The organism is Cryobacterium sp. SO2 (assembly GCF_026151165.2).
GTDB lineage: Bacteria > Actinomycetota > Actinomycetes > Actinomycetales > Microbacteriaceae > Cryobacterium.
The window spans coordinates 1,880,796-2,110,965 of record NZ_CP117849.1; the positions used below are offsets into that span (position 1 = coordinate 1,880,796).

Sequence of the window (230,170 nt, forward strand, 5' to 3'; positions counted from 1 at the left end):
GTTGTGCCGTGGGCGGCGAGCCGTTCGGTGGCGCGCTGGGAGGGTGTGAAGATCGCCAAGGGTCAGGCCCGCTGGGCGGCCATCGTGCGGGAGGCCAGCAAGCAGTCGATCCGGCCGTGGCTGCCAGAGGTCTCCCCGCTGACCACCACGAAGCAGTTGGCCGCGCTGGCCGCGACCACTCGGATGCTGTTGCTCGAGCCGACCGCGTTCGCCCGGCTCACCACGATTACCGCGCCAACGGACGACCGCGACATCGTGCTCGTCGTGGGCCCTGAGGGCGGCATCGCCCCCTCCGAACTCGACATTCTCGAGAACGCCGGCGCCAGCCGGGTGCGCCTGGGCGACACCGTCCTGCGCACGTCAACGGCCGGCCCGGCCGCCGTCGCCATCCTGAACGCAACCCTCGGCCGCTGGTAGTTCCGCTTAAGATAGAGATATGGCTTCCCCCGCTGCAGAACCCACGATCTTCAGCCGTATCGTCGCGCGCGAAATTCCCGCGACCATCGTGGCGGAAACCGATCACGTGATCGCGTTCAACGACATCCACCCGCAAGCGCCCGTGCATGTCGTGGTGACCACCAAGACGCAGCTCTATCGCAACGTCGGTGAGCTCGCCGCGGGCGACCCGGCCCTGCTGGCCGAGCTGATCGCCGTGGCCGGCAGAGTCGCCGACGAGCACTGCTCGGGCGAATACCGCCTCGTCTTCAACACCGGCGCGTCCGCCGGACAGACTGTCTTCCACGTGCACGCCCACGTCCTCGGCGGCGGCCTCGAGGAGGGCACGCTTGGTGGCCAATGAGTCCGTTGTACGCAAGCTGCTGGTCGACGGTGTCGCCATGGTGCGGCTGCTCGGCCCGCAGGACCGGTTCCTCAGCACCATCGAAAAGGAGTACCCGGCCGTCACCGTGCACGTGCGCGGCAACGAGGTCACCCTCACCGGGCCGGTCGCCGGTGTCGGCGCCGTCGTGCGGTTGATCGAGGAGCTCGAGCTGCTGCTGCGCACCGGCGCCGACCTGGGCGAGGCCGAGGTCAGCACCTCGGCCAGGATGCTGGACGCCGACAGTTCGTCGAGCCCGTCCACGGTGCTCGGCCAGGCCATTCTCACTTCGCGCGGTCTCACGGTGCGTCCCAAGACCCTGGGCCAGAGCGACTACGTCAATGCGATCGATGAGAACGCCATCGTCTTCGGCATCGGTCCGGCCGGCACCGGCAAGACCTACCTGGCCATGGCCAAGGCCGTGCAGGCGCTGCAACGCAAGGAGGTCGACCGGATCATCCTCACTCGTCCGGCCGTCGAGGCCGGCGAGAGGCTCGGCTTTCTGCCCGGCACCCTTACCGACAAGATCGACCCCTACCTGCGCCCGCTCTACGACGCGCTCTTCGAGATGATGGACCCCGAGCTGGTGCCCAAGCTGTTGGCCGCAGGCACCATCGAGGTTGCCCCGCTCGCCTACATGCGCGGCCGCACCCTCAACTCGGCGTTCATCGTGCTCGACGAGGCCCAGAACACGACGCCGGAGCAGATGAAGATGTTCCTCACCCGGCTGGGATTCGGTTCGCAGATGGTCGTCACCGGCGACATCACCCAGGTCGACCTCCCGGCCGGAGCCAGCGGGCTCCGCCTCGTCACCCGCGTGCTCGACGGCATCGACGACATCGCCTTCGTGCGATTGACCAGCGCCGACGTCGTGCGCCACAGCCTTGTCGGACGCATCGTCGATGCGTACACCGAATACGACGCGCAGAAGCAGGCCCAACGCTACGAAAGCGAACAGGCCCGCGACTTCGCCGCCCGCGCTCCGCACCAGGGGAATCCGCGCGATCGCACCCCGAAACGGAGATCCAGTTGAGCATCGAAATCAACAACGAGTCGGCCATCCCGGTCGACGAAGCCGCCATCCTCCGGCTGGCCGCCTTCGCCCTCGACGCCATGCACGTGCACGCAGACGCCGAACTGGCGATCGTGCTCGTCGACGAGGGCGCCATGGAACAGCTGCACGTGCAGTGGATGGACGAACCTGGCCCCACCGACGTGCTGAGCTTCCCGATGGACGAACTGCGCCCGGGCACCGAGGACGCGCAGACCCCGCCAGGCCTGCTCGGCGACATCGTGCTCTGCCCCCAGGTGGCGCAGGGCCAGGCCGAGACTGCGGGGCACAGCACCCTCGACGAACTGCTGCTGCTCACCACCCACGGCGTGCTGCACCTGCTGGGCTTCGACCACGCCGAGCCCGAAGAAGAGAAGGAGATGTTCGGCATCCAGCGCGACATCCTGATCGGCTTCGCCATGCAGGAACGACGCCGCACCACATGATCGTCGGGTGGTTCCTCACGGCCGCCATCCTGCTCGTCGCGTTCGGCGGGCTGATGGCCGCCGTCGACTCCTCAATCACATCCCAGTCCCGGGCCGACATCGCCGAACTCGCCGTGACGAGCCGGGCGAAGCGGTCTCTCCGCGCCATCTCCGCCGACACCGGCGCTCACCTCAACGCCATCAACTTCGTCCGGATTATCGCGGAGACCACCGCCGCGGTGCTCGTCACCCTGGTGTTCGCCACGACGATCGAACAGATCTGGCTGGCGCTGCTGCTGTCGGCGCTGCTCATGACGGCGGTCTCGTTCGTGCTCGTCGGGGCCAGCCCCCGCAGCGTGGGCCGCGCCCACCCGAAAACCCTGCTGGTGCTCACGGCCGTGCTCGTGCACTTCCTCAGGGTGCTGCTCGGACCGGTGGCCAACGCCCTCGTCGCACTCGGCAACAGGGTGACGCCCGGTCGCAGTCGGCTCGCCACCTTTACTTCGGAGGACCAGCTTCTGAGCATGGTCGATGAGGCGACGGAACTGGACGTGATCGAGGAAGACGACCGCGAGCTCATCCACTCGATCTTCGAGTTCAGCGAGACCGTGGTGCGTGAGGTGATGATCCCGCGCACCGATATGGTCACCATCGACGCCGACGCAACTGTCGGCGCGGCGATGGGCCTGTTCCTCAGCAAGGGCTACTCCAGGGTCCCCGTGGTCGATGGCGAAGTCGACGACGTCATCGGGGTACTCTACCTGCGCGACGTAGCCAGGCTCGTCTACGAACGCCCCCGCAACCTGGAGACGCTCCGAGTGCGGGAACTGGCCAAGCCGGCGCAGTTCGTGCCCGAGTCCAAGAAGGCCGACGCCCTGCTCCGCCAGATGCAGCTGGAATCCAACCACCTCGCCATGGTCGTCGACGAGTACGGCGGAATCGCCGGACTCGTGACCCTGGAGGACCTGATCGAGGAACTCGTCGGCGACATCTCCGACGAATACGATCGCGACGTCGTCGAGATCGAAGACCTGGGTTCAGGCCGCTTCCGGGTGAGTGCCCGGCTGCCCGTCGACGAACTCGGCGAACTCTTCGACCTCGACCTCGACGACGACGAGGTGGACTCGGTCGGCGGACTGCTGGCCAAGGCCCTCGGTAGGTTGCCGGTGGCCGGGTCCGAAGCCAGAACCAGCGGATTGATCCTCACCGCAGAGCGCACTGAGGGTCGCCGCAAACGAATCAGCACAGTGCTGGTCGAACCAGACAAGGCGTTGAGAGACGCCCAGTCCGCATTCCTGGGAATGCCGGACGCAGAAGGAGCACACGGCCATGACAAGTGAACCTGATTTCCGGGCGGGGTTCGTCTCCTTCGTCGGACGACCCAATGTGGGCAAGTCCACGCTGACGAACGCCCTGGTGGGGGAGAAGGTCGCCATCACGTCGTCGAAGCCGCAGACCACCCGCCGCGCCATCCGCGGCATCGTGCACCAGAAGAACGGCCAGCTGATCCTGGTCGATACCCCCGGCATCCACCGGCCCCGCACCCTGCTCGGCGAGCGGCTGAACAGCCTGGTGCAGTCCACCCTGAGCGGCGTCGACGTGGTGGGCCTCTGCATTCCGGCGAATGAACCGATCGGGCCGGGCGACAAGTTCATCAACGAACAGCTCGACAACTTCCCGCGCGCCAAGAAGGTCGCCATCGTCACGAAGATCGACATGTCGTCCAAGACCAGCGTGGCCAACCAGCTCCTCGCGGTGTCGCAGCTGCGCGACTGGGAGGCCATCGTGCCGATCTCCGCGACCAGCCGCATCCAGCTCGACGTGCTCAGCAGCGAACTGCTGCGCCTGCTGCCGCTCAGCGACGCGCCGCTGTACCCGGCGGATGCCGTCACCGACGAGAGCCTGGAATCCAGGATCTCCGAGTACATCCGTGAGGCCGCCCTCGAGGGTGTGACCGACGAGCTGCCGCACTCGATCGCCGTCACGATCGACGACATCATCGAGCGTGACGACCAGGAGCTCGTGGAGATCTACGCGAACCTGTTCGTGGAACGGGACAGCCAGAAGGGCATCATCATCGGCAAGTCGGGCAGCCGGCTCAAGGATGTCGGCATGCGCGCCCGCAAGCAGATCGAACCGCTCATCGGCAAGCGAGTGTTCCTGTCGTTGCGGGTGAAGGTCGCCAAGGAATGGCAGCGCGACCCGAAGCAGCTCGGCCGCCTCGGCTTCTAGCCAGTAGACCCCGCCCCGATGTGGCCCCGCGCCACGTCGGTCGGTCGAGCCTGTGCAGACCCCGCGACCCGGCCTCCAGAGCGCCGGCATGCGATGGTCGAGCTTGTCGAGACCCCGTAACCCGGCCTCAAAACGCGCCCATCCGTTGGTCGAGCCTGTCGAGACCCCGCTACTCGGCCTCGAGAACGCACCCCGCGCTGGTCGAGCCTGTCGAGACCCGGCGACCCGGCCTCAGAGCAGCTGGGTATTAGTCGAAGTCACGTTCTGAGGAGATAGTGACTTTATGAGGAGATAGTGAGTTTATGAGGACGGAATCGGCCATAACGTCCTAATTTGCGGCCTATTTCCTATTAAACGTGCGTCGCCCTCCGCTGGGTCCAGCCGGATAAATCCGCGAGATTGCCCTGTGGATAACATGAGATATCCTCGCATTAGCCTCTCATTCGTGGGAGAATGAAGGTATGGACGAAGACCTGGCAGGTGGTTCCACAGCAGCAGCGGGAGACACTCCCGGTGCGGATGCGCCGTGTGATTGGAACACGAGCCTTGCCGGCCCGGCCCGGGTTGCGCCGGCTGGCACGCCCGCTGGCGGCGGGGCCCGCCGCGCCCCGGGCGACAAGCGGCCGCAGTGGCGGGACCCGTCCGAGCTGCCTGGAGTGCAGAGGGTGCTGGCCGGGGCGTTCGGCGAGAAGTTGAAGGCCATTGATGGGCTTGCTCGGCAGTTCCAAGACCTGATGGAGTCCATCGACGTGGAGGGTTTGAGCGACCCTGAGGTGGTGGCGCTTACTCAGATGGTGGAGCGCACCGGCCGGCCGGTGGACGCGGCCCGGGTGGCGACGGCGACCGTGGTGGGGTACCGGTCGCGGCGGTTCCTGGGCACCGACTCCCTGGCGTGGAGGTTGGGCTGCTCGCACGCGAACGACCTCCTCACCCGGTTGACGGGCGCGTCGGTGCCGGAGATGAAGCGGCGGGTAGCGCTGGGCGACAAGGTCTGCCCGCGGGTGCTCGGCGACAGGGTGTTGGAGCCAGTGTTCCCGGTGGTCACTGCGGCACTGCAGGCGGGTGAGCTGGGTGTTGATGCGGCGGAGATCATTGTGAAGGGTCTGGCCGACTACACGGTTCATGGCCGGTTTGATGCGAACCAGGATGACGTGCACGGCTGTGAAGCGGCCCTGGTCGAAAGTGCAACCGGGTCGGTGTTCGGCCGCATTCCCGGCCCCGGCGACGACCCGGATGGCAGCGACTCCGACGCGGTGTTCACCGGCCCGGTGGCACGACTGGGCGACTCGGACGGGTCCGTCTACTCCGTCGATTCTCTGCACGCCATGGCCCTGCAGTGGCAAGCGTTCCTCAACCCCGACGGCGCCGCCCCCAACGAAGCAGTCCTCGAAGCGAAGTCGACGTTCTCCTTCGGCACACTCACCAACGGCCTCCACCCCCTGCGCGGCGCGGTGACGCCGGAACTGAAAGGCATCATGCAGGGCGTGTTCAACACCTTCCAGTCCGCCCGCTCCGCCCCCGCGTTCCCCTCCGCGGAGGACCAGCAGCGCATCGAGGCCGGTGAACTCGTGCCCGGTGAGGTCATCGACGAGCGCACCGGCGGGGAAAAGCGCGCCGACATCCTCCGCGGGATCCTCACCCAGGTCGCCCAAGACCCCCACACCCCGACCATGGGCGGCATGCCGCCCACGGTGATGGTTCACGTGAGCGCCACGGACCTCCTCGCCGGGGTCGGGGTGGGGTGGATCGACGGGGTGGAGGGGCCGATCTCGATGACCACGATCAACCAGATGATCGACAACGGCGGGTACCGGCCGATCTTCTTCGGCGGCAACGGCGCCGTCCTCGCCCTCGGCGACAAAGTACGCTGCTTCACAGCGCTGCAGCGCAAGGCCATCACGGCCCGCGATGGTGGCTGCGTCATCCCGGGCTGTGACTGCCCGCCGCAGTGGACCGAAGTCCACCATGTGACGTCCTGGCAGGACGGCGGGCCCACCGATGTCTCCAACGGGGTGCTGCTGTGTTGGTACCACCACCACACCCTCAGCACCGGTGGGTGGCAGATCCGGATGGTTTTGGGCATGCCCGAGGTCAAGGCACCAGCCTGGCTCGACCCGAGCCGCACCTGGCGGAAACTCAACCAGCATCGGGCGCATGACCCGCGGTCGCGGAGACCACCACACACCGAGTGATCCGAGTGACCAGCACGTCACGGGGTCTACTTCGACAGGCTCAGCACGGCGTCGACAAGCTCGACCAGCGAAGTGGGCGCGACCAGCGGGATGGGGCCTGTCTAGTGGTCAGCCCGCCGGCGTGCTTCCAGTGTTGATTCGCAGCAGCACGCGCTGCTTCGAGCCGGAGCGGCCGAGGCGTTCGATGAACAGGAAGATCCGGTATTCAGCGCGGTACTTCCTGCCGAACACCTGCGTGAGCAGGGCACGACTCCGATCGTCGTCGACGATGATTGCGTTCGCTTCCACCACGACGGCGCCATCCCGCACCGACCCGGTTCGGGAACACGGACGCAGCTGCACCCGAGAGTCGTTGCGCAGGCGCTTGACCTTGCCGCTCTCCTTCGGGGTCGTGACGATCAAGTCAGCACCATCGGCGGCGATCCACACCGGGGTGGACACGGGTTCGCCCGTGCGGCGGAAGGTGGTGAGAGAGACGAATCGTTCGTCGGCGAGGCCCGCGAGGGCAGCAGCGGTGGAATCGGGCATTCCCACACCCTAAGCCCGCCAGGTGGCTGTGCAGCGTTTTCTGGCACAAGGCGGTCTTTGTGACAATAGAGTCGGGCCCGGTCAATCCGAGTCCAGGAGCCACAGGCGAGGGAGCCACCATGTCGCAGGTCACAAATGTCTGAGCCGGTCATCGCCATCGTGGGGGCCGGCGCCGTCGGCGGTCTGATCGGCGCACTGCTGCACCGTGCCGGTCATGAGGTCGTGGCCGTCGCCAGGCCGGAGACCGCCCGCGCCATCGCCGCGCACGGTCTCACCATCCACAGCCGGCACTTCGACGACGGAGTGGAGATGCTGACGGCGGTGACAGAGATCCCGGTCGGCGCCAATGTCATCCTCGCCACCAAGGCGTTCGCGCTGCCCGCTGTGAGCGGCTCACTCGCGCGTGCGCAGCCCGGTGAGGTGTTCTCCCTGCTGAACGGAATCGAACACCTGGAGTCGCTCCACGGCAACGTGCCTGGATCCCTCGTGGCCGGCGCCTCGGTCGCCGTGGAATCGACGAGGCTCAGCCCCACCGAGATCGACCACCGCAGCCCGTTCCTTAGACTCACCGTGCCAGGCCACGCCGCCGATTCCGCCATCACCGCAGCCTGGCGTGAGGCCGGACTGGACGTGACGGTGGGCGGCACCGACGAGGAGGTGCTCTGGGCCAAACTGCGCTTCCTCGCCCCAATGGCCCTGCTCACCTCGCACTGGCGATTGCCGATCGGCGCCGCCCTCGAACGTGACGCTGCACTGACAGCCGCGCTCCTGGCCGAAGTGGCCCAGGTGGCGAGCGTGGACGGTGTGCCCACGGACGCCGCTCAGCTGGCCGGATCCCTCGCCGGCCTGCCGCCGGCCATGCGCTCGTCGCTGCAGAACGACCTAGACACTGGCGGGCCCAACGAGCTCGACGCGATCGGCGGAGCTCTGTTGCGCAGAGCCCGTCGCCACGGGATCCCCGCGCCTCGACTTCATCAGCTGATGGCGGATCTGGGCGCCCGCTGAGCTCCAACTGACGATGGCCCGTGAGCCAGCCGATGATCGTGCCGGGCTGGCCTGAAACCTCGTTCAGAACGCTCTGTTCGTGTCCGCAGTCTGGTGCCGCGGTGCCACAGTGGATCCGGAGGCCATTCGTGAGCGCAATTCTGGACATCAGCATCGTCGGTGGTCCGCTTCTGTACGTGCTCTACGGGGTCACAGCAGCCGTTCTGATCGCTCTATCGGTCCGACGGTACCGATCCCCGCTGGTCGTGGCCAGCCTCACCGCCGTTCTCGGCGGCGCCGCTGTCGGCTGGATGATTTCCTGGCTGGTGAGCGACGTCTGGGATCTCTTCGGAGTGTCTTTGAGCACCACCACCAGACTCTGGGCGACCGGCTGCTGCGCTGCTCTCGCCCTTGTCGGTGTCATCATCGTCGCCGGCACTCGCTGGCGCAGGATCGTCGCCATCGTCGCCGTTCCGCTGCTGTTGCTCTCCGCCGCCGGCGGCGTCAACGCCGATTTCGGTCAGTTCACCACCGTCCGCACCGCGCTGGGCCTGCCGACCTACGACTCGCTCGCCGCTGCGACGGCGTCGTCGCCGGATTCCGTGACAGGCGTGGTCGGCACCGTGACGATCCCCGCAACGACATCCGGGTTCCCGGCGCGCTCGGCCCTGGTCTACCTGCCGCCAGCAGCGCGACGGGCCAATCCACCTGACCTGCCGGTGGTGGAGATGTTGTCCGGCCAACCCGGCAGCCCCGCCGACGTCTTCACTGCCGGCCACCTGGCCACGATTCTCGACAGCTACGCGGCTGGGCAAGGCGGTGTCGCCCCCATCGTCGTGGTGCCGGACCAGCTCGGTGCTCCCGACCTCAACCCGATGTGCGTGGACTCGGACCTTGGAAACTCCGCGAGCTACCTCACCGTCGACGTACCGAAGTGGATCAGGTCCCACCTTCACGTCGCCGCCGGTCCCGACAGCTGGGCCATCGCCGGGTTCTCCCAGGGTGGAACGTGCTCGATCCAGCTCGGTGCCGCACACCCCGAGATCTATGGCACCGTGCTCGATATCTCGGGAGAACTCGCCCCCCAGAACGGAAGCGTCCCCCACACCATCACGGCGGGCTTCGCCGGTGACGCCGCGGCCTACGCGGCCGCGGCTCCCGTCGCCGTACTCGGCACGCACGCACCGTACGCGAACCTCACCGTCATCGTGGCCGTCGGCGGCGACGACACCAGGTACCTGCCCTGGGCTCAAGCCGTGGTTGCGGCCGCCCACACAGCGGGGGCGAACACCCACCTCCTCGTCTCTCCTGGCACCGCCCACGACTGGCACACTGTGCAGTACGCCTGGACCCAGGCCCTCCCGCTGATCGCGGTCAGCACCGGATTGCCGGGCACCTGATGAGCGGTCCGCAGCCGATGCGGATGCGCCGGCTGGGCCGCCAAGTTCACCGTGCGCCGTTTTCGGTGGCCGTCGCCGGGCTGCTTCTCATCACCGCCGTGGTCACGGGACCGCTGACCGGCCCCTCTTCCGGGACTCGGCTGCTGTTCGGCACGGGCTACCACTCCGCCATCGGCCTGGGCCACTGGTGGTCGCCGCTCACCTCGGTTTTTCTGGTCGACAACGCCGCTGAACTGGTGCTGGCGGTTCTCGGTGCGCTGGTGCTCCTGGGCGCCGCTGAGCGGCTGCTCGGCACCGGGCGAACTGTGTTGGCCTTCGGCGTGACGGCCGTCATCGGAACCGGCCTCGGGCTGGTTCTGCAGGACCTCGGTGTCGCCGGGGGTGAGCTCTGGTCCCGCGGCGTGCGCGAACTTTGGGCACTCGATCCGTTCACCCCGATCCTGGGTGCGATCATGGCCGCGAGCGGGTTCGCCGGACCACTCTGGCGGCGGCGCATCCGGGTGCTCACCCTGGCCGCCACGTTTGTTTTTCTGCTGTACTCCGGCCAACCCACCGACCTCTATCGCCTGTTGGCCGTCCTCGCCGGCCTGGTCCTCGGTGTCGCACTGCGTCCCCGGCGGCGCGAAGCGGCCTGGCGGCGAAGTTCCGACCACGAGACCCGCACCCTGATCGGTGCGATTGTCGCTGTCCTGGCTGTCGGCCCAGTTGTGACGGTCGTCTCCGGTGGCCGGTTCGGCATCCTGGCCCCACTCGGGCTGCTGCTCACCCAGGAGGTGCCGTCGGCCAACGACGTGGTCGACCGCTGCCTGCTCCGGAATATCACCCGGCAATGTGTTCACGAACTGACCCTCGAGCGAGTCGGTGGGGTCGGGCCCATCCTGGTCAGTCTGCTGCCCCTGATCGCGCTCCTCGTCGCCGCGTATGGGCTCAGCAGGGGCCGTCGCTTCGCTGCGTGGCTGGCGATCGTCGTGAACACCGGGATGGCCTGCCTCGGCGCCTGGTATTACGGGCTGCTCCCCGTCTCCGGGCAGCCGTACTCATTCCAGTGGCGGTCCGGCCAGTACTGGGAGGTCGCGGTGGTGCTGGTCGTGTCGGTACTCGTCCCAGCGGGCACAGCGATTGCGATCGCCCTGACCCTGCGGCATTTTCCCGTTCGCACCCGGCCGGGATGCCTCCGACGCTTCGCGCTGATCACCGGCGGGGGGCTCCTGGGCCTCTCGGTGCTGTACCTGGGGCTCGGATGGCTACTACGCGATCACTTCAGGCCCGCCGTGACGCTGCTGGATCTCGTGACCGATCTGCCCGAGCGTTTCATCCCGGTCGGGTTCCTGCGGTTGGAGCGACTCTCCTTCCTGCCCGGCGACCCGCCGACGGTCGCGCTCTACCAGTGGGTCGGCCCGGCCTTCTGGCTGCTGGTCATCGGCGGTGCGATCCTGGCGCTACGCACCGGCGCCGTCGGCGCGCGGCCGGAGGACCAGGCGCGCGTGCGGAGACTGCTGCTCGCGGGCGGTGGCGGATCGCTCGCGCACATGGCGACCTGGGAAGGTACATCGCTGTGGTTCACCGATCCCGGAAGTCCGGCACGCTCGGCGGCCGTCGCGTACCGAGTCGTCAATGGCGTGGCCATCACGGTTGCGGAGCCGATCGGTGTGGATCCGGCCGCAGAGCATGCCCGGGCATCGGCCATTGTGGCTGCGTTCGCCCGAATGTGCGACGACCATGGCTGGGTCCCGGTGTTCTATTCGCTGCACGATCCCTGGCGACCGGTGTTCGAGCGGATGGGGTGGCAGACGATGGCTGTGGGGGAGGAGACCGTGCTTCGCCCGCATGACTGGGCCACCACCGGCAGGAAGTGGCAGGACATCCGTTCCTCGGTCAACCGGGCCCACAAACTGGGGATCCGCGCGGTCTGGACGTCTCACCGGGCACTCCCGCTCTGGCAGAGTGCGCAGATCGCGGAGATCTCCGAACAGTGGGTGCAGGAGAAGGGCCTGCCGGAACTCGGCTTCACCCTGGGCGGACTCGACGAACTGCGTGACCCGGAAGTGCGCCTGATGCTGGCGATCGACGCACACGAGCGGATCCTGGCGGTCACCAGCTGGCTGCCGAGCTACCGCGACGGTGCCGTGATCGGCTGGACCCTCGATTTCATGCGCCGGCGCTCCGGCACCATGAACGGAGTCATGGAGTTCCTGATCAGCGAGACCGCAGCCCTGCTCAAGGCCGATCCGACGGTCGAATTCCTCAGCCTGTCGGCGGCGCCCTTGGCCAGAGCCGAGACGCTCCCGGCCACCCGAGAGGGCGGCAGCGTGGCCGAACGGATGCTCGATTTCATCGGCCGTTCCCTCGAGCCGGTTTATGGATTCCGGTCGCTCTTCGTGTTCAAGCGCAAGTTCCAGCCCGAGTTCCACGCGTTGTTCCTGGCCTACCCCGACCCCGTGGCGTTGCCGGCAATCGGTGTCGCCCTGGCGCGGGCCTACCTGCCCACTCTCACGATGCGACAGGCCGCGGCCTTCGTGCGGAGCCTGACCTGACCTGATCGGCTACATCGCTGGGATGAATTCACCCGGCCCCAGGATGATCTCGCCCCCGGAGCGAGGGGGCGCGCAGCACTGAGCCCTACGCTGGGGTAATGGCTGCTCAGGGCTTCTTCACGCGCATGGCGCCGTACCGGTGGGCCCTCGAACCCTCCCTCGGAGCCGTGATCGCCCTCGCCTGGGGGAGCGCAGCACTCGCCTTCGGCTCCCCGTCGTCACTCTTCGTGGTCTGGTTCTTCGCGATCGCCGTCGCCCTCTCGAGGCTCGTCCCGATCGCGGCACTTGTGGTCTCCGCTGTGGGGATCGTCGGGGCGATGGCAGTGGCCACCGGCGATCCCGCCGGTGACCCTGCCACCCTGGCACTTCTGTTCGTCAGCGGATGCCTCGTCACCTGGGGCGTCGGCCTGGCCGGGAAACCGGCCGTGCGGTTCGTAGCGCTCGGCCTCGGGCTGCTCCTTAGTGGGCTCATCACGTGCATGTTGCTGCTGTCGGTGTACGTCCCCGGCCAGAACGGTTTGGACGGGATGCTCCGATTCTTCGCGCTGCTCGGCTTCCGGCTCACCGAAGGATTCCTGGCCACCGCGGTTCTGGTCGGCGGCTGGGTGGGCGCGCTGGTGCTGCGCGCTCGCGCGGACCGTCGCCCGGCCACAGACTCCGTCGATGACCTCACGGCGGAGACCTGGCTGATGAGCCCGACCTCCTCGGCCTGGCTGACCGGTCCGGCCCTGTTCGAGGGACGCAAGGGCTTCCGCCCGCTCTCCAGGCGCACCCTCGCCATCGACCTGGGTATCGCGGGAGCATTCGGGCTTGTCGGCATCCTGTTCGACCCGCGCAGCAGCCTGCTGTCTCTCGCCGTGCTCATCGGCCTCACTGCGGCACTCGCGGTGCGCAGACTGTCCCCGGCCCTGGCGCTGACGGTGGCCTGGGTCACCGCCCTGATCCAGATGCTCGGCGGTTTGCCGGTGCTCGGCACCGATGTCGCTATCCTCGCCGTGTTGTACGCCACGGCGGCATACGCGGACAGGTTCGTGCGCTGGGCCGGCCTGGTGTCGGTCGGTGTTGGCGCCTTGCTGGCCGCCGGCTATCTCAGCATCGTCCTCCGCGGGGTGACGTCCCTGGACGCGACGATGACGCAGGCCGACATCGCCGACATCGTCTGGTCGCTGGTCGCCATCTTCATCGCCAGTCTGGCCGTGCTCGGCCTCTCCTGGACCCTCGGTCTGCTCATGCGCACCTGGCATACCGCCAGGGACGGCCGGCTCAGCCAATCCAAAGCCGTGGAAGAACAACGGCTGGCACAGCGCAGTGTGGTCGTCGAGCAGGAACGCAACCGCATCGCCCGTGACATGCACGACGTGGTCGCCCACTCGCTGGCGGTGGTGATCGCGCAGGCCGACGGCGCCAGGTACGCCCGCGCCCAGAACCCTGAGGCCGTCGACCTCGCCCTGAGCACCATCTCCACCACCGCCAGGGATGCCCTCGGCGATGTCCGAATCCTGCTCACGCGACTGCGCCAGGACGACGCCGCCGGACCGCAGCCGGTGCTCGCCGACCTCGATCGACTGGTGGCCCAGATGCGCAGCACCGGCCTCGACATCGAGTGGACGACGACGGGCACCCCCACCACCCTCGGTTCCGGCGCCCAACTGGCGGTCTATCGCATCGTGCAGGAGGCGCTCACCAACGCCCTCCGCCACGGAGACGCAGGTCGGGCGGTATATTTGAGCCTCGCGTGGACGGACGGATGGGTCGCGGTGACGATTGACAACGCAGTGAGCACGACCCCGCTGACCGATCAGTCGGATCAGGCCGGTGAGATCGGCCACGGCCTGCCCGGCATGCGTGAACGAGCCCTCCTCGCCGGCGGTTCCCTGGCCGCAGAGTCCATCGGCGGTCGATTCATCGTGGCGGCCCGGCTGCCGGCCATCACCACCAACGCCCTGGTGCGTCCCGCCGCCGCGAGCCTGATGGGAGAGCAGCCATGAGCGAGGTTCCTCAGGCCGACGCCCCGCGGATCCGCGTCGCCCTCGTCGACGACCAGGCTCTCTTTCGGGCCGGCATCCGCATGCTGGTGTCCTCGCAGGCCGACCTGGAGTTCGTGGGGGAGGCCGGCAACGGCGCCGCCGGGGTCACCATGGCCGCCGCCGTGCACCCCGACGTGATCCTGATGGACATCAGGATGCCCGTGATGGACGGCATCGACGCCACCACGGCGATCATCGCCGAGGCCGAGGCCGCCGGCACCCCGCCCCCGCGCATCGTGGTGCTCACCACCTTCGAACTCGACGAGAGCGCCGGCCGCGCCATCCGCGGTGGCGCGAGCGGGTTCCTGCTCAAGGACGCCGACCCGGAATTCCTCCTGGCGGCGATCCGCACCGTGCACGCGGGGAGCGCCGTGATCGCGGCCTCGGCCACCCGCGAACTCTTCGCCCATTTCGATGCCCCGGCGCCGGTGCAGGAGGAACCCGCGGCCTTCGGCACCCTGACCAGCCGCGAACGTGACATCTTCGCCCTCGCCGCCCTGGGCCTCAGCAACGCCGAGATCGCCGCGGGAGAGTTCCTCAGCGAGGCCACCGTCAAGACCCACATCAGTCGCATCCTGGCCAAGCTCTCGCTCCGCGACAGGGTGCAGCTCGTCGTCTACGCCTTCCAGCACCGCCTGACGACCTGACGAGCGGATGAGCCTGGCCGGACTCGAATCATCCGCCAGTCGGTCACGATCCCTCCCCAGCACGACGCGGCAGCCGGGGCCGGATTCCTACCGTTGGAGGTATGGACAACACACCTTCTGACCCCTCCGCTTCGGACTCCTCTGCTGGGGAGCGTGGCCTCGCGGCCCGGGTCGCTTCCCTCAACAAGAGCTACGGATCCGCCACCACCGCGGTAACGGCACTGGACGACGTGTCGATCGGCATCCGGCGCGGCCAGTTCACCGCCATCATGGGCCCCAGTGGCTCCGGCAAGTCCACCCTGATGCACATCATGGCGGGCCTGGACACCGCAACGACCGGGCGGGTCTGGCTCGCCGACACCGAGATCACCGGCCTGGGGGATGCCGCACTCACCGTGCTGCGCCGCCGCCGGATCGGCTTCATCTTCCAGGCCTTCAACCTCGTGCCCACCCTCGACGTGCGCGGCAACATCCTGCTGCCGTTCGCCCTGGACGGCCGGAAGCCGAACGCCGCGGAAAGAGGCTGGATCGACCAGCTGATCGAGTCCCTCGGTCTGGGCGACAGACTGGCGCACCGCCCCCATGAACTCTCCGGCGGGCAGCAGCAGCGCGTCGCCATCGCCAGGGCCCTGGCCACCCGGCCGGAGCTGGTCTTCGCCGACGAGCCCACCGGGAATCTCGATTCCCGGACCGGCCGGGAGGTGCTGACCCTGCTCAAGGCCGCGAGCACGGGGTACGGGCAGAGCATCGCCATGGTCACGCACGATCCCGTGGCGGCGAGCTACGCCGACCGGATCCTGTTCCTCGCCGACGGCAGGGTCGTCGACGACCTGGGCCGCTCCTCCGCCGATGAGATCTCCCGCATCATGCTCGGCATGGAGCAGCGCGCATGAGCGGCCGCATCCGGGTCGCCGGCCGCGGCGCGAGCCTGCTGGTGGCGGCGCTCGCGTCGGCGTTCGGCGTGGTCCTTCTGCAGATCACGAGCATCATCGCCACTGTCGTCGGCGCCGGCGACGCGTCCGGCATCGGCGCCGTGCGCACCGCGCTGTCGATCGTCGCCTTCCTGTTCATCACGATCGCCGTCTACGTGAGCTCCATCGTCACCACGAACACCGTCGCGACGATCATCGCCGGCCGCACCCGCACCATCGCCCTGATGCGCCTGATCGGGTCCAGCGCGCGCGACCAGCGGCGGGCCGTGGCCCGCGACGGCCTCACGGTGGGCGCAATCGGCGCCGCCGCCGGCGCCGTGGCCGGAACCCTGCTCAGCATCGGCGGGCTCCGCCTCCTAATCCTCACCGAGGTGCTGCCCGATGGGGCCTACGTCCTCATCGAACCCCTCCTGCTCCTGCCGGTGGCGGTCGTCGTTTTGTCCACCTGGAGTGCCGCCTGGGTCGGGTCGCGCCGTGTGCTCACGGTCAGCCCGATGCAGGCCGTCGGGGCCGCCCAGGAACGCTCCCTCGACGAAACGACCGGGCGCCCGGCCCGCACCACCATCGCGGTCCTGCTGGTGGGCATCGGCCTGCTGTTCCTGGCCGGGGGCGTCGTGGTGGGCCAGTTGGCCGCGGAGGGCGTGTTCCTCGGCCTCATCGGCGGCATCCTCTCGTTCAGCGGGCTCATCCTCGGATCGCACCTGATCATGCCGCCCCTCCTCGGCCTGGTCGGCCGCTTGCTGGGCGGCAGCGCGCCGGCCCGCCTCGCCGCCGCGGTCGCGCAGCAGCACCCGGAGCGAAGCTCCCGGGCCACGATCGGTGTGGTCATCGGGGTCACGCTCATCACCATGTTCGCGGTGGCCGGCGCCACCTTCGAACGGATGATGGCCACCACCATGGAAGATCCGGCCGTGCGGCAGGCGATCAGCGAGACGGTCTCAACCAGCCTCGCGGTGATCTCGGTCCTGGTCGGCTTCAGCGCCCTGATCGCCGCCGTCGGCATGGTCAACAACCTGGCGCTCAGCGTGCTCCAGCGCTCCCGGGAGATCGGGTTGCTCCGGGCGCTGGGGTTCACCGGCGCCCAGGTGCGCGGCATGATCCTCGCCGAGAGCCTGCAGATGACCGTCGCCGCCGTGGCACTGGGCCTCGCACTCGGCGTGCTCTACGGCTGGGCCGCCGCCCAGTCACTGTTCGGGTCGGTGACCGGCGGCGGCCTCGTCGCTCCCGTCGTGCCGTGGCTGCTGGTGGTGCTGTGTGCGGCCGGGACTGCCGTGCTGGCGGTGGCCGCCACGATAGTGCCGGCGCGCCGGGCGGTGTCGGTGCCGCCGGTGAGCGCCCTCGCCGCGGTCTGAGGACTTTCACGGGACCGGAGCGCAAATCGGTGCTACCCTTTTTGTGTGCTGTTCGGTCTGCTCCTCCTTAGCTGCCGCGACGAGTCCTAATCTGAGGCCTCACTCGTCGCGGAGTTCGTCGTCGGCTGACCACCACTCGCGAGGAGACACCAGACAATGAAGAACAATCAGGCCGCATCGGCCATGCCGGTACACAAGTACCGCCCCTACCAAGACCAGTTCACGGTAGACCTGCCAGACCGAACCTGGCCGTCCAACCGCATCACCGAGGCCCCGCGCTGGTGTGCCGTCGACCTGCGCGACGGCAACCAGGCGCTCATCGACCCGATGAGCCCCGAGCGCAAGCGCATCATGTTCGACCTGCTGGTGCGGATGGGCTACAAGGAGATCGAGGTCGGCTTCCCGTCGGCAAGCCAGACCGATTTCGACTTCGTGCGCAGCCTCATCGACGACGGCGCCATCCCGGACGACGTCACCATCCAGGTGCTCACCCAGGCGCGCGAACACCTGATCCGCCGCACCTACGAGTCCATCCAGGGCGCCAAGCAGGCCATCGTGCACCTCTACAACTCCACCAGCGTGCTGCAGCGTGAGGTCGTGTTCCGTGAGGACAAGCAGGGCATCATCGATCTGGCCCTATTCGGAGCCCGCACCTGCCGCGCACTCGAAGCCACGGTTCCCGGCACCACCGTGTACTACGAGTACTCGCCGGAGAGCTTCACCGGCACCGAGCTGGAATTCGCCGTCGACATCACCAATCAGGTCATCGAGATCTTCGAGCCCACACCGGAGCGCAAGGTCATCGTCAACCTGCCCGCTACCGTCGAGATGGCCACGCCCAACGTCTACGCCGACTCCATCGAGTGGATGAGCCGGCACCTGGCCCACCGTGAGAACGTCATCCTGTCGCTGCACCCGCACAACGACCGCGGCACCGCGATCGCGGCCGCCGAGCTGGGCTACCTGGCCGGCGCCGACCGCATCGAGGGCTGCCTCTTCGGCAACGGCGAGCGCACCGGCAACGTGGACCTCGTCGCCCTGGGCATCAACCTGTTCACGCAGGGAATCGACCCGCAGATCGACTTCGGCAACATCGACGAGGTAAAGCGCACAGCGGAGTACTGCAACCAACTGCCCGTTCCCGAGCGCAGCCCCTGGGCCGGTGACCTGGTCTTCACCGCCTTCAGCGGTTCACACCAGGACGCCATCAAGAAGGGTTTCGAGGCCATGGCCGTCGAGGCCGCCGAGACGGGACAGAGCGTCGACGACCTGGTCTGGGCCGTGCCGTACCTGCCGATCGACCCGAAGGACCTGGGCCGTAGCTACGAGGCCGTCATCAGGGTCAACTCCCAGTCGGGCAAGGGCGGCGTCGCCTACCTGCTCAAGACCGACCACCACCTCGACCTGCCGCGCAAGTTGCAGATCGAGTTCTCCGGTGTTGTGCAGGCCAAGACCGACGCCGACGGCGGAGAGGTCACCAGCGAGCAGATCTGGGACATCTTCAACGACGAGTACCTGCCCGCCACCCACACCAACCCGGATGCGAAGTGGGGCCGGTTCGAGCTCTTCTCCACCCGCACCTCCAGCGACCTCGCCGGCGTCGTCAACCTCACCGTCGACCTGCGCGATTCCGACACCGTCGCCGGTGCGACAGCGACCGGCAACGGCCCGATCGCGGCGTTCCTGGGCATCATGGCCGAGCGCGGTATCGCTATCACGCTCTACGACTACGTCGAGCACGCCATGTCCGCCGGCGGCGACGCCACGGCCGCGTCCTACGTCGAACTCGACGTGAACGGCAAGCGGTTCTGGGGCGTCGGCATCGACCCGGACATCTCGACGGCGTCGCTGAAGGCCGTGGTGTCGGCGGTCAACCGCGGCATCCGCGCCGAAAGCGTCGATCGCGAACTGGCGGCTGTCTAGTACGACGAACGTCCCCGGCGCTGATGCGCCGGGGACGTTTGTCTGTCTGCTCGGATTTCTTTCGGGTCAGACCCGAAGTGCCCGCCGGGCGGCCTCCGGGCTGAGCGGCTGCGGCATCACCACAGGCTCGCCCTCAGGAGCCCCGAGCACCTTCGTGCAGTCCTCGATCGCCCCCGACAGCAAGTCGTAGAGTCGCTCATCGGTGTCGGGGATGCACGCCTCGGCGATGCCCTGCACCGAAATGCGGATGATCGACTCCGCGGTGCGGTCGGTGAACCTGGTCCGCGACCAGGAACCCACCGACCCCATGAACTCGCGCGCCCAGCGCTCGGTCTGCGGCGCCCTGTCGAAAGCGTCGCGCACCTGGTCGGACACATCGATGATGCTGCCCTCGTAGGGCCGGGACAGGTGCCGCTGGCAGTTGAGGATGCCGACGGCCAGAGCCCGCTGATGGTCGGCGCTGACCACCGGCAGGCCGGCCGTGGCAGCCCGGAGGGCTACCACGAGGCGCACCCGGGGGTCGTCACCGCGCAAACCGATCACGGAGGGGATCAGCATCATCAGGCGCGACCGGGCGTCATCCGATGTGCAGTCGTTCACCATGCGCGCCAGCGAGGCGAGCACGGGATGCGTGCACGCAGGGTGGTCGCTCCAGGCTTCGCCGGACAGGTGCGAGGCGAATTCCATGAAGCAGGCACCGCTACGTGGGCTCTTGTGTTTGCCCCGTGACAAGACGGGCAACAGGTCGGGCGCAGTGCCCTCGAATCGTTTCATGGAGTACCTCCCTGCGACGTGGTTGTACCCCAATACTGACCCCAGATTCCGGGAAAGGCGAGGCCAAAACAGCGCTGGGTGATAAATCCTCAGGAAAGACTGATGTCCTCGCCAGTCGCGGGATCCGCGGCGGCGGTGCGGCGCAGCCGTTTCCACGCGCGGAACGGGGGAATCGCGCCGCGGCGACGCCAGTGCGGCCAACTGCCGAGGGCCCGTTGTTGGGGCAGGCTCCAGCCGAAGCGGGCCGCGAGGACCCTGATCACGGTGGTGGCGACCACGCAGATGACCGCGGCAACGGTGATCTGCACCTCGAGCAGCACCAGCACCACGAGCAGCCCGCAGCCGACGAGCGCGGCCACGGCGTACAGCGAGCCCACGTGCATCACGGCGATCGGCACATTGAGCATCATGTCGCGCAGCACCGACCCGCCGACGGCGGAGACCACTCCCACGAACAGGGCGGGGATCTCCGGCAGCCCGGCAGCGAGCGCCTTGGTGGTGCCGATCACGCCGAACAGGCCGATGGTCACGGCGTCCAGGGTGATGATGAGCGGACCGAGCCGGTTGAACAGGCTCTGCAACAGCATCCCCAGCAGGGCGAAGGCCGCGGCGACGGGCAGGTACCAGTTGCTCAGCAGCGCCGCCGGCACCCCGCCGAGCAGGATGTCGCGGAGCAGGCCGCCGCCCAGGCCGACGGTGATACCGATGATCGAGATGCCGAGGAGGTCCATCCTGCGGTCGGTGAACCTGCCGGCGAACATCGCGCCCTGGATGGCGCCGATGGCGACGGCGACGAGGTCGGTCCAGAGCGGGATGGCGAAAAGGGGCGATGGCACCCTCAACATCTACCATGCGCGGCACCGGGTGCACGGCCGGCACGGCGCGGGCGCGGGCATCCGCCGCGGAGAGGTGGGAGAATTGACCGTGCCCGTTTATCGTGATGAAGCCGTTGTGCTGCGCACCCACAAGCTGGGTGAGGCAGATCGCATCATCACGCTGCTCACCCGTCAGCACGGCAAGGTGCGCGCCGTCGCCAAGGGAGTGCGCCGCACGGCGTCCAAGTTCGGTGCCAGGCTCGAGCCGTTCATGGTGGTCGACGTGCAGCTCTACCTGGGCCGCAGCCTCGACATCGTCAACCAGGCCGAATCCATCGCCTCCTACGGAGCGCAGATCACCGCGGACTACGGTAGCTACACCGCGGCGAGCGCCATGGTCGAGACCGCGGACAAACTCACCGAGTCCGAGGGCTCGCTGCAGCAGTACCTGCTCCTGGTCGGCGCCCTCCGGTCGCTGTCCCGCCGGGAACACGGCTCCGGTGCCACCCTGGACTCCTATCTGCTGCGCTCGCTCTCCATGGCCGGCTGGGCGCCGAGCTTCCACGACTGCGCCCGCTGCGGGGCGCCTGGACCGCACTCGGCGTTCGTGGCGCAGGTGGGCGGCATCGTTTGCGACAACTGCGCCCCGCCCGGCTCGCCACGACTGGACCCGGCCACCATCGCCCTGCTCGGGGCACTCCTGACCGGCGACTGGGCGTACACCGCGGCCGCAGAACCCACCACCCAGGCCCAGGCCACCGGGATCGTCGCCGCGTACACGCAGTGGCACCTCGGCCGGGGCCTTCGATCCCTGGAGCACGTGCGCGCATGACGCCGAACCCCTTCCGTTCCACCCCGTTCACTCATAAGGACGCCGTCGCGTTCAAGCCTCTCGACTGGACCGGGATCTACCCGCCCGCCCTGCCCGCCAAGGTCGTGCCAGAGCACGTGGCCGTCGTCATGGACGGCAACGGCCGGTGGGCCAACGCCCGCGGCCTGTCCAGGGTCGAGGGCCACAAGGCGGGGGAGGCCGCGCTCCTGGACGTGGTGGCCGGAGCGATCCAGATCGGCGTCAAGCACCTGAGCGTCTACGCGTTCTCCACCGAGAACTGGAAGCGCTCTCCAGACGAGGTGCGCTTCCTGATGGGCTTCAACCGGGACGTGCTGCACCGCCGCCGCGACCAGCTCAACGACTGGGGCGTGCGGGTGCGCTGGGCCGGCCGCAAGCCCAAGCTCTGGGCCTCGGTGATCAACGAACTGCAGTTCGCCGAGAAGCTCACGGCCGGCAACGACGTGCTCACCCTCACCATGTGCGTCAACTACGGCGGTCGCACCGAGATCGCGGATGCCGTGCGGGCGCTGGCCGAGGATGTCGCCGCCGGCCGGCTGAAGCCCTCCGGTATCACCGAGAAGTCCATCCAACGGCACCTGTACACGTCGGCGCTGCCCGATGTCGACCTCTTCGTGCGCAGCTCGGGGGAGCAGCGCACCAGCAACTTCCTGCTCTGGCAGAGCGCGTACGCCGAGATGGTGTTCCTGGACACCCTGTGGCCCGACTTCTCCCGCGTCGACCTGTGGCACGCGATCGAGCTCTACGCCTCCCGCAACCGCCGCTACGGCGGCGCAGTGGACACGCCCAGCGCCTGACCCGTTTCGGTCGCCGGGAATAACTGGAGGGGCCGCTCGGGTTAGCCCTCTCGTGAGCGAAACCATCAAAGTAGACATCTGGTCAGACGTGCAGTGCCCCTGGTGCTACATCGGCAAACGCAAGTTCGAGGCCGGCGTTGCCGCCTACGGCGACGACGTCGAGGTGGAGTACCACTCCTTCGAACTGGCCCCCGACACACCCGTCGACTTCGCCGGCAGCCCCGTGGACTACCTCAGCGAGCGCAAGGGCATCCCGGTGCCGCAGGTGCTCGAAATGCTCGAGCGGGTCACCGGCATCGCCGAGAGCGTCGGCCTGCACTACGACTACGACTCTGTGCACCAGACCAACACCATCAAGGCGCACGAGCTCCTGCACTACGCCAAGGCGCACGGCCTGCAGCTGGAGATGAAGGAGAGCCTGCTCAAGGCGTACTTCGTCGACGGCGGACACGTCGGCCGGATCGAGGATCTCGCCGACCTCGCCGCGACCGTCGGCCTGGACCGCGCCGACGTGGTGCGCTCCCTCACCGAGAACGAGTACCTCGCCGCCGTCAAGGCCGACGTCGCCCAGGCCGCTGAGTACGGCATCCAGGGGGTGCCGTTCTTCGTGATCGACGGAAAGTACGGGATCTCCGGCGCCCAGGACCCTGATACCTTTGCGCAAGCGCTGCGCCAGGTACAGAGCGAAAAAGTAGAAACCACGATCCCCGAGGAGACCAACGTATGAGCGAGAACACCACGAGCACCGTGACCGACGCACCGGCTGCTCCCCGCCCGATCATCCAGCTGCTCGAGCAGTCCGACGACGCCGGTGGATGCTGCGGCGGCGGCTCCTGCGGCATCTGAGCGACCCGCACAGCACCGTCCCTGTACAACACCGACCTGCACAGCCCCGCCCGGCCCGCGGTTTTCCACCGCCGGCCGGGCGTGGCGTTCCGGCACGGCCGGGTCTGGGAGAATTGGACGAGATGAACACTTCGACTCCCACGCAGAACCTGGTGTCCCCGCTTCGAATCGGTGACATCGAACTCGACGTGCCCGTGGTACTGGCCCCTATGGCCGGCATCACCAACACCGCCTTCCGCCGGCTCTGCCGTGAATACGGTGCCGGCCTGTACGTCAGCGAGATGATCACCTCCCGGGCGCTCGTCGAGCGCACCACGGAGTCGATGCGCCTGATCAGGCACCACGAGAGCGAGAAGACCCGCTCCATCCAGCTCTACGGCGTCGACCCGAAGACCGTCGCCGAGGCCGTCACCATGCTCGTCGCCGAAGACCGCGCCGACCACATCGACCTCAACTTCGGCTGCCCGGTTCCCAAGGTCACCCGCAAGGGCGGGGGAGCGGCACTGCCCTGGAAGATCACCCTGTTCCGGGAGATCGTCGAAGCGGCCGTCACGGCTGCCGGGTCCATTCCGCTCACCGTCAAGATGCGCAAGGGCATCGACTCCGACCACCTCACCTACCTCGAAGCCGGCCGGGTCGCAGAGGGCGCCGGCGTCGCCGCCATCGCGCTGCACGCCCGCACCGCCGCCGACTACTACTCCGGCCACGCCGACTGGTCAGCCATCGAGACCCTGAAGAACACCATCACGAGTGTTCCGGTACTCGGGAACGGCGACATCTGGTCGGCCGCAGACGCGCTGCGCATGGTCGCGGAGACCGGCTGCGACGGCGTCGTCGTCGGCCGTGGCTGCCTCGGCCGCCCCTGGCTGTTCGGCGACCTCGCGGCGGCCTTCCGCGGCGACGTCCTCAAGGCCGAACCCACCCTGGGTCAGGTCGCGGACGCGTTCCGCCGGCACGCCGAACTGCTCACCGAGTTCTTCGACAGCGAGGAACGCGCCTGCCGCGACGTGCGCAAGCACGTGGCATGGTACTTCAAGGGTTACCCCGTCGGCGGCGACCTGCGCGCCAGCCTCGCCTCCGTCGTGTCCCTTGAACAACTCGACGAACTCCTCGCGACCATGGACCAGGACCAGCCGTACCCCGGCATCGGCGCCGAAGGGCAGCGCGGCCGTGCCGGCAGCCCCAAGAAGACCTCGTTGCCCGAACGCTGGCTCGATTCGCGCGACATCGTCGGCGCAGAGCGCAGCAATCTCACCGAGGGCGAGGGGGACACCAGCGGTGGTTAATCAGACCGGGTACAGCGTTCACGACGAAGCCAGGTTCCGGCCAGAGGAGCATGACTCGAGCCGCAGCGACTTCGCCCGCGACCGGGCGAGGCTGCTGCACTCCAGTGCCCTGCGCCGCCTCGCGGCCAAGACCCAGGTGCTCAGCCCCGCCGCGGGCCTTGACTTCGCCCGCAACCGCCTCACCCATTCCCTCGAGGTGGCCCAGATCGGCCGGGAGCTCGCCCTGCGGCTGGCCCTGGACCCCGACATCGTCGACACCGCCTGCCTCGCCCACGACATCGGCCATCCGCCGTTCGGCCACAACGGCGAAAAGGCCCTCAACACCTGGGCCGCCGACATCGGCGGCTTCGAGGGCAACGCGCAGACCCTGCGCCTGCTCAGCCGTCTGGAACCGAAGGTGTTCGGCGAGAACGGCGAGAGCTTCGGGCTCAACCTCACCCGCGCCAGCCTCGACGCCAGCTGCAAATACCCCTGGGCCGCGGACTCCTCCGTGGCCGATCCGAGCGGCCGCGCCAAGTTCGGTTTCTACGAAGACGACAGGGCCGCCTTCGAGTGGCTGCGCGACGGCGCCCCCACCCGGCAGCTCTGCGTCGAGGCCCAGGTCATGGACCTCTCCGACGACATCGCCTACTCCGTGCACGACTTCGAGGATGCCGTCGTCAGCGGCTACCTCGATGTCGAACTGCTCAGCAGCCGCAGCGAGCACGCCGCCCTGGTCACCTCGATGTACGAGTGGACCGGTGGGCAGTTCAGCCACGACGAGCTCATCGCCGCCTTCGACAGGCTCGACGCCCTCGATGTCTGGGTGCACGGCTGGACCGCCGGGCGGCGTGACCAGGGCCGGTTGAAGAACCTGACCAGCCAGCTCATCGGCCGGTTCAGCGGCGCGGCGGTCTCCGCCACCCGGGCGGCCTACCCCGACAGCCACCTCATCCGTTTCTCCGCCCACGTGGTGGTACCCCGCGAGGTGCAGGCCGAGATCGGTGTGCTCAAGGGAATCGTCGCGGCCTTCGTGATGTCCACCCACGTTCGCCAGCCGCTCTACGTCGAGCAACGCGAGACCCTCACCTACCTCGCCGACACCCTGCTGGCCAGCGGCGACGAACACCTCGACCCCGGGTTCCGCGAGGACTGGGCGGGTGCCGCAGACGACGCCGCGCGCAAGCGCGTGATCGTCGACCAGGTAGCGAGCCTCACCGACCAGAGCGCCATTGCCCTGCAGCGCCGGTTGCACCTGTCGAGGGGCGTGAGGGTCGACGCATGGCAGGACTGATCCGGCAAGGCGACATCGAAGAGGTCAAGGCCCGCACCAACATCGCCGACATCGTCAGCGACTACGTCAGTCTCAAATCCGCCGGCGTCGGTTCGATGAAGGGCCTGTGCCCCTTCCACGACGAGCGCAGCCCCAGTTTCCACGTACGCCCGCAGGTCGGTTTCTACCACTGCTTCGGCTGCGGGGAGAGCGGCGACGTCTATTCGTTCCTGCAGAAAATGGACCACGTCAGTTTCGCCGAGGCCGTCGAACGCCTGGCCGGCCGGGCCGGCTTCGAACTGCACTACGAAGACGGCGGCAACGCCCCTGACCACGGCAACCGGGCCAGGCTGCTTGCCGCGAACCAGGCCGCCGCCGAGTTCTTCGTCGAACAGCTCGGCAGTCCGGGCGCCCAGGTCGGCCGCAACTTCCTCGGCGAACGAGGCTTCGACTCCCAGGCCGCCGAGAGGTTCGGCATCGGCTTCGCGCCGAAAAGTTGGGACGAACTCACCAAGCACCTGCGCGGCCGCGGTTTCAGCACGGAGGAACTCACCCTCTCCGGCCTGGTCTCCGCCGGCGACCGCGGCATCTACGACAGGTTCCGCGGCCGGCTGGTCTGGCCTATCCGCGACATCACCGGACAGACCATCGGCTTCGGCGCGCGCAAGCTGCTCGACGACGACAAGGGCCCCAAATACCTCAACACGCCGGAGACCCCGGTGTATCACAAGGCCCAGGTGCTCTACGGCCTCGACCTGGCCAAGCGTGACATCTCCCGCAACCACCAGGTCGTCGTCGTCGAGGGCTACACCGACGTGATGGCCTGCCACCTGGCCGGGATCACGACAGCCGTTGCCACCTGCGGCACCTCATTCGGCGTCGACCACATCAAGGTGCTGCGCCGGGTGCTCGGTGACGACAGCGGCGTCGGCGAGGTCGTCTTCACCTTCGACCCTGACGCGGCCGGTCAGAAAGCCGCCGTGCGCGCCTTCGCCGAAGAGCAGCGCTTCAACGCGCAGACCTTCGTCGCCGTCGCCCCGGAGGGGCTCGACCCCTGCGACCTCAGGCTGCACCGCGGCGACGACGCCGTGCGCCGCCTCATCGAGTCCAAGAAGCCCATGTTCGAGTTCATGATCCGGCAGCTCCTGGGTCAGTACAACCTGGACACCGTCGAGGGCAGGGTCTCGGCTCTCCGCGCCGCGGCGCCCATCGTCAGCGACATCCGGGATCCGTCGATGCGCCCGGGCTACGTGCACGAACTGTCCAGGATGCTGGGCATGGACATGGGCGAGGTCTCCCGCGCCGTCAACCAGGCCCAGTCCAGGTCCCGCACCGCGCCCGCCGCAGAGCCCCGGCGCGCGGGGGAGCCCGCCCCGGCCGCCAGGGAACACCAGTTCTCGCTCGTGGACCTTCCGGCCGACCCCGTCACCCGCATCGAACGGGACGCGCTGATGGCGATGCTGCAGCATCCGACCCTGGTGGGCCTTGACCTGGTGCAGCGCGCAGTGCAGACCGGAATGACCAACAGCTCCCTGGCCGTCGTGCGCGACGCCATCGCCACGGCCCTTCCCCATGCCGCCGCCCCGGACTGGCTCGCCACGGTGGTCGCGGAGACCCCGGCGCCCCTGGCCAACCTCGTCACCGAACTCGCGATGGCCCCGCTGCCCGAGCGTGCGGAACGGGAAGTGACCCGGTACGTGCGGGACATCACGACAGTGCTCATCGAGAAGGACCTGCTGCGCCAGAAAGCCGACCTTCTCGGCCGGCTGCAACGGGCGGATGCGACCAATCGTGAGGTCTACGTCGCCATTCAGCGCGAGCTCGTGCGGGTCGAGGCCGAGCGCCGCAACCTCAGAGAATCCTGACGTATCCTCGGGCTTTCAGGACAAATCGGTATATTGCGGCTGTATTAAGATGCACGCTCCAGTAGTCGCTGAACGCGCATTGTGTGCTAATTCTTGGAACACAGCAACGCATTTCTGCGCCTGACTGCAGATCTGCGAGCAATACCCCAGAAGAAATCACCTTGAGGAAGAGGCATTCGACTATGGCTTTTGTATCCACCAGGCGCGGCCGGTATATCGGCGTCACCGCCGGTCTCGCCGCCGCGGCACTTGTTCTCGCCGGCTGCTCCAGCTCCGGTTCCACGACGACCGACTCAGGCTCGGCGCCGCTGACGATCGGCACCACGGACAAGGTCACCACCCTCGACCCGGCCGGTTCCTACGACAACGGTTCATTCGCCGTGCAGAATCAGGTCTTCCCGTTCCTCATGAACACCCCGTACGGCAGCCCGGATGTCGAGCCCGACATCGCCGTGTCCGCCGAGTTCACCTCGCCCACGCAGTACACGGTCACCCTCAAGCCCGACCTCGTCTGGGCGAACGGCAACAAGCTCACCTCGTCCGACGTCAAGTTCAGCTTCGACCGCCAGCTGGCCATCGCCGCCGACAACGGTCCCTCGTCGCTGCTCTACAACCTCGAGAGCGTCGACGCCCCCGACGACACGACGGTGGTCTTCAACCTGTTGGCGGCGGACGACCAGATCTTCCCGCAGATCCTCTCCAGCCCGGCCGGCCCGATCGTGGACGAGGAGTCCTTCTCCGCGACCGAGCTCACCGCTGACGCCGACATCGTCAAGGCCAACGCGTTCGCCGGCCAGTACGTCATCACCAGCTACGACTTCAACAACCTGATCGGCTACAAGGCGAACCCGGACTACGCGGGCCTCCTCGGACCCGCGAAGACCGACGTCGTCAACGTCAAGTACTACGCGGACTCGTCCAACCTCAAGCTCGACGTGCAGGAGGGGAACATCGACGTGGCGTTCCGCAGCCTGTCCGCGACTGACGTCGACGACCTGCGCGGCAACGACAAGGTGAAGGTCGTCGACGGACCCGGCGGCGAGATCCGCTACATCGTCTTCAACTTCGACACCCAGCCCTACGGTGCGGCAACCCCAGAGGCTGACCCGGCCAAGGCACTCGCCGTGCGCCAGGCCGTCGCCGACCTCGTCGACCGTGACGAGATCGCCGACCAGGTCTACAAGGGCACGTACACCCCGCTGTACTCCTACGTTCCCGCCGGCTTGACCGGCGCCACCGAATCCCTCAAGGGCCTCTACGGCGACGGCGACGGCGCACCCGACGCCGACAAGGCCGAGGCCACGCTGGCAGCAGCCGGCGTGACCGAGAAGGTCGTGCTGAACCTCCAGTACAGCAACGACCACTACGGCCCCTCGTCCGGCGACGAGTACGCCCTGGTCAAGGACCAGCTCGAGGCCTCCGGCCTGTTCACCGTCAACCTGCAGACGACGGAGTGGGTGCAGTACTCCAAGGACCGTTCCTCCGACGTGTACCCGGAGTACCAGCTCGGTTGGTTCCCCGACTACTCCGACGCCGACAACTACTTGACGCCGTTCTTCCTCACCGAGAACTTCCTCGGCAACCACTACGTCGACCAGGAAGTCAACGACCTGATCCTCGAACAGGCCGTGACCGTCGATCCCGACGCCCGCACCGCGCTGATCGAAGAGATCCAGGACAAGGTCGCGGCGCAGCTGTCGACAGTGCCCCTGCTGCAGGGCGCCCAGGTCGCCGTGACCGGAACCACCGTGACCGGCACGTCCGACACGCTCGACGCGTCGTTCAAGTTCCGGTACGCTGCTCTGGCCAAGGGCTAGCCGGCGCGGTTAATTCCGAAACGGTTCGATCCAATTAGACGACGGGGGCGTTCGGCGCGATTTCTCGCTGAACGCTCCCGTCTCTGTGTGTACCGGGTGTACTGCCAGACCCGGCACGAGTGAGGTAGGAATGACGACTGTAGCGACAATGCCGGCGCCCAGTGCGGCCGGTCAGGCCCAGAAGAAGAAGCGCGGCTCGGGGGGCGGTCTCGGCCGGTACATCGCCGTGCGCTTCCTCCTGATCATCCCGACGATCTTCATCCTCGTGTCCATGGTCTTCTGGCTCATGCGCACCACGGGCGACCCGATCACGGCAGCCCTCGGCGGCCGGCTCACGCCTGACCAGCTCGCCGAGCGCATCCACGCCGCCGGCTACGACAGGCCCATCCTCATCCAGTACGTCGAATACCTCGGCCAGATCTTCACGGGCAACTTCGGCACCACCATCAGCACCAACCGGCCGGTGTCAGAGGTACTCATCACCTACGGCGCTGCCACCGTCGAACTCGCCTTCTACGCGCTCCTGGTCGCGTTCATCGTCGGCATCCCGCTGGGCATGGTTGCGGCATACTGGCGGGACAAGTCCCCGGATGCGTTCCTGCGCATCTTCGCCATCCTCTGCTACGCCACCCCGGTGTTCTTCGCCGGACTGCTGTTCAAACTGGTCTTCGCCGTGTGGCTGAAGGTGCTGCCCGTCGCCGGGCGCGCCTCGACCGGCGCCGAACTGCAGATGCAGCTGCTGCCGAACAAGACCGGTTTCTACACCATCGACGCCCTCCAGACCGGCAATCCGGCCGTGCTGACGGATGTGCTTTCGCACGCCGTGCTGCCCGCCCTGGCGCTGGGCCTGCTGACCGCAGGGGTCTTCCTCCGCCTGGTGCGCACCAACGTCATCGGCACCCTGGGCACGGACTACGTCGACGCCGCCAGGTCCAGGGGAGTGAGTGAGTTCAGGCTCGTGCGGAAACACGCCTACCGGCCGGCCCTGATCCCGATCATCACCGTGATCGGCCTGCAGATCGCCCTGCTGCTCGGCGGAGCCGTGCTCACCGAGACGACATTCGAATGGAAGGGGCTGGGCTTCATGCTTTCCCAATTCCTTCAGGCCCGTGACTTCGTCGCCGTGCAGGGCATCGTCGCCCTCCTCGCCGTGATCGTCGCCCTGTCCAACTTCATCGTCGACATCATTGCCGCCATCATCGACCCGAGAGTGCGGTACTGACCATGAGCGCCCCAGACGCCACGTTCCTCAAGCCCGCCAGGCCATCCATGCTCAACCGGTTGCCCATCGTCCACCAGCTCCGTCAGAGCGTCGGGTTGCAGCGCGGCATGCTCGTCGCCGGCCTCCTGGTGACGGCGGTGTTCCTGCTGACCGCGATCTTCGCGCCGGTGATCGCGCCGTACGGCTACAGCCAGCTCCGCGATGCCGCCGGGCTCTTCGGCGCCCAGCAGCCGCCGGGCGGGGCACACCTGCTCGGTACGACTGTCGGCGGTTACGACGTGCTCTCCCGGGTGCTCTGGGGCGCCCAGACCGCCCTGTTCGTGATCATCGTGGCCGTGGTGCTCTCCCTGTTCGCCGGCGTTCTGCTCGGCCTGGTCTCCGGCTACTTCGGCGGATGGCTGGACAGGGTGCTCGTGGTGGTTTGCGACGCGGTCTACGCCTTCCCGTCGCTGCTGCTGGCCATTGTCATGTCGATCGTCATCTCCGGTGGCAAATCCGACCTGGTCGGCGGGGTCATGGCCGCGGCGATCTCGATCACCGTCGTCTTCATCCCGCAGTACTTCCGCGTGATCCGCGCCGAAACCGTGCGCATCAAGGCGGAGGCCTACGTGGAGTCCGCCCGGGTGCTCGGTGCCGGCAACCTGCGGATCATGTTCCGGCACGTGCTGCGCAATGCCACCCGCACCCTGCCGCTGATCTTCACGCTCAACGCCTCTGAGGCGATCCTCACCCTGGCCGGCCTCGGCTTCCTCGGCTTCGGCATCGAACCGACCGAGGCTTCAGAGTGGGGCTACGACCTCAACAAGGCCCTCTCCGACGTCACCAGCGGAATCTGGTGGACGTCCCTGTTCCCCGGCCTCGCCATCGTGCTCGTGGTGCTCGGCATCACCCTCGTGGGCGAAAGCCTCAACGACCTGGCCGATCCCCGGCTGCGCGGTCGACGCGCCGTCGGCGCCTCCTCCGGTCTCGTCGCGGAGACCTCCGTGGTTCCCGGCGGCACCCTGATCGCCGGACCCGGCGGTCTCGACGGCCTCGAAACGGGCCAGACCCACAGCACAGCCGAAGAGGCCAACTCATGAGCGACACCCGCACCGACCAGCCTGCCTCGACAGTCCAGCCTGCCTCGACCGTACTGAGCATCGACAACCTCGGTGTCTCCTTCGCCACCGACGCCGGAGCCGTGCGCGCCGTGGACGGTGTCACCCTCAGCGTGCGCCGCGGCGAAGTCCTCGCGATCGTCGGCGAGAGCGGCAGCGGCAAGACCGTCACCGCCAAGACGATTCTCGGCCTGCTCCCGGAGACCGCGGTCTCCGACGGCGCCGTCATCCTCAGCAGCCGGGACGGCGGCAGCTCCAACAACGTCATCGCGTTGAGCCGGAAGCAGCTGCGCCAGGTGCGCGGCACCGATGTGTCCATGGTGTTCCAGGAACCGTCCACAGCCTTGAACCCGGTTTACACGGTCGGTTGGCAGATCATGGAGGGTATCAGGGCCCACGGCACGGTCAGCCGCGCCGACGCCAGGGCGAAGGCCATCGAGATCCTCGGCCGGGTCGGCATCCCCGACCCGGAGGTGCGCATCAACTACTACCCGCACCAGTTCTCCGGCGGGCAGAAGCAGCGCGTCGTGATCGCCATGGCCCTCGTGCTCGAACCCGGCCTCATCGTCGCCGACGAGCCCACCACGGCTCTGGACGTCACCGTCCAGGCAGAGATCCTCGACCTCCTCCGGCGCTGCCGGGACGAGTTCGGCACCGCCATCGTGCTGATCACCCACAACATGGGCGTCGTCGCCGACCTGGCCGACAGGGTCGCGGTGATGTACCAGGGCAAGGTCGTCGAAGAGGCGGATGCGGCCACCCTGTTCACCTCCCCGCAGAACGAATACACCCAGAAGCTCCTCGCCGCGGTTCCCTACGTGGGCCAGGGCGTGGTGCGTGCGGCGGAGCGAGCGGAGGCCCGCACCCCGCAGTGGTCGGCCCAGGCGCCCGTCGTTGTCGCCGAGGACCTCCGCATCCAGTACCCGGGCCGGTTCGGCCGGCCGGGCTTCGTGGCCGTGGACGGCGTGACCTTCTCCATCCGCCCCGGCGAGGTCCTCGGCCTGGTCGGTGAGAGCGGATCCGGCAAGACCACCATCGGGCGCGCCATCGCCGGGCTCACCCGCGTCACCGACGGGTCGCTGTCGGTGCTCGGGCACGAGATGAACGGCTTCAGGGAACGCAAGTTCAAGCCGCTGCGCAGCGACATCGGGTTCGTCTTCCAGGACCCGGCATCCAGCTTCAACCCCCTGCTCACCATCGCCGAGTGCGTCGCGGAGCCCCTCGTCGTGCACGGAAGGGCCGCAGGACCGCGCGCCGCCCGTGCCAGGGTCGACGAGCTCCTCGAAGCCGTGCAGCTGCCCAAGGCCTTCGGTGACAGGTACCCGCACGAGCTCAGCGGCGGGCAACGCCAGCGCGCCAGCCTGGCCAGGGCGCTCGCCCTCGAACCTGCCCTGCTGATCGCCGACGAACCGACCAGCGCGCTGGATGTCTCCGTACAGGCCAGGGTGCTTGAGCTGTTCGCCGAACTGCAGCGCGAGTTCGGTTTCGCGGCCCTGTTCATCAGCCACGACCTGGCCGTCGTCGACATCCTCGCCGACCGCATTGCCGTGCTGTACCACGGCCGCCTCGTCGAGGAGGGCACGGGGGCGGAGGTCCTCGGTGCCCCCCGGGATCCGTACACCCGGCGGCTGCTCGCCTCACTCCCCGTGCCGGATCCGGCCGCCCAGGCAATCAGGCGTGAGGAGCTGCGAAAGCTGCGTGCGGCAGAATAGGGCTATGAGACGCGTCGAAGCAGAGCCGGATCCGATCGTCACGAGCGACCTCACGGTCGAATACCCGGCGCACGGCGCCAGCTCCGCGTTCGTCGCGGTACGCGGGTTCACCCTCACGCTCGCGCGCGGCGAGGTGCTCGGGCTCCTCGGCGAGAGCGGCTCGGGCAAGAGCACCCTGGCCAGGGTGCTCTCCGGGGCCGACGCCGGGAGCGGGCACGGCGACGTGCGAGCGCAGATCACGGGCGGCCAGGCCAGCGTGCAGGGCTATTCGCTGCGCCGCATCAGTCGCCGCAAGCTGGCCAGGCTCACCTTCGGTGTGGGGATGCTCAGCCAGGACGCGGCGACGACGCTGCCGGCCAGCCTCACCGTGGCCGACATCGTCGCCGAGCCCGTTCTCGAGCGCGACCGGCGCTACGACCGCGCGGCACTGGAGACTGCCGTCGCAACCATGGTCGATGCCGTCAGGCTGCCGCTGTCCCTGCTCGGCAAGTACCCGTACGAACTCAGCAGCGGCCAGCGCCAGCGAGTGGCCCTGGCCCGGGCACTGGTCTTCGGACCGGCGCTGTTGATCGCCGACGAACCGACCGCAGGGGTCGACGCCCTGGTGCGGGACGACATCATCGACCTGATCGGCGAACTGCAGCGCGAGCGGGCCTTCTCCGCCGTGCTGATCAGCAACGACCTGGCCGTGCTCAAGCGGGTCGCCGACCGCATCGGCGTCATGCACGAGGGCGTCCTGGTGGGCCTGGGCAGCATCGACGAGGTGTTCGACAACCCCTGGCACCCTTACGTGGCGGAACTGGCCGCAGCGCTGGCCCTCGGCACGGGCGACGAGGAGCCCGAGACCCTCGACCCGTCGGCCGAGGCCTGACATGGCCGGTCAGCACCGGGCGGTCCTCGCCGACGAACCAGAGCGCGGACCGGACGCCTGGCGCCCGGTACCCGGTCCCGTCGCCATCCTTCCGACCGGGTCACCGGTCTTCGCCGACGCCGTCGCACGAGCCGGGGGAGTGCTGGGTCCGCTGTCCGGTGACACCAGGGGCATCATCTGGCTGTCCTACGCCCGTGCGGCGGAGCTGGGCGACATCCTGGAGCAGAACCCCCAGGTCGGCTGGGTTCAGCTGCCCTGGGCCGGCGTGGACGCGTTCAGCGGCGTCCTGAGCCGGCACACCCGCCCCGACCTCATCGTGACGAGCGCCAAGGGGGCATACGCCCAACCGGTGGCCGAGCACGCCCTGGCGCTGGTGCTGGCGTCGATGCGCCTCCTGCCGGAGCGGGCGAGGGCGCGGTCCTGGAACGCGGTGCCGGCGGGGGAGTCGCTCTACGGCCGCACCGTCCTGATCGTCGGAGCCGGCGGCATCGCCCGCGAGCTGATCCGGCTGCTGGCGCCGTTCGGCACCCACATCGTCGTCGTGCGGCGGAGCACGGAACCTGTGCCAGGAGCCGCTCGCACCGTCGCCTCCGACGGGCTTACCGCCGAGCTGCCCCACGCAGACGTCGTCGTCCTGGCCGCAGCCCTGACCGGCGGCACCCGGCACCTGCTGAGCCACGCTGAATTCGCGCTCATGAAGCCCACTGCACACCTGGTGAACATCGCCAGGGGCGCGCTGGTCGACACTGGCGCTCTCGTTGAGACGCTGGCCAGGGGCGCCCTGGCCGGCGCGGCGCTGGACGTGACCGATCCCGAGCCGCTGCCGGACGGCCATGCGCTGTGGACAGAGCCCCGGTGCCTGATCACCCCGCATATGGCCGACACGCCCGAGATGACCGCACCGCTCCTGGCCGAGCGAATTCGCCTCAATGTGGCCGCTTTGCTGGGAAACGGGCCCTTCATCGGGGTCGTCGACCCCGCGGCCGGGTACTGAGCGGTACCGTCGATTTGGCGCACGGCGATCTTTTGGTAAAGTAGCTACGCTGTTCAAGCGAAGGAAACTCTCGCCTGACACGCATTCCTCGATAGCTCAATTGGCAGAGCAGCGCACTGTTAATGCGCAGGTTCTTGGTTCGAGTCCAAGTCGGGGAGCGAAAAGGCCACTAGGGGCTCCACCCCCGGTGGCCTTTTTTGTGTCTGACAGCGGGTCGCCCCCCGGCGCTGGCCGCTAGTCTGATCCCGAAGAAACCGAAAGGTGGCCGTCGTGTTTACCTGGCAGAGCCTCAGCGCCGTCCTGTTCGTGCTTACCGTCGCCTTCCTGGTGCTCTGGCTCGTCGCCGTGTCCCGGCGGCGCCGCAGCCGCTTCGACCGCTCGTCCGCCGAGCGCGTGCGCATCGACCTCGAGTTGTCTCTCGCCGAGCAGCACGGCCGCCTGGCGATCATCCGCGAACTGCAGGACATCGCCGTGCTCTCGCTCGCCCGCCTGATCACCAGGGCCGAAGGCGCGCGCTACGCGGCCGAGAGTGACCCGTCGACCGCCGTGCGGGCCGCCACAGGCCTCGTCGAAGACGGCAGGGTCACACTGGCCGACCTCCGTCGGGTGCTGACGATCGCCCGGGAGGGCGAATCCATCCAGGCGAGACAACCGGGGCTGCAATCCGCCCGTAACCTCTTCGGTGTCATGCGCGATGCGGGCCTGGCCGTCGAGGTCACCGAGTCCGGCGAACGCTTCCCGCTCAAGCCCGGCGCCGAACTCGCGATCTACCGGATCCTGCAGAGCGCGCTCGGTAACGCGCTCAAACACGGCGGAGCGGGCACAGAAGCCAGGGTCTCGTTCACGTGGACGCAGGACGGCCTGCAGCTGCTCATCGACGACGACGGGATCCGGGCCGCGGCGCGGAGGGCGAGTTCGAGCGCCACTGACTTCGCCGCCAGGACGGCGTACACCATCGACGACGACCTCAAGGCGCTGAGCGAAAGCATTTCAGGTGCCGGGATCACCCAGATGCGGGAACGCGCCCAGCTCTTCGGCGGCATCTTCAACGCCGGAACCGTGCCAGGTGTGGGATTCTCGGTCTCGGCCGTGTTCCCCTCGCTGCGCTTCCACAACGGTGTGCACGGCGTGAACCTCTCGCGCTGACCTCTGAGTTCAGCCTTCGAGGTCGTCGACGCCGGGAAGCCAGTTCAGTCCGGGAACGCCCCAGCCGCGCTTGCGGCTCACCTTCGCGGCGATCTTGGCGTAGTGGTGCTCAAGCCTGTCGACGTACAGGGTGCCGTCGAGGTGATCGAACTCGTGCTGGAAGATCCGGGCCAGCCAGCCCTCAGCGTGGATCTCGAACGGCTTCTGGTCCAGGTCGACGGCCCGCAGGATCGCGGACCCGGCGCGCTGCAAGGGGAAGCGTTCGCCGGGGAAGGACAGGCAGCCCTCCACGTCCTCGTCCTCGTCGGCCTCCATGGCCGGCACCGGGGTGATCCACAGTTCGGGGTTGATCGCGACCCCTCTGGTCTCGATCTCGTCGTCGTCCAGGTAGCTGAAGGTGAACAACCTCAAGCCCACACCCACCTGGGGGCCGGCGAGACCGACGCCGGGGGCGGCATCCATGGTCTCGTACATGTCTCGCACCAGCTCGCGCAGGCCGTCGTCGAATTCGACGACGGGTGCAGCGGGGGAGTGCAAGACGGGTTCGCCTGAAATTACTATCGGTCGTACGGCCATTCAGCAAGGATATCGGCTAAATCTCGATAGTCTCGTTGAGTGACTCCCGACCTGACAGACCTGGCTGGGGAGATCGCGATCGATCCGCGCCAGGCAATTGGAATCCCGCTCGCGCTGATCGGGGCGGTGTTCCTCTCGCTGGGCGCACAATTCCAGCACCGCGGTGTGACCAAGGTCGAGGCGCACACCGTCGAGGTCACCGGCGGATTGAACGGGCGGCAGCTGTTCCTGCTGCTGTCCAGGCCCTCCTGGGTGTTCGGCACTCTCATGCTCGGCCTTGCCATCGTCTTCCAGCTCACCAGCCTGGCCTTCGCTCCGCTGATCGTGGTGCAGCCGCTCGGAGCGGTGGCCCTCGTGATCACGGCGGTCCTGAACGCCAGGGTGAGCAAGGTCAAACTCAACCGGGCATCGGTCATCGCCATCGCCATGTGCGTCGGCGGCGTCGGGCTGTTCGTCACCGTCGCCGCGTTCACCGCGGTAGACAAACCCGTCACCGACGCGAACCTGGTGACCATCCTGATCGTCCTCGCCGTGGTGCTGATGGCGTTCGCCGTCGCGTTCATCATGCTCCGCACCCGGTTCCAGGCGATCTTCTACATCATCGGCGCCGGCGTCCTCTACGGTTTCGTCGCCACCCTCGCCAAGGTCATCATCAACCGCACCCAGAACGGCAACTTCGAGTGGCTCACCCTGGTCTGCGTCGCGGGCCTGCTCCTTGCGGCCGCGTCCGGCGCGTACTTCGTGCAGAACGCGTATTCGTCCGGCCCGCCTGACCTCGTGATCGCCGGACTCACCGTGATCGATCCGCTGATCGCGGTCGGCATCGGCATCGTCGTCCTCGGCGAGGCGTCGCAGGCGCCGGCCTGGGCCGCGGTGCTCTTCGTCCTCGCGGGAGCCGTCGCGATCTGGGGTGTCTTCGTTCTCGCGAAGCACCATCCGCAATCGCACAGCTGACCAGAGGTTTTCGCCATCCCGCCTCGCCTGGGGGCTCCCGTAGCGCTGGCGGTTTAGAATAAGGTGCTAACACACCTCGACGGCGAGTTTCGTCGATACCCAGACTTCGTGCCGGACGACCATCCCCGGCCCACCTACGTAGGGACAACGCCACTTGTGCGCTTCATCTGATTTACCGGGCAGTTCGCCCGACCGGGTCGCCCCGGTCGAGGCGGCGCCGATCCGCGTCCTGATCGCCGCAGACACTTTTGCGCCGGACGTGAACGGTGCTGCGCGGTTCGCAGAGCGGCTCGCCGCCGGCCTCGTCTCGCGCGGTCACGTCGTGCAGGTCATGGCTCCGGCCCCCACCCGCAAGCACGGCACCTGGACCGAAGTGCACGAGGGCGAGTCGATGACCGTGCACAGGCTGCACAGCTGGCGCTGGCGCCCGCACGACTGGCTCCGGTTCGCGCTGCCCTGGATCGTGCGCAGCCAGAGCCGCGCCATCCTCGACTCGTTCCAACCCGACGTTGTGCATTTCCAGTCCCACATCGTGGTCGGCCGTGGAGTGGCCATCGAGGCACAGAAGCGCGGGATCCGCATCGTCGGGACCAACCACTTCATGCCGGAGAACATGCTGCAGTTCTCGCTGGTGCCGAAGGGCTTCCAGGACCAGCTGGTCAGAGCCCTCTGGAAGGACGCCGAACACACCTTCAAGCGCGCCGAAGCCGTGACGACCCCGACCCGCAGGGCGGCCGAGTTCCTCGAGAAATACACCGGCCTGACCGGCGTCCAGGCGATCTCCTGCGGCATCGACGCCGACAACTACTCGCCCAGCTTCACCCCGCGCACCGAGAACCGGATTCTCTTCGTCGGCCGGGTCACCGGTGAGAAACAGATCGACGTCCTCGTGCAGGCTGTCGCGCTGCTCGATCCCCTGCTCGATGCCCAGGTGGAGATCGTCGGCGGCGGTGACCAGCGACGCAACCTGGAACACTTGGTCGACACGCTCGGCATGACCGGACGGTTCACCTTCACCGGCTACGTCACCGACGAGGAGCTGCGCGACGCCTACTCCAGGGCCACGGTCTTCGCGATGCCGTCCATTGCCGAGCTGCAGAGCATCGCGACCATGGAGGCCATGGCCTCCGGCCTCCCCGTCGTCGCCGCCGACGCCATGGCGCTGCCCCACCTCGTGCACGACGGTCAGAATGGCTATCTGTTCGAGCCGGGAAGCGCCCAGGATCTCGCCGACAAGCTGACCCGGGTGCTCACCCTGTCGCCGGACGACCTCACAGCGCTCAAACGAGAATCGTTGAAGCTGATCGAGGCGCACGACATCAAGCGCACGCTGACGACCTTCGAGCGGCTCTACCGCGGTGAGCCCCTGACCGATCAGAACGGCTCCGCGCAGAACGCTGCAGCACAGAACGCTGCAGCACAGAACGGCGGAGCACACGCGCAACCGCCCGTTCTGGACCCGACGCCCACCCGCGACTGAACCGGCCCTCCGCCCGTTACGATGGTGGGGCACGGGGTGGTAGCTCAGCTGGTTAGAGCACGCGGCTCATAACCGCACGGTCACGGGTTCAAGTCCCGTCCACCCTACCGATGGCCCCCAGACAGGGCCGCCCAGGCCGCAATTGGGTAACTAATTCCCCGATTGGGCCCAGCGACGACGCGATAGTGGCCGGAAGAGGCCCCGATCTATGCCACTATATGAACAATTATCTGCACACCCTTACCCGAAAGTAGCTGCCATGCCCGGATGGTTTGCCCCTCGTAAGCGCGCGTCCCGCACCGTTCTCGTCGGGGGCCTTACCGTCCTCGCGCTCGGACTGAGCGGATGCAGCACGTTTGCACCGCTCCTGGGCACCCAGCCCGTCCAGCAGAACGTGTCGGTGAGCACCCCGACCCCCACGCCCACCCCCGAGCTCGTGTTCGACTCCGTCTTCACCGACATGGGATCCATCCACCCCACCCTCACGATCGGTCCGGAGCTCGAGCTCGAACTCGACATGTGGACCGAACAGAAGACCCACGAGTGGTACACGGAAGGCGAAAAGCTCTTCTCCTTCGTGATCAACGTCTACGACGGTTCCGTCCCCGCAGACGCGCCGTTCGACACCAAGCGGCACGTGTACATGTCGAATATCTCCGTGACGGCCACCACCACGACCACCAGCGGTGCCAGCGTGTCCCCGTTCGTGCTCGACACCGACCCGTTGCTGGTCACCCTCGACCCCGAGGCGCTGCGCTCGGACAAGGGCCTGCTCATCACGTCGCCGAAGGGCGGCTTCCAGCTGGAGTCGAACGAGATCGGCGACGTCAGCTCGGACACCTACGGCGTCACACTCGACTTCGCCATGACCATCTCCACTGAATCCGTCGCGGGTGGCGGTCAGTACACGACCCAGATCGTGCACGTTCCCGTGCCCGTCGCCATCTTCCCGACGACCTGATCCTGACAGCCTGATCGGCGTCCCCGGACGACGGCGGTAGACCAGACTGGAACCGTGTATATTCTGGTGACCCGAACCGGGTCGGAGCGGTTCCGGGTCAGGGCCCTCGACGAGCACGGCGCACCGGACGGGTCGGAGCAGACCCTGTCCGTCGAGGGTTTCCGCGCCTTCGCGGCCGACAGCGAGCACCTGCTGCCGCGCTGGGTGTGGGAAGACACGGCCAGGATCTACCCCGTCCTGCTGGCCGGGGGACTGCGGGTCAGGCGGGCACACGACCTGCGCCTCTGCCATGCGATCCTCCGCCTGTCGGAGGCGACGGCAGGCAGTCCTCTGGCGAATGCGCCGGCTGGGCGCTGGGACCTCCGCGCCCCGTCAGCGGCCCCGCAGTCAGCCGTTGCGCCCGGGGGAGCCACCCTGTTCGATCTGGACGACGGTGCGACCGGCCTGGACGCCCCCGATGACGGCTCGGCGGCGCAGACGGATCCCGACGACACCCTGACGGAATTTCAGGGGCAGCTGTACGCCGTGCAGAGCTGCGCCGAACCCGGCCGGGTGCGCCTCCTCCTGGCGGCGGAGTCTGTCGGTGCGCTGATCGCGGCGGAGATGCAATTCGCCGGCCTGCCCTGGCGGAGTGCGATCCACGACCGGTTGCTCACCGCAGAGCTCGGACCGAGGGTGGCTCCGGGGCAGCGTCCAGAGCAGCTTGAACTCCTGGCCACCCGCATCCGAACGGCCCTGGGTGACGAGACCGTGAACCCCGACTCGCCGCCAGAGCTGCTGCGCGCGCTCAACCGCGCCGGCGTGGCGGTCGCGACGACACGCGCCTGGGAGTTGGAGAGGCTCGAGCACCCGGTGATCGAACCGCTGTTGCGGTACAAGAAGCTGGCCAGGCTGCTGAGCAACAACGGCTGGTTCTGGATGGAGAGCTGGATCGTGCGGGATCGCTTCCACCCCGAGTACCTGCCCGGTGGCGTGGTGACCGGGCGGTGGGCGACCAGGGGAGGCGGTGCGCTGCAGCTGCCCCGGCAGGTGCGCGGGGCCGTGGTCGCCGACGAGGGCTGGACCTTCGTCGTGGCGGATGCCGCTCAACTTGAGCCGCGCATCCTGGCCGCGCTCTCGCGGGACACCGACATGGCTGCAGCCGGACGCGGCACCGACCTGTACGCCGGCATCGTGGCGAGCGGCGTCGTCGAAACCCGTGCGCACGCCAAGGTGGCCATGCTCGGGGCGATGTACGGTGCAACGTCGGGGGAGAGCGGGCGGCTGCTGCCCCGATTGGCGCGCGCGTATCCGCGCGCCCTGGCTCTGACCGAGGCCGCCGCCAGAACCGGGGAACGCGGCGACGTGGTGAGCACCAGGCTCGGGCGGTCCTCGCCCCGCCCCGGCGCCGCCTGGCAGGACGACCAGGGCAGGGCCTCTGAGGCCGGTGCGACGGCCGGCGACGAGCGCCGCGCCCGCAGCCAGGCCAGGGACTGGGGCCGGTTCACGCGTAACTTCATTGTGCAGGGCAGCGCGGCCGAGTGGGCCCTGTGCTGGATGGCCGAGATCCGGAAGGGGCTGTGGGAGCTGCCCGCTGCGGCCGACGCCGACGGGGAGCGTGGCGAGAGCCGGTCGAACCCGTTCGCGGCCGCCCCGCACCTGGTGTTCTTCCTGCACGACGAGGTCATCGTGCACACTCCGGCGGCGCTGGCGGATCAGGTCGCGGCCGTGGTCACGGCGGCGGCGGCGACGGCCGGCCGGTTGCTCTTCGGCGACTTCCCGGTCGACTTCCCGCTCACCTGCGTGATCGTGGACAGCTACGCCGACGCGAAGTAGTCAGGCGGCACCGGAGCCCGTCAGCGTCGGCCGGCGGCCGCGTCTGGGCCGCACCAGGCTCAACTCGCGGTGCAGTCGGTTACCGGCTGGGCTCTGCACCAGGTCACTGACGCTGTCGAGCCAGGAGACGGCCGCGAGGGCCTGAGCACTGTCGGCCACGGCGCTCAGCGCTGACTGGCCACTCGCGGCGTGGCCACCGACTGCTCCGCCACTGTCCGCTCCTCCACTGTCCGAGGCCCTGATCGACCAGGCCTCACGGTACTGCCGGATGATCACGGTGAGGTCGATATGCGGCAGCGACGACGCAATCAACACCCTCTCGAGCATCTCATCCCAGTCATCGCCCGTCGGACTGGACGTGGCGTGCAGCCAGTCCATCGCCTCTGCCCGACCAACGACGGTCAGCCGGTACAGGGGCAGCCCGTCCGGGGTGCTCCCCGCTGACTCGACGACGCCCTGCCCGGTGAGGCGCTCCAGGGTGCTGTAGATCTGGCCCACATTGACGCTCCGGCGTCCGGCCGTTCGAGCCTGGAGCTCGCCGTGCAGCTGGAAGCCGTAGGCCGGCCCCATTGTGAGGATCGCCAGGAGTGAGCTGCGCACGGACACGGGGCCTCCGATAGTAAAGATATACCGAATATACATAATTCAGGGTCGTATCTCCAACCGGCCGCTCATTGCGATTTCCCGGGCTGGTGGGGCATAATTCAGCTAATACCGCTCCGCCGGATCGTGTTCCGCGGATTCCGGGTTGTTGCATCGAAAGTTGGTGCATGGTTCGAGAACGTTGGGGAAGACGCACCTCGAACAACATCCAGGGAACGGAGAACACGATGACGGCACCCCACACTCGTCTGGCACCGGCAGCACGGGGAGTTTTGTATGTGCACTCGTCCCCGCGCGCCCTCTGCGCGCACGTCGAGTGGGCGGCGAGTCGTGCCCTGGGTGAACCGGTCAGTTTCGACTGGAGCGAGCAGCCCGTGCTTTCGGGCGCCCAGCGTGCCGAGTTCTTCTGGGAAGGCCCGGCAGGCACGGGGGCGGCCCTGACCTCGGCGCTTCTGGGCTGGGATCACCTGCGCTTCGAAGTCACAGAGGACCCGGGACCGGGGCGTGACGGCGGCCGCTGGCTGCACACCCCGGCGCTGGGCATCCACTTCGCCCAAACCGACACCGCCGGAAACATCGTGCTGCCGGAGGACCGCCTGCGGGCGGCCATCGCGGCGGCCGGGACGGACACGGTGGCACTGCACCGTGAACTCCATGCCGCTCTCGGGCAGGCGTGGGACGACGAGCTGGATGTCTTCAGGCACGCGAGCGACTTCACCAGCGTCGTCTGGTTGCACAGGGTGGGCTGACCGGTCCCGGGGGACCGGTCAGCCAGAACCGGCTGGGCCGAACGGGTTAGACCGAGCGGAACGCGACGACGGCGTTGTGGCCGCCGAAACCGAACGAGTTGCTGATCGCCAGGAGGTCCCCGGAGCCCAGGGCCCGCGGCGACGTGACGACGTCCAGCGGGATGGCCGGGTCCTGTTCGGTCAGGTTGATCGTCGGCGGAAGCATCCGCTCTGACAGGGCCTTGACGGTGAACAGAGCCTCGATCGCGCCGGCGCCACCGAGAAGGTGGCCGGTGGAGGCCTTCGTCGCGGAGACCGGGATGCCCCCGAGCAGGTCGCCGAAGACCCGCTTGAGAGCGTTGTACTCGGCGATGTCACCGACCGGGGTGCTCGTGGCGTGCGCGTTGATGTGGGAGACATCGGACAGATCTGCGCCTGCGTTGCGAATGGTCTCGATCATGGCCCGGGCCGCAGCGGACCCCTCGGGGTCTGGAGCGGTGATGTGGTACGCGTCGCTGGTGATCGACCCGCCGAGGAGTTCGGCGTAGATGTGGGCTCCGCGTGCCAGGGCATGCTCTTCCGTCTCGATGACGAGGGCGGCCGCGCCCTCGCCGAGCACGAAACCGTCGCGGCTGATGTCGTAGGGGCGTGACGCTGTCGCCGGGTCATCGTTGCGCTTGGACAGCGCCTGCATGGCCGCGAACGAGGCGATCGGGAGGGGGTGGATGGCCGCTTCAGACCCGCCGGCGATGACGACGTCCGCGAGACCGGCCTGTAGCCGGTTGTAGGCGTTCACGAGGGACTCTGTGCTCGAGGCGCACGCTGAGACCACTGTGGTGATCCCGGCACGTGCGTGCAGGTCCATCCCGATCGCGGCTCCGGGGCCGTTCGGCATGAGCATCGGCACCGTCATGGGCAGCACGCGCCGCGGGCCGCGTTCGCGCAGGGTGTCCCAGGCGTCCAGCAGGGTCCAGACGCCGCCGATGCCGGTTGCCCAGTCGACGGCGAGCCGCTCAGGCTCGACCTCCGGCATTCCGGCGTCGGCCCAGGCTTCGCGTCCGGCGATGAGCGCGAACTGGCTGGACGGGTCCAGCCGCTTGGTCTCGTGCCTGGCGAGAACCTCGATCGGACGCACCCTCGCCTGCGCGGCGAAGGTGATGGGGAGCTGGGTGCGCTCAACCCATTCGTAGTCGAGGGTGGAAGCGCCGGACTCGCCGGCGAGGAGGGCGTTCCAGGTGTCTGTGGCTGTGCCGCCGATGGGCGATGTGGCACCGAGGCCGGTGACAACGATTTTTTTGGTCATAACAACGACTCTCCGTCAGAACGTGCGCGTGCGAGAACGTGCGCGAAGCGAGGTGGATACCCCGGTTGGAGCGTCCCTGGAGAACGGGCCGGCCGGCAGGAGCCGACCGGCCCGTTCGGGCGTGGACCTAGTCCTGGGCCTTGACGATGAACTCGACGGCGTCGCCGACGGTCTTGAGGTTCTTGACCTCTTCGTCGGGGATCTTGACGTCGAACTTTTCCTCAGCGTTGACGACGATGGTCATCATCGAGATGGAATCGATGTCCAGGTCGTCGGTGAACGACTTGTCCAGCTCAACCGTGTCGGTTGCGATGCCCGTCTCGTCGTTGATGAGCTCGGCCAGGCCGGCAAGAACTTCTTCGGTGGACAATGCCATGTTGTTTCTCCTTGGGGGGTGTCTCGTTTGACCGAGACTCAGTTTAGAGGGACAGGGGGAGGCTACGGCAGCACAACTACTTGCGCGCCGTAAACCAGGCCGGCTCCGAAGCCGATCTGGAGGGCGAGACCGCCGCTGAGCTCGGGGTGTTCCTCGAGCAGGCGGTGGGTGGCGAGGGGGATCGACGCGGCCGAGGTGTTCCCGGTCGTGGCGATGTCGCGGGCGATGACCACGGACTGGGGCAGTTTGAGCTGCTTGGCGAACTCGTCCACGATGCGCATGTTCGCCTGGTGGGGGATGAACGCGGCCAGCTGGTCGGCGGTGATGCCCGCTGCGGCAAGGGTCTGCTTGGCGATCTTGGCCATGTCCCAGACGGCCCAGCGGAAGACGGTCTGGCCCTCCTGGCGGAGCGTGGGCCATTCCTTCTCGCCGCGGCGGTACTCCTGCAGGGTTCCGTTCATGCCGACGGCGTCCGCACGGCCGTCCGAGCCCCAGACCGAGGCTGAGATGCCCGGGTAGTCGCTCGGGCCGATCACCACGGCGCCGGCGCCGTCGCCGAGCAGGAACGAGATGCTCCGGTCGGTGCCGTCGACCATGTCGGAGAGCTTCTCGGCGCCGATGACCAGCGCGTAGTGCGCTGCTCCGGACCTGATCAGGGCGTCGGCCTGGGCCACACCGTACGCGTAGCCGGCGCAGGCTGCGTTCAGGTCGAACGCGGCGGCCGGGACTGCACCGATCCGTTCGGCGAGGACGGCGGCCATCGACGGGGTCTGACGGCCATTGCTGATGGTGGCGATGATGATGGCATCGATCTGCGAGGCGTCGATGCCGCTCTTCTCGATTGCTTCGAGCGCGGCGGTGGTCGCCAGGTCGACGGCCTGCACGTCCTGGCTGGCGCGGGTCCGGGTGATGATCCCGGTGCGCTGCTGGATCCACTCGTCTGACGAGTCGATCGGACCGACCAGGTCGTCGTTGGGCACGACGAGGTCGCCGCGGGCGGCGCCGACGGCGAGGATTCTGGTGTACTGGGCGCCCTGCGACTGCAGGAGCTGTGGCTGTGTCATACGTCTCTTCCGGTGGGGCTCTGGCTGAATCAGGCCTGTTGGTCGATCAGATCGAATGCGGCGGGCAGGTCGTCCGGGGTCTTGATGGCCACGCTGGGAATGCCCCGGAGGGCGCGCTTGGCGAGTCCGACGAGAGCACCGGCGGGGGCGACCTCGATGATCCCGGTGACTCCGGCCTCGGCGAAGGCCTGCATGCACAGGTCCCACCGTACCGGGGACGAGACCTGGCCGACCAGCAGGTCGAGGAAGCCCGACCCGTCGGAGACCAGCGTGCCGTCCCGATTCGTCCACAGCGGAAGGGTGGGGTCGAGGGGGGAGAGAGTGCCGGCCACCTCGGCCAGGTGCTCCACGGCTGGAAGCATGTATCGGGTGTGGAACGCTCCAGCGACCTGGAGCGGAACGATGCGGGTCTTGGCCGGCGGGTCGGCGGCCAGCGCGGCGAGGGCGGTCAGTTCTCCGGCGACCACGATCTGTCCGCCGCCGTTGAAGTTGGCCGGTTGCAGGCCGAGTTCGGTGAGCCTGGCGAGCAGTTCGGCTTCGTCGCCGCCGAGGACGGCGCTCATTCCGGTGGGGACGAGGGCGGCTGCGGCCTTCATGGCCCGGCCGCGTTCGCCGACGAAGGTGAGCGCGTCTGCCGTGCTGAGAACGCCGGCGCCGGCGGCCGCAGTGATCTCGCCGACGGAGTGTCCGGCGATGCCGCCGATGGCGGCGCGGCGGCCGTCGGCGAAGAGGGCGTCGAGTGTCAGCAAGCCGGCGGCGACGATGAGGGGCTGGGCCACCGCGGTGTCGCGGATCGCGTCGGCGTCACCGACGGTTCCCGCCGAGATGAGGTCGGTGGACGATTGCTGCGACATGGTACGCAGGTGCTCGGCGTACTCCGGGTTCTGCAACCAGGGTTCGAGGAATCCGGGCGTTTGTGAGCCCTGACCGGGACAGACGACAACAAGCATTCCCTAAGTCTCCCAACTTGGAACGGACAGCGTGTGTGGACAATCTACCGACTCTTCGCAAGACCTTTGTGTGAATGCGCAAAGTGGGTGTGCGGCACGGACCGTCAGCGCCGCCGACTGGAGCCGTCGTGGTCGCTGATCGATCCGATGATCAGGGCGGCCTGGAGGATCAGTGCCTCCCTGGCGCCTGTGGCGTCGTATCCGATCACCTCTGACACACGTTTGAGCCGGTAGCGCACGGTATTGGGATGCACGAACAGCTCCCGCGCGGTGGCCTCGAGGGATCGCCCGTTGTCGAGGTAGCACCACAGTGTCGTCAGCAGTTCGGTCGAATGAGCCTGCAAGGGCCGGTAGATGCGGTGGATGAGGGTGGCGCGGGCGAGCGGGTCGCCGGCCAGGGCGCGTTCAGGCAGCAGGTCGTCGGCCTGAACCGGCCGCGGGGCATTCCGCCACGACCTGGCGACGGCGAAACCGGCCAGGGCGGCCTTGGCGCTCTTGGAGGCGTCGACGAGGTTAGGCACCTCGTGACCGAGCACCAGATGGCCGGGGCCGAAACTCGGCTCCAGCTGCAGGGCGATGTCCATGAAACTGAGGGTCGCGCCGGCCGCCTCGTCGGACTCCGGGCCCTGCGGGTGCGCACGACCGATCACGAGGACCAGCCTGTTGCCCTGCACGCCGATGAGCACGTCGGCGGTCATGTGTCTGGCCGAGCGGCGCAGCTGGTCGACGTCGAGCATCTTGGGCGTTGTGCCCACCAGGACGCAGACCTCGCCGTGGCCGTGCCAGCCGAGAGCCGCGATGCGGCTGGGCAGCTCGTCGTCGTATTCGCCGCTGAGGATGGAGTCGACCACGAGCGCCTCGAGCCTGGCGTCCCACAGGCCGCGCGCCTCGGCGGCGCGGGCGTACACATCCGCCGCGCCGAAGGCGATCTCGCGGGAGTACAGCAGGATCGCTTCGCGGAGGGTCTCTGAGCCGTCCTTGACCCGCTCCTCGACGACCTCGACTGTCACCCGGATGAGCTGCAGGGTCTGCTGCAGGCTCACCGAGCGCAGCAACTCCCGGGGGGCGGCACCGAAGACGTCGGCCGCGATCCACGGCGTGGACCGGGGGTCGTCGTACCAGGAGATGAAGGAGGTGATGCCGGCCTGGGCCACCAGGCCGACGGCGGACCGCCGCCCTGGTGGCATATCGCCATACCAGGGCAGCGTGTCCTCGAGTCGTTTCAGCGTCGCCGTGGACAACTCACCCGAAATCGTGCGCAACCAGGTGAGGGTTTGTTCCTTAGTCTTCGGCGCCGCTGCCACGTCGTCGGTTAGCTCTCGCCACCGGCCGAGCCGGTGTTGCCGGCTGACACATCGTGCAGGCTGTACTTGTCGATCGCCTGCTGGATGACGCTGCGGTCGAGTTCGCCGCTGTTGGCCAGCTGCTGCAGGGTGCGGACCACCATGGACGGACCGTCGATCTTGAAGAACCGGCGAGCTGCCGGACGGGTGTCGGAGAAACCGAAGTCGTCGGCGCCCAACGTCGCGAAATCGCCCGGGATGAACTGGCGAATCTGGTCGGGTACGGCGTGCATGAAGTCGGAGACCGCGACGAACGGACCGGCCGTGTCGGCGAGCTTGTCCGTCACGTACGCCGTGCGCGGCTCCTCGTTCGGGTAGAGGAAGTTGTGCTCCTCCGCCGCGAGGCCGTCCCTGCGCAGCTCGGCCCAGGACGTGACCGACCAGACATCGGCGGACACACCCCAGTCCTCGGCGAGCAGGGTCTGTGCCTCGAGTGCCCAGGGCACTGCGACGCCCGAGGCCAGCAGCTGCGCCTTGGGGCCCGCGACCGTGGACTCCGAGACCCGGTGGATGCCGCGGATGATGCCATCGACGTCGACATCGGCGGGTTCGACGGGCTGCACCTGCGGCTCGTTGTACACCGTGATGTAGTACATGACGTTCGGGTCGGTGTGGGTTCCGCCGTACATCCGCTCGAGGCCGGAGCGCACGATGTGCCCGATCTCGTAACCGAATGCGGGGTCGTACGACACGACGGCCGGGTTGGTCGACGCGAGCAGTGGCGAGTGACCGTCGGCGTGCTGCAGGCCCTCACCCGTGAGGGTGGTGCGGCCGGCGGTAGCGCCGATCATGAAGCCACGGGTCATCTGGTCGCCTGCGGCCCAGATGGCGTCGCCCGTGCGCTGGAAGCCGAACATGGAGTAGAAGACGTACACCGGGATGAGCGGCTCACCCTGGGTGGCGTACGACGTGCCGACGTTCGTGAAGGCGGCGAGGGCGCCGGCCTCGTTGATGCCGACGTGGATGATCTGGCCCTGCGGGCTCTCCTTGTAAGCGAGCAGCTGGGCGTGGTCCACGGAGGTGTAGTGCTGGCCGTTGGGGTTGTAGATCTTCGCGTTCGGGAAGAAGGCGTCGATGCCGAAGGTGCGGGCCTCGTCGGGGATGATCGGCACGATGCGGTGGCCGAAGTCCTTCGAGCGCAGCAGCTCCTTGAGCAGCCGGACGAACGCCATGGTGGTGGCGATCTCCTGGGTACCTGAGCCCTTCTTGGTGACCGCGTAGGTCGAGTCGTCCGGCAGGTTGATCTGAGTGTACTTGGAACGACGCTCCGGCAGGTATCCGCCGAGTGCCCTGCGGCGCTCGTGCATGTACTGGATCGCCTCGTCGTTCTCGCCGGGGGTGTAGTAGGGCGGCTGGTACGGGTTCGCCTCGAGCTGCGCATCCGTGATCGGCACGTGCATGCTGTCGCGGAACGTCTTGAGGTTGTCCAGCGTCATCTTCTTCATCTGGTGGGTCGCGTTGCGGCCCTCGAAGCTCGGGCCGAGGCCGTAGCCCTTCACGGTCTTCGCGAGGATGACGGTCGGCTGGCCCTTGTGCTCGGAAGCGGCCTTGAAGGCTGCGTAGACCTTGCGGTAGTCGTGCCCGCCGCGCTTGAGGTTCCAGACCTCGTCGTCGCTGTAGCCCTCGACGAGCTTGAGCGCGCGCGGGTCGCGACCGAAGAAGTTCTCACGCACGTAGGCGCCGCTCTCGGCCTTGTAAGTCTGGTAGTCACCGTCAGTGGTGACGTTCATCAGGTTGAGCAGGGCGCCGTCGGTGTCGCGGGCGAGCAGGTCGTCCCACTCGCGGCCCCAGACCACCTTGATGACGTTCCAGCCGGCGCCGCGGAAGAAGCTCTCCAGTTCCTGGATGATCTTGCCGTTGCCTCGCACCGGGCCGTCGAGGCGCTGCAGGTTGCAGTTGACGATGAAGTTGAGGTTGTCGAGGCCTTCGTTGGCGGCGACCTGGAGCTGTCCGCGGCTTTCGACCTCGTCCATCTCACCGTCGCCGAGGAACGCCCAGACCTGCTGGTCGCTGGCGTCCTTGATACCGCGGTTGGTCAGGTAGCGGTTGAGCTGAGCCTGGTAGATCGCGTTGATCGGGCCCAGGCCCATCGACACAGTGGGGAACTGCCAGAACTCCGGCATCAGCCGCGGGTGCGGGTACGACGAGATGCCGTCGGGGGCGTGCGACTTCTCCTGGCGGAAACCGTCGAGCTGGTTGGCGCTCAGGCGGCCCTCGAGGAACGCGCGGGCGTAGGTGCCGGGGGAGGCGTGGCCCTGGATGAAGATCTGGTCGCCGCCGCCCGGGTGGTCCTGGCCGCGGAAGAAGTGGTTGAAGCCGGTCTCGTAGAGGGCGGCCGACGACGCGTAGGTCGAGATGTGACCGCCGACGGCGATGCCGGGGCGCTGGGCGCGGTGCACGAGCACGGCGGCATTCCAACGGATCCAGGCACGGTAGCGCCGTTCGATGTCTTCATCGCCGGGGAACTCAGGCTCGTTGGCCGAGGCGATGGTGTTGATGTAGTCCGTGGTGGGAACCATGGGCACGTTGAGGTGCAGTTCCTTGGAACGCTTGAGCAGGCTCAGCATGATCTCGCGCGCGCGGCCGGGGCCGTTGGCGGCGACGAGCGCATCGAGCGATTGGGACCATTCGGATGTCTCGTCCGGATCGGCGTCCGAGTTATCCATGGAGTAGGGGTCCTGGTCGTTGACAGTCACACTCGACCTCTTTCTGTAGGGCAGATCGTGTGGGGGAAGGATCATGCCTGGTTAGGCGTGCCGGACAGAGCTAGGTCGGGTCACGACCGAAAGGCACCACGTCAGCCTAGTGATTCTTGCTGGGAAGCGCGTACGGGATGCTGAGTGTGCGCGGCTGGGCCGTGTTGGTGATGCCTCATCGGGCAGCTAGGCTGCACTCTCGGATTCAGCCATCGTTCCCCGATGGCCGGAAAGGACACGCACCATGGCTCTGGAGAATGACACCCAGGCACCCGATTTCGAGCTCGTCAGCCAATTCGGTGAACGCATCCAGTTGAGCCGGTACCGGGGTGAGAAGTCGGTCGCACTGGTCTTTTTCCCGCTGGCGTTCTCCGGCATCTGCAGCGGCGAGCTCTGCGAGCTACGCGACAATCTCGCGTTGTTCGCAGACAACAGTGTCGAATTGATCGGGATTTCGGTGGACTCCCGGCACACGCTGCGCGCCTGGGGAGACCAGGAAGGCTACGGTTTCACGCTGCTGGCCGATTTCTGGCCGCACGGCGCCGTGGCCAAGGAATACGGCGTCTTCCTGGAGGACAAGGGTTTCGCGAACCGGGCGACGTTCCTGATCGACACCAACGGAATCATCCGGGCGAGCTTCATCACCGCCCCGGGCGAGGCACGTTCCCTCGACGCGTACCGCGCTGCCCTCGACGAACTGCAGCCGGCCTGATCCGTTTCCGGCCGGCCTGAATAGCCGGTAGGGTTGTTTCATCCTGTTCCGGCGCTGCCGGCCCGGGGCCTTTAGCTCAGTTGGTAGAGCGCCACGTTTACACCGTGGATGTCATCGGTTCGAGCCCGGTAGGGCCCACCAGCGATAGACGGTGCCAGCTCATCGGATCAACAGATCAGTTGCGAGGTCACACATGGCACCACAGCGGCAGACGCCGATCGGGCATGCGCATGTCTGACCGGCTCGCCTTCGGCGCCGCGGTGGAAGAACTCTCGATGGCCTTCGAACGCCGCACGAGCCTGTGCCGGCCGTTTCTGCGCGTGCTTCCCGTCACCGGTGCGGCAATCTCCACGCTCGGCCCGCCGTTCGGCACCGAAACCGTCTGTGCGAGCGATGCGGACGCCGCTCGGATCGACGAGTTGCAGTTCGATCTCGGCGAAGGCCCGTGCTGGGACGCCATGACCACGAGGCGCCCCGTGCTCACCGCGGACCTGCGCACCGCGAGCCCGCGCTGGCCGTTGTTCCGTGAGGCCCTGGGCACCAGCCAGGTCGGCTCGCTGTTCGCCTTCCCGCTCTCACTGGGGTCGCTCAACATCGGTGCGGTCGACCTGTACTCCCGCACCGTTGGCACTCTCACGGATGCTCAGGTGGAGGACGCGACGACGCTGTCCGGCATCTGCGCCAGGCAGGTCATCCGCCGCACCCTCGCCGACCTGCCGAGCCACGGCGTCGTGGACGGGGAGGCCGGTGACGGCTTCTCCCGCCGCGAGGTGCACCAGGCGACGGGCATGGTTCTCGCCCAGCTCGGTGTGACGGCAGCCGACGCCCTGCTGATCATCAACGGCTTCGCGTTCGCCAGGGGGCGTTCGGTGCGCGAGGTGGCCGCCGACATCGTCGCCCGCCGGATCGATTTCGCCGGCGAATGGTCCGACCCGTCTGAGTCCCCGCCCGAGTCATTATGATGGTGTGATGGCGACCAAGACCCGTGAAGGCCAACTTGTCGAGGCCTTCGTGACGCTCGCCGACACACTCGTGGTCGGCTACGACCTCGTCGACCTGTTGCACACCCTGGTGTCGCACTGCGTTCCGCTGTTTGAAGCCTCGGCCGCGGGGATCATCCTCACCGACGACGAGGAATTCGAGGTGGTCGCGTCGACGAACGAGCGCAGCCGGCTCGTCGAGATCCTCCAGCTGAGGAGCGGCAGCGGGCCCTGCGTCGAGAGCGTGGTCACCGGGCACGCCGTCGCCGTACCCGACATCGACGCGTCCGGACCCAAGTGGCCGCGGTTTCGGGATGGCGCCCTCGAGCAGGGATTCGCGTCGATGTTCTCGGTCCCCATGCGGCTGCGTGCGACCACGATCGGGTCGCTGAACCTGTTCTGGGATCGCACCGGCGGGCTGCCGGAGGCCGATGCCGCGACGGTCCAGGCGCTCGCGGACGTGGCCACGATCGGCATCCTGCAAGAGCGGGCCCTGCGGGAGAGCGACGTCGCCCGGCAGCAGCTGCAGTATGCCCTGAGCAGCCGGGTCGTGATCGAACAGGCCAAGGGAGTCGTCGCATACACGCGCTCGGCGACCATGGACGAGGCCTTCACGATGATCCGCCAGCACGCGAGGTCGAACGGGCTGCCCCTGGCCGAGGTGGCCGCGAAAATCGTCAACGGAGACCTCGCGATTTAGCCTCCGCGGACATAGTATGGCGATAAGGCCCCAGACCCCGGCTGCACTACGTGTCCATTCTCGTCAGTTCGCAGGGGTACACCATGAAACGCATTTATCATCCAGGGGGCTCGTTCGTCACCGGCAGCGACCTCGCCGACGCGGTTATGCTCTACGCCGAGGCGCTGGGCAACCGGCAGAAAACTGACATCGTCGATATCCCGGTGGTCGCCGAGGACGGCGGCCGGGGCCGGGCCCAGATCCTCATCGGCGCCTGGAGCCAATTGGTCAGCGTCACCAGCGCGGATGGTCTCAGCGAATTGATTGACATCCAGACCACCGATCTGCTGAAGGACAAGGTTCGCGCCGGGTCCCTGTCTCCGGCGCTGTCCTGGGCCGGAGCACCACAGGGGTCGCCGCAATTCGACGAATTCGACTACTGACCCGTTACAGATCCTGAGACTCAGACGCTGACAGTAGAGGCCAGCGACGCCGACTCGCTGGTCGCGGCCGTGCCCCTGGCGATCAGCACGGGCACGTTGATGTTCATCAGAACGTCGTGCGTGACCGATCCGATCAGCGCGTTCTCCCCGTGCCGGGCCGAAACGCCCAGGATGAGCAGGGCGGCGTCGAAGCTGGCATCGAGCAGAGCCTCCGCGGGATCACGATGGGCCACCCGGCGGCGCACCGTGATCCGCGACGCGGTGGCGGATGCCACGGCGGCTGCATTGAACAGCAGCCGTGCGGTCTGCGGGCTGCGGTCCTCAGTGGCGTCCGACCGGCCAGGGGGAGCGTAGACGAGCAGCAGGTCCTGGTCGAGCCGGTCGGCCTCTTGGGCGCCGATCCGCACCGCGGGAACGCAGCCGTCGCTACCGTCGACGCCGACGACCACGTCGTGGCGGGAGTCCAGGGTCGTGTCGGGAACGATGGCCACGGAGCAGCGCGCTGCCGAGGCGATCTGCACGCTGCGGGAGCCGAGCACTCGGCCGCGCAGGAATCCGGTCTTGTGGGTGCCGACGATCAGGAGGTCCTCCGGCCGGGGCAGGCGGGCCAGTTCCCAGGCAGTGCCGCCGTGCACGATCCGGGTGGTGAGAGTGACCCCGGTGTGCAGCGCCGCGACCCGTTCGGACTCCTCGGCGAGGAGTTCCCTGGCCTGGCGTTCCGCATCAGCCGCGGCATCGCGCCCGACCAGACCCCATTCGTCGTCGACGGTGTTGACGAGCACGACGGCCGCGTTACGTTCGGCGGCTCGGCGCACTCCCCAGCGGAGCGCGGCGCGACTCGGGCCAGACCCGTCGACACCGATGTAGTACGTGGCGCTCATCGGGACGCCCCTGTCAGTTCGGTCTCGGCAGCCCGCCGGCCGCGCGGAACGACCAGCACCGGGCAGGGCATGTTGAGCAGGACATCGTGGCTCACCGATCCGAGGATCAGACCGGCCACCGCCCCGCGGCCGTGGGTGCCGACCACGAGCGCGGCGGCAGAGCTGGCGACCTCGACGAGGGCAGGCGCTGCAGCGCCCTGCATCAGCACGGTGGAGGCGGGGAGGGTCGCGTGGCTGGACCTGACCCGGTCCAGTGCCCGCGCCAGGATCTCGTCGTGAGCTTCGATCAGGGCGTCGAACGGAACTGAAGCGCCGAAGTCGACCCCCAGTGTGGCCGGAATGGACCAGGCATGCACCAGCTTGAGGGGCACGGAGAGAACCGCGGCCTCGGCCGCGGCGACGGCGAGCGGGGCATCCATGGCGACATCGTCCTCGATACCGACGACAACACTGTCTCCGACAACGTCGTCCTCGCCGGCGACCCAATCCGCGGGAATGACGGCGACGGTGCACAGTGCATGCGCGGCCAGCCGGAGGGGGAGCGTGCCGTGGACGGCGCCGACGAGGACACCGGTCTTGTTCGTGCCGATCACGATCAGGTCGGCCTCGGCGGAGGCGCGCACCAACTCGTCGACAGGTACCCCTCGACGCACGATGCTGGTGGCCTTCAGTTCGGGAGATTGCTGCTCGACGTAACGGGCGGCGTCCGCGAGTGCCCGCTCATAGGCCGGCTGGAAATCATCGGCAGGGGCGCCCACGGGCGACCAGCCGAGTTCGACGACGGTGGTCAATTCGAGGCGGAGGGGCACTGTCCTGGCTCTGGCCAACGTCCAATCCAGCGCTGCGCGACTGGCGGGGCCCCCATCGACGGCTACGATCACTCTCTCAACCATGAGTTGATCTCCAGTTCTTCCCGGGTGCGCCGGGAGATGTCACGCATCCAGAATGCGCTGGTCCCCTAAACTGCGAAAGGGCCGAAGGTCCCAGTCAGGTACACTTTGGGCTAGCGCGAACCGAAAGGGGACGTATTCTGTGACCGTTCCTGAGACCAGGCTTTCGTTTCCCGACGGACCCAGGTCAGCTCTCGATCAGGCTCTGTCTGAACTCGTCCTCAACGCCCAGAAGGTGCTCGCCACCCAGGGCCGTCTTCGCAGCCTCCTTCAAGCCAGCCAGGCCGTGGTGGAAGAGCTCGACCTCGCCGCCGTCCTCCGCCGCATCGTGGATGTCGCCGTCGACCTCGTCGGCGCCCAGTACGGCGCCCTGGGCGTCATCGCGCCGAGCGGCAACCTCGAGCAGTTCATCCACGTCGGCATTCCCGACGAACAGGCAGCGGAGATCGGTCACCTTCCCGCCGGCCACGGCCTTCTCGGCGCACTGATCGACGATCCGCACGCCATCCGGCTCACCCACCTGGGCGAAGACTCACGGTCCTCCGGGTTCCCGGCGCACCACCCGCCCATGGACAGCTTCCTCGGCGTGCCCGTTCGCGTGCGCGGTGAGGTCTACGGCAACCTCTACCTCTCCAATCAGGCCTCCGGCGCGTTCAGCGAGGAGGACGAGGAATTGCTGACCGCGCTGGCCGCGACAGCGGGAATCGCCATCGACAACGCCAGGCTCTTCGATGAGACCCGGCGCCGTCAGCGCTGGTCCGCAGCGTCGGCCGAGATCAGCGCCGCCCTGTTGTCCGACCGGGCCGATGCCTCACTCGAACTCCTCGCCGACAGGTTCGCCTCCCTCGCCGATGCCGACCTGGTCTGCGTGGTCCTCGCCGCCGGCGTCGGCACCCTCATCGTCGACACGGCACGTGGCAAGCAGGCCAAGCAGGTGAAGGGGATGGTGATCCCCGCGGCCGGCACCACTGTGGGGCGCGCGTTCGAGAGCGGCCAGCCCATTCTGACCGCAGACGGCGGAGCGAGCCTCGACCAGGCGGACGCCCAGCTCGTCCTCGGGCCCACCATGGTGATCCCGCTGCTCGCCTCTGGCCGCACGCACGGAGTCATGACGGTGTCCAGGTCGACCGGTCGCCCCCGATTCACAACGAGCGACCTGGAGATGGCGGCGGACTTCGCCGGTCAGGCCAGCGTCGCACTGGAGCTCGCCAGGGGCCGCACGGCCGGGCAGAAGCTCGCGCTGCTGGAGGACCGCAGCCGGATCGCCAGGGACCTGCACGACAACGTGATCCAGCGCGTCTTCGCCGCCGGCATCGGTCTGCAGGCCATCAGCGGGTCCGTCGACGACCCTGAGGTGCGCGAGCGCATCATCGAGGAAGTGGTCGCGCTCGATGTCGCGATCGTCGAGATCCGCACCGCCATCTTCGCCCTGACGGCGCAGACCAGCCGGGATCGCGGCTCCATCCGACACCGCATCATCGACTTGCTGAGCGAACTCGCCTCCCTGTTCGAGCAGACCCCGCGTCTGGTCTTCACCGGCCCGATCGACCTCCTCACGCCGCCGGAGATGTCAGACGACATCGCCGCGGTCATCAGGGAGGGCCTGATGAACGTCGTCAGGCACGCCCAGGCCACCGAAACCGTCGTGAACCTCAGCGTGGCAGACGACCTCGTCGTCATCGAGGTGGTCGACAACGGGGTCGGCGTCGTTGAATCCGACCGACGGAGCGGGCTGGCGAACCTGGCCGCCCGCGCCGCACAGTGGGGCGGAGACGTCGTGCTCGAGAACCGGGCCAGGGGCGGCAGTCGACTACGCTGGACCGCCCTCATAGAACCTGAACCTGTACGAAAGGAATCGTGATGATCCGAGTCTTCCTGGTGGATGACCACGAGGTCGTGCGACGCGGAATCGCCGACATGATCAACGCCGAACCGGACCTCGAGGTCGTCGGCGAAGCGTCGACGGCGCGGCAGGCCGTGGCCCGCGTGGCCGCGACCGTGCCGGATGTCGCTGTGCTCGACGTGCGGTTGCCCGATGGCAGCGGAATCGACGTGTGCCGCACGATCCGGTCGGCGAACCCCGTCGTGCAGTGTCTGATGCTCACGGCGTACGACGATGACGAGGCGAGTTACTCCGCCGTCCTGGCCGGGGCCGCCGGCTACGTGTTGAAGGATATCCGCGGGCAGCACCTCGTCGAGTCGATCCGTCGCGTCGCGAGGGGGGAGTCCCTCGTGCAGAAGGCCGTCACCCGAAAGGTCGTCACGGAGCTGACGGGGACCGCGGCGGACTCGCCGACGTCCAACCTCACCACGAGGGAGCGTCAGGTGCTCGAGCTCATCGCAGAGGGACTGACAAACCGTCAGATCGGCGACCAGCTCGACCTGGCCGAGAAGACCGTCAAGAACTACGTCTCCGGCCTTCTCGCCAAACTCGGGATGGCACGGCGGACACAGGCTGCCGTGTACGGCGCCGGCCTGCGACCGCGGTAACGGCCCGTGAGCGGCTCAGCGCTGCACCGGGTGACACCGGGCCCAGGTCAGGAGTCGGTGTGGGACTACCCGCGCCCGCCCCGCGTCGAACCGAGCCGGGAACACATCGTGCTGCGCTTCAACGGTGCCGTGATCCTCGACACCAGGGACAGCGTCCGGGTTCTGGAGACGAGCCATCCGCCCACCTACTACCTGCCGAGGGACGCATTCGCCGCTGGGGTGCTGCGGCCCGTCAACGGTCACAGCGTGTGCGAGTACAAGGGCCTCGCCGGCTACCTCGCCATCGTCGTCGGCGACCGTCGCGCCGATGCCGTGGCGTGGTACTACCCCAGTCCTGAACCGGGCTTCGAGAGTCTTGCCGGCCGGGTCGCCGTGTACCCGGGGCGGCTGGACGAGTGCACGGTGGACGGGGAGGTCGTGCGGGCTCAGCCTGGCGACTTCTACGGCGGGTGGATCACCGACCGGATCGTCGGACCGTTCAAGGGGACACCGGGAACCCTCGGTTGGTGAGTGCCGCCGTGTCGGCACGGTGCACCTAGTAGGCTGGCGTGGTGTCATTCTCGCTCGCTGAAGTAGCCCGGGTCTCCCATGACCTGTGGCCGCTGTCCGGAGCCGAGGACTGGGATGCGCCCGGCCTGGTCAGCGGTGACCCCGCCGCCAGGGTGGAGTCCATCCTGCTCGCCGTAGATGTGGTCGCCGACACCGTCGCCGAGGCCGTCGACACCGGTGCAGACCTGCTGCTCGCCCACCATCCGCTGCTGCTGCGCGGCGTGACCAGCGTGGCAGAGGACCGATACAAGGGCGCTCTCCTGGCCCGGCTGATCCGAGCCGACTGCGCACTCCTGGCCGCCCACACCAACGCCGACGTCGTCGCGGACGGCGTCTCCGACATCTTCGCCCAACGACTGGGCCTGACCGATGTGCGGCCCATCACGACCGGCACAGCGCCCGGCACAGCGCCCGGCACCGGGATCGGCCGGGTCGGCCGCCTGGCTGAGCCGACCACCGTCGGCGCCCTGGCGCGCCTCCTGGCCGAGTTGGTACCGCCGACGGCGTCCGGTATCCGGGCCGCCGGAGGCTACTCCGACATCGTCAGGACCGTGGCCCTGTGCGGCGGCGCGGGGGATTCGTTGCTGCGCGAGCCCCCGGTGCGTTCGGCCGATGTTTTCATCACCTCAGACCTGCGGCATCACCCCGTGTCGGAGTCGAGGGAGCAGTCCATGCTCGCCGGGGTTGGTCCGGCTCTCATCGACGTGTCACACTGGGCCAGCGAATGGCTCTGGCTGGAGACCGCCGCCCAGCAACTACGCGCGCGGTTGCCCGGCATCCTTGTGCAGGTCAGCGATCTGAGCACCGACCCGTGGGATTTCGTCGTCACCCAGTGAACCGTGATCCACACCCCGTTTTTTCCAACTCCATAATCCATGAAGGTCAGGTCATCGTGAAGGCATCTCCAGTTGAGCAGAAGGAGCTCCTGCGGCTCCAGGCCATGGACACCAAACTGCAGCAGGTCGAACACCAGGCCAAGGCTCTCCCACAGCACGCCGAACTCACGGCGCTCGGCCGCACGCTCGACGCGTCCAAGACCGTCCTGACCGGCCGCACCGGCGACGTCGAGGATGCGCGGATCGAGCTGCGCCGCATCGAGTCGGACGTTGAGGTCGTCGAGAAGCGCATCGCCAGGGACACCGACCGCGCCCAGCACACGTCATCGATCAAGGACGTGCACGCCCTCGAGGCCGAGTTGGCGGCGCTGGGCAAACGCCTCGGCGCGCTCGAGGAGATCGAACTCGCGGTGATGGAGCGCCTCGAGGAGAAGGAGGCCCTGGTCGCCGAGACCGAGGCAGAGCGCGCCACGATCGCGGCCCGCGTGGCCGACATCGAGGCAGAGCGTGACGCGCTGCTCGTGGACCTGAACCGCCAGCTGGGCGAACTCGCCAGGGACCGATCGGCGATCGCGTCTTCGATCGGGGGCGACCTGGCCGCCCTGTACGAGAAGCGCCGTGTCGTCGGCCGGGGCAACGCGGCCGCGCTCCTGCGCGCGCGCACCTGCAGCGGGTGCACCATGACCCTCACCGGCAGCGACCTGGAGGATGTGCGGGCCGCTCCGGCCGACGACGTCGTCTTCTGCCCCGATTGCGGCGCCATCCTGGTGCGCACCGACGAGTCGGGCATCTGAACCGATCTGCCTGACCGATCCGCACGGCTCGTCGTTCCTGTAGGCTCGGGTGCGGAATGGGCCGGCAAGACGGTCGCGTCGTCCTGGGTTCTTCGGAACCCGTGATGCCGAGGAACGTCCGGGCTCCACAGAGCAGGGCGGTGGGTAACACCCACCCGGGGCAACCCGCGAGACAGTGCCACAGAAAGTAGACCGCCGCAGGCTCAGGCCCGCGGTAAGGGTGAAACGGTGGTGTAAGAGACCACCAGCGGCCAGGGTGACCTGGTCGGCTCGGTAAACCTCGTCCGGAGCAAGGTCGAACAGGAAACGCCAAGGCGGCTCGCCGAGTTTCCGGGTAGACCGCTAGAGGGCTGCGGCAACGTAGTCCCGAGATAGATGGCCGTCCAGGGCGCAAGCCTGGACAGAACCCGGCGTAATAGCCGGCCCATTCCACTTTCCTCCCCGCTTTCCTGGGAGTCCGGTGCGAGCCGCCGGAGGGGTGGCGCATTCCCAGCCTGGACTCTTACGCTGGGCCCATGAGCACATCAGTACGCCGGCACCTGACCCGGTCGCGGGCGTGGATCCATCGTCATCCCCGGATCCGGGCTCCCTACCGCGTGCTCGTGGCCGTCGCGGGGATCGTGGTCATCGCTGTCGGCCTGATCCTGGTGCCCCTGCCCGGGCCCGGCTGGCTGATCGTCTTCATCGGCGTCGCGGGCCTCGGCACCGAGTTTCCCGCCGCGCACCGGCTCACCCGTGTGGTGCGCAGACAGGCACACAGGGTACGGGTGTGGTGGCGGGCGCGTCGGGACCGCTCGACCGCCAGGGCCGGAGCGTCAACGACAGCCTGAGCTGACCTACTGAGACGACCGCCCGCGGGAACTCCCGCGGTTGTCAGACCGAGGCGGGCGCGTGGCTGGCCGCCAGCGCGGCCGCGCCCAGGATGCCCGCGTTGTTGCGGTGCACGGCCGGGATGATCCGGGTGTTCAGCGTGAGCAGGGGAAGGAAGTCCTCGTGGTGCTTGGACACCCCTCCACCCACGATGAAGAGATCGGGCGTGAAGAGGGCCTCCAGCCTGGAGTAGTACTTCTGCAGCCGACCGGCCCACTTCTCCCAGCTGAGGTTGTCGCGCTCCTTGGCCGAGAACGCAGCGCGGGTCTCGTAGTCGACACCGTCGATCTCGAGGTGTCCCAGCTCGGTGTTGGGCACCAGGGCCCCGTCGTTGATCAGCGCGGTACCGATGCCGGTGCCCAGGGTGGTGAGCAACACCACACCGTTCACACCTTTGGCCGCACCGAACTCGGATTCCGCGTAGCCGGCGGCGTCCGCATCGTTGACGAAGTGGATCGGCACGCCGAGGCCCTTCTCGAAGAGCGCTTCAGCGGCCAGGCCGATCCATTTGTCCGACACGTTGGCTGCGGACATGGTGTGGCCGTTCTTCACCACGGCGGGAAAGCACACGCCGATCGGGAGGTCGCCGGCTCCGGCCGATACCGTCGCCAGGATCTGGCGGGTCGTCTGGACGATGTCCTGCGGGCGGCCGCCCTTGGGCGTGGGCAACTTGACGCGGTCGGAGAGCAGGGCACCCGTGGACAGGTCGACCACGGCTCCCTTGATGCCGGTTCCGCCGATGTCGATGCCGATGGCAGTGGGTGAACTCATTGTGACAATCTACCGGCTAGACGACGGTCAGGATCTCGGCGCCGCGTTCGGTGACCACCAGGGTGTGCTCGAACTGCGCTGTGATGCTCCGGTCCTTGGTGAGGACCGTCCAGTCATCCGCCCACATGTCCCAGTCGCCGGTGCCCAGGGTCAACATCGGTTCGATCGTGAACACCATGCCGACCTCCATGACGGTGTCGTACTGCGGTGCGGAGTCGTAGTGGGGGATGATCAGGCCGGAGTGGAAGGCATCGCCGACACCGTGGCCGGTGAAGTCCCGCACCACGCCGTAACCGAACCGGCGCGCATAGGACTCGATGGTGCGACCGATCACATTGACCTGCCGGCCGGGCGCGACGGCCTTGATGCCGCGGGCCAGGGCCTCGCGGGTGCGGTCGACGAGCAGGGTGACCTCCTCAGAGGCCTCGCCGACGATGAACGTCACGTTGGAATCGCCGTGCACCCCGTTCTTATACGCGGTGATGTCGATATTGACGATGTCGCCGTTCTCGAGGACCGTATCGTCGGGAATGCCGTGGCAGATGACTTCGTTCACCGACGAGCACAACGACTTGGGGTAGCCCCGGTAGCCCAGGGTGGAGGGGTAGGCGTCGTGGCGCAGCAGGAATTCGTGGCCGACGCGGTCGAGTTCCTCCGTGGTGACCCCGGGCACGACCGCGCGGCCGACCGCCTGGATGGCCTCCGCGGCGATCCGTCCGGACTCGCGGATGAGTTCGATGCGGTCGGGGGAGTAGACATCGGAGCCGGTGAACCGGGCCGGCGCCGTGTGCCCGACGTATTCCGGCCTTTCGATGTGGGACGGAACGGAACGGTGGCTGGACACGGTTCCCGGAATGAGGTGACCGGCAGAATCCTTAGGCATAGGATCAAGCTTATGGCCGAAGATGCTGAACAACAGTTCTGGTACAACATGCGCACGGGTGCGGTCGAAAAGGGCCTGTTGTCGCCGTCCATCGATAGGGTCGGACCGTTCTCGACCTTCGATGAGGCGACGCATGCCCTCGACAAGCTGCGCGCGAACAGCGCGAAATGGGCAGAGGACGACGCCGCGGACAACCGCTAAGCGGGATCCGCTCCCCTCGGAGCCGCGCTACTCGTAGCTGTGCTCGGCGCCTGGATAGGCGCCGGAGTCGACGTCGTCCCTGAACGCGTGCACCGCATCCGAGAGCACCGTGCGCAGGTTGGCGTACTGGCGAACGAACCTCGGCACCCTCCCGGCCGTCATGCCGGCGAAGTCCGTCCACACCATGAGTTGCCCGTCGACGCCTGGTCCCGCCCCGACGCCGATGGTCGGGATCTCCAGGCGTTCGGTGACGAGGGCGGCCACCGGCGACGGAACCATCTCCAGCACGACGGCGAATGCGCCGGCGTCCTGCACGGCGAGGGCGTCCGCGATCAAGGCGTCTGCGGCGCCGCCCCGGCCCTGGATGATGTGCCCGCCCAGACCGTGTTCGCTCTGCGGCGTGAAGCCGATGTGGGCCATCACCGGGATGCCCGCTGACACGATGCGCTTGATCTGCTTGCGGCTGCGCACGCCGCCCTCGAGCTTCACAGCGTGGGCCTGCGCCTCCTTCATGAAGCGCACCGCGGTGTGCAGGGCTTCGGACGGGCCGGTCTCGTAGCTGCCGAACGGCATGTCGGCGACGACCAGGGCCCGCTTCACGGCCCGCGCCACCGCCCTGGTGAGCGGGATGAGCTCGTCAACGGTGACCGGCAATGTGGTCTCGTATCCGAACACGTTGTTGCCGGCCGAATCGCCGACCAGCAGGAAGTCGATGCCGGCCTCGTCGAAGATCTGCGCGGTGAGCATGTCGTAGCTGGTCAGGCCCGTGATCGGGATGCCCTGTTGCTTCGCGTTCTGAAAATGCCTGGTGCGTACGCGCTTGGGTCCGGCGGGTGCGCCGGCGTACGGGTTCTGCACGTCGATGGCGGTGGCGGCGTCCGGTGTGGCTGACTCTGACATGGTGTCAGTGTACCCAGCGCGCATTTTTGCCCGGCATTCGTCGCCGCGATCAGCCGATTTTGGCCCGCGGACCGAGCGGCACGGTAGCCTAGGAGCAACAAGAAAGGGCGTGGATGGACAAGCAGCGCGACTTCGTTCTTCGGACCATCGAGGAACGGGGCATCAAGTTCATTCGACTATGGTTCACCGACGTGGTCGGCACCCTCAAGTCGGTCGCGATCGCGCCGGCCGAGGTGGAGGGTGCATTCGCCGAGGGCCTCGGTTTCGACGGGTCGGCCATTGAGGGCCTCACCCGGTCCTTCGAGGCCGACGTGCTGGCCCACCCGGACCCCACGACCTTCCAGATTCTGCCGTGGCGGGGCGAGGTCGACCCCACAGCGCGCATGTTCTGCGACATCACCACGCCGGACGGACAGCCCGCCGTCGCCGACCCGCGCAATGTGCTCAAGCGCACCCTTGCGAAGGCAGCCGAGCGAGGCTTCACCTTCTACACCCACCCCGAGATCGAGTTCTACCTGCTCAAGTCGTCAAAGTTCGGCAAGAACGGGCCCGTCCCGGTCGACTCAGCCGGCTACTTCGACAACGTCCCTGGTGGCACCGCCCACGACTTCCGTCGACGTTCGGTGCGGATGCTGGAGGACCTCGGCATCTCCGTCGAGTTCAGCCACCACGAGGCCGGCCCAGGTCAGAATGAGATCGACCTGCGCTACGCGGACGCGTTGACCACGGCGGACAACATCATGACCTTCCGCACCGTGATCAAGGAGGTGGCCATCGAGCAGGGCGTCTACGCGACGTTCATGCCCAAGCCGCTCTCCGACCAGCCCGGCTCGGGCATGCACACCCACCTGTCCCTCTTCGAAGGGGACACCAACGCCTTCTACGAGGCCGGTGCGCAGTACCAGCTGTCCACGACGGGTCGCCAGTTCATCGCGGGGCTGCTGCGGCACGCGCCGGAGATCACGGCCGTGACCAACCAGTTCGTGAACTCCTACAAGCGTCTCTGGGGCGGCGACGAGGCGCCCAGCTTCGTCTGCTGGGGGCACAACAACCGCTCGGCGCTCATCAGGGTTCCCCTGTACAAGCCGAACAAGGGCCAGAGCTCGCGGATCGAGTACCGCGCCATCGACTCAGCGGCCAACCCGTATCTTGCGTACTCGCTGATGCTGGCCGCCGGGCTCAAGGGCATCGAAGAGGGTTACGAGCTGCCGCCGGAGGCCGAAGACAACGTCTGGGGACTCAGCGACACCGAACGTCGCGCGCTCGGCTACCACCAGCTGCCCGCGAGCCTCGACCACGCCATCCAATACATGGAGGAGTCAGAGCTCGTCGCGGAGACCCTCGGTGAGCACGTCTTCAACTACGTGCTGCTCAACAAGCGCCAGGAATGGCGCGAGTACCGCTCGCAGGTCACTCCGTTCGAACTGAACAAAAACCTCGAGATGCTCTAGGGCGGCCGGACAGGGCAGCTCTGGTTAGGCACAGGACATGGCGAGAGAACAGCTGACCCTGACAGACCTCGCTCGCGTGGGCTTCGCCGATCTCGGCGAGGCCCGCGCCCGCCTCGATGAGGTCAGCGAGCTGGGCGGGCCGGATCCGTCCGACTTTTTTCCGCTGCTCAGCCGCGCGGCGAACCCGGACGCGGCCCTGTTCGCGGTCCTGTCGCTGGTGCGCAGGGCCCCGGCCGAATTCGACGCCCTCCGGCGGCACCCCGACGCGCTCCAGCGCCTGGTGCTGGTGTCCGGCGCGTCGACGGGGCTGACCGACTTCTTCCTGCGGCATCCGGCCGAACTGGCTGTGCTGCACGAGAGGACCGCGGTGCTGCCCGGCCTGGCCGAGCTCACCGATGACCTGCTCGACGCTGTGCGCGCCACCGGCGGAGTCGCCGACCTCGTCGGCGACGATGGGTGGGTGGCCCTGCGGGTGCGATACCGCAGACGACTCGCCGAGCTGGCCGCGTACGACCTTGAGCAGGCGGATCCCGTGGCCGGGCTGGACCGGATCGCCCGGCAGCTGGCGCACCTCGCCGCCGCGGCCCTCGAGGCGTCCCTCGCGGTCGCCAGGGGAATGGCCGGCGGCGCCGTCGCCGCACACGGCGTCTTTCCGCTCGAGCAGGTCCGCTTGACGAAACTGGCCGTGATCGGCATGGGCAAGGCCGGTGCCGGCGAACTGAACTACGTCAGCGACGTCGACGTGATCTTCGTCGCGGAGGGCGACGAGGCCCAGGGCCTCGAGACCGCCAGGGCCGTCGACATCGCGACCAGGCTCGCGATCCTCACGATGCGCGGACTGAACCAGCCGAGCATGGAGCCCGAACTCTGGGAGGTCGACCCGAACCTGCGGCCGGAGGGCAAGTCAGGTGCCCTGGTGCGGTCCCTCGACTCCCACATCGCGTACTACGACCGGTGGGCGAAAAGCTGGGAGTTCCAGGCCCTCCTCAAGGCACACCCGCTGGCCGGCGACCTCGAACTGGGCGCACGATACGTCGCTGCCGTCGCGCCCAAGGTATGGACGAGTGCGAGCCGCGAGAACTTCGTCGACTCCGTGCAGCGGATGCGTGAACGCGTCACCAGCAACATCCCGGCGGACGAGGTCGCCGTGCAGCTCAAGCTGGGCCCGGGGGGACTGCGCGACATCGAGTTCACCGTGCAGCTCCTGCAGCTTGTGCACGGCCAGGCCGACCCAGACGTCCGCCAGCCCGGCACCTTGCCGGCCCTCGCCGCCCTCGCCGAATCCGGCTACGTCGGCCGCGCAGAGGCAGCCGAGTTCGCCCAGGACTACCGGATGCTCCGGCTGATGGAGCACCGCCTGCAGCTGGACAGGCTGCGCCGAACCCACCTGCTTCCCCGCGACGAGGCCGGCCTGCGGGTGCTAGCCAGGGCGACGGGGCTGGCGACCAGCGCCGCGGCGCTGACCAGCCGCTGGGAGGCCACCAAGCACCGCGTCCGGGGTCTGCACGAGAGGCTCTTCTACCGGCCGCTGCTCTCCGCCGTCGCCGCGCTGCCCGCAGAGGGACTGAACCTCACCAGCGCCCAAGCCGAGGCCAGACTGGCCGCCATCGGGTTCCGCAACACGGCAGGAGCGTTGGCTCATATCGCAGCCCTCACCGGCGGTGTGTCCAGGCGGGCGACGATCCAGCAGCACCTGCTGCCGGTGTTGCTGCAATGGTTGTCTGACGGCGCCGACCCGGATTACGGGCTCCTGGCCTTCCGCCGGCTCAGTGACAGCCTGGGGTCGACCTACTGGTTCCTGCGGATGCTGCGGGATTCCTCTGGAGCGGCCGAGCGGCTGACCCGGGTCCTCTCCGCATCACGATACGTCGGCGAACTGTTCGAGACGATCCCCGAGGCCGTCGCCTGGCTTGAACACGACGACGACCTGCGCCCCCGCCCGCTCAGCGTGTTGCAGGACGAGGCCAGGGCTGTCCTGGCCAGGCACGGCAGCCCGGATGCCGCGGCGTCGGTGCTGCGCACCAGCCGGCGCCGGGAGATGCTCAGGCTGGCCCTCTCCGCGATCCTCGGCCGTACCACCATCGACGAGCTCGCCGCCGGGCTGACCGACGTGTCGACAGTGATCATCCAGGGCGTTCTGGGCGCCATCCGCGGCACCGGCCTCACCGGCGACGACGGTCCGGTGGCACCGGACGGGATCGAGTTCGCCGTGATCGCCATGGGTCGGTTCGGGGGAGCGGAGCTGGGCTTCGGATCCGACGCCGACGTGATGTACGTCTTCCGGCCCGGCACCCTGGAGGGCAGCGCCGCGCACGACCGGGCCACCTTCATCGTGCGGGAGCTGAACCGGCTCACCGACGACAACCGGCTGCCCTTCGACCTCGACATCGGCCTCCGGCCGGAGGGCAAAAACGGTGCCGTGGTACGGTCCATCGACTCGTACCAGGCCTACTACCGCCGTTGGTCCCTGACCTGGGAGGCCCAGGCGCTCCTGCGAGCGCGGGGCATCGCCGGGGAGCCCGCCCTGCTGGAGAGCTTCCACGCTGTCATGGACACGGTTCGGTACCCTGCTGCCATCAGCGAGCAGGAGGTGCGCGAGATCAGGCGCATCAAGGCCAGGGTGGAGAATGAGCGACTGCCCCAGGGCGCAGACCCGAATCGCCACCTCAAGCTCGGTCGGGGTTCGCTCAGCGATGTGGAGTGGTTCGTGCAGCTCCTGCAGCTGCAGTTCGCCGCGGCGCTGCCGTCGCTGCGCACCACCTCCACTCTCATCGCGCTCGACGAGGCGACCAGGCACGGTTTCGTGACCGAGGCCGAGGCCGCCACGTTGCGCGCCGCCTGGCTGTTCGCATCCAGGTGCCGCTCGGCGATCACCCTGTGGACCAACAAGACCGCCGATGTGCTGCCCAGCGACCGGATACAGCTGGACGGCGTGGCCCGCATGATGGAGTACCCACCCGGATCCGCGAACCAGCTGGAGGAGGACTACCTGTCGGTGACCCGGCGGGCCCGCGCCGTTTTCGAGCGCCGGTTCTACGGGCCGGTGGAGCGTCCAGGGCCGTTCTCCGGTTAACCACAGCGGGACCGCACCCGATGGGTGCGGTCCCGCTGTCGTTCACTCAGTGATGAACCCGGTATCGATTAGACGCCGTAGTACAGTTCGAACTCGAACGGGTGCGGGCGCTGCGCGAGGGGCTTGATCTCCTTCTCGCGCTTGTAGTCGATCCAGGTCTCGATGAGCTCCGGGGTGAAGACGTTGCCGGCGAGCAGGAAGTCGTGGTCGGCCTCCAGCGCCTGCAGGGCCTCTTCCAGCGACGCGGGAACCTGGGGGATGTTCTTGGCCTCTTCCGGCGGAAGCTCGTAGAGGTCCTTGTCGACGGGCTCGTGCGGCTCGATGCGGTTCTTGATGCCGTCCAGGCCGGCCATCAGCTGCGCCGCGAACGCGAGGTACGGGTTGCCGGAGGCGTCGGGGGCGCGGAACTCGAGGCGCTTGGCCTTGGGGTTCGTGCCGGTGATCGGGATCCGGATCGAGGCCGAACGGTTGCCGGCCGAGTAGACCAGGTTGACCGGTGCTTCGAAGCCGGGAACGAGGCGGTGGTACGAGTTCACGGTCGGGTTGGTGAAGGCGAGTACGGCCGGGGCGTGCTTGAGCAGGCCGCCGATGTACCAGCGCGCGACGTCGGACAGTCCGCCGTAGCCGGCCTCGTCATAGAACAGCGGCTTGCCGTCTGCCCAGAGCGACTGGTGGGTGTGCATGCCGGAGCCGTTGTCGCCGAAGAGCGGCTTGGGCATGAACGTGGCCGTCTTGCCCCACTCGTGTGCGGTGTTCTTGACGATGTACTTGAATTTCAGCAGGTCGTCGGCTGCGTGCACCATGGTGTCGAACTTGTAGTTGATCTCGCCCTGGCCGCCGGTGCCCACCTCGTGGTGGCTGCGCTCGAGGATGAGGCCGGCGTCGATCAGCTTGAGGCAGATGTCGTCGCGCATGTCTGCGTGCTGGTCGACCGGGCTGACCGGGAAGTAGCCGCCCTTGAAGGGGGTCTTGTTGGCGAGGTTGCCGCCCTCTTCCTTGCGGCCGGAGTTCCAGGCGCCTTCGCTGGAGTCGACGGAGTAGAAGCTGGTGTGCTGGTTGACCTCGTAGCGCACGTCGTCGAAGATGTAGAACTCGGCCTCGGAGCCGAAGAACGCGGTGTCGCCGATCCCGGTGGACGCCAGGTACTTCTCGGCCTTCTTGGCAACCTGGCGCGGGTCCTTGGCGTAGATCTCGCCGTTGCGCGGGTTGTAGATGTCGAAGAGCATGATGAGCGTGCGCTCGGCGCGGAAGGCGTCGATGTACGCGGTGGTCACGTCGGGGATGAGCTGCATGTCGGATTCGTGGATCGATGCGAACCCGCGGATCGACGAGCCGTCGAACATCTGGCCGACGGTGAAGAAGTCCTCGTCAACGGTCGACGCGGGGATGTTGAAGTGCTGCTGCACACCCGGCAGGTCGGTAAAGCGGAGATCAAGGAACTTGACATCGGTGTCCTTGATGAACGAGAGCACTTCGGACGAATCGCGGAACATGCGGGTTTACTCCAAACGACGTAGGCGTGGGTGACTAGAAATGTCGCACACTGCGGCTTCCCCGAGACTATTACGGACGGGTTACTTAAGAATGACGCTTATGTTTCCTCCATGTTACAGACGAGGTCGCTCGGTACACTGATCGGGTGAATTCGACGCCTTCTGGACCCACCACTTTCGGGCAGCTTCCGCCCAGCACCTGGCCGGGGGAGCGCCTCGGCCTGCCCCGCACCGGTCCGCACTCGGTGGGGCGGGTGGGCAGGCGGATCGGAGCGTTGGTCGTGGACTGGTTCATTGCCGTGGCACTGACCTGCCTGATCTGGGGCTACACCTGGCTGAACTACGACGGCTTCGTGGTGTTGGCGGTCTTCGTGTTGCTACAGGCCCTCCAGCTCGCCGTCTTCGGCGGGAGCATCGGCCACCGACTGTTCGGCCTCCGACTGATCGATCTCACCGGTCGTCGTGCAGGTCTCTGGCGCCCCGTCGTTCGCTCCGTGCTCCTCGGCCTGGCCGTTCCAGCCCTGGTCTGGGACTCGGATCAGCGTGGTTTCCACGACAAGATCGCCGGCACGGTCCTCATCCGGCGCTGAGCGCAGTCTCCTGGTACGCAGAAAGGGCACGGGGTGACCCGTGCCCTTTCTATTGTGCTGAAGCCCGTTGTGTCCTGACCTAGTTGCCGCGTTGCGGACGGGCCTTGGTCGGGTCGACGCCCTTGGGGATCGGCAGTTTCTTGGCGATGGAGTTCAGGCGGTTGTTGACCGCAAGCACCTCGGCCTTGGTCAGGGACGGCTTGATCTTGGTGAGACGGCGAGCAAGCTTGTGCAACGGCACTGCGTCGGAGTCCGGACCGACGGAGATGACCGTGACGGCCACGTTGCCACCCACCTTGGCCACCGATCGACGTTCCTCGTCCACCATGCGGGCCGTGCGAGTGCGCGGGCCTTCGCTGATCAGGACAACACCACCGCGCCCGACGGCGCGGTACACGGCATCCTGGGTCTTGCCGTTGACGGCGACGGGCATTTCGCTGCCCACCCAGCCGCGCTTCAGCGAGGAGCGCAGCACGGCGCCCACGGCGCCCGGCTGGCCCTCGATCTGCGAGTACGCGGCCTTCTCGGCACGCCGACCCAGGATGATCAGCATCGCCAGGACTCCACCGAGGACTCCGGCGACGATCCACAGGGCGATCGTGAACCCGCTGTCGGGGGTCAGCAACAGCGCGAGCGCCAAACCGACTGCGACCGGGATCAGGAAGCCGAGGATCATGAACAGAACGATGTTCGAGTCGTAGCGCCTGGTCATCTGGAAGACCTGCCACATTTGCTTCAAGCGGCCAGGTTCTTTGGGGGTGCGGGGACTCGTGTCCTTGCTTCGTGCCATGGTTCTAAGACTACCCATTCGACCCCGGAGCGTTGAACGGATTTAGGGTCAAACGGCCTGGCTGAAGCCCACGGTCGCATCGGCGAGATGCCTGAGCTGTTCGGGGACCTCCCGTCCAGTCGCCACCATCGACTGTGCCCAGAGTCGGCCGGCCCGGTAGGAGGAGCGCACGAGCGGTCCGGCGAGCACGCCGAGGAAGCCGATCTGCTCGGCCTCCTCCTTGAGCTGGACGAACTCCTCCGGCCGCACCCACCTGGCCACCGGCAGATGGCGGGGACTCGGCCGGAGGTACTGGGTGATGGTGATGATGTCCGTGCCGGCATCGTGCAGGTCTTGCAGTGCCTGGGACACCTCGGCGCGTTCCTCGCCCATGCCGAGGATCAGGTTGGACTTGGTGATCAGCCCGGCGCTGCGGCCCTGGCTGAGCACGTCGAGCGACCTGTCGTAGCGGAAGGCTGGACGGATGCGCTTGAAGATCCGCGGGACGGTTTCGACGTTGTGCGCGAACACCTCCGGTCGTGCGGAGAAGACTTCGGCCAGATAGTCCGGATTGCCGGAGAAGTCGGGCACCAGGATCTCCACGCCCGTTCCCGGGCTCTGCAGGTGGATCTGGCGGATCGTCTCGGCGTAGAGCCAGGAGCCTTCGTCGGCCAGATCGTCACGGGCGACTCCGGTCACCGTCGCATAGCGCAGGTTCATGGCCAGCACGGACTCGGCGACCCGGCGTGGCTCGTCGGTGTCATAGTCCGCTGGCTTGCCGGTGTCGATCTGGCAGAAGTCGCAGCGCCGGGTGCACTGGGATCCGCCGATGAGGAAGGTGGCCTCGCGGTCTTCCCAGCACTCGTAAATGTTGGGACAGGCCGCTTCCTGGCAGACCGTATGCAGGTTTTCGCTCTTGACCAGCTCGTGCAGCTGGCGGTACTCCGGGCCCATCCTGGCCCTGGTCTTGATCCAGTCCGGTTTACGCTCGATGGGGGTTTCGGCGTTCCGGATCTCCAGCCGCAGCATGCGGCGCCCTTCCGGTGCGGCGCTCATGCCGACACCAGCAGCCGGCTGCGCAGATGCTCCGTGAGCGGCTCGACGGTCTCTTCGGTGGTGACGTCCCTGCCCAGGACCCTGGACATGGTGGTCACTCCGGCGTCGACGATGCCGCAGGCCACGATCCGCTCGTAGGGGTCGAGGGAGTTGTTGCAGTTCAGGGCGAAGCCGTGCATTGTGACCCCGTCGGCGACCCGGATGCCGATGGCTGCGATCTTGTCCTCTGCCCCGGCCGGTCCGACCCAGACACCGCTGCGTCCGGCGACGCGGCGACCGTCGATGCCGAAGTCGGCCAGCAGGTCGATCAGGATGCCTTCGAGCAGGCGCACGTAGCCGACGACATCGATGGGCTCCGTCAGCCGGAGGATCGGATATCCGATCAGCTGCCCCGGCCCGTGCCAGGTGATCCGGCCGCCGCGGTCGACGTCCACGACCGGGGTGCCGTCGGTTGGACGGTCCTCCGGCTGGGTGCGTTTGCCGGCCGTGTACACGGCGGGATGTTCGAGGAGCAGGACGGTGTTCGGTCGTTGACCGGACACCACCGTGCGATGGACGGCGCGCTGGAGCTCAAGGCCCTCGAAATACGGCACGGAGTTGGCGCTTAGCCCCGCGACGACAAAGTCGAGCATGCGGCAAGTCTACGGGGCTCTCCTCCCCAACGGCGCGGTGGGTCGGATTTCCCCACAACACCGGCGGCCGTGGCGGCCGCACGATCACGGCGGCACTCTGGGCCCTGGTCGTGGTGACCTCGCGGAGGGCGGGGCCGACGGACGAAGGAGCAACAGGTGGACCAGCAGGTGGACGAGCAGTGGGACAGGGCCGGGGCCCGGATCGGCGCGGAGACACTTGCGGGGTACCACCTCATTCGCCGGATCGGCACGGGAAGCAGCTCAGAGGTTTTTCTGGCACGCCCGCCGGAGCCGGGCGGAGTCACCGTTGCTCTGAAGGTCTTCGGACGTGCGGCCGCCCCTGCTGCGATCGATCGGCAGATTCGCGGTCTCGTCGGCGCTGGCCCCGCCGTCCTGGTCGGCCTGAGGGACACGGCGACGACAGCTGACGGGCGGGTGTGCCTCGTGCTCGACCATCTTCCGGGACCGTCCCTCGACCGGCTGCTGGCGGCGCGTGGCCGTATCGCTGCCGCAGAGGTCGTGACGATTGCCGCGACCGTCACGGCAAGCCTGCAGGTGGTGCACGAGGCAGGACTCAGCCATTCGCTGGTGCGGCCGGAGTGCATCAGATTCGACGGCCGTGGCCGGCCGGTGCTGCTCGGATTGGGCGCCCTGGTCGACCTGCCGGAGGGGGCGGCAGGGGTGCCGCTACGGCGGGACGCCGCCGTGGGGCTGGCCGGCTTCGTCCGCATCCTGCTGGACTACCTGGATCCCGCCGATCCGGGCACGGCCGGCGCCCCCGCTCTGCTGGCCGAATTCGAGGCGGCGACGGTGGCCCGGCCGTTTCCGTCCACCCTGACCGGCCTGGAAGCCGCGCTGTTCGCCTGGGCGACGGCGGGCCCGGTCCGCGATGCGGTGTACGGGGCGGTGCACGGTGCGGTGCACGGGGCGATTGCCGAGTCGCCGCTTCCTGGGTCACCGGCGGCTCCCGTGCCCGTGTCGCCGCCCGTGCCGCCCGTGGCAGCCCCGTGGGCACGCGTGGGACTGATCCCCGCACTGCGGCGGCGGATGGCCGGGTTCATGCCGCGGCATCGGATTGCGAGCCCGCCCGTCGTGCTGGGACTGGGTCTCGCCGTCGTCCTGCTGGTGGCGGGCCTGACGGTGGTGCCCGTTCTCCGGCCGGCGCCGACGGGCGCGGCACCTGTGTCCTCTGCGACGGAACCGGCGGAACCGGGGAAACCGGGGGAGAGCGCGAAGGCGGTCCCCGGCGCCGACGCCGACCGGACGATTATCGAGGCCGACGACCCGGCGGCAGCGGTCCTGGTGCTGCTGCGGCGCCGCGACGAGTGCCTGGCGGCGGCGTCGGTGCTCTGCCTTGACGACGTCGACCAGCCGGGTTCGGTGGTGATGGCCGACGACGGATACCGGATCCGGCAGCGCCAGGCGGCACAGGAGCCGGCCTCGACGGCCACCGAGCATCCGGCCATGCCGGTGACCGCCGAACTGCGCGAGCGCACCGGCAACGCGGCGCTGGTCGTGCTGGGAGCGACCGGGGGGTCAGGAGTTAACGCACAACCGGCCTCTGCCCTGGTGATCAAGGGCGAGGCCGGTTGGCGACTACGTGAACTCTTCGACTACTGACCCGCCAGGCGGATCGGTCGGAGCGAGCGACGCGAGTGGACTAGATGCCCAGGTTCGCCTCGAATGCTCCGGCCTCCAGACGTGCCTTCATCGTGGTGAGGAAGCGCGAGGCGTCCGCTCCATCGATGATGCGGTGGTCGTAGGACAGTGCCAGGAACACCGTCGAACGGATCGCGATGGAGTCCAGGCCCTTGTCGCTGACGACGATGGGCTTCTTGTAAACCACGCCGGTGCCGAGGATGGCGCTCTGCGGGAGGAAGACCACCGGGGTATCGAACAGCGCGCCGCGCGAACCCGTGTTGGTCAGCGTGAACGTGCCACCGGACAGCTCGTCGGGCTTGAGCTTGTTGTCACGGGTGCGTGCCGCCAGGTCGGCGATCTGGGCGGCGAAACCGGCCAGGTCGAGTTCTCCGGCGTCGCGGATGACCGGGGTCAGCAGTCCGCGCTCGGTGTCGACGGCGATGCTCATGTTCTCCTGGGGCGGGTACACGATCGAGGTGCCGTCAACGGTTGCGTTGATGATCGGGTTCGCCTTGAGCGCCTCGGCCGCGGCCAGGGCGAAGAACGGGAGGAAGGACAGCTTGTTGCCGGTCTTCTCGTGGAAGGAGACCTTGACCTTGTCGCGCAGCATGGCGACCCGGGTCACGTCCACCTCGACGACTGTCGTGAGCTGGGCGGTCTGCTGCATGGAGGCCACGGCGCGCTCGGCGACGACCTTCCGCAGGCGCGACATCGGCACAGTCGTGCCGCGCAACGGCGACACTTCGACGACCGCGGCGGCCGGAGCCGTCGGTGCGGCGGCCGGAGCGGCTGCCGACTCGATGTCCTGCTTGCGGATGCGTCCGCCGACACCGGTTCCGGTGATGGTGGACAGGTCGACGCCGGCCTCGTTCGCGAGCTTGCGAACGATGGGCGTGACGTAGCCGCTGGTACCGGCGTGGGCGCCGCGGGTGGGCTCGGCGGCCGGGGTGGGCGCCTCGGGGGCTGCGACGACAGGTGCAGCGGCAACCGGTGCTGCGGCAACAGGGGCTGCAACGACGGGTGCGGGTGCTGCGGATGCTGCGGGTGCTGCGGGTGCTGCCGGTGCCGCCGGCGCTGCGGGGGCCGGCTCGACGACGGCGGGAGCCGGCGGGGCGACGGCGGCCGGTGCCTCGGCGGGGGCCGGTGCCTCGGTCGAGGGAACCTCGGCGACGGGCGCTGCCGCCGCGGGGGCTGCAGCCTCGGGGGCGGCGGCCGGAGCCGAACCGTCGCCGATGGTCACCAGGGGAGTCCCGACCTCGACGGTCTCGTCTTCCTGCACGAGGATGGCTTCGATGATGCCGGCGATCGGGGATGGGATCTCGGTGTCGACCTTGTCGGTCGATACCTCGAGCAGCGGTTCGTCGACTTCGACGCGGTCTCCCACGTTCTTCAGCCAGCGGGTAACCGTACCCTCTGTGACACTCTCACCGAGTGCCGGGAGGTTGACGGATTCGCTCATGCGTTTGTCTCCTTTGAAACCATTAATGTCTGACCAATGTTAGTGAGAATCTCTGTAACGAAAATGGGTGCCGATAACGGGCTACATCGCGTGCAGCGGCTTGCCGGCCAGGGCTAGGAAGGCCTCGCCCAGCGCTTCGTTCTGGGTGGGGTGCGCGTGCAGGAGCGGCGCGAGGTCCTCCGGGTACGCTTCCCAGTTCACGATGAGCTGGCCTTCGCCGATCAGCTCGCCCACGCGGGCGCCGATCATGTGGATGCCGATGATGGGGCCATCGGCCTCGCGGACGACCTTGATCGAGCCGGTGGTGCCCAGGATCGAGCTCTTGCCGTTGCCACCCAGGCTGTATTCGTAGCTGGTGACCTTGTCGGCGCCGAACTTGGCGACGGCCTTGGCTTCGGTGTATCCGACCGATGCGATCTCGGGGTCGCAGTAGGTGACCTTCGGGATGTTCAGGTCGTCCACGACGATCGGGGACAGGCCCGCGATCTCCTCGGCGACGAAGATGCCCTGCTGGAAACCGCGGTGCGCGAGCTGCAGGCCGGGGACGATGTCGCCGACGGCGTAGACGCCGGGGATGTTGGTGGCGAGACGCTCGTCGGTGATGACGAAGCCGCGGTCCATGGTGATGCCGGCCTCTTCGAAGCCGAGTCCAGCGGTGGACGGGCCGCGACCGACGGCAACGAGCAGGAGCTCGGCCTCGATGGTGGTGCCGTTCTCGAGAGTGACGACGACGCCGGAGTCATCCTGCGTGACGGACTGGAACCGGACGCCCAGGGAGAACTCGATGCCGCGCTTGCGGAAGGCCCGCTCGAGCTGCTTGGAAACGGACTCTTCTTCGTTGGGAGCCAGGTGCGGGAGGGCTTCGATGATGGTGACGTCGGCGCCAAAGGACTTCCAGACGCTGGCGAACTCGACACCGATGACGCCGCCGCCGAGGACGGCGACCTTCTTGGGCACGTAGTTGAGCTCGAGCGCTTGCTCGCTCGTGATGACGCGACCTTCGATGGCCAGGCCGGGAAGCGAGCGCGAGTACGAACCGGTGGCCAGAACGACGTTCTTGCCCACGATGGTGTCGTCGCCGACCTGGACCGTCGTCGGGGAGATGAGGTGGCCCTCACCGGCGATGACGGTGATGCCGCGGGCCTTGATCAGGCCCTGCAGGCCGCGGAACTTGCTGGCAACGATGCCCTCGCGGAATGCGGTGACGGCGGCCATGTCGATGCCCTCGAACGACGTCGTGACGCCGTACTTGGCCGACTCGCGGCTCACGTCGGCGACCTCGGCCGAGTGCAGCAACGCCTTGGTCGGGATGCAGCCGACGTGCAGGCAGGTCCCGCCGAGCTTGTCCTTCTCGATCAGGCCGACGGTCAGGCCGAGCTGAACGGCGCGCAATGCGGCCGCGTATCCGCCGCTGCCTCCGCCGAGAACTACAAGGTCAAAATTCTGTTCAGACACCCAGATACTCCCTCGTGCATCACATACACTTTCACGGCCCACCAGCGCATGTTGTGCGCGGGTGGGCGTTGAACGGCAAGGATTTTCCTGCCTATACGACTGTACTACGGGCGCGAAAAGTCCTCGGCCAGTCGCAGCAGGGTGCGAACGGTCACGCCGGTCGGCCCTGGGGCGGTGAAGCCGAGCCCGCCACCGACGAGCTGAGCGCTGCCGGCGATGTCCAGGTGCGCCCAGGGGATGACCCGGGCGTCCGCCCCCGCCCCAATGGTGGGGATGAATTCGCGCAGGAAAACGGCGGCCAGGAGCATCCCGCCACCGGTATTCCCGATTTTGGCGTTGGCGATGTCGGCGACATCGGAGTTGAGCAGAGCGCGCAGTTCTTCCGGCATCGGCATCGGCCAGGCCAACTCGCCCTCGGCCTTGCTGGCGGCGAGTACGTGGGCGACGAGGTCGTCGTCGCCGAGGACGGCCGAGTACCGTGTGCCCAGCGCGACGATGGCCGCACCGGTGAGGGTGGCGACATCGATGATCGCGTCAGGCTGTTCCTCGCCCGCCGCGACGAGGCCGTCGGCGAGCACCAGGCGGCCCTCGGCGTCGGTGTTGAGGACCTCGACGGTGCGCCCGCCGCGCATGCTCAACACGTCGTTGGGGCGGATGGCGGAGCCGGACGGCATGTTCTCGGCGATGCACAGCCACGCTGTCAGCCGCACCGGCAGCCCGAGCCGGGCGGCGGCGAGGGTCACGGCGAGGACTGTGGCCGCGCCGGTCATGTCGTACTTCATGCCCACCATGGATGCCGGCGGCTTGAGGGAGAGTCCGCCGGTGTCGAAGGTGATTCCCTTGCCCACCAGGGCGAGGTGCTTGGTCGCACCCTTCGGCTCGTAGCTGACCTTGACCAGCCGAGGCGGCCGCGTCGACCCCTGGCCGACGCCGGCGATGCCGCCGAACCCGTCGGCGACGAGCTGGTCCTCGTCCCACACCGAGAGCGTGACGGGCAGTCCGGCCGCGGCCTCGGCGGCCAGCGCGGCGAGCGACTCGGGGTACAGGTCCAGCGGGGGAGTGTTGACGAGGTCCTTGACGAGGCTCACCGCGCCGGCGACGACGTCAGCCCGGTCCGCGGCGTCGGGACCGGCCTGGTCGGTGTGCACTGTGATGTCGCCGGCGGGGAGTTTGGTGGCCGACAGTGACGCCTTACGGTAGGTGGTGAACGCGTACGCGCCGAGCGCGGCGCCCTCGAGCACCGCGGCCGCCTGGTCGGCGTCGGTCAGCGGGAAGGCGAAGGCCACCGTGCTGGATCCGGTGAGCTGGCGCACCGCCGAGCCCGCCGCGTAGCGCAGTGCGTCCGGGGAGAGAACGGAACCCAGACCGACGACGGCGATGCTCGCGGCGGCACCGGCGATGGGGGCGAGGCGAACGATCTGGTCCTTGGCGCCGGTCACCGCGACGGCGGTGAACTGCTCGGCGACACCCTCGAAGCCGGGGTCGGCGAACAGGCGCGGACCGTCGGGGGACGCCACCGCCCCGACGATGATGACGTCGGCGGTCGATTCGGTCGAGGGCACTGCGGACACTGAAATGCGGGGAACGGTCATGCTTCGATGCTACGGGTCGCGGTGTTCGCTCTGGGCACCACTGTGGCCTGTCGGATTCACGGCTCGAGCGCGACACCTCCGTTTAGAGTTAATGAATGCGCGATCCTGACGAAATCTACGAGCTCACCGCGGACGCCGCCGGCGTCCCAGAGGGGCTGAATCTGGTCGCGGGCCTGACCGGTTTCGCGGATGCCGGCGGTGCCGTCTCACAGTTCTCCGAGTACCTGCTCGACACCCTCGACCACCGGGTCATCGCCGAGTTCGATGCCGACCTGCTCCTGGACTACCGGGCCAGGCGCCCCATCATCTACTTCGATCAGGACCACCTGACCGACTACCAGCCCCCGCGCCTGCGTCTCTATCTCGCCCATGACGAGATCGGCCAACCGTTCCTGCTTCTGGCCGGATTCGAGCCCGACTTCCGATGGGAACAGTTCACCGCCGCGGTTCTGAGCCTCGTGAACCGGTTCACCGTGTCGTCGACCACGTGGGTGCACGCCATCCCGATGCCTGTCCCGCACACTCGCCCCATCGGCGTGACGGTCAGCGGCAACCGCACCGACCTCATCGAGAGTATGTCGGTGTGGCGCCCGCACACCCAGGTGCCGGCCAATGCCCTGCATCTCGTCGAGTTCCGTTTGCAGGAGATCGGTGCCTGGGTCATCGGCTACGTTCTCTTGATTCCGCACTACCTGGCCGACACCGAGTACCCGTCCGCTGCACTGTCCGCCCTGGAGAGCACCAGCGCCTCGACGGGCCTGATCTTCCCGACCGATCGGCTCCGGGAGAAGAACCGGGAGTTCGTCCTGCGCATCGACGAGCAGGTCGGCGACAACCCTGAACTGGCGAAGCTCGTCGGGACGCTCGAGGAACGTTATGACGCGTATATGGAGGGCAACACTCTGCGTTCCCCGTTGACGGACGAAGACGGCGCTCTGCCGACAGCGGACGAGATCGCCGCGGAGCTGGAGAAGTTCCTGGCCACCCGCCGTGGACGGGACGAGGGTCCGCAGTCCTGAGCCGCCCGCAGTCCTCAGTCGCCCGGCCTGTCCTGGTCGGTGACGCCGGCGTACCCGGCTAGGTTGGGGGGAGTGAACTCTCGTCGATCCTGGTTGATCTTTGCCTTCGGGTCCTTCGTGTACCTGTCCGCCGTCCTGCAGCGCACCTCGCTCGGCATCGCGGGAGTGTCGGCTACCGAACGATTCGGCGGCTCAGCGGCCGTCCTGTCCAGCCTTGCCGTCGTGCAGCTGATCGTCTATGCCGCGGCGCAGATCCCGGTCGGCGTCCTGATCGACCGGTTCGGACCGCGTGTGCTCATGCTCGCCGGTACCGCTCTGATGGTCGTGGGCCAGCTCACGCTCGCCTTCGCGCCGTCCATCACCATCGCCGTCATCGGGCGCATGCTGGTGGGGGCGGGCGACGCGACCATCTTCATCTCGATGATCCGCCTGATCACCTCCTGGTTCAGCGGGCGCATCGTGCCCCAGCTGTCGCAGTGGTTCGGCAACATCGGCCAACTCGGACAGGTGCTGTCCGCCGTGCCGCTGGCCTGGGTACTGCACGATTTCGGCTGGACCCCGGCATTCCTGGTGGCGACGCTCGTGGCCTTCGCCGCGTTCGTCGTCGTGGTGGTCGCCATCAGGGACCGCCCGGCGGGATCGACGGACCAACCGCGGCCGAACAGCTGGGGTGCCGCCCTGACCCAGTTGCGGCACAGTTTCAGTCGCCCGGGCACGCAGCTGGGGTTCTGGTCCCATTTCGTCACGCAGTCCTCAGGAACCGTCTTCACGCTGCTCTGGGGATTTCCGTTCATGGTCTACGGCCTGGGCTACGAGTCGGGCATGGCCGCCGCAATGCTCACCATCCCGGTCGCGGCCGGCATCGTCTGCGGTCCGGTCCTGGGCGTGCTGACGGCCCGGCATCCGCTTCGCCGCAGCAACATCGTGCTCACCATCGTCACCGCGATGGGCACAGCGTGGGCGCTCGTGCTGCTCTGGCCGACGGCACCGCCGTTCTGGTTGGTCGTGCTGCTTCTTGTCGTGCTCGGCGTTGGCGGTCCCGGCTCGCTTATCGGGTTCGACTTCGCCCGCACCTTCAACCCGCAACGCAGCCTCGGATCCGCGAACGGTGTCGTGAACGTCGGTGGGTTCCTGGCCAGCTTCGTCATGATGTTCCTGATCGGGGTGCTGCTGGACCTGCAGGATGGCTGGCGGGTGGCGCAGGGCGGCACGAGCGACCTCTACTCCCTGGAGTCGTTCCGGATCGCGTTTTCAGTGCAGTTCCTCGTGATCGGTACCGGCGTCGTGATGCTGGTGGGAACCCGCCGGCGCACCAGGCGCATGTTGTCCCGCGACGAGGGAATAGAAGTGGCTCCACTCTGGGTTGAACTCTCTCGTAAGCTGCGGCGGCGGGCGCGGGGCGAATAGTCGAGCGTGGCTCGTTCTATACACAATCCGTGCAATAATTGTCAATAGGACCCGTTCTGGTTCCTGGATGTATGGGCGTCACGCCGATGCGTATCCGGGGACTTGACATGGGTCCTAGTACTGCCCAAAAGCGGTACTGCCCAAAAACGTACTGCCCAAAACCCCCGTTCTCTTTCCAACGTGGCCCGCGCCGAGTGGTCATGACGAACGGGGCCGCGCTGCACGCGCACGATCTACGGCATGAGAGGTGTTCGAATGGCAACCCCAACGAAGACAGAGCCCACACAACAGACCGAAGAGACCACACCGGCCGACGTCACAGCCGCAACGGCGAAGACGCCGGCGCAGAAGGCCGCCGCCACCCGTGCAGCCACCAAGGCTGCCAAGGCCGCCGCGGCCGAGGAGTCCGACGCCTCGGAGACAGTGGCGCCCCGCAAACGGGCCGCCGCCAAGACGAAGGCGCCGGCCGGCGCCAAGAAGAAGGACGGGGACGCTGACGCCTCCGACGACGAGGGCGTGCACGCCACCGACGAGCACGACTCTGACGACGACGACACCGACGGCGCCGCCAAGCGCCTCACCCCGGCGGAGCCGCTGCCCAGCGGCGCGCTCGTGCTGTCGCTGGTCGACGACGAAGACGAAGTTCCGGTCTACTCCAGTGCCATCACCGGTGCGACGGCAGACCCCGTCAAGGACTACCTCAAGCAGATCGGTAAGGTCGCGTTGCTCAACGCCGCCGAAGAGGTCGAGCTCGCGATGCGCATCGAAGCCGGCCTGTTCGCCGAGGACAAGCTCTCCCAGATGACGGACGCCGAGAAGAAGAGCGCACTCGGACGCGAACTGCAGTGGGTCGCCAAGGACGGCGCCAGGGCCAAGAGCCACTTGCTCGGCGCCAACCTGCGTCTGGTGGTGTCTCTCGCCAAGCGTTACACCGGCCGTGGCATGCAGTTCCTCGACCTGATCCAGGAAGGCAACCTGGGCCTGATCCGTGCCGTCGAGAAGTTCGACTACACCAAGGGGTTCAAGTTCTCCACCTACGCCACCTGGTGGATCCGTCAGGCGATCACCAGGGCCATGGCCGACCAGGCCCGCACCATTCGCATCCCGGTGCACATGGTCGAGGTCATCAACAAGCTCGCCCGGGTGCAGCGCCAGATGCTGCAGGACCTGGGCCGCGAGCCCACGCCGGAAGAGCTGAGCCGCGAACTCGACATGACACCCGAAAAGGTCGTCGAGGTGCAGAAGTACGGTCGCGAGCCGATCTCCCTGCACACGCCGCTGGGTGAAGACGGGGACAGCGAGTTCGGTGACCTCATCGAGGACACCGAGGCCGTCGTGCCCGCCGACGCTGTGGGCTTCACCATGCTGCAGAAGCAGCTGGAGAGCCTGCTCGACTCGCTCTCCGAGCGTGAGGCCGGCGTCATCCGGATGCGTTTCGGTCTCGGAGACGGCATGCCGAAGACTCTCGACCAGATCGGCGACACCTTCGGCGTCACGCGTGAGCGCATCCGCCAGATCGAATCGAAGACGATGGCCAAGCTGCGTCACCCGTCCCGGTCGCAGTCGCTGCGCGACTACCTCGAGTAAAGAGTGTCTGTGCGGTATGCGCCGGCGATCCTGCTCGGCAGGGTCGCCCGCACCGTCGCGCGCTGGCGGAAGCCCGGCGGCGGTTCGGCGGTTCCCGGACTCGTGGTCAACACCATCGCTCCCGGGTTCCTCGCCAGCACACTGAACAGCTTTCCGCAGGGCCTCGTCATCGTGACGGGGTCGAGCGGGAAGTCCACGACGACGAAGATGCTCGTGGCCGCCCTGCGCGCCCACGGGTCCACGGTTTTCACGAACCAGTCCACGGCCAACATCAGTCAGGGGCTGACCTCTGCCCTCCTCGAGCAGGTCAGCCTGTCCGGCCGGATCGCCGGTGACATCGCCGTTCTCGAAATGGACGAGGGCCACGGCGCACTGATCTCGGGTGATCTCGAACCTCGGGTCGTGGTGCTCACCAACGTGATGGTGGACCAGATCGACAGGTTCCACGACTCCGACATGGTGGCGGCGATGCTCGCCAAGATTGCTCGCCGGGCCACAGGTGTCGTCGTCGTGAACGCCGACGACCTGCACCTCGCCAGGCTCGGCGCGTCCATCGCCCCTCCGGTTCAGGTCTCCAGCTACGGCGTCACCGGCCAGGTCCTCGACGCCAATCCGCGCGGTCTCGGCTACACCCTCACCTCGCCGACGCGCCTGGACGCCGCTGACGGCATTCTGCTGACGGCCGTTGACGGTCGCGACGCGACCGTCGCGATCGATGGCATCGAGCATCCCGTCCGGCTTCCCGCCCGCGGCACCCACTATGCCGTCGACGCGGTGACCGCTCTGGCCGCCGCACGCGCAGCCCTCGGCGCCCGGTTCGATCCGGCCACCGCCGCCGCGGCGATCTCGGAAATCCCGCCGGTCTTCGGGCGCGGCGAGGTCGTGACCGTGCGCGGGACCACCGTGGAGTTCGTCCTCGTGCAGAATCCGGCCAGCTTCCAGCTCAACGTCGACAGCCTGGCACCCGGCACCGAGCAGATCCTGGTCGCCGTCGGTTCGGATGTGCGTGACCCGTCCTACCTCTGGCCGGCGGACACCTCCGGGCTGGGTCATGTCCTGATCGCTTCCGGCTCCAAGGCACACGACATCGCCCTGCAACTCATCTACGACGGAGTCGCCGTCGACCGGATCGAGCCGGACCTCGGCCGGGCCCTGGACGACTTCCTCGCCCTGCCGGAACCCACGCACGGTGTGAAGACGATCATATTCTCGGCTGACTCGATGCGGCGCACCCGCGCCCACCTGGGCCTGGCCACCAACGAAGCGGACCCGTCATGACCGTCGCCCCCTCCGCCGAGCTCACGATCCTGAGCGTACTTCCCCGGCTTCTGGACACCAACGGTGACGCGGCGAACGCACGCGTGCTCGCTCAACGGGCGCGCTGGGCCGGCATCGCCGCCCGGGTCGTCGATGTACACACCACGGCGGACCTGCCTGACACCGTCGATCTCGTGGTGATCGGGTCGGGCACAGACACCGACCTCGACGCCGCTCGTGCGGCGCTGTTGCCCCTGGCGGACGCGTTCGGGTCCTGGCTGGCCGGGGGAGTGCCGACCCTCGCGGTCGGAACGGGATGGGAGCTGCTCAGCGCGGGTATCGACCTGCCGGGCGGAACCCGTGTCGACGGACTCGGTCTGGTGGCCGGACACGCGACTCTCCTGGCGGCGCGAGCCACCGACGACATCGCCGTGGACGCGAGTGACGCTCGGCTGATCGGTTTCGAGAACCACGCCAGGGGATACACCGGCGCCGCACACCCGCTCGGCCGCGTTCTCGCCGGCACCGGCAACGGCACCGGCGACGAGGGCCTTGTTCAGGGCAGTTTCATCGGCACACACCTGCACGGTCCCGTGCTGGCCAGAAACCCGCAGCTGGCCGACCGGATGCTCAGCAGCGCCTGCGCAGCCAGAGGACTCGCCCAGGCGGCGTCAGCGCACACGGTGTTGGTCGACGGCACAGCAAAAGCCGCACGCAACCAGGTTGCAGTGCGGCTCGGGCTCAGCTCAGAGTGAAACCCGCGCTACCGCACCGAGGGTGCGGAAGCGCGGGCGTCGCCTAGGACTTCTGGTCGTCGAAAAGACGACTCGACTCGTCGTGCCAGCTTTCGGCGATAGCCGCGAGCTTCTCCTGGTGCTTGCGCCCATGGTGGGCGCAGAAGAGCAACTCGCTGTTGTTCACGACTACACGAATGTAGGCCTGAGCGCCACAAGCGTCGCAGCGGTCGGCCGCGGTGAGCTGGTGGGGGGCGCCCTGTTGGTCGACTGCACCATTTTCGGTGGCGATCTGGGACATATTCTCCTCCTCCAGACTGATACCAGGTGATACCAATTGAATCCTTACTGACCATGTAAACACGGCAACGACCCGATTGGGCCACAGTTGGGTGACATTTCGCTCACCGCGTAGCATTCGGCGCGGCGCACGGCGGCATTCCGGCCCGATCGAGTGTCGATCGCGGGCCGTGACGCCACGGTCAGTATTCTTAACAGTTGTGAGTTCTGACTATTCCGCCCGCCACCTCTCGGTCCTCGAGGGCCTGGACGCGGTGCGCAAACGCCCCGGCATGTACATCGGTTCGACGGACTCCCGCGGGCTCATGCACTGCCTGTGGGAAATCATCGACAACTCCGTCGACGAGGCGCTCAGCGGTCACGGCTCCGCGATCGGCATCGTGCTGCACGCCGATGAGAGCGTCGAGGTCAGCGACACCGCACGCGGCATCCCGGTCGACATCGAACCGAAGACCGGCTTGTCCGGGGTCGAGGTCGTGTTCACCAAGCTGCACGCCGGCGGCAAGTTCGGCAGCGGTTCCTACGCGGCGTCCGGTGGCCTGCACGGGGTGGGGGCATCGGTGGTGAATGCCCTCTCCGAGCGTCTTGATGTCGAGGTCGACAGAGACGGCAAGACCTGGGCCATGTCGTTCCATCGCGGCGAACCGGGGATCTTCGCCGACACCGGCGAGAAGAGCCCGGATGCGCCGTTCACCCCGTTCGAGAACAAGAGCGAACTGCGCGTCGTCGGCAAGGTCCGCAAGGGTGTCACGGGTACCCGCATCCGGTACTGGGCCGACCGCCAGATCTTCACCAAGGGTGCAGCATTCCAGACCGAGGACCTGATGGGTCGCGCCCGCCAGACGGCGTTCCTGATCCCCGGCCTGTCGATCAACGTTGACGACCGCCGCGGTGCAGAACCGGTCACGGAGTCGTTCTCCTTCGCCGGTGGCATTTCCGAGTTCGTCGACCACCTCGCCGTCGACACTCCCATCACCGACACCTGGCGGTTGACGGGCGCCGGCAGCTTCACCGAAACGGTCCCCGTGCTCACCGACTCCGGCGCGATGATCCCCACCGAACTCGTGCGGGACTGCCAGGTCGACATCGCCCTGCGGTGGGGCACCGGCTACGACACCGTCATCAAGAGCTTCGTGAACATCATCGCCACGCCCAAGGGCGGCACCCACCAGGCCGGTTTCGACGCGGGCCTGCTGAAATTCCTGCGGGCGCAGGTGGAGCAGAACGCGCGACGGCTCAAGGTCGGCTCGGACAAGCTCGAAAAGGACGACGTCCTCGCCGGCCTCACGGCCGTGCTCACGGTTCGGCTGCCCGAGCCGCAGTTCGAGGGCCAGACCAAGGAAGTGCTCGGCACACCGGCCGTGCGCGCCATCGTGGCCGCCGTGATCAACAAGACCATGACGGAGCGGTTCGCCTCACCCAAGCGAGACGACAAGACGCAGTCCGCCGTCGTCCTCGACAAGATCGTCGCTGAGATGAAGTCACGGATCTCGGCGCGGGCGCACAAGGAGACCCAGCGCCGCAAGAACGCTCTGGAGAGCTCATCGCTGCCGGCCAAGCTGGTGGACTGCCGCAGCAACGACGTGGCGCTCAGCGAGCTGTTCATCGTCGAGGGCGACTCGGCCCTCGGCACGGCCAAGCTCGCCCGTGACAGCGAGCACCAGGCGTTGCTGCCGATCAGAGGCAAGATCCTGAACGTGCAGAAGGCGTCGGTCTCCGACATGCTCTCGAACACCGAGTGCGCGTCGATCATCCAGGTGATCGGGGCCGGATCCGGGCGCAGCTTCGACCTGTCCGCCGCTCGCTACGGCAAGGTCATCATCATGAGCGACGCCGACGTCGACGGCGCGCACATCCGCACCCTGCTGCTCACCCTGTTCTTCCGCTACATGCGGCCGATGATCGAAGAGGGCCGCATCTTCGCGGCCGTCCCGCCGCTGCACCGGGTGATCGTGATGAACCCCGGCAGCAAGCCCAACGAGACCATCTACACCTACTCAGAGCCCGAGCTCCAGGCCGTGCTGGCCGCGCTCAAGAAGAGCGGCAAGCGCTACCAGGACCCCATCCAGCGCTACAAGGGCCTGGGCGAGATGGACGCCGACCAGCTGGCGACGACGACCATGGAGCGCTCGCACCGCACGCTCCGCCGCGTGCGGGTGGCTGATGCCGAGATGGCCGGCAAGGTGTTCGAGCTGCTGATGGGCAACGACGTGGCGCCGCGCAAGGAGTTCATCATCGACAGCTCGGACAAGCTCAGCCGCGACCGCATCGACGTCTGACCCCACCACAACTGTTCCTCGTCCGGACAATTGCGCCCGGTGTGCCGGCAACATTTGTCCGGACGGGGACCAGTTGCCCGCTAGACCGGAGCGGCGGGAGCGAACGCGGTGCTGGGCAGGTCGCGTTCGCCGTCGACGATGGCGTGCACGATCCGGGCGGCCACCTGGGTGGGGTCGAGTCCGGCGGGCAGGCGCGGGGCGGTTCCGGCCAATGGATGCGTCGAGAGCGCCGTCTCGGTGTGGCCGGGTCTCGCGTCGATGAGCCGGATGCCGGCCCGCCGCACTTCGCGGCCGGCGGCCGACACGAAGGCCGCCAAGCCGGCCTTCGACGCCGAATAGGCGGCGAGGTTGGCCGTTGGGCTCTCGCTCACCACCCCGCTGAGGGTGAGCAGGAACGGCGACCGGCCGGCGGCGGCCGAGCGGGCGAGCGCGTCGTGGGCCGCCTGGAACAGCAGGATCGGCGCGCTGGTGTTCACCGTGAACAGCTCGGCGACGGCCTGCGGGCTCAGGGATGCGGCCGGCCCGAACGCGACGACCCCTGCGGCCACCACGATTCCGTCGAGTTGACCAGTCACGGTGATCGCCACGTCAACGAGGCGCCGGATTGCGGCAGGGTCGGTGAGGTCGGCCGCGACGATGGCGCCCGGCAGGTTGAGCGCCGCGACGGCCTGGGGGTCGCGCGCGCTGAGCACAAGCGTCGCGCCGGCGTCGGCCAGTTGCCGGGCGATCTCGCGACCGAGCCCGCCGGTCGCGCCGACGACGAGGATCGTTGAGCCGTGCAGTTCGGAGCCGTGCAGTTCAGCCATGCCTCACCCTACTGCGGTCAGCTCGGCTCAGCTCAGCCGATGCCGGAGCCGATCGACCCGATCACGGCGTCGAGCATGGTGCCGGAGGCATCCCGGCGCGCACCGGACTCCGGAAGCGTTCGCGGCGAACCTTCGATCCCCAGCGCGCGCGCCGGAGCGGCGCCGACCCAGGCGAGACTGAGGATGTCCTCGCCCTTGAGGAAGCGGTGCGAGCGAACCCCGCCCGTTGCCCGCCCCTTGGCTGGGTACTCGGTGAAGGCCGAGACCTTGGCGCTGCCCGGGTCGGTTCCCGGCAGGGTCTGGCTGCTCGCGGCAATGGTCGCCACAACCGCATCCTCGGCGTCTGCGGCCGGAATACTGCCGAAGAAGATGACCCGGGTGTCCGGGGCCAGCTTGATGCCGGCCATGCCGCCGGCCGTGCGTCCCTGCGGCCGCACCGCGGCGGCGGAGAAGCGCAGCAGCTGCGCGTCGGACGCGACGAACACCAGTTCGTCGTCCTCCGCACCCTGTACGGCGCCCACGACCTCGTCGCCGGACTTGAGCGCGATGATCTCGAAATCGGGCTTGTTCGCCCAATCGTTCGGGGTGACCCGCTTGACGATGCCCTGACGGGTGCCGAGCGCGATGGCCCGCTCACCCTCGAGCGCCACCAGGGCGAGCACGGTCTCGCCGCCGCTGCCGAGCGACAGGTAGTCGCGCACCCGCACACCGGCGGCCAGCTGGATCGAGGTCGGCGGCATGACCGGCAGGTCGACGGGGGAGAAGCGAATGAGCCTGCCGCGGGAGGTGACGGCCCCGATCTCGGTGCGGCTCGAGGTGTCGAGGGCCGAGAGCACGGCGTCGTGCTTGCTGCGCCGGTGCGCGGGGGTGATGCGCTCGGCCTGGTCGTCGCCGGCCTGGGGCAGGTCGACCCTGGCAATCCGGCCCGTCGTGCTCAGGTGCACCCTGGTGGGGGAGTCGGTCACCTCGAGCACGGCCGCGGTGCGCCGAGCGGATGCGCCGGCGATGCTCGGCCGCGCCTCGGTCAGCAGGGTGCGGCGCGGGGTGCCGAACCGGTCCGAGACCGCGGCGAGCTCGTCGGAGACCAGGGTACGGATGGCCTGCTTGCTGCCCAGCAGGGCCTCAAGCTCACGGATCTCGACGAGCAGCTGGTCGCGCTCGGTCTCGAGCTCGATCCGGGAGAACCGGGTGAGCCGGCGCAACCTGAGCTCGAGGATGTACTCCGCCTGCACCTGGCTGAGGTCGAACACGTCGATGAGGCGCACCCGGGCCTGTTCGGTGTCGTCGCTGGCCCGGATCACCTGGATGACCTCGTCGATGTCGAGGATCGCGATGAGCAGACCCTCGACCAGGTGCAGCCGTTCGCGGCGGCGAGCGAGCCTGTAGGCGGAGCGCCGGGTGACGACCTGGACCCTGTGGTTGACGTATACCTGGAGGAGTTCGACCAGACCCAGGGTCTGCGGGCCACCGTTGACGAGCGCGACGGCGTTGATGTTGAAGGAGTCCTCGAGCGGGGTCACCCGGTACAACTGCTCCAGCACGGCCTCGGGGCTGAATCCGGTCTTGATGCCGATCACGAGCCGCAGCCCCTTGGTGCGGTCGGTGAGGTCGGTGACGTCGGAGATCCCGCTGAGCTTTTTGGAGTTGACGCCGTCCTTGATCTTCTCGATCACCCGTTCGGGGCCGACCAGATACGGCAGCTCGGTGACGACCAGTCCCGCCTTGCGGGCGGTGATGGCCTCCACCGACACCTTGGCGCGGGTCTTGAAGCTGCCCCGGCCGGTGAGGTAGGCGTCCTTGATGCCGGCCAGGCCCACGATGGTGCCTCCGGTGGGGAGGTCCGGCCCCGGCACGAATTCCATCAGCTCGTCGAGGGTGGCGCCCGGGTGGGCGAGCAGGTGCCTGGCTGCGCCGATCACCTCGACGAGGTTGTGCGGCGCCATGTTGGTGGCCATGCCCACGGCGATGCCGCTGGCCCCGTTGACCAGCAGATTGGGGTACGCGGCCGGCAGCACATCGGGCTGGGTGAGCTGGTTGTCGTAGTTGGGCACGAAATCCACGACGTCTTCGTCGAGGTGTTCGGTCATCGACAGCGCGGGGGCCGCCAGACGCGCCTCGGTGTACCGGGGCGCCGCGGGGCCGTCGTCGAGCGAACCGAAGTTGCCGTGGCCGTCGATCAGCGGCACCCGGAGGGTGAAGGCCTGGGCCATCCGCACCATGGCGTCGTAGATCGCCGTGTCGCCGTGCGGGTGCAGCTTGCCCATGACCTCGCCGACGACACGCGCCGACTTCACGTGCCCGCGGTCGGGCCGCAGGCCCATCTCGCTCATCTGGTACAGGATGCGGCGCTGCACGGGCTTCAGGCCGTCCCTGGCATCCGGCAGCGCACGCGAATAGATCACCGAATAGGCGTATTCGAGGAACGATCCCTGCATCTCCGTGGACACATCGACGTCCTCGATGCGTTCCGTGGATGCGGCGGGCCCGGTGGTGTCTGACACTGTCTTGTCTGAGCGGCTCATTCGTAGATTCTGCTGTGTGATGCCTGCCGGCGAAACCGGTGGCACCAGGCTGATGCGCACGGACCTGCGCGTAGGAAACGTGGGGCCGGGTCTATGTCAGACTGGGCCAGATGCCCCCTATGTTACCGGTCCGGCCCTTCAGCGCCGTTCGCCTTGCCGACGTTCTGACAAGTTCGCTGGCGTCGCTTGAGGCCCAGCCCAACCCGCTCGGACTGAAGCCCGCGGCCAAGGCCGTTGTCGTGCTCGCCGACGGACTGGGCGTCAGCAGCCTGCGCGCCCGCGCTGGGCACGCCAGGTTCCTGTCCGGCCACCTGACCAAGGCGGATGCGGTCGACGGCGTCTTCCCGGCCACAACGGCCGCCGGGATCGCTTCTCTGACCACCGGTACCGCGCCGGGCACACACGGACTCGTCGGGTACAAGGTCCTGGACGCGGCGAACGACAGGGTCGTCAACCAGCTCACCGGCTGGGACGAGCAGATGGAGCCGCTCACCTGGCAGAACCAGCCGACGCTCTTCGAGACGGCCGCGGCCGCCGGCATCCCCAGCTTCGCCGTCGGACCCAAGCGGTTCGCCGGCTCGGGCTTCACTACCGCCGTGTTGCGCGGAGCGACCTACCTCCCGGCCGAGACCATGGGCGCGCGGTTCGCCGCGGCCCGGGAGGTCTTCGACACCGAGCCGCGGGCGCTGATCTACCTGTATGTTCCCGAGCTCGACATCAACGCGCACGCCCACGGCTGGGAATCCGGCCGGTGGCTGGCGCAGTTGGAGGGGCTCGACGCCGAGGCGGCCAGGTTCGCCGGCTCTTTGCGCCAGGACGAGGGCATGATCCTCACCGCCGACCACGGGGTCGTCGACGTGCCCGCAGCCAAGCAGGTGCTCTTCGACACCGTGCCGGACCTCGTCGCCGGCGTGCGCCACATCGGCGGTGACCCGCGTTGCCTGCAGCTGTACACGGAGCCCGGCGTGAACGCTGACGCCCTGGCCGAGGCTTGGCGGGCGGTCGAGGGGGAGCGGGCCTGGATCTTCACCAGGGCCGAGGCCGTGTCCGCCGGACTGTTCGGCGCCGTGCGCTCAGAGGCCCTCGACCGGATCGGCGACGTCATCGTCGCCGCACGCAAGCTCGTCGCCTACTACGACTCCCGTGAACCCAACCAGTCGGCGCGCAGCATGGTCGGCCAGCACGGTTCACTGACCGACGAGGAGTTGCGGGTTCCCGTCATCCGCCTCGGTGCCTACCGAAGGTAGTGGTCCCTCGACGACAACACCCCCGTGAGGTTCTCACGGGGGTGTTTCTTGATCTGGGTGTGACCGACCGGGCTCAGGCCGGGTAGTCCCCGCGCTTGACCTGCGGCTTGGGCAGGCGCATCACTCGCAACTGCAGGGCGCGCATGGCCGCGTACCAACGCACCTTCTCGGCACGGTCGGCGCCGAACTTGGCCTCGATCTTCTTGGTCAGGATGAACCCGAGAACGATGCAGTCGACGATGGCGACGAGGAAGAACGCCCAGAGGGCGAGGATGCCGTAGGTCTGCACTGACGGGTCGGGAAAGAAGGTGAGAAGAATCACCAGGAACATGACGGGGATCATGAATTCACCGACGTTGAAACGTGCGTCGATGTAGTCACGGGCAAACCGCTTCTGCGGTCCGCGTTCGCGCATCGGGAGGTACTTGTCCTCGCCGGCCGCCATTCCGATGCGGGCCTTCTCGCGGGACTCCGCCGACTTCGCGCGCGCCTGCTTGGCGGCGAGCTTCCGATCGTCCGGAACCAGCGGACGCTTGTTCGCTGCTTCCTGCACGCGGCGGCTCGGCGTCGGCTGGCCTTTGCCGGTCGGCGTTCCGGCCAGTCTGGCCTTGGTCTCGTCGACGGTTTCGATCGACGGTTCGGCGCCGGGATTCACAGGTTGCTTAGCCACATCAGTTCCTTGCAGTCAGGTTGCCTTAAGATTACTCGCATGACGGATACCGCGCAGACAGCCTCAGGAACCGCCCAGCAGGATGCGACGGGACCCCTCGATCCGGCTCTGCGGCACGCCGTCGAGAACGAACTGCCACGCACCATCGCCGACCTCTGCGCGCTCGTACGCATCCCTTCGGTCTCCTGGGCGGCGTTCGACCGTGAGCACGTGCGCTCCAGTGCAGAGGCCGTTGCCGCCCTCGTCCGGGACATCGGTGTGTTCGACTCTGTGACCGTGACCCAGGCCGGTATCCCTGGAACCGACGAGCTGGGCCAGCCCGCCGTCCTCGCCACCCGGGCGGCCAGGAACGGCCGTCCCACCGTGCTGCTGTACGCGCACCATGACGTGCAGCCCCCCGGGCGTGACGAGCACTGGGATTCGCCGCCCTTCGAGCCCACTGTTCGTGGGGACCGCCTCTATGGCCGAGGAGCCGCAGACGACAAGGCCGGGGTCATGGCCCACATCGCCGCGTTGCGCGGCCTCCTCGCCGCCACAGACGGCGACATCGACCTGGGCCTGGCCCTCTTCATCGAGGGAGAGGAAGAATTCGGCAGCCGCTCGTTCGCGACATTCCTCACCGAGAACCGCGACGCCTTACGCGCCGATGCGATCGTCGTGGCCGACTCCAACAACTGGGACGTCTCTACGCCGGCCATCACGATCGGGCTGCGGGGCAATGTCACCTTCCGCCTCACCGTGAGCACCCTGGCACATGCGTCGCACTCCGGGATGTTCGGCGGCGCGGTGCCCGATGCGATGATGGCGACCATCAAGCTGCTCGGCACGCTCTACGCCGCGGACGGGTCGGTGGCCGTCGACGGGCTCACGAGCCACGATGCACCGACCCCGCCCTACGAGGAGGCGGCGCTCCGTCAGGAGACCGGGCTGCTGGACGGAGTGTCCCCGATCGGGCACGGGTCGATCCTCAGCCGGATCTGGTCCCAGCCTGCCCTCACGGTCACGGGTATCGACGCGCCGACCGTGGCGAACGCGTCCAACACGCTCTCCCCGTCAGTCAGCGTCCAGATCAGCGTGCGCATCGCACCGGGCCAGTCCGCCCAGGAGGCTGCGGGGTTCATTGAGACCCACCTGCGCTCTCACGCGCCGTTCGGCGCCCACATCGAGATCGACGATCTCGACACGGGGGAGCCGTTCCTGGTGGACACCGGAGGCTGGGCCGTCGCCGAGACCCGACTGGCGATGACGTCCGCGTGGGGCGTCGAACCCGTCGACATCGGAGTGGGCGGGTCGATTCCGTTCATCGCCGACCTGGTGCGCGAATTTCCGGAGGCGCAGATCCTGGTGACCGGCGTCGAAGACCCGGACTCCCGAGCTCACAGCCCCAACGAATCTCTGCACCTCGGTGTCTTCAAGCGGGCCGTCCTGAGCGAGGCCTTCCTGCTCGGGCGCCTGAACGGACGCACCGGCCACTGAGCCTCGTGGCCTGTGGCGCCCAGGAATCATCTCCGTTTCCAGCCCACGTCCGGGCTCGCCGGATACACTAGAACCAGATTCGCCGGCCGGACCCCAGTAGATGGGACGCTCACCGAAGCGAAACCGGATAATACCGAGGAGCAGCATGACCGACACTATCGAAACCAGCACCACCGCCCACGGCGTCGGCCTCACCGATGTCGCCGCGCAAAAGGTGCGCAGCCTCCTCACGCAGGAGGGCCGCGAGGACCTGCGCCTGCGTGTCGCCGTGCAGCCCGGCGGCTGCTCAGGCCTCATCTACCAGCTCTACTTCGACGAGCGCACCCTCGACGGCGACGCCGTGATGGACTACGACGGGGTCGAGGTCGTCGTTGACAAGATGAGCGTCCCCTACCTCGAGGGCGCCTCCATCGACTTTGAGGACACCATCCAGAAGCAGGGCTTCACCATCGACAACCCGAACGCCGGCGGCAGCTGCGCCTGCGGGGATTCGTTCCACTGACATTGCGCGCGGGCGTTTAGCCCGGGCATTTCGCTCAGACAAGAAGGAGACCACCCATCGGGTGGTCTCCTTTTTTTGTGCGGAAAACAGCCCGGAACAGGCCCTTCGACCCTAGTGTGGCCTGCGCGACGCGGCGGATAATTGAGCCGGGCCTGTCGATCGTGCACTCAGTGGCGACCGGCGCGGAGTAGGCTAGAGATGATAAACGCACTTCCTGTGTAGTGCCCTCACGTCTCCCGAAAGGTCACCGGTGCTCAAAAACCGCCGTCTCCGATGGGCCGTCATTCCGGTCGCAGCAACGCTCGCCATTGTCCTGGCCGGATGCACCCAGGCTCAACTTCACGGGTACCTCCCCGGCTTCGAGGAGGGCGAGTCCCCGGTAACGAACAACACCGAGCGAGTGGCCGGTCTGTGGACCACCTCGTGGATCGTCTTGCTCATCGTCGGCCTCATCACCTGGGGCCTGACCATCTGGGCCGTTGTCGTCTACCGCCGCCGCAAGGGCCAGACCGGCCTCCCGGTGCAGTTGCGCTACAACATGCCGATCGAGATCTTCTACACGATCGTGCCGCTGATCCTGGTGCTGGGCTTCTTCGCCTTCACCGCGCGTGACCAGAACGCCATCGAGGCACGCTTCGACAAGCCGGACGTGCAGATCGAGGTCATCGGAAAGCAGTGGGCCTGGGACTTCAACTACGTCACTGACGACGTCTTCACCCAGGGCATCCAGGGCCAGCCGGACCTCGAGGGGGAGAAGGGCGCGCTCGTCGAGTCCGAGATCCCCACCCTCGTGCTGCCTGTCGGCAAGAAGATCGAGATCGCCCTCGAAGCCCGTGACGTCATCCACTCCTTCTGGGTCATCGACTTCCTCTACAAGAAGGACATGATCCCCGGCAAGACCAACTACATGTCCGTCATCCCCGAGCGGATCGGCACCTACGCCGGCAAGTGCGCCGAACTGTGCGGCGAGTACCACTCGCTGATGCTCTTCAACGTCGAGGTCGTCTCTGAGGCCGACTACGAAACGTACGTGGAGTCGCTCCGGGCAGCCGGCAACGACGGTCAGGTCTCCAACGAGTACGACCGCAACTCGAATCTCCCGGGCACCGACGCCCCGACGGCTGAGGAAGGCAACTAGACCATGAGCACAGCAACCGCTCCCGCCGCGACTCCAGCCGCAGCCCCGACCGCCCGGCCGACCGGCGTTGACCGCAAGGGCAACATCGTCGTGCGGTGGATCACCTCCACCGACCACAAGGTCATCGGGTACATGTACCTGATCACCTCGTTCGTCTACTTCTGCCTCGGCGGCGTCATGGCTCTCGTCATGCGCGCTCAACTGTTCGAGCCCGGCCTGCAGATCGTGCAGACCAAGGAGCAGTACAACCAGCTGTTCACCATGCACGGCACCATCATGCTGCTGATGTTCGCGACGCCACTGTTCTTCGGCTTCGCCAACGCGCTGATGCCGTTGCAGATCGGTGCCCCCGACGTCGCCTTCCCGCGGCTGAACGCGTTCTCTTTCTGGCTCTTCTTCTTCGGCAGCCTCATCGCCGTCGGAGGCTTCCTCACCCCGCAGGGAGCGGCATCCTTCGGCTGGTTCGCCTACCAACCGCTGGCGTCGACGACGTTCTCGCCCGGCATCGGCGGCAACCTCTGGATGGTCGGCCTGGGTCTGTCCGGTTTCGGCACGATCCTCGGTGGCGTGAACTTCATCACCACGATCATCACCATGCGCGCACCGGGCATGACCATGTTCCGGATGCCCATCTTCACCTGGAACACCCTGGTCACCTCGCTGCTGATCCTGATGGCCTTCCCCGTTCTCGCCGCGGCCATGCTCGCAGCCGCCAGCGACCGCATCTTCCTCTCGCACATCTACGATCCGGCCAACGGCGGTGCCATCCTGTGGCAGCACCTGTTCTGGTTCTTCGGCCACCCCGAGGTGTACATCATCGCGCTGCCGTTCTTCGGCATCGTCTCAGAGGTGTTCCCGGTCTTCAGCCGCAAGCCGATCTTCGGCTACAAGACCCTGATCTACGCGACCATCTCCATCGCGGCGCTGTCCGTGACGGTCTGGGCCCACCACATGTACGTCACCGGGTCGGTCCTGCTGCCGTTCTTCTCCCTCATGACCATGCTCATCGCGGTCCCGACCGGTGTGAAGATCTTCAACTGGATCGGCACCATGTGGCGCGGCTCGATCACGTTCGAAACGCCCATGCTCTGGGCGATCGGCTTCCTGATCACGTTCACCTTCGGTGGACTGACCGGCGTCATCCTGGCCTCCCCGCCGCTCGACTTCCACGTGTCCGACACCTACTTCGTGGTCGCGCACTTCCACTACGTGGTGTTCGGCACCGTCGTCTTCGCCATGTTCAGCGGGTTCTACTTCTGGTGGCCCAAGTGGACCGGCAAGATGCTCAACGAACGCCTGGGCAAGTGGCACTTCTGGCTTCTCTTCATCGGGTTCCACACCACCTTCCTGGTGCAGCACTGGCTGGGAGTGGTGGGCATGCCCCGCCGGTACGCCTCCTACCTGCCCGATGATGGTTTCACCTGGATGAACCAGGTGTCCACTGTGGGCTCGATGATCCTGGCCGTGTCGATGATCCCGTTCTTCTTGAACGTGTATGTCACGGCGCGCACCTCTCCGAAGGTCACCGTCAACGACCCGTGGGGTTACGGAGCCTCGCTCGAGTGGGCGACCTCGTGCCCGCCCCCGCGCCACAACTTCACGTCGATCCCCAGGATCCGCTCCGAGCGTCCTGCCTTCGACCTGAACCACCCAGAGGTCGGCATGGCCGTCGGTATCGGTCCGGCGAAGGACGCCCCGGACGCCCCGACGTACGACGCAGCATCGGATGAGGTCAAGTAGATGAAAGCCAATATCAACCTGTACTGGATCCTGGCGATCTTCTTCGCGCTCCTCACAGGCGTGTACGTGCTCTGGAGCCTCATCGATCCACTGCACGGCAGAATCGAGTGGGTCGGAACCTTCGGTATCGCCCTGAGCGGCGTGCTGGTGGCGTTCGTCGCCTTCTATCTGTCCAAGGTGCATCAGGCACAGGGCGGCGACCTCCCCGAGGACACCCTGGACGCGAACATCGACGACGGTGACCCCGAGATGGGCTTCTTCAGCCCGTGGAGCTGGTGGCCGATCATGCTCGCGGCCAGCGCAGCCCTGCTGTTCCTCGGCCTCGCCGCCGGCTTCTGGATCTCGTTCATCGCCGTGGGTATCGGCGTGATCAGCCTCGTTGGTTGGGTCTACGAGTACTACCGCGGACTGTTCGCCAGGTAGACAGCCCTGAACGGCCGAAAGGCGCCACTGACCTCGCGGTCGGTGGCGCCTTTTCCCGTTGCCGGGGCGTCTACTGTGCGGCGCGGCGGAAACCGAGGATCCGGAACGCCACCGTGACCTCGCTGCGTTCCTCCAGCGCTGCGGGCGAGTCCTGCGCCGTCGTCGGCTCCGACTCTGCCTGATGGTGGGAGGACGGACCCATGCCGATAAGCGCGGCCACATCCGCAGGGGCGAGCGACAGCACGGTGCTGAGGTCCTCAGTGCTCTCCAGCTCGAACAGACCGGCCAGGCTCGTGATCAGGTCTGCGGTCTTGTTGCCGTGCACGTCCAGGGCCAGGCCGGCAGCGCGCAACTCCTGCAGGTGGGTGGGGTGCGGCAGCACAACGGCCAGCAGGCCCCCCGATGCGAGGACGCGGTGGAACTCCGCTGGGTTTCGCGGTGCGAATACATTGATGACGACGTCGGCGGCGCCATCCCGGATCGGCAGCGGCGACCAGACATCGGCGACCAGTCCCACTGTTGAGACACCGGATGCGTCGGCTCCGGACCGCACGGTGCGTGCGACGGCAGCGGCGGAGAGGTCGACCGCGAGAGCGCGGAGCACGGGCTCGCCCGGGCGGCCCCGTGCTCCGGCCGCGCCGGCCGCGCCCAGGGCCACGAGGACGCCACGGAGGTAGTACCCGGTGCCGCAGCCGATATCGACCACGCGTTGCGCCTGTTCGGGCGCCACGAGGCCGCTGAGCGCGTCTCGGAGCCCGGCGTACCAGCCGTGCTCCAGGAACGTCTCGCGGGCGTCGAGCATGGCGGCGGAATCGCCGATGAGCTTGCGGGAACCCAGAACCAGCGACGCGAAGCCGCGTCGGTTCACGTCGAACCGGTGGCCGGTGGCGCAGGCCAGAACCGCACCATCCGCGGGGGAGAGGTCGGACAAACAATTCGGGCACCGAAGCCACTCAGACAGGGTCTGGAGTGGGTTCGGTGCCCGAACCGGCTCACCTGGGGTGCTAGTGGTGATCGCCGTGGCTCTCTTCGAGTTCCTTGCTGCCGACCGGTGCGATCCGGTCTTCGAAGAACCAGCGTGACAGCCCAGCGCGGATCCTCTGCACGGGCGAGATCTTGCCCTGCGCGTTGGGTGCGACGGTGAGCGGCTTGTAGTCCGTGTAGCTGACCAGTTTCCAGCGCTCGTACTCGTCGACGGGCTGGTGCACCTCGATGTACTCGCCACCGGGCAGACGCACGATCCGGCCGGACTCGTAGCCGTGCAGCACGATCTCGCGGTCCTTCTTCATGAGCGCGAGGCAGACGCGCTTGGTGATGAAGTAGGCGATGAACGGGCCGAGGATGACGACGGCCTGCAGGGTGTGGATGACACCCTCCATCGTGAGCTTGAAGTGCGTCGCGATGATGTCCGAGGACGCGGCTGCCCACAGTCCGGCGTAGAACGTGACACCGGCGGCTCCGATGGCGGTTCGGGTCGGAGCGTTGCGGGGTCGGTCCAGGATGTGGTGTTCGCGCTTGTCGCCGGTGACCCAGGCCTCCAGGAACGGGTAGAACAGCACCACGGCGATGAACAGGCCCAGGCCCACCAGGGGAATGAGGATGTTGAACGACCAGGTGTGGCCGAGCCAGACCATCTCGAGTCCCGGCGGGATCAGGCGGAGGGCTCCGTCGGCGAAGCCGATGTACCAGTCGGGTTGGGTGCCGGCGGATACGGGGGAGGGGTCGTACGGTCCGTAGTTCCAGATCGGGTTGATCGTGAAGAACGAGGCCAGCAGCATCACGACGCCGAAGACGATGAAGAAGAATCCACCGGCCTTCGCGGCGTAGACCGGCAGGACCGGGTAGCCGACGACGTTGTTGTTGGTGCGGCCCGCTCCGGGGTACTGCGTGTGCTTGTGCACCACGACGAAGAGCAGGTGCATGGCGATCAACGCGACGATGATGGCCGGCAGCAGCAGGATGTGCAGGGAGTAGAGCCGTCCGACGATGTCGGTGCCCGGGAACTCGCCGCCGAACAGCAGGAACGAGATCCAGGTGCCCACAACGGGGATGCCCTTGACCATGCCGTCGATGATGCGCAGTCCGTTACCGGAGAGCAGGTCGTCGGGGAGCGAGTATCCGGTGAAGCCCTCGGCCATCGCCAGGATGAACAGCACGAAGCCGATGACCCAGTTGAGCTCGCGCGGCTTGCGGAACGCGCCGGTGAAGTAGATACGCAGCATGTGCAGTCCGATGGACGCTACGAACAGCAGCGCCGCCCAGTGGTGTACCTGACGCATCAGGAGGCCACCGCGCACATCGAAGGAGATGTCGAGGGACGACGCCATGGCGACCGACATCTCGACGCCCTTGAGTGGCACGTAGGAGCCGTCGTAGTGCACCTCGGCCATCGACGCCTGGAAGAAGAACGTCAGGAACGAGCCGGACAGCAGGATGATGACGAAGCTGTACAGCGCGACCTCACCGAGCAGGAACGACCAGTGGTCGGGGAAGATCTTGCGACCCAACTCCTTGACCGCGGTGGAGATGCTCGTGCGCTCGTCGATGTAATTCGCCGCGGCGCCGGTGAAGCCGCCGGACTTCTTCGTGTCGGCGGATTTCATTTCGGTTGTTGTACTCACTGTCGCTCCCAGAAGCTCGGTCCGACGGGTTCAAGGAAATCGCTTTGCGCGATCAGGTAACCCTCAGCGTCCACCGCAATGGGCAGCTGGGGGAGGGGACGCTTGGCCGGTCCGAAGATGACCTTCGCGTGGTCGGCCACGTCGAACTGCGACTGGTGGCACGGGCACAGCAGGTGGTGGGTCTGCTGTTCGTAGAGGCCGACGGGGCATCCGACGTGGGTGCAGATCTTGGAGTACGCGACGATGCCGTCGTAGGACCAGCCGGCGCGCTCGGGGGACTGAATGAGGTCTTCCGGCTTCATCCTGACCAGGATGACGGCTGACTTCGCTTTTTCTTCGAGCTTGCCGTGTTCGAGGTCGGTCAGACCCTCGGGGATGATGGCGAACGACGACCCGAGGGTCACGTCGGAGGCCTTGATCGGGGTGCCGGAGGGGTCAAGGGCGAGCCTGGTGCCCTTCTTCCACAAGGTCTGCTTCAGCAGAGCGACGGGGTCCTGATCCTGCGGCGCGAGGCCGCGGAAGAGCACCACTGCCGGCAGGGGGAAGACCACGAGAGCGCCGATCAGGCTGTTGCGGATCAGGGTGCGGCGGCCGAAACCGGACTCGGTGTTGGCCTCCTGGAAGATCTCGACGGCGCGGGCGCGGGTCTCGTCGCTGCCGCGGACCGGGTGGCGCTCGTCAATGCCTTCTTCGTCGTGCATGAGCGCCTTGCCCCAGTGCACGGCTCCGATGCCGAGTGCGAGCAGGGCCAGGGCCAGGCCGATTCCGATGAAGAGGTTGTTCAGGCGGACCGAACCCGGGTCCTCCGGAACGATCGGGAAGATCATGTAGGCGGCGATCGCGAAGACGCTGCCGACGATCGAGAGGTAGAACAGCGTGTAGACGGTGCGCTCGGCGCGCTTCTCTGCACGCGGGTCGAGGTCCGTGATACGGGGCCGGTGCGGGGGGAAGCCCGGGTTGGCCACGGCGTCGCGGGTCACGACGGCGGTGCCTGCGGAGGCCGTACCGTGCTCGACGCTCGAGGAGTCGGCAGCGGTCAGGTCCTTTCCGCTGGTCTCATCGCTGGCCATTGTTCTCCTTCATGGGCGCTGCTGGTGCTGTCTGTGTTGATGCTGTCTGTGGTCGTGCTGTCTGTGTGCGTGGGGTCATGACCGAGTGCCGATCAGTTGGATTTCGCCGTGATCCACACGGTGAGGGCGACGATGGCGCCCAGACCGAAGATCCAGAGGAAGAGGCCTTCGGACACCGGTCCGAGGGATCCGAGAGCGAATCCACCCGGCGACGGGTTGTTCTCCACGTACTTGAGGTACGTGATGATGTCGCGCTTGTCCTCGGGCGAGATGTTCATGTCGTTGAACACGGGCATATTCTGCGGGCCGGTGATCATTGCCTCGTAGATGTGCTGGGGGGTGACGCCCTCCAGGGCGGGGGCGTACTTGCCCTCGGTGAGAGCACCGCCGGCACCGGCGACGTTGTGGCACATGGCGCAGTTGATGCGGAACAGCTCGGCACCCGCGGCGGCGTCGCCCTGGGCATCAAGCAGCTCGGCCGCAGGAACGGCGGGCCCAGGGGCGAGGGAAGCCACGTAGGCGGCGAGAGCCGCCGTCTGCTCTTCGGTGAACTGCACGGGCTTGACGATGGCCTGCGGGCCGTTGGCCTGCATGGGCATGCGTCCGGTGCCGACCTGGAAGTCGACGGAGGCTGCGCCGACGCCGATCAGGCTGGGGCCCGAGCCGGTTCCCTCGGCGCTGAGGCCGTGGCAGGTGGCGCAGTTGGCGGCGAAAAGCTTCTCGCCCTCGCTGACGGTCTGCTGCGAAGCGGTGTCGGTCGCCGCACTTGCCGTGCTGGTGCTGAACACCGCGTAGGCGCCGCCCGTGAAGAGCAGGCCGATGGCGATGAGGGCAACGCTCGCGAGCGGGCTGCGCCGGCCGGAACGGCGGGTCTTGCCGTTGGTAGGTTTCTGAGTCCTGGGCATGCTGAGTGTGTCCGCTCCTGCTTGTTATTTAAGAACGTAGATGACCAGGAAGAGCCCGATCCAGACGACGTCGACGAAGTGCCAGTAGTACGAAACCACGATGGCGCTGGTGGCTTCCTTGTGACCGAAGTTCTTGACCGCGAAACCACGGCCGATCACGAGAAGAAATGCGATCAGACCGCCGGTCACGTGGATGCCGTGGAAACCGGTGGTGAGGTAGAAGGCCGAACCGTAGGCGTTGGACGACAGGGTCACACCTTCGGAGACGAGCGTCGCGTACTCCATGACCTGACCGGAGACGAAGATGGCGCCCAGGGCGTAGGTAAGGAAGAACCACTCGACCATGCCCCACTGGCTCGGCTTCCAGCCGGTCGACCTGGCCTGCAGGCGCTCGGCCGCGAAGACGCCGAACTGGCACGTGATGGAAGAGGAGACCAGGATCAGCGTGTTCACCAATGCATAGGTGAAGTTGTGCTTCTCGGTCTCGAACTGCCAGAGTTCGGGGGAGGTGGAGCGCAGGGTGAAGTAGATGGCAAAGAGGCCAGCGAAGAACATGACCTCACTGCCCAGCCAGACAATGGTGCCAACCGCCACGCTGTTGGGCCTGTTCACTACGGGGAGGGTCGCCCGAGGAGTAATTGAGGTCGTCGTCACTCTTCCATTATGGCCGATTACTGCACAGGTTTTTCTCATCCTGAAGTGCCATACGTCCCTAATCCGAGGTTAGGCCACCCTAACTAGTGCCTGATGGGGGCGGAATTGCGGGGCGGAAGCGTCGTGGCACGGTGGAGATGATTAAGATCAGATCATGCTCGAAATCCAGTCCTGGCCCAATATTCTCGATGCCCTGCTCCGCGGGGACGACCTGAGCGTCGCCGATGCCGCGTGGTGCATGGAGCGCATCGTGCTGGGTGAGGCATCGCAGGCCCAGATCGCCGGGTTCCTCGTGGCGTTGCGCGCAAAAGGGGAGACCGTCGACGAAATCGTCGGCTTCCGCGACGCGATCCTCGACCACGCGGTGCCACTGAACGTGAACTCCATGGGGCTGGACATCGTGGGCACCGGGGGAGACCGGTTCGGCACCGTCAACGTGTCCACCATGGCCTCGATCGTCTGCGCCGCTGCGGGCGTGCCGGTGATCAAGCACGGCAACAAAGCGGCCAGTTCCGCATCGGGATCGTCGGATGTTCTCGCCGCGCTGGGGATCGATCTCACCCTGTCCGCCGACGTGGTCGCGTCGGTTCTGGATTCGACCGGCATCACCTTCGCGTTCGCGGCTGCCTTCCACCCCGGATTCCGGCATGCCGCCACTGTGCGCGCCGAGCTCGGGATCCCCACGGTGTTCAACTTCCTCGGGCCGCTGGTGAATCCCGCCCGGCCGGAGGCCTCCGCCGTGGGAGTCGCCAACCTCGACAGGGTTCCGTTGTTCGTGGGCGTCTTCCAGACCCGGGGCGCATCCGCTCTGGTCTTCAGGGGGGACGACGGCCTGGACGAACTCACGACGACGGGACACAGCCACGTCTGGGAAGTGTCCAGGGGCCTCGTGACCGAGCACGACATCGACCCGCGGGACCTGGGCATCCCACGGGCCACCATCGATCAGCTTGTAGGCGGATCACCCGCCCACAACGCGGAGGTCGTGCACACGGTCCTGGCGGGGGAGACCGGCCCGGTGCGCGACATCGTGCTGTTGAACGCCGCGGCGGGCTTGGTCGCCTACGACCTCGCCCACGATCCGGCCCAGTCCCAGGTGAGCATCCTGGACAGGTTCAGAGCGAAGCTGGCCGTGGCGGCAGAGGCCATCGACTCCGGGGCCGGAGCGGCCAAGCTGGCGCAGTGGGTACACGCGAGCCACGCTTGACCGCTCCCTCCTCGGTTCGCGCGGGGTTAGAGCACGTCCTCGTCGACCCAGCCGAAGGTCTTCGTGACGGCTTTCTTCCAGTTGCGTAGCTGACGGGCACTCTCTGCGTCGCTGAGCTGCGGCGTCCACCGGCTGTCTTCCTGCCAGTTGGAGCGCAGCTCGTCCAGAGTGCTCCAGAACCCGACGGCCAGTCCGGCCGCGTACGCAGCCCCCAACGCCGTCGTCTCCGCGACGACCGGGCGGATCACCGGAACACCGATGATATCCGCCTGGAACTGCATCAGGAGGTTGTTCTTGATCATGCCGCCGTCCACCTTGAGCTCGGTCAACGGCACCCCGGAGTCGGCGTTGACCGCATCGAGGACCTCGCGGGTCTGGAAAGCCGTGGCCTCCAGCGCCGCGCGGGCGATGTGGCCCCTGTTGACGAACCGGGTGAGGCCCACGAGCGCGCCGCGGGCATCCGAGCGCCAGTACGGCGCGAACAGGCCGCTGAACGCCGGCACGAAGTAGGCGCCGCCGTTGTCGTCGACTGTGGCAGCCAGCGTTTCGATCTCTTCGGACGAGGTGATCATGCCGAGGTTGTCCCGCAGCCACTGCACGAGAGCACCGGTGACCGCGATGGATCCCTCCAGGGCGTAGTGCGGTTCGGCGTCGCCGAGCTTGTAGCCCAGTGTCGTGAGCAGCCCGTTCTTGGAGTGGATGATCTCGGTGCCGGTGTTGAAGATCAGGAAGTTACCGGTGCCGTAGGTGTTCTTGGCCTCGCCCTGGTCGAACGCGGCCTGGCCGAAGGTGGCGGCCTGCTGGTCGCCGAGGATGCCGGCGATCGGCACCTCACGCAGCAGGCTGTGCTCGTTGACGGTGCCGTACACCTCGGAGGACGACCTGATCTCCGGCAACATCGACTTCGGAACCTTGAACACGGCCAAGATCTCGTCGTCCCAGGCCAGAGTCTCCAGGTCCATGAACAGGGTGCGGCTGGCGTTGGTGACGTCGGTGGCGTGCACGCCGCCCTCGAGACCGCCGGTGAGGTTCCAGAGCACCCAGGAGTCCGTGGTGCCGAACATCAGGTCGCCGGCGTCGGCCTTCTCCCTGGCACCCTCGACGTTCTCGAGGATCCAGACGATCTTGGTGCCGGAGAAATAGGTGGCCAGCGGCAAGCCGACCTTCTGCTTGAACCGCTCAACGCCGCCGTCGGCGGCCAACCTGTCCACGATCGGCTGGGTGCGGGTGTCCTGCCAGACGATGGCGTTGTACACGGGCTTGCCCGTGGTGCGGTCCCAGACCACGGCGGTCTCGCGCTGGTTGGTGATGCCGACGGCCGCGATGTCGTGCCGGGTGAGATTGGCCTTGGAGAGTGCCTGGCCGATCACCTCACGGGTGTTGTCCCAGATCTCCATCGGGTCGTGCTCGACCCAACCGGCACGGGGGAAGATCTGCTCGTGCTCGAGCTGACCGGTGGAGACTATGGAGCCGGAGTGATCGAAAATGATGGCGCGGGAGCTGGTGGTGCCCTGGTCGATGGCGAGTACATACTGAGCCATGGTGTACCTCCTTGTACGTTACGAACTGGCTTGGACAGAACTATAAGACGGTGTCGGGGATTCCGCACTGATGCCGGGCAGGGCAGCAGGCCGGCCCGTCCGGACCGGCCTGCTGCCTTACGCCACGATGGGGAGCCAGATCAGCGAGGCCCAGCCGGCGAGGACGCCGCCGATGACCGGGCCGACCACGGGCACCCAGGAATACGCCCAGTCTGAGGAGCCCTTGCCCTTGATCGGCAGGATGAAGTGCGCGATCCGGGGGCTGAGGTCACGCGCCGGGTTGATGGCGTACCCGGTCGGGCCACCGAGGGAGACGCCGATCACCAGAACGAGCAGGGCGACGGGCAGTGCGCCGAGTGCGCCGAGCCCCCCGCTGATGCCCTGACGGCCGCCGCCGAAGGCGATGACCACGAACACCAGCACGAAGGTGCCGATGATCTCCGTGACCAGGTTCCAGCCGTAGGAGCGGATGGCGGGACCGGTGGAGAAGGTGCCGAGTTTGTTGGCCGGTTCCGGCTCCTCGTCATAGTGCTGCTTGTAAGCCAACCAGACCACGACGGCGCCCAGGAAGGCGCCGAGGAACTCACCGGCCAGGTAGACGAGGACGGACAGGAAATTCACCGGAACGCCCAGACCGAATTCGGTGGCGCCGGAGGCGACGAGGCCGAGGGTGACGGCCGGGTTGAGGTGGGCGCCCGAGTTGTACGCGACGATGACACCGGCGTAGACCGCGAAGGCCCAGCCGAAGGTCACCATGAGGAACCCGCCGCCGAAACCCTTGTTCTTGGTCAGGGCCACGTTGGCCACGACACCACAACCGAGGAGGACCAGCATCCCTGTGCCCAGGACCTCCGACAAAAACACAAGTCCGATATTGTCCACGATGACCTTTCTCGTAAGGAGCGAGATGCCGGCAGAACCGGAGCAATCCCTTCGCGGTGAGCGAATTTGCAGTCACAATAGCGCGGCAGCGCCCGGAGCGAAACAGAGTGGATTGAGGGGATCACCTGCCACTTACCCGCAGCTGTGGCAGCGCGTAAGTTGTCAGGGAGCACGTAGGCGTGCCCGGCGCGGTCGGATCTGCGCCGCTCGGTCCCGACGAAACGAAGGAATGGCCATGAAAAAGCTTGTCAACGACCCGAAGAACGTTGTCGATGAAGCCGTCGCCGGCTTCGGTGCGGCGCACGCGGACATCGTGCGTGTGTCCCTTGATCCCATCTTCATCGTGCGCTCGGACGCGCCCGTGTCCGGCAAGGTCGGCATCGTCAGCGGCGGAGGCAGCGGGCACGAACCCCTGCACGGCGGTTTCGTCGGGTTCGGCATGCTGGATGCGGCGGTGCCCGGTGCCGTGTTCACCTCACCGACCCCGGACCCGATCCTGGCCGCCACGAAGGCCGTCGACGGGGGAGCGGGCGTGCTCCACATCGTGAAGAACTACACGGGGGATGTCCTGAATTTCGAGACCGCCGCCGACCTCGCCGAGGCCGACGAGATCGAGGTGCGCACGGTCATCGTCAACGACGACGTTGCCGTCAAGGACTCCCTCTACACGGCGGGCCGCCGCGGCGTGGCCGGCACCGTCCTGGTCGAGAAGATCGCCGGAGCGGCCGCGGAACGCGGCGACGACCTGACCGCCGTCGCGACAGTCGCCGAAAAGGTGATCGGCCAGGTGCGTTCGATGGGAGTCGCCCTGACCCCGTGCGTGGTGCCGCACGCTGGCGAACCGAGCTTCACGCTGGCCGACGACGAGATTGAGATCGGCATCGGCATCCACGGCGAGCCGGGGCGCGAGCGGATCAAGCTGGAACCCGCAGACGCCATCGTCGACCGTCTTCTCGGCCCGATCCTCGACGACCTCCCGTACGCATCCGGCGACAAGGTGCTGCTCTTCGTCAACGGAATGGGCGGGACGCCCCAGGTTGAGCTGTACATTGTATTCCGACGGGCCGCCGAAGTTCTCGCCGGTCGAGGCATCGAGGTGACACGCACGCTCGTCGGCAATTTCACAACATCACTGGAGATGCAGGGCATGTCGATCACGGTTCTCAAACTCGACGACGAGTTGACCGCCCTGTGGGATGCTCCGGTGCACACGGCCGCACTGCGGTGGGGAAAGTAGGGAAGACCGAATGAGCGTAGACGTCGCATGGGCTGAAGCCTGGATCAGGAGCAGCGCGCAGGTTCTGTCCGAGCACCGCGCCGAACTCAACACGCTGGACCGGGAGATCGGTGACGGCGACCACGGCGAGAACATGGACAGGGGCTTCCAGGCGATCCTGCCCAAGCTCGACGCCCTGTCCGGTGCGGCCACACCGGCCGAACTGCTCAAGACGCTCGCCGCCACGCTCATCTCCACCGTCGGCGGCGCCGCCGGCCCGCTCTACGGCACGGCCTACCTCAAGGCGGCCGCGGCGGTGAGCGGCGCCGCCGAACTGGACGGCCCCGCGATCGTCGCGCTGCTCACCGCCGGACGCGACGGTATCGTGCTGCGCGGCAAGGCCGAGTCCGGAGACAAGACCATGATCGACGCGTGGACCCCGGCGGTGGAAGCGGCCGCAGCGGCCCAGGCAGCAGGGGCGGGGCCAGACGCCATCCTCGCCGCCGCAGCCGATGCCGCTGAAGCCGGTGCGGTCGCCACCGAACCGCTGGTCGCCCGCAAAGGCCGCGCCAGCTACCTGGGGGAGCGCGCCATCGGGCACCGGGACCCCGGCGCCCAGTCGACCGCGCTCATCCTGCGCTGCGGTGCCGACGCCGCCGCGCAGTCCAGACCATGACTGAGCACGCGACGGCGGCCGCGCCTGGGCAGGAGCGGGTCGGTCTTGTCTTCGTGTCCCACAGCGCCATGATCGCGTCCGGCCTGGTGGAGCTCGCCCGGCAGATGGCGCCGACGACGACGCTTGTGGCAGCCGGCGGCAGGGATGACGGCGGTATCGGCACGAGCTTCGACCTGATCTCCGCCGGCATCACCGAGGCCGATTCCGGGGCGGGCGTTGTCATACTCTGCGACCTCGGCTCCGCGATCCTCTCGGCGGAGACCGCCGTCGACTTCATCGACGACGACGTGCGGAACCGTGTGCGCATTGCCGACGCCCCGCTCGTGGAGGGCGGGGTGGCGGCCGCGGTCGCCGCCGAGATCGGGGGAGACCTCGATGCCGTGCTCGCGGCCGCCCGCTCCGCCGCGGCCGCTGCACCCGTCGACGCGTCCGGTTCGGACGAGGTCGAGGACGTGGATGCCGGTGTCTCCCGCACGGTGATCCTGCGGAACCGGGATGGGCTGCACGCACGTCCCGCAGCGGACTTCGTGAAATTGGCCAGCACCTTCGACGCCCCGATCACGGTGAACGGGAAGGACGCGCACAGCCTCCTGGGCATCATGTCCCTCGGGCTGACCCGCGGGATGTCGGTGGAGATCTCCGGACCGGACGAGCGTTCCCGCGCCGCTGTGGACGCACTGGCGGACCTGATCGAGACGGGCTTCGGCGAGGAGTGAGCCCCGTCGGCCCCTGCGGTAGGACGGCTAGATTTCAGGCGGCCGGCGGGCGTACGCTGGCCCCATGGTTCAGAATGAGAAATCCTCGGCCAAGGCGCACCGCCTGGGCCCCCGCCAGCTGTTCGACTGGGTGGAGGACCGGATCCGGCCCGCCTTCGACTCGCCGCCCGTGGGCACCTACGACGCTGCCGAGACGACGGGTCTGACCGAGTGCCCGGTTTGCGGGCGCCCGATGACCGAGCACACCATCGAGCATTCGGCTCACGACACCGTGCTCAACTGTCCGGTTCCACATCCCGGCGCCTGGGACCGTGATGCATTCGAGCCGGTCAACGAGTTCGGCATGGTGCAGCGTCGTCGATCGAACGACGAGCGGCCCGGGGGACTCGATAACGGCTGAGGACCGCTTCCCGCAATGTTTGTTGACATAATGTGCATTATCGGTCACATATGTGGACGCGGAACGGTCGGACCTGCTGCCGGGTTTCCCGGTGATCTGCCGGCCGTTGGTGTGCCTGTCCTGCCACTCCGAGCGTGCTGTGACATCCGAACGCCGGTCGGCCGACGGTGCCACGGGCGCGGCACGCACGGCCGGCTGGAGACGCCGGCTGGCTGTGGGACTGGGTGTGGGATTGGAGCCACGTCAGTCCGGTCAGCACCACTATTTAATACCGTCACGGAAGGAATGAATTGATCGCGCTGTGACGGGCCCGTAGCAGCCCGGTCGGCTTCGGAATAGGTTGGCGGCAGCCCGGGGGATCACTCCCCCGGCCAGATTCGTCCGAAGGAGCAGCATGTCGAACAGTCCCGGAACCGGCAGCACCGTGTTCGCCCTGTCCCTGGATCCAGGGCACCTGACCGAGCGCGAGATCACCGGGATCCGGGTGGCCTTCGCGGTGAGCGCTGTCGTCGCCATCGCGATCGGCACCGTGCTGCTGGTCTGGACCGAAGCGACCCTGTCGGTCATCGCGGTGCTCTTCGGGCTCTACTTCGTGATCAGCGGAGTCGTCCGCATCGCCAGGGGGGTTGCGAGCACCGGCGCGGCGACGGGCGGCCGGGTGCTCAACATCGTTCTCGGAGTGCTGGTGCTGATTCTCGGGATCCTCGCGCTGCGAAATCCCGAAGGGTCGCTGGCCGTGCTCGGGCTGCTCGTCGGAATCGTGTGGATCGTCGAAGGCGTGGCGGCACTCGTCGAATTCACCACGGACTCCAGCCGGTGGCCGGGGATCCTCCTGGGCGTCGTCGGGATCGTCGCCGGGGTCATCGTGCTGTTCGCACCCGTGGAGACCATCGGCGTGCTCGTCACGATCGGCGGGATCATGCTGATCATCTCCGGGCTCGTGCAACTCGTGCGTGCGTTCACGTTCGGCCGCCGCGCCGCCGCGTGAGGCGGCGACTCGGCTGCCGGTGTCGGTTCAGCTCGTGAAGTCCGAGGTGTCGCCGACGTACCGGGTGTTGTTCGCGGGTACCGGCTCGACGGCGGCGAGCACGATCTCCGCGGCGAACTCGCTCACGTTGTAGAGCTTGCCGGCCGAATCCTGGCGGGCACTGATGGCGCCGGGGTTGGCCCGCTCGAGGAGCACGGCGGTGATGGTGCCCTGGATCATGTCGCCGGAGACGACGACGAACCCGATACCGGCCTCGGCGAGTTCGGGGATGACCGCACGCAGGGCGTCCTCGCCGGCGCGCTTGCTGCGGGCGACGGGCTCATAGACGGCAACGTTCGACGCGGTGTCGACGAAGTGGGCCTGGTGGCTGGTGATGAAGACCACCCGGGACCCGTCGCTGAGCAGCGGAACGGCGGCATTGAGCAGGTTCACCTGGGCGTCTCGGTTCAGCTGCATGGCGTAGTCCTCGGCCATACCGCTCTCCATGCCGCCGGAGGCATTCATCACGAGAATGTCCAGTCCGCCGTACTCGGCGCGGATGGTGTCGAACATCGCCGACACCGACTGGGCATCGGTGAGGTCTGCGGCCACGGTGATGGCCGTTCCCCCGGCGTCGCGGATCGCGGTGGCGAGCTTGTTCGCCCGCGCTTCCTTGTTGCGGTAGTTGATGACGACCTGGGCGCCGGCCTCGGCGAAGTAGGCGACGGTGTCGGCTCCGATCCCCCGGGACGAACCCGTGACGAGGATGCGCTTTCCCGAAAGACTGCCGGGCTGGAGGGGATTCATCGATGGTGTGCTCACGGGGATAAAGACTATCAACATGCCTCGCATCTCCAGGTGCTAGCGTCAGTAGCAAACCGACGCGCGAGGGGTGCGAGATGGTGGATTTGACCGATTACCTGTGGATTGTCTGGCTGACGTTCATCCTGGTGTGCGTCATCATCGAGCTGTTGACGCTCGATTTCACCTTCCTGATGATCGCGGTGGGCAGCGTCGCCGGCCTCGGCGCGAACCTGCTCGGCTGGGATTGGTGGGTGCAGATTCTCTTCGCCGCCGCCGTGTCCGTGCTCCTGCTCCTGATCATCCGCCCCGTTCTGCTGCGCGCTCTGGCGAGGGACAGCGCCCCCGTGCCGCCGAGCAACGTCGCCGCCCTGATCGGTATGGGCGGCCGGGTCTCCGCCACCGTCGGCGAGCTCGGCGGGCTGGTGAAGCTCGACAACGGCGAGACCTGGACCGCGCACCTCTCCCCCGGGCTGGCCGCTCTGGTCATCGACCCCGGCGAACGTGTGCAGGTCTCCGCCATCGATGGCTCCACCGCTCTTGTCGTTCCCGCTGAAAGGATCTAACCCGTGCCCAGCCCAGACCAGATCATCGTCCAGCTCTTCGTCCTACTCCTCATCGTTGTTGTCCTGGTCTTCGTAGTGGTGGTGCTCGTGCGCACCATCCGCATCATCCCGCAGGCCAGCGCCGGCGTGGTCGAACGCCTCGGCAAGTACCACAAGACGCTGATGCCGGGACTGAACATCCTGGTGCCCTTCATCGACAGGGTGCGCCCGCTCATCGACATGCGCGAGCAGGTGGTCTCCTTTCCCCCGCAGCCCGTCATCACCGAAGACAACCTGGTCGTGTCCATCGACACCGTCGTCTACTTCCAGGTGACGGATGCGCGCGCGGCCACCTACGAAATCGCCAACTACCTGGGTGCGGTCGAGCAGCTCACCACCACCACCCTGCGCAATGTGGTGGGCGGGCTCAACCTCGAAGAGGCCCTGACCAGCCGGGACAACATCAACGGGCAGCTGAGGATCGTGCTGGACGAGGCCACCGGAAAATGGGGCATCAGGGTGGGCCGGGTGGAATTGAAGGCGATCGACCCGCCGCACTCCATCCAGGACTCGATGGAGAAGCAGATGCGCGCCGAACGTGACCGCCGGGCCTTGATCCTCACGGCCGAGGGCACCAAGCAATCCGCGATCCTCACGGCGGAGGGCGCACGGCAGGCCGCGATCCTGCAGGCCGAAGGCCAGGCCAAGGCGGCTGTGCTGCGAGCCCAGGGCGAGGCAGAGGCCATCACCACGGTGTTCAAGGCGATTCACGACGGCGACCCCGATCCGAAACTGCTCGCCTACCAGTACCTGCAGACCCTGCCCAAACTCGCCGAGGGCAGCGCCAACAAGCTCTGGATCGTGCCCAGCGAACTCACCGAGGCCATGAAGGGCATCGGCAGGGCCTTCGGCCCCACTCCCGTCGCGGACCCCGGCGGGGCCGCTGCAACGCCGGAGCCTGGACGTGAGCGCTGACCGGGCCTCATTCCTGGCCCCGGTGGGGCCGCGTATCCTCGCGCACCGGGGCCTGAGCCTCGAGGCCCCGGAGAACACCCTGCTCGCGTTCCTGGCCGCACTGGCCGCCGGAGCGACACATCTGGAAACCGATGTGCATGCCACGAGCGACGGTGTGGCGGTGATCAGCCACGATCCCACCCTGCCCGGCACCGGAGCCCCGGTGAATCGGATGACCATGGCGCAGCTCGGCCGGATCGACCTGGGCTGGGGGCAGTCGTACTGTTCCCTCGCCGAGGCGCTGGCCGCGTTCCCCGAGGCGCGCTTCAACATCGACGTGAAGTCCGCCGATGCCGTCCTGCCGACGGCGCGGGCCATCCGCACGGCGGCAGCCGGCCGCAGGGTGCTGCTCACCTCCTTCTCCGAGAGCAGGCGGCGACGAACCGTCAGGGCGGTTCCCGGCGCGGTGAGCTCGGCCTCCGCCCAGGGCGTGGTCTTCATGCTGGCGGCCGTCGCCCTGCGTCAGCGGTGGGCGCTCCCCCGGCTGTTGCGCGGGATCAGCGCGATCCAGGTGCCGGAGCATGCCGGTCTGCTGCGGATCGTGACGCCTCGGGTCATCCGGCAGATGCACGCCATCGGCGTGGAGGTGCACGTGTGGACGGTCAACGATCCGGACGCGATGCGCCGGCTGCTCTCCTGGGGGTGGACGGGCTCGTGACCGACCGCTGTGACCTCGCCGCGCCGCTCGGGGCCGAACAGCGGCGGAAGCAGGCCACCGGCGCCGCGCCCCGCCGTTCCGCCCCCAGACGCCTACCCGGCGGTTTCTGAGAGAACGCCGTCAGATCCGCTATAACGGAAAGATAACGTCCAGCTTGATGGTTTACAACTAGGAATGCATCGCGAGAGGAGACCACACGATGGCAGATCGTAGTTTACGTGGCATGAGGTTGGGTTCACAGAGCCTGCAAAGCGAAGAGGGCGTGACCTTTTCCCCACGCGTCAGTCACACGTACTTGTGTGCAACGTGCGAACGCGAGACGGTGATGATTTTCTCCGCCGAAGCAGAGGCACCGGACGAATGGGAGTGCCGTTTCTGCTCCCAGACCGCGACCCGGTTGGTTGACTCGAAGCCGGTCGTCGTCGACCACTCCGACGAGAAGATCGCCCGCACCCACTGGGACATGCTCTTGGAGCGTCGCACCAGGGCCGAACTCGAAGAACTGCTGGAGGAACGTTTGACGGTCCTGCGGCAGCGTCGCGGCCAGAAGGTCGGCGCATAGTCCGACCAGCGGGAGGCATCGCCTCCCGCACCACGTTCAACGGCGCCGGCTAACCCCGGCGCCGTTTGCGTATCTTCGCCCGGTCGGTGACGGGGTGGGCCACGGCGAGCCTGACGCCGGCGGCGGAGCGACGCAGTGACCGACCTGCCACCAAGCAGAAGAGCAGGCCGGCCAGGCCAAGACCGGAGACGAACCACTCCAGGGGGCGTCCGGCCGACATGGCCGGGGTATCGGTGGTGCTCAGCGGAACGGTCTGCACCATGGCACCGGCCTCCCAGGTGGGCAGGCTGTCGAGCGTCTTGCCGTCCGGGGTGATGATGGCGCTGGTGCCCACCGTGGAGATGTTGACCACGGTGCGGCCGGCCTCGATGGCGCGCAGGCGGGCGATGGCCAGCTGCTGGACCGATTCGTCGGTGTGCCCGAAGTCGGCGTTGTTGGTCTGGGCCAGGATGATCTGCGCTTTGTCGTCGATCATCTCGTGCACCAGCTGGTCGTCGGCGATGTCGAAGCAGATCGCGATGCCCGCGACGATCCCGTTGATGTCAAAGACGTTGTCCCTGGTGCCGATTTCATAGTCCCGGGAGACGAGATCGATCAGCTCCGGTGCGAACGGCCGCCAGAACGCACGGTCCGGCATGTACTCGGCGAAGGGAACCGGGTGCACCTTGTCGTACAGGTCCACGGCGCCCTCCCCCGCCTTCCAGAGCAGCGACGTGTTGTAATACTTGCCGTCGCGCTCTGTGATGGTGCCGGCGATGAGCGGCGCATCCATGACCGTGCTGATGTAGTCGGCCACTCTCGCGGAGTCGGCGGAGCGGAGCGGGTCGACGTCGATGCCGTTCTCCGGCCAGACCACGAAGTCCACCGGCTCCCCCGCCAACGGCAGGGTGGCGGACACGTGGTCCGACAGGATCTGACCCGGGGCATTCTGGGCGAACAGGCCGGCGTCAGAGGCGCCCTGCACGGCGGCGATCCGGGAGGTGCCGCTCTGCACCGTCGGCCAGGCCGGGAAGGCCAGGAGTGTGGCGACGGCCGCCACCGCGATCGCCGAGCGGGCACCGATGCGCAGACCGTCTTCGCGGCAGAGCTGAAGCACGAGTGCGCTGAGCCACACGATCACGAAGCTCAGACCGGACATGCCCACCCACGCGACCAGACCGCTGAACGGGCTCTCCGACTGGGAGAGTGCTATCCGGCCCCAGGCGAATCCACCGTAGGGCCACACCGCGGAGATCGCTTCGCGGGCCGTCCACAGCCCGGCGACGATCACCGGAAGAACCCCCACGCGGCCGGCCGCGGTGGGCCAGACCCGCGGTCCGACGTTGAGGACGACGGCTGTGAGCGCCAGTCCGACGGCGAAGAAGATCGCCTCGAGGCCGGCCAGGGCCAGCCAGGGCACGGGGCCGAGGTAGAGCGTGAGCCAGCTGATGTGGATGAGCCAGAAGGACAGTCCGGCGACCAGACCGACCACCAGGCCGGTCCAGGGTCCCCGGCCGAGCAGGGCCACCAGCATCAGCACGACGCCGACCGGTGCGAGGATCCACCAGGACCGGTCGGGGAATCCGCCGTCCAGGACGGCTCCGGCGCCTGCGGCCAGGAGAACGGCCGCCCACAGGGGCAGGCCGGTGCTGGGCACTCTGGGTGTCGTCACGTCGACAGCCTATGCGACCGAGGAATACGCGACGATGCCGCGACGGATGGAGTCCATGGCGACCCTGGCCGTGCGGCCGACGGGGCCGTCCGCCACGAGCGAGAGCTGGTCGAGCAGGTCGATGGTCTGTTTGGTCCAGCGCACGAAGTCACCGGCGGCCATCTCGGCCTCCTCCAGCACTAGACCCAGGGAGTCTCCCCTGGCCCATTTCCACATGGCCAGGCTGAGCCCGCCGGCCAGGGGGTTGCTGCCGGGCAGTTTGTGGTCGCGTTCCAGGTCGTCCAATTGGCTCCAGAGCGTCTGGGTGGCATCCAGTGCCGGACGGAACGGGCCCTTGGGCAGGAATCTCTCGTCGGTGAGGCCCTCGTCCCGGCGCGGCTCGAAGACCAGCGCGCACGCCATCGCGGCCAGGCTGGGCGCGTCGAGCGAGTTCCACAGGCCACGGCGCAGGGACTCCGCCACGAGAAGGTCGCGGTCGGCGTAGATGCGACGCAGGATGCGGCCGCTCTCGCTCAGACTGACCGCCCTGCCCTCTCCGGGAACCAGATAGCCGAAGCCGAGGAGCACGTCGGTGACCCTGTCGAACACCCGGGCCACGGCACCGGTCCTGGCGGTGATCTGACTGGTCAGCGCCTCGGTCTCGCGGGTGAGCTTCCACCAGCGCTGGGCCCAGCGGGCGTGCGCTTCGCGGTCGGGGCAGCTGTGGCAGGGGTGCGCGCGCATCCGCTTGCGCAGCGCGGCGAGTTCCTTCTGCCGGCGGTCGCGACCGCGCGCGTTCGTATCCGCGGCGGCGTTCTCCCGTTCGAGATCGCTCAGGCGTCGGCGGATGCCGGAGTACTCGGTGAAATCGCCGAGGTGGCAGGCCATCGAGGTGGCGTAGCCGTCGAGGGAACTCTGCTGCTGACGCACCCGGCGGGCCAGGTCGACGACGGCCCGGTCGGCCTGGAACTGGGCGAACGAGGACTCGAGGACCTCGCGGGTGTGTTCGCGGCCGAACTGGTCGATCAGGTTGACGGCCATGTTGTAGGTGGGCTTGAAGCTCGAGTTGAGCGGGTAGGTGCGTCGGGACGCCAGGGAGGCGACGGCCTGCGGGTCGAGGCCCTGCTGCCACTGGATGACGGCGTGGCCCTCCACGTCGATGCCTCGACGACCGGCGCGGCCGGTGAGCTGGGTGTACTCCCCCGGCGTGATCGGCACCCGCGCTTCACCGTTGAATTTCTCGAGCTTGTCGAGCACGACGGTGCGCGCGGGCATATTGATGCCCAGCGCGAGGGTTTCGGTGGCGAATACCGCCTTGACCAGCTTCTTCTGGAAAAGCTCTTCAACCACCTCCTTGAACGCGGGCAGCATTCCGGCGTGGTGGGCGGCGACGCCACGCTCAAGACCGTCCAGCCACTCCCAGTAGCCGAGCACGGCGAGGTCCTCGTCGAGCAGGGTGCGGCAGCGTTCGTCGACGATCTGGCGGATCTCATCGCGTTCGGCGGTGTCGGTCAGACGCACCCCGGCACGGAGGACTTGGCGCACGGCCTGGTCGCAGCCGACGCGGCTGAAGATGAAGAAGATGGCGGGCAGCAGGTGCTTGCCCTCCAGCATCCGCACGATCTCGGCACGGTCCATGCGGCCGGAGTCGGCCTGGGCGCGCTGCTGGTGGTATCGGCTCTGGTTCGAGCCGCGACGGCCGCCGCCGGACCTGTCCAGGACCGGCCGGCCGCCGGACTGGGCGAGTCTGACCAGTTCGGGGTTGACCCGGTGGGTCGCGGCCAGGCCGGAGGAATCGAAGAGGTCCAGCATCTTGCTTTTCACGAGCACGTGCTGGTCGAGCGGGACGGGGCGTTCCTCGGAGACGATCACGTCGGTGTCGCCCCTGACGGCCTGCAACCAGTCGCCGAACTCCTCGGCGTTGGACACCGTCGCGCTCAACGACACCATCCGCACCGACTGCGGCAGGTGGATGATGACCTCTTCCCAGACGGCGCCCCGGAACCGGTCGGCCAGGTAATGCACCTCGTCCATGATGACGAACGCGAGGTTCGCCAGCAGGTCGGAATCCGCATAGAGCATGTTGCGGAGGACCTCTGTGGTCATCACGACGATCCGGGCGCCCGCATTGACGTTGGTGTCCCCCGTGAGCAGCCCGACCTGGTCTGCGCCGTACTCTGCGACGAGCTCTTGGAACTTCTGGTTGCTGAGCGCCTTCATCGGCGCCGTGTAGAAGACCTTCGCCGTGGGCTGCTGCATGGCCAGGTAGATGGCGAATTCGGCGACCACGGTCTTGCCTGCACCGGTCGGCGCGGCGACCAGGACACTGTTTCCGGCTTCGAGGGAGGCGCCGGCCGCGAGCTGGAAGGCATCCAGGTCGAAACGCTGGGCGCGCCTGAAGGCCTCGAGCCTGGGCGTTTGGGCGCGCAGGCGTGCTGCCGTGTACCGGTCCGCCGGCGACTGAATGTCTGTCATCTGATGCGCTTAGAGCGCCAACTCCCGTTCGAGGGCGAGCGCACGCCGGGCGGCGCGCCTGTCGTGCAGGTAGGCGATGCCGTAGGCCGTGAAGTACAGCACGATCATGGGGATCGCCAGCAGGAACATCGAGACGACATCGGCCGCGGGGGTCGCGATGGCCGTGAAGAGGATGATCACGAGGATCGCGACCCGCCAGGACTTGATGATTGACGCGGCGCTGATCACCCCGGCGAAGTTGAGCAGGACGACGAACACGGGCAGGACGAAGGCGATACCCACCGCGAGCATGAGCTTGAGCACAAAGTCGAAGTAGTTCTGGGCGTTCACGAAGGCGGCATCTTCGGTGGGCGCGAAGCTGGTCATCAGCTCAACCACGTGCGGAAGTACGTACCAGCCGGCCGCGCAGCCCGCCAGGAAGAGCGGGACAGCGGTGAGGAAGAACCCGTAGAAGTACTTTTTCTCGGTGCGGGTGAGCCCGGGCATCAGGAAGGCGAAGACCTGGTAAAGCCAGACAGGGCTGGACACGACCATGCCCACGTACAGGGAGATCTTCAGCTTGAGGTCGAACGCCGAGGTGATGTCCGGGTAGTTGATCTGGGCGTTGCGGTGCTGGGCCTCGATGATGGCGTAGATCGGCTCGCGCAGCGCGTCCCAGACGAAGTCGGAGAGGAACCAGCCGATGATCGCGCCAACCGCGATGCCGGCGGCGGCCAGGAACAGGCGCTTGCGCAGTTCGAGCAGATGCTGCCCCAACGACATGGTGCCCGCACGATTCGCACGCTTGTCGCTGCGTACGGCCACGGTGCTTAGGGCTTCGTCTGGTCGCCCGGGCCGACGGGGCGCGTTGTGCCGTCGGTCGTCTCGGTGCGGGCCGGCGTCGCGGTGCTGTCGGCAGGCGGGTCGACGGTGTCGCTCTTGATCTCGCTCTTGAAGATCTTCATCGACTGGCCGAGACTGCGGGCCAGCAGCGGGAGCTTGGGCGCACCGAACAACAGCAGGATGACGACGAGGATGATCAGGAAATGCCATCCGGTCAGATTGCTCAACATGGGGGTCGATCCTCTGGCTTGTAGGGAGTGTGTTGCAGTAGTTTACCTCTGTTGATTGAGCGTTCTCGACGAAGGGAGCGTCGACGGGAGTGCTCCACCCTGGACTGCTCGATCGCCGCGGCCAGGGCCCGCCGGTCCTCGAATACGGCCGGACGGAACGCCGTGCCGGGCAGTTGGGCGCCCGTGTCCAGCTCGGCGACCTGCTGCCCCAGCTCGTCGAGGGCGGCCAGGGTCCGCATGGATTTGCGGAATAGGCGCACCGCGAACCAGGCCAGCATGCCAACCAGGCCGGCGACGAGCAGCGTCCAGATCAGGATCCAGGACCAGAGCGGCATCACGGCTGTGCCGGACCCGGCGCATCGATGTCGTCGCCGGCCATGGCCTCGTACCGCGCGACGCCGGCGGCGGCCCAGTCCGCCACGGTCTGTCTGGCCTCGCCAGGGTCCACGACCGTGACAACGCCGGCCAGGCCCGCGACCAGGCGTTTGAGCCCGTGGTAGTGCGACACCCGAACCAGGGCGCGGGTGAGATCTCCCTCCGCCGCCGGCCCGGTGGGGACAGGTGCGTAGTCGGCGAGGAGGCCGAGGGCGGGCGTCGGCAGTTCGATCGTCACGGTCAGGTCGTCTGCGGAGCCCTCGAAGAGCGTGTCCGGCAGGAGAACGCCCTCGTCGTGCGGGTCGGCGGGCACATCCGTGGAGCGCAGGTCGCTCATGCGGTCCAACCGGAAGGTGCGCATGGCCTCGCGGAGGTGGCACCAGCCGCGCAGGTACCAGTCGTTGTCGACGGATTCGATACGCAGTGGGTCCACACAGCGGTGCTGGGCGATGCCGCGGGAGTTGAGGTAGTCGAATTCCACCTGGGTGCCGGCGCGCACGGCGGCCTGGATGCCCGAGATCGCGACATCCGTGTCGGTGCGGGACACGGCCAGCTGGCTGGGCGAGCCGGTGGAGCCGCGGGTGAGCTTGGCCATCAGCGAGGCTATGGCGTCTCGGTCGCCGTTTTCGGGCAGCGCCGAGAGGTACTGCAGGCCGGCGATCAGGGCGGCAGCCTCCCGTGCCGAAAACCGGGGGGAATCGTCGATGGCGACCAGGTGGGTGAGCACGATGGTGTCGTTGGTCTCGAACTCGTCCCACTGGATGTCGAAGAGGTCGCCGTGCAGATACTGCCGGGTCTCCCCCGGAACGCCGGACATGGCGATGAGGTTGACGGCGTCCCTGACCCGGTCGGGTGTGACGCCGAAGTGGTCGGCCACGGCGGTGACGCTCACCCTGTCGTGGTCCATCAGGTACGGCACCAGGGAAAGCAGGAAGGTGAGTTTGTCCGAGGCCCCCAACGCGGCGGGCTTGACGGGCTTGGCGGGCTGGGCTGTCATCGGTCTTCCTCCGGCAGGGCGGCGTGGCTGTCGCGCACCTGGCGCAGGCGGGCCAGAACGGCCTCACGCAGGGCGTCCGGCGCACGGACGAGCACCTCGGGGCCGTACCCGGCGAGCTCATCGGCGAGGATGTTGAGGTCGGTGTAGTGCAGCTCGACGCTGTCGGCAGCGGCTCCGGACAGGCCACGCTTGCCCAGACGGACGGCGGCATCCGTTCCGGGCAGGGCGGTGATGGAGGCGGTCTGGGCCTGCCAGAGGGCGTCGAGTTCGGCGAGGGCGCGCTGCCCCTGGCCGTCGTCCGCGCGGTGCCCCGCTGCGCCGGGAAGGGCAACGACGGGGCCCACGATTCTGGACAGCAGGAAGGTCCGGGTGGCGTCGGCCTCCTGGTCGGTGCCGTAGAGGTGCCAGCGGCCCTCGTGCAGCACCACGGACAGCGGGGACACGACACGGCGTCTTGGTGCCTTCTCGCCCGGCTTGAGGTAGAGGAAAGCCACCACCTGGCCGCGGTCCATGGCCTTGCTGAGCGGTTCGAAGGATGCTTCCCTGGCCCGCAGGAACGGGGCATAGCCCACGATCGGGTCGGAAGAATCGATACCGAGGGAATTCAGCTTCGTGAGCGCACGCCGGGACTCCGCGGAGAGGGATCCTTCGCGCCAGACCGTCGCGGCCAGCTTGAGCAGCATGATCTCGTCCGGTGAGAACGAGATATCGGCGGGGAGGTCGTACAGCCCCTTGGGAATGCGGTACCGCAGGTGATGGTTGCTGCCGGGGTCATCGGGCGATTCGATGGTTTCCAGCGGGATGCCGAGTTCGCGGATGTCGTCTTTGTCGCGCTCGAACTGGCGCTCGAGGCTGGAGTTGTCCCCGCCGACCTGGAAACGCTGGCGGTAGCCCTGCACCGTCGACAGGATGTCGTTCTTCGTCAGGCCGATCTGGGTCGCGATGAGCGCGAGGACCAGGCTGAAGAGACGTTCCTCGACGGTGACGGGATGCTGGTGTTCTGGGGTGGGCGACACGTACGCGATCCTATCGGTGCTGGTTGCCGCCGGCCCATCCGGTCCGCGTGCCGGATGGACCGGAGCGTCGGATGGGCCGGTGCGCTCTATTCGACGCCGAGGATGTCGAAAACGAAGACCAGGGTGGAATCAGCCGGGATCTCGCCTGAGGCCTGGTCGCCGTAAGCGAGCTCGGGCGGAATGACGGCGATGATCTGCGATCCGACGGTCTGGCCGACGAGCGCCTGGGCCAGGCCGGGAAGGGGCTGGTCGGCCGTGGTGCGGTCGACGACGATCGCGGCCGGCTGGCCGGCAGTCCAACTGGAGTCGAAGACGGTCTTTTCTTTCCAGAGCACGCCGGTGTAGTTCACGATGACGGTGGAGCCATCCGTGACCTCTTCGCCGTCGCCCTTCTTGAGAACGCCGATCTTCAGGTCGGTGGGCGGCTCGGCGGAGGGAACGGTGATCCCGGGCGTGCCGTCGTCGGTGAGGACCACGGCGGGCAGTCCGGCGACGGGAAGCTGGTCGGCGCCGTCGGCGCGCGTCTTGTAGCTCTTGATGACGTCGATCACGAACACGACGGAGTCGTCGGAGTCGATGCCCGTGTTGTCGACGCCGGGCGCGGTGACGACTGCGCTCCTGGAGCCGACCTGTGCGCAGAGCAGGCCGTCGGTGAGGCCGTCCGGCATCTGGTTGCCGACGATGTAGGTCACCTTGCTGGTGTCGTCGTATGCGCTCTCCTTGATCGGGTCCCCTGTCGTGGCATCGAAGACAGAGAGTTCGATCTGCACCACCTGGCCCTCGACGAGGCCGGGACCCGTTCCCTCGATGAGCTCGCTGCGCTGCGTCGTCTCGGTCTTCAACGGGGTGGGGAAGTCGATCGTGGGGGCGGAGTCGAAGTCACCCGTCACCGACACCAGCTCGGAAGCCTTCCCAGCGGACACCGGAGACTCGCAGTCGGCGGTGCCGGTGGCGGGACTGCAAGCGGTCAGGGTCGCGAGTACCAGTCCGGCGGTTGCGATGAGTGCGGGAACTTTACGCACGAGTCCTCATTTCGATACAGGGAAAGCGCACAGCGCTTGCGCTGGCGAGTGAATAGCGGGGAAAGTTCTGGCCCGAGCATCCTGGTGCGGGCGGCGGGCCGACACCCATCCTAACCGGCGTCGAGGTCGCGGGCCTTGGAGAGCGCCGCGCCGGTCTCTGCCGTGCGGTTGCGTTTGCGCATCACCTTGGCGCTCACGGAGCGTTCGCCGAGGGCACCAGGGGTCCACAGCTCGACATCGGCGTCGCTGAAGTCGGTCTTCGACGGCCGGCGCTTGAGCTCGGGCAGGATGGTGTCCGGCGCGAGCCTGCGCGCGGTGATCAGGAAACCGGTGTGTCCGATCATGCGGTGGTCAGGGCGCACGGCGAGGCCCTCGACATGCCAGCCGCGCACCATGGTCTCGTGCGAATCGGGGTTGGTGTAGTTGCCGGTGGCGCGGATGGCCTCGGCCACGCGGGAGAGCTGGGTCACGGTGGCGACGTAGCAGAGCAGGACTCCGCCGGGCTTGAGGGCGTCCGAGACGACGTCGATGCATTCCCACGGCGCGAGCATGTCCAGCACGACCCGGTCGACGGACTGAGCCGGCCTGGTCTCCGGCAGGGTGTCGGCGAGGTCGCCGAGCGTGACGGACCAGTTCTGCGGGTCGTGCCCCAGGAAGGTCGCCACGTTGGCCCTGGCCACGTCGGAGAACTCTTCGCGACGTTCGAAGGACGCCAGGTGGCCGGCCGGTCCGATCGCGCGCAAGAGCCAGAGGGACAGGGCGCCGGAGCCGACCCCGGCCTCGACGACGGTGGCGCCGGGGAAGATGTCGGCCTGGGCGAGGATCTGGGCGGCGTCCTTGGGGTAGATGATCGCCGCGCCGCGCGGCATGCTCATCACGAAGTCGATCAGCAGCGGACGCAGCGCCAGGTGTTCGACTCCGACGTTGTTGGTCACGACAGAGGCGTCGGGGCGGCCGATGATGTCGTCGTGCTCGAGGATGCCCCGATGGGTGTGGAAGGTCTTGCCCGGTACCAGGGTGATGGTGTTGAGCTTGCCCTTGGGCCCGGTCAACTGCACTCTGTCGCCGGCGCGGAACGGACCGCTGTTCTGGATGACCTGGTTGTCGCTCATGCGCGTGTTGCGTCCTTGGGTGTGGTGGGGTGGGAAAGTGGGGCAGGTCGGCGGGACCGGTAGAGCTCGGTGAGCGAGGCCAGCGTGCTGCCGACAAGGGTATCCAGCCGGGTGTAGTGCTCGCTGGGAAGAATGGGCACCATGTGCGGCACCGCGACGACCACGGCGCCTGACGCGACGGCCGCGGCGACGCCCGGCAACGAGTCCTCGATGGCGACGCAGTGCACGGGGTCGACGCCGAGGGTGTCGGCCGCCGTGAGGTAGGCCTCGGGGTGTGGCTTGCTCTGCAGCACCATGTCGCCGGAGACGATGGTGGTGAAGGCCTCGAAGCCCACGATGCCGGCGATCTGGCGGGCCATCCGTTGTTCGGACATCGTCACCAGGGCCATCGGCACCGCCGCGGCGTGGAGTTCGCTGAGCAACTCGTGTGCGCCGGGGCGCCACGGGATGCCGGCGGAGGCGAGCTGTTCCTGCACCCGGGTGGTGAGCACGTCGACGATGGCCTCTGCGGCCAGGTTGACGCCGCGGTTCTGCAGGATGGCGGCGGAACCGAGCAGTCCGGAGCCGACCAGGAGCATCGCGTCGGCGTGGGTCCAGACCCCGCCGAACGATTCCACGAGCTCGTGTTCGGCTCGCATCCAGTACGGTTCGGTGTCGACCAGGGTGCCGTCCATGTCCCACAGGACGGCTGCGGGTGGGGACGAGAAAGCGGGGATCAGTGTCACGGGGTTCAAGTTTAGGGGGCACGGCCTATCCTTGAAGGAGGCCACCCAGTCGCGGCGGCCGGAATACACGAGGTTTTACGCACGTGACAGACGGCAATGGGTTCCTCAGCGGGCGACTACTGGTAGTCGCTTTCGAAGGCTGGAACGATGCGGGCGAGGCCGCCACAGGCGCCGTGAACACGCTCAAGGACCTCCTCGACGTCGACGAGGTCAAGCGGATCGACCCTGAGCTCTACTTCGACTACCAGTTCAACCGGCCCACGATCTCCACCGACGAGGACGGTCACCGGGTCATCGAGTGGCCGAGTGCCGTCATGTACGGTCCGGTCGTTCCCGGCAGCAGCGGTGTTCCGCTGGCCGAGGACGCGCAGTTAAAGGTGAGCGGCACCAACGCCGGCAACATCTACCTGCTCATCGGCACGGAACCCTCGCGCAGCTGGAAGAGCTTCACTGCCGAGATCCTCGATTCTGTCCTCGCCGCCGATGTGAGTGGGATCGTCTTCCTCGGTGCGATGCTGGCAGATGTGCCGCACACCCGCCCGATCTCGATCTTCGTCTCGAGCGACAACCCCGACGTGCGTGCGGAGCTGCAGATCGAGCGCAGCAGCTATGAGGGGCCCGTCGGCATCCTGAGCGTGCTCGCGGCGGCGGCGGAAACCGTGGGAATCCCCAGCCTCTCGATCTGGGCGTCGGTTCCGCACTACGTGCACAACGCGCCCTCGCCCAAGGCCTTGCTGGCCCTGATCGACAAGCTCGAGGAGATCATCGACGTTGTGATCCCCCGCGGCGACCTGGTCACCGACGCCTCAGAGTGGGAGACGGGCATCGACGCCCTCGCCGCGGAGGACGAAGAGATGGCCGCGTACATCGGCCAGCTCGAGCAGGCCAGGGACACCGTCGACTCTCCGGAGGCCAGCGGAGAGGCGATCGCCCAGGAGTTCGAGAAGTATCTGCGCAAGCGCGGCGATGGCCGGGACGGCCGGGCGGATGGCCGCCCCGGCCCGGAGCCGCGCCAGCCCTAGCAGTCGCTGGTTGGCTTTTCGAGGCTAGAGCTTGACGCCCAACAGCGCGTCGATCGCGGCGGCGAGCAGGGCGGGGTCGTCGACTCCGGCCGCAACGGCGGCGTCCACCGCGGTGAGGGCGCCCCGGGTGTCCAGGTCGTTCACCAGGGCCGCGCGCATTCGTTCGATGACGGCCGTGGCACTCTCCGCAGCGATGTCGGCGGCCACGGCGGCGGGCACAGCGATCGGTCCGAAGGCCAGGGTCCACGCGGCCAGGCGTGCCTCGGCATCCATCAGCTGTTCGGCGGTCCACTCCCAGTCGGTGCGATAGTGCTGAGCCAACAGGGCCAGGCGGATGGCGCGCGGGTCGCTGCCGCCGGCGCGCAGCCGGGACACCAGGACCAGGTTGCCCAGGGATTTGCTCATCTTCTCGCCCTGATAGGCGACCATTCCGGTGTGGCTGTACACCTGCGCGAGCGGATGCCCGCTCAGGGCGGCGGCGTGACCGGCGCTCATGTCGTGGTGCGGGAAGATCAGGTCGCTGCCGCCGCCCTGAACCGTGAAATCGGTGCCGAGTTCGGCGAGGGCGATCACCGAACACTCGATGTGCCAGCCTGGGCGTCCGGCGCCGACGGGTGACTCCCACGACGGTTCGCCCGCGCGCGCGGCGCGCCACAGCAAGGGGTCCAACTGGTCGCGCTTCCCAGCCCTGTCCGGGTCTCCCCCGCGTTGGGCGAACAGGCTGAGCATGGTGTCGCGGTCGAGGTTGCTTTCCTCGCCCAGCACCCAGGGCGCCTGGCGCTCGGCGGCGCGAATGTCGAAGTACAGGTCCGCGCCGGGGCCGTCCGGAGTCGGCAGGGCGTCCGGCGTCGGCACCCGGTAGGCCAGGGCGGATTCGCGGAGCGTGAGAACGGCCGCGGCGATGTCGTCGATGACGTCGGTGACGGCCACGAAGTCGCTCGGCGGGATGATGCCGAGGGCCTCCATGTCGCCGCGGAACAGGTCGATTTGCGAGGCTGCGAGCTCGCGCCAGTCCACGCCCGTCGCGGTGGCACGTTCAAGCAGCGGGTCGTCGACATCCGTCACGTTCTGCGCGTAGTGCACCCGGTAGCCGCCGTCGAGCCAGACCCGCTGTAGCGTGTCGAACGCCAGGTAGGTGGCCGCGTGGCCCAGGTGGGTGGCGTCGTAGGGGGTGATGCCGCAGACATAGAGCCGGGCGACGTCCGTCGGCTTGGCTTCGACGATGGAGTCCGTGGCCGTGTCGTGCAGGCGCGGCGCGGCTGCACTTCCCGGGATCGACGGGATGACGGGTTGTGACCAGGCGCGCATACATCCAGCCTAACTAGGCGGTGATGGTGTTCGTGCCGAGCAGGATCATCACGACGATACCCAGCGCGATGCGGTAGACCACGAACGGCAGGAAGCTGCGCTTGGAGATGTAGTTCATGAAGAACCCGATCACGAACAGCGCCACGATGAAGGCCACGACGGTGGCGACCAGGGTCTCCAACGGGCCGAACAGTTCGGGCGTGCAGGTGGCTGCGGCCGCGACGCAGGGCTCCTTGATGGACTTGTAGACCTGGTAGAAGCCGCTGCCGAGAACGGCCGGGATCGCGAGAAGGAACGCGTAGCGTGCCGCTGCGGCACGTTCGTAGCCCAGGAACAGACCGGCCGTGATGGTGCCACCGGACCGCGAGACGCCGGGGATCAGCGCCAGGGCCTGCGCGAAACCGAAGATGACGCCGTGGCCGACGGTGAGGTCGCCCAGCCGGCGGCGCTTGGCGCCCACGTAGTCGGCGATGCCCAGCAGGATGCCGAAGGCGATGAGCATGATCGCGGTGACCCAGAGGTTGCGCAGGGAGGTCTCGATCTGGTCCTGGAAGAGCAGGCCGAGGACGACGATGGGCAGGGTGCCGAGGATGATCAGCCAGCCCATGCGGGCATCCGGGTCGCTGCGCGGGACCTTGCCGACCAGGGACTTGGCCCACTGCCCGATGATGCGCACGATGTCGCGCCAGAAGAAGATCACCACGGCAGCCTCTGTGCCGATCTGGGTGATGGCGGTGAACCGGGCGCCGGGGTCTTCACCGGTGCCGAGGAACTGCCCGACGATGCTGATGTGCGCGCTGGAGGAGACCGGCAGGAATTCGGTCAGCCCCTGCACCAGGCCCAGGATGACCGCGTTGATGAAGTCCACGTGATACTCGTTTCGCTTGTGCTGTGTGCTGTCGGTAGCTCAGGCCCAGGAGCTCAGGCAGAGGCTAGTACGTCGACAGCAGATCGGTCAGAACCGTCCTGCCAAACACTAATGCGTCCAGCGGCACGCGCTCATCAACGCCGTGGAACAGCGCCGGGAAATCCAAATCGGCTGGGAGTTTCAGCGGGGCGAAGCCGTATCCTTTGATGTCCAGTTTGCTGAGCGCCTTGTTGTCGGTGCCGGCGGGCATCAGGTAGGGCAGCACGGGGGCGCCGGGATCGTGCCGGCCGAGGGTCTGCACGATCGTGTCGATCAACGGTCCGGAGAAGTCGGTCTCCAGGCCGACGTCCCTGTGCATCACGATGATCTCGATATCCGGCCCGACCAGTTCGGCCAGTTCAGCCAGCACAGCGTCTTCCTCGCCGGGCAGGGAGCGGAGGTCGATGAGCGCCTCGGCGCGATCGGGGATCACGTTGTGCTTGTACCCGGCCTGCAGCACGGTCGGGTTCATGGTGGTGCGCAGGCTCGCCTGGATGAATCCGGATGCTGTGCCGGTGGCCAGCGCCAGTTCGTCCGGCCCCATCGACTGGGGGTCGACGCCGAGGATCCGTGCGATCTCGGAGAGCAGCTGTCGAGTGGTGCCGGTCAGCCGGATCGGCCAGTCCCGTCGCCCCACCTTGGCGACGGCCTCGGCCAGACGGGTGATCGCGTTGTCCGTGACCAGACGGGAGCCGTGCCCGGCCGGGCCGTGGGCGACGAGCTTGAGCCAGATGAGAGCTTTCTCACCCGTCTGGAGCAGATAGGCGCGCTCCCCGCCGATGCTGATCGAGTAGCCGCCGACCTCGCTGATCGCCTCGGTCGCGCCTGCGAACAGTTCGGGTCTGGTGTCGACGAGGTGGTGCGAGCCGAGCACTCCCCCGGCCTCTTCGTCGGCGAAGAAGGCGATCACCAGGTCACGTTCGGGAGCGGCGCCCGTGCCGAGGATGTCCTGCAGCGACGCCAGGATCATCGCGTCCATGTTCTTCATGTCCACAGCGCCGCGGCCCCACAGCATCCCGTCCTTGATCTCGCCGCCGAACGGGTCCACCGACCAGTTCGCCGGTTCGGCGGGCACCACGTCGAGGTGGCCGTGCACAACGAGGGCGCCCTTGTTGCGGTCGCGGCCGGGTACCCGGGCCACGACGCTCGTGCGGCCGGGTGCGGCGTCGAACAGTTCCGGCTTCAGGCCCAGGGTCCGCAGCTTTTCGGCCACGTACTCCGCGGCATCCGTCTCGCCGTTGGAGCGGCCCTCACCGTAGTTGGTGGTGTCGAACCTGATGAGGTCGCGGGCGATCTCGGCGGTCAGGTCGAGGGCGTCGGCCGCGTCTGGCGTGGAGGCGAGAGCTGTCATGCAGTTCACGCTACCGGGCATCCGCGCAGTGCCTGCTGCCGGGTACTCCCTGAGGGGTCTCCGAACGAGGCATTCTTCGACCGGTGGAGCGCCATGGTGTCCGAGGGCGGTTTGGATCCGTGCTAAGTTATTCCCCGGCAGCAAAACATAACTGCGGCCAAAACATCCAGTCCGGGTGGCGGAAATGGCAGACGCGCTAGCTTGAGGTGCTAGTGCCCGTATAGGGCGTGGGGGTTCAAGTCCCCCCTCGGACACGGAGATTGTTGGTAAGACAACGATCAACGAGAACTGGTTGAGACAGTTCACGGGCCGGATCTTAGGATCCGGCCCTGTCTCGTTTAACGGGTCGAATACTCGGCCGGATATATCGGGCCGGATCTTCTGATTCGGCACTGTCGCACGTACGAGGGCCGGATCCTGGGATCCGGCCCTTTTTGTTGCGCCGCGTCGGGGTGTTCCGGCGGCGGGTCGTGCTGCTAGAGTCAAGCCAGGCGTCCGTGAGAGCGCTCTCATTTAGACTAGGCCCGGCTGCGACGGCGGATTCAGGATGTTGAATCGCCGCATCCGGTCCGTGGATACCGAAAAGGTGCACGCATGAAATTCGGCCACTTCGACGACGAAGCCAGGGAATACGTCATTGAGACCCCGGTGACGCCCTACCCGTGGATCAACTATCTCGGCAGCGAGGACTTCTTCTCGCTCGTCTCGCATACGGCGGGCGGTTACACCTTCTACAAGGACGCCAAGATGCGCCGCTTGACCCGCTACCGCTACAACGACATCCCCACCGATTCGGGCGGACGCTACTTCTTCATCAAGGACGGCGACGATGTGTGGACGTCCAGCTGGCTGCCGATGAAGAAGGAGCTCGACTTCTTCGAGACCCGGCACGGCATGGGGTACACCCGCATCACGGGCGAACGTGGCGGCCTCAAGGTCTCCACCCTGTACTTCGTTCCGCTCGGCGAGACCGCGGAGGTGCAGAAGGTCACGATCACCAACACCTCGGACTCAGTCAAGACGTTCTCGCTCTTCTCCTACCTCGAGTTCTGCCTCTGGAATGCCCAGGACGACCAAACCAACTACCAGCGCAACCTCTCCATCGGCGAGGTCGAGGTCGACGGCAGCGCGATCTACCACAAGACCGAGTACCGCGAGCGGCGCGACCACTACGCCGTTTACGGGGTCAACGCCGAGATCGCCGGCTTCGACACCGACCGGGAGACCTTCGTGGGCCTCTACGAGACGCTCGCCGAGGCGAAGGTGCCGCACGCCGGTCACGCGCAGAACTCGATGGCGTCCGGCTGGTACCCGATCGGATCGCACCAGGTGGACTCCACCTTGCAGCCCGGCGAGAGCCGCGACCTGGTCTTCGTGCTCGGCTATTTGGAGAACAACGCCGCAAACGGCGAGGACAAATGGGAGGACGACGCCAAGCAGGTCATCAACAAGACCCGTGCGCAGGCACTGCTCGCCCGGCTGTCCACCACCGAGGCCGCCGACGCCGCGTTCGACGCGCTCGGCGTGTACTGGACCGACCTGCTCTCGGCGTACACCGTCACCTCGCCGGACGACAAGCTCAACCGGATGGTCAACATCTGGAACCAGTACCAGTGCATGGTGACGTTCAACATGAGCCGTTCGGCCTCGTACTTCGAGACCGGCATCGGCCGTGGGATGGGGTTCAGGGACTCCACCCAGGACCTCCTCGGCTTCGTGCACTTGATCCCGGACCGCGCCCGCGAACGCATTCTCGACATCGCCGCGACCCAGCTGCCGGACGGGTCTGCCTACCACCAGTACCAGCCGCTCACCAAGCGCGGCAACAACGAACTCGGCTCCGGGTTCAACGACGACCCCGCGTGGCTGATCATCGGCGTGGACGGCTACCTCAAGGAGACCGGCGACTACGGAATCCTCGATGAGATCGTGCCGTTCGACAACAACGACGAGCTCGCCGAGACGCTCTACACCCACCTCACCCGGTCGTTCGAGTTCACCCGGAACAACCTCGGCCCACATGGACTGCCGCTGATCGGTCGCGCAGACTGGAACGACTGCCTCAACCTGAACTGCTTCTCCACCACGCCAGGTGAGTCCTTCCAGACCACCGAGAATCAGGCCGGCGGGGTGGCCGAGTCCACCTTCATCGCCGCACAGTTCGTGCTCGCGGCGGGGCAGTACGCCACCATCGCCGCGCGACGCGGTGACACGGCGCAGGCCGAGCTGGCCCGCACCGCGGCCGCGGAGATGAGCCAGGCGTTGCTCACGCACGGCTGGGACGGCGACTGGTTCCTGCGTGCTTACGACTTCTACGGCAACAAGGTGGGCACCTCAGAAGACACCGAGGGCCAGATCTGGATCGAACCGCAGGGTTTCGCGGTGCTCGCCGGTGTCGGCGTGGAGCACAACGAGGACGGCACCCCGGTGAAGACGAGTCCTGCCTTCCGGGCGCTCGATTCGGTGGATCGGCTGCTCGGCTCCGAGCACGGCCTGGTGCTGCAGTACCCGGCGTACAAGAGCTATCGCGTCGAACTCGGCGAGGTGTCGACCTATCCCCCGGGCTACAAGGAGAACGGTGGCATCTTCTGCCACAACAACCCGTGGGTGATCATCGGTGAGACCGTGCTCGGCCGTGGCGCGAAGGCGTTCGACCACTACCGCAAGATCACGCCGGCGTATCGGGAGGACATCTCCGAGGTGCACCGCACCGAACCGTATGTCTACGCCCAGATGATCGCGGGCAAGGAAGCATCCCGGCACGGCGAGGCCAAGAACTCCTGGCTCACCGGCACGGCGGCGTGGAACTTCGTGACGGTCTCGCAGTACCTGCTGGGTGTGCGCACCGACTACGACGGCCTCGTGGTCGACCCGCAGATCGGCCCGGATGTCGCTGAGTTCACCGTGACCCGGCAGGCCCGCGGGGCCACCTACGTGATCACCGTGGCGAACTCCGGCCGCGAGGGTTCACGGGCGAGCCTCGAGGTGGACGGCGTGGCCATCGAGGGCCGCACCGTGCCGTATGCGCCGGTCGGGGCGACCGTGCAGGTGCGCGCGACGCTGTAACAACCGTGGTGCTGCCCGCTCGGGGGAACCGGGCAGCACCGGCCGGACATTACCGGGTATGAACGGCTACCCAGTTCGAGCCAAGGCGTGGCGGATGCTCGGCGCATGTGTCTGCGCCGGTGTCCTGCTGGCAGGACGCGGCCGGGGCGCCGACGCGGCACCGGATGTGGCGGGCCAGACCGTCGGCCCGTCACCATACGGACCCAGCGCTGCCGAGGTCTTCACGGCCTGCAGCCCACCGGGGATCGTGGATTATGACCCGATCGAGTCGCTGGCGATTCTGGCCCGCGAAAGCACGGTGGTCATAGCGGGCGAAATCGATCGGATCCAGCCGGGCCGCGACACCATCTACAGCGCTCCGAACCAGACGTCGACAACCGGAAGCGCGGTGATCGTCGTGCGTGACGTCACGGTTGTAGCCGGGAAACTGGACCCGGCCGCCGACGCAAGCGTCTACATCGAATTCGGTTCGGGCAGCCCCGGCCAGTGCACGCGGACCGTTCCGCCGGGAACGGCGATCGTCGCCTACCTGGAACCGGCTTGGGACGGCGCCCCCATCTACGTGGACGAGTACCTGGACCCAACCTCCGTGTACACGGAAATCGAGGATCCCGGCGCCGGAAGGCCCGCCGGCCAGCCGCTGTACCAGGCGTCCGCGCTCGAGGGCCTGGTCTGGCAGATCCCGGGCAGCGCCGAGGTGGTCTGGCCGCTCCACCTGGGCACCGGTCCCGGATCGATCCGCGACGCGCTCCCCGACGGGACTCTCGCCGGCCCGGAGTGAACCTGACCGGGCTGAGCGATTCGCGGGTCAGGCGACGGCGACCTCGACCTCGCCGGGCTCGGCACCCAGCTGGCCGAAGATCAGGCGGCGGTTGGCGATCTTGTCGGTGAAGAACCTGTCGTGGCTGACCACGACCACGGCGCCCGGGAAGTGCAGGAGGGCGCGCTCCATCACCTGGGTGCTGGACATGTCCAGGTGGTTGGTGGGTTCGTCGAGCAGTAGCACCGAGGCACCGGAGAGCAGGCACTGCGCCATGGCCACGCGGGCCTTCTGTCCGCCGGACAGGTTGCCGATCTTCTGCTTGAGGTCGGCCTCGGAGAACTGGAACATGGTGAGGAACCGGTTCACCGACTTGCGGGTGGCGGTGAACGCCAGGCTGCCCTCGAGCGCGTTGACGGCGTGGCTGACCGTGTCGGTGTCGTCGAGTTCGGCGAGCACCTGGTTGTACGACACCATGCCCGCGCCCTTGGCCCAGTCCACGTGCCCGTGATCCGCGGATTCCTCGCCGGTGAGCACGCGCAACAGGGTGGTCTTGCCGCTGCCGTTGGCGCCGAGCACCACGATTCGGTTACCGCGGCGGATCTCGAAGCTCAGGTCGTTGAAGAGCACCTTGTCGCCGTACGCCTTGCTGAGCATCTCCACCCGGCAGAGCACATCCTTCACGTGCAGTCCGCCGTAGATCTCGGTGATGATCTTGTCGACGGGCCGCGGGGTGCGGGACTTCTTGATGGTGGCCAGCTGGGTGCCCAGTTTGCGGCTGGCGGCCTTCTGCGCCTCGCGCCGGTCGGCGATCCCCTCGGACTCGAAGGCGAGCAGTTCGGACTCGTGCACGAACTGCGCCTCGAGGGTCTTGAGCCGGAACTGCTTCTGCACGACGTATTCGCCGAAGTTGCCCGGGTACTCGTGCAGGTGAAAGTTCTCCAGCTCGATGATGCGCGTGACGACGGCGTCGAGGAAGGTGCGGTCGTGCGAGACGATCACGGCGGCGCCCTTGAAGTCGCGGAACCAGCTCTCCAACCACTCCACTCCGGCCACGTCGAGGTAGTTGGTGGGCTCATCCAACAAGAGCACGTCCGGCGCTTCGAGCAGGATCTTCGCCAGGGCGGCGCGGTTGCGCCAGCCGCCGGAGAGTTCGTCGATCGCACAGCTGCGGTGGGCCTCGTCGAAGCCCAGGATGGTGAGGGCGGCGTCGATCCGGCGAGGGTAGTCCCAGCCGTCCAACCGGTCCATATCCTCGAAAAGTTCGGACTGGCGGTGGATCAACCGGTCCAGCTCTGCACTGGCCGAGGAGTCGGCGGCGATGGCCGCATCGATCGACGCGAGCTCGGCCTCGACGGCCTTGATCTCAACGAACAGGGCGTCCAGCACCTCGGTGATCGTCGACTCGCCGTTCAATTCGGAGAACTGGGAGAAGTAGCCGATCTTCACGCCGTCGTCCACGGTGACGGTGCCGGTGTCCGGCATCACCTGGCCGAGGATCAGCTTGATCAGGGTGGTCTTTCCCGACCCGTTCCGGCCGATCATGCCGACCCGGTCACCCGGTTCGAGCCTGAAGAAGGTTTCGCGCAGCACCTGGGTGTTCTCGAAACGAACGGTGACGTCGTTCAGCCGGATCAGGCTCATGAGAGCTCCTCGCTGTGCTCGGCGGCATCGACGATGCCGATGAAGCGGCTGCCGATGCCGTCGACCTCGCGCCGGCTGAGTCCGGCTTCTGCGGCGGGCAGCTCGTCATAGCCGTGATGGTCGCAGGTGAGGTAGGTGAAGGTCGGCCACCACTTCTTCGGCCGGGCCGCCTCGGTGTACCCGCAGACGCTGCAGGTGAGATCAATCCAGACGGGCTTCTTCCCGGTGCGGTTCGCGCGCGACTGCACCAGCCAGGCGGGCGGGTTCGTTTCGATCTCGGCGAGCTGGGCTTCGGTCATTCGGCTGGGAAGGTCGTGGCGCTGCGCCATCTCGAGGGGAATGTCGAGGCGGAGTGCTGCTTCTCGTCTGGTAATCATCAGGTTCAACGATAGGCGGTGCCGGCCTGCCGGCGGGCCGCACCGGAAACTGCTTCAATGAACCATGCCTGAAACCGTTTCCCCGCTTGGCCTGCTCCTGGATGTCGACGGTCCGATCGCCAGCCCCGACACCCGCACCATCGCAAGACCGAGCATCATCACCGACCTAATCACGTTGGCCGGCGCGAACGTGCCGATCGGCTTCATCACCGGGCGATCGGCCGCCTTCATCAGCGATCAGGTGGTGACGCCGCTGCTGGCCGCTGGGCTGCCGCTGAACATGCGCATGTACGGAGTGTGTGAAAAGGGTGCCGTCTGGTTCCCGATCACCGCCGCCGGCATGGGTGAAATCGTCGTCGACGACAGCGTGGCCCTACCCGCCGCGGTCGTCGGCCGCATCCGAGAGCTCGTCACCACCGACTATGCCGACACCATGTTCTTCGACGAGACCAAGCTCGCGATGGTGTCAGTCGAACAGCGCACGGATGTCGACAGGGCCGCGTACCATGCCGCCCAGGCGTCGTTCGAGGCGGATGCATACGCCATCATGATCGAGCACGGGCTCGGGGTGCGCTTCGGAGACCTCGCCTCCCCCGACGTGACCGGCGCGGTGCCGTTCCGCATCGACACGACGATCATCTCCACCGATATCGAGTCGGTGGATCTGGACAAGGACCACGCCGCCGAGCGCGCCCTGGCCTTCTTCGCCGAGGGCGGCGCGCTCCCCCGGGTGTGGCGGTCGGTCGGCGATTCGCGCAGCGATTACAAAATGGCCGATCACCTGCACGCGGCCGGCTTCGACGTGGCGCACGTGGACGTGCGGCCTAGTGACGGCATCCTGGTGCGGCCGTATCCGGTGATCGTGGAGGGAGACCTCATCCACGACGAGGCCGGCGCCGCGTTCCTGGGTTTCTGGGTGCGAAAGCTCGGCCTCTCCGAGACCGTCCCCGCCTAGTCTCCGCGCAGTTCCCGCTAGTCCTCGACGAAGCGGATACCGTTCTGCAGGGTACTGCGAAGTTCGAAGACCTTCTCGAAGCTGCCGCGTTCCATGCCGGCGATGCCGTCACGCAGCACCCCGACGAGGCGTGACTTCGGGATCACCACGATCAGGGGTCGGCGACCGCGGCCGGGCAGGGAGAGCGGTTCGGCGACGGCCTCGTCCGGGGCCACCACGATCAACGCGGTGAAGCGCACCCGCAGCGACTTCGCCAGGATCCGGGCGGCGACCGCGAACTCGTCGAGGGGTTCTTCGCCGGGCTCCAGTGACTCGCCGACGAGTTCCCCGCGCTTGAGCGCAACCGGCGACCCCCAATCCTCGGAGAGGATCGCGAACAGGCCGGCCGGGCCGAGCACCACGTGGTCGATCTTGTCGGCGTCGTCGCGGGTGGCCACATCGTGCCAGGCCGTGTAGCCGATTCCGAGCCCGGAGATCAGGTGCGCGGTGGACTCCTCCGCCAGGGCCTTGGCCAGGCGGTGGCGGATCTCCTGGGGCGCGGACCGGATCAGGTCGGGCGCGTAGGGGTCCGCGATCGTGGTCCCCCTACCCGCCCATTCGCGCAGCAGGGCGAGGTAACGCTGCCGGGAGTGCCCACCCGGGTGCCCGTGCATCCTGGCCTTGACACCCGGTGACGACGACCTCGCGGACGACGTGCGGGGGGCCGCGCCGGAATAGGACGCGTCGGGGTAGCGGGCGCCGTCATACGCGGCCCGGCTTTCCGGGCTGCCGATGCGTTCCCAGGCCACCTGCACGGCGTGGAAGGACGTGGCGCTGCCGCCGACGTCCGGGTGGGATTGGCGCAGCTTCTTCCGGTAGGCGCGTCGCAGCTCCTCATCGGTCGCCGACGGGCTCACTCCCAGCACCTCGTAGGGGCTGGCCGCGGCCGGACTCTCTGACATTCTCTAAGGTCTCTTTCGGCCTGGAACGGGGAATTGATAGGTCATCAGCCTAACCAGCCTTGCTGACATCTCGCCGACACCGCCGGTCGCGCGGGCCGCTCCGACGATTCGTGCGACGATCAGCGGGTGAACACATCAGCTCTCGTTCCCCGGGCGCATCGCTCCAGCACTCGCCTCCTCGCCATGGTCGCCGTCGGCGTGGTCACCGGCCTCGTCACCGGTCTGCTCGGGGCGTGGCTGCTGGCACCGGCGATCGGCTGGGCCGCGGCGGCAATTCTCTACATCGGCTGGGTGTGGCTCGCCATCGCCCCGATGGACTCCGCCACCACGGCCGCACATGCCACAAGGGAAGACCCGTCCAGGGGGATCACCGACCTGTTGTTGATTCTGGCCAGCCTGGCGAGCCTGGGCAGCATCCTGATCGTGCTCCTGCAGGCCAGGAGTGCGGTCGGGTCGGGGCAGATTCTCCTGGCGGCCCTGGCGGTGGTGGGAGTGGCGCTGTCCTGGGTTTTGGTGCACACCCTGTTCACGCTGCGCTACGCGTCGCTCTACTACGCGGATGATGATGGCGGGGTCGACTTCAACCAGACGGAGCCGCCGCGGTACGCCGATTTCGCCTACCTGGCTTTCACCCTGGGCATGACCTTCCAGGTGTCGGACACCTCGCTGACGTCGTCGGTCATGCGGGCGGCGGCCCTCAGGCACGCGCTGATGTCGTTCCTGTTCGGCTCGATTATTCTGGCGACGCTGATCAACCTCGTCGCCGGCCTGTAGCTCCGGCCGAGACTAACCGGCGAAGGGTTTCGCCGGCAGGCCCGCGACTCCGGGCATGGCGGTGAAGATCGACCCGGCCAGGGGGTCCTCCCCCGGGGCCAGGTCTTCCCTGGACGTGGTGATGAACAGCTGGCGGAGGTCCTCCCCGCCGAAGGTGAGGGCGGTGACCCGGCTGGCGTCCACGTCGATGACCTCGTCGAGTGTCCCCTGCGGCGAATAGCGGCGCACGGCTCCCCCGGCGTACAGGGCCACCCAGACGCCCCCGTCGCTGTCGACGGTGAGGCCGTCGGGGTAGCCGTCGGCTTCGGGGATCTCGGCGAAGGTGCGCAGCCCGGTCAGGCCGGCCTCCGGCGTCCAGTCGAACACGCCGATCCGTCCCGTCGGGGTGTCGTTGTAATAGGCCAGCGAGCCGTCCGGGCTCCACTCGAGCCCGTTGGAGATGGTCACGCCTGTCATGGTGAGACCCACGGACCCGTTCGGAGCCAAGCGGTAGAGCGACCCGGCGCCGGTGCGCTGGTCGTACGCCATCGAGCCGCAGTAGAACGAGCCGTCCGGGGCGGTGCCGCCGTCGTTCATGCGTACGGTCGGGTCGGCCCACACCTCAGGCAGGCGGGTCAGGGTTCCGTCCGGGTCCTCCAGGATGAAGCCGCGCTCGGCGGCGATCACGGCGCCGCCACCGACCCGGGGCCGGAGTGCTGCCGCGATCTCGTCCACGTGTCGCCGGGTCACCGCACCGTCGGCGGCCAGGGTGAGTACGTCACCGGCGAACAGGTCGACCAGGCGAAGCCCTCCCCAGGTTGCCGAGTAGACCGGCCCCTCCCCGTGGAAGGTGATCGGGTCGGTGAGCTGTTCGGCGCGCACCGCGGGGTCAGTCGCGCAGGACGTGGACGGGGATAGCGATCGCCGCGCTGACGGCCAGGATCCCCGAGATGAAGATCGGCCCCTGCCAGGCGGTCACGGTGAAGGCCAGGCCGAACAGCCACAGGCCGAGTACGAAGGCGGCCATCGCCACGACGAAGGAAACAATGTGCATGGGCTGGGTCCTCTCAACGGTGCCGCGAAAGCGTTCCGGGCTCGCTTCGAGCGTACTGGTTCGACGGCGCCCGGTGTGGCTGTCGCTACGCGCTGTAGCCGACTTCGCGCTCGGGGCCGACGGGATCGATGAGTTCAGGCGCATTCTCGCCGCTGAGTGGGGCGACCTCGTAGAAGGCCAACCCGGCTGCTTCCTCCGTTGACGCCTCCACCACCGCGTTGACGAGGGTCTGGTCCCCGTCCGCGTGCGGGTCCAGCCAGCGATCCCAGGCTTCCTCGGGCAAGAGCACGGGCATCCGGTCGTGGATGTCGGCGAGGGCGCCCTGGGCGGGGGCGGTGAGGATGGTCGCGGTCAGGACCCAGCGCGCGGGGTCGTCCTGGCCGAGGGCCGGGTTGCGCCACCAGGAATACAGGCCCGCCAGCGTCAGTGGGAGTCCGTCTTCGGAGTGCACGAAGTACGGGGTCTTCCGGGTGCCGACGGTGTGCCATTCGTAGTACCCCGTGGCGGGGATGATGGCGCGAGTCTTCGCCAGGGCCGTGCGGAAGGTCGGCTTCTCGGCGACCGTCTCCGCCCGGGCGTTGAAGGTGGCGAATGCGGCCGACAGCTCCGGGGAGAACGTAGGCACCAGCGACCAGCGCGCCGATTCCAGCCGGCGCACGGCCGGGTCGGATTTCATCGATTCGAGCACGATCGGAATCTGCTCGGTCGGTTTCACGTTCCAGGACGGGTCCGGCAGCGCACCGGCCTCGTGCTCGATGTCGAACATGGCGGCGAGGTCAGGCGCCGAATCGGTCATGATGAATCGCCCACACATAGGCTCAGGCTATCGTGTCGGTCGGGGCGGCCTTGGTTATCCACACCGGTTGACTAATTCGAATCTGTGTTCGAAAATTGAAGGGTGTCTATTCCCCTGACTTCCGTTGCACCCGACTCGCCGGCCACACCGGCGCGGGTCTCCTCGGCCGTCGCGGGCTCGGCTGTCGAGGGCTCGGCCGCCGGGACCGCCGCCGAGCGCGTCACCGAACTGCGGGAACGTATGAACGGCATGCAACGCGACCGCTGGGAGCCACAGGGTCGCGTTCTGCCGGGCGGCCTGGCCGCTCTGCTGCCCCAGGGGCGGCTGCGCTCCGGCGTGGCCTACAGCGTGGACAATTCCACCTCCCTGATCATGGCCATCCTCGGTGCCGCGACCACGGACGGCGGGTGGGGTGCCGTGGTCGGCCTGCCCGATTTCGGCGTCGAGGCCGCGGTCGGCTTCGGCATCGACCTGGAACGGCTGGTGCTCGTGCCCTCCCCCGGCGACCAGTGGCTGGCCGTGACGGCGGCGCTGGTGGATGTCCTGCCTCTGGTGGTCGTGCACCCGGAGCGTACCGTCGGCGCGGCCGAGGTCGCCAGGCTGGGCGCGCGCCTGCGGCAAACTGGATGCACCCTGATCGTCGCCGGGGGCTGGGCGCAGAGCGAGGCCGCCCTGCGGGTCACCGGCACCCGCTGGGAGGGCCTGGGTGCCGGGCACGGCTACCTGTCCGGCCGCGACCTCTCCGTCGCCGTCGACGACCGCGCCGGACCCCGTCGCACAGGGGCCCTGCACCTGCCAGACCCGGGCACGGACCTGAACCCCGCCGAGACACTCCGACGTCCACCCCTCGCCGCGGTACGAAGCCGCGCCCACCTGCATCCGGCGGCGGGGTGACGGCCATGAACAGGGAACGAACCATCGTGCTCTGGTGCCCCGACTGGCCCGTGATCGCCGCTCGGTCCGCCGCCGACGTCGTGCCGGACGCCCCGCTGGCCCTGGTCGACCACGGCCTGGTCTACGCCTGCTCCCCCGAGGCCAGGAACGCCGGGGTTCGCCGGGGACTGACCCTCCGGGAAGCCCAGTTCCGTTGTACCGACCTCGTCGTGCTGCCCTACGACCCGGTTCTGGATCGCCGGGCGTTCGATCCCGTGCTCGACGGCATCGAGGCGCTCACGCCCGGCGTGGCCGTGGTGCGTCCGGGTACCTGCGCGATCCGCGCGCGCGGGCCGGTGCGCTACTACGACGGCGAAGAGGCCGCGGCCGTGGCGTTGCTCGACTACCTGCGCACGGCCGGACTGGCAGAGGCCCGAGTGGGCATCGCCGACGGCCCGTTCGCGGCCGAGCAGGCCGCCCGGCGAGGCGGGACCCCGGGGCGGAATGTCCACGACCAGGTCAGCATCATCCCCTCGGGCGAATCCGCCTCCTTCCTGGCCCCGCTACCCGTTGCCGTCGTCGTCGACGGCCCGCTGGGCACGTTGCTGGCCCGTCTCGGCGTGCACACCCTGGGCCAATTCGCCGCGCTGCCGGCCCTGGACGTGCACCGCCGCTTCGGTGCAGCGGCAGCACAGGCCCATGCCCGGGCGTCCGGCCACGAGCGCGAGGAGGTGGTGCCCCGCACCCCCACCCCGGTCTTTGACCGTGGCCAGGACTTCGAACCCGCCCTGGACCGCATCGACCAGCTCGCCTTCGCCCTTCGAAGCACGGCGGATGCCTTCGTGCATTCCCTCCGGGAACAGACCCTGGTCTGCACCGCGGTCAGCATCCTCGTCACCACGGAGGATGGGGCGCTGACCGAGCGCACCTGGCGGCATCCGCGCTGGTTCAGCGCCACCGATCTCATCGACCGGGTGCGCTGGCAGCTGCAGGGCGACGGACGGGCGGGGTCCGGCCTCGCCGCGGGCATTGTGCGTGTGGTCCTGTCCCCCGACCGGGTCGACGCCGTCGCCAACCACGAGGACGGCCTGTGGGGAACCGGCCCCGATGAACGCATCCACCACGCCCTCACCCGGGTGCAGGGGCTCGTCGGCCATGCCGGGGTCGTGACGGCGATGATCGGTGGCGGGCGGATGCTCGCGGACCGGCAGCGTTGGGTGCCCTGGGGCGACGACGCCGGTCCCAACACCGGTTCCCGTGGCCCGGCCCGGCCCTGGTCCGGCAGCCTCGGCGGGCTGGTCCCGTCCACGGTGTTCCGGCAGCGCCGCCCTGTCAGCCTCCTCGCCGCCGATGGCCGCCCGGTCGCCGTGGACGACCGCGGTGCGCTGGACGGAGTACCCACCGGCTTCGCCCCGGTGCCGTCACCCCAGGGCGCGACCGGCCCCACGGATCGCCGGGTCGCGGCCTGGGCGGGCCCCTGGCCGGTTCAGGAACGCTGGTGGGACACGGCGGCCGCGCGAACCGTGCAGCGAATGCAGATCGTCGACGACACCGGCGACGCCTGGCTGCTCGCCCTGGACGACCAGGGTTGGCGGGCGGAGGCGCGCTATGACTGACCATTCCGCCAGAGGAGCTCACCACCATGGGATTCAATAACCCGCCCATCCCCTGGTCGGAGCTGGAGCGCAAGCTCTCCGACCGGCGCCCCGGCGGCCCTCCCCCGGAGGCCGACGGCGGCGACAGCCCCGCCTGGTCAAGGCACCGCCAGCCGTACGCGCCCCAGGCGCCAACGCACCGGCAGCACGAGGCGGCCGTCGGCTATGCCGAGCTGCATGCCCATTCCAACTTCAGTTTCCTCGATGGCGGCAGCTCGCCGGAGAGTTTGCTCGAGGAAGCCGGAGAGCTCGGCCTGCATGGCCTGGCCCTCACGGACCACGACGGGCTCTACGGGGTGGTGCGCCTGGCCGAGACCGCGGAAAGCTACCCCGAGCTCCGCACTGTCTTCGGTGCGGAACTCTCGCTCGGGCTCAGCCGGCCGCAGAACGGGGTGGCGGAACCCGAAGGCACCCATTTGGTCGTGCTGGCCCGGGGCCAGGAGGGCTACCACCGTCTGGCCACCGCACTCACCCGCGCACAGATGGCCGGAGGAGAGAAAGGCCGGCCGGTCTACGACATCGACGAGCTCGCCGAACTCTCCGGCGGGCACTGGAGCATCCTCACCGGCTCCGGGTCCGGAGCCGTACGCCAGGCGCTGCGCCGCGACGGGGAGACGGCCGCCGCCCGCGAGCTCGACGTCCTGGTCTCCCTCTTCGGCCGCGACGCGGTCAACGTGGAACTGGTCGACCACGGCCGGCCCCTGGACACGGTGACCAACGATGCCCTGGCCGCCCTGGCCGAGCGCGCGGGGTTACCCGTGCTCGCCACCAACAACGTGCACTACGCCCGGCCGGCGGACTTCCCGCTCTACTCGGCCCTGGCCGCCGTGCGTGCCCAGCGCAGCCTGGACGACATGGACGGCTGGCTTCCGGGAGCACCGACCCAGCACCTGCGGAGCGGAGCGGAGATGGCGGCACGGTTCGGCCGGTACCCGAATGCTGTGGCCCGCACCGTGCCCCTCGCCGACGAGCTCGCCTTCTCGCTGCGGCGGGCCCGGCCCCGGTTGCCCAGGCAGCACGTGCCCGACGGGCACACCCCGATGAGCTGGCTGCGCCACCTGGTCTGGGAGGGCGCGGAACGGGCCTACCCGGGCTACAACGCCAATGTGCGCGACCGCCTGGAGAAGGAACTCGACGTGATCGAGGCCAAGGACTTCCCCGGCTACTTCCTGATCGTGCACGACATCGTGCAGTTCGCCCGGCGCAACGGCATCCTCTGCCAGGGCCGCGGATCCGCCGCCAACTCGGCGGTGTGCTTCGTGATCGGCATCACCGCGGTCGATTCGATCTTCTACCGCCTGCCCTTCGAACGGTTCCTCTCCAGTCTGCGGGAGGAGGAACCCGACATCGACGTCGACTTCGACTCCGACCGGCGGGAGGAGGTCATCCAGTACGTCTACGAACGTTACGGCCGCCTCAATGCCGCTCAGGTGGCCAACGTCATCACCTACCGGCCCAAGGTCGCGGTGCGCGACATGGCCAAGGCCCTCGGCTACAGCACGGGTCAGCAGGACGCCTGGTCGAAGCAGGTGGAGCGCTGGGGCTCCGCGGTGTCCAGCCCCGACCACGACATCCCCGACCAGGTCGCCGACCTCGCCGGCCGCGTGCTCGGATTCCCACGACATCTCGGCATCCACTCGGGCGGTATGGTGCTCACCGACCGGCCCGTCGGCGAGGTCTGCCCCATCGAACACGCCCGCAAGGAGGGCCGCACCGTGCTGCAGTGGGACAAGGACGACTGCGCCTGGATGGGACTGGTCAAGTTCGACCTTCTCGGTCTCGGCATGCTCGCCGCCCTGCAGTACACCTTCGACCTCGTCGGGGAGTCACTCGGCGAGGCCTGGACCCTGGGAAGCATTCCCCGGGAGGAGGCCGGCGTGTACGACATGCTCTGCCGCGCGGATTCCATCGGCGTCTTCCAGGTGGAAAGCCGCGCCCAGATGGGGACCCTCCCGCGCCTTCAGCCGCGCCGGTTCTACGATCTCGTGGTGGAGATCGCCCTTATCCGGCCCGGGCCCATCCAGGGCGGCGCCGTCCATCCGTACATCCGCCGCAAGCTCGGGCAGGAACCGGTGACCTACCTGCATCCCAAACTCGAGCCGGTCCTCGAGCGCACCCTGGGGATCCCGTTGTTCCAGGAACAGCTCATGCAGATGGCCATGGCCGTTGGCGGCTGCAGCGGCGAAGACGCGGACCTGCTCCGCCGGGCGATGGGCTCCAAGCGCGGGGTGGAGAAGATCTCTTCCCTGCGCGCCACCCTGTACGAGGGCATGGCCGGCAACGGCATCACCGGGGAGCTGGCGGACGAGATCTACGAGAAGATCGAGGCCTTCGCCAACTTCGGCTTCGCCGAGAGCCACTCCATCAGCTTCGCCCTGCTCGTCTACGCCAGCGCCTGGTTGAAGCTGCACTATCCGGGCGCCTTCCTCGCCGCGCTCCTGCGGGCACAGCCGATGGGATTCTATTCACCGCAATCCCTCGTGGCCGACGCCCGCAGGCACGGCGTTGTGGTCCTGCGCCCGGATGTGCAGCGCTCCGGCGCCGATGCGGTTCTCGAACCGGTGGCGGGGGCGCCGGCAGAACCGGCCGGTCGCGCCGGCTGCCTCGACCCCGAGCAACCGGAGGTCCCCGTCTACGACAGGAGCCGCCCCGCCGACGATCGGGGCCACCGCAGAGACGGCGCCATCGCCGTGCGGCTCGGGCTGGCGGATGTGCGGGCGATCGGGGCAACGGTGGCCGAGAGGATCGTCGCTGAGCGGGAGCAGTTCGGCCCGTTCCAGTCCATGAACGACCTCGCCAGGCGGGCCAGGCTGACGGCGGAACAGCTGGAATCCTTGGCGACGGCCGGGGCTTTCGAAGGGATGGGGCTTGAACGCCGCCAAGCGCTGTGGTCGGCGGGCGAGGCCGCCCAGGACACCGATGCACACCTGCGCGGATCGGTCGAGACCGTGCAGCCGCCCCTGCTGGAGCTCATGACGCCGGTGGAGCAGGTCGCCTACGACCTGTGGGCCACGGGCGTATCCACCGATGACCATCCGATCCGGCACGCGCGGGCCGCCCTGAGCGCGCGGGGCGCACTCGCCGCCGATCAGCTCGCCAGCAGCGAGAGCGGGCGCCGCATCGAAGTCGGTGGTGTGGTCACTCATCGCCAGCGACCGGCCACCGCGAACGGCGTCACCTTCATCAACCTGGAGGACGAGACCGGCAACGTCAACGTCGTCGTCAGCGTCGGGGTGTGGAACCACTTCCGCCGCATCGCCAGGGAGTCCCCCGCGTTGATGATCCGCGGGATCCTGGAGCGCTCCCCCGAGGGCGTCGTCAACCTCATCGCCGACCGTTTCGAACCGCTCACCGTGGCGGCACACACGTCGTCGAGGGACTTCCGCTAGCGTCGATCCAGTGAATGAGGACCGTTACTCCGAAGATGTGCTCGCCGCCGGATGGCGGGAGGCCGGCCGTCGTGTCGTTCCCCAGCAGGAGGCCGTGCGCGACCTCGTCGTCGAAGAGGTCGCCACCGGGTTCTGCGGCGCCGTCATCAGGGTTGAGAAGAAGGTCGTCACCCTCGAGGACCGGTTCGGCAAACTCAGATTGTTCCCCCTCGGTGGCGGCTTTCTGCTGGATGGCGAGCCCATCGTGCTGGTGCAGCCCCGGCCGACCACGCCGGCTTCGCGCGCCCGCACCGCATCCGGGTCCCTCGCCGTGTCCGACGCGCCGGCCCGCGTCGCGCGGGCGAGCCGCATTTTTGTGGAGGGACGCCACGACGCAGAGCTCGTGGAGAAGGTGTGGGGCGCCGACCTCCGCATCGAGGGCGTCGCCGTCGAATACATCGAGGGTGTCGACAACTTGGCCGACCTGCTCGACGAGTTCAGGCCGGATTCCACCCGCCGTGTCGGCGTGCTCGTCGACCACCTCGTGCCCGGCTCGAAAGAAAGCCGGATCGCCGATGCCGTTGCTCGTGGCCGGTACGGTCGGCACGTCCTCGTGGTGGGCCACCCGTACGTGGACGTGTGGCAATCCGTCAAGCCCGCACGCTTGAATTTGCCGGTCTGGCCGGTGATTCCTCGCTCGATCGAGTGGAAGCACGGTATCTGCCAAGCCCTCGGCTGGCCCCACGAGGATCAGGCGGATATCGCCCGCGCGTGGCAGCGGATCCTGGGGCAGGTGCGCACCTACGCCGACCTGGAACCGGCCCTGCTGGGCAGGGTGGAACAGCTCATCGACTTCGTGACCGTCGAACAGTGACCCGGGCGACCTCGTCTTGAGCATTTCAGTCAGATTTCGTAACACTTTGATCCTTTTTTCGCACAGATCTCCACGGGAACCGAGCGATGTGGGCTAGTGTTGTCGAAGTAGTTGTAGTGCTTGCACGTCTAAAAAACGTATCGACCTCGGTCGGTGCGGGCTTATTCCTTTCGGAAGCGGACGACGAATACCGCGACGAACGGTCCCGACAGTCGGGGCCGGTCTAACACTCCTGGAGGAGTTTCACATGGCAACAGGTACCGTGAAATGGTTCAACGCTGAAAAGGGCTTCGGCTTCATCGCTCCCGACGACGGAAGCGCCGACGTGTTCGCGCACTACTCCGCGATCGCTTCGAACGGCTACAAGTCGCTCGATGAGAACCAGAAGGTCGAGTTCGAGGTAACCCAGGGCCCCAAGGGTCCCCAGGCCGAGAACATCCGCGCCCTCTAAATAGAGCTGCGTCAGCTACACAAGCTGACTGCAACGCCCCCGCTTCGGCGGGGGCGTTGTTTTTTAACCCACAGGTTCAACAACTGTGCCCCGTGCGGACTTCTGCACCCGGTACACCGGTCACATTTGTCCGCACGGGGCACAGTTGCCTCGGGCGAGGGCCGTAGCCCTGCGGGCTAGATGCCCTGGGCCAGGCGGTAGTACGCCGCGTTCCACTTCACGTCGTTGGCGAAGCCGCGCTTGGTGGTGTTCTCGTCGATGATCAGCAGCTCGGTGCGGGTGATCTCGGCGAAGTCCTCCCACGCTTCGATGCCGACGGCGGTGGAGAGCACTGTGTGGTGTGCTGCGCCGGCGGTGATCCAGGCCGTGGCGCTGGTCGCCAGGTCGGGGGCGGGCTTCCACACGGCGCGAGCCACGGGCAGGTGCGGCAGCGGTGCGGGCAGGTCGATGACTTCCACGACGTTAGCGACCAGGCGGAAGCGGTCCCGCATGTCCGACAGGGCGACTACGACGCCGGCTCCGGCGTCGGTGTCGAAGACCAGGCGAACGGGGTCTTCCCGACCGCCGATGCCGAGCGGGTGGATTTCCAGGTTCGGCTTCGTCGTGGTGAGCGACGGGCAGATCTCCAGCATGTGCGCGCCGAGAATCGCCTCTTCGCCGGGCACCAGGTTGTAGGTGTAGTCCTCCATCAGGGAGGCGCCGCCGGGGAGACCCGCGCCCATGACCTTGGCCGCGCGGATGAGGACGGAGGTCTTCCAGTCGCCCTCACCGCCGAAGCCGTAGCCGTCGGCCATCAGGCGCTGAACGGCCAGGCCGGGAAGCTGCCGGAGGCCGCCGAGATCTTCGAAGTTGGTGGTGAAGGCGCTGAAGCCGCCCTCTTCGAGGAACGAGCGCAGTCCGAGCTCGATCTTCGCGCCGTAGCGGAGTGACTCGTGGCGGTCGCCGTCCGGCTTGAGTTCTGGCGCCACGTTGTAGGCCTCGAGGTAGACGGCGATCAGGTCGTCCACGTCCGATTCGCTCGCGGCATCCACCCGCTCGACGAGTTCGTTGACACCCCAGGTGTTCACGGACACCCCGAAACGGATCTCGGCTTCGGTCTTGTCGCCCTCGGTGACGGCCACGTTGCGCATGTTGTCGCCGAAGCGCGCCAGGCGCAGGTTGCGCACAGCGGCGGCGCCGCTGGCCGCGCGGGTCCAGGTGCCCACCTGCAGGGTGACCGCGGGGTTCGACACGTGGCCGACGACGGTCTTGCGCGGGATGTTCATCCGGCCGGCGATGTAACCGAACTCCCGGTCGCCGTGAGCGGCCTGGTTGAGGTTCATGAAGTCGAAGTCGATCTCGGCCCAGGGCAGCTCGACGTTGGCCTGCGTGTGCAGGTGCAGGAAGGGCTTCGCCAGGGCGTCCAGGCCGCGGATCCACATCTTGGCCGGGCTGAAGGTGTGCATCCAGGCGATGACGCCGACGACGTTCTCGGCGGAGTTCGCGTCGATCATGGCGCGGCGGATCGCGTCGGAGTCCTTGACCACGGGCTTCCACACAATGGTCACCGGGATGTCGCTGGACGCGTTGAGCTGGTCCACCACGTCCTGCGACTGCTCAGCCACCTGGCGCAGGGTTTCCTCACCGTAGAGGTCCTGGCTGCCGGTGAGGAACCAGACCTCGTTCGTCGCGAGGTCGGGAATGATCGATTTTGTCACTTCAGTGCTCCTTTGGGGTCTTGGCCGTACACGTTCTGGTAGCGGTCGAACAGTGCGTCGATCGCGGTCTCTGGGATGGGGATGCTCTCGCCCAACTGGCGGGAGATGTGCACGGTCTTGGCGACATCTTCGGTCATCACAGCCGCCTTCACGGCGTCCGTGGGACTCTTCCCGATGGTGAACACGCCGTGGTTCTGCATCAGGACGGCGCGTGAGCGATGGCCGGTGAGCGTCTGCACGATTCCGCGGCCGATCGACTCGTCTCCGATGATGGCGAATGGCCCGATCGGGATCTCGCCGCCGAACTCGTCAGCCATGGCGGTGATCACGCACGGGATGGCCTCCCCGCGTGCCGCCCACGCGGTGGCGTACGTGGAGTGGGTGTGCACGACACCGTTGACGGCCGGCATGTTCCGGTAGACATAGGCGTGCGCGGCGGTGTCGCTCGACGGGCTGCGATCTGAGCCTGGGCTGTTCTCGATGACGGTGCCGTCCAGGTCACAGAGGATCTGGTTCTCGGGTGTGAGGTCGTCGTAGTCGACGCCGGAGGGCTTGATCACGAACAGGTCGGCGCCGGGGACCCGGCCGGAGATGTTGCCCCCGGTCCAGATCACCAATCCGTATTGGGTGAGCTTGGCGTGCAGCGCGGCGACCTCGTCACGGGTGCGCGCGATCGCGAGTTCGATGTCGGGCGTGAAGCTGGTCATGGTGCGGAACCTCTCAGGACAGGGTGTCGACGGCGGTGCGCTCGACGGCAAGGCCGGCGTGGTAGCGGTCGAGGTAGGCGCTGAAGCCGGCGACGTCAGCGGGGTCGGGGGCAACGCGCGCGAAGTCCGCGCCGGCGAACACCCGCTCGCGCAGGTATTCGTCGAGGCCCAGGCCGGATGCCGCGGACGCGGTGAACGACGCGAGCACCGCAATGCCCCATGCCCCGCCCTCTGACGCCGTCTCGGCGACGGACACCGGGGTATCCAGGGCGCCGGCCAGGAATCGCTGGGCGACCCCCGCGGTGCGGAAGAGGCCGCCATGGGCGAACATGGCGTCGAGTTCGACGCCCTCGTCCGCGAGCACCCGCATGCCGAGACTGAGCGTTCCGAACACGCCGTAGAGCTGTGCGCGCATGAAGTTGGCGAGGGTGAGGCGGCTGTCGGGGGTGCGCACGACGAGGGGCCTGCCCTCGGTGAGTCCGGCGATCGGCTCACCGGCGAGGTGGTTGTATGCCAACAGCCCCCCGGCATCGGCCTCGCCGACGAGAGCCTCCCGGAACAGCGCATCGAACACGGCGTCGCTCGGCAGCGGCGTTCCGGCGGCGGCGGCGAAGCGGCCGAACAGGCCGGCCCAGGCGGCGAGTTCGCTCGCGCCGTTGTTGCAGTGCACCATTGCGACGGGATCTCCCGCCGGCGTGGTGACCAGGTCGAGTTCGTGGTGCACGGTCTGGAGCGGGCCCTCCAGGACGACCATGGCGAAGATGCTGGTGCCTGCGCTGACGTTGCCGGTGCGCGGAGCCACTGAACAGGTCGCGACCATGCCTGTGCCGGCGTCGCCCTCAGGTGGGCAGAGCACCGAGCCGGGCTGCAGGGCCCCGGTCGCGTCGAGGAGCGCCGCGCCCGCGGCCGTGAGTTCCCCGGCGGGAAGACCGGCCACGAGCACGGTGGGCAGCAGGCTGGCGAGGTCGAGCTCGGGGGCGTATGCGGAGACGAGGCCGTTGTACCTGGCCAACAGCTCGGCGTCGTAGTCCTTGGTGGCGGGGTCGATGGGGAACATGCCGGACGCGTCGCCGACGCCGAGGACCTTGCGGCCGGTGAGGCGCCAGTGCACGTACCCGGCGAGGGTCGTCACGAAGTCGAGCTGCGGGACGTGCGGCTCGTGGTCGATCACGGCCTGGTGCAGGTGGGCGATGGACCAGCGGAGCGGGATGTTCACCCCGAACAGTTCGGTCAGCTCGGCGGCGGCCGGTCCTGTCGTGGTGTTCCGCCAGGTGCGGAACGGCACGAGCAGTTCGCCGGCGGTGTCGAAGGCCAGGTAGCCATGCATCATGGCCGACACGCCGATCGCCCCGTAGCCGGACGGTCGCACGCCGTATTGTTCCTCGATGTCGTCGACGAGTGCGGCGTGCGCGGCCTGGATGCCCGTCCACACGTCCTCGAGCGAGTAGGTCCAGACGCGGTCCACGAATTCGTTCTCCCAGTCGTGGCTGCCGACGGCGAGTACGTCTGCGGGGGTGTCACCGATCAGAGCGGCCTTGATGCGGGTCGATCCCAGTTCGATGCCGAGGGACGTGCGCCCGGACAGGATCGCGTCCCTCGCGGCACTGCGCCGATCGGTGTCTAGTCGCGGTGCGTCGTCGAATTCGGCTGACGCGGCGGCGTGCTCGGCGGCGTGCTCGGTCATGGCGAGGGACTCCTTTGGCTCCAATGTGATCGATCACATGATCGGTCACACTGAAAAGTGTACGGCACTGAACCCGTCGGTGTCGCCTTATTCGAGGGCCGTGTGGCCGGACCGCGGCGGCGCAGTGGACGCGCGCACGATCAGCTCCGGGTGCACGGACGGGGCGGCATCGCTCTCACCGAGGAGCAGAGCGACGGCGCGACGGCCCGCTTCCGCGAGGTCCTGACGCACCGTGGTGAGCGGGGGTCGATAGAAAGCCGCTTCGGGAACATCATCGAAGCCGACGATGCTCAGGTCGCCCGGCACGTCCAGATATGCGGCCGTCGCGGCGCTGACCGCGCCGAGTGCCATCTGGTCGTTTCCGACGAAGATGGCGCTCACTCCCCTGCTGATGAGTTCGGTGGCGGCCCGGTAGCCGGAGGCTGCGCTCCAGTCCCCCGTCTCGACGACACCGGCGTCCAATCCGTGCACCGCCAGCTCCTCGCGGAATCCGGCCAGGCGCTGCGATGCGTCCAGCCACTCGGAGGGGCCGGCGATGTGGCCGATCCGCCGATGGCCGAGGGCGACGAGGTGTGCCGTGGCCAGGCGGGCGCCGACCACCTGGTCGAATTGCCGTGCGCCGGGCGCGTCGCTGTCCGCGGCCTGCAGGGTCACGAAGGGGATGCCGATCGACAGCTCGGAGAGGGCGACGAGAACCTGTGTCTGAGGCGCAACGACAACCAGTCCCTCTGCGGACAGATTGGCCAGATGGTTCACCGCTTCATCGATCGATCGCGGATCGAGCCCGTCGGCGTTGGCGATGGTCACGCTGTAGCCACGAGCGCGGGCGGCCGTCTCCACGGCGGCGACACTGGATGCAGGCCCGTACTCACCGCTCGATGTCGAGAGGATGCCGATCATCCGCGACCTGCTCGACGACAGCGCCCTGGCTGCCGCGTTGGGCCGGTAGTTGAGCTCACGCATCGCCGCCAGCACCTTCTGCCTGGTGGCGTCCCGGAGGCTGGGGTGGTCGTTCAGGACCCGTGACACCGTCTGGTGCGAGACTCCGGCGACCTTCGCCACATCGAAAACGCTCGCGGCTCGAGGCCGGGAGTCGTCGTTGTCGTCAGGAGCAGTCATCTCTCGATTATCGCGGGCAAAGCTCCGTCAGTGCGCCGCGGCGGCCGTGCGCCCTACTTGACCAGGTCCTGCCAGCCGTCGCCGTCTACGTACTCGAAGATCAGGTTGGTCTCGGTGTGAGCGACGGCCGGATGCTCGGCCAGGTGCTCGAGCACGAAGTCGCGCAGGTCGGAGGCGTCTGCGGCCGCAACGTGCAGCAGGTAGTCATCGGCGCCGGCGGTGTGGAACAGGCCGATCACACCCGGCCAGTGCGGGGCGGCATTGCGGAAGTCGTCGATCTGATCGCGCACGTGCTTGGCCAGCCGCACCGAGATCAGGGCCTGCAGGGACGCCCCGAGGGCGGCCAAGTCGATGTTGGCGCGGTAGCCGCGGATGTGCCCGAGCTGCTGCAGACGCCGCAGCCGCAGTGACACGGTCGACTCTGCCACGCCGATTTCCGCGGCCAGTGCCGCCCCTGAGGCTCTCGCATTGACCGAGAGGGCACGAAGCAGGGCTCGGTCGACGCGGTCAAGATCGGCTTTCTTCGAATCCATGCTCGCCCTCTTTCGTTGCGCGCTAGTTTATCGGCCGTTCTGCGATGCCAATACCTGTCAATGCATCAGCTGCGGCCCAGGCGGCTGCGGAGCAGATCGATGCGCTTCTGGATCTGGGTGACGCTGGCCTGCGCCACGGCCGGCCCGCCGCACAACCGGCGAAGCTCGGCATGCACCATGGCGTGCGGCTCCCCCGACAGCTTCGACCACATGCCCACGAGGCTGCCCAACAGCTTCCGCTGCTCCTTGAGCGTGCGATAGAGCGGCATCGGCTCCTCCGGTGCCCCCTCGACGGCTGCGGCCGCTGTGCGCCGCTCAGAGCCGCGCTTGGCCTGCCGGTGCTGGCGCTGGCGGAGCAGCTCGGACACCTGCTCGGGCTCGAGGAGCCCAGGGATGCCGATGAAGTCGAATTCCTCGTCGGTGCCGGGTTCGGCGAGCTCGCCGAACTCGTCGCCGTTGAACATGACCATGTCGAAGGTCGCCTGCGAGTCCAGCGCCTGCCAGGTGAATTCCTCGCCGAGCTCGTCCGAGGCCTTCTCGGTCTTGTTCGCCGCCGCCACCATGGCGTCTTCCGGGTTGTACATGCCGTCGTCGCCGTCGTCACGGTTGCTGCGGTCCAGCGCGTGGTCGCGTTCCAGCTCCATGGCATTGGCGAGGCTGAGGAGGCCGGGAACATTGGGCAGGAAGATCGACGCCGTCTCACCGCGACGGCGGGCGCGGACGAACCGGCCGATGGCCTGCGCGAAGAACAGGGGCGTCGACGCGCTCGTGGCGTAGACACCGACGGCCAGGCGCGGCACGTCGACACCCTCGGACACCATCCGCACCGCGACCATCCACCGGCTGGTGCCCTGGGAGAACTCGTCAATCCGGTCGCTGGATTCCTTCTCGTCGGAGAGCACCACGGTGACACGCTCCCCCGAGATCTCCTCGAGGATCGCGGCGTAGGCGCGGGCGGTGGTCTGGTCCGTTGCGATGACCAGGCCCCCGGCGTCGGGGATGCCGTGCCGGACTTCGGTGAGCCGGCTGTCGGCCGCCCGGAGCACGGCGGGGATCCACTGCCCGCTGGGTTCGAGGGCCGTTCGCCAGGCCTGCGAGGTGATGTCCTTGGTGTTGCCCTCGCCGAGCTTGGCTTCCATCTCGTCGCCGGCCCGTGTGCGCCACTTCATGTGCCCGGCGTAGACCATAAACATGACCGGACGCACGACGCCGTCTTCGAGGGCGCGACCGTAGCCGTAGTTGTAGTCGCTCTGGGACAGCCGGATGCCGTGCTTGTCCGGCAGGTAGGTCACGAAGGGGATGGGCGAGGTGTCGGAGCGGAACGGGGTCCCGGTCAGCGAAAGTCGCCTGGTGGCCGGGTCGAAGGCCTCACGGATGGCGTCGCCCCAGCTCAGCGCGTCGCCACCGTGGTGGACCTCGTCGAGGATTACCAGGGTACGGCTGGCCTGGGTGAGTTCGCGGTGCAGCGCCGCCCGGGTGGCGACCTGGGCATAGGTGACGGCGATGCCGTGGAAGTGGCTGCCGTAGCGGCCGTGCGCGTTCTTGAAACCGGGGTCGAGCCGGATGCCGGCCCTCGCGGCCGCGTCGGCCCACTGGCGCTTGAGGTGCTCGGTGGGCGCGACCACGGTGATGCGGTCGATCACGCGGCGGGCGCGGAGTTCGGCGGCCAGGCGCAGGGCGAAGGTGGTCTTGCCTGCGCCCGGCGTGGCGGCGGCGAGGAAGTCCCGGGGCTGGTGCTGGAAGTAGGCCTCGAGGGCCTCTGCCTGCCAGGCGCGGAGCTTGCTGGCGGTGCCCCAGGCGGCGCGCTCGGGGAACGACGGCGACAGGTGTTCTGCGGCGCTGGTGCCGGCGGGTCCCCTGGCTGGCCCGTAGACGGGCGGGGTGTCGACGGCCTCGGCCAGGACGCCGTCGGGTACGCCGAACGATCCGGGTTCAGAGGTCTGATGAGTCGAGGGTTCCCGAAACTCGGATCCGAAGTCAGGTGCAGTAGTCACTTCATAACAACCTATCAAGTCCCGGCGACTGTCGCCGGACGGGAGCACAATGAGGGGATGACGAAGCAGCAGCATCCGTGGTCCCGCTATGTCGCAGTGGGCGACTCATTCACCGAGGGCGTGGGGGATGCGGAACCCGCCAGCCCCGGCGGGAACCGGGGCTGGGCAGACCGCGTCGCCGAGATGCTCAGCCTGGGTTCGGACGATTTCGCGTACGGCAACCTGGCCGTGCGCGGCAAGCTGATGAACCAGATCCTCGCGGAGCAGGTGCAGCCGGCCCTGGCGCTGCACCCTGACCTGATCACGATCTCCGCCGGCGGCAACGACGTGCTGCGTCCGGGCAGCGATCCGGATGCGATCGCGGCGCGGCTCGACGAAGCCGTTGCGCTGCTCGGTTCGGACGGCGCCACGGTGGTGGTGTTCACCGGCACCGATGTGCGCTTCTCCCCCGTGCTCAGGGGGTTGCGTGGCAAGGTCGCCATCTACAACGAGAACATCCGCGCGATAGCGGCCTCTCGCGATGCCATCGTGGCCGACATGTGGTCGTTGACCGAGATTCAGGATGTGCGGATGTGGGCGCCGGACCGTCTGCATCTGAATCCACTCGGACATCACACGGTGGCGCGGATGGTGCTCGACGCCCTCAACGTGGACAACCCGTTGGAGCCCTTGGTTCCAGAGCCCATGCCGGGCACCACGTGGCGCCAGGCGCGCACCGAAGACTTCGCCTGGGCCAGGGAATACCTCGTACCCTGGGTTCTGCGCCGGGTGCGGCACCAGTCCTCCGGCGACCACATCCTGCCGAAGCGTCCCGCCGCGGATCCGGTGACCCGGTTGGATGAGCCCGGCCGACCGGCCCAGCGGCTCGGCTAGTCCTGCCGGTGTCGGCGAACGGTCAGACCTCGCCGGGGTGAGTCCAACGCCAGAACGGCCCGGGGTCGGTGAGGGTGGCATCGAGCACGAGGGGAACCGTGACGGTCTGCGTTCCGACGGTGACGTCGACGCTGCCGACGGGGTCGCCCTCGTCTCCGAGCGCCAGCTTGTCGATGTCCACAGCGGTGCTGATCGGCGTGTCCGACCAGACCACGGCGGTCTCCGTGGTCTCGGCGACGGCCTGTCCGGACTGGCCCCACGGTGTGGTGTAGGTGCCGAACGGTGTGCCCTCCTCGACCAGGACAACCTGGCGGAAGCCCGGTGCCACGCTGTCGATCAGGGCGAGGATGCTCTGGTTCAGCTCGGGGTGGGTGTTCCCGCCGAGCACGACGCCCACGAGCGTGACCGTGCTGTCGCCGACGGGCACGTCCACCGCGAAGAGCAGGCAGGCGCCGGCCTCATCGGTGGTGCCGGTTTTGATGCCGTCGACGCCGTCGATGCCGAGCAGCTTGTTCGTGTTGGTGACGGTGCCCACGGTCGGGATATCCGCGCTGGGCATGGCCACGATCGAGGCGAGAACCGGGTTCGCCATCACCAGTTTGCCGATGGCAACGAGGTCGGCTGGGCTGCTGACACTCTGTGCGGAGATGCCGCTGGTGTCGGCGACGGTGGTCCCCGTCAGCCCGTTCGTGGTCAGGAAGTCAGCCGCCGCTGTGAGGTAGGCGTCGACGGAGCCGAACGCCCACACCGCGAGGGAGACGCTGTAGTTGTTGGCAGAGGGCAGCAGCATGGTCTCGAAGGCCTCGCGCTGGCTGAGCTCCATGCCGGAGACGACGGGCGCGACCGAGCCGTTCTCGGCGATGGCGTCGTAGTAGAAGTCGACGTCTTTGTCGGTGAAGGTGATGATCGGCCCCTGATCGTCACCGGTCAACGGCTTGGCCTGCAGGATGACCAACGAGGTCACCATCTTGGTGATGCTGGCGATGGGGACGGAGTCCTGGTCCCCGCTGGCGCCCAGCACCCCGTCGTACCCCACCGCGCCGATGGCACCGGCGCCGCCGGCGGGCCAGGCCGGCGAGACCGCGGGCTGGGTGAGCGCGGCGGGCTCGGCCAGCGCGGCCGCGGTAGCGGAGACCGGAGCGAGACCGGTGCTGGTGAGGTAGGCGATGGCGGTGATGAGAACGGCCAGAGCGCCGAAGAACGCGATGCGCCGACGGAGATAGACCTGACGTCGGGTGGGAGACATTCGATGAGTCTAACCAGGGTCGCCGAGGCTGCCAGGCAGGCGCGGCCGCGCCTGCCGAACTGGGCTGGTGCGGCCGGGCTCTAGGCCCTCAGGGCGTAGAGGGCGACGGCGCTGGCAGACGCCACGTTCAGGGAATCCACCCCGTGCAGCATCGGGATCGTCACGACGGTGTCCGCGACCGCCAGCGCGTGCCGGCTCAGGCCGTCGCCCTCGGTGCCGAGGATCAGGGCCACCCGGTGCGGCGGGTCGATCGCGAAGGTGTCCAGAGACACGGCGTCGTCGGAGAGAGCCAGTGCGGCGAGGTGGAAACCGAGCTCGTGCAGCACGGGAGCGGCGTCGCCCCATTCCGGCAGCCGGGTCCAAGGCACCTGCAGCACCGTCCCCATGCTCACGCGCACGCTGCGGCGGTAGAGCGGGTCTGCGCAGCGCGGGGTGATCAGCACGGCATCGGCGCCCAGCCCGGCGACGGAACGGAAGATCGCCCCGACATTGGTGTGGTCGACGATGTCCTCGAGGATGACGATGCGTCTGGCGTCACGGATGAGGTCGGCGACGGAGGCGAGGTCCGGCCTGTGCATGGCGGCGAGTGCGCCGCGATGCAGGTTGTATCCGGTGAGTTGTTCGAGCAGTGCCGCCGAGCCCACGTAAATGGGCACGTCCGGCCAGTCGGCGAGCAGACGGACGGCTTCGGGCAGCCATTGTTCCTGCACGAGCACGGACCGGGGGCGGTGTCCGGCCGCGATGGCCCGGCCGATGACCTTGGCGGACTCGGCGATGTACAGGCCGTTGGCCGGTTCGCTGACCCGGCGCAGGGCCACGTCGGTCAACCGCGAATAGTCGGTGAGACCCGGCTGGTCCAGGTCGGTTATCGGGACGATCTGCACGGGGCCGCCGCCTTTCTGGGAAGTGTGTCCGGCCGCCACGCCGGAGGAATCTCTGACAGGGATCTGTAACACGGTCGAAAACTGACCAGTTTAGACTCAGAGGACATCGTCGCCCGCCCAGAGGTCAGCAGGGCCGGCCGAATGGTGTGGTGAAGCGGATGGAGCACGATGACGGCTGAGACACTCTTGACACCGTCGGTGGGCGCAGAGGAAGCCCTCGACGCCCTCGCCGCGCTGCTGCGCGGCCGGCGCACCGCGGTCCTCACCGGCGCCGGCGTGAGCACGGATTCCGGAATTCCCGACTACCGGGGGGCCGGAGCTCCCGTCCGCGTACCGATGACATTTCAGACCTTCGTCGCCGATGAGCGGGCGCGCAAGCGCTACTGGGCGGGCAGCCACCTCGGCTGGCACCGGTTCAGGGCGGCAGAGCCCAACCTGGGCCACCGCTCACTCGTCGCGCTCGAGGCCTCAGGCCTGGTCAGCGGGATCATCACCCAGAATGTCGACGGCCTGCACACCCGCGCAGGGTCCAGGCACGTGGTCGACCTGCACGGCTCGATGGACCTGGTGGTCTGCCTCTCCTGTGGCCAGGCGTTCGGCCGCGACAGCATCGCGGCCAGGCTGGAAGCCGACAACCCGGTCCTCGCGCATCCAGAGCAGGTCGAGATCGCTCCCGACGGCGACGCCATCGTGGTGGACATCGACGGTTTCACAGTTCCGGACTGCTCGGTCTGCGGCGGTCTGCTCAAGCCGAACGTGGTGTTCTTCGGCGAACTCGTTCCCACGGGCAAGTTCACCGCTGCGGCCGCCCTCGTGCGAGCGGCGGATGCCCTGATCGTCGCGGGCTCCTCGCTCGCCGTCAACTCCGGCATCCGTCTGCTCGAACTGGCCAGGCGGCGCAAGCTCCCCATCGTGGTCATCAACCGCGGGGCGACCAAGGGAGACGGGCGCGCCCTGGTTAAACTGGAGGCAGGCACGTCGGAGACGTTCGCCGGGCTGGTGACCCGACTCACCAACTGAGCACTCAGCAACTGAGACTCCTGCAGCAGAAGGCGGCGTTGTGATGACCAGGTTCGCGATCGTCCGGCACGGCCAGACCGACTGGAACCTGGAAAAACGGATCCAGGGCAGCACGGACATCCCGCTGAACTCGATCGGCCGGGCTCAGGCCGCCGAGACCGGGCTGGCCCTGCGGGGCACCCACTGGGACGCAATCGTCACCAGCCCATTGACGCGGGCGCACGAGACCGCCAGGATCATCGCCGGGGAACTCGACCGGCCGGCGCCGCTTGTCGTGCCGGAGCTCACCGAACGCCACCACGGCGAGATCGAGGGCCTGACCTTCGCCGAACGACAGCTGCGCTTCCCCGACGGGTCGAAAGTGCCGGGTCTGGAAACCCGCCAGGCCGTGCTCGACCGGGTGCTGCCGGCGCTGGAACTGCTGGCGCTCACGTACCCCGACCGCCAGATCGTCGTGGTCTGCCACGGCGGCGTGATCGGCACCCTGGTGCGGTATGCGACCGGCGGGAAGCGTCCGGCGGCCGGTGAACTCATCCCGAATGGTTCGGTGCACGATTTCCGGTGGCAGGACGGACGGCTCGAGCTGGAGGCGTTCCAGCCGGTGCGCTGACTCCGTCGTCCTCAGCGCCCGGAGGGTCCCTCAGCGCCGGGAGGCAGCCTGGGTGCCCTGCAATACCCGGAGCAGTTGTTCGGCGGACTCGGCCCAGGTGAAACGGGCGGCCTGCCGCACGGAGAGGCTCGACCGCCTCGCCCACTCCCCCGGTGCCTCCAGTGCGCGCACGGCGGCGGCGACGGCCTCAGGATCGTTCGGGTCGGCATAGCCGGCTGCGTCGCCGCCGATCTCCCGGAAGATGTCGATGTCGCTCACGACCACGGGAATGCCCAGGCTCATCGCCTCCACCAGCGGGATACCGAATCCTTCGTCGAAAGACGCCGTCACCAGGGCGGTCGCCCGGGAGAGCACCCTGACGTAGTCCTCATCGGTGACGCCGTTGTGGAAGACCAGAGTCGCCTGTGGGGCGAGGGCGCTCAGCCGGGCCCGTTCGTCGTCGCTGATGCGACTGAGCAGGTGCAGCTCATAGCCCGGCAGTTCCGCGGTCGCCCGCACCAGGGTGTCCACGTTCTTGTACGGCATGAACGATCCCATGTAGACCAGAGTCTTGCCGGCCGGGGCCGTGCGGGGCGCCAGGCCGGTCGCGGCCACGGAATCGGCGGCGTTGGGCACCACCGACACCGGACGGCGGGTCAGCCGATGACGGCTGATCAGCGCGCCGGTGGTTTCCGACACGGTCACCACGCCGTCCGACCGGTTCAGCAGCATCCGCTGCGGGGCCCAGGAGAGGTGGTACAGCCGCCAGAGCAGGCGGATCGCGGCGGAGAACTCGCGCGGTGGGGTGCGATTGCGGTAGTAGATCAGGTCGTGCACCGTGAGCACCAGGCGGTACCGCCGCCCCCACGAACCCATGGTCTGCATGGGGCTGAAGACGATGTCGGGACGCAGCTTGTTGACGGTCAGCGCCACGAGGGGCTCGAGTGGGCTGGTGGGCGAGCGCACGAGCTGCCACGGCAGGGCGGGCAGCATCGCGAGCTGGCGGTGGTCACTGATCAGCATGGTCACCGGGTGCAGCCGGCCCAGCTCGGTGACGAGTCCGGCCGTGTACCGGCTGATGCCGTCGTGCCGGTCGATGCGGGTGTACCGGCAGTCGAAGACGATGCGGAGCGGAGCCTCGGCGCGCGTGTTCATGACGACGCCTGCTCCAGGAACAGGCGCAGCTGGATGGCCGCTTCCTCGGGGACCTCGTAGTGGATCAGGTGCCCTACGCCGGGGATCACGTGCAGGCGGGCGTCGGCGAACTGGGCACGCAGCCGCACCTGCGCGGCCACGGGGGTGATGTCGTCTTTCTCGGCCGCGATCAACAGCGTTCGAGTGGCGATCCTGTCGGCGTATTCGCTGACATCGTGGCCTACAGAGGCCCTGAAGGCCTCGAGGACCACCGTGCGGTCGGCGAAGGCGGAGAAATACCTGTCGTGCTGATTGTGGATCCAGCGGCGGCGCTGGCGGCTGCGGGTCTTGGCCATGGTGATGCTCATGACCCGCACGATGACGCGGTTGCGCAGCAGGGCGAACCCCAGCCGTTCGGGGAGCTTCGCGGCGAGCCAGTAGTAGAACACCGCAAGTCTGGTCAGCAGGCCGCGCGGACCGGCGAGGGCCGGGGCGGCGATGGGGTTCACGAGCACCAGGTCGTGGGCGGGGATGCCGGCGGGAGCCGCGGCCGCGGCCGCGACGATGATCGAGCCGAAGGAGTGGCCGAGCACGACGACCCGGCCGGGCAACGCCGCCAGGCGCAGGAACTCGGTGAGCCAGGCCGCATAGGACTCGACGCTGTGGGGCAGGGCGGCGAACGGCGCCGATTCACCGAAGCCCGGCAGGTCGGGTGAGATCACGCGCAGGCCGTGCAGCTGCGCCACGACGGCCTCGAGGCCGTGGTGATCGCCGCGAAACCCGTGCACCATCACGATCGTCGTCGACGAGTCCGGATCGCCGTACTCCCAGTACCGGGTGTCGCTGCCCAGCACGGATCGGGTGTGGGCGCGGGCATCCATCACGGTGAGCAGGTCGGCGTATGGCGAGGGAACGATCATCGATCCCAGTTTAGGCGGGCCGGCCACGGCAATCTCGACCGCTTCGGCGTGATCGACCTAGACTCGGTCACATCTGCACCATCCACCGACACGCCAGGCCACCGCCAGTCGGGCCAGCCGCGTCAGGGCCGGAAGGAACGCCGTGAGTTTCACCGCACCCATACAACTCCCCGGGCTCACCCTTGACCCGCGGTGGTATCGCCGTGCGGTGTTCTACGAGGTCATGGTCCGGTCGTTCGTGGACAGCAACGCTGACGGCGCCGGCGACCTGTCCGGGCTGATCTCGAAGCTGGACTACCTGCAGTGGTTGGGCATCGACGCCCTCTGGATTCCCCCGTTCTTCACCTCGCCGTTGCGGGACGGCGGCTACGACGTCGCCGACTACAGGTCGATCCTGCCCGAGTTCGGCACTCTCGACGAGTTCAAGGAACTCGTGACCAAGGCGCACGAACGGAACATGCGGATCGTCATCGACCTGCCCTTGAACCACACCTCGGACCAGCACGCCTGGTTCCAGCAGTCCCGGCAGGATCCGACGGGGCCGTACGGCGATTTCTACGTCTGGAGCGACACCGACGAGAGATACCCGGACATCCGCATCATCTTCACCGACACCGAGGAATCGAACTGGGCGTTCGACTCCGTCCGCCGCCAGTTCTACTTCCATCGGTTCTTCTCCCACCAGCCGGATCTCAACTACGACAACCCGGCGGTGCACGAGGCGATCATCGACGTGGTGAGGTACTGGCTTGACCTCGGTGTCGACGGGTTCAGGCTGGACGCGATCCCCTACCTCTACGAATCCGACGAGGGCAACGGTGAGGGCGAACCGCCCACCCACGAGTTCATCAAGCGGCTCAGATCCCTCGTCGACCGCCACTACCCCGGCCGCATCATGATCGCGGAGGCGAATCAGTGGCCGCGTGAGGTGGCCGCGTTCCTGGGCACCGAAGACGAACCCGAGTGCCACATGGCCTTCGACTTCCCCGTGATGCCACGAGTGTTCTACTCGCTCCGCTCGCAGCGTGCGGGTGAGCTGGTGCGGGTGCTCTCGGAGACGACAGACATCCCCGACGGTGCCGGCTGGGCGGTATTCCTGCGCAACCACGATGAACTCACCCTCGAGATGGTCAGCGAGGAGTACCGCCAGGCGATGTACGGCTGGTACGCCTATGACCCGCGGATGCGCGCCAACATCGGGATCCGCCGGCGGCTGGCGCCGCTCCTGGACAACAACAGGTCGGAACTCGAACTCGCGCACGCCCTGCTGTTCGCCCTGCCGGGCAGCCCGTTCCTCTACTACGGGGATGAGATCGGGATGGGCGACAACATCTGGCTTCCCGACCGGGACAGTTCGCGCACCCCCATGCAGTGGACGCCCGACCGGAACGCGGGGTTCTCAGCGGCCGACCCGGGCAAGCTGTACCTGCCGGTGGTGCAGTCTCTGGTCTACAACTACACCCAGACGAACGTCGAGTCCCACCTCGCGCAGTCCGGGTCGCTCCTGCACTGGATCCGCAACGTCATCTACGTGCGCAAGGGGCATCCGACGTTCGGTCTGGGTTCGCTGCGCGTGCTGAACACTGACCACGAATCGATCCTGGCTTTCCTCCGGGAGTACGCCGGGTCAGGCTCCAGCTTCGGCGACCAGCCCGAAACCCTGCTCTGCATCTTCAGCTTCGCGCACAACCCGGTGGCATTCCACATCGACGAACCCGACCTGGCCGGCACCCGCCTGTACGACATCTTCGGCGGCGCCGTGTTCCCGTCCTTCGATGAGGACGGCAGCATCACTCTCACGCTGGGGGCGCAGAGCTTCTATTGGCTGCACTGCGGCTGACGGCACCAGAGAGCACCGCACAACGACAACAGGGTGACCAGCCGAAGCTGGTCACCCTGGGCGACGAATCCGTGGAACGGATCCGCGAAGAAGAGGCGGACTACTTGCCGAAGCCCTTGTAGCGCGAGTTGAACTTCTCCACGCGTCCGGCGGAGTCCATGATGCGCTGCTTGCCGGTGTAGAACGGGTGCGACTCCGAGGAGATTTCCACGTCGATGACCGGGTAGGTGGTGCCGTCTTCCCACTCGATGGTCTTCGAGCTGGAGACCGTCGAACGGGTAAGGAACGTCGCACCCGACGCGAGGTCGCGGAAGACCACGGGAGCGTATGTGGGGTGAATGTCAGACTTCATGGAGACTTCCTTGGTGCGTTTCGGTGGGTGGGTTCTGGCTCGCCGGTTGCGGCAGAAAAGTGTATCGGTCACGAGGACCAGCTAGTGAGTTTAGCAGAATCTTGAGGCCGGGGATGGCCAGGACACAGCGAAAGATCAGATTGCGCGTGCCGCATAGCGGCCGTCGGTCTCGGTGAGCTCGATCTGGAGACCGAATGCCTCGCTCAACGCGTCCGCCGTGAGGGCATCCGCGAGCGGGCCGGAACTGACGACCTTGCCGCCGGAGAGCAGCAGGACGTGGGTGAATCCGCGTGGGATCTCCTCGACGTGGTGGGTCACCATGATGATGGCCGGAGAGTTCGGCTCGCTCGCGTAGCCACTCAGCAGCCGGAGGAGCTCCTCACGGGCGCCGAGGTCGAGGCTGGCGGCGGGCTCGTCGAGCAGCAGGATCTCCGGGTCCGTCATGATCGACCTGGCGATCTGCACGCGCTTCTGCTCGCCGTCGCTCAGGGTGCCGAACTTGCGGTCTGCGAGGTGGTCGAGCTTCCACTCGGACAGCACCCGCTGGGCGCGGCGCTCGTCGATCTCCTCGTATTCCTCGTTCCAGCGGCCGGTCACGGAGTACGCGGCGGTCATGACGACGTTGAGCACGGTTTCGTTCGCCGGAACTCGTCGGGCCATGGCCGTGGATGCGAAGCCGATGCGGGGACGCAATTCGAAGAGGTCGCTGGCGCCGATCGGCTCCTCGAGCACCTCGGCCGTGCCCTTCGACGGGTGCAGCAGGGCCGCGGCGATCTGCAGCGTGGTGGTCTTGCCGGCACCGTTCGGACCGAGGATGACCCAGCGCTGATCGCCGTCTACGCTCCAATCCACTGAGTCGAGGATGGTGGTGCCACCCCGGACGACGGATACTCCGGTGAAGTGAAGAACGTTGACCATAAGCCCATGTTATCGGGCGCCGCCAGGCCGCCGGGTCACGCTAGAGCAGCGCGGCGTAAATCTCCCTGGTGCTGGCGGCGATCTGGCCCCAGCTGAACATCTCCTCAGCCCGCACACGTCCGGCGCGGCCCATCTGGGCGGCCAGGGCCGGGTCGGCCAGGACCTCGGTGAGGGTGCGGGCGAGGTCGGCCACGAAGATCTCGGGGTCGGTGGGTGTGCCGGTTCCGTCGCTGAGCTGGTCGATCGGGACCAGCCGTCCGGTGACGCCGTCTGCGACGACCTCGGGGATGCCGCCTGTCGCTGTGCCGACAACGGGCAGGCCGCACGCCATGGCCTCGAGGTTGACGATGCCGAGGGGCTCGTACACCGAGGGGCAGACGAAGACGGTGCCGGCCGTGAGTACGGCAGACAGCTCGTGCTGGGGAAGCAGACGGTCGATCCAGACCACACCAGATCGTTCCTTCTGCAGGGCCTCGACCAGCCCGGTCACCTCGGCGAGGATGCCGGGAGTGTCAGGTGCGCCGGCGCAGAGCACGAGCTGCACCTCCGGCGGCAGCAGGGCAGCGGCACGCAGCAGGTAGGGCAGGCCCTTCTGGCGGGTGATCCGCCCGACGAAGACGACAGCGGGACGGTCAGGATCGATGCCCAGGGCGCGGACGACGTCGGCGTCCTCCGTCGGCTTCCAGCGGTCCAGGTCGATGCCGTTGTACACCACGTGCACGCGGGATTCGTCGAGAGCGGGGTAGCTGCGCAGGATGTCGGCGCGCATACCGCCGCTGACGGCGATGACCGCATCCGCGGCCTCGAACGCTGTCTTCTCGATCCAGCTCGACACCCGGTAGCCGCCGCCGAGCTGCTCGGCCTTCCACGGCCGCAGCGGTTCGAGGCTGTGCGCGGTGACCACGTGGGGCACGCCGTGCAACAGCTTGGCGATGTGACCTGCGCCATTGGCGTACCAGGTGTGCGAGTGCACCACATCGGCTCCGGCCACGTCCTGGGCAATCTGCAGATCGACGCCCAGTGTGGTCAGCGTTGCGTTCGCGTCGGCGAGTTCGGCGGGGACGCCGTAGGCGAAGGTGTCCGCCTCCGAACGGGGGGCGCCGAAGCACCGCACCGTGACGTCGATGTCGGCGCGAAGGGCCTTGACCAGCTCCGCAACGTGGACACCGGCCCCTCCGTAGATTTCGGGCGGGTATTCCTTGGTGAGCAGATCGACGCGCATGCAGTAAAACTAGCGCAGGCTGAACCAGGGACACACCCCCGCACGCTGGTCCCAACACCCGGATGGCCCTACTCTGAACTTATGAAGGCCAAGAAGATCTTTGGAATCGTTCTCGCAGGCGGCGAGGGAAAACGGCTGATGCCGTTGACCGAAGACCGCGCCAAGCCGGCGGTGCCGTTTGGAGGGCACTACCGTCTGATCGACTTCGCACTGTCGAATCTGATCAACTCCGGTGTCACCCAGATCGTCGTGCTCACCCAGTACAAGTCGCACAGCCTCGACCGGCACGTCTCGCAGACGTGGCATGTGTCCGGTGGGCTGTTCAACTCTTATATCGCCTCGGTTCCGGCCCAGCAGCGGCTCGGCAAGCGCTGGTTCAGCGGCTCCGCCGACGCTATCTTGCAGAGCCTCAACCTCATCCACGATGAGAAGCCCGACATCGTCGTCGTGGTCGGTGCCGACCACGTCTACCGCATGGACTTCAGTCAGATGATCGAGGCGCACATCGCGTCGGGCGCGCAGGCAACGGTTGCCGCCATCCGTCAGCCCATCGGGCTGGCCGACCAGTTCGGCGTCATCGAAGTGGATGCCGCCACCCCCGACCGGATCAGCGACTTCCGCGAAAAGCCCAAGGACGCGATCGGGCTCGCCGACGCGCCGCACGAAGTCTTCGCCTCGATGGGCAACTACGTCTTCAACGCCGACGCCCTGATCGAGGCCGTCCGTCGTGACGGCGAACGCACGGATTCCAGCCACGACATGGGCGGCGACATCGTTCCGGACTTCGTCTCCCGCGGCGAAGCCGGCGTCTACGACCTGCAGCGCAATGAAGTGCCGGGTTCGACCGACCGCGACCGCTACTACTGGCGCGACGTGGGAACCATCGACTCGTTCTTCGAGGCGCACCAGGACCTGATCTCCGCGCTGCCCGTCTTCAACCTGTACAACCAGAGCTGGCCCATCTTCAGCCAGCAGCTGAACTCGCCGCCGGCCAAGTTCGTGCGCGACGCCAAGGGCTCACTCGGCACCGTGATCGATTCGATCGTGTCGCTGGGCTGCGTTATCTCCGGCGCTCACCTCGAGCGCAGCGTCGTCGGGCCCTGGGCCGTGATCGACTCCGGCGCCCACGTCGTGGACTCGATCGTGTTCGACCGGGTGCAGATCCGCCCCGGCGCAGTCGTGCACCGCGCCATCCTCGACAAGGACGTCATCGTGGCGGAGGGCGCCGCCATCGGCGTCGACCGTGACCGAGATCTTGCTCGCGGCTTCAGCGTGACCGAATCCGGCATCACCGTGGTCGGGAAGGGCGTACACGTACACCCGTGATTCCTGCAGCCCGATTCCTCGTCGTCCTCGACGCCGATTCCACCCTCATCGAGAACGAGGTCATCGAGCTCCTCGCTGACGCGGCCGGTTCCCTCGCCCTGGTGGCCGATGTGACCGACCGCGCCATGCGTGGTGAGCTGGACTTCGCGGCCAGCCTGCGCGAGCGGGTGTCCACCCTGGCCGGATTGTCGACCGACGTCTTTGCAGAGGTCGGCGCCCTGATCCGGCCGACCGCGGGGGTGCACGCCCTCATCGACGGCCTGCACGCCGCGGGCAGTACTGTCGGCGTGGTCTCCGGCGGGTTCCACGAACTCCTGGACCCGCTCGCGGAGAGACTGGGGCTCGACCACTGGCGGGCGAACCGCCTCGAGGTGGCCGACGGCCGTCTCACCGGAGGCCTGGTCGGGCCCATCATCGACGCCACGGCCAAGGCCGCCGCCCTGGCCGAATGGGCGGCGGCGGATGGAGTCAACCTCTGCTCGACGGTTGCCGTGGGCGACGGCGCCAACGACCTCACCATGATGCGGATCGCCGGTCTCGGTGTGGCGTTCAACGCCAAGCCGGTCGTGCGCCGTTCGGCCGACCTGGTGATCGGCACGACCGACCTCAGCCAGGTCCTGCCGATCCTGGGCCTGCGCGGCTGAACCGGCCGCGGCTCAACCGGCGGCGGCTCGGCCGCTGGTGGTGCGGCTAGTGGCCCATTCCCAGGCCGCCGTCGACGGGAATGACCGCGCCGGAGATGTACGCGGCGTCGTCGCCCGCGATCCACGTGACCACGCGGGCCACCTCGGCCGGCGCGGCGAACCGGCCCGCCGGGATGTTCCGCTTGTATTCGGCCTGCTGTGCCTCCGGCAGAGCCGCCGTCATATCGGTCTCGATGAAGCCGGGAGCAACGACGTTGGCCGTGATTCCGCGGGCGCCGAGTTCACGCGTGACCGAGCGCGCCAGTCCGACGAGGCCGCTCTTGGACGAGGAGTAGTTGACCTGCCCGGCCGAGCCGTAGAGGCCGACGACGCTGGAGATCAGCACGATCCGGCCGAACCGGGCCTTGAGCATGCCCTTGGACGCCCGCTTGACCACGCGGAACGCGCCGCTGAGGTTGGTGTCGATGACGGACGTGAAGTCATCCTCCGACATCCGCATGAGCAGGGTGTCTTTGGTGATGCCCGCGTTGGCGACGACGACCTCGACGGGGCCGTACGCGGCCTCGATCTCGGTGAAGGCCGCGTCGATCGAGGCATAATCGGTGACGTCGGCGCGCACCGTGAGGCTGCCGGCGGGGCCTTCGCCTGAGCGCGCGGTGATGGCGACCCGGTGTCCCTGGGCGATGAATTCCTCGGCGATGGCGTAGCCGATGCCGCGATTGCCTCCCGTTACCAGAACTGTTCGAGCGGTCGCCATGGCGCGGTCCTTTCAGTGGGAACGCCCGCACGTGCGCGGGCACAGATTCATTCAGCTTAGAGCGTCCCGTGATGTGCCCCGGGGAGCAGGCTGTGGACGTAGTCTTGAATCAGTGCGTGGACAGGCGTAATAGAACCCGTAAGCGATGGGCACGATGAAGCAGCAGCAGTCGATCACGACACTCCCTCCGTCACCGGAGCAGGAGCGGCGCAGCCGCATGATCAGGTACTCGGTCACCATGGGCATCCGCATGGTGTGCATTGTGCTGATGCTGTTCGTGCAGGGCTGGTGGCTGGTGGTGTGCGCCCTCGGAGCGATCCTGCTGCCGTACTTCGCCGTCATCGCCGCCAATGTGCACGGCGAGCAGCGTGCGCCGACGGTGCTGCGACCGGGGGCCATCACCCTGGTTCAGCGGCCTGACCAGGCCGGCAACGACCAGGCTCGCACCGACCAGGAACACCCCGACGACAAGGCGGCCGGTCTGTGATCGGCTTCGGCGCCGCCCCCGAGTCGACGAGTTGCTCGCGGGCCGGGTGCCGGGAAGCTGCCGGCTGGCGACTGGATTGGCGAAACCCCCGAATCCACACCGAGGACCGGGTCAAGACCTGGCTGGCCTGCGACGAACACCTCGGGTTCCTCCGCGACTTCCTGCTCACCCGGGACTTCCCACTCCGGGTGAGCCCACTCGTGGCCAGCGAAACCGAGCACGCATGAGCGGCTGGCGCTTCCTGATCTCTCGGCAGTGGGCCGGCTACCTCGCTCTCACGATCGTCTTCGCCGTGGTGTGTTCGGGGCTCGGCATGTGGCAGCTGGCCCGCCGGGCGGAGGCCCAGGCCGAGATCAGCCGGATCGACGCCAATTTTGACGCGGAGCCCGTTCCCGTTGCCGATGCCCTGCCGAACCTGGACTCCTTCGTCGAGTCCCAGAAATGGTTGCCCGTCGAGCTGACCGGCACCTACCTGATCGACGAGGAGTTGCTGGTGCGCAACCGCACTTACAACATCAATCCGGGCTTCGAGGTGCTCACGCCCCTGCTCTTGGACTCCGGTGAGGTCTTCATCGTCGACCGCGGCTGGGTCCCCACCGGCGAAGACCAGGACTCCCCCGACTCGGTGCCCGCGGCCCCTGAGGGCCAGGTCACCGTGGTGGCCAGGCTCAAGCAGGGCGAGCCGGTCCTGGCCGGACGCAGCGCCAGCGGCAACCAGGTGGCGACCATCAACTTGCCCGACATCGCCGAACGGCTCGGCGCCGACACCTACACCGGCGCCTACGGGCTGATGAAGTCGGAAGACCCGGCCACAGAAGACCGCCCGATGGCCGTGCAACGGCCGGCCAGGGACGAGGGACCACACCTGTCCTACGCGTTCCAGTGGTTCGTCTTCGCCCTCATGGCGTTTGTGGGCCTCGGCTGGGCGGCCAGGCAGGAGTTCCGCAGCATCAACGCCGAGGTACCCGAGGAGCAGGTGCGGGCCGCGGAGCGGGCCCGGCGTCAGGCGGCCAAACCGCGCAGCGATGCGGAGATCGAAGACGAGCTGATCGATCAGCACTCGTAACGACGCTCACGTGCCGGGCAGAGCAAAACCCGCCGGTCCCTCGGGGCCGGCGGGTTTATGTTGCGCTCAGACGCGGGGGCAGGCTCAGGCGAGCGTGATCAGGTCGAGGTAGTCCTTGTTCCAGTGGTCCTCGGTGCCGTCGGGCATGATGAGCACCCGCTCGGGGTTGAGCGCCTCGACGGCGCCCTCATCGTGGCTGACCAGCACCACGGCACCGGTGAAGTGCGCCAGGGCGTCGAGGATCTCTTCGCGGCTGGCCGGGTCGAGGTTGTTGGTCGGTTCGTCGAGCAGCAGCACGTTCGCGCCGGAGACCACGATCATCGCGAGGGCCAGACGGGTCTTCTCACCACCGGAGAGGACACCGGCCGGTTTGTGCGAGTCGTCGCCGGTGAATAGGAAGGATCCGAGCACCCGGCGGGCTTCCATCTCGGTGATGTTCGGCGACGAGGAGATCATGTTCTGCAGCACGCTGCGCTTCACGTCGATGGTCTCGTGTTCCTGGGCGAAGTAGCCGATCCGCAGGCCGTGCCCTGGCACGATCTCCCCGGTGTCCGGCTTGTCCACACCCGCAAGCATCCGCAGCAGAGTGGTCTTGCCGGCACCGTTGAGGCCCAGGATGACGACCTTGGAACCACGGTCGATGGCGAGATCCACGGCCGCGAAGATCTCCAGCGAGCCGTAGCTCTTCGACAGGTCGGTGGCCATCAACGGGGTGCGGCCGCACGGAGCGGGCTCGGGGAAGCGCAGCTTGGCCACGCGGTCCACGGCGCGCACGGCGTCCAGGCCGGAAAGCAGCTTCTCGGCACGGGCGACCATCTGGTGCGCCGCTGCGGCCTTACTGGCCTTGGCGCCGAACTTGGCGGCCTGCAGCTGCAGGGTCGACGCCTTCTTCTCCGCGTTGGCACGTTCCTTCTTACGACGGTCCGCGTCGGCGACGCGCTGGCGCTGGTAGTTCTTCCAGTTCATGTTGTAGATGTCGATGACCATGCGGTTGGCATCGAGGTAGAAGACCCGGTTGACGGTGTCGCCCACCAGCTCGATGTCGTGGCTGATGATGATGCAGCCGCCGCGGTAGTTCTTGACGAATTCGCGCAGCCACACGACGGAATCGGCGTCGAGGTGGTTGGTGGGCTCATCGAGGATCATGGTCTCGGCAGCCGAGAAGAGGATGCGGGCCAGTTCGATCCGGCGGCGCTGACCACCGGATAGTGTGCGCAGCGGCTGGTCGAGGATGCGGTCCGGCAGGTTCAGGTTGCTGGCGATCGACGCGGCTTCGGCCTCGGCGGCGTAGCCGCCGAGCGCGTTGAACTCGTCGGTGAGAGTGCCGTAGCGCTTCATCGCCCGTTCGCTGATCTTGCTGTCGGGCGAGCCCATCTCGATGCCGGCCTGAGTGAGGCCGAGCGAGATGGTGCCCAGGCCGCGGGCATCGAGGATGCGGGTACGGGCCAGCATGTCCGGGTCACCGGATCTAGGGTCCTGCGGCAGGTAGCCGATCTCGCCGGAGCTTTCGATCTTGCCCTTGGTGGGCAGGGTCTCCCTCGCGAGGGTCTTCGTCAGTGTGGTCTTGCCCGCACCGTTCCGGCCGACCAGGCCGATCTTGTCGCCGGCGGATACCCGGAAACTCACGTCCTCCATGAGCACGCGCGCCCCAACTCGGATTTCGAGATCTTGCACACTGAGCACAGCAATAGTCCATTCGATGGAGTCGTGGGAGGGCGGCTAAACACAGCCAATCCACCAGTATATTTGTTCGCGCGCGGTTTCGGTGCCGATGTGCCCGAATGTGCGCCGCCACGGTGGGACTATCGGGCCGGGAATCGCCCGGTGGGCAGCACACCGGGCAGGGCCGACCGCAGCCACGCGGTGTAGGCATCTGTCGACCACCCCAGTCCGGCCACGAGGGTATGGAACACCTGCGGGTGGCCGAGGGCCCAGATCGACGTCGCTGCTTCGTGGTCGCTCAGGCCCGGGCGGAGACCCAGCTGGGACCGGAGCGCCCCGACGGCTTCCGCGTAGGCGTGCAGGCTTCGCGCTGCCATGGTGATTTCGAGTTCACGGATCTCCGGATCGGTCCCGCTGGCCTCGCTCACCACACGGTGGAGCGGCGCAGCCCGCTCGTTGTCGGCGGCGATCCAACTCGCGAGCGTGCCGATGGCGGCGGCCGGCGTGGCGGCACCGGTGAGGCCGGAGGCCAGGTCGGCCACGGAGAGGCCGGAGGCGCGGGACGTGGTGTTGGCTGCGGCGAGGACCGCGGCCAGCACGTCCACTTTGGAGCCGACGGTGTTGTAGATGGTCTGGACGGCGACGCCGCCGCGTTCGGCGATGGCGGCGATCGAGGTGCCCATGTAGCCGTGCTCCCGCATCAGCTCGGCGGCGGCCTCGACGACGTCGCCCCGGGTGCCCGCCGTTTGGGCGTCTCGCCGGCTCTGACTGCGTGTTCGGGGGCTGTCCATCTGATTAGAATAGCGCTCTACCGAATGGATCCGCGTTACAACCGGCGGATTTGGGCCGTCACCGCGTTAATGACGAACCGCGCCGGGAGGCGGATGCGGGGCATCCGTCCCGGCGCGGGGCGGGGCGTGCAGGCTGGCAGGTGCCAGGCCGGCACGGTCAGGCTCAGATCGCGAAGCCGAGGGCGCGCATCATGTCACGGCCGTCGTCGGTGATCTTTTCCGGACCCCACGGCGGCATCCACACCCAGTTGATGCGGAACTGTTCGACGACGCCGTCCAGTGCCTCAGCGGTCTGTTCCTCGAGCACATCCGTGAGCGGGCAGCCCGCTGACGTGAGGGTCATGTGGATGATCAGGGCGTCGTTCTCATCGTCCCAACCAAGATCGTAGATCAGGCCGAGGTCGACGACGTTGATCCCCAGTTCCGGGTCCATGACGTCCTTGAGCGCCTCTTCGATCTCGTCGAAGCGCGCGGGGGTGAGTGTCGAAACCATGCCTCTAGCCTACGGGCGTCTCGGTGAGGAAACGATCGTAACCTTCGTCTTCCAGGCGGTCGGCGAGTTCGGGGCCGCCCTGCTCTGCGATGCGGCCATCGACGAAGACGTGCACGAAGTCGGGCTTGATGTAGCGCAGGATGCGGGTGTAGTGCGTGATCAGGAGGAGACCGAGGCCGGTGTTCTCCTTGGCCCGGTTGACACCCTCCGACACGATCTTCAGGGCGTCGACGTCGAGGCCGGAGTCGGTCTCGTCGAGCACGGCGAACTTGGGCTTGAGCAGTTCGAGCTGCAGGATCTCGTTGCGCTTCTTCTCGCCGCCGGAGAAGCCCTCGTTCACGTTGCGCTCGGCGAAGCTCTTGTCCATGCGCAGCTTGACCATGGACTCGCGGACATCCTTGATCCAGGTGCGGATTGCAGGCGCTTCGCCGTCGATGGCGGTCTTGGCGGTGCGGAGGAAATTGGTGACGGTGACGCCGGGGATCTCGACCGGGTACTGCATCGCCAGGAACAGACCGGCGCGGGCGCGCTCGTCCACGGTCATGGTGAGCACCTCTGCGCCGTCGAGCAGGATCGAGCCGCTGTCGACGTGGTACTTGGGGTGGCCGGCGATCGTGTACGCCAGGGTGGACTTGCCGGAGCCGTTCGGCCCCATGATCGCGTGAATCTCGCCCTCGTTGATGGTGAGGTCGACGCCGCGCAGGATCTGCTTGGTGCCCTGGTCGGTCTCGACGCTGACGTGCAGGTCTTTGATCTCAAGAACAGACATTTTTCGGTATCTCTTTCGTTGTCCGCGTGCTGCGGGCTTCAGTATGTGGGGCGGGCCGGGAGGGGCCCCGCGTCTCAAACGGCGATGGTGACCAGGGGGTCGATGTACACGTCGCCGTCGACCAGGTCGACCTGGTAGACGGGGACGGGCTCGTAGGCCGGCAGCGTCAATGGGCGCCCGGTCGTGAGGGAGAACTTGGAGCCGTGCGCCCAGCATTCCAGGGTGTCGCCCTCGACGAAGCCCTCCGACAGCGAGATGTCACCGTGGGTGCAGGTGTCGCCGATGGCGAAAACGGCGCCGTGGGAGTCCCGAACGACGGCGATGGAGACGCCGCCGATTTCCACCTTGATGGCCTCGTTGGGTTCGAGGTCGTCGATCGCACAAATCTTGGTTGACGCCATGTTCAGTTGCCTTCTGTTCCGCGGAGCTCGTCTTCGATGGCGCCCTGCAGGCGCTCCTCGAGCGGAGCCGATCCGATGTGCTGCACGATTTCGCTGAGGAAGCCGCGTACGACGAGGCGCCGCGCTTCGATCTCCCCGATGCCGCGGGACTGCAGGTAGAACAGCTGCTCGTCGTCGAAACGGCCCGTGGCACTCGCGTGCCCCGCGCCCAGGATGTCTCCGGTCTCGATCTCCAGGTTGGGGATCGAGTCGGCCCTGGTGCCCTCGGTGAGCACCAGGTTGCGGTTCTGTTCGTAGCTGTCTGTGCCCGGTGCGGTGTTCCCGATCAGCACGTCGCCGATCCAGACCGTGCGCGCACCCACGCCCTGCAGGGCACCCTTGTAGTTCACGCGGCTGCGCGTGTTCGGGGCGTCGTGGTTGACGTAAACCTGCTGCTCGAGGTGCTGGCCGGCGTCGGCGAAGTACAGCCCGAAGAGGTCGGTGTCGCTGCCGGGACCGGCGAGGATCACAGACGGGTTGACCCGCACGATCCCGCCGCCGAGGGAGACGACGACGTGCTTGAGGCGGGCATCCCTGCCGACGGTGGCGAAGTGGTTCGCCAGCTGCACGGTCTCTGCGTCCCATTCCTGCACCGTCACGACGGTGAGATTCGCGGATTCGCCGACGATGATCTCGACGTTCTCGGTGATGCGTGCGCTGCCGGTGTTCTGCAGGATCACGACGGCCTGGCTGAACGGCCGGGCCTCGATGATGGTGTGCGCGGCACGCGGAGCCGAGCCGAGGTTGGAGCGCGTGAGCGTGATCTCCTTGGCTTCTTCCCCGCTGACGGTGATGGCGAGGGCCGTGTCGAAGCTGCTCCAGGCGTTTGCCGCGGCGCGTTCTTCCGGGGCGCCGGCCGTTCCGATGCGCACGTCGGTGCGGTCGACCCAGCTGACGTCGACATCCGGGTTCGGGGTCGACTCGATGTCGTAGGCCGAGCCGTCGAGTTCACCGGCGGTGAGGTCGGTGAACTTGCCGACGGGCGAGAGCTTCCAGACGGCTTCCCTGCCGGTGACGGCGGGGAAGTCGGCTACGTCGAAGCTCTTGAACCGCGCGGACCTGGTCTGCACGGGAACGAAGCCGAAGCGTCCGTCGGAGTGCTCCTTGATGCCGTGCTGTTCCGCGGTGGGCAGGGCCTCCGACGACGGTGCGGGGGTGGGAGTGGGGGCTGTTGAAGTCGAGGCGGCGGACATTTAGCCGACGGATCCTTCCATGCCCATTTCAATGAGCTTGTTGAGTTCGAGGGCGTACTCCATCGGGAGCTCCCTGGCGATGGGTTCGATGAAGCCGCGCACAATCATGGCCATGGCTTCGTCTTCGGGCATGCCTCGGCTCATCAGGTAGAACAGTTGTTCTTCGCTGACCCGCGAGACTGTCGCCTCGTGGCCGAGCTGCACGTCGTCGACGCGGATGTCGATGGCCGGGTAGGTGTCTGAGCGTGACTGGGTGTCAACGAGCAGGGCGTCGCAGCGCACGGTGTTGGCGGAGTGGTGAGCCGTGGCATCCACGCGCACCTCGCCGCGGTAGCCGGCGCGGCCGCCGCCGCGGGCGATCGACTTGGAGACGATCGAGGACTGCGTGTACGGGGCCATGTGGATCATCTTGGCGCCGGCATCCTGGTGCTGGCCGGGGCCGGCGAATGCGACGGACAGGGTCTCGCCCTTGGCGTGCTCCCCCATCAGGTAGATCGACGGGTACTTCATCGTGACCTTGGAACCGATGTTGCCGTCGATCCACTCCATGGTGGCGCCCTCTGCGGCCGTGGCGCGCTTGGTCACCAGGTTGTAGACGTTGTTCGACCAGTTCTGGATGGTCGTGTAGCGAACGCGGGCGTTCTTCTTCACGATGATCTCCACGACGGCGGAGTGCAGCGAGTCGGACTTGTAGATCGGCGCGGTGCAGCCCTCGATGTAGTGCACGTAGCTGCCCTCATCGGCGATGATCAGGGTGCGCTCGAACTGGCCCATGTTCTCGGTGTTGATGCGGAAATAGGCCTGCAGCGGGATCTCGACGTGCACGCCGGGCGGGACGTAGACGAACGAGCCGCCGGACCAGACCGAGGTGTTCAGCGCGGCGAACTTGTTGTCGCCGGACGGGATGACGCTGCCGAAATACTCCTCGAAGAATTCCGGGTGTTCCTTCAGCGCGGTGTCGGTGTCCATGAAGATGACACCCTGCGCTTCGAGTTCCTCGTTGATCTGGTGGTAGACCACTTCGGACTCGTACTGCGCCGCAACACCGGAAACCAGGCGCTGGCGTTCGGCTTCGGGGATGCCGAGCTTCTCGTAGGTGTTCTTGATGTCGTCAGGCAGGTCTTCCCAGGTCTGGGCCTGCTTCTCCGTGGAGCGCACGAAGTACTTGATGTTGTCGAAGTCGATCTCGGAGAGGTCGGCGCCCCAGGTGGGCATGGGCTTGCGCTCGAAGAGCGCGAGCGCCTTCAGGCGCCGCTCCAGCATCCAGGCCGGTTCCTTTTTCAGGTTCGAGATGTCGGTGACGACCTCGGGTGAGATTCCGCGTCGGGCGGATGCGCCGGCTGCGTCGGAATCTGACCAGCCGAATTCGTAAACACCTAGCCCCGCGAGCTCGGGTCGGTCCAGTAGAACGTCAGACATCTTTACCTCTTCTCCTCTCCACATCAACCCGGATATCAGTCCGGTCATTCCCACTAGGCGTGCCTGTCCGACCGACTGGTCGAACGTGCAGCGCCCGGTGAGGGTGAGTTGTGTGGATGGCTACGTTGCGTACCTAAGATGAACAAGGGCCGGTCGAGGCGCGGTGTGCGAACGCACGTCGCGCGCACTGGGCCCGTGAAACACCTAATTCTACAGGCTAGTGATGTTATTAGTAGTGCGACCCGGCGTATTCACATACGTGCGCACCAGCAGGGAGCTGAACCCGTGAACCGGATTATCGAGTGGTTGCCGACAAGCGTTGACCGACGCCTCAAGGTGCTCGGCTGGGTTTACCTGGCCGCACAGATCTTCCTCGTCGGCACCGGCGGGCTCGTGCGACTCACCAGCTCGGGTCTGGGCTGCCCCACCTGGCCGAAGTGCACGGCTGATTCGCTTGTGAACACCCCCGAGATGGGTGTGCACGGCGTGATCGAGTTCGGCAACCGCCTGCTCGGAGTGCTGTTGGGCCTGGTCGCCATCGCCGCGTTCGTGGCGGTGCTGCGGATGCGCCGCAGCCGGCCCGACCTCTTCCGCCTCACCCTGCTGGCCGGTTTGGGCATCCCCGCCCAGGCCGTGATCGGCGGAATCAGCGTGCTGACCCAGCTGAACCCCTACGTCGTGGGACTGCACTTCGTCATCTCGGTGATCCTGGTCGGGCTCTGCACGGCGTTCCTGTACCGGCTGTACACGGTGCCGGGGCCGCGGGAGCGCGTGGTCCCGCTCTGGTTCCTGATCGTCACACACCTCACCACCTTCGTGGTCGCCATCACCATTGCCGTCGGGATCCTCACCACCGGGTCTGGCCCGCATGCCGGTGACGCCGACGCGCCGCGCAATGGGCTCGACTCCGAATTCCTGCAGCACGTGCACAGCTGGCCGGCCTACCTCACCCTGGCACTGACCCTGGTGCTGGTCGCGGGTGCGGTGTCGCTGCGCCTGCCCGTGCGCCGCTGGGTGCTCCTGCTGCTGGCCGTGGAACTTGTGCAGACAGCCGTGGGACTCACCCAGGCCAACCTCGGGCTGCCCGCCGTCCTCGTCGGCATCCACATGGTTCTCGCCTGCGTGCTCGCCGCGGCCATGACCGCCGTGGTGCTGAACCTCAAGCAGCCCGTAGCTGTGGACGCTCCCCCGGCTCCGCGCACCACCTCCGAGACCCTCGCCCGCTGACCCCAGCCGGCCGACCCGCGCCGCTAGCTCGCGCCGCCGGCAAGCTCGACTGCACGCCTTCCCGCACTCTCGCCCACTCGCCCACTCGCGCCCACTCTCGCGAGAGCGGCGAAACGGTCACCTCAGCGCGCGCGAAGCAGCCACATCGCCACTTTCGCGGGAGGCCCACCTCGCGAAAGCGGGGAAACGGTCACCTCAGCACGCGCGAAGCAGCCACATCGCCGCTTTCGCGGCTGACGTGCGCTGGGGAGAGCGGGCGGCGCTGGGGTGAGAAGGGCAGCAGCGGTCGACGCCCACGGACACGAAGGCCAGAGTGAGGTGCGCGATCGAACCACGCCTCACCCCGCGAATAGTCACCGAGCCCCTGGACCGTTGACCCGAGCCACCAACACCATCTCGCCCGCTCGCGCGAGAGCGGGGAAACGGTCACCTAATCGCGGGCGAACCACCCACATCGCCGCTTTCGCGGGAGCCCCATCTCGCGAGAGCGGGGAAACGGTCACCTCAGCGCGGGCGAACCACCCACATCGCCGCTTTCGCGGGAGACCCATTCCGCGAGAGCGGGGAAACGGTCACCTCAGCACGCGCGAAGCAGCCACATCGCCGCTTTCGCGGGAGACGTGCGCTGGGACTAGAAGGGCAGCAACGGGTCGACGCCCACGGCCACGAAGACCAGCGTGAGGTACGCGATCGAACCGTGGAAGACCCGCATCGGCGACACCTGCTCGTGACGGATCGTGAGGTTGTACAGGCGGTGGGTCTCGTAAATGAACCAGGCACCCGAACCGGCGGCGACGACGGTGTAGACGATGCCCATCCCGGCGACGGGGATCAGCAACAGCGAACAGGCCACGGTCGCCCAGGCGTAGAGGATGACCTGCAGGCCCACCTGGGCCCGGCCGCGCACAACGGCCAGCATGGGCACGCCGGCCGCCTGGTAGTCGTCACGGTACTTCATCGACAGCGGCCAGTAGTGCGGCGGGGTCCAGAGGAAGATGATCAGGAAAAGGATGAACGGCGGCCAGGACAGGTCACCGGTGACAGCGGCCCAGCCGATCAGCACCGGCATGCAGCCGGCGATACCGCCCCAGACGATGTTCTGCGCCGTGCGGCGCTTGAGGATCATCGTGTAGAAGACGACGTACAACAGAATGGCGCCGAGCGAGAGCAGCGCTGCCACCCAGTTCGTGAAGATCCAGAGCCAGGCGATGGACACGGCGCCGAGTACCCAAGCGAAAACGAGTGCCTGGCGGTCGGTCAGTTCCCCGGTGACCAGTGGCCGGTTCTGGGTACGGTTCATCAGCCGGTCAATGTCCCGATCGATGTAGCAGTTGAACGCACCAGCCGAGCCGGCGCTGAACGCTCCCCCGATGAGGGTCGCGAGAACCAGCCACAGGCTCGGGATGCCTCGCTCAGCCAATATCATGGTCGGCGCCGTCACAACAAGCAACAATTCGACGACCCGAGGCTTCGTGAGCGACAGATAGGCGCGGAACGTGCTGCCCATCCGCTGGATTCGCTCCGGCCGGCTGAGGGTAGGCGTCTGTTCGGCGGTGTCCATAACTCCTCGTGCGCTTCGCATATTGCCGTAATTCTAGATCATTCCGCCACCTCTCACGGCCCGCTCGGCCGTGCGACAGCGGCGCAATATCCGCGAAACAACGTCACCAAGTCCGGTTCCCTATACTGGAATGGCTCGCCAATCTAAGGTGCATGCATCCGTGAGCCACCTGATACGGGCCCCCTCCTGCGCACCTCGATGCCGATAACGATGTCGGCGGGCAATTACTCTCCAGCGGCGCGGAACAAACACGTGCCGCCTTTGACGGATTCAGAAGGGTCAGTTCACGTGGCAGCATTGCAGTGGGATTCCATCGACAACAGGGCGGTAGACACCGCTCGCATCCTCGCGGCAGACGCCGTGGAAAAGGTCGGGAACGGCCACCCGGGTACCGCTATGAGCCTTGCGCCGGCCGCCTACCTGCTGTTCCAGAAGGTCATGCGTCGCGATCCCGCTGACAACGAGTGGATCGGCCGCGACCGGTTCATCCTCTCGGTTGGCCACAGCTCCCTCACCCAGTACGTGCAGTTGTACCTCGGCGGTTACGGCCTCGAGCTCGACGACCTCAAGGCCCTGCGCACCTGGGGCTCCAAGACCCCTGGACACCCGGAATACGGCCACACCGACGGCGTCGAGATCACCACAGGCCCGCTCGGCCAGGGCCTCGCATCCGCCGTCGGTTTCGCCTACGCCTCGCGTTTCGAGCGCGGCCTGTTCGACCCTGAGGCCGAAGCAGGCACCAGCCCGTTCGACCAGTTCGTGTATGTCATCGCCGGCGACGGCGACCTGCAGGAGGGCATCACCTCCGAGGCATCTTCACTCGCCGGACACCAGCAGCTCGGCAACCTGATCGCGATCTACGACTCCAACCAGATCTCGATCGAGGACGACACCAACATCGCCTTCACCGAGGATGTCGCGGCCCGCTACGACGCGTACCACTGGCACGTGCAGACGGTCGATTGGAAGAAGACCGGCGAGTACGTCGAAGACATCGCCGCCCTCAACGACGCCATCGAGGCGGCCAAGGCCGTCACCGACAAGCCGTCGCTGATCATCCTCAAGACCATCATCGGCTGGCCCAGCCCGAAGAAGCAGAACACCGGCAAGATCCACGGCTCCGCTCTGGGCGCCGAGGAACTCGCCGGCGTGAAGGAAATCCTCGGTTTCGATCCGGAGAAGACCTTCGAGGTGGCGGACGAGGTCATCGAGCACACCCGCAAGGCCCTCGACCGCGGCGCTGAGGTGCACGCCGAATGGAACGTGCGCTTCGACGCCTGGGCCGCGGCTAACCCCGAACGCAAGATCCTCCTCGACCGGATCCTCTCCGGCGACCTGCCCGAGGGCGTCGACGAGGCCCTGCCCGTCTTCCCCGCCGGCACCGAGGTGTCCACGCGTGCGTCGTCCGGCAAGGTGCTCACCGCCCTCGGCGCGGTCATCCCCGAACTGTGGGGCGGCTCCGCCGACCTCGCCGAGTCGAACAACACCACCATCGGCGGTGCGGCCTCGTTCATCCCGAGCGAGCACTCCACCGGCGAGTGGACCGGTAACCCTTACGGACGTGTGCTGCACTTCGGCATCCGCGAGCACGCGATGGCCGCAATCCTCAACGGCATCGTGCTGCACGGCAACACGCGCCCGTTCGGTGGCACGTTCCTGATCTTCAGCGACTACATGCGTCCGGCCGTGCGACTGGCCGCGCTCATGAAGGCACCGTCGATCTTCGTCTGGACGCACGACTCCGTCGCTCTCGGCGAGGACGGCCCCACCCACCAGCCGATCGAACAGCTCGCGACCCTGCGCGCCATCCCCGGACTCGACGTGGTGCGCCCCGGCGACGCCAACGAGGTGTCCTGGGCCTGGAAGACGATCCTCGAGCGCCGCAACGGCCCGGCCGGCATCGTCCTCACCCGCCAGAACATCCCCGTGTTCGAGCGTGGCGACGGTGACGCGACCGGTGAGACCTTCGCCTCGGCGAAGAACGTCGCCAAGGGCGCCTACGTCCTCGCCGAAGCGCCGAACGGCACGCCCGACGTGATCCTCATCGCCACCGGCTCCGAAGTGCAGCTCGCCGTCAACGCACGGGAGGCGCTCAAGGCGGATGGCGTCAACGCTCGCGTTGTCTCCGTGCCGAGCCTGGAGTGGTTCGAAGAGCAGTCCGCCGAGTACCGTGAGGCAGTTCTGCCGAAGGCGATCACCGCGCGGGTATCGATTGAGGCCGGAATCGCGTTGACCTGGAACAAGTACGTCGGCGACCGCGGCCGCAGCGTCTCGATCGAGCACTTCGGTGCCTCGGCCGACTACAAGACCCTGTTCCGCGAATTCGGCATCACCACGGAGGCCGTTGTCGCCGCCGCCAAAGAATCCCTCGCCGCGCTCTGAGCGCGACACCATACAAGCGCAGCATTCAAGGAGATTTGACTTTCATGACTGAAACAACCCCCACCGCCGCACTCTCCGCCGCGGGCGTCAGCATCTGGCTGGACGACCTGTCGCGTCAGCGCATCCAGTCCGGCGGACTGACGACCCTCATCGAAGAGAAGAACGTCGTCGGCGTCACCACCAACCCGACGATCTTCGCCGGCGCGCTCAGCAAGGGCGAGGCCTACGCGGACCAGGTCGCCACCCTCGCCGCGGCCGGCACCAACGTCACCGACGCTGTGTTCGAGATCACCACGGATGACGTCGCCGCAGCCTGCGACATTTTCCGCCCGATCTACGACACGACCAACGGCTTCGACGGCCGTGTCTCGATCGAGGTCGAGCCCGGCTTCGCGCGCGACGCCGACAAGACCCTTGCCCAGGCCAAGCAGCTCTGGGCCAAGGTCGACCGCCCCAACGCGATGATCAAGATCCCCGCGACCATCGAGGGCCTCGAGGCCATCACGGAGACCATCGCGCTGGGTATCAGCGTCAACGTCACCCTGATCTTCAGCCTCGAGCGGTACCGCGCCGTCATCAACGCGTACCTCAGCGGTCTCGAGAAGGCCAAGGCCGCCGGCATCGACCTGTCCACGATCCACTCGGTGGCGTCGTTCTTCGTGTCGCGCGTCGACACCGAGATCGACAAGCGTCTCGCCGCCGTCGGCACCGCCGAGGCTCTCGCCCTGCAGAGCAAGGCCGGCGTCGCCAACGCCCAGCTCGCCTACCAGGTCTTCGAGCAGGCCTTCACGACCGAGCGTGCCGCCGGCCTGCTCGCGTCCGGTGCCAACAAGCAGCGTCCGCTCTGGGCATCGACCGGCGTCAAGTCGGCCGAGCTGCCGGACACCCTCTATGTGACCGAGCTCGTCGCCCCCGAGGTCGTCAACACCATGCCGGAGAAGACCCTCGAGGCCACCTTCGACCACGGCGTGATCGTCGCCGGTGCCGTCACCGGCGCCTACGCCGCGGCCAACGCCGTTCTCGATGCCATCGCCGCCCAGGGCGTCTCCTACGACGACGTCACCAAGGTGCTCGAAGAGGAAGGCGTGTCGAAGTTCATCATTTCCTGGAACGAACTCCTCGACACGGTGACCATCGCACTCGAAGCCGCCAAGTGAGCTTTCGGATCTCGGTGAGCGGCGCGGCGGCCGACGCCGTTCGCGCCGCAGTGCCAACCCTTGTCGACGACCTCGTCGCCTCTGGCATCACCTCCCTCGACCCCGCGCTGTGGGGCCAGGAGGCTGAGGACGAGGCCGGTCAACGACTGGGCTGGACCGAATCGGTCGCCATCTCGCGCCCGCTCGTCGCCGAGATCCTGGCCCTGCGCGAGGAGTTGACCGCCGCGGGCGTCACGCACATCGCCCTAGCCGGTATGGGCGGTTCCTCGCTCGCGCCGGAGGTCATCACCCGCACCAGCGGGGTCGACCTCACCGTCCTCGACGCCACCGACCCCGGCCAGATTCTGGCGGCGCTGAGCGACCGGCTGGAGTCGACCGCACTCGTGGTGTCGTCGAAGTCCGGCGGCACCGTCGAAACCGACAGCCAACGCCGGGTGTTCGAACGCGCCTTCCGCGAGATCGGCATCGACCCCGTCGACCGCATCATCGTGGTGACAGACCCCGGCTCGCCGCTCGAGGCATCCGCCACCGAGGCGGGCTACCGGGTGTTCACCGCAGACCCTACCGTGGGCGGGCGCTTCTCGGCGCTCACCGCGTTCGGTCTGGTGCCGTCCGGGCTGGCCGGCATAGACATCGGCCAGCTGCTGGACGAGGCCGAATCGGTCTCGCTGGCACTCGCGGTCGACAACGAGGACAACCCGGGACTTATCCTGGGCGCGGCTATCGCCGCGACCAGCCCCCGCCGCGACAAGCTGGCCATCGTCGCCGACGGCACCCACATTGTGGGTCTCGCCGACTGGGCCGAACAGCTGATCGCGGAGTCCACCGGCAAGAACGGTACCGGCATCCTGCCCGTTGTTCTCGACCTGGACGCCCCGGAGCTCACCGCTCAGCTGCCTGACGTCCAGATCGTGCGGGTCGTGGACGATGCCGGCGACGAGGTTTTCTCCGCCCATGACGGTGCAGACGAGATCCGCGTCAGCGGAACACTCGGCGCACAGTTCCTGGTCTGGGAGTATGCGACCGCGGTCGCGGGCCGGCTGCTCGGGATCAACCCGTTCGACCAGCCCGACGTCGAGTCAGCCAAGATCAGGGCCCGCGGCCTGCTGGACTCCCGACCGGAGCCCGAGCCTGCCGCGTTCATCTCCGACGGTATCGAGGTGCGCGGAACCCCGCACGTGATCGGTGCCGCCAGCGATCTGGCCAGCGCCGTCGACGCGTTGCTCGAGGAACTCGGACCCGACGGGTACGTGGCCGTGCAGGCCTACATCGACCGTCTCGCACTCCCCCAGCTCGCCGAGGTCCGCGGACTCCTGGCGACGTTGTCCAAGCGTCCGGTCACGTTCGGCTGGGGACCCCGGTTCCTGCACTCCACCGGACAGTTCCACAAAGGCGGCACGCCCACCGGCGTGTTCCTGCAGATCCTCAGCACCCCCGCAGAGGACCTCGAGATCCCGGATCGCCCGTTCACCTTCGGTGAGCTCATCCAGGCTCAGGCCGCTGGTGACGCCAGCGTCCTCGCCGAGCAGGGCCGTCCGGTACTCACTCTCACGTTGACCGACCCGGCGGCGAACATCCACACTCTGTTCGCGGCACTTCGCTAGGTCGAGTCTTCGCCCCTCACCGCCTTTATTCCCTGCCTTTATCTTCTAAGGAGCCGCATGTCCCCGGTGGAAATCACCCCGGAGTTCAATCCGCTGCGTTCACCCTCCGACTATCGCCTGAACCGGATTGCGGGGCCCTCCAGCCTCGTCATCTTCGGCGTGACCGGAGACCTGTCGCGGAAGAAACTCATGCCAGCCGTCTATGACCTGGCGAACCGAGGGCTGTTGCCGCCCGGTTTCGCCCTCGTCGGGTTCGCCCGGCGGGATTGGGACAACCAGGACTTCATGCAGGTGGTGCACGACTCCGTCAAGGAGTACGCGCGCACCGAGTTCCACGAGGACGTCTGGGCGCAGTTGGCCGAGGGGATCCGGTTCGTTCCGGGTACCTTCGATGACGACGCCGCATTCGAGCTCCTCAAAGAGACGATCGAGGAACTCGACCGCGAGCGTGGAACCATGGGCAACCATGCGTTCTACCTGTCGATCCCGCCGAAGGCCTTCCCTCAGGTCACCGAACAGCTGCGCCGCTCCGGCCTGGCCGAGCAGAAGAACGGCCAGTGGCGCCGCGTCGTCATCGAGAAGCCGTTCGGCAGCGATCTGAAGACGGCACGCGAACTGAACGACGTCGTCGAGTCGGTCTTCCCGGCCGACTCGGTGTTCCGCATCGACCACTACCTGGGCAAGGAGACGGTGCAGAACATCCTGGCGCTGCGCTTCGCGAACCAGCTGTACGAACCGATCTGGAACGCCAACTACGTCGACCACGTGCAGATCACCATGGCCGAGGACATCGGCGTCGGCGGACGGGCCGGGTATTACGACGGCATCGGTGCCGCGCGCGACGTCATCCAGAACCACCTCCTGCAGCTCCTGGCGCTCACCGCCATGGAAGAGCCGATCTCGTTCGACGCAGCCGACCTGCGCACCGAGAAGGAAAAGGTGCTCGCCTCCGTGCGCCTGCCGGAAGACCTGGCGACGGGCACAGCCCGCGGCCAGTACGCCGGCGGCTGGCAGGGCGGCGAGAAGATCCTCGGCTTCCTCGAAGAGGACGGCATGAACCCGGAGTCCCTCACGGAAACGTATGCGGCCCTCCGCCTGGAGATCGACACGCGGCGCTGGTCCGGTGTGCCGTTCTACCTGCGCGCCGGCAAGCGCCTCGGTCGCCGGGTCACGGAGATCGCCGTGGTGTTCAAGCGGGCCCCGCAGTACCTGTTCGAGAAGAGCCAGACCGCGGCGCTCGGTGAGAACGCCCTGGTCATCAGGGTTCAACCCGACGAGGGCGTCACCATCCGCTTCGGCTCCAAGGTCCCCGGTGTCGGCATGCAGGTGCGCGACGTGACCATGGACTTCGGTTACGGGCACGCCTTCACCGAAGCGAGCCCCGAAGCCTACGAACGGCTGATCCTCGACGTGCTGCTCGGCGACCCGCCCCTCTTCCCCCGCCATGAAGAAGTAGAGCTATCGTGGAAGATCCTCGACCCGATCGAAGAGTTCTGGACCACCCAGGGCCAACCGGAACAATACCGACCTGGAACCTGGGGGCCCGCATCAGCCGACGAACTGCTGTCACGAGACGGCCGGAACTGGAGACGCCCATGATCGTCGATCTGCCGGACACCACCACCGCCAAGATTTCCAAGGCGCTTGTGCGCATCAGGGAAGAGGGCGGCGCTGTCGCCCTCGGCCGGGTGCTCACCCTCATCATCGCCGCCGAACTCGGCCACGAGGAGGAGGCCATCGAGGCCGCCAACGACGCCTCGCGGGAACACCCGATGCGCGTCATCGTTCTCTCGACCCAGGCGGATGTCACCACGGCCTGCGAGCCGCGGGTCGATGCCGAGATCCGTGTCGGCGGCGACGCCGGGGCGAGCGAAGTCATCGTGCTGCGCGCGTACGGCGATGCCGCCAGCGACCCGGAAAGCCTCGTCACCGGGCTCCTGCTGCCGGATGCTCCCGTCGTGGCCTGGTGGCCGGGCGAGGCGCCAGAGGTGCCGGCAGAATCACCGCTGGGACGCATCGCGTACCGTCGTATCACCGACGCGTCCGCGCAGGCTGACCCGCAGGCTGCACTCACCCGGCTCTGCACGACCTACCGTCCCGGTGACACCGACTTCGCTTGGACGCGTCTGACGCTCTGGCGTGCGCAGCTCGCTGCCGTGCTCGACCAGCCACCGTACGAGTCGATCACGGCGGTGTCCGTCAGCGGCGCCCTGGACTCCCCGTCCACCACTCTCCTCGCCGCCTGGTTGCAGCTGGCGTTGCAGGTGAATGTGGACTACGAACTCACCTCGGGTGAGAACTCCAACGGTATCCGCGGTGTTCACCTCACCCGGGCATCCGGAGTCATCTCGCTCGAACGTGAGGTGCCGGGTATCGCCACGCTCACCCAGTCAGGTCAGCCGGTGCAGGACCTCACCCTCAAGCGCCGCAGCCTGCGGGATTGCCTGAGCGATGAATTGCGCCGGCTGGACCCCGACGAGCTCTTCGGCGAGGTCATCACCCAGGGCCTCCCCCAGCTCGCCGGACCCAGCGCACTGGCCGCTCAGGACACGGCCGGAGCCCGCTCATGACGCACGACAGACGCGTGCTGGTGCACGACGACAAGGCCGCCCTCGTGGCCTCCGTCGCCACCAGGTTCATCACCAAGATGGCCGACATCCTGCACGAACAAGGCCACGCCCATGTGGTCCTCACCGGCGGCACCGTCGGCACCGCGGTACTCGAGGCGATCAACGCGTCCCCCGACCGCGACAGTGTCGACTGGGCCAAGATCGACTTCTGGTGGGGCGACGAGCGCTGGGTTCCCCGCGGGCATTCCGATCGCAACGAGGTGCAGGCGCGTACCGCCCTGCTCGACCACATCACTATCCCGGCCCGGAACGTGCACACGTACCCGGCCTCCGATGAGGGTTTGGATCTCGACGCCGCGGCCGACCGCTACGCGGCGGAGCTGAAGTCCATGGCGGCCCCGGACGCCCTGGTTCCGCAGTTCGATGTGACGTTCCTCGGTGTGGGGGCTGATGGTCACATTGCATCGCTCTTCCCGCACATGCAGGGCATCAGGGAGAACGATCTCACGGTCATCGCCGTGTTGAACTCGCCGAAGCCGCCGCCGGAGCGGGTGAGCCTGACCCGCTGGGTGCTCAATTCATCCGAGCGGATCTGGCTCGTCGTCTCCGGCTCTGACAAGGCGTCGGCCCTCGGCCTGGCCCTGGCCGGTGCCAGCCGTGACGAGGTTCCCGTTGCGGGCATCCGTGGTCGCCACTACACCGACTTCTTCGTCGATGGTGAGGCGGCCGCTGAGGTTCCGGAGAACCTCATCGCGCAGCCTCACTAGCCCGCCTGCAACGCGAAAAGCGCATCGGTTCCTCGGAACCGATGCGCTTTTCTCGTGCATCCCTGGGATGCGTCGAGCCTGTTGGTTGTGCTGGGTTAGTTCGTTGCGCTCAGCTTGCCCCTGCGCACACGAAGCTGCTGGAGTGCCTCCTCGAGGAGGGACTCCGCTTCCTCTTCGGTGCGGCGCTCCTTCACGTATGCCAGGTGCGTCTTGTACGGTTCGAGCTTGACCACCGACGGCGGGTTCTCCTTGTCGCGGCCGGCGGGCAGGCCGGACGACGGGCAGTCGATCGTGTCGGGGATCTCTTCGTCGGGCAGGTTCGCGGCGAAGTAGCGAACGGTTTCGTTGCCGAGAGCGTCCCAGTAGGACACCCGGATGCGATCGGCGTGAAAACCGCGGTCCTGCTCGCCCATGGGGCCGGCTCCGACTCGCGAGCCGCGAATTGCGCTTCCACCAGATGCCATTGTGTTCCTCCGCTTAAAAACTGTTCGGCGTATTCGGGTTATGCCACTCATGTCCGGTTCCGCCGTGGGAAACCGGATGCGACGAGGTCGCGAGTCTGGTGCGTGACGCTTGTGCCGGGCTAGGACCGCGTGGTGCTGCAGTCCTCATCCGGCGCCGACATCAGGCTCCGGTATCGAATTTGGTGATCAGGCCCAGCACGACGATGCAGGAGATCCACAGTACGGCCAGGATGATCGTGATGCGGTTGAGGTTACGTTCGGCGACGCCGGAGGCGCCGAGGTTCGAGGTGACGCCGCCGCCGAACATGTCCGACAGCCCACCACCGCGTCCCTTGTGCAGCAGAATGAGCATGGTGAGCAGGAGGCTCGTAATACCGAGCAAGACCTGCAATACAACCTGGAGAATCTCCACGCGAAACCTTTCACAAAACGATGGGCGCTAGAGCTCCACCAAGACCACTGGCAATTATAGCCTGACGGCAGACGAAACCCGCCGCACCCCCCTCACGAGGGGCACGACGGGTGAACGCTACAGTCCGACGTGCTTCTGGAAGCGGACGATGCTGGAGAACTCGGTGATGTCCAGGCTGGCACCGCCGACGAGGGCACCATCGACGTTCGGCTCCTTCATGAAGCCGGCGATGTTGACGCCCTTGACCGAACCGCCATAGAGGATGCGGGTCTTGTCGGCCACGTCCTGGCCGAGGACCTCGGCGAGCGTCAGGCGCAGCGCGGCCGCGACCTGCTCCGCCTGCTCCGGCGTTGCCGCCTGGCCGGAGCCGATGGCCCAGACCGGCTCGTAGGCAACCACGATGTCCGCTGCGTTGTCGACTCCGGCAAGGGCTGCCTTCAGCTGAGCAACGGGGACGGCGCTCGGGCCGTGCAGTTCCAGGTCTGCGGCGGTCTCGCCGACGCAGATGATCGGAACCAGGTTGTGTCCAAGCGCTGCCGTCACCTTGGCGGCAACGACATCGTCGGTCTCATTGTGCAGGGTGCGCCGCTCGGAGTGACCGATGAGCACGTACTGGCATTCGAGCGCGGCCAGGAAAGCAGCCGAGATCTCGCCGGTGTATGCGCCGGACTCCTGAGTGGAGACATCCTGGCCGCCGTACGCGAGGGGCAGCTTGTCGGCTGCCACGAGCGTCTGGACGCTGCGGAGGTCGGTGAACGGGGGGAACACGGCAACCTCGGTCGACGTGAAGTCGTGGCCGGCGTCCTTGAGGCTCCAGGCAAGCTTCTGGACGAAAGCGATGGCCTGGAGGTGGTCCAGGTTCATCTTCCAGTTGCCTGCGATCAGTGGAACACGCGTGTTTACTGCCATCCGAGGACCTCCAGTCCTGGCAGTCGCTTGCCCTCGAGGAACTCGAGGCTGGCGCCACCGCCGGTAGAAATATGACCGAACTGGTCATCGTTGAAACCGAGGATGCGCACGGCCGCGGCGGAGTCTCCTCCACCGACGACGCTGAGCCCATTGACCTCGGTGAGTGCGGCGGCAACCGTGCGGGTGCCGTCAGCGAATGGTGCCAACTCGAACACGCCCATCGGGCCGTTCCAGAACACCGTCTTCGAGTCGCGGATGATCGCGGCGAATGCGGCTGCGGTGTCCGGACCGATGTCCAGGCCCAGTCCGGCTGCGCCGAACGGGGTGTCCTCGATCTCGTTGGCCGGGGTGGTGACGTACTCGGCGTCTGCTCCGAACTTGGAGGCGACGACGACGTCGGTCGGAAGGACGATCTTCACGCCCAGGCGGTCGGCCTCGGCGAGGTAGCCGCGAACGGTTTCGATCTGGTCGACCTCGAGCAGGCTGGCGCCGACCTTGTGGCCCTGGGCCGCGAGGAAGGTGAACAGCATGCCGCCACCGATCAGGAGCGAGTTCACCCGCGGAAGCAGGTGACCGATGACACCGAGCTTGTCCGACACCTTCGAGCCGCCGAGGATCACCGTGTACGGCGCCTCCGGCTTCTCGGTGAGGCGGTCGAGCACGTCGAGCTCTGCTGCGATGAGCAGGCCGGCAGCGCTCGGCAGGATCTGGGCCAGGTCGAAGACGCTGGCCTGCTTGCGGTGAACGACACCGAAGCCGTCGGAGACGAGAGCGTCACCGAGGGACGCGAGCTCAGTGGCGAAGGCCACACGCTCGGACTCGACCTTGCTGGTCTCCCCCGCGTTGAAGCGGAGGTTCTCCAGCACGACGATGCCGCCGTCCGTCAGGGCTGCAACCGCAGCCTGCGCGGAGTCGCCGACGGTGTCAGTGGCGAAGGCCACCGGGGAACCGATCAGTTCAGCCAGGCGCGCCGCAACCGGCGCCAGGCTGTACTTCAGGTTGACCTGGCCGTCAGGGCGCCCGAGGTGAGAAACGATCACCAGACGGGCACCCTGCTCGACCAGAGCCTTGAGGGTGGGCAGGGACGCCCGCACGCGGCCATCGTCGGTGATCTGGCCGTCTTTCAACGGAACGTTCAGATCACACCGAACGATGACGCGCTTGCCGTGGAGCGATCCCAGCGATTCGATAGTGCGAAGCGTCACTGCGTGTCCCCTAGTTAGAGACGCTCGGCGACGAACTCGGTGAGGTCAACCATGCGGTTGGAGTAGCCCCACTCGTTGTCGTACCAGGAGGACAGCTTGACCTGGTCGCCCAGGACGCGCAGCAGGCCGGCGTCGAAGATCGAGGAGTGCGGGTCGGTGACGATGTCGCTGGAGACGATCTCGTCTTCGGTGTACATCAGGATGCCCTTGAGGGGGCCCTCTGCTGCTGCCTTGTACGCGGCCTTGATGGCTTCGACGGTGACCGGCTTCTCGGCGATGACGGTCAGGTCGGTGATGGAACCGGTGGGCACGGGTACGCGCAGTGCGAAGCCGTCAAGCTTGCCGGCGAGCTCCGGGAGGACGATGCCCAGGGCCTTGGCGGCACCGGTGGACGTCGGGATGATGTTGACGGCGGCGGCGCGGGCGCGACGCAGGTCGCTGTGCGGGCCATCCTGCAGGTTCTGGTCTGCGGTGTAGGCGTGGATGGTGGTCATGAGGCCACTCTTGATGCCGAAGTTGTCGTTGAAGACCTTGGCCAGCGGTGCGAGGCAGTTCGTGGTGCAGGATGCGTTCGAGATGATGTCGAACTTCGCGGAGTCGTAGGTCTCCTCGTTGACGCCCATGACGATCGTCGCAACGTCGCCGGTGGCGGGAGCGGAGACGATGACCTTCTTGGCACCGGCGGTGATGTGCTTGCGCGCATCGTCAGCCTTGGTGAAACGGCCGGTCGACTCGATCACGATGTCGACGCCCAGGGCACCCCAGGGGAGGTTGGCCGGGTCGCGCTCGGCGAGAACCTTGATCGGCTTGCCGTTGACGAGGATGGAATCTCCCTCGACGGAGACGGTGGCGTCCAGACGACCCGTGATGGAGTCGTATTTGAGCAAGTGGGCCAGCGTCTTGGTGTCGGTGAGGTCGTTGACCGCGACAATCTCGATGTCGCTGCCCTGGGCCAGGGCGGCGCGCAGGTAGTTGCGGCCGATGCGGCCAAATCCGTTAATACCAATCTTTACAGACACGAATGACTCCTGTTATTGATGGCGCGTGTGGCGCCGGTGATGGGAATGAAAAAAACTGAAGGTTAGAGGGGGGAACGCGTCAGGACAGCAGCAGTAGGCCGCTGGTCTTCTCCCTGGCGGTGACGAAGCGTGCCTGGACGTTCTCCCAGTCGACGATGTTCCAGAACGCCTTGACGTAGTCGGCGCGCACGTTCTGGTAGTCGAGGTAGTACGCGTGCTCCCAGACGTCGAGCATGAGGAGGGGAACGGTTCCGGCCGCGAAGTTCGCCTGCTGGTCGAAGAACTGCTGGATGATCAGGCGCTGCCCGATCGAATCCCAGGCCAGCACCGACCAGCCGGAGCCCTGCACGCCCATCGCGGTGGCCGCGAAGTGAGCCTGGAACTTGTCGAAGGACCCGAAGAAGTCATCGATCGCGCTGGCGAGTTCGCCAACGGGCTTGTCGCCGCCGTTCGGGGACATGTTCGTCCAGAAGATCGAGTGGTTGACGTGGCCGCCGAGATTGAACGCAAGGTCCTTCTCGAGCTTGTTGACGTACACAAGGCTGCCGGAATCCCGGGCCTCTGCCAGCTGGGCGAGCGCGGTGTTCGCTCCGGTCACGTAAGCCTGGTGGTGCTTGCTGTGGTGGAGCTCCATGATGGTGCCGCTGATGCTCGGCGCGAGCGCCAAGTAGTCGTAAGCCAGTTCAGGCAGGGTGTATTCGGCCATAGCTCGTATCTCCTCATTTATGTGGCAGCGGCGCGATTTCTCACGCCATCTGCACTGTAAGTGACCTTTTTAGTCTACTCAGGTGAACAGGGGACGTTAGTCCCCTCTTCCCCCGGACGGGGGCCCGGCAGAGGCACCGGTGAGAGTTCAGACGTCGTCGAGGTCGGCGGGGAGGTTCGCGTCGGTTCCAGGGATGCCCAGGTCGACGGCCTTCTTGTCGGCCATGGCCAGAAGCCGGCGGATCCGGCCGGCGACGGCGTCCTTCGTCATCGGCGGATCGGCGTGGTGGCCGAGTTCGTCGAGGCTGGAATCGCGGAAGGACAACCGCAGCTCCCCCGCGTACCTGAGGTGCTCGGGGATGTCGTCGCCGAGGATCTCCATGGCCCTGTCGACCCTGGCGCACGCCGCGACGGCTGCCTGTGCCGAGCGGCGCAGGTTGGCGTCGTCGAAGTTGACCAGGCGGTTGGCCGTTGCCCGCACCTCGCGGCGCTGGCGCAGGGCTTCCCAGTTGAGCACGGTCTCCTGCGCGCCCATCTGCACGAGCATCGCGCCGATGGCGTCGCCGTCACGGATCACGACACGGTGCACCCCGCGTACTTCCCTGGCCTTGGCGACGATGCCCAGCCGACCGGCCGCGCCGACGATGGCCATCGCGGCCTCGTTGCCCGGGCACACCACTTCCAGGGCCGCCGAGCGGCCGGGGTCGGTGAGCGAGCCTGTCGCCAGAAACGCACCGCGCCAGACCGCCGCGATCTCATCCTTGGAGCCGGTCGTCAAACGGTTCGGCAGCCCGCGGATGGGGCGGCGCCTGGCGTCGAGCAGACCGGTCTGCCTCGCCAGGGTCTCTCCGCCGTCGAGTACCCGCACCAGGTAGTGGTTGGTGCGGCGGAGCCCGGACGCCGTGATAACGGTGACATCGCTGCGCACTCCGTAGAGTTCGGCGAGATCTTTCCGCACCCGGCGAGCCAGGAGGGGGGTGTCCAGCTCGGACTCGATCGCGATGCGGCCGGAGATCATGTGCAGGCCGCCGGAGAAACGTAGGATCGTCGCCAGTTCGGCCGCGCGGACCGTGGTTTTCGAGACCTCGACGCGTGCTAGTTCATCTTTGACGTCGATGGTGAGTGCCAATCGTCATGTCCATTCTGTTGTTCGGGCCGGCCATCATGATAGCGGCGGCCTGTTGTTATTCTCGTCCGAGGTCGCGGTGCTTGAGGCTGACCGCGACGCCGGGAAATTCTTGGAGGAGCTTGGCCAGTTCCCGCGCCATGGCGACGGAGCGGTGCTTGCCGCCGGTGCATCCGATGGCGATGGTGGCGTGGCGCTTGTTCTCGCGCTGGTAGCCGGCCAGGACCGGCCTGATGGCGGCGGCATAGTTGTCGATGAACTCCCGTGCCCCCTCCTGACCGAGAACATAGTCGCTGACTTCGGGGTCCAGCCCAGTGTGCGGGCGCAGGTCGGGGATCCAGAACGGGTTGGGCAGGAAGCGGGCGTCCGCAACCATGTCCACGTCGGTGGGGAGCCCGTACTTGAACCCGAAGCTCATCACCGTGAGGTGCAGGCCGGCCGCGTTTTCGGCGGCGAAGCGTTCGGTGATGGTGGTGGCCAGCTGGTGGATGTTGAGGTCTGAGGTGTCGATGACGACGTCGCAGGATTCGCGCACGACCGCCAGCCGGGTGCGTTCGGCCGAGATGCCGTCGAGGATGGTGCCTTCGCCCTGCAGCGGATGTGGGCGCCTGACCGCTTCGAAGCGCCGCACGAGTACGTCGTCGCGGGCCTCGAGGAAGATGACGCGCACCTGGGTGCCGGTGCGGAGCGCCTGGACGAGTTCTTGGAAGTCGCCGAAGAAGTCCCGGCCGCGGATGTCGACGACGGCGGCGATCTTGGGCAGGCTCGTGCCGGCCCGGCCGACCATGTCCACGAGGGGGCGGAGCATCTGCGGCGGCAGGTTGTCGACGACGTACCAGCCGAGGTCTTCCAGCGCGTTCGCCACGGTCGATCGTCCGGCGCCGGACATGCCGGTGACGATGAGCATCTCCTGCTTCTCGGTCTCCGTGCTCATGCTGGATTATGCCTTCGGTCGAGGTGGGTGTCTGTCCAGCCTATCGACCGGGCGGCGACTTCAGGCGCGCAGGTGCTGGTGGATGCCCTCTGCGAGGGTCGGTCCGATGCCCCTGATCTCGGCGATCGAGTCGACGGAGGCCTCCCGCAGACGGGTGACAGAGCCGAAGTGCTGCAGGAGCACCTTGATCCGGGCCGGGCCGAGGCCGGGGATTTCACCGAGAACTGTGTTGATATCGCGCTTGCGCCTGGCCCGTTGGTGGGTGATCGCGAAGCGGTGAGCCTCGTCGCGGATGCGCTGGATCAGGAACAGGGCGTCGCTGTTGCGCGGCAGGATGACCGGATAGTCGGAGTCCGGCAGCCAGATCTCCTCGAGACGCTTGGCGATGCCGCACAGGGTGATCCCTTCCACCCCGGACTCGCGCAGCGCCCTGGCCGCCGCGGCGACCTGAGGTTGGCCGCCGTCGACGATCAGGAGATTGGGCTGGTACCGGAACTTCTTGCGCTTGGCGGCGACCTCAGGGCTGTCGGCGTCGACGGCCGGGCCTGCCGCCGACTCATCGGGGGCCGGGTCGACGAGGGGATCGTCTCCATCGGTCAGGGTAATGACGCCGCCCTTCGGCAGCGCCTCCGGGGTGGCGTCATTGGGCACCAGGTACGCCAGCCGCCGGGTGAGCACGCGGTAGAGGGAGTCGGTGTCGTCGGTGGACTCGGGAACGCTGAAGCGGCGGTACTCGTCCTTGCGCGGCAGGCCGTCTTCGAAGACCACCATCGAGGCCACGATGTTCGTTCCGCCCAGGTGCGATGCGTCGTAGCATTCCATCCGCAGCGGAGCGGTCTCCATGCCCAGGGCCTCCTGGAGGTCCTCGAGGGCCTTGGACCGGGCGACGAAGTCCGAGCTGCGCCGGGTCTTGTAGAGCATCAGCGCCTGTTTGGCGTTCTGCGCCGCGGTGGCGAGCAGAGCCGCCTTCTCCCCGCGCTGGGCGGCCACGAGACGCACCTTGCGGTGCGCGATCTCGCCGAGCCAGCCCTCGAGAGCGTCGGCGTCGTCCGGCAGCTCCGGCAGCACGATCTCCCGCGGCGGCACGGCGCCGCCGGTGTACGCGGTCTGCATGGTCGAATCGATGAGTTCGCTCATGGACAGGTCGAGTTCCTTGTCGACCACCCAGCCGTGCACACCACGGATGCGACCGCCACGCACGATGAACAGCTGCACGGCCGCAGCCAACTCGTCCTGTTCGATCGCGAAGAGGTCGATGTCCACGTTGTCGCGCAGCACCACCGCGCTCTTCTCGAGCACCGCTTCGAGCGCCTTGACCTGGTCGCGGCGTCGGGCGGCCAGCTCGTAGTCCTGCGCGAGCGCGGCATCCTTCATCTGCGCGACGAGGGTGTTGATCAGCTTGCGGTCCTGGCTCCCCATGAAGCTCACGAACTCGTTGACGGTCTTGCGGTGTTCCTCGATGCCCACCTTGCCGGAGCAGGGGCCGAAGCAACGGCCGATCTGACCGGCGAAGCACGGCTTGCCCGACTGCATGGCGCGTTTGTAGTTGGAGTTGTTGCAGGTGCGGATCGGGAAGGCCTTGAGCATCAGGTCGATGGTCTCGTGCACGGCCCACACCTTGGGGTACGGGCCGAAGTACCGCGCGCCCTTGATGCCCGTGGTGCGGGTCACCAGGGCCCGCGGGGCCTCGTCGGCGAGGGTCACCGCGAGGTACGGGTAGGACTTGTCGTCCTTGAACTGCACATTGAACGGCGGATCGAACTCGTTGATCCAGGTCCACTCGAGTTGCAGCGCCTCGACTTCGGTGCCGACCGTCGTCCATTCGACGCTCGTCGCCGTGGTCACCATCCGCCGGGTGCGGTCGTGCAGGCTGCTCAGCGGGGCGAAGTAGTTGCTCAGCCGGGCGCGGAGGTTCTTCGCCTTGCCCACATAGAGCACCCGGCGGGAGGCGTCACGGAACCTGTAGACCCCGGGTTCGGTGGGGATTTCGCCCGGTTTCGGGCGATAGCTCAACGCATCAGACATGGTCTTCCTCCGCCTAGCGCCCGGCGAGGACCTCCTTCAGGAACATTCCGGTGTGGCTCTTCTTCACGCCGGCTACGTGCTCGGGGGTACCGGTCGCCAGCACCTTGCCGCCGCCTGAACCGCCCTCTGGGCCCAGGTCGATGACCCAGTCCGCGGACTTGATCACATCGAGGTTGTGCTCGATCACGATGACGGTGTTTCCCTTGTCGACGAGACTGTTGAGCACCAGGAGAAGCTTCCGCACGTCTTCGAAGTGCAGACCGGTGGTCGGCTCGTCGAGCACGTACACGCTGCGCCCGTTGGAGCGGCGCTGCAGTTCCGTGGCGAGCTTGACCCGCTGGGCCTCCCCGCCGGAGAGCGTCGTGGCGCTCTGGCCGAGGCGCACGTAGCCGAGGCCCACCTCGACGAGGGTCTTCAAGAACCGGTGGATCGAGGAGATCGGTTCGAAGAACTCGGCCGCCTCGCTGATCGGCATGTCGAGGACCTCGGCGATGTTCTTGCCCTTGTAGTGCACGGTGAGGGTGTCGCGGTTGTACCGTGCGCCCCCGCAGACCTCGCAGGCCACGTACACATCCGGCAGGAAGTTCATCTCGATCTTGATGGTGCCGTCGCCCGAGCAGGCCTCGCAGCGGCCGCCCTTGACGTTGAAGCTGAACCGGCCGGGCAGGTAGCCGCGGGCCTTGGCCTCCATGGTCTCGGCGAACAGCGTGCGGATCTTGTCGAACACGCCGGTGTAGGTGGCCGGGTTCGAGCGCGGGGTGCGCCCGATCGGGGCCTGGTCGACGTGGATGACCTTGTCCAGCTGGTCGAGGCCGGTGACCTTGGTGTGCCGGCCGGGCAGCTTGCGGGCACCGTTCAGCCGGTTGGCGAGCACCCGGTAGAGCACGTCGTTGACGAGCGAGGACTTGCCGGAGCCGCTCACGCCGGTGACGGCGGTGAAGACGCCCAGCGGGAACTTGACCGTGACCTTCCTGAGGTTGTTGGCCTCTGCGCCAACGACGGTGATCTCCCGCTCGGGGTCGAGCGGCCGTCGTGTCGTCGGCGTGGCGATCGACTTGCGGCCGGACAGGTAGTCGCTGGTGAGCGACTTCGTGTTGGTGAGCAGGTCCTCGTACGACCCGGAGTGCACCACGTGGCCGCCGTTGACACCGGCGCCAGGGCCGATGTCGACGACCCAGTCGGCGGTCTTGATGGTGTCCTCGTCGTGCTCGACCACGATCAGGGTGTTGCCGAGGTCACGCAGGGCCACGAGGGTCTCGATGAGGCGCCGGTTGTCGCGCTGGTGCAGGCCGATACTGGGCTCGTCGAGCACGTACAGCACACCGGTGAGCCCCGAACCGATCTGAGTGGCCAGGCGGATGCGCTGCGCCTCGCCGCCGGAGAGGGTGCCGGCCGCGCGGGCCAGGCTGAGGTAGTTCAGGCCCACCTGGAGGAGGAAGTCCAGGCGCACCTTGATCTCGCGCAGCACCTGGGCCGCGATGGTCTTCTCCCGGTCGGTCAGTTCGAGCTTGTCCATGAACGACCGGGCATCGGACAGGCTGAGCCGGCAGATGTCCGCGATGCTCTTCTCGTGCACAAGAACGGCGAGCACCTCGGGCTTGAGCCGGGTGCCGTCGCAGACGGGGCAGTCGACCTCACGCAGGTATTCTCCCCAGCGCTGGCGCTGGGTGTCGGTCTCGGCCTGGAGGAACTGGCGTTCGATGTAGGGAACCACGCCTTCGAAGCCGGAGGTGTAGCTCATCTCCCGGCCATAGCGGTTCTTCCACTTCACCTTGACCTCGAAGTTGTCGCCGCGCATGACCGCGGTGCGCACCTCCTCCGGAAGCTTCTTCCAGGGGGTGTCGAGCGAGAACTTGAGGTCGCGGGCGAGGCCGTCGAGGAGCTTCTCGTAGTACTGGAACAGGCCCTTGCCCTGGGTGGTCCAGGGCAGCACGACGCCTTCGGCGATGCTGAGCGACGGGTCACCGAGCAGCAGGTCTTCGTCGACGGACATCCGGGTGCCGAGGCCGGAGCACTCGGGGCAGGCGCCGAACGGTGCGTTGAACGAGAACGTGCGCGGCTCGATCTCGGTGAGCTGAACCGGGTGGTTGTTCGGGCAGGACAGCTTCTCGGAGTAGCTCTCCCAGGCGTCGTCTCCGGTGAGGTCGACGTAGTTGACCTGCACGAGGCCGTCGGTGAGTTTGAGCGCCGTCTCGAGCGAGTCGGTGAGCCGGCTGAGCAGGTCGGGGCCGGCCACGAGGCGGTCGACGACGACGGAGATGTCGTGCTTGACCTGCTTCTTGAGGGTGGGCGGTTCGTTCAGCTGGATCTGGGTGCCGTCGACCATGGCGCGGGAGTAGCCGGCTGCGGCGAGCTCCTTGAACAGGTCGACGAATTCGCCCTTCTTCTGCGAGACGACGGGGCTGAGGATCTGATACCGGACCCCGGTCTCCATCTCCATCAGCTGGTCGGCGATCTGCTGCACGGTCTGGGACTGGATGATCTCCCCGCAGATCGCGCAGTGCGGCACGCCGATGCGCGCCCAGAGCAGGCGCATGTAGTCGTAGATCTCGGTGATGGTACCCACCGTGGACCGCGGGTTGCGGTTGGTGGACTTCTGGTCGATCGACACGGCCGGGCTCAGGCCCTCGATGAAGTCGACGTCAGGGCGGTCGACCTGACCGAGGAATTGCCGGGCGTAGGCCGACAGCGATTCGACGTAGCGGCGCTGGCCCTCGGCGAAGATGGTGTCGAAGGCCAATGATGATTTGCCGGATCCGGAGAGGCCGGTGAACACCACGAGCGAGTCGCGCGGGATGTCGAGGTTGACGTTGTGCAGATTGTGCACGCGTGCACCGCGGACACTGAGTTGAGAGCCGTGCTCTACCTGGGAAATTGACACCATTCGAGTCTATGCAGTGCCACCGACACTGCTGTGCCACCGGGAGCCGCACTGGGAGCCGCCGGCGCGGCTCCCGGCGCGGTTAGCCCAGGTGGCCGGCCTTCTCCATTTGGCGCAGCTCCCGCTTGAGTTCGGAGACCTCGTCACGCAGTCGGGCGGCGAGCTCGAACTTGAGCTCACCGGCGGCCTCGAGCATCTGTCCGTTGAGATCGGCGATGATCGACTCGAGGTCGTTGGCCCCGTTGGCGGCCAGGCCTTTCCGCATCGACGGCGTGGGGCTGCGGCGCCGGGCGTCGCGGCCGGCAAGCAGCTCGGCGGTGTCGGCCTCCTCGCGGGCGAGGACGTCGGTAATGTCGGCAATCCGTTTGCGCAGCGGGGTCGGGTCGATGCCGTGCAGGGTGTTGTACTCGACCTGCTTCTCCCGGCGACGGTCGGTCTCGTCGATGGCCCTGGCCATCGAGTCGGTGATCCGGTCGGCGTACATGTGCACCTCTCCGGACACGTTGCGGGCGGCACGGCCGATGGTCTGGATCAGCGATGTCGACGACCGCAGGAAGCCTTCCTTGTCGGCGTCCAGAATCGCCACCAGGGAGACCTCGGGCAGGTCGAGGCCCTCGCGCAGCAGGTTGATGCCCACCAGCACGTCATACAGTCCCTGGCGCAGCTCGGTGAGCAGCTCCACCCGCCGCAGCGTGTCGACGTCGGAGTGGAGATAACGTACCCGCACGCCGGCCTCGGTGAGGAAGTCGGTGAGTTCCTCGGCCATCTTCTTGGTCAGGGTGGTCACGAGCACACGCTCGTTGCGGTCCACCCGCAGGTGGATCTGCTCGAGCAGGTCGTCGATCTGGCCGGCGGAGGGCTTCACCACGATCTGCGGGTCGATCAGGCCGGTCGGGCGGATGATCTGCTCGACGATGCCATCGGCGATGCCCATTTCGTACTTACCCGGCGTGGCCGACAGGTACACGGTCTGGCCGACGCGGCCCTTGAACTCGTTCCACTTCAGCGGCCGGTTGTCCAGAGCGCTGGGCAGCCGGAAGCCATGCTCGACGAGGGTGCGCTTGCGCGAGGAATCCCCCTCGTACATGGCGCCGATCTGCGGCACGGTCACGTGCGACTCATCGATAACCACGAGGAAGTCGTCGGGAAAGTAGTCGAGCAGACATTTTCCTGCTTCCCCGGCGCCTCGACCGTCGATGTGCCGGGAATAGTTCTCGATGCCCGAGCAGAAACCGATCTGCTCCATCATCTCGAGGTCGAAGTTGGTGCGCATGCGCAGCCGCTGGGCCTCCAGAAGCTTGCCCTCGCGCTCCAGCTGACCCAGGCGCTCGGCCAGTTCCTCCTGGATCGTTCCCATTGCCCGCTGCATGACGTCGGTGCTGGCCACGTAGTGCGACCCAGGGAACACCGAGACGGCATCGAGCTTCTTCACAACGTCGCCGGTGAGCGGATGCAGGCTGTACAGCGCTTCGATCTCGTCGCCGAACATCTCGATGCGGATGGCGAGCTCTTCGTACATCGGGATGATCTCGATGGTGTCGCCGCGCACCCTGAAGTGACCGCGGGAGAAGTCAATGTCGTTGCGTTGGTACTGCATGGCGACGAACTTGCGGATCAACCAGTCTCGGTCCACTTTCTGGCCCACCTGGAGGGCCACCATGGCCTCGAGATAGCCTTCCGGCGTGCCGAGGCCGTAGATGCAGGAGACCGTGGACACGACGATGACGTCCCGCCGGCTGAGCAGCGAGGTGGTGGTCGAGTGCCGCAGCCGCTCGACCTCCTCGTTGATCGAGGAGTCCTTCTCGATGAAGGTGTCGGTCTGCGGCACATACGCCTCAGGCTGGTAATAGTCGTAGTACGAGACGAAGTACTCGACGGCGTTGTTGGGCATCAGCTCACGGAACTCGTTGACGAGCTGCGCGGCCAGGGTCTTGTTGTGCGCGAGCACCAGTGTGGGCCGTTGCACCTGCTCGATGAGCCAGGCCGTGGTGGCCGACTTGCCTGTGCCGGTGGCGCCGAGCAGCACGATATCGGTTTCGCCGGCATTGATGCGGCCGGTGAGCTCGGCGATCGCGGCGGGCTGGTCGCCGCTGGGGGTGTACTCGCTCACCACCTCGAACGGGTGAACGGCGCGGGTGGGTTCCATGCTTCCAGTCTAAGGAGCCCCACCGACACTGGTGTCGGAGTGGGCGCCGAGCTGGTGCGCGCTGAGCCGATCGGTCCAGAGCCTGTCGACCTGGCCGAGGGTGTCGTCGAGGGACCCCATCGAGTCGATGACCACGTCGGCGACCGCGAGGCGGTCAGCGTCACCGGCCTGGGCGCCGATGCGGCTGCGGGCGTCAGCCTCCGGCATGCCGCGCAGCTCGACCATGCGTGCAACCCGGGTTTCGGCGTCGGCGTGTACCACCACGATCAGGTCGAAGGGGTGGCCGACGGAGGCCTCCACCAGCAGGGGCACGTCGTAGACCACCACGGCATGCGGGTCGGTCCGTTCAGCGGCGGCGATGGCCGCGCTCGAGAGAGCGCGCACGGCAGGGTGCACCACCTTGTTGAGCACACTGAGTGCGGCGGGGTTGCCGAACACGATCGAGCCCAGCCTGGCGCGGTTGAGGCTGCCGTCGTCGGCGATGACCTCGTCGCCGAAGATCTCGCCGATGCGGGCCAACGCATCCGTGCCCGGCGCGACGGCGGCGCGGGCGAGCTGATCGGCGTCGATCACCACGGCTCCGTGCTCGGCGAATCGCTTCGCCACCGTGCTTTTCCCCGATGCGATCCCGCCGGTCAACCCAATCAAGTACACGCCCCCATGCTAGAACCTCGCGAGCCGTGAGTTTGACCCCGAAGATTCCGATTCTTCGGGGTTCAGCTCACGGCTCGCGGGCGGGGTTAACCGGAACAGGCCGGGCCCCAGTGGGGTCCGGCCTGTTCGTGTCCCGGCCGAAGCCGGGAAGGTGTTCCTAGTTGTTGCTGGACAGCTTCTCGCGCAGGGCGGCAAGCGCCTCGTCGTCGGCGAGGGTGCCGGCTCCGGCGGTCTCGCTGGAGAACGAGTTGCCAGCGGCGGACGCGACATCGCCGGGGGCGATGATCTCGTCGTTCGCGGATGCGACCTGCTTCTTGTGAGCTTCCCAGCGAGCCTGGGCTGCAGCGTAGTCCTGCTCCCACTTCTCGCGCTGGGTCTCGAAGCCTTCGCGCCACTCGTTGGTCTCCGGGTCGAAGCCCTCGGGGTACTTGTAGTTGCCCTGGTCGTCGTACTCAGTGAGCATTCCGTAGAGTGCCGGGTCGAACTCGGTGCCCTCGGGGTCGACACCATCGTTGGCCTGCTTGAGGCTCAGCGAGATGCGGCGACGCTCGAGGTCGATGTCGATGACCTTGACGAACACCTCGTCGCCGACGGAGACAACCTGCTCGGCGAGCTCAACGTGCTTGCCGGAGAGCTCGGAGATGTGCACCAGGCCCTCGATGCCCTCTGCAACGCGAACGAACGCGCCGAAGGGGACGAGCTTGGTGACCTTACCCGGTGCAACCTGGCCGATGGCGTGGGTGCGGGCGAAGACCTGCCACGGGTCTTCCTGCGTCGCCTTGAGGGACAGGGAGACGCGCTCGCGGTCCAGGTCGACCTCGAGGATCTCGACGGTGACTTCCTGACCGACCTCGACGACCTCGCTGGCGTGCTCGATGTGCTTCCAGCTGAGCTCGGAGACGTGAACCAGACCGTCAACGCCACCCAGGTCGACGAACGCACCGAAGTTGACGATCGACGAGACGACGCCCTTGCGGACCTGTCCCTTCTGGAGGTTGTTGAGGAAGGTGGTGCGGCTCTCGGACTGAGTCTGCTCGAGCAGCGCGCGACGCGACAGGACCACGTTGTTGCGGTTCTTGTCGAGTTCGAGGATCTTGGCCTCGATCTCCTGGCCCAGGTACGGGGTCAGGTCGCGGACACGGCGAAGCTCGATGAGCGACGCGGGCAGGAAGCCACGCAGGCCGATGTCGACGATGAGGCCGCCCTTGACGACCTCGATGACCGAACCGGTGACGACTCCGTCGGATTCCTTGATCTTCTCGACGTCGCCCCATGCACGCTCGTACTGAGCGCGCTTCTTCGACAGGATGAGACGGCCTTCTTTGTCTTCCTTCTGAAGAACGAGTGCCTCGACCAGGTCGCCGACCTTGACGACCTCAGAGGGGTCGACGTCGTGCTTGATGGAGAGCTCGCGGGAGGGGATGACACCCTCGGTCTTGTAGCCGACGTCGAGGAGGACCTCGTCGCGGTCGATCTTCACAACGGTGCCCTCGATGAGGTCGCCGTCGTTGAAGAATTTCAGAGTCTTTTCGACCGCGGCAAGGAAGTCTTCAGCAGATCCGATGTCGTTGATGGCGACCTGCTTGGGTGCCCGTTCGGTCGTTGCGATTGTCATGTAGTAGTTGCTCCAGGATGGACATATTCGGGCCAGAAGGGAGGGACGTGCGATCTAAGTTCAAGTTCCGCGACTGGCAACGGCTAATTCGTCACAAGCGTGACAGTAAAGCTTAGCTGTTTCCGGGCGCCCCGGGCAACCCGCCCGACGGCGTATGTCGCGGTGAACCCGAACCGCGCGATGCGTTGATCGCAGCGGGCCGGGGACGGGAGTGCGCCGGTCAGGGAAGCAGGGCCGTGCGGAGGGTGTCGAGGCCGACGCCGCCCAGGTCGAGGGCCCTGCGGTGGAAGTCCTTGATCGAGAAATCAGCGCCGGCCTGGGCGGCTGCCGAGTCGCGCAGTTCCTCCCAGATGCGCTGGCCCACCTTGTAGGACGGCGCCTGCCCGGGCCAGCCGAGGTAGCGGTTGACCTCGAACTTGACGAAACCGTCGTTCATGTTCACGTTTTTCGCCAGGAAGTCGAACGCGTATTCCGCGGTCCAGGTCTGCGAGCCGTCGGGCACCTTCTTGCCCAGGTGCACGCCGATGTCCAGCACCACGCGTGCGGCGCGCATCCGCTGCCCGTCGAGCATGCCCAGCCTGTCGGCAGGGTCGTCGAGGTAGCCGAGCTGCTCCATCAGCCGTTCGGCGTAGAGCGCCCAGCCCTCGGCGTGTCCTGACGTGCCGGCGAGCTGGCGGCGCCAGGTGTTCAGCTTCGCCCGGTTGTACACGGCCTGGCCGATCTGCAGGTGGTGGCCGGGGATGCCCTCGTGATAGACCGTGGTCAGTTCCCGCCAGGTGTCGAACTCGGTGACGCCGACGGGCACTGACCACCACATGCGGCCAGGCCGGGAGAAGTCGTCGGTCGGACCGGTGTAGTAGATCCCGCCCTCCTGGGTGGGCGCGATCATGCACTCGAGGCGACGGATCTCTTCGGGGATGTCGAACTGGCTCTCGCCGAGTTCGGCCACGGCCCTGTCGCTGGTCTCCTGCATCCAGCGCTGCAGCGCGTCGGTGCCGTGGAGCTTCCTGGCCGGATCGCCGTCGAGGAATTCGATGGCCTCGAGCACGCTGGCGCCCGGCTTGATCTGCCTGGCCACACTCTCCTGCTCGTCCACCATCCGGGCGAGTTCCTGGATGCCCCACTCGTAGGTCTCGTCGAGGTCGATGGTGGCGCCGAGGAAGCGGCGGGAGCTCAACGCGTACAGGTCTCGGCCGATGGCGTCCTGCTCGGTGGCGCGAGGGGCAAGGTCGTCGGCGAGGAAGGCCGCGAGCCGCTCGTAGGCGGTCGCGGCGGAACGAGCGCCCACACCGAGGTCGGTGGCCAGGGACGCCGGCAGCGATCCGCTCTCGAGTCCGGCCTCGGCAACGAAGTGGTTGAAGAACCCGTCGTTGGCGGCGTTGCGCCTGGCCTGTCCGAGTACTTCCATCACCTGGCGGCGGGCGGGCGTGACGCCCTGTTCGATGCCCAGCCTCAACGTCTCGATGTAGCCGTCGATCGCGGCGGGAACGGCCTTCAGCCTGGCCGAGATGTTCTGCCAGTCGTCGACTGTGCCGGCGGGCATCAGGTCGAAGACCTCGCGGATCTCCTGCGCGGGCGACGCGATGACGTTGAGGTCGCGCAGGTGCAGCCCCGCCGCGGAGCTTTCCAGGTCGAGCGCGAGGGTGCTGCGGAGGTCGGTGCGGGTGACGTCGTCGATCGAGTCGACGGCTGGCGTGGCGTCCAGGGCGCCGATGACCTCCGTGGCCGCCTGCACGTACCGATTGTGCCCGTCGGGTGAGTAGTCGGCGAAGCCGGACCCGTCCTTGGACCGGCCGATGTACGTGCCTACAGTCGGGTCAAGGTCGACCAGGGTGTCCACCCACTGTTCGGCGATCTGGTCGACGGGAGTTGGAGTCCGCTGTTCGTTCAGAGTCATGCAGAGAGCCTAGGACACCACCATGGGCTAATGGGCGGCGGCGTCCCAGTTGGCGCCCCTGCCCACCTGTACGTCCAGGGGAACGAGCAGGTCTGCCGCGGTTTCCATCCGGTGGGTGACCACGGCGCGCAGGGCATCCCATTCGCCGGGTGCGACCTCGAAGATCAGCTCGTCGTGCACCTGCAGCATCATCCGGCTGGCCAGGTCCTGGTCGCGCAAGTCTGCGGCGATGTTGTTCATGGCGATCTTCATCAGGTCGGCGGCCGAACCCTGGATCGGGGCGTTCAGAGCGGCCCGCTCGGCGTTGTCGCGCAGCACCCGGTTCGGGCTGTTCAGTTCGGGGAACGGCCGGCGGCGGCCGAAGATCGTGGTGGTGTGCCCGTCGAGCTTGGCCTGCTCCACCACCCGGCGCAGGTAATCGCGCACGGCGCCGAACCTGGCGAAATAGTCGGCGATGAGCTGTTTCGCCTCGCGGGACTCGATGCGCAGCTGCTTGGACAGCCCGAAGGCGCTCAGCCCATAGGCCAGGCCGTATGACATGGCCTTGACCTTGTTGCGCATCTCCCCCGTGACATCCTCCGGGGCCACGCCGAAGACGCGCGCCCCGACGAAACGGTGCAGGTCTTCCCCGGCGTTGAACGCCTCGATGAGGCCGGCATCCTCGGAGAGGTGCGCCATGATCCGCATTTCGATCTGGGAGTAGTCGGCGGTCAGCAGGCTCTCGCTGCCCTCTCCGGCATGGAAGGCGGCGCGGATGCGGCGGCCCTCCTCCGTGCGCACCGGGATGTTCTGCAGGTTCGGGTCGGTGGACGAGATCCGACCGGTGGCGGTGCCGATCTGCACATAGGTCGTGTGGATGCGCCCGGTGCCGTCGATGGCCTTGTCGAGAGTCTCGACGATCTGGCGGAGCTTCGTGGCGTCACGGTGCTTGAGGAGCAGGTCCAGGAAAGGGTGCGGGTTGCTGGCCTGCAGGTCGGCCAGGGCCCCGGCATCCGTGGTGAAACCGGTCTTGTTGGCCCGGGTGCGGGGCATCCCCAGCTGGTCGAAGAGCACCTCCTGGAGCTGCTTGGGCGAGCCGAGGTTGACCTCACGGCCGATCTGGGCGTACGCGCCGGCGGCCAGTTCGGCTGCGGTGTCGCCGAGCTGGGTCGACAGTGCGGCCAGCTCGTCGTGGGCCACGGCCACGCCGGCCAGTTCCATGCCGGCCAGGGTCATCAGGGTGGGCATCTCGATGTCGGACAACACTGAGCGGGAGCCCTCGTCCAGCAGGGCCACGAGTGCCGCCGCCAGGCGCACCGTGTACCAGGAATCGACAGCGACGCCGCCGGCCAGGCTCTCGTCAGGTACCAGCTGATTGGGGTCGACGACGGGCAGGGTCTCGTCCAGGTAGCGGGTGACGAGATCAGCGAGGGACTTGTCCGGGCCGCCAGGTCGCAGCAGCCAGCCGGCCACCAGGGTGTCGATGGCGAGTCCGTCCAGCGTGAGGCCGGCCCGCAGCAGAGCCTTCACCTGCGGTTTGGCATCGTGCATGACCTTGGGGCTTGGGCCGGCGAGCCACTCTTCGAGCGGCAGGTAGTCGGCGCGCCCCGGCTGCCAGGCCACCGTGGCGGTCTCGGTGGCGGTGGCGAGGCCGAAGCCGATCGGGAGGCCGTCGAGCAACTCCACCGTGACGGAGAGCGCCGTTCCGGCCGTGGTCACCCTGTTCAGCCAGGTGGCGAGCTCCTCGTCGAGCAGTTCGCGCTGTACGGGCGCCTTGGCGGCGACGGGCACCTCGGGCGCAGGGGCGGCCGGAGCGACGGCGGCGTTGCCGTCCCCGTTGCCGTTGCCGTTGCCGTTGCCTTCGAGCTTGATGACCCGATCGAGCAGGGTGCGGAATTCCAGCCGTCCGAAGACGTCGCGCACGGCGTCCTCGTCGATGGGGCCGCGCACCAGGTCGTCGAGTTCGACGGGCAGGTCGAGGTCGGTGACCAGGCGGTTGAGTCGACGATTCCGGATCGCATTGTCTTTCTGCTCGCGCAGATTGGCACCGACGACACCGGTGATCTCATCGGCGTGTTCGAGGATCGCGTCGAGGCTGCCGAATCGGTCCAGCCACTTGACGGCGGTCTTCTCACCGACCTTGCTGATCCCGATCAGGTTGTCGCTGGTCTCCCCCACCAGCGCGGCGATGTCCGGGTACTGCTCGGGGGCGATGCCGTACTTCTCGCGGACCTTGGCCGGGTCGTACCTGGTGAGCGCCGAGACGCCCTGGCTGGCCGGGTAGAGCAGGGTGACGCTCTCGTTGACCAGTTGGATGGTGTCCCGGTCGCCCGACACCACGTACACGTCGAAGCCCTCGGCGCTGCCGCGCACCGACAGCGTCGCGAGGATGTCGTCCGCCTCGTAGTCGTCCTTGGTGAGCGTGGTGATGTTCATCGCTTTGAGAGCCTCCTGGAGCAGGGGCACCTGGCCCTTGAACTCCGACGGCGTGATAGCCCTGGTGCCCTTGTACTCCGGGTACTCCCGGGTGCGGAACGAGTACCGGGAGATGTCGAAGGCCACGGCGATGTGGCTCGGCTTCTCGTTGCGCAGCAGGCTCAGCAACATCGACAGGAACCCGTGGATGGCGTTGGTGTGCTGGCCGTCCCGGGTTTGGAAACTGTCGATGGGCAGGGCATGGAACGCCCGGTACGCCAACGAGTGGCCATCGATGATCATCAGGGTAGGCTTTTTGGATTCCGACACAGTCCCAGCCTACAAGCCGCCTTTCGGATGGGGCTGAGCAGAGCTCACGAGGGTGACCATGACCGAGCACGACAAGCTCACGCACGACACCGATTTCCTGGCCTGGACGAAGGCACGCGGAGCCGGTGACCTGGCGGACAAGATGGGCATCGAGTTCACCGAGTTCTCCCTCGATCGCGCGGTGGCACGCATGCCCGTCGAGGGAAACACCCAGCCCGCCATGTTGCTGCACGGCGGCGCATACGTTGTCATGGGCGAATCGCTCGGGTCGATGTCGGCCAATCTGCACGCGGGCCCCGGCAAGATCGCCATCGGCATCGAGATCAACGCCAGTCACACCGGGTCGGCCACCTCCGGATTCGTCACAGCCGTCTGCACGCCGATCCACCTGGGCCGCACGCTCACAACGCACGAGATCGTGGTCACCGACGACAAGGGCCGGCGCTGCTCGACCATCCGCATCACCAACCTGATCATGGACCGGCCAGCCTCGGTCTGACGCCGCCCCGACCGCGAAAAAGCGGGCCCCTCGAGGAGGGGCCCGCTTTCTTCGTGACGGGGGGTGGTGGCGCGAGCTGTTTCTTGGCTCGAGCTACTTCTTGGCTTGAGCTACTTCTTGGCTGAGAGCTGCTCGATGATGGCCTGGGCGACGTCGTGCATGGTCAGGCGGCGGTCCATGGACGCCTTCTGAATCCAGCGGAACGCCTCAGGTTCGGTCAGACCCATCTTCTCGTTGAGCAGGCCCTTGGCCCGGTCGACGAGCTTGCGGGTCTCGAAGCGCTCGACCAGGTCAGCAACCTCGGCCTCGAGGGTGATGATCTGGCTGTAACGCGAGAGGGCGATCTCGATCGCGGGCAGCAGGTCGTTCGGGGTGAAGGGCTTGACCACGTAGGCCAGGGCGCCGGCTTCGCTCGCGCGCTCGACCAGTTCCTTCTGGCTGAACGCCGTCAGCAGTACGACAGGGGCGATGTGTGCCTTCGTGATGCGCTCCGCGGCGGAGATGCCGTCGAGGTGCGGCATCTTGACGTCCATGATCACCAGGTCGGGGCGGAGCTCTGTGGCGAGGGCCACGGCGGTCTCGCCGTCGCCGGCTTCGCCAACGACCTCGAATCCGTTGTCTCGGAGGATCTCGACGATGTCGAGCCTGATGAGGGATTCATCCTCCGCTACGACGACGCGGCGGGGGGGTACTGGAGTTGTCTCTTGGTCGGTCACAGCCAAAAGCCTACGGTATTCTGGTGCAGGTGTTGTGAGCCGGTGTGGCGGAATGGCAGACGCGGAGCACTCAAAATGCTTTGTTCGCAAGGACGTGTGGGTTCGAGTCCCACCACCGGTACCACTTCACCGCATGCCCGTCCCCCGGTTTCACCCCGGCGGCGGGCATGCGGTGTCTCTCCCCCGCACGGCTTCCCCCGGTATTCGCACCCGGCTCCCAGCGGCCGCACACGCCCCGCTCAGCCGTCGCTGTGCCGATTTCGCAACCGTGGCCGCCATCGGGCTGCACGGGCGCTCATCGGGCCTGCACGGCTGTTCAGCGGCATCGGGCCGGGGGTGCCGGTCGGATAGACGACAACGGCCCCGCGGAGTGTTCCGCGGGGCCGTGTCACACCGGATGGTGCCGGTGGGTGCTGCTGTCTACTGCTGGGCGTACGCCGGAGCGACACCGTTGTGGGCGTCACCGATGCGGTGAACCCGGATGTCGTTAGTGGAGCCGGCGATTCCGGGAGGGGAACCGGAGATCACAACGACCTTGTCGCCGATTTCAGCCAGGCCCTGGCCGAGCAGGATGTCGTCGACCTGACCGAACATCGAGTCGGTGTGGGTGACCGGGTCGACGAGGTAGGTCTGCACGCCCCAGGTGAGGGCGAGGCGACGGCGGATGCCGGCGTCCGGCGTGAAGGCCAGCATCGGAATCGAGGAGCGCAGGCGCGACATGCGTCGCGCGGAGTCTCCGGACTCGGTGAAGATGCAGAGGTACTTGGCCTCGACGAACTCGGCGACCTCGATGGCGGCCAGCGTGATGGCGCCGCCCTGGGTGCGCGGCTTGTTGGTGAGCGGTGCGATCCGCTCCAGGCCGTGCTCCTCGGTCGAGGACACGATGCGGGCCATCGTCTGAACGGTGACCACCGGGTACTCGCCGACGCTGGTCTCGCCACTGAGCATGACCGCGTCAGCGCCGTCGAGAACGGCGTTGGCGACGTCGGACGTCTCCGCGCGCGTCGGAACGGGGCTGTGGATCATCGATTCGAGCATCTGCGTCGCCACGATGACGGGCTTCGCCATCCGGCGGGCCAGCTCCACGGCGTGCTTCTGCACGATCGGAACGGCTTCGAGCGGAAGCTCGACGCCCAGGTCGCCACGGGCGACCATGATCGCGTCGAAGGCGTCGACGATGCCCTCGAGGGCCTCGACGGCCTGCGGCTTCTCGATCTTGGCGATGACGGGAACCTTGCGGCCCTCCTCTGCCATGATCTCGTGCACCCGGTCGATGTCGGCCGCATTGCGCACGAAGGACAGCGCGATGAGGTCGGTGCCGAGACGCAGGCCCCAACGCAGGTCCGCCTCGTCCTTTTCGGACAGGGCGGGAACGTTGACGGCAACGCCGGGCAGGTTGATGCCCTTGTTGTTCGACACCGGGCCGGCGACGATGACCTGGGTGGTCACGACGGTGCCGTCGGTCTCGACGACCTCGACCTTGACCTTGCCGTCGTCGATGAGCAGGAAGTCGCCCGTCTTGACGTCGTTCGGCAGGCCCTTGTAGGTCGTGCCGGACAGTTCCTTGGTGCCGAGGATGTCTTCGGTGGTGATCTTGAAGATGTCGCCGACGGCGAGGTCGTACGGGCCGCCCTCGAACTTGCCCAGGCGGATCTTCGGACCCTGCAGGTCGACCATCACCGCGACGGCGCGGCCGGAGTCGTTCGCGGCCTTGCGCACGTTGGCGTAGACGCCCTCGTGCACTGTGTAGTCGCCGTGGCTCAGGTTCATGCGGCAGACGTCGACGCCGGCGTCGATAATGGCGCGGATCTGCTCATAGCTTGATGCTGCCGGCCCGAGGGTGGCGACGATTTTCGCGCGTCTCATAACTGGTGGATCTCCGGTTTCCGCGCCGGTATGGCGCATTTGTGCGTTCGGTTGGGTGGAGAAATGGGCAGCGGAATTCAGTTCGTACGCTCAGATGGCAAACGAATGATCCGTCGGCTTCACCGGGGCGGGCAGTTGAGTCTCGCCTTCGAGAAACCGATCGACGGCTGCCGCGGCAGCGCGCCCTTCGGCGATCGCCCATACGATGAGCGACTGACCTCGGCCTGCATCTCCGGCAACGAATACACCCTCGTGGCTGGTCTGGTAATCACTATCACGCACGACATTACTCCGGTCGTCGAGCGGTAAGTGCAGCTCATGGGTCAGTTCGGTGCTGTCGGGGCCTGTGAAACCCAGTGCCAGCAACACCAGATCGGCGGGAATTTCTCTTTCGGTTCCGGCCTTGGGGACACGCCGGCCGTCGAGGTATTCGGTCTCAGCGACGCGGATGGCGCGCACTTCGCCGGCCTCGTTGGCCAGGAATTCGATCGTCGACGCGAGGTACTGCCGGGTGCCGCCCTCTTCGTGGGCGCTGGAGACCTCGAACAGGGTCGGGGACATCGGCCAGGGCTGGTGCTCCGGCCGACTGTCGCCCGGCTGCTTGCCGATGGCGAGGTTGGTCACGGAGGCGGCGAGCTGGCGGTGGGCTGTGCCGATGCAGTCCGCGCCGGTGTCACCGCCGCCGAGGACAACGACGTGCTTGCCTTCAGCGATGATCTGGTTGTCGACGGTGTCGCCAGCGCCCACCTTGTTCTGCTGAACGAGGTATTCCATGGCGAAGTGCACGCCGGGCAGGTCGCGGCCGGGGATGGGCAGGTCGCGGGGAACCATCGCGCCCGTCGCGATGACGACGGCGTCGTACCGTGCCCGCAGATCGGCCCAGGTGATGTCCACACCGATGTTGACGCCGGCGCGGAACCGGGTGCCTTCAGCGGTCATCTGGGCGAGACGGCCGTCGAGGTGCTTCTTTTCCATCTTGAAGTCGGGGATCCCGTAACGCAGCAGCCCGCCGATGCGGTCGTCTCGCTCGAAAACGGCCACGGTGTGGCCGGCTCGGGTGAGCTGCTGGGCCGCTGCGAGCCCGGCCGGGCCGGAGCCGACGACGGCGATGGTCTTGCCGGTGAGCCGTCCGGGGGGCTGGGGGGTGACCCAGCCTTCCGCGAAGGCCTGGTCGATGATCGAGACTTCGACCTGCTTGATCGTCACGGCTGGCTGGTTGATGCCGAGCACGCACGCCGACTCGCAGGGTGCGGGGCAGAGCCGGCCGGTGAACTCCGGGAAGTTGTTGGTGGCGTGCAGCCGTTCGATGGCCTGCCGGCCCTCGTCACGCCAGGTGAGGTCGTTCCACTCCGGGATCAGGTTGCCCAGCGGGCAGCCCTGGTGGCAGAACGGCACGCCGCAGTCCATGCAGCGACCGGCCTGGCGCTTGAGCACGGCGGAGTCGCCGGCCTCGTAGACCTCTTTCCAGTCCATCAAACGGATGGACACCGGACGACGGGGCGGGAGTTCCCGCTCCGTGGTCTTCAGGAATCCTTTCGGGTCAGCCATTGGTTACCTCCAAGATGCGGTTCCAGACCACGTCGCCGTCGGGGTCGAGCCCCTCGGCGACGGCGCTCTGCCTGGTCGCCAGGACGGCCGCGTAGTCACGCGGCAGTACTTTGACGAAGTTCTTCATTGTCGTGTCGCGGTCGGCGAGCAGCCGCGCAGCGAGCACGGAGTCGGTCTGCGCGAGGTGCTGTTCGAGCAGGTCGCTGACGATCTCGATGTCGGCGCTGCCGAGAGGCAGCAGCGTGAGTTCGCCGGAGTCCAGCGAGTCGCGGTTGACCAGTTCCGAGCGCAGCTTGTAGATGTACGCGGTTCCACCGGACATGCCCGCACCGAGGTTCCGGCCGGTCTCGCCGAGGATCACGGCGAGGCCACCCGTCATGTACTCGAGGGCGTGGTCGCCGACGCCTTCGACGACGGCGGTGGCACCGGAGTTGCGCACCAGGAAGCGTTCTCCCACGATGCCGCGGATGAACATGCTGCCCAGCGTCGCACCGTAGCCGATGACGTTGCCGGCGATCACGTTCTCCTCGGCGGCGAAGACGCTCCCGCGGTCGGGGCGAACGACGATCTGTCCGCCGGACAGGCCCTTGCCGACGTAGTCGTTCGAGTCGCCCTCGAGACGCAGGGTGATCCCGCTGGGCAGGAATGCCCCGAAGGACTGCCCGGCCGACCCGGTCAGGGTCACATCGATCGAGCCGGCCGGCAGGCCGTTCTCGCCGTGCCGCAGGGTCACCTCGTGGCCGAGCATGGTGCCGACGGCGCGTTCGGTGTTGCGGATGGGCAGTGCGATCTTGATGTCGCCGCCGTGCTCGAGCACGTTGGCGCTTTGGCGGATGAGCTCGTTGTCGAAGTGCTTCTCCAGCTCGTGCTCCTGCTCCCGGCGGGACTGGCGGGGTTCGCCGGCAGAGAAGTCGGGGCCGACCAGGATCGGCGCCAGGTTGAGCCCTGATGCCTTCCAGTGGTTGAGGGCGCCGTTCACGTTCAGCAGTTCCTTACGGCCGGTGGCCTCTTCCAGGCTGCGGAAACCGAGCTCGGCGAGGTACTCCCGCACCTCCTGGGCGATGAACTCGAAGAAGTTCACGACATAGTCGGCCTTGCCGCTGAACCGCTTGCGCAGCTCGGGGTTCTGCGTGGCGACGCCGACGGGGCAGGTGTCCAGGTGGCAGACCCGCATCATGATGCAGCCCTCCACGATGAGCGGGGCGGTTGCGAAACCGAACTCTTCAGCGCCGAGCAGGGCGCCGATGACGACATCCCGGCCGGTCTTGAGCTGGCCGTCGACCTGAAGCACGACGCGGTCGCGCATCCCGTTGAGCATGAGCGTCTGCTGGGTTTCGGCCAGGCCGAGCTCCCAGGGTGTGCCGGCGTGCTTGAGCGAGTTGAGCGGGCTCGCGCCGGTGCCGCCGTCGTGTCCGGAGACCAGGATCACGTCGGACAGCGCCTTGGCGACGCCGGCTGCGACGGCGCCGATACCGGACTGGCTGACCAGCTTGGTGTGGATGCGCGCCGTCGGGTTGGCCCGTTTGAGGTCGAAGATCAGCTGTTTGAGGTCTTCGATGGAGTAGATGTCGTGGTGCGGTGGCGGCGAGATGAGGCCGACGCCGGCGGTGGCGTGCCGGGTGCGGGCGACCCACGGGTACACCTTCGTCGGCGGCAGCTGACCGCCCTCGCCGGGCTTGGCGCCCTGGGCGAGCTTGATCTGGATGTCGTCGGCGTGGGTGAGGTACATGCTCGTCACACCGAACCGGCCGGACGCGACCTGCTTGACGGCGCTGCGCCGTTCGGGGTCGAGCAACCGGTCCAGGTCTTCACCGCCCTCACCGGTGTTGGACTTGCCGCCCAGCCGGTTCATGGCGATGGCCAGGGTCTCGTGCGCCTCCTGGGAGATGGAGCCGTAGCTCATCGCCCCGGTGGAGAACTTCTTCACGATCGACGCGACAGATTCGACCTCGTCGATCGGGACAGCCTTCCGCTGGCCGACATTGAACGCGAACATGCCGCGCAGGGTCATCAGGCTCTCCGACTGGTCGTCGACGAGCTTGGTGTACTCCTTGAAGATGTCGTAGCGGCGGGTCCGGGTGGAGTGCTGCAACCTGAAGATGGTCTCCGGGTTGAACAGGTGCGGGGAGCCGTCGCGGCGCCACTGGTACTCGCCACCGGTCGCGAGGCGTTCGTGCACGGTGACCGCCGCATCCTGCGGGTACGCGCCGGCATAGCGTTCGAGGTTCTCGGCCGCGATGACGTCGATGCCGACGCCGCCGAGCTTGCTCGTGGTGCCGGTGAAGTACTGGTCGATGAACTCCTGGCTGAGTCCGACGGCTTCGAAGGTCTGCGCGCCGGCGTAGGACGACACCGTGGAGATGCCCATCTTGGACATGATCTTGAGGACACCCTTGCCGAGCGCCTTGATCACATTCTTCACGGCCTTTTCGGGCGTGACAGTGGTGATGAAGCCGCTGCGGACGAGATCCTCACAGGTCTCCATGGCCAGGTACGGGTTGACCGCGCTGGCGCCGTAGCCGATCAGCAGCGCCACGTGGTGCACCTCGCGCACGTCGCCGGCCTCGACCACGATGCCCACCTTGAGGCGGTTCTCGGTGCGGATGAGGTGGTGGTGCACGGCGGCGATCATCAGCAGCGACGGGATCGGGGCGAGGTCCTTCGAGCTGTCCCGGTCGGACAGCACGATGAACAGCGCGCCGGCCTCGATGGCCGCGTCGACCTCGTGGCACATCTCCTCGATGCGGCTGGAGAGCGCGCCGGGGCCGTCGTCGAACCTGTACAGCCCGCGGATGGTCGTGGTGGTGCGGCTGCCTGGCGACGTGTCGATGTGCTGGATCTTGGCCAGCTCGTCGTTGTCGATCACCGGGAAGTCGAGGACCACCTGGCGCGCGTGCGCGGGTCCCGCGGACAGCAGGTTCAGTTCGGGGCCGAGGCCGAGCTTGAGGCTCGTGACCACTTCCTCCCTGATCGAGTCCAGCGGCGGGTTCGTCACCTGGGCGAACTGCTGGGTGAAGTAGTCGAACAACAGCCGGGGACGTTCGCTGAGCACGGCGATGGGCGTGTCGCTGCCCATGGCGCCGAGCGGTTCGGCTCCGGTGCGCGCCATCGGGGCGAGCAGGATGCGCACCTCCTCTTCGGTGTAGCCGAAGGTGCGCTGGCGGCGCACGACGGATGCCGGCGGGTGCACGATGTGCTCACGCTCCGGCAGGTCCTTGAGGTTGATCCGTCCGGCGTCGAGCCAGGAGCCCCATGGCTCGCTCGCGGCGAGCTCGCCCTTGACTTCTTCGTCCTCGATGATGCGGCCCGCCTCGGTGTCGACGAGGAACATCTTGCCGGGCTGCAGGCGGCCCTTGCGCACGACGCGGGCCGGGTCGACGTCGAGGACGCCGATCTCGCTGGCGAGCACCACGAGGCCGTCGTCGGTGATCACGTAGCGCCCGGGCCGCAGGCCGTTGCGGTCGAGGGTGGCGCCGACGAGGGTGCCGTCGGTGAAGACGATGGCGGCGGGGCCGTCCCACGGCTCCATCAGCATCGAGTGGTACTCGTAGAACGCCCGGCGGTCGCGGTCGAGCCCCGGCTGGTTCTCCCAGGCCTCTGGCACCATCATCATGACGGCGTGCGGCAGTGACCGGCCGGACAGGCTGAGGAGCTCGACGACCTCGTCGAAGGAGGCCGAGTCGCTGGCGCCGGGAGTCACGATCGGGAACAGCGGACCGAGGTCGCCGAGCAGTTCGGATTCAAGCTGCGACTGGCGTGCGCGCATCCAGTTGCGGTTGCCCTGCACGGTGTTGATCTCGCCGTTGTGAGCGATCATGCGGAACGGCTGGGCGAGCGGCCAGGACGGGAACGTGTTGGTGGAGTACCGCGAGTGCACCAGCGCCAGCTTCGAGGTGAAGCGTTCGTCGGAGAGGTCGGGGTAGAACGGCTCCAGCTGCAGGGTGGTGACCATGCCCTTGTAGACGATGGTGCGGCAGGACAGCGACGCGAAGTAGGTGTCCAGTTCGCGCTCGGCGCGCTTCCGCAGCCGCACGGCCTGGCGGTCCAGGTGGATGCCGGTGCGCGCCAGTCCGTCTTCGCCGGTGAGCGCGCTCGACACGTAGAGCTGCTGGATGGCGGGCATCGCGGCGCGCGCCAGGTTGCCGACCTCGTCGGGGCGCACGGGAACCTCGCGCCAGCCGAGAACGACGAGGCTCTCTTCTTTCGCGATGGCTTCGATGGCGCCCTTGACCGCTGAGCGGCCGGTGGGCTCTGTGGGCAGGAACACGTTGCCGACGGCGTAGCGGCCCGCTTCGGGCAGCTCGAACGTCGAGACTGCCCTGAAGAACTCGTCGGGGATCTGGGTGACGATGCCGGCACCGTCGCCCGTTCCGGCGTCGGAGCCGACGGCACCGCGGTGCTCGAGGTTGCGCAGGGCGTCGAGGGCGCGCGTGATGATGTCGTGTCCGGCCGTCCCCCGCAGGGTGGCGACCATGGCGAGACCACAGGCGTCGCGTTCGTCGTGCGGGTTGTAGAGCCCCTGGGCTGCGGGAACACTACTGAACCGGGAGAAGAGAGGTTGCTGCGTCATTAGACCGTCCTCACAAAATGACTGGCAGGTGGGGACGACGTTGGCCCGCGGGAAGAGGAGATGCCGGCCGCCCGAAATGTGGGGCGGAAACCGTGGACCGGGTGGGATGACCTCGGTTAGGGGCGGGAGTCGGTTGTGCTTGTGGCGTCGACGTCGCGTGATTCAACGGGTTCAGCAGCCTCATCGCCGTGATCCTCGAGCTCGGAATCGGTTTCACCAGATTCTACCTCAGGGTCGACCGGCTTCCACTCGCGGCCCGGCAGGTAGGGGCTCAGTTCGAGTCCGGTGTGCCTGCGGCTCTGCACGATGATGATGACCAGGCCGAGGACGACGGCGAACAGCGCGGCCCAGACGTTGGTGCGCAGGCCGAAGAAGATCTCGCTCGGGTCGACGCGGATCGATTCGAACACCGTGCGGCCGGCGCCGTACCAGATCAGGTAGACGCCGAAGGCCGAGCCCCAGCGCAGTCGGAACTGGCGTTCGAGCAGCAGGATCACGGCGACGCCGACGAGGTTCCAGACGATCTCGTAGAGGAAGGTGGGGTGGAAGAGGGTGCCCTCTGGCAGGCCGACCGGGTAGGCGGGGTTGTCGGGCGAGATTTCCAGGCCCCAGGGCAGGGTGGTGGGCAGGCCGAACAGTTCGCTGTTGAACCAGTTGCCGAGGCGGCCGAAGGCCTGGGCGAGGAGCATTCCGGGAGCCAATGCGTCGGCGAACGACCAGAACCGGATACCGGAGCGGCGGCAGCCGATGTAGGCGCCGACGGCGCCACCGAGCAGGGCGCCGAAGATGGCGATGCCGCCCTTCCAGACCGCGAAGACGTCCCACAGGTTGGCACCGTCATAGAAGTAGTCGTTGGGGTGCGTGAGCACGTGGAAGATCCGCGCGCCGACGATGCCGAGCGGCACCGCCCACAGGATGATGTCGAGCACCACTCCCGGCTCGGCCCCACGTTTGGTCAGCCGACGGGAGGTCAGGGCGGTCGCGGCGAAGATCCCGACGAGGATGCAGATCGCATACGCATGGATGCGGAAGATGCCCAGGTCGAAGTAGCTCCACTCGGGGCTCGGAATGCTCAAGTGCACGACAACAACCTTTCATCGTGACCGGGTGGCCACTGGGAGCCGGTCGATCGACCGCCTCGGATAATTTACCTTAGATCGCCACGTGCGATATTCACCGGCCACTGTTCGGCTGGAACAGTGGCCGGTGCGCGGCGGACGCCACCGACTGGCTAGACGGCAGCCTGGCTAGACGGCAGCGCGGATGTCGCGGGCGCCGGCGGCGAGTTCCGCCGCGAGACGCGCCACAGCGGCGACTCCCCCGTCGGAGAGAGCCTTCACCAGTGCAGAACCGACGATGGCGCCGTCGGCGTACTCCAGAACTTCGCGCACCTGGGCTGGCGTGGAGATGCCCAGGCCAACGCAGGCACTGGTCGAGCCGGCCTCACGCAGTCGGGTGACGAGCACGCGCGCGGCGGAGTCCACGTCGCTCCTGGCGCCGGTGATACCCATGGTGGAGACGGCGTAGACGAAACCGCGGCTCTGAGTGACGGCCTGCACGAGGCGTTCGTCCGAGGACGACGGCGCGGCGAGGAAGACCCTGTCGAGGCCCGCGCGTTCGCTGGCGGCCAACCAGGCCTGCGCGTCGTCCGGAATGAGGTCGGGCGTGATGAGCCCGGCTCCCCCTGCGGCGGCGAGATCGTCGGCGAACCTGTCGACGCCGTACTGCAGTACCGGGTTCCAGTAGGTCATGATCAGCACCGGGGTGTCGACCTGCGCCGTGATCGCGGCGACGGCCTCGAATCCATGGCGGAGACGGAACCCGTTGGCCAGGGCCTGCTGGGTGGCGGCCTGGATGACAGGGCCGTCCATGACGGGGTCGGAATACGGCAGGCCCAGTTCGATGATGTCCACGCCGCTCTGCGCGATCGCGACGGCGGCATCGACGCTGTCGGTGAGGGTGGGGAACCCGACGGGCAGGTAGCCGATCAGGGCACCGCCGCCGGCGGCCCTGCGCGCGGCGATGGTGGCTTCGACGCTGCTGGTGGTACCGGTGCCGGCGGCGCCGGTGATGGATGGGTTCGTCACAGTTGCTGCGCTCCAGCGTCGAGTAGGTCGAAGTAGCGGCCGGCGGTTTCCATGTCCTTGTCGCCGCGACCGCTGAGGTTGACGAGGATGATCGAATCCGGTCCGAGCTGCTTGCCGAGCTCCAGCGTTCCCGCCAGGGCGTGCGCCGACTCGATGGCGGGGATGATCCCCTCCGTGCGGCTGAGCAGGCGCAGCGCGTCCATGGCCTGCGCATCCGTGACCGGCAGGTAGGTGGCGCGGCCGATGCTCGCGAGCCAGGCGTGTTCCGGCCCGACCCCCGGGTAGTCCAGGCCGGCGGAAATCGAGTGCGACTCCACGGTCTGGCCGTCCTCGTCCTGCAGCATCATGCTGCGGGCGCCGTGCAGCACGCCCGGCCGGCCTTTGGTGAGGGTCGCGGCGTGCCTGAGGCCTTCGATGCCTTCTCCGCCGGCTTCGTAGCCGTACAGCGCCACCTCCGGGTCGTCGAGGAAGGCGTGGAAGATCCCCATCGCGTTGGAGCCGCCGCCGACACAGGCCGTGACGGCGTCGGGCAGCCGGCCGGTGAGGTCGAGCACCTGCTGCCTGGCCTCCTCGCCGATGATCTTCTGGAAGTCCCGCACCATGGCGGGGAACGGGTGCGGGCCGGCAACGGTGCCGAACACGTAGTTGGTGGTCTCCACGTTCGTCACCCAGTCGCGCATGGCGTCGTTGATGGCGTCCTTGAGGGTACGCGAGCCGGTCTTCACCGAGACGACCTCGGCACCGAGCAGGCGCATGCGCGCCACGTTGAGCGCCTGTCGTTCGGTGTCGACCTCGCCCATGTAGACGACGCAGTCGAGCCCGAAGAGGGCTGCGGCGGTGGCCGTGGCGACGCCGTGCTGGCCGGCGCCGGTCTCGGCGATCACGCGCTTCTTGCCGATGCGCTTGGTGAGGAGGACCTGGCCGAGCACGTTGTTGAGCTTGTGCGACCCGGTGTGGTTGAGGTCCTCACGCTTGAGGATGATGCGCGCACCGCCGCCGTGGGCGGCGAAGCGGGGCACCTCGGTGATCAGCGACGGGCGACCGGTGTAGCTGCGGTGCAGCTCGGTCAGCTCGGCGGCGAAGGCCGGGTCGGCCTTGGCGAGCTCGTACTCGGCGGAGAGCTCGTCGAGAGCTGCCACCAGGGACTCCGGCACGAATCGGCCGCCGAAATCGCCGAAGTAGGGGCCGGATTGTGCGCGAAGGGAATCTGTACCGCTGGACATCTATACCGCCAAGAATTCGGTGAGGGTGAGAATGGGATCGCTGGTGACGAGTGCTTCACCGACCAGCACGACGTCGGCGCCCGCTGCCCGGTAGTGGGCGACGTCCGCGGCGGTCTTGACCGCGGACTCCGCCACCCGGATGACGCCGGAGGGGATGCGGTCGGCCAGGCTCGCGAAGAGGTTCTGGTCGAGTTCGAAGGTGCTCAGGTCTCTGGCGTTGACGCCGACGAGGTTGGCTCCGACGTCGAGCGCCCTGTCGACCTCGTCGGCGCTGTGGGTCTCGACCAGCGGGGTCATCCCGAGTTCGAGCACCAGGGAGTGCAGGGAGCCGAGGGTGGCCTGGTCGAGTGCGGCGACGATCAGGAGCACGAGGTCGGCTCCGGCGGCGCGCGCTTCCAGGACCTGGTAGGCGTTGCCGATGAAGTCCTTGCGCAGCACCGGGACCGCCACGGCTGTCCTGACCTGTTCGAGGTCGTCGAGCGAACCGAGGAACCGGCGCCCTTCGGTGAGGACGCTGATGGCGCTGGCGCCGCCGAACTCGTACGACACGGCCAGTGCGGCGGGGTCGCTGATCTCGGCGAGGGCGCCCCGGGACGGGCTGGCCCGCTTGACCTCGGCGATGATCTTCACCCGGTCAGACGGTGCGAGCGCGTGCAGGGCGTCCAGCGCGGGCGCGCGTCCGATGGCGTCGGCTTCCAGGGCCGCGAGCGGCCGGTCGAGGCGGCGCGTCTCAGCGTCGGCCAGCGAACCGGCGAACAGTTCGGCGAGAAGGTCGCTGGTCACGTAGTCAGTGACTTCCGTCGACCGACGCCGCGCCGTAGCCGGCCTTCGCCATGATCCAGCCGGCGGCCAGGCCGACGAGCAGGAGGACCACGGAGGCCCAGACGAGCCACACAACCTCGAAGAAGAATGCGACGGTGCCGATGCTGAACGCGATCAGCATGATGGTGACTGCGGTCCAGGCCGCGGTCGAGTGGCCGTGGCCGGGGTCTGCCGACTCGAAGCTCATGGTTCTCCTCAGGTAAATGGGCGTGCTGGACAATTCTAGCTTGCCGGGGTAACGGTGGGCCGCCTGGTCAGGCGGTCGGGTCGTCCCCGCGGGTGAGCCCGTCCCAGTCGTCGACGGCATCGCGCGGACGGGTCTGGCCGGTCGCGGCATCCGTCACCGGTGCGAACCGGGTGGCCTCGTAACGCGAGGTGGGGCCGGGCCAGCGCTTGGCCGTGACGCAGACCATGAGCCCGACGAGGAGCATCAGGACGCCGGCGGCCAGGGCCAGGAACGGCCAGGGGGTCAGCGCGGCGCTGCTCACCGCCGCGCGGGTGGAATCGTTGCCGGCGATGCCCGTCGCGGTGGTGACAGCGGCAGAGCTGGCGCCGACCGGGTCCGCGATCGCCAGCGCGGCGGAGAGGATCACACTGACGCCGAGCAGCACCTCGAGCAGGCCGAGCACGATCCGGATCACGACACCGGCGATGGTGAGGGCGCCGGCCAGGGCCAGCCCGGCCAGGGCCAGTGCGGTCAGGCCGGGGGCCGCTATGGTTCCACTCACGTCGAGGACCTGCTCGGTGGTGCCGTCGGCGGCGAGCCGCACGATCGCCCACACCTGGGTCCAGGCCAGCAGCGCGATACCGCTGGCCGCGATCACGGCCAGGACCAGCATCGGCTTGATGCGCTTGGACGACATTCAGTGCACCCGGGTCATCGTGTTGGCCACGGCCACCGCTCGCAGCGGCGCGGCCGCCTTGTTCTGCGACTCCTGGTACTCCGACGCCGGGTCGGAGTCGGCGACGAGGCCACCGCCGGCCTGCACGTATGCGACACCGTTCATGATCGTGGCGGTGCGGATGGCGATGGCGAGGTCGGCGTCGCCGGCGAAGCCGAAGTAGCCCACCACTCCCCCGTAGACACCGCGCTGGGCAGGTTCGAGGGCGTCGATGATCTCCAGCGCGCGCGGCTTGGGCGCGCCGGAGAGCGTGCCGGCTGGGAAGGTGGCCCTGAAGACGTCGATCGCGCTCATCTCGGGCAGTAGATCACCCTCGACCGAGGAGACCAGGTGCATGATGTGGCTGAACCGTTCGATGCGCATGAACTCGGTCACTTCGACCGAGCCGGCCCGGCAGACCTTGAGCAGGTCGTTGCGGGCGAGGTCGACGAGCATCAGGTGCTCTGCGCGCTCCTTGGGGTCCCCGGCCAGTTCGGTCTCGAAGTCGGCGTCGGATTCCGGGGTGGCGCCGCGCGGCTTCGATCCGGCGATGGGGTGGGTGAACACCCGGGTATTGGCCACCTTCACCAGGGCCTCAGGGGACGAACCGACGATGGAATACGGCTCGCCCGTGGTCGATTCGAGGCTGAGCAGGTACATGTACGGGCTCGGGTTGAGGCTGCGCAGCACCCGGTAGACGTCGATCGGGTCGGCCGTGCACTCCTGGTCGAAGCGTTGCGAGATGACGACCTGGAAGATGTCGCCGTCGACGATGTGCTGCTTGGAGGTGTCGACGGCGCCGAGGAAATCGGCCCGTTCGGTGCGGTACACCGGATTGGCCGGCGTGGACAGGTCGACCTCGGACACGAAGGCCTCCGCCGGCTGGGTGAGCCTGGCCTGCAGGGCGTCCAGGCGCGCCTGGGCGGCGGGCCAGAGGGCATCCGTGGGTTCGGTACCGTCGTTGAGCACGTTGGCGATCAGCTGCACGGTGCCGAACTTGTGGTCGATCACGACGAGGTCGGCGACGAAGCTGAACGCCTGCCCTGGCACCGTGTAGTCGGCGGGCGGACGGTTGGGCAGCCGTTCGATCTGGCGGATGGCCTCCCAGCCGATGAACCCGACGAGACCGCCGGTCAGCGGCGGATGCTCGGCTAGGCGGGGCGTCTGCCAGCGCTGGTACAGGTAGGCGAGGGCGTTCAACGGAGCGAGGTCGGTGGCGCCGCCGAAGGCCCGCTCGGCGGAGATGCCGTAGTCGAGCCAGGCGGTGTCGTCGCCGGACTGGGTGAGCACGCCGAATGACGACACCCCCACGAAGGAGAACCTGGACCAGATGCCGCCCTGTTCGGCGGATTCGAGCAGGAAGCTGCCCGCGGTGCCGTTGGCGAGCTTGCGGTAGATGCCGACGGGGGTCTCGCCGTCGGCGAAGAGTTCCCGGATGACCGGGATCACCCGGTGTTCACCCAACAGGGCCGAGAAGGCCTCCGGGATGGTCGAGCCTGCGCTCATCGGGACTCCTCCACGTTCTCGGTGGGCATGGCGAGAACTGTCACGTCGATGCCACGCCCGTCGAAACAGGTGCGGGTGCCCGTGTGGCAGGCCGCGCCGATCTGTTCGACCTGCACGACGAGGGTGTCGGCGTCGCAGTCCAGGGCGGCCGACCGCACGAACTGGGCATGCCCGGAGGTGTCGCCCTTGCGCCAGTACTCCTGGCGGCTGCGGGACCAGAACGTCACGCGTCCCTCGGTGAGGGTGCGGCGGAGGGCCTCACGGTCCATCCAGCCGAGCATCAGCACCTCGTGGGTGTCCCATTGCTGGATCACGGCGGGCAGCAGCCCGTCCGCGGAGAAGAGGGCGGAGTCCAGAGCGGCGTCGACGTTCATCGGCGCACCACCATTCCGGCGTCGGCAAGCTCACGCTTGACGTCACCAATCGTCAGGTCTCCACTGTGGAAGACGGAGGCGGCCAGCACGGCGTCGGCTCCTGCCGTGATCGCCGGCGGGAAGTCTTCGACGCGTCCTGCGCCGCCGGAGGCGATCACGGGAACCGAGCTGAGCTCCCGCATGATCGTGATGAGTTCGAGGTCGAAGCCGGCCTTGGTGCCGTCGGCGTCGATGCTGTTCACCAGCAGTTCGCCCGCGCCCAGTTCGATGGCCTGTCTGGCCCAGGCCAGGGCGTCGAGGTCGGTTTCGGTGCGGCCACCGTGTGTGGTCACAACGAAGCCGGACGGGGTGCGGCCGCTGCGCTTGACGTCCAGGGAGAGCACGAGCACCTGGGCGCCGTACCTGTCGGCGATCTCGGAGATCAGGGCGGGCCGGGCGATGGCGGCGCTGTTCACGCCGACCTTGTCGGCGCCGCTGGCCTGCAGGCGGGAGACATCGTCGACGCTACGGATGCCGCCGCCGACGGTGAGCGGGATGAACACCTGTTCGGCGGTGGCGCGCACCACGTCGTAGGTGGTGGACCTGTCGTCGACCGTGGCGGTGACGTCGAGGAAGGTGAGTTCGTCCGCGCCCTGCTCGTAGTAGCGCTTGGCGAGTTCGACGGGATCGCCGGCGTCGCGCAGGTTCTGGAAGTTGACACCCTTGACGACACGGCCGTTGGCCACGTCGAGGCACGGAATCACTCTGACGGCGAGGCTCATGGGTACGTGTCCGTTTTCTGGGCTTACAACCGGGCGTTGTGGATGGACGTGACGAGGATGGCGCGGGCACCGAGTTCGTACAACCGGTCCATGACGCTGTTGGTGTCCAGGCGCGGGATCATCACCCGCACGGCCACCCAATTCGGGTCGCGCAGCGACGAGATCGTCGGGGACTCGATGCCGGAGGCGGCCTGGCAGGCGGCGTCGAGGTTGTCGACGTGCACGTCGTAGTCCACCAGCACGTACTGACGGGCCACCAGCACGCCCTGCAGGCGTCGCAGCAGGGTGTTGATGCCCGGGTTCTCGTTCTCGGAGGTGATCAGGACGGCCGTGGACTCGAGGATGACGGGACCGAAAATCTGCAGGCCGGCCTTGCGAAGGGTGGAGCCGGTGGAGACGACGTCGGCGACGGCATCCGCGACGCCCAGCTGAACGGCGGACTCGACGGCGCCGTCGAGGGTCACGAGGTTCACGGTAACGCCGTGCCCGGCGAGGAAGGTGCCGACGAGGCCGGGGTAGCTGGTGGCGACGCGCAAGCCCTCGAGGTCGGTGAGGTCGGTGAACCGGCCGGCGGGGCCGGCGAAGCGGAAGGTGGAGTCACCGAAGTCCAGGCTGGCGATCTCGGCGGCGGTCGAGCGGGAGTCCAGGAGCAGGTCGCGGCCGGTGATGCCCACGTCCAGTGCGCCGCTGCCGACGTAGGTGGCGATGTCGCGGGGACGCAGGTAGAAGAACTCCACGTCGTTGTGCGGGTCGGCCACCACCAGGTCGCGCGGGTCGCGGCGGCCGTTGTAGCCGGCCTCTGCGAGCATCTGGGCGGCGGTCTCCGCGAGCGAGCCCTTATTGGGCACAGCGATTCTCAACATGTCAATCTTTCTCAAGCTGGTGGGGTGGTCTTTCCGGTGAGGTTGTGACATCACAGATGTCGGTACACGTCCTCGGGGGAAAGCCCCTTGGCCACCATCATCACCTGCAGGTGGTAGATCAACTGCGAAATCTCTTCCGCGGTTTCGGTGTCGCTCTGGTATTCGGCAGCCATCCAGACCTCGGCGGCCTCCTCGACGATCTTCTTGCCGATCGCGTGGATGCCGGCGTCGAGTTCGCGGACGGTGCCGGAGCCTTCCGGCCGGTCTACGGCCTTCTGGCTCAGCTCAGCGAACAGGTCGTCGAAAGTTTTCACCTGTACAGGCTACCGGTCCGGCAGGCCCGGTGAGCGCGCAGCTGGTGCGCAGGCCGGTGCACAGGCCGCTCGCCCGGTCGGCTAGTGGGTGTGGGAGTGCACGTCGGCCGCCGCCCGGAGGCTGGCGATCCGCGTGGCCGGGTCGCCGTTGAAGACGCTCGATCCGGCGACGAAGGTGTTCGCCCCTGCCGCGGCAGCCTGAACAATGGTGTCCTCGGTGATGCCGCCGTCCACCTGTAGCCACACGTCGAGCCCGCTGGCCTTCACGGCGTCGGCGAGGAGGCTGAGCTTGGGCATGGTCGAGGCCATGAAGCTCTGCCCCCCGAAGCCGGGTTCGACCGTCATCACGAGCACCTGGTCGAACTCGGCGAGGAGCTCGAGGTACGGCTCGACGGGGGTGCCGGGCTTGAGCGCGATGCCGGCCCTGGCTCCGATGGAGCGAAGGGTCCTGGCCAGAGCGACGGCATCGGCGGCGGCCTCGGCGTGGAAGGTCACGGAGTACGCTCCCGCCTCCGCATAGGCGGGAGCCCAGCGGTCGGGGTCGTCGATCATCAGGTGGATGTCCAGCGGGATGGGCGACACCTGCAGCAGGCGTTCGACGACGGGCAGACCGATCGTCAGGTTCGGCACGAAGTGGTTGTCCATGATGTCGACGTGGGCGAGGTCGGCGGTGCTGATCCGACCGAACTCCCGCTCGAGGTTGGCGAAGTCTGCGGCCAGAATGCTCGGGTTGATCCGGGTAACCATGGTTTCACCCTACCGAATCGGCACTCCCCCGCTTCGCCCGCCTCCGCTGCCTGACAGCCTCGATTGCTCCGCCTAGTCGGCCTGGCGCTGAAGCAGGGTGATGAACATGGCGTCGGTGCCGTGGCGGTGCGGCCAGAGCTGGACGCTGCCCGGGTCACCGGCCAGGTCCAGCGGATGCACGGCGAGGCCCTGCAGCACGGCGGCGGTGTCGAGCGACACGATCTTGTCGCCCCAGGCCTTCCTGGCGGTAGCCACGATCCCCCTGGTCTCCGCGATGTGCGGTGAACAGGTGACGTAGGCGAGGATCCCGCCGGGCTTGAGGGCGCCGAGGGCGGCGTGGATCAGCGCGGACTGCAGGTCGGAGAGTTCGGCGACGTCCTTGGGCTGCTTCCGCCAGCGTGCCTCCGGCCGGCGGCGCAGTGCCCCCAGGCCGGTGCAGGGGGCATCGAGCAGGATCCGGTCGAAGACCTCGGGCTGGTCCTCACCCACCCAGGTGCCGTCCATCTCCCAGACCGGCACGTCGGCGGGGACGGCGGCCAGCGCGGCGCGCACGAGCTGGGCCCTGGCGGGCACGACCTCGTTGGCGACGAGGCTGGCGCCGCCGTTCAGAGCTTCGGCGGCGAGCAGGGCGGCCTTGCCGCCGGGCCCGGCGCAGAGGTCGAGCCAGCGCTCCCCCGCCACGATCGGGCGCGCCCGGCTGAGCGCGAGGGCGGCCAGCTGGGAACCCTCGTCCTGCACCCGCAGTCGGCCGGCGCTCTCCTTCATGAGGTGGTGCGGATCGCCACCGCCGAGCACAAAACCGGTGGGCGAGAACTCGTTGGCATCGCCGAGTTCGGCCGTCGCCTCTGCGAGCCCGGGCAGGGCCACCATGTTCACCCGCGGTGCGGCGTTGTCGGCGTTGAGGAGCTCCTCGAGCTCGTTCTCTCGGCCTTCCTGGCGCAGCGACTGGCGGAAGGCGCGGACGACCCACACCGGGTGCGAGTAGAGCGCGGCGAGGGCGTCGTCCGGGGTGCTCGTGTCGGCGAGGATGCGTTCGCGCCACTCGTCGGCGCTGACCCGCGCGATGGCGCGCAGTACCCCGTTGGTGAAGCCCGTGGCCGATCGCGAGCCCACCTGGCGGGCAAGCTCGACGGATTCGTTGACGGCGGCGTGGGTGGCGACGCGGGTGGCCAGGAGCTGGTGTGCGCCAAGCCTGAGCACGTCGAGGATGGCCGGATCGATGGCGGTGACAGGGCGGCCGGCGGCCTCGGCGATCACCCTGTCGTAGAAGCCCTGCATGCGCAGTGTGCCGTAGGTGAGCTCGGTGGCCAGCGCGGCATCCGCGGTGTTGAGCGCGGCGCGCTGGATGCGGGTGGGCAGCAGCAGGTTGGCGTACGCGTCGTCTTCGCGGACCGCGGCGATGACCTCGTAGGCGACCCGGCGGGCGGGCTGGACCACGTAGCTCGGTCGGGTGTCCTGGCGGGGAGGCCTGGACGGGCCGGTGCGGTCCCGGTTGGGGCGTGCACCGCGCTGGTCGGAACCGCTCATGAGGCGATCACCTCGGTTGCTGCCACTCCGCGCCACCAGTCGATTGCTTTCATTGCGGTTTTTCCTGCCGGTTGTACGGTGATGAGTTCGAGCGGCTCCGTGCCGGTGCCGATGAGAACCCGTTTGTCGATCTCGCTGATCCGGCCGGGCCCGAGACGGGGCTGGCCGTGCGTGGGGGCCACGTCGTGGAGTTTGAGGCGCGCGCCGCCGATCTCGGTGAAGGCGCCGGGCTCCGGGGTCACGCCGCGGATGATCGCGTGGATCCGGTCGGCGGGGAGTGTCCAGTCAACCCTGGCGTCGTCGAGGGTGAGCTTGGGGGCGAGGGTGACCTCCCCGGTCTGTTCGACGGCCTCGATGGTGCCGGCGGCGAGGTCGTCGACCACGCGGCGCAACAGTTCGGCGCCGCTGCGGCTCAGGCTGTCCAGCACGGCGCCGGCCGTGGCGTGCCGGCCGATCGGGGTGCTGAGCTGGGCGAACACGGCCCCGGCGTCGAGCTCGGCGACGAGCTGGAACACGGCGGCACCGGTTTCGGTGTCTCCGGCCATGATGGCGCGCTGCACGGGCGCCGCGCCGCGCCAGCGGGGCAGCAGGGAGAAGTGCAGGTTGACCCAGCCCAGCCGGGGGGCGGAGAGCAGGGGTTCCCGCACCAGGCCGCCGTAGGCGACGATCACGCCC

The 230,170-nt window shown here is 67.5% G+C and carries 207 protein-coding genes, 5 tRNA genes and 1 other RNA gene (2 of these 213 only partly in view); 104 read left to right on the plus strand and 109 right to left on the minus strand.

All coding sequences use genetic code 11. The features are described from left to right. From BJQ94_RS08650 to BJQ94_RS08680, 7 genes are all read left to right on the plus strand, one after another. Positions 1-417, plus strand: the 3' portion of a protein-coding gene (locus BJQ94_RS08650) for a 16S rRNA (uracil(1498)-N(3))-methyltransferase (protein WP_265398611.1). 327 nt of this gene lie to the left of the window's left edge; only the last 417 of its 744 coding nucleotides appear in the window; its start codon lies off the left edge, out of view; it ends in the stop codon at positions 415-417. 19 nt (positions 418-436) lie between these two features. After that, the gene (locus tag BJQ94_RS08655; RefSeq protein WP_265398612.1) at positions 437-799 is read left to right on the plus strand and encodes an HIT domain-containing protein; all 363 of its coding nucleotides are present in this window, start codon (positions 437-439) and stop codon (positions 797-799) included. 37 nt (positions 800-836) lie between these two features. Further along, the gene (locus BJQ94_RS08660) at positions 837-1,850 is read left to right on the plus strand and encodes a PhoH family protein (protein ID WP_265398617.1); all 1,014 of its coding nucleotides are present in this window, start codon (positions 837-839) and stop codon (positions 1,848-1,850) included. Next, a complete protein-coding gene (gene ybeY, locus BJQ94_RS08665; RefSeq protein WP_220604299.1) occupies positions 1,847-2,314 on the plus strand; it encodes an rRNA maturation RNase YbeY in 468 nt (155 codons plus the stop codon). Before BJQ94_RS08660 ends, ybeY begins: the two co-directional genes overlap by 4 nt. Then, positions 2,311-3,633, plus strand: a complete 1,323-nt coding sequence (locus BJQ94_RS08670) for a hemolysin family protein (RefSeq protein WP_265398613.1) — start codon at positions 2,311-2,313, stop codon at positions 3,631-3,633. The genes ybeY and BJQ94_RS08670 overlap by 4 nt, the downstream gene beginning before the upstream one ends. Next, complete coding sequence (gene era / locus BJQ94_RS08675) at positions 3,623-4,525, plus strand: GTPase Era (protein ID WP_265398614.1); 903 nt, start codon at positions 3,623-3,625, stop codon at positions 4,523-4,525. Before BJQ94_RS08670 ends, era begins: the two co-directional genes overlap by 11 nt. 461 nt (positions 4,526-4,986) lie before the next feature. After that, positions 4,987-6,717: an HNH endonuclease signature motif containing protein gene (locus BJQ94_RS08680; RefSeq protein ID WP_275875589.1), complete on the plus strand. Its 1,731-nt coding sequence runs from the start codon at positions 4,987-4,989 to the stop codon at positions 6,715-6,717. A 108-nt stretch (positions 6,718-6,825) separates the two neighbouring features. Here BJQ94_RS08680 and BJQ94_RS08685 read toward each other — a convergent pair whose 3' ends face one another. Continuing rightward, on the minus strand, positions 6,826-7,245 hold the full coding sequence (locus tag BJQ94_RS08685) for a PPOX class F420-dependent oxidoreductase (protein ID WP_265401155.1): 420 nt from the start codon (positions 7,243-7,245) through the stop codon (positions 6,826-6,828). A 135-nt stretch (positions 7,246-7,380) separates the two neighbouring features. Between BJQ94_RS08685 and BJQ94_RS08690 the strand changes: the two genes are divergently transcribed. From BJQ94_RS08690 to leuA, 8 genes are all read left to right on the plus strand, one after another. Further along, a complete protein-coding gene (locus BJQ94_RS08690) occupies positions 7,381-8,250 on the plus strand; it encodes a 2-dehydropantoate 2-reductase (protein WP_265401154.1) in 870 nt (289 codons plus the stop codon). Positions 8,251-8,378: 128 nt separating this feature from the next. Further along, on the plus strand, positions 8,379-9,629 hold the full coding sequence (locus BJQ94_RS08695) for an alpha/beta hydrolase-fold protein (protein WP_265401153.1): 1,251 nt from the start codon (positions 8,379-8,381) through the stop codon (positions 9,627-9,629). After that, positions 9,629-12,163 (plus strand): DUF2156 domain-containing protein, encoded by a 2,535-nt coding sequence (locus tag BJQ94_RS08700; RefSeq protein ID WP_265401152.1) that lies wholly within the window; start codon positions 9,629-9,631, stop codon positions 12,161-12,163. Before BJQ94_RS08695 ends, BJQ94_RS08700 begins: the two co-directional genes overlap by 1 nt. A 98-nt stretch (positions 12,164-12,261) precedes the next feature. Beyond that, a complete protein-coding gene (locus BJQ94_RS08705) occupies positions 12,262-14,151 on the plus strand; it encodes a histidine kinase (RefSeq protein ID WP_265401151.1) in 1,890 nt (629 codons plus the stop codon). Further along, positions 14,148-14,837, plus strand: a complete 690-nt coding sequence (locus tag BJQ94_RS08710; protein ID WP_265401150.1) for a response regulator transcription factor — start codon at positions 14,148-14,150, stop codon at positions 14,835-14,837. The genes BJQ94_RS08705 and BJQ94_RS08710 overlap by 4 nt, the downstream gene beginning before the upstream one ends. Before the next feature lie 101 nt (positions 14,838-14,938). Then, positions 14,939-15,730 (plus strand): ABC transporter ATP-binding protein, encoded by a 792-nt coding sequence (locus BJQ94_RS08715; protein ID WP_265401149.1) that lies wholly within the window; start codon positions 14,939-14,941, stop codon positions 15,728-15,730. After that, the gene (locus tag BJQ94_RS08720) at positions 15,727-17,121 is read left to right on the plus strand and encodes an FtsX-like permease family protein (protein ID WP_265401148.1); all 1,395 of its coding nucleotides are present in this window, start codon (positions 15,727-15,729) and stop codon (positions 17,119-17,121) included. Before BJQ94_RS08715 ends, BJQ94_RS08720 begins: the two co-directional genes overlap by 4 nt. Positions 17,122-17,277: 156 nt before the next feature. Continuing rightward, a complete protein-coding gene (gene leuA, locus BJQ94_RS08725; RefSeq protein ID WP_265401147.1) occupies positions 17,278-19,044 on the plus strand; it encodes a 2-isopropylmalate synthase in 1,767 nt (588 codons plus the stop codon). A gap of 66 nt (positions 19,045-19,110) precedes the next feature. Here the strand turns inward: leuA and BJQ94_RS08730 are convergent, their stop codons facing one another. Continuing rightward, the gene (locus BJQ94_RS08730) at positions 19,111-19,731 is read right to left on the minus strand and encodes a hypothetical protein (protein WP_265401146.1); all 621 of its coding nucleotides are present in this window, start codon (positions 19,729-19,731) and stop codon (positions 19,111-19,113) included. Positions 19,732-19,907: 176 nt separating this feature from the next. After that, positions 19,908-20,654 carry a TRIC cation channel family protein gene (locus BJQ94_RS08735; RefSeq protein WP_345893494.1) on the minus strand — a complete coding sequence of 249 codons (747 nt, stop codon included), beginning with the start codon at positions 20,652-20,654 and terminating at the stop codon, positions 19,908-19,910. Between the two features lie 88 nt (positions 20,655-20,742). Between BJQ94_RS08735 and recO the strand changes: the two genes are divergently transcribed. From recO to BJQ94_RS08810, 15 genes are all read left to right on the plus strand, one after another. Then, entirely contained in the window at positions 20,743-21,465 is a 723-nt protein-coding gene (recO, locus tag BJQ94_RS08740) for a DNA repair protein RecO (RefSeq protein WP_265401144.1), read from the plus strand. Further along, the gene (locus BJQ94_RS08745) at positions 21,462-22,280 is read left to right on the plus strand and encodes an isoprenyl transferase (RefSeq protein ID WP_265401143.1); all 819 of its coding nucleotides are present in this window, start codon (positions 21,462-21,464) and stop codon (positions 22,278-22,280) included. Before recO ends, BJQ94_RS08745 begins: the two co-directional genes overlap by 4 nt. 52 nt (positions 22,281-22,332) lie before the next feature. Beyond that, positions 22,333-23,007: a DsbA family oxidoreductase gene (locus BJQ94_RS08750; protein WP_265401142.1), complete on the plus strand. Its 675-nt coding sequence runs from the start codon at positions 22,333-22,335 to the stop codon at positions 23,005-23,007. Continuing rightward, positions 23,004-23,126 (plus strand): hypothetical protein, encoded by a 123-nt coding sequence (locus BJQ94_RS08755; RefSeq protein WP_265401141.1) that lies wholly within the window; start codon positions 23,004-23,006, stop codon positions 23,124-23,126. Before BJQ94_RS08750 ends, BJQ94_RS08755 begins: the two co-directional genes overlap by 4 nt. Before the next feature lie 122 nt (positions 23,127-23,248). Continuing rightward, positions 23,249-24,412: a tRNA dihydrouridine synthase DusB gene (dusB, locus tag BJQ94_RS08760; RefSeq protein WP_265401140.1), complete on the plus strand. Its 1,164-nt coding sequence runs from the start codon at positions 23,249-23,251 to the stop codon at positions 24,410-24,412. Then, positions 24,405-25,685 carry a deoxyguanosinetriphosphate triphosphohydrolase gene (locus tag BJQ94_RS08765; protein ID WP_265401139.1) on the plus strand — a complete coding sequence of 427 codons (1,281 nt, stop codon included), beginning with the start codon at positions 24,405-24,407 and terminating at the stop codon, positions 25,683-25,685. Before dusB ends, BJQ94_RS08765 begins: the two co-directional genes overlap by 8 nt. Then, positions 25,673-27,529: a DNA primase gene (gene dnaG / locus BJQ94_RS08770; protein WP_265401138.1), complete on the plus strand. Its 1,857-nt coding sequence runs from the start codon at positions 25,673-25,675 to the stop codon at positions 27,527-27,529. Before BJQ94_RS08765 ends, dnaG begins: the two co-directional genes overlap by 13 nt. Positions 27,530-27,711: 182 nt before the next feature. After that, the gene (locus BJQ94_RS08775) at positions 27,712-29,346 is read left to right on the plus strand and encodes an ABC transporter substrate-binding protein (protein WP_265401137.1); all 1,635 of its coding nucleotides are present in this window, start codon (positions 27,712-27,714) and stop codon (positions 29,344-29,346) included. 148 nt (positions 29,347-29,494) lie between these two features. Continuing rightward, positions 29,495-30,568: an ABC transporter permease gene (locus BJQ94_RS08780; protein ID WP_265401166.1), complete on the plus strand. Its 1,074-nt coding sequence runs from the start codon at positions 29,495-29,497 to the stop codon at positions 30,566-30,568. A 2-nt stretch (positions 30,569-30,570) separates the two neighbouring features. Further along, positions 30,571-31,647 carry an ABC transporter permease gene (locus tag BJQ94_RS08785; protein ID WP_265401136.1) on the plus strand — a complete coding sequence of 359 codons (1,077 nt, stop codon included), beginning with the start codon at positions 30,571-30,573 and terminating at the stop codon, positions 31,645-31,647. After that, the gene (locus BJQ94_RS08790; RefSeq protein ID WP_265401135.1) at positions 31,644-33,377 is read left to right on the plus strand and encodes an ABC transporter ATP-binding protein; all 1,734 of its coding nucleotides are present in this window, start codon (positions 31,644-31,646) and stop codon (positions 33,375-33,377) included. The genes BJQ94_RS08785 and BJQ94_RS08790 overlap by 4 nt, the downstream gene beginning before the upstream one ends. Positions 33,378-33,381: 4 nt before the next feature. Next, positions 33,382-34,248 carry a dipeptide/oligopeptide/nickel ABC transporter ATP-binding protein gene (locus tag BJQ94_RS08795; protein WP_265401134.1) on the plus strand — a complete coding sequence of 289 codons (867 nt, stop codon included), beginning with the start codon at positions 33,382-33,384 and terminating at the stop codon, positions 34,246-34,248. 1 nt (position 34,249) lies between these two features. Beyond that, on the plus strand, positions 34,250-35,242 hold the full coding sequence (locus BJQ94_RS08800) for a D-isomer specific 2-hydroxyacid dehydrogenase family protein (RefSeq protein ID WP_265401133.1): 993 nt from the start codon (positions 34,250-34,252) through the stop codon (positions 35,240-35,242). An 85-nt stretch (positions 35,243-35,327) separates the two neighbouring features. Continuing rightward, positions 35,328-35,400, plus strand: a tRNA-Asn gene (locus BJQ94_RS08805). A gap of 112 nt (positions 35,401-35,512) precedes the next feature. Further along, the gene (locus BJQ94_RS08810) at positions 35,513-36,388 is read left to right on the plus strand and encodes an ATP-binding protein (protein WP_265401132.1); all 876 of its coding nucleotides are present in this window, start codon (positions 35,513-35,515) and stop codon (positions 36,386-36,388) included. Between the two features lie 9 nt (positions 36,389-36,397). Here BJQ94_RS08810 and def read toward each other — a convergent pair whose 3' ends face one another. Further along, positions 36,398-36,964: a peptide deformylase gene (def, locus tag BJQ94_RS08815; RefSeq protein WP_265401131.1), complete on the minus strand. Its 567-nt coding sequence runs from the start codon at positions 36,962-36,964 to the stop codon at positions 36,398-36,400. Between the two features lie 39 nt (positions 36,965-37,003). Here def and BJQ94_RS08820 point away from each other — a divergent pair, with 39 nt between their 5' ends. The 5 genes from BJQ94_RS08820 (at position 37,004) to BJQ94_RS08840 (ending at position 42,174) form a co-directional block, all read left to right on the plus strand. Continuing rightward, on the plus strand, positions 37,004-37,918 hold the full coding sequence (locus BJQ94_RS08820; protein WP_265401130.1) for a DMT family transporter: 915 nt from the start codon (positions 37,004-37,006) through the stop codon (positions 37,916-37,918). A 232-nt stretch (positions 37,919-38,150) separates the two neighbouring features. Further along, complete coding sequence (locus BJQ94_RS08825) at positions 38,151-39,398, plus strand: glycosyltransferase (RefSeq protein WP_265401165.1); 1,248 nt, start codon at positions 38,151-38,153, stop codon at positions 39,396-39,398. 33 nt (positions 39,399-39,431) lie between these two features. Beyond that, positions 39,432-39,505 (plus strand) — tRNA-Ile (locus BJQ94_RS08830). Between the two features lie 152 nt (positions 39,506-39,657). Further along, positions 39,658-40,359 (plus strand): hypothetical protein, encoded by a 702-nt coding sequence (locus BJQ94_RS08835; protein ID WP_265401129.1) that lies wholly within the window; start codon positions 39,658-39,660, stop codon positions 40,357-40,359. Positions 40,360-40,413: 54 nt separating this feature from the next. After that, positions 40,414-42,174, plus strand: coding sequence for a bifunctional 3'-5' exonuclease/DNA polymerase (locus BJQ94_RS08840; RefSeq protein ID WP_265401128.1), 1,761 nt, complete (start codon positions 40,414-40,416; stop codon positions 42,172-42,174). On the opposite strand, the gene BJQ94_RS08845 is transcribed toward BJQ94_RS08840, so the two are convergent. After that, a complete protein-coding gene (locus tag BJQ94_RS08845; RefSeq protein ID WP_265401127.1) occupies positions 42,175-42,774 on the minus strand; it encodes a helix-turn-helix transcriptional regulator in 600 nt (199 codons plus the stop codon). It abuts the gene before it with no gap. A gap of 230 nt (positions 42,775-43,004) precedes the next feature. On the opposite strand from BJQ94_RS08845, the gene BJQ94_RS08850 reads away from it, so the two are divergent. Further along, positions 43,005-43,526, plus strand: coding sequence for a DUF3145 domain-containing protein (locus BJQ94_RS08850; protein WP_265401126.1), 522 nt, complete (start codon positions 43,005-43,007; stop codon positions 43,524-43,526). A 46-nt stretch (positions 43,527-43,572) separates the two neighbouring features. On the opposite strand, the gene BJQ94_RS08855 is transcribed toward BJQ94_RS08850, so the two are convergent. The 6 genes from BJQ94_RS08855 to aceE form a co-directional block, all read right to left on the minus strand. Next, the gene (locus BJQ94_RS08855) at positions 43,573-44,808 is read right to left on the minus strand and encodes a beta-ketoacyl-[acyl-carrier-protein] synthase family protein (protein ID WP_265401125.1); all 1,236 of its coding nucleotides are present in this window, start codon (positions 44,806-44,808) and stop codon (positions 43,573-43,575) included. Between the two features lie 127 nt (positions 44,809-44,935). Beyond that, positions 44,936-45,184: an acyl carrier protein gene (locus BJQ94_RS08860; RefSeq protein ID WP_022883990.1), complete on the minus strand. Its 249-nt coding sequence runs from the start codon at positions 45,182-45,184 to the stop codon at positions 44,936-44,938. A gap of 62 nt (positions 45,185-45,246) precedes the next feature. Next, complete coding sequence (locus BJQ94_RS08865; protein ID WP_265401124.1) at positions 45,247-46,248, minus strand: beta-ketoacyl-ACP synthase III; 1,002 nt, start codon at positions 46,246-46,248, stop codon at positions 45,247-45,249. Positions 46,249-46,277: 29 nt separating this feature from the next. Beyond that, positions 46,278-47,198, minus strand: coding sequence for an ACP S-malonyltransferase (locus tag BJQ94_RS08870; RefSeq protein ID WP_265401123.1), 921 nt, complete (start codon positions 47,196-47,198; stop codon positions 46,278-46,280). A gap of 104 nt (positions 47,199-47,302) precedes the next feature. Then, on the minus strand, positions 47,303-48,460 hold the full coding sequence (locus BJQ94_RS08875; RefSeq protein WP_265401122.1) for a helix-turn-helix domain-containing protein: 1,158 nt from the start codon (positions 48,458-48,460) through the stop codon (positions 47,303-47,305). 50 nt (positions 48,461-48,510) lie between these two features. Further along, positions 48,511-51,237 carry a pyruvate dehydrogenase (acetyl-transferring), homodimeric type gene (gene aceE / locus BJQ94_RS08880; RefSeq protein ID WP_265401121.1) on the minus strand — a complete coding sequence of 909 codons (2,727 nt, stop codon included), beginning with the start codon at positions 51,235-51,237 and terminating at the stop codon, positions 48,511-48,513. Between the two features lie 244 nt (positions 51,238-51,481). Here aceE and BJQ94_RS08885 point away from each other — a divergent pair, with 244 nt between their 5' ends. The 5 genes from BJQ94_RS08885 to BJQ94_RS08905 all read left to right on the plus strand — a co-directional run bounded on the left by BJQ94_RS08885 (position 51,482) and on the right by BJQ94_RS08905 (position 54,051). Beyond that, positions 51,482-51,949 carry a peroxiredoxin gene (locus BJQ94_RS08885; RefSeq protein ID WP_265401120.1) on the plus strand — a complete coding sequence of 156 codons (468 nt, stop codon included), beginning with the start codon at positions 51,482-51,484 and terminating at the stop codon, positions 51,947-51,949. A gap of 65 nt (positions 51,950-52,014) precedes the next feature. Then, positions 52,015-52,090, plus strand: a tRNA-Val gene (locus BJQ94_RS08890). Between the two features lie 89 nt (positions 52,091-52,179). Then, a complete protein-coding gene (locus BJQ94_RS08895) occupies positions 52,180-52,911 on the plus strand; it encodes a GAF and ANTAR domain-containing protein (protein ID WP_265401119.1) in 732 nt (243 codons plus the stop codon). Positions 52,912-52,918: 7 nt separating this feature from the next. Next, positions 52,919-53,629 (plus strand): GAF and ANTAR domain-containing protein, encoded by a 711-nt coding sequence (locus BJQ94_RS08900; RefSeq protein WP_265401118.1) that lies wholly within the window; start codon positions 52,919-52,921, stop codon positions 53,627-53,629. Between the two features lie 83 nt (positions 53,630-53,712). Then, complete coding sequence (locus tag BJQ94_RS08905; RefSeq protein WP_265401117.1) at positions 53,713-54,051, plus strand: hypothetical protein; 339 nt, start codon at positions 53,713-53,715, stop codon at positions 54,049-54,051. Between the two features lie 20 nt (positions 54,052-54,071). Here the strand turns inward: BJQ94_RS08905 and BJQ94_RS08910 are convergent, their stop codons facing one another. Beyond that, on the minus strand, positions 54,072-54,932 hold the full coding sequence (locus BJQ94_RS08910) for a universal stress protein (RefSeq protein WP_265401116.1): 861 nt from the start codon (positions 54,930-54,932) through the stop codon (positions 54,072-54,074). Then, the gene (locus BJQ94_RS08915; RefSeq protein WP_265401115.1) at positions 54,929-55,825 is read right to left on the minus strand and encodes a universal stress protein; all 897 of its coding nucleotides are present in this window, start codon (positions 55,823-55,825) and stop codon (positions 54,929-54,931) included. Before BJQ94_RS08915 ends, BJQ94_RS08910 begins: the two co-directional genes overlap by 4 nt. Before the next feature lie 139 nt (positions 55,826-55,964). Here BJQ94_RS08915 and BJQ94_RS08920 point away from each other — a divergent pair, with 139 nt between their 5' ends. The 7 genes from BJQ94_RS08920 (at position 55,965) to BJQ94_RS08950 (ending at position 61,321) form a co-directional block, all read left to right on the plus strand. After that, a complete protein-coding gene (locus BJQ94_RS08920) occupies positions 55,965-57,683 on the plus strand; it encodes a GAF domain-containing protein (RefSeq protein ID WP_265401114.1) in 1,719 nt (572 codons plus the stop codon). Beyond that, complete coding sequence (locus BJQ94_RS08925) at positions 57,683-58,312, plus strand: response regulator transcription factor (RefSeq protein WP_265401113.1); 630 nt, start codon at positions 57,683-57,685, stop codon at positions 58,310-58,312. Before BJQ94_RS08920 ends, BJQ94_RS08925 begins: the two co-directional genes overlap by 1 nt. Before the next feature lie 6 nt (positions 58,313-58,318). Further along, on the plus strand, positions 58,319-58,822 hold the full coding sequence (locus tag BJQ94_RS08930) for a DUF427 domain-containing protein (RefSeq protein WP_265401112.1): 504 nt from the start codon (positions 58,319-58,321) through the stop codon (positions 58,820-58,822). 41 nt (positions 58,823-58,863) lie between these two features. Continuing rightward, positions 58,864-59,697 carry a Nif3-like dinuclear metal center hexameric protein gene (locus BJQ94_RS08935; RefSeq protein WP_265401111.1) on the plus strand — a complete coding sequence of 278 codons (834 nt, stop codon included), beginning with the start codon at positions 58,864-58,866 and terminating at the stop codon, positions 59,695-59,697. Positions 59,698-59,753: 56 nt separating this feature from the next. Further along, entirely contained in the window at positions 59,754-60,491 is a 738-nt protein-coding gene (locus BJQ94_RS08940; protein ID WP_265401110.1) for a C4-type zinc ribbon domain-containing protein, read from the plus strand. Positions 60,492-60,548: 57 nt separating this feature from the next. Then, positions 60,549-60,922, plus strand: an RNA gene (gene rnpB, locus BJQ94_RS08945) — RNase P RNA component class A. Between the two features lie 84 nt (positions 60,923-61,006). Further along, positions 61,007-61,321, plus strand: a complete 315-nt coding sequence (locus BJQ94_RS08950) for a TIGR02611 family protein (RefSeq protein ID WP_265401109.1) — start codon at positions 61,007-61,009, stop codon at positions 61,319-61,321. Between the two features lie 43 nt (positions 61,322-61,364). On the opposite strand, the gene BJQ94_RS08955 is transcribed toward BJQ94_RS08950, so the two are convergent. Both BJQ94_RS08955 and map read right to left on the minus strand, forming a co-directional pair. Beyond that, positions 61,365-62,132 carry a polyphosphate--glucose phosphotransferase gene (locus BJQ94_RS08955; protein WP_265401108.1) on the minus strand — a complete coding sequence of 256 codons (768 nt, stop codon included), beginning with the start codon at positions 62,130-62,132 and terminating at the stop codon, positions 61,365-61,367. Between the two features lie 16 nt (positions 62,133-62,148). Then, positions 62,149-63,015 (minus strand): type I methionyl aminopeptidase, encoded by an 867-nt coding sequence (map, locus tag BJQ94_RS08960; protein WP_265401107.1) that lies wholly within the window; start codon positions 63,013-63,015, stop codon positions 62,149-62,151. Positions 63,016-63,027: 12 nt separating this feature from the next. On the opposite strand from map, the gene BJQ94_RS08965 reads away from it, so the two are divergent. Beyond that, positions 63,028-63,216, plus strand: a complete 189-nt coding sequence (locus BJQ94_RS08965) for an SPOR domain-containing protein (RefSeq protein WP_265401106.1) — start codon at positions 63,028-63,030, stop codon at positions 63,214-63,216. Positions 63,217-63,243: 27 nt separating this feature from the next. On the opposite strand, the gene panB is transcribed toward BJQ94_RS08965, so the two are convergent. Beyond that, complete coding sequence (panB, locus tag BJQ94_RS08970; protein WP_265401105.1) at positions 63,244-64,116, minus strand: 3-methyl-2-oxobutanoate hydroxymethyltransferase; 873 nt, start codon at positions 64,114-64,116, stop codon at positions 63,244-63,246. A 113-nt stretch (positions 64,117-64,229) separates the two neighbouring features. Between panB and glnA (BJQ94_RS08975) the strand changes: the two genes are divergently transcribed. Beyond that, positions 64,230-65,567, plus strand: coding sequence for a type I glutamate--ammonia ligase (gene glnA, locus BJQ94_RS08975; protein ID WP_066595282.1), 1,338 nt, complete (start codon positions 64,230-64,232; stop codon positions 65,565-65,567). Positions 65,568-65,604: 37 nt separating this feature from the next. Next, positions 65,605-68,640, plus strand: a complete 3,036-nt coding sequence (locus BJQ94_RS08980; protein WP_265401104.1) for a bifunctional [glutamine synthetase] adenylyltransferase/[glutamine synthetase]-adenylyl-L-tyrosine phosphorylase — start codon at positions 65,605-65,607, stop codon at positions 68,638-68,640. A 68-nt stretch (positions 68,641-68,708) separates the two neighbouring features. On the opposite strand, the gene glnA (BJQ94_RS08985) is transcribed toward BJQ94_RS08980, so the two are convergent. Continuing rightward, complete coding sequence (glnA, locus tag BJQ94_RS08985; protein WP_265401103.1) at positions 68,709-70,133, minus strand: type I glutamate--ammonia ligase; 1,425 nt, start codon at positions 70,131-70,133, stop codon at positions 68,709-68,711. Positions 70,134-70,279: 146 nt separating this feature from the next. Between glnA (BJQ94_RS08985) and BJQ94_RS08990 the strand changes: the two genes are divergently transcribed. Beyond that, complete coding sequence (locus BJQ94_RS08990) at positions 70,280-70,723, plus strand: RDD family protein (protein WP_265401102.1); 444 nt, start codon at positions 70,280-70,282, stop codon at positions 70,721-70,723. A 79-nt stretch (positions 70,724-70,802) separates the two neighbouring features. Here the strand turns inward: BJQ94_RS08990 and BJQ94_RS08995 are convergent, their stop codons facing one another. The 3 genes from BJQ94_RS08995 to lipB are packed head-to-tail and all read right to left on the minus strand — an operon-like array spanning position 70,803 to position 73,180. After that, positions 70,803-71,513, minus strand: coding sequence for a DUF4191 domain-containing protein (locus BJQ94_RS08995; RefSeq protein WP_265401101.1), 711 nt, complete (start codon positions 71,511-71,513; stop codon positions 70,803-70,805). A gap of 48 nt (positions 71,514-71,561) precedes the next feature. Beyond that, positions 71,562-72,548, minus strand: a complete 987-nt coding sequence (gene lipA / locus BJQ94_RS09000) for a lipoyl synthase (protein ID WP_265401100.1) — start codon at positions 72,546-72,548, stop codon at positions 71,562-71,564. Further along, positions 72,545-73,180 (minus strand): lipoyl(octanoyl) transferase LipB, encoded by a 636-nt coding sequence (lipB, locus tag BJQ94_RS09005; protein ID WP_265401099.1) that lies wholly within the window; start codon positions 73,178-73,180, stop codon positions 72,545-72,547. Before lipB ends, lipA begins: the two co-directional genes overlap by 4 nt. A 156-nt stretch (positions 73,181-73,336) precedes the next feature. Here lipB and BJQ94_RS09010 point away from each other — a divergent pair, with 156 nt between their 5' ends. Continuing rightward, positions 73,337-74,800, plus strand: coding sequence for a serine/threonine-protein kinase (locus BJQ94_RS09010; protein ID WP_265401098.1), 1,464 nt, complete (start codon positions 73,337-73,339; stop codon positions 74,798-74,800). 40 nt (positions 74,801-74,840) lie between these two features. Here BJQ94_RS09010 and sucB read toward each other — a convergent pair whose 3' ends face one another. The 3 genes from sucB to BJQ94_RS09025 all read right to left on the minus strand — a co-directional run bounded on the left by sucB (position 74,841) and on the right by BJQ94_RS09025 (position 79,327). After that, entirely contained in the window at positions 74,841-76,280 is a 1,440-nt protein-coding gene (sucB, locus tag BJQ94_RS09015) for a 2-oxoglutarate dehydrogenase, E2 component, dihydrolipoamide succinyltransferase (RefSeq protein WP_265401097.1), read from the minus strand. 81 nt (positions 76,281-76,361) lie between these two features. Beyond that, entirely contained in the window at positions 76,362-77,735 is a 1,374-nt protein-coding gene (gene lpdA / locus BJQ94_RS09020) for a dihydrolipoyl dehydrogenase (protein WP_265401096.1), read from the minus strand. A 104-nt stretch (positions 77,736-77,839) separates the two neighbouring features. Continuing rightward, a complete protein-coding gene (locus BJQ94_RS09025) occupies positions 77,840-79,327 on the minus strand; it encodes a leucyl aminopeptidase (RefSeq protein ID WP_265401095.1) in 1,488 nt (495 codons plus the stop codon). A 95-nt stretch (positions 79,328-79,422) separates the two neighbouring features. Here BJQ94_RS09025 and BJQ94_RS09030 point away from each other — a divergent pair, with 95 nt between their 5' ends. The 5 genes from BJQ94_RS09030 to BJQ94_RS09050 all read left to right on the plus strand — a co-directional run bounded on the left by BJQ94_RS09030 (position 79,423) and on the right by BJQ94_RS09050 (position 85,352). Next, positions 79,423-80,346 (plus strand): PAC2 family protein, encoded by a 924-nt coding sequence (locus BJQ94_RS09030; protein ID WP_265401094.1) that lies wholly within the window; start codon positions 79,423-79,425, stop codon positions 80,344-80,346. A 72-nt stretch (positions 80,347-80,418) separates the two neighbouring features. After that, positions 80,419-81,753: an MFS transporter gene (locus BJQ94_RS09035; RefSeq protein ID WP_265401093.1), complete on the plus strand. Its 1,335-nt coding sequence runs from the start codon at positions 80,419-80,421 to the stop codon at positions 81,751-81,753. A 255-nt stretch (positions 81,754-82,008) separates the two neighbouring features. After that, positions 82,009-83,340 carry an RNA polymerase sigma factor gene (locus BJQ94_RS09040; RefSeq protein ID WP_265401092.1) on the plus strand — a complete coding sequence of 444 codons (1,332 nt, stop codon included), beginning with the start codon at positions 82,009-82,011 and terminating at the stop codon, positions 83,338-83,340. A 9-nt stretch (positions 83,341-83,349) separates the two neighbouring features. Next, positions 83,350-84,618: a MurT ligase domain-containing protein gene (locus BJQ94_RS09045; RefSeq protein ID WP_265401091.1), complete on the plus strand. Its 1,269-nt coding sequence runs from the start codon at positions 83,350-83,352 to the stop codon at positions 84,616-84,618. Then, positions 84,615-85,352 (plus strand): cobyric acid synthase, encoded by a 738-nt coding sequence (locus tag BJQ94_RS09050; RefSeq protein ID WP_265401090.1) that lies wholly within the window; start codon positions 84,615-84,617, stop codon positions 85,350-85,352. Before BJQ94_RS09045 ends, BJQ94_RS09050 begins: the two co-directional genes overlap by 4 nt. A 43-nt stretch (positions 85,353-85,395) precedes the next feature. Here the strand turns inward: BJQ94_RS09050 and BJQ94_RS09055 are convergent, their stop codons facing one another. Next, complete coding sequence (locus BJQ94_RS09055) at positions 85,396-85,632, minus strand: hypothetical protein (protein WP_130177536.1); 237 nt, start codon at positions 85,630-85,632, stop codon at positions 85,396-85,398. Positions 85,633-85,831: 199 nt separating this feature from the next. Here BJQ94_RS09055 and BJQ94_RS09060 point away from each other — a divergent pair, with 199 nt between their 5' ends. After that, positions 85,832-87,910: a DNA topoisomerase IV subunit B gene (locus BJQ94_RS09060; RefSeq protein ID WP_265401089.1), complete on the plus strand. Its 2,079-nt coding sequence runs from the start codon at positions 85,832-85,834 to the stop codon at positions 87,908-87,910. 80 nt (positions 87,911-87,990) lie between these two features. On the opposite strand, the gene BJQ94_RS09065 is transcribed toward BJQ94_RS09060, so the two are convergent. Both BJQ94_RS09065 and BJQ94_RS09070 read right to left on the minus strand, forming a co-directional pair. Beyond that, positions 87,991-88,716: an SDR family NAD(P)-dependent oxidoreductase gene (locus BJQ94_RS09065; protein ID WP_265401088.1), complete on the minus strand. Its 726-nt coding sequence runs from the start codon at positions 88,714-88,716 to the stop codon at positions 87,991-87,993. 32 nt (positions 88,717-88,748) lie between these two features. Next, a complete protein-coding gene (locus BJQ94_RS09070; protein ID WP_265401087.1) occupies positions 88,749-91,238 on the minus strand; it encodes a DNA topoisomerase IV subunit A in 2,490 nt (829 codons plus the stop codon). A 110-nt stretch (positions 91,239-91,348) separates the two neighbouring features. Between BJQ94_RS09070 and BJQ94_RS09075 the strand changes: the two genes are divergently transcribed. Beyond that, positions 91,349-92,485: an alkaline phosphatase family protein gene (locus tag BJQ94_RS09075; RefSeq protein ID WP_265401086.1), complete on the plus strand. Its 1,137-nt coding sequence runs from the start codon at positions 91,349-91,351 to the stop codon at positions 92,483-92,485. A 73-nt stretch (positions 92,486-92,558) separates the two neighbouring features. Here the strand turns inward: BJQ94_RS09075 and BJQ94_RS09080 are convergent, their stop codons facing one another. Next, entirely contained in the window at positions 92,559-93,155 is a 597-nt protein-coding gene (locus tag BJQ94_RS09080; protein ID WP_265401085.1) for a DUF3043 domain-containing protein, read from the minus strand. A 39-nt stretch (positions 93,156-93,194) separates the two neighbouring features. Here BJQ94_RS09080 and BJQ94_RS09085 point away from each other — a divergent pair, with 39 nt between their 5' ends. The 5 genes from BJQ94_RS09085 (at position 93,195) to BJQ94_RS09105 (ending at position 98,434) form a co-directional block, all read left to right on the plus strand. Further along, entirely contained in the window at positions 93,195-94,631 is a 1,437-nt protein-coding gene (locus BJQ94_RS09085) for a dipeptidase (RefSeq protein WP_265401084.1), read from the plus strand. Positions 94,632-94,776: 145 nt separating this feature from the next. Next, positions 94,777-95,133, plus strand: a complete 357-nt coding sequence (gene erpA, locus BJQ94_RS09090; protein ID WP_265401083.1) for an iron-sulfur cluster insertion protein ErpA — start codon at positions 94,777-94,779, stop codon at positions 95,131-95,133. Between the two features lie 250 nt (positions 95,134-95,383). Beyond that, positions 95,384-96,271 (plus strand): cytochrome c oxidase subunit II, encoded by an 888-nt coding sequence (gene coxB / locus BJQ94_RS09095; protein ID WP_265401082.1) that lies wholly within the window; start codon positions 95,384-95,386, stop codon positions 96,269-96,271. 3 nt (positions 96,272-96,274) lie between these two features. Continuing rightward, positions 96,275-98,011, plus strand: a complete 1,737-nt coding sequence (gene ctaD, locus BJQ94_RS09100) for a cytochrome c oxidase subunit I (protein WP_265401081.1) — start codon at positions 96,275-96,277, stop codon at positions 98,009-98,011. After that, positions 98,012-98,434, plus strand: coding sequence for a cytochrome c oxidase subunit 4 (locus tag BJQ94_RS09105; RefSeq protein ID WP_265401080.1), 423 nt, complete (start codon positions 98,012-98,014; stop codon positions 98,432-98,434). Between the two features lie 70 nt (positions 98,435-98,504). On the opposite strand, the gene BJQ94_RS09110 is transcribed toward BJQ94_RS09105, so the two are convergent. The 5 genes from BJQ94_RS09110 to BJQ94_RS09130 all read right to left on the minus strand — a co-directional run bounded on the left by BJQ94_RS09110 (position 98,505) and on the right by BJQ94_RS09130 (position 103,723). Further along, the gene (locus BJQ94_RS09110; protein WP_265401079.1) at positions 98,505-99,365 is read right to left on the minus strand and encodes a hypothetical protein; all 861 of its coding nucleotides are present in this window, start codon (positions 99,363-99,365) and stop codon (positions 98,505-98,507) included. Positions 99,366-99,438: 73 nt separating this feature from the next. Further along, entirely contained in the window at positions 99,439-101,037 is a 1,599-nt protein-coding gene (locus BJQ94_RS09115) for a ubiquinol-cytochrome c reductase cytochrome b subunit (protein WP_265401078.1), read from the minus strand. A gap of 14 nt (positions 101,038-101,051) precedes the next feature. Next, entirely contained in the window at positions 101,052-102,125 is a 1,074-nt protein-coding gene (locus tag BJQ94_RS09120) for a Rieske 2Fe-2S domain-containing protein (RefSeq protein ID WP_265401077.1), read from the minus strand. A 92-nt stretch (positions 102,126-102,217) separates the two neighbouring features. After that, positions 102,218-103,030, minus strand: a complete 813-nt coding sequence (locus BJQ94_RS09125; RefSeq protein ID WP_265401076.1) for a cytochrome c — start codon at positions 103,028-103,030, stop codon at positions 102,218-102,220. Between the two features lie 24 nt (positions 103,031-103,054). Then, positions 103,055-103,723, minus strand: coding sequence for a heme-copper oxidase subunit III (locus BJQ94_RS09130; RefSeq protein ID WP_265401075.1), 669 nt, complete (start codon positions 103,721-103,723; stop codon positions 103,055-103,057). 115 nt (positions 103,724-103,838) lie between these two features. On the opposite strand from BJQ94_RS09130, the gene trpD reads away from it, so the two are divergent. Then, the gene (gene trpD / locus BJQ94_RS09135; protein WP_265401074.1) at positions 103,839-104,891 is read left to right on the plus strand and encodes an anthranilate phosphoribosyltransferase; all 1,053 of its coding nucleotides are present in this window, start codon (positions 103,839-103,841) and stop codon (positions 104,889-104,891) included. 26 nt (positions 104,892-104,917) lie between these two features. Here trpD and glpK read toward each other — a convergent pair whose 3' ends face one another. Further along, positions 104,918-106,432, minus strand: a complete 1,515-nt coding sequence (gene glpK / locus BJQ94_RS09140; RefSeq protein ID WP_265401073.1) for a glycerol kinase GlpK — start codon at positions 106,430-106,432, stop codon at positions 104,918-104,920. 117 nt (positions 106,433-106,549) lie between these two features. Then, on the minus strand, positions 106,550-107,317 hold the full coding sequence (locus BJQ94_RS09145) for an MIP/aquaporin family protein (protein ID WP_265401164.1): 768 nt from the start codon (positions 107,315-107,317) through the stop codon (positions 106,550-106,552). 232 nt (positions 107,318-107,549) lie between these two features. Between BJQ94_RS09145 and dhaK the strand changes: the two genes are divergently transcribed. The 5 genes from dhaK (at position 107,550) to BJQ94_RS09170 (ending at position 111,310) form a co-directional block, all read left to right on the plus strand. Beyond that, the gene (dhaK, locus tag BJQ94_RS09150) at positions 107,550-108,551 is read left to right on the plus strand and encodes a dihydroxyacetone kinase subunit DhaK (RefSeq protein WP_265401072.1); all 1,002 of its coding nucleotides are present in this window, start codon (positions 107,550-107,552) and stop codon (positions 108,549-108,551) included. A gap of 10 nt (positions 108,552-108,561) precedes the next feature. Beyond that, positions 108,562-109,206, plus strand: a complete 645-nt coding sequence (gene dhaL / locus BJQ94_RS09155) for a dihydroxyacetone kinase subunit DhaL (protein ID WP_265401071.1) — start codon at positions 108,562-108,564, stop codon at positions 109,204-109,206. Beyond that, positions 109,203-109,922 carry a dihydroxyacetone kinase phosphoryl donor subunit DhaM gene (gene dhaM, locus BJQ94_RS09160; protein ID WP_265401070.1) on the plus strand — a complete coding sequence of 240 codons (720 nt, stop codon included), beginning with the start codon at positions 109,203-109,205 and terminating at the stop codon, positions 109,920-109,922. Before dhaL ends, dhaM begins: the two co-directional genes overlap by 4 nt. 64 nt (positions 109,923-109,986) lie before the next feature. After that, positions 109,987-110,322 (plus strand): hypothetical protein, encoded by a 336-nt coding sequence (locus BJQ94_RS09165; RefSeq protein WP_265401069.1) that lies wholly within the window; start codon positions 109,987-109,989, stop codon positions 110,320-110,322. A 394-nt stretch (positions 110,323-110,716) separates the two neighbouring features. Beyond that, positions 110,717-111,310, plus strand: a complete 594-nt coding sequence (locus tag BJQ94_RS09170) for a DUF308 domain-containing protein (protein ID WP_265401068.1) — start codon at positions 110,717-110,719, stop codon at positions 111,308-111,310. A 27-nt stretch (positions 111,311-111,337) separates the two neighbouring features. Here the strand turns inward: BJQ94_RS09170 and BJQ94_RS09175 are convergent, their stop codons facing one another. Continuing rightward, positions 111,338-112,096, minus strand: coding sequence for an SDR family oxidoreductase (locus BJQ94_RS09175; RefSeq protein WP_265401163.1), 759 nt, complete (start codon positions 112,094-112,096; stop codon positions 111,338-111,340). Positions 112,097-112,188: 92 nt separating this feature from the next. On the opposite strand from BJQ94_RS09175, the gene BJQ94_RS09180 reads away from it, so the two are divergent. From BJQ94_RS09180 to BJQ94_RS09195, 4 genes are all read left to right on the plus strand, one after another. Then, positions 112,189-112,656, plus strand: a complete 468-nt coding sequence (locus tag BJQ94_RS09180) for an NfeD family protein (protein ID WP_265401067.1) — start codon at positions 112,189-112,191, stop codon at positions 112,654-112,656. A 3-nt stretch (positions 112,657-112,659) separates the two neighbouring features. Then, positions 112,660-113,610 carry an SPFH domain-containing protein gene (locus BJQ94_RS09185; RefSeq protein ID WP_265401066.1) on the plus strand — a complete coding sequence of 317 codons (951 nt, stop codon included), beginning with the start codon at positions 112,660-112,662 and terminating at the stop codon, positions 113,608-113,610. Then, positions 113,600-114,307 carry a glycerophosphodiester phosphodiesterase family protein gene (locus BJQ94_RS09190; RefSeq protein ID WP_275875590.1) on the plus strand — a complete coding sequence of 236 codons (708 nt, stop codon included), beginning with the start codon at positions 113,600-113,602 and terminating at the stop codon, positions 114,305-114,307. Before BJQ94_RS09185 ends, BJQ94_RS09190 begins: the two co-directional genes overlap by 11 nt. 199 nt (positions 114,308-114,506) lie before the next feature. After that, complete coding sequence (locus BJQ94_RS09195; protein ID WP_130177507.1) at positions 114,507-114,869, plus strand: RNA polymerase-binding protein RbpA; 363 nt, start codon at positions 114,507-114,509, stop codon at positions 114,867-114,869. A gap of 49 nt (positions 114,870-114,918) precedes the next feature. On the opposite strand, the gene lnt is transcribed toward BJQ94_RS09195, so the two are convergent. The 10 genes from lnt to BJQ94_RS09245 form a co-directional block, all read right to left on the minus strand. Continuing rightward, entirely contained in the window at positions 114,919-116,520 is a 1,602-nt protein-coding gene (gene lnt, locus BJQ94_RS09200; RefSeq protein WP_265401064.1) for an apolipoprotein N-acyltransferase, read from the minus strand. A gap of 9 nt (positions 116,521-116,529) precedes the next feature. Then, positions 116,530-118,974, minus strand: coding sequence for a DEAD/DEAH box helicase (locus BJQ94_RS09205; protein ID WP_265401063.1), 2,445 nt, complete (start codon positions 118,972-118,974; stop codon positions 116,530-116,532). Between the two features lie 9 nt (positions 118,975-118,983). After that, a complete protein-coding gene (tatC, locus tag BJQ94_RS09210) occupies positions 118,984-119,736 on the minus strand; it encodes a twin-arginine translocase subunit TatC (protein WP_265401162.1) in 753 nt (250 codons plus the stop codon). A gap of 47 nt (positions 119,737-119,783) precedes the next feature. Next, the gene (tatA, locus tag BJQ94_RS09215) at positions 119,784-120,026 is read right to left on the minus strand and encodes a twin-arginine translocase TatA/TatE family subunit (protein WP_265401062.1); all 243 of its coding nucleotides are present in this window, start codon (positions 120,024-120,026) and stop codon (positions 119,784-119,786) included. Next, positions 120,020-120,361: a hypothetical protein gene (locus BJQ94_RS09220; RefSeq protein ID WP_265401161.1), complete on the minus strand. Its 342-nt coding sequence runs from the start codon at positions 120,359-120,361 to the stop codon at positions 120,020-120,022. The genes tatA and BJQ94_RS09220 overlap by 7 nt, the downstream gene beginning before the upstream one ends. Then, a complete protein-coding gene (locus tag BJQ94_RS09225; protein ID WP_265401061.1) occupies positions 120,361-121,398 on the minus strand; it encodes a WYL domain-containing protein in 1,038 nt (345 codons plus the stop codon). The genes BJQ94_RS09220 and BJQ94_RS09225 overlap by 1 nt, the downstream gene beginning before the upstream one ends. After that, positions 121,395-122,414, minus strand: a complete 1,020-nt coding sequence (locus tag BJQ94_RS09230; protein ID WP_265401060.1) for a WYL domain-containing protein — start codon at positions 122,412-122,414, stop codon at positions 121,395-121,397. Before BJQ94_RS09230 ends, BJQ94_RS09225 begins: the two co-directional genes overlap by 4 nt. Positions 122,415-122,500: 86 nt before the next feature. Then, on the minus strand, positions 122,501-123,436 hold the full coding sequence (locus tag BJQ94_RS09235; protein ID WP_265401059.1) for an FKBP-type peptidyl-prolyl cis-trans isomerase: 936 nt from the start codon (positions 123,434-123,436) through the stop codon (positions 122,501-122,503). 110 nt (positions 123,437-123,546) lie between these two features. Then, positions 123,547-124,548 (minus strand): tRNA (adenine-N1)-methyltransferase, encoded by a 1,002-nt coding sequence (locus BJQ94_RS09240; RefSeq protein WP_265401058.1) that lies wholly within the window; start codon positions 124,546-124,548, stop codon positions 123,547-123,549. After that, a complete protein-coding gene (locus tag BJQ94_RS09245) occupies positions 124,545-125,273 on the minus strand; it encodes an HAD family hydrolase (RefSeq protein WP_265401057.1) in 729 nt (242 codons plus the stop codon). The genes BJQ94_RS09240 and BJQ94_RS09245 overlap by 4 nt, the downstream gene beginning before the upstream one ends. 83 nt (positions 125,274-125,356) lie before the next feature. On the opposite strand from BJQ94_RS09245, the gene BJQ94_RS09250 reads away from it, so the two are divergent. Next, complete coding sequence (locus BJQ94_RS09250; protein WP_265401056.1) at positions 125,357-126,295, plus strand: PAC2 family protein; 939 nt, start codon at positions 125,357-125,359, stop codon at positions 126,293-126,295. A 24-nt stretch (positions 126,296-126,319) separates the two neighbouring features. Here the strand turns inward: BJQ94_RS09250 and mshC are convergent, their stop codons facing one another. From mshC to BJQ94_RS09265, 3 genes are all read right to left on the minus strand, one after another. Then, positions 126,320-127,603, minus strand: a complete 1,284-nt coding sequence (gene mshC, locus BJQ94_RS09255; RefSeq protein WP_265401055.1) for a cysteine--1-D-myo-inosityl 2-amino-2-deoxy-alpha-D-glucopyranoside ligase — start codon at positions 127,601-127,603, stop codon at positions 126,320-126,322. Positions 127,604-127,616: 13 nt separating this feature from the next. After that, positions 127,617-128,471 carry an undecaprenyl-diphosphate phosphatase gene (locus BJQ94_RS09260; protein WP_265401054.1) on the minus strand — a complete coding sequence of 285 codons (855 nt, stop codon included), beginning with the start codon at positions 128,469-128,471 and terminating at the stop codon, positions 127,617-127,619. Between the two features lie 64 nt (positions 128,472-128,535). Next, on the minus strand, positions 128,536-129,861 hold the full coding sequence (locus BJQ94_RS09265; RefSeq protein ID WP_265401053.1) for a M20/M25/M40 family metallo-hydrolase: 1,326 nt from the start codon (positions 129,859-129,861) through the stop codon (positions 128,536-128,538). Between the two features lie 169 nt (positions 129,862-130,030). Here BJQ94_RS09265 and BJQ94_RS09270 point away from each other — a divergent pair. The 3 genes from BJQ94_RS09270 to BJQ94_RS09280 all read left to right on the plus strand — a co-directional run bounded on the left by BJQ94_RS09270 (position 130,031) and on the right by BJQ94_RS09280 (position 133,708). Further along, positions 130,031-130,115, plus strand: a tRNA-Leu gene (locus BJQ94_RS09270). Between the two features lie 340 nt (positions 130,116-130,455). After that, the gene (locus tag BJQ94_RS09275; RefSeq protein WP_265401052.1) at positions 130,456-132,927 is read left to right on the plus strand and encodes a glycosyl transferase; all 2,472 of its coding nucleotides are present in this window, start codon (positions 130,456-130,458) and stop codon (positions 132,925-132,927) included. A 58-nt stretch (positions 132,928-132,985) separates the two neighbouring features. Further along, positions 132,986-133,708: a hypothetical protein gene (locus tag BJQ94_RS09280; RefSeq protein WP_265401051.1), complete on the plus strand. Its 723-nt coding sequence runs from the start codon at positions 132,986-132,988 to the stop codon at positions 133,706-133,708. A gap of 27 nt (positions 133,709-133,735) precedes the next feature. Here BJQ94_RS09280 and BJQ94_RS09285 read toward each other — a convergent pair whose 3' ends face one another. After that, complete coding sequence (locus BJQ94_RS09285; RefSeq protein WP_265401050.1) at positions 133,736-135,331, minus strand: ABC-F family ATP-binding cassette domain-containing protein; 1,596 nt, start codon at positions 135,329-135,331, stop codon at positions 133,736-133,738. Then, positions 135,328-135,708 carry a hypothetical protein gene (locus BJQ94_RS09290; RefSeq protein WP_265401049.1) on the minus strand — a complete coding sequence of 127 codons (381 nt, stop codon included), beginning with the start codon at positions 135,706-135,708 and terminating at the stop codon, positions 135,328-135,330. Before BJQ94_RS09290 ends, BJQ94_RS09285 begins: the two co-directional genes overlap by 4 nt. Before the next feature lie 64 nt (positions 135,709-135,772). Here BJQ94_RS09290 and BJQ94_RS09295 point away from each other — a divergent pair, with 64 nt between their 5' ends. Further along, a complete protein-coding gene (locus BJQ94_RS09295) occupies positions 135,773-136,663 on the plus strand; it encodes a hypothetical protein (RefSeq protein WP_265401048.1) in 891 nt (296 codons plus the stop codon). Between the two features lie 17 nt (positions 136,664-136,680). Here BJQ94_RS09295 and BJQ94_RS09300 read toward each other — a convergent pair whose 3' ends face one another. Next, on the minus strand, positions 136,681-137,604 hold the full coding sequence (locus tag BJQ94_RS09300; RefSeq protein WP_265401047.1) for a DnaJ domain-containing protein: 924 nt from the start codon (positions 137,602-137,604) through the stop codon (positions 136,681-136,683). 126 nt (positions 137,605-137,730) lie between these two features. Between BJQ94_RS09300 and BJQ94_RS09305 the strand changes: the two genes are divergently transcribed. Further along, on the plus strand, positions 137,731-138,378 hold the full coding sequence (locus tag BJQ94_RS09305) for a DUF1345 domain-containing protein (RefSeq protein WP_265401046.1): 648 nt from the start codon (positions 137,731-137,733) through the stop codon (positions 138,376-138,378). A gap of 12 nt (positions 138,379-138,390) precedes the next feature. Here the strand turns inward: BJQ94_RS09305 and BJQ94_RS09310 are convergent, their stop codons facing one another. The 3 genes from BJQ94_RS09310 to BJQ94_RS09320 form a co-directional block, all read right to left on the minus strand. Next, positions 138,391-139,239, minus strand: coding sequence for an SMP-30/gluconolactonase/LRE family protein (locus BJQ94_RS09310; protein ID WP_265401045.1), 849 nt, complete (start codon positions 139,237-139,239; stop codon positions 138,391-138,393). A gap of 7 nt (positions 139,240-139,246) precedes the next feature. Then, positions 139,247-139,411 carry a hypothetical protein gene (locus BJQ94_RS09315; RefSeq protein WP_265401044.1) on the minus strand — a complete coding sequence of 55 codons (165 nt, stop codon included), beginning with the start codon at positions 139,409-139,411 and terminating at the stop codon, positions 139,247-139,249. A gap of 85 nt (positions 139,412-139,496) precedes the next feature. Beyond that, on the minus strand, positions 139,497-140,225 hold the full coding sequence (locus BJQ94_RS09320) for an SOS response-associated peptidase (RefSeq protein WP_265401043.1): 729 nt from the start codon (positions 140,223-140,225) through the stop codon (positions 139,497-139,499). Between the two features lie 84 nt (positions 140,226-140,309). Here BJQ94_RS09320 and BJQ94_RS09325 point away from each other — a divergent pair, with 84 nt between their 5' ends. From BJQ94_RS09325 to BJQ94_RS09345, 5 genes are all read left to right on the plus strand, one after another. Next, positions 140,310-141,101 carry a hypothetical protein gene (locus BJQ94_RS09325; RefSeq protein WP_265401042.1) on the plus strand — a complete coding sequence of 264 codons (792 nt, stop codon included), beginning with the start codon at positions 140,310-140,312 and terminating at the stop codon, positions 141,099-141,101. A 5-nt stretch (positions 141,102-141,106) separates the two neighbouring features. Next, entirely contained in the window at positions 141,107-142,696 is a 1,590-nt protein-coding gene (locus tag BJQ94_RS09330; RefSeq protein ID WP_265401041.1) for a DNA polymerase Y family protein, read from the plus strand. A gap of 26 nt (positions 142,697-142,722) precedes the next feature. Then, positions 142,723-146,124, plus strand: a complete 3,402-nt coding sequence (locus BJQ94_RS09335; RefSeq protein WP_265401040.1) for an error-prone DNA polymerase — start codon at positions 142,723-142,725, stop codon at positions 146,122-146,124. Positions 146,125-146,134: 10 nt separating this feature from the next. Next, a complete protein-coding gene (locus BJQ94_RS09340; RefSeq protein ID WP_265401039.1) occupies positions 146,135-146,977 on the plus strand; it encodes a DUF3097 domain-containing protein in 843 nt (280 codons plus the stop codon). A gap of 247 nt (positions 146,978-147,224) precedes the next feature. Then, positions 147,225-147,428: a cold-shock protein gene (locus BJQ94_RS09345; protein ID WP_035840308.1), complete on the plus strand. Its 204-nt coding sequence runs from the start codon at positions 147,225-147,227 to the stop codon at positions 147,426-147,428. A gap of 176 nt (positions 147,429-147,604) precedes the next feature. Here BJQ94_RS09345 and araA read toward each other — a convergent pair whose 3' ends face one another. The 6 genes from araA to BJQ94_RS09375 all read right to left on the minus strand — a co-directional run bounded on the left by araA (position 147,605) and on the right by BJQ94_RS09375 (position 154,994). Then, a complete protein-coding gene (gene araA / locus BJQ94_RS09350) occupies positions 147,605-149,113 on the minus strand; it encodes an L-arabinose isomerase (protein WP_265401160.1) in 1,509 nt (502 codons plus the stop codon). A gap of 8 nt (positions 149,114-149,121) precedes the next feature. Further along, a complete protein-coding gene (locus BJQ94_RS09355) occupies positions 149,122-149,832 on the minus strand; it encodes an L-ribulose-5-phosphate 4-epimerase (RefSeq protein ID WP_265401038.1) in 711 nt (236 codons plus the stop codon). Positions 149,833-149,845: 13 nt separating this feature from the next. Next, a complete protein-coding gene (locus tag BJQ94_RS09360; RefSeq protein ID WP_265401037.1) occupies positions 149,846-151,516 on the minus strand; it encodes an FGGY-family carbohydrate kinase in 1,671 nt (556 codons plus the stop codon). 87 nt (positions 151,517-151,603) lie between these two features. Continuing rightward, on the minus strand, positions 151,604-152,635 hold the full coding sequence (locus BJQ94_RS09365; RefSeq protein WP_265401036.1) for a LacI family DNA-binding transcriptional regulator: 1,032 nt from the start codon (positions 152,633-152,635) through the stop codon (positions 151,604-151,606). Between the two features lie 53 nt (positions 152,636-152,688). Then, the gene (locus BJQ94_RS09370; RefSeq protein ID WP_265401035.1) at positions 152,689-153,168 is read right to left on the minus strand and encodes an Lrp/AsnC family transcriptional regulator; all 480 of its coding nucleotides are present in this window, start codon (positions 153,166-153,168) and stop codon (positions 152,689-152,691) included. A 65-nt stretch (positions 153,169-153,233) separates the two neighbouring features. Continuing rightward, positions 153,234-154,994: a DEAD/DEAH box helicase gene (locus BJQ94_RS09375; RefSeq protein ID WP_265401159.1), complete on the minus strand. Its 1,761-nt coding sequence runs from the start codon at positions 154,992-154,994 to the stop codon at positions 153,234-153,236. Positions 154,995-155,219: 225 nt separating this feature from the next. On the opposite strand from BJQ94_RS09375, the gene BJQ94_RS09380 reads away from it, so the two are divergent. Next, complete coding sequence (locus BJQ94_RS09380; protein WP_265401034.1) at positions 155,220-156,035, plus strand: SGNH/GDSL hydrolase family protein; 816 nt, start codon at positions 155,220-155,222, stop codon at positions 156,033-156,035. Positions 156,036-156,057: 22 nt separating this feature from the next. On the opposite strand, the gene BJQ94_RS09385 is transcribed toward BJQ94_RS09380, so the two are convergent. After that, positions 156,058-157,281, minus strand: a complete 1,224-nt coding sequence (locus BJQ94_RS09385) for a D-alanyl-D-alanine carboxypeptidase (RefSeq protein ID WP_265401033.1) — start codon at positions 157,279-157,281, stop codon at positions 156,058-156,060. A gap of 80 nt (positions 157,282-157,361) precedes the next feature. Further along, positions 157,362-158,165 carry an RNA methyltransferase gene (locus BJQ94_RS09390; protein WP_265401032.1) on the minus strand — a complete coding sequence of 268 codons (804 nt, stop codon included), beginning with the start codon at positions 158,163-158,165 and terminating at the stop codon, positions 157,362-157,364. Positions 158,166-158,333: 168 nt separating this feature from the next. On the opposite strand from BJQ94_RS09390, the gene BJQ94_RS09395 reads away from it, so the two are divergent. Both BJQ94_RS09395 and BJQ94_RS09400 read left to right on the plus strand, forming a co-directional pair. After that, complete coding sequence (locus tag BJQ94_RS09395) at positions 158,334-159,185, plus strand: Sir2 family NAD-dependent protein deacetylase (protein ID WP_265401031.1); 852 nt, start codon at positions 158,334-158,336, stop codon at positions 159,183-159,185. Positions 159,186-159,228: 43 nt separating this feature from the next. Then, the gene (locus BJQ94_RS09400; protein ID WP_265401030.1) at positions 159,229-159,795 is read left to right on the plus strand and encodes a histidine phosphatase family protein; all 567 of its coding nucleotides are present in this window, start codon (positions 159,229-159,231) and stop codon (positions 159,793-159,795) included. A gap of 30 nt (positions 159,796-159,825) precedes the next feature. Here the strand turns inward: BJQ94_RS09400 and BJQ94_RS09405 are convergent, their stop codons facing one another. Both BJQ94_RS09405 and BJQ94_RS09410 read right to left on the minus strand, forming a co-directional pair. Continuing rightward, positions 159,826-160,929, minus strand: coding sequence for a glycosyltransferase family 1 protein (locus tag BJQ94_RS09405; RefSeq protein ID WP_265401029.1), 1,104 nt, complete (start codon positions 160,927-160,929; stop codon positions 159,826-159,828). Next, entirely contained in the window at positions 160,926-161,828 is a 903-nt protein-coding gene (locus tag BJQ94_RS09410) for an alpha/beta hydrolase (protein WP_265401028.1), read from the minus strand. The genes BJQ94_RS09405 and BJQ94_RS09410 overlap by 4 nt, the downstream gene beginning before the upstream one ends. Positions 161,829-161,970: 142 nt before the next feature. Between BJQ94_RS09410 and treS the strand changes: the two genes are divergently transcribed. Then, complete coding sequence (gene treS / locus BJQ94_RS09415) at positions 161,971-163,668, plus strand: maltose alpha-D-glucosyltransferase (protein WP_265401027.1); 1,698 nt, start codon at positions 161,971-161,973, stop codon at positions 163,666-163,668. 100 nt (positions 163,669-163,768) lie between these two features. On the opposite strand, the gene BJQ94_RS09420 is transcribed toward treS, so the two are convergent. The 3 genes from BJQ94_RS09420 to glgA all read right to left on the minus strand — a co-directional run bounded on the left by BJQ94_RS09420 (position 163,769) and on the right by glgA (position 166,160). Next, positions 163,769-164,020, minus strand: coding sequence for a type B 50S ribosomal protein L31 (locus BJQ94_RS09420; protein ID WP_066595443.1), 252 nt, complete (start codon positions 164,018-164,020; stop codon positions 163,769-163,771). A gap of 135 nt (positions 164,021-164,155) precedes the next feature. Further along, the gene (locus BJQ94_RS09425) at positions 164,156-164,938 is read right to left on the minus strand and encodes an ABC transporter ATP-binding protein (RefSeq protein ID WP_265401026.1); all 783 of its coding nucleotides are present in this window, start codon (positions 164,936-164,938) and stop codon (positions 164,156-164,158) included. 40 nt (positions 164,939-164,978) lie between these two features. Continuing rightward, positions 164,979-166,160, minus strand: a complete 1,182-nt coding sequence (glgA, locus tag BJQ94_RS09430) for a glycogen synthase (RefSeq protein ID WP_265401025.1) — start codon at positions 166,158-166,160, stop codon at positions 164,979-164,981. A gap of 81 nt (positions 166,161-166,241) precedes the next feature. On the opposite strand from glgA, the gene BJQ94_RS09435 reads away from it, so the two are divergent. Both BJQ94_RS09435 and serB read left to right on the plus strand, forming a co-directional pair. After that, positions 166,242-167,486 carry a glucose-1-phosphate adenylyltransferase gene (locus BJQ94_RS09435; RefSeq protein WP_265401024.1) on the plus strand — a complete coding sequence of 415 codons (1,245 nt, stop codon included), beginning with the start codon at positions 166,242-166,244 and terminating at the stop codon, positions 167,484-167,486. Continuing rightward, entirely contained in the window at positions 167,486-168,130 is a 645-nt protein-coding gene (gene serB / locus BJQ94_RS09440; protein WP_265401158.1) for a phosphoserine phosphatase SerB, read from the plus strand. Before BJQ94_RS09435 ends, serB begins: the two co-directional genes overlap by 1 nt. A gap of 46 nt (positions 168,131-168,176) precedes the next feature. Here the strand turns inward: serB and fabG are convergent, their stop codons facing one another. After that, on the minus strand, positions 168,177-168,887 hold the full coding sequence (gene fabG, locus BJQ94_RS09445; RefSeq protein ID WP_265401023.1) for a 3-oxoacyl-ACP reductase FabG: 711 nt from the start codon (positions 168,885-168,887) through the stop codon (positions 168,177-168,179). Positions 168,888-169,032: 145 nt separating this feature from the next. Between fabG and BJQ94_RS09450 the strand changes: the two genes are divergently transcribed. The 3 genes from BJQ94_RS09450 to BJQ94_RS09460 are packed head-to-tail and all read left to right on the plus strand — an operon-like array spanning position 169,033 to position 170,440. Continuing rightward, a complete protein-coding gene (locus tag BJQ94_RS09450) occupies positions 169,033-169,374 on the plus strand; it encodes a DUF3099 domain-containing protein (protein WP_265401022.1) in 342 nt (113 codons plus the stop codon). Further along, positions 169,371-169,601: a hypothetical protein gene (locus BJQ94_RS09455; RefSeq protein WP_265401021.1), complete on the plus strand. Its 231-nt coding sequence runs from the start codon at positions 169,371-169,373 to the stop codon at positions 169,599-169,601. The genes BJQ94_RS09450 and BJQ94_RS09455 overlap by 4 nt, the downstream gene beginning before the upstream one ends. Next, positions 169,598-170,440, plus strand: coding sequence for an SURF1 family protein (locus BJQ94_RS09460; protein WP_265401020.1), 843 nt, complete (start codon positions 169,598-169,600; stop codon positions 170,438-170,440). Before BJQ94_RS09455 ends, BJQ94_RS09460 begins: the two co-directional genes overlap by 4 nt. Before the next feature lie 84 nt (positions 170,441-170,524). Here the strand turns inward: BJQ94_RS09460 and BJQ94_RS09465 are convergent, their stop codons facing one another. The 7 genes from BJQ94_RS09465 to sufB all read right to left on the minus strand — a co-directional run bounded on the left by BJQ94_RS09465 (position 170,525) and on the right by sufB (position 177,207). Beyond that, positions 170,525-172,123 carry an ABC-F family ATP-binding cassette domain-containing protein gene (locus BJQ94_RS09465; RefSeq protein ID WP_265401019.1) on the minus strand — a complete coding sequence of 533 codons (1,599 nt, stop codon included), beginning with the start codon at positions 172,121-172,123 and terminating at the stop codon, positions 170,525-170,527. 119 nt (positions 172,124-172,242) lie between these two features. After that, positions 172,243-172,893: a helix-turn-helix domain-containing protein gene (locus BJQ94_RS09470; RefSeq protein WP_265401018.1), complete on the minus strand. Its 651-nt coding sequence runs from the start codon at positions 172,891-172,893 to the stop codon at positions 172,243-172,245. A gap of 163 nt (positions 172,894-173,056) precedes the next feature. Next, on the minus strand, positions 173,057-173,386 hold the full coding sequence (locus BJQ94_RS09475; protein ID WP_088456233.1) for a metal-sulfur cluster assembly factor: 330 nt from the start codon (positions 173,384-173,386) through the stop codon (positions 173,057-173,059). 4 nt (positions 173,387-173,390) lie between these two features. Further along, entirely contained in the window at positions 173,391-174,155 is a 765-nt protein-coding gene (gene sufC / locus BJQ94_RS09480; protein WP_265401017.1) for a Fe-S cluster assembly ATPase SufC, read from the minus strand. A 74-nt stretch (positions 174,156-174,229) separates the two neighbouring features. Then, entirely contained in the window at positions 174,230-174,556 is a 327-nt protein-coding gene (locus BJQ94_RS09485; protein ID WP_265401016.1) for a non-heme iron oxygenase ferredoxin subunit, read from the minus strand. A 2-nt stretch (positions 174,557-174,558) separates the two neighbouring features. Beyond that, complete coding sequence (gene sufD, locus BJQ94_RS09490; RefSeq protein WP_265401015.1) at positions 174,559-175,788, minus strand: Fe-S cluster assembly protein SufD; 1,230 nt, start codon at positions 175,786-175,788, stop codon at positions 174,559-174,561. Further along, complete coding sequence (sufB, locus tag BJQ94_RS09495; protein WP_265401014.1) at positions 175,789-177,207, minus strand: Fe-S cluster assembly protein SufB; 1,419 nt, start codon at positions 177,205-177,207, stop codon at positions 175,789-175,791. Positions 177,208-177,492: 285 nt separating this feature from the next. On the opposite strand from sufB, the gene BJQ94_RS09500 reads away from it, so the two are divergent. Continuing rightward, the gene (locus tag BJQ94_RS09500) at positions 177,493-178,434 is read left to right on the plus strand and encodes a COX15/CtaA family protein (protein WP_265401013.1); all 942 of its coding nucleotides are present in this window, start codon (positions 177,493-177,495) and stop codon (positions 178,432-178,434) included. A gap of 631 nt (positions 178,435-179,065) precedes the next feature. Here the strand turns inward: BJQ94_RS09500 and BJQ94_RS09505 are convergent. Next, the gene (locus BJQ94_RS09505; RefSeq protein ID WP_265401012.1) at positions 179,066-179,995 is read right to left on the minus strand and encodes a heme o synthase; all 930 of its coding nucleotides are present in this window, start codon (positions 179,993-179,995) and stop codon (positions 179,066-179,068) included. Positions 179,996-180,283: 288 nt separating this feature from the next. On the opposite strand from BJQ94_RS09505, the gene tkt reads away from it, so the two are divergent. Genes tkt through pgl form a run of 6 tightly spaced genes read left to right on the plus strand, consistent with a single transcriptional unit; the run spans position 180,284 to position 188,475 of the window. Further along, positions 180,284-182,377 (plus strand): transketolase, encoded by a 2,094-nt coding sequence (gene tkt / locus BJQ94_RS09510; protein ID WP_265401011.1) that lies wholly within the window; start codon positions 180,284-180,286, stop codon positions 182,375-182,377. Between the two features lie 44 nt (positions 182,378-182,421). After that, the gene (gene tal / locus BJQ94_RS09515; protein WP_265401010.1) at positions 182,422-183,534 is read left to right on the plus strand and encodes a transaldolase; all 1,113 of its coding nucleotides are present in this window, start codon (positions 182,422-182,424) and stop codon (positions 183,532-183,534) included. Beyond that, the gene (locus BJQ94_RS09520; protein WP_265401009.1) at positions 183,531-185,138 is read left to right on the plus strand and encodes a glucose-6-phosphate isomerase; all 1,608 of its coding nucleotides are present in this window, start codon (positions 183,531-183,533) and stop codon (positions 185,136-185,138) included. Before tal ends, BJQ94_RS09520 begins: the two co-directional genes overlap by 4 nt. Before the next feature lie 57 nt (positions 185,139-185,195). Continuing rightward, positions 185,196-186,737 carry a glucose-6-phosphate dehydrogenase gene (zwf, locus tag BJQ94_RS09525; RefSeq protein WP_088456243.1) on the plus strand — a complete coding sequence of 514 codons (1,542 nt, stop codon included), beginning with the start codon at positions 185,196-185,198 and terminating at the stop codon, positions 186,735-186,737. Beyond that, complete coding sequence (locus BJQ94_RS09530) at positions 186,734-187,708, plus strand: glucose-6-phosphate dehydrogenase assembly protein OpcA (RefSeq protein ID WP_265401008.1); 975 nt, start codon at positions 186,734-186,736, stop codon at positions 187,706-187,708. The genes zwf and BJQ94_RS09530 overlap by 4 nt, the downstream gene beginning before the upstream one ends. Further along, complete coding sequence (gene pgl / locus BJQ94_RS09535; RefSeq protein ID WP_265401007.1) at positions 187,705-188,475, plus strand: 6-phosphogluconolactonase; 771 nt, start codon at positions 187,705-187,707, stop codon at positions 188,473-188,475. The genes BJQ94_RS09530 and pgl overlap by 4 nt, the downstream gene beginning before the upstream one ends. Positions 188,476-188,570: 95 nt before the next feature. On the opposite strand, the gene BJQ94_RS09540 is transcribed toward pgl, so the two are convergent. The 15 genes from BJQ94_RS09540 to polA all read right to left on the minus strand — a co-directional run bounded on the left by BJQ94_RS09540 (position 188,571) and on the right by polA (position 209,191). Next, entirely contained in the window at positions 188,571-188,939 is a 369-nt protein-coding gene (locus BJQ94_RS09540; RefSeq protein WP_066595496.1) for an RNA polymerase-binding protein RbpA, read from the minus strand. Positions 188,940-189,099: 160 nt separating this feature from the next. Further along, complete coding sequence (gene secG / locus BJQ94_RS09545) at positions 189,100-189,351, minus strand: preprotein translocase subunit SecG (RefSeq protein WP_066595498.1); 252 nt, start codon at positions 189,349-189,351, stop codon at positions 189,100-189,102. Between the two features lie 117 nt (positions 189,352-189,468). Further along, entirely contained in the window at positions 189,469-190,260 is a 792-nt protein-coding gene (gene tpiA, locus BJQ94_RS09550; RefSeq protein ID WP_265401006.1) for a triose-phosphate isomerase, read from the minus strand. Next, a complete protein-coding gene (locus tag BJQ94_RS09555) occupies positions 190,251-191,465 on the minus strand; it encodes a phosphoglycerate kinase (RefSeq protein WP_265401005.1) in 1,215 nt (404 codons plus the stop codon). Before BJQ94_RS09555 ends, tpiA begins: the two co-directional genes overlap by 10 nt. 14 nt (positions 191,466-191,479) lie before the next feature. Further along, entirely contained in the window at positions 191,480-192,484 is a 1,005-nt protein-coding gene (gene gap, locus BJQ94_RS09560) for a type I glyceraldehyde-3-phosphate dehydrogenase (RefSeq protein WP_104166280.1), read from the minus strand. 79 nt (positions 192,485-192,563) lie between these two features. Continuing rightward, the gene (locus BJQ94_RS09565; RefSeq protein WP_265401004.1) at positions 192,564-193,190 is read right to left on the minus strand and encodes a superoxide dismutase; all 627 of its coding nucleotides are present in this window, start codon (positions 193,188-193,190) and stop codon (positions 192,564-192,566) included. A gap of 147 nt (positions 193,191-193,337) precedes the next feature. After that, positions 193,338-194,318 carry a DNA-binding protein WhiA gene (whiA, locus tag BJQ94_RS09570; RefSeq protein WP_265401003.1) on the minus strand — a complete coding sequence of 327 codons (981 nt, stop codon included), beginning with the start codon at positions 194,316-194,318 and terminating at the stop codon, positions 193,338-193,340. Between the two features lie 55 nt (positions 194,319-194,373). After that, positions 194,374-195,249 carry an RNase adapter RapZ gene (rapZ, locus tag BJQ94_RS09575; RefSeq protein WP_265401002.1) on the minus strand — a complete coding sequence of 292 codons (876 nt, stop codon included), beginning with the start codon at positions 195,247-195,249 and terminating at the stop codon, positions 194,374-194,376. 60 nt (positions 195,250-195,309) lie between these two features. Then, on the minus strand, positions 195,310-197,274 hold the full coding sequence (gene uvrC, locus BJQ94_RS09580; RefSeq protein ID WP_265401001.1) for an excinuclease ABC subunit UvrC: 1,965 nt from the start codon (positions 197,272-197,274) through the stop codon (positions 195,310-195,312). A 13-nt stretch (positions 197,275-197,287) separates the two neighbouring features. Next, positions 197,288-200,158: an excinuclease ABC subunit UvrA gene (gene uvrA, locus BJQ94_RS09585; protein ID WP_265401000.1), complete on the minus strand. Its 2,871-nt coding sequence runs from the start codon at positions 200,156-200,158 to the stop codon at positions 197,288-197,290. A 79-nt stretch (positions 200,159-200,237) separates the two neighbouring features. Then, positions 200,238-202,301 (minus strand): excinuclease ABC subunit UvrB, encoded by a 2,064-nt coding sequence (gene uvrB, locus BJQ94_RS09590; protein WP_265400999.1) that lies wholly within the window; start codon positions 202,299-202,301, stop codon positions 200,238-200,240. Positions 202,302-202,310: 9 nt separating this feature from the next. Beyond that, positions 202,311-202,955: a dephospho-CoA kinase gene (gene coaE, locus BJQ94_RS09595; RefSeq protein ID WP_265400998.1), complete on the minus strand. Its 645-nt coding sequence runs from the start codon at positions 202,953-202,955 to the stop codon at positions 202,311-202,313. A 157-nt stretch (positions 202,956-203,112) separates the two neighbouring features. Beyond that, entirely contained in the window at positions 203,113-204,570 is a 1,458-nt protein-coding gene (gene rpsA / locus BJQ94_RS09600; RefSeq protein WP_066595554.1) for a 30S ribosomal protein S1, read from the minus strand. A gap of 220 nt (positions 204,571-204,790) precedes the next feature. Continuing rightward, positions 204,791-206,467, minus strand: coding sequence for a DUF885 domain-containing protein (locus tag BJQ94_RS09605; RefSeq protein WP_265400997.1), 1,677 nt, complete (start codon positions 206,465-206,467; stop codon positions 204,791-204,793). Between the two features lie 27 nt (positions 206,468-206,494). Continuing rightward, entirely contained in the window at positions 206,495-209,191 is a 2,697-nt protein-coding gene (polA, locus tag BJQ94_RS09610) for a DNA polymerase I (RefSeq protein WP_265400996.1), read from the minus strand. Positions 209,192-209,249: 58 nt separating this feature from the next. Here polA and BJQ94_RS09615 point away from each other — a divergent pair, with 58 nt between their 5' ends. After that, positions 209,250-209,690, plus strand: coding sequence for a hotdog fold thioesterase (locus tag BJQ94_RS09615; RefSeq protein ID WP_265400995.1), 441 nt, complete (start codon positions 209,250-209,252; stop codon positions 209,688-209,690). A gap of 110 nt (positions 209,691-209,800) precedes the next feature. Here the strand turns inward: BJQ94_RS09615 and BJQ94_RS09620 are convergent, their stop codons facing one another. Beyond that, positions 209,801-210,406 carry a response regulator gene (locus tag BJQ94_RS09620; RefSeq protein WP_066595563.1) on the minus strand — a complete coding sequence of 202 codons (606 nt, stop codon included), beginning with the start codon at positions 210,404-210,406 and terminating at the stop codon, positions 209,801-209,803. A 38-nt stretch (positions 210,407-210,444) separates the two neighbouring features. On the opposite strand from BJQ94_RS09620, the gene BJQ94_RS09625 reads away from it, so the two are divergent. Further along, positions 210,445-210,530, plus strand: a tRNA-Leu gene (locus BJQ94_RS09625). Positions 210,531-210,826: 296 nt separating this feature from the next. Here the strand turns inward: BJQ94_RS09625 and pyk are convergent. From pyk to fmt, 17 genes are all read right to left on the minus strand, one after another. After that, the gene (gene pyk / locus BJQ94_RS09630; RefSeq protein WP_265400994.1) at positions 210,827-212,272 is read right to left on the minus strand and encodes a pyruvate kinase; all 1,446 of its coding nucleotides are present in this window, start codon (positions 212,270-212,272) and stop codon (positions 210,827-210,829) included. 90 nt (positions 212,273-212,362) lie between these two features. Then, on the minus strand, positions 212,363-213,820 hold the full coding sequence (locus BJQ94_RS09635) for a glutamate synthase subunit beta (protein ID WP_265400993.1): 1,458 nt from the start codon (positions 213,818-213,820) through the stop codon (positions 212,363-212,365). Beyond that, complete coding sequence (gene gltB, locus BJQ94_RS09640; protein ID WP_265400992.1) at positions 213,813-218,390, minus strand: glutamate synthase large subunit; 4,578 nt, start codon at positions 218,388-218,390, stop codon at positions 213,813-213,815. The genes BJQ94_RS09635 and gltB overlap by 8 nt, the downstream gene beginning before the upstream one ends. A 116-nt stretch (positions 218,391-218,506) precedes the next feature. Then, positions 218,507-219,472, minus strand: coding sequence for a prolipoprotein diacylglyceryl transferase (lgt, locus tag BJQ94_RS09645; RefSeq protein ID WP_265400991.1), 966 nt, complete (start codon positions 219,470-219,472; stop codon positions 218,507-218,509). Positions 219,473-219,637: 165 nt separating this feature from the next. Further along, positions 219,638-220,414, minus strand: a complete 777-nt coding sequence (gene trpA / locus BJQ94_RS09650; protein WP_265401157.1) for a tryptophan synthase subunit alpha — start codon at positions 220,412-220,414, stop codon at positions 219,638-219,640. Positions 220,415-220,473: 59 nt separating this feature from the next. Further along, positions 220,474-221,700, minus strand: coding sequence for a tryptophan synthase subunit beta (gene trpB / locus BJQ94_RS09655; RefSeq protein WP_265400990.1), 1,227 nt, complete (start codon positions 221,698-221,700; stop codon positions 220,474-220,476). Beyond that, positions 221,701-222,483 carry an indole-3-glycerol phosphate synthase TrpC gene (gene trpC, locus BJQ94_RS09660; RefSeq protein ID WP_265400989.1) on the minus strand — a complete coding sequence of 261 codons (783 nt, stop codon included), beginning with the start codon at positions 222,481-222,483 and terminating at the stop codon, positions 221,701-221,703. A 4-nt stretch (positions 222,484-222,487) separates the two neighbouring features. Beyond that, positions 222,488-222,709: a DUF6704 family protein gene (locus BJQ94_RS09665; protein ID WP_265400988.1), complete on the minus strand. Its 222-nt coding sequence runs from the start codon at positions 222,707-222,709 to the stop codon at positions 222,488-222,490. Between the two features lie 67 nt (positions 222,710-222,776). Next, entirely contained in the window at positions 222,777-223,385 is a 609-nt protein-coding gene (locus tag BJQ94_RS09670) for a Trp biosynthesis-associated membrane protein (RefSeq protein ID WP_265400987.1), read from the minus strand. Then, positions 223,386-224,909, minus strand: a complete 1,524-nt coding sequence (locus tag BJQ94_RS09675; RefSeq protein ID WP_265400986.1) for an anthranilate synthase component I — start codon at positions 224,907-224,909, stop codon at positions 223,386-223,388. Next, positions 224,906-225,283, minus strand: a complete 378-nt coding sequence (gene hisI / locus BJQ94_RS09680; RefSeq protein ID WP_265400985.1) for a phosphoribosyl-AMP cyclohydrolase — start codon at positions 225,281-225,283, stop codon at positions 224,906-224,908. Before hisI ends, BJQ94_RS09675 begins: the two co-directional genes overlap by 4 nt. Then, positions 225,280-226,044 (minus strand): imidazole glycerol phosphate synthase subunit HisF, encoded by a 765-nt coding sequence (hisF, locus tag BJQ94_RS09685; RefSeq protein WP_265400984.1) that lies wholly within the window; start codon positions 226,042-226,044, stop codon positions 225,280-225,282. The genes hisI and hisF overlap by 4 nt, the downstream gene beginning before the upstream one ends. Positions 226,045-226,067: 23 nt before the next feature. Then, entirely contained in the window at positions 226,068-226,907 is an 840-nt protein-coding gene (gene hisG, locus BJQ94_RS09690) for an ATP phosphoribosyltransferase (protein WP_265400983.1), read from the minus strand. 50 nt (positions 226,908-226,957) lie between these two features. Further along, on the minus strand, positions 226,958-227,221 hold the full coding sequence (locus BJQ94_RS09695; RefSeq protein ID WP_265400982.1) for a phosphoribosyl-ATP diphosphatase: 264 nt from the start codon (positions 227,219-227,221) through the stop codon (positions 226,958-226,960). 81 nt (positions 227,222-227,302) lie between these two features. After that, complete coding sequence (gene rpe, locus BJQ94_RS09700) at positions 227,303-227,968, minus strand: ribulose-phosphate 3-epimerase (RefSeq protein WP_265400981.1); 666 nt, start codon at positions 227,966-227,968, stop codon at positions 227,303-227,305. Between the two features lie 72 nt (positions 227,969-228,040). Continuing rightward, the gene (locus BJQ94_RS09705) at positions 228,041-229,495 is read right to left on the minus strand and encodes a transcription antitermination factor NusB (RefSeq protein ID WP_265400980.1); all 1,455 of its coding nucleotides are present in this window, start codon (positions 229,493-229,495) and stop codon (positions 228,041-228,043) included. Beyond that, a protein-coding gene (gene fmt, locus BJQ94_RS09710) for a methionyl-tRNA formyltransferase (protein ID WP_265400979.1) crosses the window boundary here: on the minus strand, positions 229,492-230,170 show its 3' portion. It continues 239 nt past the right edge of the window; the window shows 679 of its 918 coding nt (coding positions 240-918); the start codon falls outside the window, past its right edge — the gene reads right to left on this strand; it ends in the stop codon at positions 229,492-229,494. The genes BJQ94_RS09705 and fmt overlap by 4 nt, the downstream gene beginning before the upstream one ends.

Coding starts and splice junctions, on each gene's coding strand:
- BJQ94_RS08655 (WP_265398612.1), top strand. CDS start 437: ATGGCTTCCCCCGCTGCAGAACCCACGATCTTCAGCCGTATCGTCGCG.
- BJQ94_RS08660 (WP_265398617.1), top strand. CDS start 837: ATGGTGCGGCTGCTCGGCCCGCAGGACCGGTTCCTCAGCACCATCGAA.
- BJQ94_RS08670 (WP_265398613.1), top strand. CDS start 2,311: ATGATCGTCGGGTGGTTCCTCACGGCCGCCATCCTGCTCGTCGCGTTC.
- era (WP_265398614.1), top strand. CDS start 3,623: ATGACAAGTGAACCTGATTTCCGGGCGGGGTTCGTCTCCTTCGTCGGA.
- BJQ94_RS08680 (WP_275875589.1), top strand. CDS start 4,987: ATGGACGAAGACCTGGCAGGTGGTTCCACAGCAGCAGCGGGAGACACT.
- BJQ94_RS08685 (WP_265401155.1), bottom strand. CDS start 7,245: ATGCCCGATTCCACCGCTGCTGCCCTCGCGGGCCTCGCCGACGAACGA.
- BJQ94_RS08690 (WP_265401154.1), top strand. CDS start 7,381: ATGTCTGAGCCGGTCATCGCCATCGTGGGGGCCGGCGCCGTCGGCGGT.
- BJQ94_RS08700 (WP_265401152.1), top strand. CDS start 9,629: ATGAGCGGTCCGCAGCCGATGCGGATGCGCCGGCTGGGCCGCCAAGTT.
- BJQ94_RS08705 (WP_265401151.1), top strand. CDS start 12,262: ATGGCTGCTCAGGGCTTCTTCACGCGCATGGCGCCGTACCGGTGGGCC.
- BJQ94_RS08710 (WP_265401150.1), top strand. CDS start 14,148: ATGAGCGAGGTTCCTCAGGCCGACGCCCCGCGGATCCGCGTCGCCCTC.
- BJQ94_RS08715 (WP_265401149.1), top strand. CDS start 14,939: ATGGACAACACACCTTCTGACCCCTCCGCTTCGGACTCCTCTGCTGGG.
- BJQ94_RS08720 (WP_265401148.1), top strand. CDS start 15,727: ATGAGCGGCCGCATCCGGGTCGCCGGCCGCGGCGCGAGCCTGCTGGTG.
- leuA (WP_265401147.1), top strand. CDS start 17,278: ATGAAGAACAATCAGGCCGCATCGGCCATGCCGGTACACAAGTACCGC.
- BJQ94_RS08730 (WP_265401146.1), bottom strand. CDS start 19,731: ATGGAATTCGCCTCGCACCTGTCCGGCGAAGCCTGGAGCGACCACCCT.
- BJQ94_RS08745 (WP_265401143.1), top strand. CDS start 21,462: ATGACGCCGAACCCCTTCCGTTCCACCCCGTTCACTCATAAGGACGCC.
- BJQ94_RS08755 (WP_265401141.1), top strand. CDS start 23,004: ATGAGCGAGAACACCACGAGCACCGTGACCGACGCACCGGCTGCTCCC.
- dusB (WP_265401140.1), top strand. CDS start 23,249: ATGAACACTTCGACTCCCACGCAGAACCTGGTGTCCCCGCTTCGAATC.
- dnaG (WP_265401138.1), top strand. CDS start 25,673: ATGGCAGGACTGATCCGGCAAGGCGACATCGAAGAGGTCAAGGCCCGC.
- BJQ94_RS08775 (WP_265401137.1), top strand. CDS start 27,712: ATGGCTTTTGTATCCACCAGGCGCGGCCGGTATATCGGCGTCACCGCC.
- BJQ94_RS08780 (WP_265401166.1), top strand. CDS start 29,495: ATGCCGGCGCCCAGTGCGGCCGGTCAGGCCCAGAAGAAGAAGCGCGGC.
- BJQ94_RS08785 (WP_265401136.1), top strand. CDS start 30,571: ATGAGCGCCCCAGACGCCACGTTCCTCAAGCCCGCCAGGCCATCCATG.
- BJQ94_RS08790 (WP_265401135.1), top strand. CDS start 31,644: ATGAGCGACACCCGCACCGACCAGCCTGCCTCGACAGTCCAGCCTGCC.
- BJQ94_RS08795 (WP_265401134.1), top strand. CDS start 33,382: ATGAGACGCGTCGAAGCAGAGCCGGATCCGATCGTCACGAGCGACCTC.
- BJQ94_RS08800 (WP_265401133.1), top strand. CDS start 34,250: ATGGCCGGTCAGCACCGGGCGGTCCTCGCCGACGAACCAGAGCGCGGA.
- def (WP_265401131.1), bottom strand. CDS start 36,964: ATGGCCGTACGACCGATAGTAATTTCAGGCGAACCCGTCTTGCACTCC.
- BJQ94_RS08835 (WP_265401129.1), top strand. CDS start 39,658: ATGCCCGGATGGTTTGCCCCTCGTAAGCGCGCGTCCCGCACCGTTCTC.
- BJQ94_RS08850 (WP_265401126.1), top strand. CDS start 43,005: ATGACGGCACCCCACACTCGTCTGGCACCGGCAGCACGGGGAGTTTTG.
- BJQ94_RS08855 (WP_265401125.1), bottom strand. CDS start 44,808: ATGACCAAAAAAATCGTTGTCACCGGCCTCGGTGCCACATCGCCCATC.
- BJQ94_RS08860 (WP_022883990.1), bottom strand. CDS start 45,184: ATGGCATTGTCCACCGAAGAAGTTCTTGCCGGCCTGGCCGAGCTCATC.
- BJQ94_RS08865 (WP_265401124.1), bottom strand. CDS start 46,248: ATGACACAGCCACAGCTCCTGCAGTCGCAGGGCGCCCAGTACACCAGA.
- BJQ94_RS08870 (WP_265401123.1), bottom strand. CDS start 47,198: ATGCTTGTTGTCGTCTGTCCCGGTCAGGGCTCACAAACGCCCGGATTC.
- BJQ94_RS08885 (WP_265401120.1), top strand. CDS start 51,482: ATGGCTCTGGAGAATGACACCCAGGCACCCGATTTCGAGCTCGTCAGC.
- BJQ94_RS08895 (WP_265401119.1), top strand. CDS start 52,180: ATGTCTGACCGGCTCGCCTTCGGCGCCGCGGTGGAAGAACTCTCGATG.
- BJQ94_RS08900 (WP_265401118.1), top strand. CDS start 52,919: ATGGCGACCAAGACCCGTGAAGGCCAACTTGTCGAGGCCTTCGTGACG.
- BJQ94_RS08905 (WP_265401117.1), top strand. CDS start 53,713: ATGAAACGCATTTATCATCCAGGGGGCTCGTTCGTCACCGGCAGCGAC.
- BJQ94_RS08910 (WP_265401116.1), bottom strand. CDS start 54,932: ATGAGCGCCACGTACTACATCGGTGTCGACGGGTCTGGCCCGAGTCGC.
- BJQ94_RS08915 (WP_265401115.1), bottom strand. CDS start 55,825: ATGGTTGAGAGAGTGATCGTAGCCGTCGATGGGGGCCCCGCCAGTCGC.
- BJQ94_RS08925 (WP_265401113.1), top strand. CDS start 57,683: ATGATCCGAGTCTTCCTGGTGGATGACCACGAGGTCGTGCGACGCGGA.
- BJQ94_RS08950 (WP_265401109.1), top strand. CDS start 61,007: ATGAGCACATCAGTACGCCGGCACCTGACCCGGTCGCGGGCGTGGATC.
- BJQ94_RS08955 (WP_265401108.1), bottom strand. CDS start 62,132: ATGAGTTCACCCACTGCCATCGGCATCGACATCGGCGGAACCGGCATC.
- map (WP_265401107.1), bottom strand. CDS start 63,015: ATGCCTAAGGATTCTGCCGGTCACCTCATTCCGGGAACCGTGTCCAGC.
- BJQ94_RS08965 (WP_265401106.1), top strand. CDS start 63,028: ATGGCCGAAGATGCTGAACAACAGTTCTGGTACAACATGCGCACGGGT.
- panB (WP_265401105.1), bottom strand. CDS start 64,116: ATGTCAGAGTCAGCCACACCGGACGCCGCCACCGCCATCGACGTGCAG.
- glnA (WP_066595282.1), top strand. CDS start 64,230: ATGGACAAGCAGCGCGACTTCGTTCTTCGGACCATCGAGGAACGGGGC.
- BJQ94_RS08980 (WP_265401104.1), top strand. CDS start 65,605: ATGGCGAGAGAACAGCTGACCCTGACAGACCTCGCTCGCGTGGGCTTC.
- glnA (WP_265401103.1), bottom strand. CDS start 70,133: ATGTTCCGCGATTCGTCCGAAGTGCTCTCGTTCATCAAGGACACCGAT.
- BJQ94_RS08995 (WP_265401101.1), bottom strand. CDS start 71,513: ATGGCACGAAGCAAGGACACGAGTCCCCGCACCCCCAAAGAACCTGGC.
- lipA (WP_265401100.1), bottom strand. CDS start 72,548: ATGAGCGCCGCACCGGAAGGGCGCCGCATGCTGCGGCTGGAGATCCGG.
- lipB (WP_265401099.1), bottom strand. CDS start 73,180: ATGCTCGACTTTGTCGTCGCGGGGCTAAGCGCCAACTCCGTGCCGTAT.
- sucB (WP_265401097.1), bottom strand. CDS start 76,280: ATGAGCGAATCCGTCAACCTCCCGGCACTCGGTGAGAGTGTCACAGAG.
- BJQ94_RS09025 (WP_265401095.1), bottom strand. CDS start 79,327: ATGACCGTTCCCCGCATTTCAGTGTCCGCAGTGCCCTCGACCGAATCG.
- BJQ94_RS09030 (WP_265401094.1), top strand. CDS start 79,423: ATGCGCGATCCTGACGAAATCTACGAGCTCACCGCGGACGCCGCCGGC.
- BJQ94_RS09040 (WP_265401092.1), top strand. CDS start 82,009: ATGGCAACCCCAACGAAGACAGAGCCCACACAACAGACCGAAGAGACC.
- BJQ94_RS09050 (WP_265401090.1), top strand. CDS start 84,615: ATGACCGTCGCCCCCTCCGCCGAGCTCACGATCCTGAGCGTACTTCCC.
- BJQ94_RS09055 (WP_130177536.1), bottom strand. CDS start 85,632: ATGTCCCAGATCGCCACCGAAAATGGTGCAGTCGACCAACAGGGCGCC.
- BJQ94_RS09065 (WP_265401088.1), bottom strand. CDS start 88,716: ATGGCTGAACTGCACGGCTCCGAACTGCACGGCTCAACGATCCTCGTC.
- BJQ94_RS09070 (WP_265401087.1), bottom strand. CDS start 91,238: ATGAGCCGCTCAGACAAGACAGTGTCAGACACCACCGGGCCCGCCGCA.
- BJQ94_RS09075 (WP_265401086.1), top strand. CDS start 91,349: ATGCCCCCTATGTTACCGGTCCGGCCCTTCAGCGCCGTTCGCCTTGCC.
- BJQ94_RS09085 (WP_265401084.1), top strand. CDS start 93,195: ATGACGGATACCGCGCAGACAGCCTCAGGAACCGCCCAGCAGGATGCG.
- erpA (WP_265401083.1), top strand. CDS start 94,777: ATGACCGACACTATCGAAACCAGCACCACCGCCCACGGCGTCGGCCTC.
- ctaD (WP_265401081.1), top strand. CDS start 96,275: ATGAGCACAGCAACCGCTCCCGCCGCGACTCCAGCCGCAGCCCCGACC.
- BJQ94_RS09105 (WP_265401080.1), top strand. CDS start 98,012: ATGAAAGCCAATATCAACCTGTACTGGATCCTGGCGATCTTCTTCGCG.
- BJQ94_RS09115 (WP_265401078.1), bottom strand. CDS start 101,037: ATGAAATCCGCCGACACGAAGAAGTCCGGCGGCTTCACCGGCGCCGCG.
- BJQ94_RS09120 (WP_265401077.1), bottom strand. CDS start 102,125: ATGGCCAGCGATGAGACCAGCGGAAAGGACCTGACCGCTGCCGACTCC.
- BJQ94_RS09125 (WP_265401076.1), bottom strand. CDS start 103,030: ATGCCCAGGACTCAGAAACCTACCAACGGCAAGACCCGCCGTTCCGGC.
- BJQ94_RS09130 (WP_265401075.1), bottom strand. CDS start 103,723: ATGAGAAAAACCTGTGCAGTAATCGGCCATAATGGAAGAGTGACGACG.
- trpD (WP_265401074.1), top strand. CDS start 103,839: ATGCTCGAAATCCAGTCCTGGCCCAATATTCTCGATGCCCTGCTCCGC.
- glpK (WP_265401073.1), bottom strand. CDS start 106,432: ATGGCTCAGTATGTACTCGCCATCGACCAGGGCACCACCAGCTCCCGC.
- dhaK (WP_265401072.1), top strand. CDS start 107,550: ATGAAAAAGCTTGTCAACGACCCGAAGAACGTTGTCGATGAAGCCGTC.
- dhaL (WP_265401071.1), top strand. CDS start 108,562: ATGAGCGTAGACGTCGCATGGGCTGAAGCCTGGATCAGGAGCAGCGCG.
- dhaM (WP_265401070.1), top strand. CDS start 109,203: ATGACTGAGCACGCGACGGCGGCCGCGCCTGGGCAGGAGCGGGTCGGT.
- BJQ94_RS09165 (WP_265401069.1), top strand. CDS start 109,987: ATGGTTCAGAATGAGAAATCCTCGGCCAAGGCGCACCGCCTGGGCCCC.
- BJQ94_RS09170 (WP_265401068.1), top strand. CDS start 110,717: ATGTCGAACAGTCCCGGAACCGGCAGCACCGTGTTCGCCCTGTCCCTG.
- BJQ94_RS09175 (WP_265401163.1), bottom strand. CDS start 112,096: ATGAATCCCCTCCAGCCCGGCAGTCTTTCGGGAAAGCGCATCCTCGTC.
- BJQ94_RS09180 (WP_265401067.1), top strand. CDS start 112,189: ATGGTGGATTTGACCGATTACCTGTGGATTGTCTGGCTGACGTTCATC.
- BJQ94_RS09195 (WP_130177507.1), top strand. CDS start 114,507: ATGGCAGATCGTAGTTTACGTGGCATGAGGTTGGGTTCACAGAGCCTG.
- BJQ94_RS09205 (WP_265401063.1), bottom strand. CDS start 118,974: ATGACAGACATTCAGTCGCCGGCGGACCGGTACACGGCAGCACGCCTG.
- tatC (WP_265401162.1), bottom strand. CDS start 119,736: ATGTCGTTGGGGCAGCATCTGCTCGAACTGCGCAAGCGCCTGTTCCTG.
- tatA (WP_265401062.1), bottom strand. CDS start 120,026: ATGTTGAGCAATCTGACCGGATGGCATTTCCTGATCATCCTCGTCGTC.
- BJQ94_RS09220 (WP_265401161.1), bottom strand. CDS start 120,361: ATGCCGCTCTGGTCCTGGATCCTGATCTGGACGCTGCTCGTCGCCGGC.
- BJQ94_RS09225 (WP_265401061.1), bottom strand. CDS start 121,398: ATGACAGCCCAGCCCGCCAAGCCCGTCAAGCCCGCCGCGTTGGGGGCC.
- BJQ94_RS09240 (WP_265401058.1), bottom strand. CDS start 124,548: ATGAGCGACAACCAGGTCATCCAGAACAGCGGTCCGTTCCGCGCCGGC.
- mshC (WP_265401055.1), bottom strand. CDS start 127,603: ATGCGCGCCTGGTCACAACCCGTCATCCCGTCGATCCCGGGAAGTGCA.
- BJQ94_RS09265 (WP_265401053.1), bottom strand. CDS start 129,861: ATGACAGCTCTCGCCTCCACGCCAGACGCGGCCGACGCCCTCGACCTG.
- BJQ94_RS09275 (WP_265401052.1), top strand. CDS start 130,456: ATGAAATTCGGCCACTTCGACGACGAAGCCAGGGAATACGTCATTGAG.
- BJQ94_RS09280 (WP_265401051.1), top strand. CDS start 132,986: ATGAACGGCTACCCAGTTCGAGCCAAGGCGTGGCGGATGCTCGGCGCA.
- BJQ94_RS09285 (WP_265401050.1), bottom strand. CDS start 135,331: ATGAGCCTGATCCGGCTGAACGACGTCACCGTTCGTTTCGAGAACACC.
- BJQ94_RS09290 (WP_265401049.1), bottom strand. CDS start 135,708: ATGATTACCAGACGAGAAGCAGCACTCCGCCTCGACATTCCCCTCGAG.
- BJQ94_RS09295 (WP_265401048.1), top strand. CDS start 135,773: ATGCCTGAAACCGTTTCCCCGCTTGGCCTGCTCCTGGATGTCGACGGT.
- BJQ94_RS09300 (WP_265401047.1), bottom strand. CDS start 137,604: ATGTCAGAGAGTCCGGCCGCGGCCAGCCCCTACGAGGTGCTGGGAGTG.
- BJQ94_RS09315 (WP_265401044.1), bottom strand. CDS start 139,411: ATGCACATTGTTTCCTTCGTCGTGGCGATGGCCGCCTTCGTACTCGGC.
- BJQ94_RS09320 (WP_265401043.1), bottom strand. CDS start 140,225: ATGTGTGGGCGATTCATCATGACCGATTCGGCGCCTGACCTCGCCGCC.
- BJQ94_RS09330 (WP_265401041.1), top strand. CDS start 141,107: ATGAACAGGGAACGAACCATCGTGCTCTGGTGCCCCGACTGGCCCGTG.
- BJQ94_RS09335 (WP_265401040.1), top strand. CDS start 142,723: ATGGGATTCAATAACCCGCCCATCCCCTGGTCGGAGCTGGAGCGCAAG.
- BJQ94_RS09345 (WP_035840308.1), top strand. CDS start 147,225: ATGGCAACAGGTACCGTGAAATGGTTCAACGCTGAAAAGGGCTTCGGC.
- BJQ94_RS09355 (WP_265401038.1), bottom strand. CDS start 149,832: ATGACCAGCTTCACGCCCGACATCGAACTCGCGATCGCGCGCACCCGT.
- BJQ94_RS09360 (WP_265401037.1), bottom strand. CDS start 151,516: ATGACCGAGCACGCCGCCGAGCACGCCGCCGCGTCAGCCGAATTCGAC.
- BJQ94_RS09365 (WP_265401036.1), bottom strand. CDS start 152,635: ATGACTGCTCCTGACGACAACGACGACTCCCGGCCTCGAGCCGCGAGC.
- BJQ94_RS09370 (WP_265401035.1), bottom strand. CDS start 153,168: ATGGATTCGAAGAAAGCCGATCTTGACCGCGTCGACCGAGCCCTGCTT.
- BJQ94_RS09380 (WP_265401034.1), top strand. CDS start 155,220: ATGACGAAGCAGCAGCATCCGTGGTCCCGCTATGTCGCAGTGGGCGAC.
- BJQ94_RS09385 (WP_265401033.1), bottom strand. CDS start 157,281: ATGTCTCCCACCCGACGTCAGGTCTATCTCCGTCGGCGCATCGCGTTC.
- BJQ94_RS09395 (WP_265401031.1), top strand. CDS start 158,334: ATGACGGCTGAGACACTCTTGACACCGTCGGTGGGCGCAGAGGAAGCC.
- BJQ94_RS09400 (WP_265401030.1), top strand. CDS start 159,229: ATGACCAGGTTCGCGATCGTCCGGCACGGCCAGACCGACTGGAACCTG.
- BJQ94_RS09405 (WP_265401029.1), bottom strand. CDS start 160,929: ATGAACACGCGCGCCGAGGCTCCGCTCCGCATCGTCTTCGACTGCCGG.
- BJQ94_RS09410 (WP_265401028.1), bottom strand. CDS start 161,828: ATGATCGTTCCCTCGCCATACGCCGACCTGCTCACCGTGATGGATGCC.
- BJQ94_RS09420 (WP_066595443.1), bottom strand. CDS start 164,020: ATGAAGTCTGACATTCACCCCACATACGCTCCCGTGGTCTTCCGCGAC.
- BJQ94_RS09425 (WP_265401026.1), bottom strand. CDS start 164,938: ATGGTCAACGTTCTTCACTTCACCGGAGTATCCGTCGTCCGGGGTGGC.
- glgA (WP_265401025.1), bottom strand. CDS start 166,160: ATGCGCGTCGATCTGCTCACCAAGGAATACCCGCCCGAAATCTACGGA.
- BJQ94_RS09435 (WP_265401024.1), top strand. CDS start 166,242: ATGAAGGCCAAGAAGATCTTTGGAATCGTTCTCGCAGGCGGCGAGGGA.
- fabG (WP_265401023.1), bottom strand. CDS start 168,887: ATGGCGACCGCTCGAACAGTTCTGGTAACGGGAGGCAATCGCGGCATC.
- BJQ94_RS09450 (WP_265401022.1), top strand. CDS start 169,033: ATGGGCACGATGAAGCAGCAGCAGTCGATCACGACACTCCCTCCGTCA.
- BJQ94_RS09460 (WP_265401020.1), top strand. CDS start 169,598: ATGAGCGGCTGGCGCTTCCTGATCTCTCGGCAGTGGGCCGGCTACCTC.
- BJQ94_RS09470 (WP_265401018.1), bottom strand. CDS start 172,893: ATGGACAGCCCCCGAACACGCAGTCAGAGCCGGCGAGACGCCCAAACG.
- BJQ94_RS09475 (WP_088456233.1), bottom strand. CDS start 173,386: ATGGTTTCGACACTCACCCCCGCGCGCTTCGACGAGATCGAAGAGGCG.
- sufC (WP_265401017.1), bottom strand. CDS start 174,155: ATGTCTGTTCTTGAGATCAAAGACCTGCACGTCAGCGTCGAGACCGAC.
- BJQ94_RS09485 (WP_265401016.1), bottom strand. CDS start 174,556: ATGGCGTCAACCAAGATTTGTGCGATCGACGACCTCGAACCCAACGAG.
- sufD (WP_265401015.1), bottom strand. CDS start 175,788: ATGTCCGCCGCCTCGACTTCAACAGCCCCCACTCCCACCCCCGCACCG.
- sufB (WP_265401014.1), bottom strand. CDS start 177,207: ATGTCTGACGTTCTACTGGACCGACCCGAGCTCGCGGGGCTAGGTGTT.
- BJQ94_RS09505 (WP_265401012.1), bottom strand. CDS start 179,995: ATGGACACCGCCGAACAGACGCCTACCCTCAGCCGGCCGGAGCGAATC.
- tal (WP_265401010.1), top strand. CDS start 182,422: ATGACTGAAACAACCCCCACCGCCGCACTCTCCGCCGCGGGCGTCAGC.
- zwf (WP_088456243.1), top strand. CDS start 185,196: ATGTCCCCGGTGGAAATCACCCCGGAGTTCAATCCGCTGCGTTCACCC.
- BJQ94_RS09530 (WP_265401008.1), top strand. CDS start 186,734: ATGATCGTCGATCTGCCGGACACCACCACCGCCAAGATTTCCAAGGCG.
- pgl (WP_265401007.1), top strand. CDS start 187,705: ATGACGCACGACAGACGCGTGCTGGTGCACGACGACAAGGCCGCCCTC.
- BJQ94_RS09540 (WP_066595496.1), bottom strand. CDS start 188,939: ATGGCATCTGGTGGAAGCGCAATTCGCGGCTCGCGAGTCGGAGCCGGC.
- tpiA (WP_265401006.1), bottom strand. CDS start 190,260: ATGGCAGTAAACACGCGTGTTCCACTGATCGCAGGCAACTGGAAGATG.
- BJQ94_RS09565 (WP_265401004.1), bottom strand. CDS start 193,190: ATGGCCGAATACACCCTGCCTGAACTGGCTTACGACTACTTGGCGCTC.
- rapZ (WP_265401002.1), bottom strand. CDS start 195,249: ATGAGCACGGAGACCGAGAAGCAGGAGATGCTCATCGTCACCGGCATG.
- uvrC (WP_265401001.1), bottom strand. CDS start 197,274: ATGTCTGATGCGTTGAGCTATCGCCCGAAACCGGGCGAAATCCCCACC.
- uvrA (WP_265401000.1), bottom strand. CDS start 200,158: ATGGTGTCAATTTCCCAGGTAGAGCACGGCTCTCAACTCAGTGTCCGC.
- uvrB (WP_265400999.1), bottom strand. CDS start 202,301: ATGGAACCCACCCGCGCCGTTCACCCGTTCGAGGTGGTGAGCGAGTAC.
- rpsA (WP_066595554.1), bottom strand. CDS start 204,570: ATGACAATCGCAACGACCGAACGGGCACCCAAGCAGGTCGCCATCAAC.
- BJQ94_RS09605 (WP_265400997.1), bottom strand. CDS start 206,467: ATGACTCTGAACGAACAGCGGACTCCAACTCCCGTCGACCAGATCGCC.
- BJQ94_RS09615 (WP_265400995.1), top strand. CDS start 209,250: ATGACCGAGCACGACAAGCTCACGCACGACACCGATTTCCTGGCCTGG.
- pyk (WP_265400994.1), bottom strand. CDS start 212,272: ATGAGACGCGCGAAAATCGTCGCCACCCTCGGGCCGGCAGCATCAAGC.
- BJQ94_RS09635 (WP_265400993.1), bottom strand. CDS start 213,820: ATGGCTGACCCGAAAGGATTCCTGAAGACCACGGAGCGGGAACTCCCG.
- gltB (WP_265400992.1), bottom strand. CDS start 218,390: ATGACGCAGCAACCTCTCTTCTCCCGGTTCAGTAGTGTTCCCGCAGCC.
- trpB (WP_265400990.1), bottom strand. CDS start 221,700: ATGTCCAGCGGTACAGATTCCCTTCGCGCACAATCCGGCCCCTACTTC.
- BJQ94_RS09665 (WP_265400988.1), bottom strand. CDS start 222,709: ATGAGCTTCGAGTCGGCAGACCCCGGCCACGGCCACTCGACCGCGGCC.
- BJQ94_RS09670 (WP_265400987.1), bottom strand. CDS start 223,385: ATGTCGTCCAAGCGCATCAAGCCGATGCTGGTCCTGGCCGTGATCGCG.
- BJQ94_RS09675 (WP_265400986.1), bottom strand. CDS start 224,909: ATGAGCGCAGGCTCGACCATCCCGGAGGCCTTCTCGGCCCTGTTGGGT.
- hisI (WP_265400985.1), bottom strand. CDS start 225,283: ATGAACGTCGACGCCGCTCTGGACTCCGCCCTCTTCTCCGCGGACGGG.
- hisF (WP_265400984.1), bottom strand. CDS start 226,044: ATGAGCCTCGCCGTCAGAGTGATTCCGTGCCTCGACGTGGCCAACGGC.
- hisG (WP_265400983.1), bottom strand. CDS start 226,907: ATGTTGAGAATCGCTGTGCCCAATAAGGGCTCGCTCGCGGAGACCGCC.
- rpe (WP_265400981.1), bottom strand. CDS start 227,968: ATGGTTACCCGGATCAACCCGAGCATTCTGGCCGCAGACTTCGCCAAC.
- BJQ94_RS09705 (WP_265400980.1), bottom strand. CDS start 229,495: ATGAGCGGTTCCGACCAGCGCGGTGCACGCCCCAACCGGGACCGCACC.